The organism is Pontibacter mangrovi, from assembly GCF_006385705.1.
GTDB classification, from domain to species: domain Bacteria; phylum Bacteroidota; class Bacteroidia; order Cytophagales; family Hymenobacteraceae; genus Pontibacter; species Pontibacter mangrovi.
This window is the reverse complement of the sequence record NZ_VFRQ01000001.1, coordinates 519,043-749,728: the sequence shown is the minus strand read 5'-3', so window position 1 is coordinate 749,728 and position 230,686 is coordinate 519,043. Positions and strand designations below refer to the sequence as shown.

183 protein-coding genes and 1 riboswitch (2 of these 184 running past the window's edge) are annotated in these 230,686 nt (G+C 53.9%); of the genes, 82 read left to right on the top strand and 101 right to left on the bottom strand.

The features are described from left to right. Together FJM65_RS03205 and FJM65_RS03200 are read left to right on the top strand one after the other, a co-directional pair. Nucleotides 1-1,213 carry the 3' portion of a RagB/SusD family nutrient uptake outer membrane protein gene (locus FJM65_RS03205; protein WP_140619334.1) on the top strand. Its footprint begins 386 nt before the window's first position, so 1,213 of the gene's 1,599 nt are visible here — the last part of the coding sequence; its start codon lies beyond the left edge, outside the window; its stop codon occupies nucleotides 1,211-1,213. A 56-nt stretch (nucleotides 1,214-1,269) separates the two neighbouring features. After that, nucleotides 1,270-2,316, top strand: coding sequence for a SusE domain-containing protein (locus FJM65_RS03200; protein WP_140619332.1), 1,047 nt, complete (start codon nucleotides 1,270-1,272; stop codon nucleotides 2,314-2,316). 83 nt (nucleotides 2,317-2,399) lie between these two features. Here FJM65_RS03200 and FJM65_RS03195 read toward each other — a convergent pair whose 3' ends face one another. The 9 genes from FJM65_RS03195 to FJM65_RS03155 all read right to left on the bottom strand — a co-directional run bounded on the left by FJM65_RS03195 (nucleotide 2,400) and on the right by FJM65_RS03155 (nucleotide 13,769). Beyond that, on the bottom strand, nucleotides 2,400-4,052 hold the full coding sequence (locus FJM65_RS03195) for a M28 family peptidase (RefSeq protein WP_140619330.1): 1,653 nt from the start codon (nucleotides 4,050-4,052) through the stop codon (nucleotides 2,400-2,402). A gap of 125 nt (nucleotides 4,053-4,177) precedes the next feature. After that, on the bottom strand, nucleotides 4,178-4,690 hold the full coding sequence (locus FJM65_RS03190; RefSeq protein ID WP_140619328.1) for a hypothetical protein: 513 nt from the start codon (nucleotides 4,688-4,690) through the stop codon (nucleotides 4,178-4,180). A gap of 370 nt (nucleotides 4,691-5,060) precedes the next feature. Continuing rightward, nucleotides 5,061-6,005: a radical SAM protein gene (locus FJM65_RS03185; RefSeq protein WP_140619326.1), complete on the bottom strand. Its 945-nt coding sequence runs from the start codon at nucleotides 6,003-6,005 to the stop codon at nucleotides 5,061-5,063. Beyond that, nucleotides 6,002-6,739 carry an ABC transporter ATP-binding protein gene (locus tag FJM65_RS03180; protein ID WP_140619324.1) on the bottom strand — a complete coding sequence of 246 codons (738 nt, stop codon included), beginning with the start codon at nucleotides 6,737-6,739 and terminating at the stop codon, nucleotides 6,002-6,004. Before FJM65_RS03180 ends, FJM65_RS03185 begins: the two co-directional genes overlap by 4 nt. Next, the gene (locus FJM65_RS03175; RefSeq protein ID WP_140619322.1) at nucleotides 6,739-7,500 is read right to left on the bottom strand and encodes an ABC transporter permease; all 762 of its coding nucleotides are present in this window, start codon (nucleotides 7,498-7,500) and stop codon (nucleotides 6,739-6,741) included. Before FJM65_RS03175 ends, FJM65_RS03180 begins: the two co-directional genes overlap by 1 nt. Further along, the gene (locus tag FJM65_RS03170; RefSeq protein ID WP_140619320.1) at nucleotides 7,493-8,371 is read right to left on the bottom strand and encodes an ABC transporter permease subunit; all 879 of its coding nucleotides are present in this window, start codon (nucleotides 8,369-8,371) and stop codon (nucleotides 7,493-7,495) included. The genes FJM65_RS03175 and FJM65_RS03170 overlap by 8 nt, the downstream gene beginning before the upstream one ends. After that, a complete protein-coding gene (locus FJM65_RS03165; RefSeq protein WP_140619318.1) occupies nucleotides 8,334-9,551 on the bottom strand; it encodes an ABC transporter substrate-binding protein in 1,218 nt (405 codons plus the stop codon). Before FJM65_RS03165 ends, FJM65_RS03170 begins: the two co-directional genes overlap by 38 nt. Nucleotides 9,552-9,920: 369 nt before the next feature. Then, complete coding sequence (locus tag FJM65_RS03160; RefSeq protein ID WP_140619316.1) at nucleotides 9,921-12,977, bottom strand: TonB-dependent receptor; 3,057 nt, start codon at nucleotides 12,975-12,977, stop codon at nucleotides 9,921-9,923. Nucleotides 12,978-13,079: 102 nt separating this feature from the next. Continuing rightward, the gene (locus FJM65_RS03155) at nucleotides 13,080-13,769 is read right to left on the bottom strand and encodes a TIGR04282 family arsenosugar biosynthesis glycosyltransferase (protein WP_140619314.1); all 690 of its coding nucleotides are present in this window, start codon (nucleotides 13,767-13,769) and stop codon (nucleotides 13,080-13,082) included. 212 nt (nucleotides 13,770-13,981) lie between these two features. On the opposite strand from FJM65_RS03155, the gene FJM65_RS03150 reads away from it, so the two are divergent. From FJM65_RS03150 to FJM65_RS03130, 5 genes are all read left to right on the top strand, one after another. Further along, on the top strand, nucleotides 13,982-15,367 hold the full coding sequence (locus FJM65_RS03150) for an NAD(P)/FAD-dependent oxidoreductase (RefSeq protein ID WP_140619312.1): 1,386 nt from the start codon (nucleotides 13,982-13,984) through the stop codon (nucleotides 15,365-15,367). A gap of 179 nt (nucleotides 15,368-15,546) precedes the next feature. Next, nucleotides 15,547-17,091 carry a 4Fe-4S binding protein gene (locus FJM65_RS03145; RefSeq protein WP_140619310.1) on the top strand — a complete coding sequence of 515 codons (1,545 nt, stop codon included), beginning with the start codon at nucleotides 15,547-15,549 and terminating at the stop codon, nucleotides 17,089-17,091. After that, complete coding sequence (locus FJM65_RS03140) at nucleotides 17,091-18,560, top strand: cellulose synthase family protein (protein ID WP_140619308.1); 1,470 nt, start codon at nucleotides 17,091-17,093, stop codon at nucleotides 18,558-18,560. The genes FJM65_RS03145 and FJM65_RS03140 overlap by 1 nt, the downstream gene beginning before the upstream one ends. Nucleotides 18,561-18,625: 65 nt before the next feature. Next, on the top strand, nucleotides 18,626-18,850 hold the full coding sequence (locus FJM65_RS03135; protein ID WP_140619306.1) for a hypothetical protein: 225 nt from the start codon (nucleotides 18,626-18,628) through the stop codon (nucleotides 18,848-18,850). Between the two features lie 301 nt (nucleotides 18,851-19,151). Then, nucleotides 19,152-20,033: an alpha/beta fold hydrolase gene (locus FJM65_RS03130; protein WP_140619304.1), complete on the top strand. Its 882-nt coding sequence runs from the start codon at nucleotides 19,152-19,154 to the stop codon at nucleotides 20,031-20,033. Nucleotides 20,034-20,402: 369 nt separating this feature from the next. Here FJM65_RS03130 and dinB read toward each other — a convergent pair whose 3' ends face one another. After that, nucleotides 20,403-21,485, bottom strand: coding sequence for a DNA polymerase IV (dinB, locus tag FJM65_RS03125; protein WP_262710925.1), 1,083 nt, complete (start codon nucleotides 21,483-21,485; stop codon nucleotides 20,403-20,405). A 146-nt stretch (nucleotides 21,486-21,631) separates the two neighbouring features. Between dinB and FJM65_RS03120 the strand changes: the two genes are divergently transcribed. The 5 genes from FJM65_RS03120 to FJM65_RS03100 all read left to right on the top strand — a co-directional run bounded on the left by FJM65_RS03120 (nucleotide 21,632) and on the right by FJM65_RS03100 (nucleotide 26,726). Beyond that, nucleotides 21,632-22,468 carry an oxidoreductase gene (locus tag FJM65_RS03120; RefSeq protein ID WP_140619302.1) on the top strand — a complete coding sequence of 279 codons (837 nt, stop codon included), beginning with the start codon at nucleotides 21,632-21,634 and terminating at the stop codon, nucleotides 22,466-22,468. 115 nt (nucleotides 22,469-22,583) lie between these two features. After that, complete coding sequence (locus FJM65_RS03115; protein WP_140619300.1) at nucleotides 22,584-23,876, top strand: PQQ-dependent sugar dehydrogenase; 1,293 nt, start codon at nucleotides 22,584-22,586, stop codon at nucleotides 23,874-23,876. A 107-nt stretch (nucleotides 23,877-23,983) separates the two neighbouring features. After that, nucleotides 23,984-24,667 carry a type 1 glutamine amidotransferase domain-containing protein gene (locus FJM65_RS03110; RefSeq protein WP_140619298.1) on the top strand — a complete coding sequence of 228 codons (684 nt, stop codon included), beginning with the start codon at nucleotides 23,984-23,986 and terminating at the stop codon, nucleotides 24,665-24,667. A 147-nt stretch (nucleotides 24,668-24,814) separates the two neighbouring features. Continuing rightward, a complete protein-coding gene (gene cysM / locus FJM65_RS03105) occupies nucleotides 24,815-25,702 on the top strand; it encodes a cysteine synthase CysM (protein WP_140619295.1) in 888 nt (295 codons plus the stop codon). A gap of 172 nt (nucleotides 25,703-25,874) precedes the next feature. Beyond that, nucleotides 25,875-26,726, top strand: a complete 852-nt coding sequence (locus FJM65_RS03100; protein WP_140619293.1) for a pirin family protein — start codon at nucleotides 25,875-25,877, stop codon at nucleotides 26,724-26,726. A gap of 192 nt (nucleotides 26,727-26,918) precedes the next feature. Here FJM65_RS03100 and FJM65_RS03095 read toward each other — a convergent pair whose 3' ends face one another. The 4 genes from FJM65_RS03095 to FJM65_RS03080 form a co-directional block, all read right to left on the bottom strand. Then, nucleotides 26,919-27,914, bottom strand: a complete 996-nt coding sequence (locus FJM65_RS03095; RefSeq protein WP_140619291.1) for a S4 domain-containing protein — start codon at nucleotides 27,912-27,914, stop codon at nucleotides 26,919-26,921. Nucleotides 27,915-28,130: 216 nt separating this feature from the next. After that, a complete protein-coding gene (rluF, locus tag FJM65_RS03090) occupies nucleotides 28,131-29,123 on the bottom strand; it encodes a 23S rRNA pseudouridine(2604) synthase RluF (RefSeq protein WP_140619289.1) in 993 nt (330 codons plus the stop codon). A 102-nt stretch (nucleotides 29,124-29,225) separates the two neighbouring features. Then, nucleotides 29,226-29,645 carry an STAS/SEC14 domain-containing protein gene (locus FJM65_RS03085; RefSeq protein WP_140619287.1) on the bottom strand — a complete coding sequence of 140 codons (420 nt, stop codon included), beginning with the start codon at nucleotides 29,643-29,645 and terminating at the stop codon, nucleotides 29,226-29,228. Between the two features lie 165 nt (nucleotides 29,646-29,810). Beyond that, nucleotides 29,811-30,716, bottom strand: coding sequence for a universal stress protein (locus tag FJM65_RS03080; protein WP_181163621.1), 906 nt, complete (start codon nucleotides 30,714-30,716; stop codon nucleotides 29,811-29,813). Between the two features lie 231 nt (nucleotides 30,717-30,947). On the opposite strand from FJM65_RS03080, the gene FJM65_RS03075 reads away from it, so the two are divergent. Further along, entirely contained in the window at nucleotides 30,948-31,205 is a 258-nt protein-coding gene (locus tag FJM65_RS03075) for a hypothetical protein (protein ID WP_140619283.1), read from the top strand. Nucleotide 31,206: 1 nt separating this feature from the next. Here FJM65_RS03075 and FJM65_RS03070 read toward each other — a convergent pair whose 3' ends face one another. Continuing rightward, nucleotides 31,207-31,614, bottom strand: coding sequence for a hypothetical protein (locus FJM65_RS03070; protein WP_140619281.1), 408 nt, complete (start codon nucleotides 31,612-31,614; stop codon nucleotides 31,207-31,209). A gap of 284 nt (nucleotides 31,615-31,898) precedes the next feature. Further along, nucleotides 31,899-34,346 (bottom strand): zinc-dependent metalloprotease, encoded by a 2,448-nt coding sequence (locus tag FJM65_RS03065; protein ID WP_140619279.1) that lies wholly within the window; start codon nucleotides 34,344-34,346, stop codon nucleotides 31,899-31,901. 193 nt (nucleotides 34,347-34,539) lie between these two features. Here FJM65_RS03065 and FJM65_RS03060 point away from each other — a divergent pair, with 193 nt between their 5' ends. Continuing rightward, complete coding sequence (locus FJM65_RS03060) at nucleotides 34,540-35,001, top strand: c-type cytochrome (RefSeq protein WP_239022805.1); 462 nt, start codon at nucleotides 34,540-34,542, stop codon at nucleotides 34,999-35,001. Between the two features lie 69 nt (nucleotides 35,002-35,070). Further along, a complete protein-coding gene (locus FJM65_RS03055; protein ID WP_239022804.1) occupies nucleotides 35,071-35,949 on the top strand; it encodes an SMP-30/gluconolactonase/LRE family protein in 879 nt (292 codons plus the stop codon). Between the two features lie 87 nt (nucleotides 35,950-36,036). On the opposite strand, the gene FJM65_RS03050 is transcribed toward FJM65_RS03055, so the two are convergent. Next, nucleotides 36,037-36,672: a class I SAM-dependent methyltransferase gene (locus FJM65_RS03050; protein ID WP_140619275.1), complete on the bottom strand. Its 636-nt coding sequence runs from the start codon at nucleotides 36,670-36,672 to the stop codon at nucleotides 36,037-36,039. Nucleotides 36,673-36,788: 116 nt separating this feature from the next. On the opposite strand from FJM65_RS03050, the gene hutU reads away from it, so the two are divergent. The 3 genes from hutU (at nucleotide 36,789) to hutG (ending at nucleotide 41,340) form a co-directional block, all read left to right on the top strand. Continuing rightward, a complete protein-coding gene (gene hutU / locus FJM65_RS03045; protein ID WP_140619273.1) occupies nucleotides 36,789-38,501 on the top strand; it encodes a urocanate hydratase in 1,713 nt (570 codons plus the stop codon). A 560-nt stretch (nucleotides 38,502-39,061) separates the two neighbouring features. Further along, a complete protein-coding gene (hutI, locus tag FJM65_RS03040) occupies nucleotides 39,062-40,309 on the top strand; it encodes an imidazolonepropionase (protein WP_140619271.1) in 1,248 nt (415 codons plus the stop codon). A 56-nt stretch (nucleotides 40,310-40,365) separates the two neighbouring features. Next, nucleotides 40,366-41,340 (top strand): formimidoylglutamase, encoded by a 975-nt coding sequence (gene hutG, locus FJM65_RS03035; protein WP_140619269.1) that lies wholly within the window; start codon nucleotides 40,366-40,368, stop codon nucleotides 41,338-41,340. A 50-nt stretch (nucleotides 41,341-41,390) separates the two neighbouring features. Here the strand turns inward: hutG and FJM65_RS03030 are convergent, their stop codons facing one another. The 9 genes from FJM65_RS03030 to FJM65_RS02990 form a co-directional block, all read right to left on the bottom strand. Beyond that, nucleotides 41,391-41,765, bottom strand: a complete 375-nt coding sequence (locus FJM65_RS03030; protein ID WP_140619267.1) for a T9SS type A sorting domain-containing protein — start codon at nucleotides 41,763-41,765, stop codon at nucleotides 41,391-41,393. 60 nt (nucleotides 41,766-41,825) lie between these two features. Beyond that, nucleotides 41,826-42,743 carry a DUF1835 domain-containing protein gene (locus tag FJM65_RS03025; RefSeq protein WP_140619265.1) on the bottom strand — a complete coding sequence of 306 codons (918 nt, stop codon included), beginning with the start codon at nucleotides 42,741-42,743 and terminating at the stop codon, nucleotides 41,826-41,828. A gap of 98 nt (nucleotides 42,744-42,841) precedes the next feature. Continuing rightward, complete coding sequence (locus FJM65_RS03020; protein WP_140619263.1) at nucleotides 42,842-43,717, bottom strand: SMP-30/gluconolactonase/LRE family protein; 876 nt, start codon at nucleotides 43,715-43,717, stop codon at nucleotides 42,842-42,844. Between the two features lie 62 nt (nucleotides 43,718-43,779). Next, nucleotides 43,780-44,892: an AMP-binding protein gene (locus FJM65_RS03015; RefSeq protein ID WP_140619260.1), complete on the bottom strand. Its 1,113-nt coding sequence runs from the start codon at nucleotides 44,890-44,892 to the stop codon at nucleotides 43,780-43,782. Between the two features lie 146 nt (nucleotides 44,893-45,038). Continuing rightward, nucleotides 45,039-45,494 (bottom strand): DoxX family protein, encoded by a 456-nt coding sequence (locus FJM65_RS03010; protein WP_140619258.1) that lies wholly within the window; start codon nucleotides 45,492-45,494, stop codon nucleotides 45,039-45,041. A 158-nt stretch (nucleotides 45,495-45,652) separates the two neighbouring features. Then, entirely contained in the window at nucleotides 45,653-46,117 is a 465-nt protein-coding gene (locus FJM65_RS03005; protein ID WP_140619256.1) for a DoxX family protein, read from the bottom strand. A 133-nt stretch (nucleotides 46,118-46,250) separates the two neighbouring features. Continuing rightward, the gene (menD, locus tag FJM65_RS03000) at nucleotides 46,251-47,960 is read right to left on the bottom strand and encodes a 2-succinyl-5-enolpyruvyl-6-hydroxy-3-cyclohexene-1-carboxylic-acid synthase (protein WP_140619253.1); all 1,710 of its coding nucleotides are present in this window, start codon (nucleotides 47,958-47,960) and stop codon (nucleotides 46,251-46,253) included. 168 nt (nucleotides 47,961-48,128) lie between these two features. Next, nucleotides 48,129-49,319, bottom strand: a complete 1,191-nt coding sequence (locus FJM65_RS02995) for a chorismate-binding protein (protein WP_239022803.1) — start codon at nucleotides 49,317-49,319, stop codon at nucleotides 48,129-48,131. 12 nt (nucleotides 49,320-49,331) lie between these two features. Further along, a complete protein-coding gene (locus tag FJM65_RS02990; protein ID WP_140619251.1) occupies nucleotides 49,332-49,751 on the bottom strand; it encodes a PaaI family thioesterase in 420 nt (139 codons plus the stop codon). Between the two features lie 57 nt (nucleotides 49,752-49,808). On the opposite strand from FJM65_RS02990, the gene FJM65_RS02985 reads away from it, so the two are divergent. Both FJM65_RS02985 and FJM65_RS02980 read left to right on the top strand, forming a co-directional pair. Continuing rightward, nucleotides 49,809-50,429: a histidine phosphatase family protein gene (locus tag FJM65_RS02985; RefSeq protein WP_140619249.1), complete on the top strand. Its 621-nt coding sequence runs from the start codon at nucleotides 49,809-49,811 to the stop codon at nucleotides 50,427-50,429. A gap of 211 nt (nucleotides 50,430-50,640) precedes the next feature. After that, a complete protein-coding gene (locus tag FJM65_RS02980; RefSeq protein WP_140619247.1) occupies nucleotides 50,641-52,314 on the top strand; it encodes a pyruvate dehydrogenase complex dihydrolipoamide acetyltransferase in 1,674 nt (557 codons plus the stop codon). Between the two features lie 81 nt (nucleotides 52,315-52,395). Here FJM65_RS02980 and FJM65_RS02975 read toward each other — a convergent pair whose 3' ends face one another. Beyond that, nucleotides 52,396-52,920 carry a GreA/GreB family elongation factor gene (locus tag FJM65_RS02975; RefSeq protein WP_140619245.1) on the bottom strand — a complete coding sequence of 175 codons (525 nt, stop codon included), beginning with the start codon at nucleotides 52,918-52,920 and terminating at the stop codon, nucleotides 52,396-52,398. A 98-nt stretch (nucleotides 52,921-53,018) separates the two neighbouring features. Next, on the bottom strand, nucleotides 53,019-55,610 hold the full coding sequence (locus FJM65_RS02970) for a M1 family metallopeptidase (RefSeq protein WP_140619243.1): 2,592 nt from the start codon (nucleotides 55,608-55,610) through the stop codon (nucleotides 53,019-53,021). A 367-nt stretch (nucleotides 55,611-55,977) separates the two neighbouring features. Here FJM65_RS02970 and yjjX point away from each other — a divergent pair, with 367 nt between their 5' ends. The 10 genes from yjjX (at nucleotide 55,978) to FJM65_RS02920 (ending at nucleotide 68,273) form a co-directional block, all read left to right on the top strand. Further along, a complete protein-coding gene (gene yjjX / locus FJM65_RS02965; protein WP_140619242.1) occupies nucleotides 55,978-56,538 on the top strand; it encodes an inosine/xanthosine triphosphatase in 561 nt (186 codons plus the stop codon). Nucleotides 56,539-56,551: 13 nt separating this feature from the next. Then, complete coding sequence (pxpB, locus tag FJM65_RS02960; protein ID WP_140619240.1) at nucleotides 56,552-57,280, top strand: 5-oxoprolinase subunit PxpB; 729 nt, start codon at nucleotides 56,552-56,554, stop codon at nucleotides 57,278-57,280. Beyond that, the gene (locus tag FJM65_RS02955; protein ID WP_140619238.1) at nucleotides 57,277-58,290 is read left to right on the top strand and encodes a 5-oxoprolinase subunit C family protein; all 1,014 of its coding nucleotides are present in this window, start codon (nucleotides 57,277-57,279) and stop codon (nucleotides 58,288-58,290) included. Before pxpB ends, FJM65_RS02955 begins: the two co-directional genes overlap by 4 nt. After that, nucleotides 58,287-59,048, top strand: coding sequence for a LamB/YcsF family protein (locus tag FJM65_RS02950; RefSeq protein ID WP_140619236.1), 762 nt, complete (start codon nucleotides 58,287-58,289; stop codon nucleotides 59,046-59,048). The genes FJM65_RS02955 and FJM65_RS02950 overlap by 4 nt, the downstream gene beginning before the upstream one ends. A gap of 6 nt (nucleotides 59,049-59,054) precedes the next feature. After that, nucleotides 59,055-60,242, top strand: a complete 1,188-nt coding sequence (locus FJM65_RS02945) for an NRAMP family divalent metal transporter (RefSeq protein WP_140619234.1) — start codon at nucleotides 59,055-59,057, stop codon at nucleotides 60,240-60,242. A 201-nt stretch (nucleotides 60,243-60,443) separates the two neighbouring features. Beyond that, a complete protein-coding gene (locus FJM65_RS02940) occupies nucleotides 60,444-61,202 on the top strand; it encodes a Mut7-C RNAse domain-containing protein (protein WP_140619232.1) in 759 nt (252 codons plus the stop codon). A 56-nt stretch (nucleotides 61,203-61,258) separates the two neighbouring features. Then, a complete protein-coding gene (locus FJM65_RS02935; protein ID WP_140619230.1) occupies nucleotides 61,259-62,083 on the top strand; it encodes a ZIP family metal transporter in 825 nt (274 codons plus the stop codon). Between the two features lie 634 nt (nucleotides 62,084-62,717). Beyond that, complete coding sequence (locus FJM65_RS02930) at nucleotides 62,718-65,831, top strand: SusC/RagA family TonB-linked outer membrane protein (RefSeq protein WP_140619228.1); 3,114 nt, start codon at nucleotides 62,718-62,720, stop codon at nucleotides 65,829-65,831. A 12-nt stretch (nucleotides 65,832-65,843) separates the two neighbouring features. Then, a complete protein-coding gene (locus tag FJM65_RS02925; protein WP_140619226.1) occupies nucleotides 65,844-67,460 on the top strand; it encodes a SusD/RagB family nutrient-binding outer membrane lipoprotein in 1,617 nt (538 codons plus the stop codon). Between the two features lie 9 nt (nucleotides 67,461-67,469). Continuing rightward, a complete protein-coding gene (locus FJM65_RS02920; protein ID WP_140619224.1) occupies nucleotides 67,470-68,273 on the top strand; it encodes a DUF4397 domain-containing protein in 804 nt (267 codons plus the stop codon). A gap of 126 nt (nucleotides 68,274-68,399) precedes the next feature. On the opposite strand, the gene FJM65_RS02915 is transcribed toward FJM65_RS02920, so the two are convergent. Further along, nucleotides 68,400-69,941, bottom strand: a complete 1,542-nt coding sequence (locus tag FJM65_RS02915; RefSeq protein ID WP_140619222.1) for a glycoside hydrolase family 10 protein — start codon at nucleotides 69,939-69,941, stop codon at nucleotides 68,400-68,402. 205 nt (nucleotides 69,942-70,146) lie between these two features. Here FJM65_RS02915 and FJM65_RS02910 point away from each other — a divergent pair, with 205 nt between their 5' ends. From FJM65_RS02910 to FJM65_RS02900, 4 genes are all read left to right on the top strand, one after another. After that, nucleotides 70,147-70,758 carry a peptidoglycan recognition protein family protein gene (locus tag FJM65_RS02910; protein WP_140619220.1) on the top strand — a complete coding sequence of 204 codons (612 nt, stop codon included), beginning with the start codon at nucleotides 70,147-70,149 and terminating at the stop codon, nucleotides 70,756-70,758. Between the two features lie 64 nt (nucleotides 70,759-70,822). Continuing rightward, nucleotides 70,823-72,691, top strand: a complete 1,869-nt coding sequence (locus tag FJM65_RS02905) for a glycoside hydrolase family 9 protein (protein WP_239022802.1) — start codon at nucleotides 70,823-70,825, stop codon at nucleotides 72,689-72,691. A 101-nt stretch (nucleotides 72,692-72,792) separates the two neighbouring features. Further along, nucleotides 72,793-73,398 (top strand): polysaccharide deacetylase family protein, encoded by a 606-nt coding sequence (locus FJM65_RS21485; RefSeq protein ID WP_239022801.1) that lies wholly within the window; start codon nucleotides 72,793-72,795, stop codon nucleotides 73,396-73,398. 37 nt (nucleotides 73,399-73,435) lie between these two features. Beyond that, nucleotides 73,436-75,295, top strand: coding sequence for an outer membrane protein assembly factor BamB family protein (locus tag FJM65_RS02900; RefSeq protein ID WP_140619218.1), 1,860 nt, complete (start codon nucleotides 73,436-73,438; stop codon nucleotides 75,293-75,295). A 75-nt stretch (nucleotides 75,296-75,370) separates the two neighbouring features. On the opposite strand, the gene FJM65_RS02895 is transcribed toward FJM65_RS02900, so the two are convergent. Further along, complete coding sequence (locus FJM65_RS02895) at nucleotides 75,371-76,927, bottom strand: glycoside hydrolase family 10 protein (RefSeq protein ID WP_140619216.1); 1,557 nt, start codon at nucleotides 76,925-76,927, stop codon at nucleotides 75,371-75,373. A 284-nt stretch (nucleotides 76,928-77,211) separates the two neighbouring features. Between FJM65_RS02895 and FJM65_RS02890 the strand changes: the two genes are divergently transcribed. After that, complete coding sequence (locus tag FJM65_RS02890) at nucleotides 77,212-80,202, top strand: glycoside hydrolase family 3 N-terminal domain-containing protein (RefSeq protein WP_140619501.1); 2,991 nt, start codon at nucleotides 77,212-77,214, stop codon at nucleotides 80,200-80,202. A gap of 150 nt (nucleotides 80,203-80,352) precedes the next feature. Here FJM65_RS02890 and FJM65_RS02885 read toward each other — a convergent pair whose 3' ends face one another. After that, the gene (locus FJM65_RS02885; protein WP_140619213.1) at nucleotides 80,353-81,654 is read right to left on the bottom strand and encodes a serine hydrolase domain-containing protein; all 1,302 of its coding nucleotides are present in this window, start codon (nucleotides 81,652-81,654) and stop codon (nucleotides 80,353-80,355) included. A 244-nt stretch (nucleotides 81,655-81,898) separates the two neighbouring features. Here FJM65_RS02885 and FJM65_RS02880 point away from each other — a divergent pair, with 244 nt between their 5' ends. Further along, nucleotides 81,899-82,789 (top strand): DUF3078 domain-containing protein, encoded by an 891-nt coding sequence (locus FJM65_RS02880; protein WP_140619211.1) that lies wholly within the window; start codon nucleotides 81,899-81,901, stop codon nucleotides 82,787-82,789. 247 nt (nucleotides 82,790-83,036) lie between these two features. Here FJM65_RS02880 and nagB read toward each other — a convergent pair whose 3' ends face one another. From nagB to FJM65_RS02860, 4 genes are all read right to left on the bottom strand, one after another. Continuing rightward, nucleotides 83,037-85,004, bottom strand: a complete 1,968-nt coding sequence (nagB, locus tag FJM65_RS02875) for a glucosamine-6-phosphate deaminase (RefSeq protein WP_140619209.1) — start codon at nucleotides 85,002-85,004, stop codon at nucleotides 83,037-83,039. Between the two features lie 30 nt (nucleotides 85,005-85,034). Next, nucleotides 85,035-86,285 (bottom strand): ROK family transcriptional regulator, encoded by a 1,251-nt coding sequence (locus FJM65_RS02870; RefSeq protein WP_140619206.1) that lies wholly within the window; start codon nucleotides 86,283-86,285, stop codon nucleotides 85,035-85,037. A gap of 245 nt (nucleotides 86,286-86,530) precedes the next feature. Then, nucleotides 86,531-87,925 (bottom strand): SusD/RagB family nutrient-binding outer membrane lipoprotein, encoded by a 1,395-nt coding sequence (locus FJM65_RS02865; RefSeq protein WP_140619204.1) that lies wholly within the window; start codon nucleotides 87,923-87,925, stop codon nucleotides 86,531-86,533. A 12-nt stretch (nucleotides 87,926-87,937) separates the two neighbouring features. Further along, complete coding sequence (locus FJM65_RS02860) at nucleotides 87,938-91,159, bottom strand: SusC/RagA family TonB-linked outer membrane protein (protein WP_140619202.1); 3,222 nt, start codon at nucleotides 91,157-91,159, stop codon at nucleotides 87,938-87,940. 190 nt (nucleotides 91,160-91,349) lie between these two features. On the opposite strand from FJM65_RS02860, the gene FJM65_RS02855 reads away from it, so the two are divergent. The 4 genes from FJM65_RS02855 (at nucleotide 91,350) to FJM65_RS02840 (ending at nucleotide 96,237) form a co-directional block, all read left to right on the top strand. After that, nucleotides 91,350-92,711: a D-alanyl-D-alanine carboxypeptidase/D-alanyl-D-alanine-endopeptidase gene (locus FJM65_RS02855; RefSeq protein ID WP_239022800.1), complete on the top strand. Its 1,362-nt coding sequence runs from the start codon at nucleotides 91,350-91,352 to the stop codon at nucleotides 92,709-92,711. 168 nt (nucleotides 92,712-92,879) lie between these two features. Continuing rightward, nucleotides 92,880-93,893 carry a dipeptide epimerase gene (locus tag FJM65_RS02850; RefSeq protein WP_140619200.1) on the top strand — a complete coding sequence of 338 codons (1,014 nt, stop codon included), beginning with the start codon at nucleotides 92,880-92,882 and terminating at the stop codon, nucleotides 93,891-93,893. Beyond that, a complete protein-coding gene (locus FJM65_RS02845; RefSeq protein WP_140619198.1) occupies nucleotides 93,893-94,975 on the top strand; it encodes an aminotransferase class I/II-fold pyridoxal phosphate-dependent enzyme in 1,083 nt (360 codons plus the stop codon). Before FJM65_RS02850 ends, FJM65_RS02845 begins: the two co-directional genes overlap by 1 nt. Nucleotides 94,976-95,064: 89 nt before the next feature. Then, a complete protein-coding gene (locus FJM65_RS02840) occupies nucleotides 95,065-96,237 on the top strand; it encodes a C40 family peptidase (protein ID WP_140619196.1) in 1,173 nt (390 codons plus the stop codon). Nucleotides 96,238-96,300: 63 nt separating this feature from the next. Here FJM65_RS02840 and FJM65_RS02835 read toward each other — a convergent pair whose 3' ends face one another. Next, complete coding sequence (locus FJM65_RS02835; protein WP_140619194.1) at nucleotides 96,301-97,350, bottom strand: serine hydrolase domain-containing protein; 1,050 nt, start codon at nucleotides 97,348-97,350, stop codon at nucleotides 96,301-96,303. Between the two features lie 220 nt (nucleotides 97,351-97,570). Between FJM65_RS02835 and FJM65_RS02830 the strand changes: the two genes are divergently transcribed. Continuing rightward, nucleotides 97,571-98,830 carry a DUF819 family protein gene (locus tag FJM65_RS02830; RefSeq protein ID WP_140619193.1) on the top strand — a complete coding sequence of 420 codons (1,260 nt, stop codon included), beginning with the start codon at nucleotides 97,571-97,573 and terminating at the stop codon, nucleotides 98,828-98,830. A 370-nt stretch (nucleotides 98,831-99,200) separates the two neighbouring features. Here FJM65_RS02830 and FJM65_RS02825 read toward each other — a convergent pair whose 3' ends face one another. After that, entirely contained in the window at nucleotides 99,201-100,121 is a 921-nt protein-coding gene (locus FJM65_RS02825) for an N-acetylmuramoyl-L-alanine amidase (RefSeq protein WP_140619191.1), read from the bottom strand. Between the two features lie 173 nt (nucleotides 100,122-100,294). Then, nucleotides 100,295-100,397: riboswitch (SAM riboswitch) on the top strand. Nucleotides 100,398-100,608: 211 nt separating this feature from the next. On the opposite strand from FJM65_RS02825, the gene FJM65_RS02820 reads away from it, so the two are divergent. Next, nucleotides 100,609-101,946: a Na+/H+ antiporter NhaC family protein gene (locus FJM65_RS02820; RefSeq protein WP_140619189.1), complete on the top strand. Its 1,338-nt coding sequence runs from the start codon at nucleotides 100,609-100,611 to the stop codon at nucleotides 101,944-101,946. A gap of 154 nt (nucleotides 101,947-102,100) precedes the next feature. On the opposite strand, the gene FJM65_RS02815 is transcribed toward FJM65_RS02820, so the two are convergent. The 3 genes from FJM65_RS02815 to FJM65_RS02805 form a co-directional block, all read right to left on the bottom strand. Beyond that, complete coding sequence (locus tag FJM65_RS02815; protein WP_140619187.1) at nucleotides 102,101-102,769, bottom strand: hypothetical protein; 669 nt, start codon at nucleotides 102,767-102,769, stop codon at nucleotides 102,101-102,103. Nucleotides 102,770-103,006: 237 nt separating this feature from the next. Next, a complete protein-coding gene (locus FJM65_RS02810) occupies nucleotides 103,007-104,308 on the bottom strand; it encodes an NCS2 family permease (protein WP_140619185.1) in 1,302 nt (433 codons plus the stop codon). Between the two features lie 189 nt (nucleotides 104,309-104,497). After that, the gene (locus tag FJM65_RS02805; protein WP_140619183.1) at nucleotides 104,498-105,265 is read right to left on the bottom strand and encodes a S1/P1 nuclease; all 768 of its coding nucleotides are present in this window, start codon (nucleotides 105,263-105,265) and stop codon (nucleotides 104,498-104,500) included. A 183-nt stretch (nucleotides 105,266-105,448) separates the two neighbouring features. On the opposite strand from FJM65_RS02805, the gene FJM65_RS02800 reads away from it, so the two are divergent. Further along, nucleotides 105,449-105,880, top strand: coding sequence for an acyl-CoA thioesterase (locus FJM65_RS02800; protein WP_239022799.1), 432 nt, complete (start codon nucleotides 105,449-105,451; stop codon nucleotides 105,878-105,880). A gap of 9 nt (nucleotides 105,881-105,889) precedes the next feature. On the opposite strand, the gene FJM65_RS02795 is transcribed toward FJM65_RS02800, so the two are convergent. Further along, the gene (locus FJM65_RS02795) at nucleotides 105,890-108,361 is read right to left on the bottom strand and encodes a penicillin-binding protein 1A (RefSeq protein ID WP_140619181.1); all 2,472 of its coding nucleotides are present in this window, start codon (nucleotides 108,359-108,361) and stop codon (nucleotides 105,890-105,892) included. 169 nt (nucleotides 108,362-108,530) lie between these two features. On the opposite strand from FJM65_RS02795, the gene FJM65_RS02790 reads away from it, so the two are divergent. The 5 genes from FJM65_RS02790 to glgX all read left to right on the top strand — a co-directional run bounded on the left by FJM65_RS02790 (nucleotide 108,531) and on the right by glgX (nucleotide 113,935). After that, nucleotides 108,531-108,932: a hypothetical protein gene (locus tag FJM65_RS02790; RefSeq protein ID WP_140619179.1), complete on the top strand. Its 402-nt coding sequence runs from the start codon at nucleotides 108,531-108,533 to the stop codon at nucleotides 108,930-108,932. Nucleotides 108,933-109,059: 127 nt separating this feature from the next. After that, nucleotides 109,060-109,242: a hypothetical protein gene (locus FJM65_RS02785; protein ID WP_140619177.1), complete on the top strand. Its 183-nt coding sequence runs from the start codon at nucleotides 109,060-109,062 to the stop codon at nucleotides 109,240-109,242. Nucleotides 109,243-109,284: 42 nt separating this feature from the next. Further along, nucleotides 109,285-110,742 carry a potassium/proton antiporter gene (locus FJM65_RS02780; RefSeq protein ID WP_140619174.1) on the top strand — a complete coding sequence of 486 codons (1,458 nt, stop codon included), beginning with the start codon at nucleotides 109,285-109,287 and terminating at the stop codon, nucleotides 110,740-110,742. A 57-nt stretch (nucleotides 110,743-110,799) separates the two neighbouring features. Beyond that, on the top strand, nucleotides 110,800-111,564 hold the full coding sequence (locus FJM65_RS02775; RefSeq protein WP_140619172.1) for an oxygenase MpaB family protein: 765 nt from the start codon (nucleotides 110,800-110,802) through the stop codon (nucleotides 111,562-111,564). 247 nt (nucleotides 111,565-111,811) lie between these two features. Further along, nucleotides 111,812-113,935 carry a glycogen debranching protein GlgX gene (glgX, locus tag FJM65_RS02770; RefSeq protein ID WP_140619170.1) on the top strand — a complete coding sequence of 708 codons (2,124 nt, stop codon included), beginning with the start codon at nucleotides 111,812-111,814 and terminating at the stop codon, nucleotides 113,933-113,935. A 58-nt stretch (nucleotides 113,936-113,993) separates the two neighbouring features. Here glgX and FJM65_RS02765 read toward each other — a convergent pair whose 3' ends face one another. After that, complete coding sequence (locus tag FJM65_RS02765) at nucleotides 113,994-115,808, bottom strand: nitronate monooxygenase family protein (RefSeq protein ID WP_140619168.1); 1,815 nt, start codon at nucleotides 115,806-115,808, stop codon at nucleotides 113,994-113,996. Between the two features lie 255 nt (nucleotides 115,809-116,063). Here FJM65_RS02765 and FJM65_RS02760 point away from each other — a divergent pair, with 255 nt between their 5' ends. From FJM65_RS02760 to hemA, 5 genes are all read left to right on the top strand, one after another. Next, entirely contained in the window at nucleotides 116,064-117,605 is a 1,542-nt protein-coding gene (locus FJM65_RS02760) for a PAS domain-containing sensor histidine kinase (RefSeq protein ID WP_239022798.1), read from the top strand. 13 nt (nucleotides 117,606-117,618) lie between these two features. After that, the gene (locus tag FJM65_RS02755) at nucleotides 117,619-118,071 is read left to right on the top strand and encodes a response regulator (protein WP_140619166.1); all 453 of its coding nucleotides are present in this window, start codon (nucleotides 117,619-117,621) and stop codon (nucleotides 118,069-118,071) included. Between the two features lie 106 nt (nucleotides 118,072-118,177). Further along, nucleotides 118,178-119,413, top strand: a complete 1,236-nt coding sequence (locus FJM65_RS02750) for an ATP-binding protein (RefSeq protein WP_140619164.1) — start codon at nucleotides 118,178-118,180, stop codon at nucleotides 119,411-119,413. Continuing rightward, nucleotides 119,410-120,471: a response regulator gene (locus tag FJM65_RS02745; RefSeq protein ID WP_140619162.1), complete on the top strand. Its 1,062-nt coding sequence runs from the start codon at nucleotides 119,410-119,412 to the stop codon at nucleotides 120,469-120,471. Before FJM65_RS02750 ends, FJM65_RS02745 begins: the two co-directional genes overlap by 4 nt. 327 nt (nucleotides 120,472-120,798) lie before the next feature. Beyond that, the gene (hemA, locus tag FJM65_RS02740) at nucleotides 120,799-122,064 is read left to right on the top strand and encodes a glutamyl-tRNA reductase (protein WP_140619159.1); all 1,266 of its coding nucleotides are present in this window, start codon (nucleotides 120,799-120,801) and stop codon (nucleotides 122,062-122,064) included. 82 nt (nucleotides 122,065-122,146) lie between these two features. Here the strand turns inward: hemA and FJM65_RS02735 are convergent, their stop codons facing one another. After that, the gene (locus FJM65_RS02735) at nucleotides 122,147-123,013 is read right to left on the bottom strand and encodes an alpha/beta fold hydrolase (RefSeq protein ID WP_140619157.1); all 867 of its coding nucleotides are present in this window, start codon (nucleotides 123,011-123,013) and stop codon (nucleotides 122,147-122,149) included. 134 nt (nucleotides 123,014-123,147) lie between these two features. Between FJM65_RS02735 and mug the strand changes: the two genes are divergently transcribed. The 3 genes from mug to FJM65_RS02720 all read left to right on the top strand — a co-directional run bounded on the left by mug (nucleotide 123,148) and on the right by FJM65_RS02720 (nucleotide 125,263). After that, on the top strand, nucleotides 123,148-123,705 hold the full coding sequence (gene mug, locus FJM65_RS02730; protein WP_140619155.1) for a G/U mismatch-specific DNA glycosylase: 558 nt from the start codon (nucleotides 123,148-123,150) through the stop codon (nucleotides 123,703-123,705). Nucleotides 123,706-123,868: 163 nt separating this feature from the next. Further along, nucleotides 123,869-124,819, top strand: coding sequence for an NADP-dependent oxidoreductase (locus tag FJM65_RS02725; protein WP_140619153.1), 951 nt, complete (start codon nucleotides 123,869-123,871; stop codon nucleotides 124,817-124,819). 108 nt (nucleotides 124,820-124,927) lie between these two features. Beyond that, complete coding sequence (locus FJM65_RS02720) at nucleotides 124,928-125,263, top strand: hypothetical protein (protein ID WP_140619151.1); 336 nt, start codon at nucleotides 124,928-124,930, stop codon at nucleotides 125,261-125,263. Nucleotides 125,264-125,326: 63 nt separating this feature from the next. On the opposite strand, the gene FJM65_RS02715 is transcribed toward FJM65_RS02720, so the two are convergent. Together FJM65_RS02715 and FJM65_RS02710 are read right to left on the bottom strand one after the other, a co-directional pair. After that, a complete protein-coding gene (locus FJM65_RS02715) occupies nucleotides 125,327-125,545 on the bottom strand; it encodes a hypothetical protein (protein ID WP_140619149.1) in 219 nt (72 codons plus the stop codon). Nucleotides 125,546-125,788: 243 nt separating this feature from the next. Beyond that, the gene (locus FJM65_RS02710; RefSeq protein WP_140619147.1) at nucleotides 125,789-126,835 is read right to left on the bottom strand and encodes an SDR family oxidoreductase; all 1,047 of its coding nucleotides are present in this window, start codon (nucleotides 126,833-126,835) and stop codon (nucleotides 125,789-125,791) included. Nucleotides 126,836-127,059: 224 nt separating this feature from the next. Here FJM65_RS02710 and FJM65_RS02705 point away from each other — a divergent pair, with 224 nt between their 5' ends. After that, entirely contained in the window at nucleotides 127,060-127,551 is a 492-nt protein-coding gene (locus FJM65_RS02705; RefSeq protein WP_140619145.1) for a GAF domain-containing protein, read from the top strand. 138 nt (nucleotides 127,552-127,689) lie between these two features. Here FJM65_RS02705 and FJM65_RS02700 read toward each other — a convergent pair whose 3' ends face one another. From FJM65_RS02700 to cysC, 3 genes are all read right to left on the bottom strand, one after another. After that, nucleotides 127,690-129,243: an N-acyl-D-amino-acid deacylase family protein gene (locus FJM65_RS02700; RefSeq protein ID WP_140619142.1), complete on the bottom strand. Its 1,554-nt coding sequence runs from the start codon at nucleotides 129,241-129,243 to the stop codon at nucleotides 127,690-127,692. Nucleotides 129,244-129,356: 113 nt separating this feature from the next. Next, nucleotides 129,357-130,151, bottom strand: a complete 795-nt coding sequence (gene cysQ / locus FJM65_RS02695) for a 3'(2'),5'-bisphosphate nucleotidase CysQ (protein WP_140619140.1) — start codon at nucleotides 130,149-130,151, stop codon at nucleotides 129,357-129,359. Nucleotides 130,152-130,211: 60 nt separating this feature from the next. Continuing rightward, complete coding sequence (cysC, locus tag FJM65_RS02690) at nucleotides 130,212-130,832, bottom strand: adenylyl-sulfate kinase (protein ID WP_140619138.1); 621 nt, start codon at nucleotides 130,830-130,832, stop codon at nucleotides 130,212-130,214. A 124-nt stretch (nucleotides 130,833-130,956) separates the two neighbouring features. Here cysC and FJM65_RS02685 point away from each other — a divergent pair, with 124 nt between their 5' ends. After that, the gene (locus FJM65_RS02685; protein WP_140619135.1) at nucleotides 130,957-131,853 is read left to right on the top strand and encodes a sulfotransferase domain-containing protein; all 897 of its coding nucleotides are present in this window, start codon (nucleotides 130,957-130,959) and stop codon (nucleotides 131,851-131,853) included. 3 nt (nucleotides 131,854-131,856) lie between these two features. On the opposite strand, the gene FJM65_RS02680 is transcribed toward FJM65_RS02685, so the two are convergent. The 6 genes from FJM65_RS02680 to FJM65_RS02655 form a co-directional block, all read right to left on the bottom strand. Next, the gene (locus FJM65_RS02680) at nucleotides 131,857-132,348 is read right to left on the bottom strand and encodes a hypothetical protein (protein WP_140619133.1); all 492 of its coding nucleotides are present in this window, start codon (nucleotides 132,346-132,348) and stop codon (nucleotides 131,857-131,859) included. A 362-nt stretch (nucleotides 132,349-132,710) separates the two neighbouring features. Beyond that, on the bottom strand, nucleotides 132,711-134,327 hold the full coding sequence (locus FJM65_RS02675) for a M1 family metallopeptidase (protein ID WP_140619132.1): 1,617 nt from the start codon (nucleotides 134,325-134,327) through the stop codon (nucleotides 132,711-132,713). Between the two features lie 43 nt (nucleotides 134,328-134,370). Next, nucleotides 134,371-135,624, bottom strand: coding sequence for an exo-beta-N-acetylmuramidase NamZ family protein (locus FJM65_RS02670; protein ID WP_140619130.1), 1,254 nt, complete (start codon nucleotides 135,622-135,624; stop codon nucleotides 134,371-134,373). Between the two features lie 73 nt (nucleotides 135,625-135,697). Beyond that, complete coding sequence (locus FJM65_RS02665; RefSeq protein ID WP_140619127.1) at nucleotides 135,698-136,150, bottom strand: YbhB/YbcL family Raf kinase inhibitor-like protein; 453 nt, start codon at nucleotides 136,148-136,150, stop codon at nucleotides 135,698-135,700. 129 nt (nucleotides 136,151-136,279) lie between these two features. After that, on the bottom strand, nucleotides 136,280-137,296 hold the full coding sequence (locus tag FJM65_RS02660; RefSeq protein WP_140619125.1) for an LLM class flavin-dependent oxidoreductase: 1,017 nt from the start codon (nucleotides 137,294-137,296) through the stop codon (nucleotides 136,280-136,282). A gap of 215 nt (nucleotides 137,297-137,511) precedes the next feature. Next, complete coding sequence (locus FJM65_RS02655) at nucleotides 137,512-138,924, bottom strand: nicotinate phosphoribosyltransferase (protein WP_140619123.1); 1,413 nt, start codon at nucleotides 138,922-138,924, stop codon at nucleotides 137,512-137,514. A 103-nt stretch (nucleotides 138,925-139,027) separates the two neighbouring features. Here FJM65_RS02655 and FJM65_RS02650 point away from each other — a divergent pair, with 103 nt between their 5' ends. From FJM65_RS02650 to FJM65_RS02640, 3 genes are all read left to right on the top strand, one after another. After that, nucleotides 139,028-139,723 carry a phosphoribosyltransferase gene (locus FJM65_RS02650; RefSeq protein ID WP_394348131.1) on the top strand — a complete coding sequence of 232 codons (696 nt, stop codon included), beginning with the start codon at nucleotides 139,028-139,030 and terminating at the stop codon, nucleotides 139,721-139,723. Further along, on the top strand, nucleotides 139,702-140,952 hold the full coding sequence (locus tag FJM65_RS02645; protein ID WP_219855936.1) for a CapA family protein: 1,251 nt from the start codon (nucleotides 139,702-139,704) through the stop codon (nucleotides 140,950-140,952). Before FJM65_RS02650 ends, FJM65_RS02645 begins: the two co-directional genes overlap by 22 nt. Before the next feature lie 203 nt (nucleotides 140,953-141,155). Further along, nucleotides 141,156-141,611, top strand: a complete 456-nt coding sequence (locus FJM65_RS02640) for an Hsp20/alpha crystallin family protein (protein ID WP_140619119.1) — start codon at nucleotides 141,156-141,158, stop codon at nucleotides 141,609-141,611. Between the two features lie 63 nt (nucleotides 141,612-141,674). On the opposite strand, the gene FJM65_RS02635 is transcribed toward FJM65_RS02640, so the two are convergent. From FJM65_RS02635 to FJM65_RS02620, 4 genes are all read right to left on the bottom strand, one after another. Next, a complete protein-coding gene (locus FJM65_RS02635) occupies nucleotides 141,675-142,091 on the bottom strand; it encodes a hypothetical protein (protein ID WP_140619117.1) in 417 nt (138 codons plus the stop codon). 409 nt (nucleotides 142,092-142,500) lie between these two features. Next, nucleotides 142,501-145,440: a type I restriction endonuclease subunit R gene (locus FJM65_RS02630; protein ID WP_239022797.1), complete on the bottom strand. Its 2,940-nt coding sequence runs from the start codon at nucleotides 145,438-145,440 to the stop codon at nucleotides 142,501-142,503. 66 nt (nucleotides 145,441-145,506) lie between these two features. Continuing rightward, nucleotides 145,507-148,512 carry an NACHT domain-containing protein gene (locus FJM65_RS02625; RefSeq protein WP_140619113.1) on the bottom strand — a complete coding sequence of 1,002 codons (3,006 nt, stop codon included), beginning with the start codon at nucleotides 148,510-148,512 and terminating at the stop codon, nucleotides 145,507-145,509. A gap of 70 nt (nucleotides 148,513-148,582) precedes the next feature. Further along, a complete protein-coding gene (locus tag FJM65_RS02620) occupies nucleotides 148,583-150,154 on the bottom strand; it encodes a type I restriction-modification system subunit M (RefSeq protein WP_140619111.1) in 1,572 nt (523 codons plus the stop codon). Nucleotides 150,155-150,759: 605 nt separating this feature from the next. Here FJM65_RS02620 and FJM65_RS02615 point away from each other — a divergent pair. Then, nucleotides 150,760-151,572: an endonuclease/exonuclease/phosphatase family protein gene (locus tag FJM65_RS02615; RefSeq protein WP_239022796.1), complete on the top strand. Its 813-nt coding sequence runs from the start codon at nucleotides 150,760-150,762 to the stop codon at nucleotides 151,570-151,572. A 21-nt stretch (nucleotides 151,573-151,593) separates the two neighbouring features. Here FJM65_RS02615 and FJM65_RS02610 read toward each other — a convergent pair whose 3' ends face one another. From FJM65_RS02610 to FJM65_RS02590, 5 genes are all read right to left on the bottom strand, one after another. Beyond that, nucleotides 151,594-151,839 carry a hypothetical protein gene (locus FJM65_RS02610; protein ID WP_140619109.1) on the bottom strand — a complete coding sequence of 82 codons (246 nt, stop codon included), beginning with the start codon at nucleotides 151,837-151,839 and terminating at the stop codon, nucleotides 151,594-151,596. 366 nt (nucleotides 151,840-152,205) lie between these two features. Next, nucleotides 152,206-152,610: a hypothetical protein gene (locus FJM65_RS02605; protein WP_239022795.1), complete on the bottom strand. Its 405-nt coding sequence runs from the start codon at nucleotides 152,608-152,610 to the stop codon at nucleotides 152,206-152,208. Between the two features lie 182 nt (nucleotides 152,611-152,792). Beyond that, nucleotides 152,793-153,911: a c-type cytochrome gene (locus tag FJM65_RS02600; RefSeq protein ID WP_140619104.1), complete on the bottom strand. Its 1,119-nt coding sequence runs from the start codon at nucleotides 153,909-153,911 to the stop codon at nucleotides 152,793-152,795. Nucleotides 153,912-154,214: 303 nt separating this feature from the next. Beyond that, nucleotides 154,215-155,813, bottom strand: a complete 1,599-nt coding sequence (locus tag FJM65_RS02595) for a bifunctional metallophosphatase/5'-nucleotidase (RefSeq protein WP_239022794.1) — start codon at nucleotides 155,811-155,813, stop codon at nucleotides 154,215-154,217. Nucleotides 155,814-156,075: 262 nt separating this feature from the next. Then, on the bottom strand, nucleotides 156,076-156,450 hold the full coding sequence (locus FJM65_RS02590) for a hypothetical protein (protein ID WP_140619101.1): 375 nt from the start codon (nucleotides 156,448-156,450) through the stop codon (nucleotides 156,076-156,078). A gap of 384 nt (nucleotides 156,451-156,834) precedes the next feature. Here FJM65_RS02590 and FJM65_RS02585 point away from each other — a divergent pair, with 384 nt between their 5' ends. From FJM65_RS02585 to FJM65_RS02555, 7 genes are all read left to right on the top strand, one after another. Beyond that, complete coding sequence (locus tag FJM65_RS02585; protein WP_140619099.1) at nucleotides 156,835-158,319, top strand: OprD family outer membrane porin; 1,485 nt, start codon at nucleotides 156,835-156,837, stop codon at nucleotides 158,317-158,319. A gap of 796 nt (nucleotides 158,320-159,115) precedes the next feature. Further along, nucleotides 159,116-160,498, top strand: a complete 1,383-nt coding sequence (locus FJM65_RS02580; RefSeq protein WP_140619097.1) for a TolC family protein — start codon at nucleotides 159,116-159,118, stop codon at nucleotides 160,496-160,498. Nucleotides 160,499-160,515: 17 nt separating this feature from the next. Continuing rightward, nucleotides 160,516-163,692, top strand: coding sequence for an efflux RND transporter permease subunit (locus FJM65_RS02575; RefSeq protein ID WP_140619095.1), 3,177 nt, complete (start codon nucleotides 160,516-160,518; stop codon nucleotides 163,690-163,692). Between the two features lie 32 nt (nucleotides 163,693-163,724). Further along, nucleotides 163,725-164,849 carry an efflux RND transporter periplasmic adaptor subunit gene (locus FJM65_RS02570; RefSeq protein WP_181163620.1) on the top strand — a complete coding sequence of 375 codons (1,125 nt, stop codon included), beginning with the start codon at nucleotides 163,725-163,727 and terminating at the stop codon, nucleotides 164,847-164,849. 149 nt (nucleotides 164,850-164,998) lie between these two features. Further along, nucleotides 164,999-166,438, top strand: a complete 1,440-nt coding sequence (locus tag FJM65_RS02565) for a bifunctional metallophosphatase/5'-nucleotidase (protein WP_140619091.1) — start codon at nucleotides 164,999-165,001, stop codon at nucleotides 166,436-166,438. Nucleotides 166,439-166,507: 69 nt separating this feature from the next. Next, complete coding sequence (locus FJM65_RS02560; RefSeq protein ID WP_140619089.1) at nucleotides 166,508-168,139, top strand: bifunctional metallophosphatase/5'-nucleotidase; 1,632 nt, start codon at nucleotides 166,508-166,510, stop codon at nucleotides 168,137-168,139. Nucleotides 168,140-168,283: 144 nt separating this feature from the next. Beyond that, nucleotides 168,284-168,727 carry a hypothetical protein gene (locus tag FJM65_RS02555; RefSeq protein WP_140619087.1) on the top strand — a complete coding sequence of 148 codons (444 nt, stop codon included), beginning with the start codon at nucleotides 168,284-168,286 and terminating at the stop codon, nucleotides 168,725-168,727. Between the two features lie 97 nt (nucleotides 168,728-168,824). Here FJM65_RS02555 and FJM65_RS02550 read toward each other — a convergent pair whose 3' ends face one another. The 24 genes from FJM65_RS02550 to FJM65_RS02435 all read right to left on the bottom strand — a co-directional run bounded on the left by FJM65_RS02550 (nucleotide 168,825) and on the right by FJM65_RS02435 (nucleotide 190,956). Next, nucleotides 168,825-169,751 carry a sterol desaturase family protein gene (locus FJM65_RS02550; protein ID WP_140619084.1) on the bottom strand — a complete coding sequence of 309 codons (927 nt, stop codon included), beginning with the start codon at nucleotides 169,749-169,751 and terminating at the stop codon, nucleotides 168,825-168,827. A 24-nt stretch (nucleotides 169,752-169,775) separates the two neighbouring features. Further along, complete coding sequence (locus FJM65_RS02545) at nucleotides 169,776-170,228, bottom strand: DsrE family protein (protein WP_140619082.1); 453 nt, start codon at nucleotides 170,226-170,228, stop codon at nucleotides 169,776-169,778. Nucleotides 170,229-170,256: 28 nt separating this feature from the next. Next, entirely contained in the window at nucleotides 170,257-170,703 is a 447-nt protein-coding gene (locus tag FJM65_RS02540) for a rhodanese-like domain-containing protein (RefSeq protein ID WP_140619080.1), read from the bottom strand. Between the two features lie 70 nt (nucleotides 170,704-170,773). After that, nucleotides 170,774-171,412 (bottom strand): TlpA family protein disulfide reductase, encoded by a 639-nt coding sequence (locus FJM65_RS02535; protein ID WP_140619078.1) that lies wholly within the window; start codon nucleotides 171,410-171,412, stop codon nucleotides 170,774-170,776. A 349-nt stretch (nucleotides 171,413-171,761) separates the two neighbouring features. Next, a complete protein-coding gene (locus tag FJM65_RS02530; RefSeq protein WP_140619076.1) occupies nucleotides 171,762-172,130 on the bottom strand; it encodes a hypothetical protein in 369 nt (122 codons plus the stop codon). Between the two features lie 103 nt (nucleotides 172,131-172,233). Further along, a complete protein-coding gene (locus FJM65_RS02525) occupies nucleotides 172,234-173,496 on the bottom strand; it encodes an MFS transporter (RefSeq protein WP_140619074.1) in 1,263 nt (420 codons plus the stop codon). Between the two features lie 90 nt (nucleotides 173,497-173,586). Continuing rightward, on the bottom strand, nucleotides 173,587-174,000 hold the full coding sequence (locus FJM65_RS02520) for a YeeE/YedE family protein (protein WP_140619072.1): 414 nt from the start codon (nucleotides 173,998-174,000) through the stop codon (nucleotides 173,587-173,589). 89 nt (nucleotides 174,001-174,089) lie between these two features. Further along, the gene (locus FJM65_RS02515; protein WP_140619070.1) at nucleotides 174,090-174,647 is read right to left on the bottom strand and encodes a YeeE/YedE family protein; all 558 of its coding nucleotides are present in this window, start codon (nucleotides 174,645-174,647) and stop codon (nucleotides 174,090-174,092) included. 105 nt (nucleotides 174,648-174,752) lie between these two features. Continuing rightward, a complete protein-coding gene (locus FJM65_RS02510) occupies nucleotides 174,753-175,079 on the bottom strand; it encodes a rhodanese-like domain-containing protein (RefSeq protein WP_140619069.1) in 327 nt (108 codons plus the stop codon). A gap of 164 nt (nucleotides 175,080-175,243) precedes the next feature. Beyond that, entirely contained in the window at nucleotides 175,244-176,656 is a 1,413-nt protein-coding gene (locus FJM65_RS02505; RefSeq protein WP_140619067.1) for an MBL fold metallo-hydrolase, read from the bottom strand. A gap of 113 nt (nucleotides 176,657-176,769) precedes the next feature. After that, a complete protein-coding gene (locus tag FJM65_RS02500) occupies nucleotides 176,770-177,627 on the bottom strand; it encodes a sulfite exporter TauE/SafE family protein (protein ID WP_140619065.1) in 858 nt (285 codons plus the stop codon). Between the two features lie 143 nt (nucleotides 177,628-177,770). Next, nucleotides 177,771-178,574: a sulfite exporter TauE/SafE family protein gene (locus FJM65_RS02495; protein ID WP_140619063.1), complete on the bottom strand. Its 804-nt coding sequence runs from the start codon at nucleotides 178,572-178,574 to the stop codon at nucleotides 177,771-177,773. Nucleotides 178,575-178,653: 79 nt separating this feature from the next. Beyond that, a complete protein-coding gene (locus FJM65_RS02490; RefSeq protein WP_140619061.1) occupies nucleotides 178,654-179,301 on the bottom strand; it encodes a Crp/Fnr family transcriptional regulator in 648 nt (215 codons plus the stop codon). A gap of 116 nt (nucleotides 179,302-179,417) precedes the next feature. Further along, nucleotides 179,418-180,764 (bottom strand): MBL fold metallo-hydrolase, encoded by a 1,347-nt coding sequence (locus FJM65_RS02485; protein ID WP_140619059.1) that lies wholly within the window; start codon nucleotides 180,762-180,764, stop codon nucleotides 179,418-179,420. 132 nt (nucleotides 180,765-180,896) lie between these two features. Further along, a complete protein-coding gene (locus FJM65_RS02480) occupies nucleotides 180,897-182,153 on the bottom strand; it encodes an NAD(P)/FAD-dependent oxidoreductase (protein ID WP_140619058.1) in 1,257 nt (418 codons plus the stop codon). 146 nt (nucleotides 182,154-182,299) lie between these two features. Beyond that, nucleotides 182,300-182,950 carry a peroxiredoxin gene (locus FJM65_RS02475; RefSeq protein ID WP_140619056.1) on the bottom strand — a complete coding sequence of 217 codons (651 nt, stop codon included), beginning with the start codon at nucleotides 182,948-182,950 and terminating at the stop codon, nucleotides 182,300-182,302. A gap of 238 nt (nucleotides 182,951-183,188) precedes the next feature. After that, complete coding sequence (locus FJM65_RS02470) at nucleotides 183,189-184,031, bottom strand: universal stress protein (RefSeq protein WP_140619054.1); 843 nt, start codon at nucleotides 184,029-184,031, stop codon at nucleotides 183,189-183,191. Between the two features lie 60 nt (nucleotides 184,032-184,091). After that, the gene (locus FJM65_RS02465) at nucleotides 184,092-184,694 is read right to left on the bottom strand and encodes a class I SAM-dependent methyltransferase (RefSeq protein ID WP_140619052.1); all 603 of its coding nucleotides are present in this window, start codon (nucleotides 184,692-184,694) and stop codon (nucleotides 184,092-184,094) included. A gap of 176 nt (nucleotides 184,695-184,870) precedes the next feature. Continuing rightward, nucleotides 184,871-185,119 carry an acyl carrier protein gene (locus FJM65_RS02460; protein ID WP_140619050.1) on the bottom strand — a complete coding sequence of 83 codons (249 nt, stop codon included), beginning with the start codon at nucleotides 185,117-185,119 and terminating at the stop codon, nucleotides 184,871-184,873. Continuing rightward, nucleotides 185,116-186,342: a dihydrolipoamide acetyltransferase family protein gene (locus tag FJM65_RS02455; RefSeq protein WP_140619048.1), complete on the bottom strand. Its 1,227-nt coding sequence runs from the start codon at nucleotides 186,340-186,342 to the stop codon at nucleotides 185,116-185,118. Before FJM65_RS02455 ends, FJM65_RS02460 begins: the two co-directional genes overlap by 4 nt. Further along, nucleotides 186,335-187,321 (bottom strand): alpha-ketoacid dehydrogenase subunit beta, encoded by a 987-nt coding sequence (locus FJM65_RS02450; RefSeq protein WP_140619046.1) that lies wholly within the window; start codon nucleotides 187,319-187,321, stop codon nucleotides 186,335-186,337. The genes FJM65_RS02455 and FJM65_RS02450 overlap by 8 nt, the downstream gene beginning before the upstream one ends. 5 nt (nucleotides 187,322-187,326) lie before the next feature. Next, entirely contained in the window at nucleotides 187,327-188,316 is a 990-nt protein-coding gene (pdhA, locus tag FJM65_RS02445; RefSeq protein WP_140619045.1) for a pyruvate dehydrogenase (acetyl-transferring) E1 component subunit alpha, read from the bottom strand. A 121-nt stretch (nucleotides 188,317-188,437) separates the two neighbouring features. After that, entirely contained in the window at nucleotides 188,438-190,153 is a 1,716-nt protein-coding gene (gene acsA, locus FJM65_RS02440) for an acetate--CoA ligase (protein ID WP_140619043.1), read from the bottom strand. A 47-nt stretch (nucleotides 190,154-190,200) separates the two neighbouring features. Continuing rightward, a complete protein-coding gene (locus FJM65_RS02435; protein WP_140619041.1) occupies nucleotides 190,201-190,956 on the bottom strand; it encodes an SDR family oxidoreductase in 756 nt (251 codons plus the stop codon). A gap of 262 nt (nucleotides 190,957-191,218) precedes the next feature. On the opposite strand from FJM65_RS02435, the gene ppsA reads away from it, so the two are divergent. Further along, entirely contained in the window at nucleotides 191,219-193,630 is a 2,412-nt protein-coding gene (gene ppsA, locus FJM65_RS02430) for a phosphoenolpyruvate synthase (RefSeq protein WP_140619039.1), read from the top strand. 85 nt (nucleotides 193,631-193,715) lie between these two features. On the opposite strand, the gene FJM65_RS02425 is transcribed toward ppsA, so the two are convergent. From FJM65_RS02425 to FJM65_RS21145, 4 genes are all read right to left on the bottom strand, one after another. Further along, entirely contained in the window at nucleotides 193,716-196,475 is a 2,760-nt protein-coding gene (locus tag FJM65_RS02425; protein ID WP_140619037.1) for a cation-transporting P-type ATPase, read from the bottom strand. Nucleotides 196,476-196,792: 317 nt separating this feature from the next. Beyond that, a complete protein-coding gene (locus tag FJM65_RS02420) occupies nucleotides 196,793-197,536 on the bottom strand; it encodes a PRC-barrel domain-containing protein (protein WP_140619035.1) in 744 nt (247 codons plus the stop codon). A gap of 27 nt (nucleotides 197,537-197,563) precedes the next feature. After that, a complete protein-coding gene (locus tag FJM65_RS02415; RefSeq protein WP_140619033.1) occupies nucleotides 197,564-197,764 on the bottom strand; it encodes a hypothetical protein in 201 nt (66 codons plus the stop codon). A 117-nt stretch (nucleotides 197,765-197,881) separates the two neighbouring features. Next, the gene (locus tag FJM65_RS21145) at nucleotides 197,882-198,676 is read right to left on the bottom strand and encodes a membrane or secreted protein (RefSeq protein ID WP_181163619.1); all 795 of its coding nucleotides are present in this window, start codon (nucleotides 198,674-198,676) and stop codon (nucleotides 197,882-197,884) included. A gap of 175 nt (nucleotides 198,677-198,851) precedes the next feature. Between FJM65_RS21145 and FJM65_RS02405 the strand changes: the two genes are divergently transcribed. Further along, nucleotides 198,852-199,316, top strand: a complete 465-nt coding sequence (locus FJM65_RS02405; protein WP_181163618.1) for a hypothetical protein — start codon at nucleotides 198,852-198,854, stop codon at nucleotides 199,314-199,316. A 75-nt stretch (nucleotides 199,317-199,391) separates the two neighbouring features. Here the strand turns inward: FJM65_RS02405 and FJM65_RS02400 are convergent, their stop codons facing one another. From FJM65_RS02400 to FJM65_RS02385, 4 genes are all read right to left on the bottom strand, one after another. Next, the gene (locus FJM65_RS02400; RefSeq protein WP_181163617.1) at nucleotides 199,392-200,186 is read right to left on the bottom strand and encodes a DUF4249 domain-containing protein; all 795 of its coding nucleotides are present in this window, start codon (nucleotides 200,184-200,186) and stop codon (nucleotides 199,392-199,394) included. Between the two features lie 25 nt (nucleotides 200,187-200,211). Beyond that, on the bottom strand, nucleotides 200,212-202,548 hold the full coding sequence (locus FJM65_RS02395; protein WP_219855935.1) for a TonB-dependent receptor: 2,337 nt from the start codon (nucleotides 202,546-202,548) through the stop codon (nucleotides 200,212-200,214). A gap of 570 nt (nucleotides 202,549-203,118) precedes the next feature. Beyond that, on the bottom strand, nucleotides 203,119-204,351 hold the full coding sequence (locus FJM65_RS02390; RefSeq protein WP_140619027.1) for a nucleoside recognition domain-containing protein: 1,233 nt from the start codon (nucleotides 204,349-204,351) through the stop codon (nucleotides 203,119-203,121). Nucleotides 204,352-204,458: 107 nt separating this feature from the next. Further along, nucleotides 204,459-205,928, bottom strand: a complete 1,470-nt coding sequence (locus FJM65_RS02385) for a M14 family metallopeptidase (RefSeq protein WP_140619024.1) — start codon at nucleotides 205,926-205,928, stop codon at nucleotides 204,459-204,461. Between the two features lie 201 nt (nucleotides 205,929-206,129). Here FJM65_RS02385 and FJM65_RS02380 point away from each other — a divergent pair, with 201 nt between their 5' ends. The 4 genes from FJM65_RS02380 to FJM65_RS02365 all read left to right on the top strand — a co-directional run bounded on the left by FJM65_RS02380 (nucleotide 206,130) and on the right by FJM65_RS02365 (nucleotide 209,835). Then, nucleotides 206,130-207,413 (top strand): serine hydrolase, encoded by a 1,284-nt coding sequence (locus tag FJM65_RS02380; protein ID WP_239022793.1) that lies wholly within the window; start codon nucleotides 206,130-206,132, stop codon nucleotides 207,411-207,413. Nucleotides 207,414-207,467: 54 nt separating this feature from the next. Then, nucleotides 207,468-208,397: a 2-hydroxyacid dehydrogenase gene (locus tag FJM65_RS02375; protein WP_140619022.1), complete on the top strand. Its 930-nt coding sequence runs from the start codon at nucleotides 207,468-207,470 to the stop codon at nucleotides 208,395-208,397. Nucleotide 208,398: 1 nt separating this feature from the next. Next, nucleotides 208,399-208,812 carry a VOC family protein gene (locus FJM65_RS02370; RefSeq protein WP_140619020.1) on the top strand — a complete coding sequence of 138 codons (414 nt, stop codon included), beginning with the start codon at nucleotides 208,399-208,401 and terminating at the stop codon, nucleotides 208,810-208,812. Nucleotides 208,813-209,019: 207 nt separating this feature from the next. After that, a complete protein-coding gene (locus FJM65_RS02365; protein ID WP_140619018.1) occupies nucleotides 209,020-209,835 on the top strand; it encodes a hypothetical protein in 816 nt (271 codons plus the stop codon). On the opposite strand, the gene FJM65_RS02360 is transcribed toward FJM65_RS02365, so the two are convergent. The 4 genes from FJM65_RS02360 to FJM65_RS21480 form a co-directional block, all read right to left on the bottom strand. Then, the gene (locus FJM65_RS02360) at nucleotides 209,832-210,422 is read right to left on the bottom strand and encodes a DUF1989 domain-containing protein (RefSeq protein WP_140619016.1); all 591 of its coding nucleotides are present in this window, start codon (nucleotides 210,420-210,422) and stop codon (nucleotides 209,832-209,834) included. The genes FJM65_RS02365 and FJM65_RS02360 overlap by 4 nt on opposite strands. A 23-nt stretch (nucleotides 210,423-210,445) precedes the next feature. Continuing rightward, the gene (gntA, locus tag FJM65_RS02355; RefSeq protein WP_140619014.1) at nucleotides 210,446-211,162 is read right to left on the bottom strand and encodes a guanitoxin biosynthesis heme-dependent pre-guanitoxin N-hydroxylase GntA; all 717 of its coding nucleotides are present in this window, start codon (nucleotides 211,160-211,162) and stop codon (nucleotides 210,446-210,448) included. A 682-nt stretch (nucleotides 211,163-211,844) separates the two neighbouring features. Beyond that, nucleotides 211,845-213,071, bottom strand: coding sequence for a serine hydrolase domain-containing protein (locus FJM65_RS02350; RefSeq protein ID WP_239022792.1), 1,227 nt, complete (start codon nucleotides 213,069-213,071; stop codon nucleotides 211,845-211,847). A gap of 369 nt (nucleotides 213,072-213,440) precedes the next feature. Then, entirely contained in the window at nucleotides 213,441-213,704 is a 264-nt protein-coding gene (locus tag FJM65_RS21480) for an endonuclease domain-containing protein (RefSeq protein WP_239022791.1), read from the bottom strand. 468 nt (nucleotides 213,705-214,172) lie between these two features. Here FJM65_RS21480 and FJM65_RS02340 point away from each other — a divergent pair, with 468 nt between their 5' ends. Both FJM65_RS02340 and FJM65_RS02335 read left to right on the top strand, forming a co-directional pair. Further along, a complete protein-coding gene (locus FJM65_RS02340; RefSeq protein WP_140619012.1) occupies nucleotides 214,173-218,156 on the top strand; it encodes a DUF7149 domain-containing protein in 3,984 nt (1,327 codons plus the stop codon). 676 nt (nucleotides 218,157-218,832) lie between these two features. Further along, nucleotides 218,833-219,786, top strand: a complete 954-nt coding sequence (locus FJM65_RS02335) for a sugar phosphate isomerase/epimerase family protein (protein ID WP_140619010.1) — start codon at nucleotides 218,833-218,835, stop codon at nucleotides 219,784-219,786. Nucleotides 219,787-220,345: 559 nt separating this feature from the next. Here FJM65_RS02335 and FJM65_RS02330 read toward each other — a convergent pair. After that, the gene (locus FJM65_RS02330; protein ID WP_140619008.1) at nucleotides 220,346-221,218 is read right to left on the bottom strand and encodes a creatininase family protein; all 873 of its coding nucleotides are present in this window, start codon (nucleotides 221,216-221,218) and stop codon (nucleotides 220,346-220,348) included. A 578-nt stretch (nucleotides 221,219-221,796) separates the two neighbouring features. Between FJM65_RS02330 and FJM65_RS02325 the strand changes: the two genes are divergently transcribed. After that, on the top strand, nucleotides 221,797-222,687 hold the full coding sequence (locus tag FJM65_RS02325) for a DUF2231 domain-containing protein (RefSeq protein WP_140619006.1): 891 nt from the start codon (nucleotides 221,797-221,799) through the stop codon (nucleotides 222,685-222,687). Between the two features lie 343 nt (nucleotides 222,688-223,030). Here the strand turns inward: FJM65_RS02325 and FJM65_RS02320 are convergent, their stop codons facing one another. After that, nucleotides 223,031-223,948: a DUF808 domain-containing protein gene (locus FJM65_RS02320; protein ID WP_140619004.1), complete on the bottom strand. Its 918-nt coding sequence runs from the start codon at nucleotides 223,946-223,948 to the stop codon at nucleotides 223,031-223,033. 238 nt (nucleotides 223,949-224,186) lie between these two features. Here FJM65_RS02320 and FJM65_RS02315 point away from each other — a divergent pair, with 238 nt between their 5' ends. The 4 genes from FJM65_RS02315 to FJM65_RS02300 form a co-directional block, all read left to right on the top strand. Beyond that, complete coding sequence (locus FJM65_RS02315) at nucleotides 224,187-224,504, top strand: DUF6660 family protein (RefSeq protein WP_140619001.1); 318 nt, start codon at nucleotides 224,187-224,189, stop codon at nucleotides 224,502-224,504. 94 nt (nucleotides 224,505-224,598) lie between these two features. Continuing rightward, complete coding sequence (locus tag FJM65_RS02310) at nucleotides 224,599-228,969, top strand: CusA/CzcA family heavy metal efflux RND transporter (protein ID WP_140618999.1); 4,371 nt, start codon at nucleotides 224,599-224,601, stop codon at nucleotides 228,967-228,969. Nucleotides 228,970-229,145: 176 nt separating this feature from the next. Further along, nucleotides 229,146-230,414, top strand: a complete 1,269-nt coding sequence (locus FJM65_RS02305) for an efflux RND transporter periplasmic adaptor subunit (protein ID WP_140618997.1) — start codon at nucleotides 229,146-229,148, stop codon at nucleotides 230,412-230,414. Nucleotides 230,415-230,568: 154 nt separating this feature from the next. Then, on the top strand, nucleotides 230,569-230,686 hold the start of the coding sequence (locus FJM65_RS02300; RefSeq protein WP_140618995.1) for a cation diffusion facilitator family transporter. It continues 779 nt past the right edge of the window; 118 of the gene's 897 nt are visible here — the first part of the coding sequence; its start codon is at nucleotides 230,569-230,571; its stop codon lies off the right edge, out of view.

The window sequence follows — 230,686 nt, the reverse complement described above, 5'->3', positions numbered from 1 at the left end:
TCAGGTATCACTAACTAACGAGTTTATCCGTGAGACATCGGATGACAAGTTAGATAGCCGTGGCATTACAGGGGCAAACCTGGAGACGGCCAGGCAGTTCCATGCAGAGGCCCGCTTCCTGAGAGCGCTTAGCTATTGGCATGCCCTGGACCTGTATGGCAATGTACCGTTTGTTACAGATGAGGATGAAGTAGGTTTCTTCCTGCCAGAGCAGACCACGCGTACCGATCTTTTCAACTATATCGTAGATGAACTCCAGAAGATAGAAGGTCAGCTAGTGGATGCGCGCCAGAATGAGTACGGCCGTGCTGACAAAGCCGCCGCGTGGACCTTGCTGACAAAGCTGTACCTGAATGCCGAGGTATACACCGGGGAAGCAAAGTATGACGAGGCTGCGGCCTATGCTAAAAAGGTAATTGATGCCGGTTATACCTTAGAGGAGGATTACGACAACCTGTTCCTGGCAGACAATAACAACTCAAGCGAGATTATTTTCGCGATCACTTTTGATGGCACAAGAACCACTACCTGGGGCGGGATGACCTATCTGGTACATGCCCCTGTAGGCGGCAGCATGAATGCCTCTGAATTCGGCATCAACGGTGGTTGGGCTGGTTTGCGCACTACAAAAACCTTCGTGAACAAGTTTGAGGATATTAGCGGCACAACCGATGACCGTGCTAACTTCTACACAAACGGCCAGGAGCTGGAGATAAACGACCTGTTCACCTTTACAGATGGCTACGCCATTGAAAAATGGCGAAACGTTACCTCTACCGGTGAAGTAGGCTCAGATGCTGCCGGCGACCATCCTGACACTGACTTTCCGATGTTCCGGTTGGCAGACGTATACCTGATGTATGCTGAGGCTGTGAAGCGTGGCGGAAGTGGTGATCAGGCGCTGGCCCTGCAACTGGTAAATGATCTGCGCGGAAGAGCTTTCCTTGATCCGGCAGATGGACAGATTTCTCAAGGCCAGCTTACCCTAGACTTTATACTGGATGAGCGTGCCAGAGAACTCTATTGGGAGGCGCACCGCCGTACAGACCTGATCCGCTTTAACAAGTTTACCTCAGATAGCTATGTGTGGCCATGGAAAGGCGCAGTAAAAGAGGGTAGAGGAGTAGAGGAGTACCATATTCTGTTCCCGCTACCTGCAACAGACCTCACTGCTAATCCAAACCTGGACCAGAACCCTGGATATACAAGATAAGAGAGGTATGGAGCCGCACCAGCGGCTCCATACTTATACTTCAACAATCAATTTTTATGACCATGAAAATTTGGCTGAATAAAATATCATTACTATGCCTCCTGGCGGTGGCACTGTTCTCCTGCGATAAAGATGAGGAGAGGCTTGTGCTGCGTCCAGGTGATGCCCCTGTGCTCACGGCATCAACAGACAATATTGTCTTAACCGAAGAGCAAGCTGGAGAAGAAGCTGTAACCTTATCTTGGGGTGAGGCGGACTATGGCTACAAAGCTGCCGTAGAATATTGGCTGCAGATTGATACTGCCGGAGATAACTTTGTAGACCCATACAATGTGTCGCTCGGGAATGAATCAGAGAAAGTATACACAGTAGAAGAGTTGAACACGCTTCTTACAAAGCTAAAGTATACGCCAGAGGAGGCGCATGACATTAGCATAAGGATTAAAGCTACGGTATCTGATCTGGTTAGCCCGATGTACTCTAACACTACCACCGTGAACGTTACGCCTTACTCTACCTACGTGGAGCCGGGTTATGTATATGTTCCTGGCGACTACCAGGGTTGGAACCCAGGCACTGCCCCTGCGCTTATTTCAGTGGAAGATAACGGTATCTACCAAGGTGTGATTAGCTTTGTAGACGCCGGATCCTTGGAGTTTAAAATAACCGCAGGCAGAAACTGGGACCTAAACTATGGTGCCGGAGACGCTGCTGGTACTTTGGCCGTAAACGGATCAAACCTTACTGTTCCGGCAAAGGACAGTTACATGATTACTGTTGATCTGAATGCGATGACTTGGTCAGCTGCGAAACATTCGTGGGGCCTGATTGGCAACGCAACTGCAGGAGGTTGGGATGCCGATACGAACATGAAGTATGACAATGAGGAGGGCGTTTGGAAATTAACCACAGACCTTACCGCTGGCGAGATCAAGTTCCGATTTAACGATGACTGGGCCGTAAATTACGGTGAAGATAACGGCGATAACGTGCTGGAGCAGGGTGGTACCAATATCGTGATTTCCGACGCTGGTACTTATGAAATAGTGCTTGACCTGGAGAATGAGGACGAAACAGTGACTTATACCATCACAAAGCAGTAAATCCTCTTAGTCAAGAATAAAAACAGCCCGGCTGCATTTGCAGCCGGGCTGTTTTTATTTTATTCGGTCATCACTTCTACCTGTTACTCCCTGCTCCCAAACCTTGTCCCGAAGAAGTCGCCTTCGTTCCAGGTTGGCCGTTGCTCGTCCTGGGCCACCAGGTAGCCGATCAGGAAATTGAGCTGCACATACTTTTTAGCAGCCTCAAAGTCGAAGGTGCCGCCTTTGTAGTTATCCTGCGGCTTGTGGTAGAATTTCTCGCGCCATACTTTTACGGTCTCGTCCAGGTTGTCTTTGCCGTCTAGGGTTTTGTTGCCATACTTGATGTGCAGTGCGGGAATGCCTTGGGTAACGAAGCTGTACTGGTCGCTGCGCACGAAGCGGTTCTGCTCCGGCTCCGGGTCTTCCTCCACATCCAGGCCTAAATAACTGCTGGCCTGCTGCACTTTTTCTGCCAAAGAGGAGTGTGCCGCCCCCAAAGGCACTACCGCCAGCAGAGGAGCTATGAGCGTTGGCATGTCGGTGTTTACGTCTGCTACCAGTTGCGTGGCAGGCACGGTAGGATGTTGGGCAAAGTAAGCCGAGCCCAGCAGCCCCATTTCCTCAGCAGTTACCATCACGATCAGTACAGAGCGCTTCGGCTTTGTTTTAAGGTTGTGGTATACATGCGCAATCTCCAGTAGGCTGGCCACCCCCGAGGCATTATCATGGGCACCGTTGTAAATCGAGTCGCCATCTACGGGTTTGCCTATTCCCACGTGGTCCAGGTGGGCACTGTGCACCACGTACTCGTTTTTCAGCACCGGGTCGGAGCCTTCTATCTTGCCAACTACATTGTAACTCTCGATGTCCTGGTAGCTGTTGCTGTAGCTGCCACTGATGGAGAATGGAAATATGGCTGAAGCGGTCTTTCCTTCTTTAATGCTGCTGCTTGCCTCTTGCACGTCCCTGCCTGCAGACGCCAAAAGCTTTTGCAGCGTGTTGTAATCTACCATGCCCAGTAGTTTTATGGCAGGATGATAGGTTCGGGAGGTCGCCACGCTTCCGTCGGCGGCCATTACACTGCTCATGCCACTGGAAAAGGTAGGGAGTTTGCCATTAGGGTTTGGCGAGCCAACCAGTACCCCCACGGCACCATGGGCAGCGGCGTTTTTCAAGATTGTCTGCACATCCATGCTGTAAGAGGCCACGGTGGAAGAGAAGTCCTGTGGCACGCCGCGCAGAATCACCACCACTTTGCCTTTTGCGTCGATGTTGGCGTAATCATCGTAGCCCAGGTCGGGGGCGCTGATGCCGTAGCCGGCAAACACCAGCGGGGCCTGTTCAATGGCAACCTGCTGCTGGCCAGGGTTCGGGAAGATGACGAAGTCTTTGCCGTAAGCCAAGGTTTCAGAAGCGCCACTGTCAGCCTGAAGTTGCAGTTTGGCATCGGGGCTGGTGAGGGCGGTGCGTATGCGGACTGTTTGCAGGAATGTACCGTTTTCTCCGGCAGGAGCAACAGCTAACTTTTTAAACTGATCGGTCACGTAATCTACGGCCATTTGATAACCGGGTGTACCGGGCTTTCTGCCTAGCAGTTTGTCGTCGGCCAGGTAAGCAATGTGCTGCTCAATGTCGGAGGGCGTTACTTTTTTCAGGGCTTTGGCTACCGGCTTTGGTACGTCGGCGGATTGGGCAAAGCTGCTGGAGGAGACCAGCAGCAGGCAGAGCCCCCATGCAATTTTTTTCAGGTCCATACTTGTTCAGTTGATTATACTGTAAATAAAAGCATAAACAGCCGCCAATACTATCTCAAAAGTAAGATGATACTAAAAAAGAGGGCTTCAGGTACAAACCGCTTTATCAGTAATCACAGCGATGCCTACTCCGCTATGTCCGTTTCTTCAGACCAATGCACCAGGGCGTCGGCCACCATGCCTGTGGCAACAGCATAGACAGTATGAAACACAATATCTTCGCTGATGGCCTTCGGCTTCCAGTCAGTTACTGGCTTCATGATCCCCAACTGCGGCAACACAGCTAGCTCAGTACCCCACACGGCGCCAAAGTGCGCAAAGGTGCCAGTTGCCCCGCTTACTCCGAACTCTGCCAGCAGCGCCCGCGGTATGCCCCAGGCGGTGCCGTAGGCAAAGTGGATCAGGTTGTTGATGTTTTCTTTCGCGTCTTCGTCTTCGGCCTTAACGCCATACACTTTCTTGGCAGCCTTGTACGGCGTGTCGCTGGATTCGCGGCCGCTCATCTGCATCTCTATCATCTGGGCAATGGTCATGACGGCAGTACCGATTAAGCCGGCCACTATGCCCTTGCCGATAGCTCCGGCCACACGTGAGGCGGTGGTGGCAGCTTCTTCTGAAGTATGGTCTTTGTCTTGCATAAACTTCTGTTTAGTAGTTTATACTTACTCAAAGGCAGGGTATTGTGTTTTGGAGAATACATGAGGCCCCTGCCCCAACCCAAAGACTTGGATGAGAAAAGATAACTTCAGCTTATGGAGTTCCAGCTCAATTCCCCTCCTCAGGACAAGCCAAAACGCGAGTTTTGAGCTAGCGAGCGTAGCCCTCTAGGGGTGGGTTTACACCTGCTGATTACTACTTCCTTGGACAAGGAGGGGCAGGGGTGGTTTTGTCTGGTACTGCAGAAACGGGGATTAGGAAATCCCCAGCAGCAGTAGTTCCGGACTAGGAAGTCCGGAACAGCAGGAGTCTCCAGCAGCGGCAGTGTGAACCGGTAAAGCCCCTCTGTTATCACCTCCTACACCCACCACAACTGCGCTCCACCGCCTCGCCCTGGTAATGCTTTTCAAAAAACTCATCGCACCACAGGCAGATGTTCTTGAGTTGCGCCGTGCGTTCTTTGGCGAGTTCTGCTGTCACGCCGATGCTTTCGCCCATTTCTAAAGGTTTGCCCTCGTTTATCTTCTGCCAGATCTCTGATTTAGACACCCGCTGTAGCACGTCGGCTACTTTTTCGGTGCGGGCGTCGCCGAGGGGTACCTTGGTGCCGGGGCAGCAGGGGTTGATCTTCCAGAGCTGGATGGAGATTTCCTGCGGGATGTCTTCGGCACCGGTTAAAAAACCCTTGCCGCCGGAAAGGATAGCGCAGAAGTTGTGCTCCGGGTCTTCTTTCCAGAGGCCTTTTTCATAGGCGCGGCCGCGAGCCCAATTGCCGCCCAGCCACATATCAATGGTAGCGCCCCAGTAACCCCAGCTGGCTTTGTGTTTGGTGAGGTAGGTGCTTTTCTCCACCAGCGGGTCTTTGTCGTCGCCGTTCACGCCGCGGCTCGCAAAGAGCTCCGCCAGCTCCATCAGGCGGGCGCCGGCGTGTTTGTGGTAGCGATCTATGCTGGCGATGTCGAAGCGGGTGATCCCTTTTTCCAACAGCGTGTCCAGTATCTGCCCGTTCAGCAAATCGCCGTTGGTTTGCAGCATGAGTTGCACACGGCCCTGATAGCGCCCCTGCAGGCGGTCCAGAATCTTGTAGAGCAGCTTTTTATCGGCCAGTGGCTCGCCACCGGAAAGTATGAGTCGGTCCATACTTTCCGGTAAATTGCCGATGATGGCCATGCACTCCTCTTCGGAAATGCGCTCACCGCGCGGGCCGGAGTTGTTGTAGCAGTGGTCGCACTCGTCGTTGCAGAGCTGTGTGAACACCCAGTACACGGATTCGATATGGTTGAATTCTTGGGTCATGGTAAGGGGGTAATCTTTTGATCGATGGAATTCCAGAAGGCCAGTTCGTCACGCACGCCCGTTGCCGGGTCTTCTATAAAAGCCTCCCTGGAAGTATAGATTTTAATTTTGCCAGCTGCCATGTAGGCAAAGCGGTCACCGGTGAGCAGCGCCTCCTTCACGTCGTGCGTCACGAAGAGGGCAGTGATGTTATACTTTCTGGCCAGCCGCAGAAATAACTTTTGCATAGTGGCGCGGGTCTGGGCGTCGAGGCTGGCGAAAGGCTCGTCTAAGAGCAGCACGCGGGGCAGAAAGATGATGGCGCGGCCAAAAGCCACCCGCTGCCGCTGCCCACCCGACAGCTGCGACGGCTTTTTCTGCGCATGCTCCTGTAGCTCCAGTTCTTGCAACAGATGTTCTACCTTTTGTTGTACTTCTGCCTCCTTCACTTTTCTAACACGCAAGCCATAGGCTATGTTCTCAAATACAGAGAGGTGCGGAAACAGCAGCGGCTCCTGGAACAGGTATACCATCTCCCGCTCTCTCGGCGGCACCAAATCCATACTTTCGCCGGCCCATTTTATACTTCCGGCATCTGGCTGAAGCAAGCCAGCCGCAGTTTTGAGCAAGGTAGTTTTGCCACAGCCTGAGCGCCCAAGCACCGCCAGTACCTGCCCCTGTGGCAGCTCCAGCGACACCTGGTCGAGCACGTTTTGCGAGTGGTAAGCTTTGTGTAAATTTTGTATCGTCAGCATCAGATTCCTCTAAAAATAAATTTCTTATTCAGCCACAGCAAAAGGGCAGGGGGCAGCATGATGAGCAGCGAAGCCAGCGCCGCATGGAATATGTTCGCCTCGTTCACATACTTAAACACCAGGATAGTGAGCGTCTTCACTTTTCCCAAGCCGATGAACTGCGTCAGTCCATACTCAAACCAGGAGATGAGGAAGGTCTGGAAAAAGCAGATGAGCAGCAGGGGCTTTGCCAGCGGCAGCAGCACGTTCTGTAACGTATAAGCCGCCGGGGCGCCTAATGTTTGCGACTGTTCCTCCAGCTGCAGCACCTCGTGGCTCCAAAAGCTCTGGAAAAAGATTACGGCAAACGGAAAGGCAAGTATGAGTTGGCCCAGCAGTACACCAATCACTTCACCGCTCATCCCGGTTAAAAGAAAGAAGCGCTGCACCAGTATGGCCAGCACCACCGGCGAGAGCACGAAAGGCCAGTAAGCCAGCAGCAGCCAGCGGTTTTTATATTTTGCCCGGGAAATTTCCTTGCTGATGACAAAGCCTGATAAGGTGGAAAGTATGGCTACGCCCACACCAAGTACAAGCGAGAGTAAAAGCCCCTCCTGCAGCTCGCTCTGCCCCACCAGCAGCTCCTGCCAGCTTTGCAGCGAAAAGCGCTGCGGCAAAATGCCCGGGTAAAACCACGCCTGTCCCACCGACAGCATCCCGAAGAACAGGAACGTCAAAAGTATGGCCGAGGCAAGTATGGTGGTGAGGATTTTTCTACCCATGGCGCTGCAGTTTTTTAAAGCTGATGGAAAGCAAAAGCAACACAAACAAGGTAAAGGCTACGCTGATGGCATAGCCCTGCGGAATGTCGAGCAGGTTGAAGCGCTGGAACTTCTGCACCGCCAGCACCGACACCATCCGGTGTTGCTGACTGCCGATGAGCAGCGGGATTTCGTAGGAGCCGAGAATAAAAATGAAGTACAGCAAGAGGTTTGGCGCAGCGGTTTTAAGTATGGTCGGGATGGCGATGTGCCGGATAAAGTATGATTTACTGCCTCCCAGATTGGTCGACACCTCCTGCAGTTGCTCCAGGTTTTGCTCGCGGTAAATGGCAAGGAAAAGCAGCGTCAGAAAAGGCACCGCCATCAGCACATGCGCTAGTATAATGCCGAAGCCCAAGGAGTCGTGCACCAGGCTGGGAAAGTCTTGCAATTCAGAGATCCAGCCCAGCCCATACACCACCCTAGATACCAGCCCTGATTTAGTGAGCAGCTGGAATACCAGGAAACCCATCACCATGGCTGGGATGGTGAGCGGCAAGTATAAAAAGTAGCTGAGGGAGCCGCTGCGGAGGCTTTTCTGAAAGTATAAAGTCAGGACCAGGGCTGCGGCTGTTGCAGTGGTGATGGCCGTTATCGCAATGTATAAACTGTAAGCCAGCGCGTGCAGCAAAGCGCCTGAGCTTAGCACCTCTTGCCAGTGTTGCAGCGTAAAGCCCGTAGCCAGCGCACCCGTCACCCCAAAACTATACGCCAGGCCATAAAGCAGTCCCCCCGCCACCGGTAGTACCGCCAGCAGCAGGAAAACAGCGCGCAGGTAAACACCAGCGCCTGCCTTAGTTCTGTTCGATAACCTCTGTTCTGAAATCGTCATACAATCGGATCATATATTCTGGGGCCAGCTCCTCAAAAGCTCTTTTCTGGATCGTAGCGCGGTCAGGGGCGTGCTGGCGGGCGGGTATGTTATTGAATTTCTCCTGCCATGCTACCGGTAGTTTGTTAATAGCCAGCACGGTGCCGTCACCCCATACCTGGGGGCTGGCTTTCTGGTACTGCGCCTCCGGCGATTGCAGGAAGTTGATCACCACCAGTGCCCCCGGCAGGTTTCCCGCGTTTTTCATGATGCCCAGGTAGTGCGTGTTCTGGATAGTGCCTGGTGCTGGTACATAGGCGCGGGAGCTTTCCGGGAAAACGCCCTGCAGGATCTTGTTATCTACCTCGCCATCGTTGTTGCTGAAAGTAAAGCGCACCTCGCCGTTGGCGTAGAGCTGGTGCAGCTGCGAGAGCGTAGCCGGGTAATTCTGTCCTTCCTTCCAGAAGTATGGCTTTAGCTTATTAAGCTTCTGCCACAGCTGCCGGCTATACTTTTTATACTTTGTCTCATCAAACTCGCCGGCCAATTCCTCCTTCCCAGCCTGGGCGATTAGCCAGGATTTTAACAAAGTCATGCCGGTAAATTCGTTGGGGATGGTAAAGGTGCCGGGGTTGTTTTGGATGTAGGTCTCCAGTTCTGCAAAAGAAGCTGGCGGAGTAGGAATTATTTCAGAATTGTAGATAAAAGCCAGCTGCACATTGCCCCAGGGCGCTTCCATACCCTCCACCGGCTGCTGAAAATCGCGGGCGATGAAAGGGTTCTGCCAGTTGACGTACTGGTTGCTGGGGAGTAGTTCAGTAAACGGGCCATACAGCGCATCGAGCTGGCGCAGCTGGTAAAAGGTTTCCCCGTTGATCCAAGCCACATCTATCTCGCTCTCGGTTTTACCTGTTTCTTTCTCTCCCAGAGCAAGCCCCACAATGTCCTTTCCCTGGCCGGAGTTGATTTCTAACGTGATGCCGTACTGCTCTTGCAGCTGCGGTTTAACATAACTCTGCATGTATTTGTTGATGAGCGGGTCGCCCTGCCACATCATCAGCTGTACCGTAGTGCCTTTGGCTGCCTGCTCTATGCTTTGCCAATCGGCTTCCTGCACGTTCAGCTGTTCATGCTCTTCGCTGTTGCCGCAGCTGCTGAACAGGAGCGTGAGGAGTAGGAATAGTATGCTTTGGTTTTTCATGGTTTAATTTATTCTGCCGCAAGTTGAGCGAAGCATAACTAGTGGCTTAGTATGAGGCAAGCCTGTGACTTGCGCATGTCGTGTCAACAGCTGTTCTGGATTTCTTAATCCGGAACGACTTCTGCAGCGGATTTCTTAATCCGCGTTTGTTCAGGCACGGGGACTAAGAAGTCCCCTGCAGTTGGCTTTCGGACTAGGAAGTCCGAAAGAGCGAGTGAGTCTGAAAGCCGCTTGCTTCCGTGAAGTCATAGACTTCACATCATAGTAGGATACAAGTCTGAAGACTTGCACCATGTATAAAGACTTTCAATTTTCTAACTTTTTAACTTTCTAACTATAGAGACGCAAAGTATTGCGTCTCTACAACTCCTAAAACACATACCTCACCCCAAATTGGAACTGCCGTGGCGGGGCTGCGTTTCGGCGCACCACCACGCCACTGCTGGCCGGCCCTACCTGGATCTGGTTGCTCTGGGTGGCGTTGTTGCTGTAGCCGCTCAGGTTCTCGGCGTTGAAGAGGTTGAATACATCCGCTCGTATTTCCAAGCCGTTTTCGCTATCAGATCCGAAGGGGATAAAGTATTGCACACTCGCTTCAAAGGTGTTGGACCAGGGCAGGCGGTCGGAGTTGCGGGCCTCGCCCGGCTGGCGGTCGGAGTTACCCACGTAGGCATCGCCAAAGGCTGCGCCGTCGCCGTTCAGGTCGTTTGTAAAGATTGGATCGCCGTTGTTGTTCTGAATTGGATTTCCATCACGATCGACTACTGAATAATTTGAAGCATCCGGGATACGGTTGATGGGCTGGCCGCTTTGGAGAAGGGCCGCCACCGTGAGCGTCAGGTTTTGCAGCGGATGATAGTTGTAGATAGCGTTGATGACATGGCGGCGGTCGTTGATGCTGGGACCCCACTCGGCCTCAAAGTTGTTTGCGTCCATCGCCCGGAAGTTGATGTCCTCGGTGTTGTTTTCCAGGTACGACAAGGTATAGATTAGGCGGTAGGAAAACTTATCCTCGGCTTTGTCCTTTTGCAGGTTAAAGCTGGCGGCGTAGTAGTTGCTTTCTCCTTCTGATTCCGTCATCACCAGGCTGCGGGACACGCCTTCCACGCGCTTACCGTCTATCACAGCGTAGTTGCCATAAATCGGCAGCGGGCGCGTTTCGTCGGCCCAGGCGCTGCTGCGGGCAATGCCCTCTTCCTCGCTGCGGCTGTAGTCCCAGGCGGCAGGGGCGTTCAGGTTGACGGTGCGGAAGAGGTTGCGGCCGCGGTTGTACACCAGGTCCACGTAAAACAGCTTTTGCGGCGCCATCTGCAGCTGGTAGCCCAGCGAGAACTGCTGCGTGTAGGGGTTGTCGTAGCCGTTGGGGTTGAGGATGCGGCGCTCATTGCTGAACAGGTTGCGCTGATCGGCAAAGCTCTCCGCCGGTGGTCCCTGCAGGTAGCCGTAGGGCAGTCCGGCGTTGTTGCTCTGGCCCACGGTCAGGTTACCATTAAAAGATACGCGGTCGAGGTCAGTGTCCGATGGTAAAATGCCCTGCTCCACAAAGTATGAAAGCTGCTTTTTAAAGGCTTCGGAGTTATTGTTCTGCTGCAGCGCATCGCTGTACACGGTGTAGAGAATCTTATCATAAAACAACCCAAATCCGCCGCGGATAGTGCTGTTGGGCGAGAGCTGGTAATTGAAGCTGAAGCGAGGGGCCAGGTTGTTGTAATCGCCTCTGTCGTTGCCGCCCCTGGAGAGGTTGTCGTAATCGTAGCGCAGGCCCAGGTTCAGGTTGAGGCGCTCAGTGGCCTGCAGTTGGTCCTCAAAGTATAACGTATAGATATTCTGCCGTTTGCCGAAGGAGGTCGGGCGCAACTCCACGGCGTAGTTCGTCACCAGCACATCCGAAGGAATGTCGTTTATACTTAGATTCGAGCCCAGGTTCGCCGCCTGCAAACTTTCCAGCTGCGCCTGCGTGAGCTGCACGGTATAGCTGCCGTTGGGGTTGCCGCCGCCAAAAAGGGCATGATCGGTGCTTAGCATTTCGGCACCTGCTTTAAAGGTATGGCTGCCCCTGCTCCAGGTGGCTTTCTGCTGCGCCTGCCAGGTATGCTGCACACTTTCGAAGGCGTAGCCCGGGTGTCCTAGCACCGCCACGGTTTCGCCGGTTGGCCCGGCTACGGTTACATCCGGACTGGCAGGATTTTCCGGGGAGGCGTAGTCCCAGCGGAAGCGGGCGTACTGCAGGTTCGTCTCCAGCGTCAGGTTGCCGGAAGTATAGACGTTGGTGCTGGCCAGGTTCAACGAGTTGCGCACCTGGTCGCTGGCTGCCGAAGGGAAGTTCAATCCCCCAGTTAAACCGCCTGCCTGCCGGCCGATGCCCACGATGCCCACATTCGCCCGAAGTGCTGAGTGAAAGCGGTTGCTCCAGTAGTGGTCAACTTTACCAGAGAGGTAGTTGAAGTAGTTCTTGCCCCGCACCGTCTCGTTCACGCCCAAAGCTGGACTGCGTAGGATGTTGTCTTTCAGGTCGGTGGTGTGTTCATAATTCAGGTAATAAAAAGTTTTGTCCTGGAGGATGGGGCCGCCCACGCCGAAGCCAGTCTGGTAGCGCTGGAAACCATCCTTCACCTGGTTGCCCGACAAATCGCGCTGGGCGTAAGGGGAGGAGGCGTCCAGGAAGCCGGGGCGGGTGAGAAAGAAAACCTCGCCCTGCAGTTCGTTACTGCCGGATCGGGAAGTGATGTTGATGATGCCGTTGCCCGTATTACCAAACTCGGCAGAATAGTTGTTCGTCAGCACCGATACGTTCTGCACAAAACCAACTGGGATGTTAAAGCGGGAGCCGCCCAGGAACTGTTCGTTGTTGTCAAGCCCGTCGATGAGGTAGTTGTTGAACAGCGGATTGGCCCCGTTAATACTTACGTTGGGAGTCTCCGGGAAAAAGCCCGTGGCCTGCGTGACGTTGGGCAGCCGGTACAGCATTCGCGACACATCCCGCCCCTCCACCGGCAACTCCTGAATTTCCGCTATCCGCATCTCTGAAGAAACCTCGGCATTGTATAGATTGATGCGGGTGGTGCTGGGCGCATAGACCGTTACGCCCTGCAACTCTACCTCCCGCTTAAAGGGCAGCACCAGCGTAACCGTGCGGGTAAAGTTGGAGCGCAGGGTGATCGGCTCAGAAGAGACAAAAGTATAAAGCGCGTTCTCTGCAGAAAGTATGGTGTAAGTACCGGCCGTGTTAAGTCCGCTGAAGGTGGTGATGCCCTTGCTGTTGGTGGTGCGGGTGGCGCTGTAACCAATGGCCTCATTCGTGACCGTGAGCTGCACCTGTGGCACCGGCTCCAGCTTCGGGTTCAGCACCGTCACCTCCACAGCGCCCTGTGCAAAGGCAGCGGAAATGGGCAGGAAGCACCCCCATATGAGTACAAGAAATCGCATGCGCGTGGAATAGCGTTGTTAGCTGATGAAGTATAAAAAGGAAGTATAACTCAAGGTATAAAGTATACCTGAGCTCCTTAGTTGTAAAGTAACCTAGATGGATTAACAGCTAACAGGTGGGCCGCGCAGCGCGGTGGCGGCAGGTATGGCTTGCAGTTGGCAGAAAGTATAATCGGTAATGTGTAACCTGCAGCTAAACAGCAACTCGCGCAGCCAGGCGGCAAACTTACCCAAAGAACGCTGTGCGCTAAGTATAAGTATGTCCTCAGCGCTGTCAGCATCGGCAAGTATGGGGGCAAGTATGGCGGTGGCGGCAGCGGCTGTTTGCAGGCAAAGCTCCTCAAAAACAAGTGCGGTGTTCCAGGAGATGGCGCTGAAATCGAGTTGTGGCAAGGTATGGCGGTGCATCCCCATCAGGTACACGCCGCCGTCGGTGGCCTGGCCAAACACAAAATCCTGCCCGTGCAACGCCTCAGCGGCGGCACGCAGTGTGGCGGGCGTCAGGCCGGGAGTATCGTTGCCGAGGCAGATAACCTTCTCGTAGCCCTGCGCAAATGCCAGCCCGAAAGCGTGCTGCAGCCGCTCGCCAAAAGTGCTTCCTTGTTGTTTGGAGGAGTCGATGAGGAGGAGCGGAAGCCCTGCCTGTTGCACCAGTTCCGTGCTCCGGCGGATGAGCTGGTCGGCAATAGCCTCGCTCTTGCTGCGGCTGCGGCAGAAGTGCTTCGCCTGCGCCTCCTCGGCGGAGGTGCGGGTAAAGAGCAAAACGGCGGTATGTGCGTAAGCGGACTTCAACTTCTATACTCTACATTTATATCGGGTAAATGTTCAGAAAATAGTTCTCCTGCAAACTTACAGCTTTGCACGGGTTGTTGCCACGTCATCTGGCGCAAGTTACCTGCCTTTTGTCGGGCAAGTATAGGCACATCCGTTTATTGGAGGTAAATTTGGAAAACCAGTGGCTGCGAAGCTTGTTTTACAGGCTGAACCGTGCACTTTCCATCCTTATGAAGGAAACCAGACATACAGGAGATTTTTATATCCGCTCGAAGGGCCGCCGCATCGTCATCATCGGTAACGGCATTTCGGGAATTACCTGTGCGCGCCACATCCGCAAACGCGACAGCGAGGCCCACATCACCATCATCTCCGGCGAAACCGAGCATTTCTTCTCCCGCACCGCACTCATGTACGTTTACATGGGCCACATGAAGCACGAGCACACCAAGCCTTACGAGGACTGGTTCTGGGAGAAAAACCGCCTGCAGCTGGTGCACGACTGGGTAACAAGTATAGATTTTGAGCAAAAGCAACTGCAGCTACAGCAACAGGAGCCGCTCCAGTATGAAATCCTGATCCTGGCGCTGGGCTCGAAGCCGAATATGTTCGGCTGGCCGGGGCAGGAGCTGCAGGGCGTGCAGGGGCTCTACTCGTACCAGGATGTTCAAAGGATGAATGAAAATACCGCTAGCTGCCAGCGTGCCGTGGTGGTGGGCGGTGGTTTGATTGGCGTAGAAATGGCCGAGATGCTCCTGAGCCGGAAGATACCGGTTACGTTTCTGGTGCGGGAAGAGCGGTTTTGGCAAGGAGTACTTCCGAAAGAGGAATCGGAGCTGGGGATGCGGCACATGCGGGAGCACCACGTGGACCTGCGCCTGCAAACGGAGCTGCAAGAGATTCTAGCGGATGACTCAGGCCGCGTGCGGGCGGTGGTGACAAGGGCGGGGGAGGAGATTCCTTGCCAGTTTGTAGGGCTGGCCGTGGGCGTGAAACCCAATATCGACCTGGTGCGGAACACAGAGCTGGAGGTCAATATGGGCATACTGGTGGATCAGCATTTTGCCACCAACCTACCCAACGTGTTTGCCATCGGTGATTGTGCCGAGTACCGGGTGCCGCTGCCTAACCGCAAAAGCGTGGAGCAGGTGTGGTACACCGGCCGCATGCACGGCGAAACGCTGGCGCACAACCTTACCCGCGAGCCAGTGCATTACAACCCCGGCCCCTGGTTCAACTCCGCCAAGTTCTTCGACATCGAGTACCAGACCTATGGCATGGTGCCGAATGAGTGGGAGGAGCCGGTGCAATCTTTCTATTGGGAGCATGCAAGCGGCAAAATCGCTTTTCGCGCTGTTTTTAACGGAAAAGATAAGCGGCTGCACGGGGTAAATTCCTTCGGTATGCGCCTGCGCCACGAGTTTTTTGACCAGGCGCTGAAGGAGAATCGGACGGTGGAGGAGGTACTGGTAAAACTGCAGGAGGCCTTGTTTGATCCGGAGTTCTACGAACAGCACAATCATGAAATGCTGCAGGCCTATAACCGGCAGTTTAACACAAGCTTACAGCCGGAGAAGAAAAAGAAAAAAGGACTGTTGGCGGTTTTAGGGTTATAGAGGGAACAGCTGTAATACCAATCGCTCATTCGGAGTTCTAAGTCCGGAAGCCAGCTGCAGGGGATTTTCTAATCCCCATAGGTGAACAAAAGCGGATTTGGAAATCCGGAACAGTAACACGTAAAGAATTTAGATGCCCCCTTTCCTGCTTTTAGGGAAGATTCTGGGGAAGGATAAAGATGAAAGCGATACAAAAAACAGGTTTGGGTATTTTCCTGCTGGCGCTGCTGCTCTTTAATGCGCTGCTTTTTATGGGTCAGTTTGAGCTATCGGAGGCACAGCTGCAGGAGGCGGTGAAGCCAGAGCATGTGGAGGTGCTGCGGCAGGAACTGCAACCGATGCTGGGCAAAACCTATACTTCCAGCTTCGGCTTCGCCTCGGACTTTAACAGCTACCTGGATAACTACAACGAAGAGCGGCAGCGCAGCCAGCAATGGGACCGCGTGATATGGGACAATTATGCCTTTGCCCTTACCCGGGCCGCTAGCCAGGGTTTTGTAGAGAACAATAAGCTGCTGCTACTGTTACTGACCGTTATACTTGGTGCGGCCGGAGCGCTACTCAACATCCTGCCAAAGCACCGTGCTGAGCCGGCTGGCATAAAGAACAATGGTGTTATGTTCTCCTCCAATAAATCGCGGGGAGTGGTGGGAATAACGATCGGATTATACTTAACGGCCATTTACGTGCTGCTGTACTGGTACCCCGAGTACATCGTGAACTGGGCTTTGCTGGTAGACCCGCTGAGTTATGCTTTGTCGGGTGGGCCGGCCAGCCAGTGGTTTTTGTATGGCACCATCTATACGTTGGCCATCCTGGTGATGGGCGTGCGGATGTTGCGCAAGTACCGGGGCAATAATTACCAAATGATTCGCACTGCCTCTGTCATGTTTTTCCAGCTGAGTTTTGCCTTTCTGATCCCGGAGATCCTGGTGCTGTTGAACCTGCCCTGGTACGACCTCAAAAACATCTGGCCGCTCGATTATGATTTCTTCTTTGATTACAGCGTGGCGAGCATGCTGGGCAGCGGCAGCATCGGGTTGTTCCTGTTTATCTGGGGGATTATCCTGATCATACTTGGTGTGCCGCTTTTTACTTATTTTTATGGCAAGCGCTGGTACTGCAGCTGGGTGTGCGGCTGCGGTGGACTGGCCGAAACCGCCGGAGATCCGTACCGCCATCTCTCCGACAAGTCCTTGAAAGCCTGGAAGGTGGAGCGTTGGATGGTGTACCCGATACTGGTTATCATCACGGTAATCACCCTGCTAACCATTGCCAACTATTTTACCGAATTTGCGCTGCTGAAGCAATCCACCGGTGTGCTGCACCAGTGGTACGGATTTTTGATCGGGTCTGCTTTTGCGGGCGTGGTGGGCGTGGGATTTTACCCGCTGATGGGCAACCGCGTGTGGTGCCGCTATGGCTGTCCGCTGGCAGCGTACCTGGGCATTGTGCAGCGCTTTAAGTCCAGGTTCAGGATCACGACCAACGGCGGACAGTGTATTTCCTGCGGCAACTGCTCTACGTATTGCGAGATGGGCATTGATGTGCGCTGGTACGCGCAGCGCGGGCAAAATATTGTTAGAGCCTCCTGCGTGGGCTGCGGCATCTGCGCCAGCGTGTGTCCGCGTGGTGTGCTGAAACTGGAGAACGGGCCGGAGCAAGGGCGCATCACCGATATCCCGGTGCTGACCGGAAACGAGTCGATCAAGGTACTGAATTAATGAGGTTACTGCTTATACTTTGCATGCTTATCTATGGGCTCGCGATGCTGTTTATACTTTTGTACAGCGTGGCGCAGGCGCACCTGCTGTACCGTTTCCGGCTGTCCCAAAAACAAAGCACAAGGCCAGCTCCGCCTGCCCCGGAAGTATGGCCCACGGTGACGGTGCAGCTGCCGGTATATAACGAGAAGTATGTGGTAGAGCGACTTATTGATTCGGTTGCCGCCCTGGATTACCCTGCCGATAAACTAGAAATTCAGCTGCTCGACGACAGCGACGACGAAACCACGGAGATCATCAAGAAAACACTCCTGCAGTACCCATACCTGAAGTTTCAGCACATCCGCCGCGCCAACCGCTCGGGCTATAAGGCTGGCGCTTTAAAGTATGGCCTGGAGCTGGCGCAGGGGGAGTATATTGCCATTTTCGATGCCGACTTCACGCCGCAGCCCGACTTCCTCAAAAATACGATCCCATACTTTGCCAACCCGAATCTGGGCATGGTGCAAACCCGCTGGACGCACCTGAACAAGGACTACTCCCTACTTACCCGCCTGCAGGCGCTGGCCCTGGATGCGCATTTTTTTATAGAACAGGTAGGTCGTAACAACCAACATGCTTTCATCAACTTTAACGGTACCGGCGGTGTGTGGCGCAAAACCACCATTTTGGATGCCGGTAATTGGCACGATGATACGCTGACCGAAGACCTAGATTTGAGCTACCGCGCCCAGCTCAAAGGCTGGCAGTTTCTATACTTGCCTGAGGTGGAGTCGCCGGCGGAGCTGCCGCCCGTGATGAGCGCCCTGAAGTCGCAGCAGTTCCGCTGGACCAAGGGTGGGGCAGAGGTAGCTGTAAAGCATTTGGGCAAAGTGCTGCGCTCCGGCAAATCGCTGCAGACCAAATACCACGCGCTGGCGCACCTGCTTAACAGTTCCGTATTTGTGGCGGTGCTGCTGGCCTCGCTGGCCAGTATACCGCTGCTCTGGGCTAAAGTAAACAACCAACTTCCGCCTGCGGCTTTTGAGGTAGCGGAGGTAATGCTGCTGAGCTTTGTGGTAATCAGCCTGGTATACTTTCAGGCAAACTTCTTAGGAAAGTCCACAGGTATAAACCGTGTGGCAGGGTTCGTGCTTTACTACCCGCTGTTCCTTTCGGTATCCATGGGGATGGCGCTGCACAATGCCGTGGCGGTGTGGGAAGGCTGGACCGGCCGCAAATCTGCCTTTATCCGCACCCCGAAGTTTAACCTGGAGGGGCGCAAGCATACGTGGCAACAGAACTTTTACCTCAGTCTGAAAATGCCGTTTACCACCTACCTGGAGGGGCTGCTGGGCCTGCTGTTCCTGGGCGTGGCAACCTGGAGCGGGGCGCAGGGCGAGTATGTGCTGCTCGTCTTCCATAGTATGCTGGCGGTGGGCTACCTGCTGGTTTTTTACCAATCCGTTCTTTCTTACAGAAGATCCTAACAAATGCCGCCAAAACTGCTGTTTATAACGCCCAAACGGGTTTCTTCAACAATCTTACCGATTTGGTGCATAAGATCATCTCTCCCGAAACATACCCCTGCAGCCTCTGCGCACTCACCTATAGTAATTTTACCATCTTTCCGGAGTGGGCGGCTTATGTGCAGCAACTGCCGCTGGAGGTGGCGTTTGTGTACAAAAATGAGTGGCAGCATGGAGAGGTTTATGATAGTTTCCCGATAGTGGCGCTGCAGCAAGGCGATAGCGTAAAAGTGCTGCTGATGGCGGAGTAACTTGATCAAATGGTCTCCCTGGAGGACCTGATAAGTAGGCTGGACGAGGCGCTGCAGCGAACGCAAGTATAAATATCCCTTTCCGGTTTTTCTGGCGCAAGCGTCCGCTTGTGCTGCTGCAACCCCACCCATTTGTGTAGTAGTCCCTCTTCTATTTAATAGCCACGCCACCGCAAACGGCCTTTGCCCCGTATGATGCTAACCAGTGTAGCAGTGTTGTGAGACGCAGGGCAAAGTGGCTTCGCCGATGGCTTAATTAAACGCTGTGAAGGTAAGTATCCCAAACAAATGATTATAGGCGATGAGTACAGATAAAGAAGTGGCGGAGGTAATAGCAAAACACGAAGCCAACGGAAGATACCTGACAGTTGAAGACATTAGGACTTTTGTGCTGGACGAAGGGGAAGGGGAGGTGGTGTTCTGCATCCATGGTGTGCCGACTTCATCGTTTCTGTACCGCAAGGTAATAAAGGACTTAGCTGCCAAAGGCATGCGCGGCGTTTGCGTGGACCTGCCCGGTCTCGGCCTCTCCGACAGGCCCGAAGATTTCGACTATACTTTTCCCGGTTTTGCCCGTTTCCTGGCTAGGGCCACGGAGGAGTTGGGTATAGCGAAGTACCATCTTGTGGTGCATGACATTGGCGGACCAATTGGCTTTGCCCTGGCTGCAGAGCATAAAGAGAAAATACTCTCGCTGACCATCCTGAACACGTGGATTGACGTGGTGCACTTTAAAAAGCCGCTGCCCATGCGCCTCTTCGAAGTACCGCTGCTAGGGGAGGCCGAGCTGAAAAGTATCACCCACACCACCTGGCACCTTGGCTTCTCAAAAGCGGCCGTAGAGCACACCGAGGCCATCCCGAAAGAGGAAATCTATGCCTATGTAGACCTGCTTAAGCGTCAGGATAATGGCGCTGCTTTCCTAAAGATCATGCGGCACTTTGACAAGTCGGAGGAGTTCGGGAGGCTTTGCATGAGGGCAGTAGAAAATGTGCCTTACCCTGTGCAGGCTATCTGGGGCACAAAAGACCCGGGACTGACCTATGAGCGCTATGGCGAAGAGATAAAATTAGCCGCTAACCTTGCTGAAGTTCATAAACTGGGCGCCAGCCATTTTCTGCAGGAAGAAAAGCCGGAGGATATTGCGGAGCTGGTAGTGGAGCAGGCGAGGAAAGGTAAGTGATTTTTTATTCGCTGGCTCTTTAGTCTTCCATGGCACAAGCGGACGCTTGTGCCTCTATCTGCCTCCGCTTTCTGCATTTTGACACAAGCTATACTTGCTAGTCGCTGTTCATCCTCCAGGTTTACATACCAAAAGTTGCACCTCATACTTTGGTACCCTTAAGGCCTGGAGGTCTCGTCCTGGGGGTAGGGGCCCTAGATAAAAGGGGAGGGCTGGGGTGGGGTAAATTCCCCTCCTCGGAGGGGTAGGGGTGGGTTCATACTTGTGTTGATAATTCCCCCTTAGACAAGCCGCAGATCCAGAACTTGTTTCTGGAGAAGGGCGAGAGACACTCCCATCAAACAAGCAGGAATGATATCAACCGTTCAACTACAACTCCAGCGTCAGCTGGTACCCCTCACGTAGCTTATCGTGTTGATAGGTGAGGCTGGAGACGGAGATGCCGAGCAGGCGCACCGGGTAGGTAGGCAGCTGGGGCGTGCGCAGCAGTTCGCGGGCTATGGTATAAATGGCATCGGCAGAGGTAAACTCTCCTAAATAAGTCTTGCTGCGGGTGTTCAGGGTGAAGTCGAAGTACTTGATCTTCACCGTCACGGTTTTGGCGCTGGCCTGCAGCCGGGCCATGTCCTGTGCCACCTCTTCGGACAGGTGCTGCAGGCGCTCCAGCATGTCCGGCTCCTCGGTCAGGTCCACATCGAAGGTGCGTTCCGATCCGATGGATTTACGGATGCGGTGCGGTTGCACCTCGCGCTCGTCTTGGGCGCGGGCAATGCGGTAATAATAGCGGCCCACCTTTCCAAAATTACGTACCAGCTCCTCTTCCGACCTTTCCCTTAAATCCGCCCCCGTCAGGATGCCCATACTTTGCATCTTGGCTGCCGTCACCTTGCCGATGCCATGGAACTTCTCTATCACCAGCCCCGCCACCAGCTCCTCCGCTTTATCGGGTGTGATGAGCGTAAAGCCGTTGGGCTTGTTCATGTCGGAGGCGATCTTTGCCAGGAACTTATTGTAAGAGACGCCTGCCGAAGCGGTCAGGCCGGTTTCCTCAAAAATCTTTTTCCTGATTTCCTGGGCAATGATGGTGGCCGAGGGCATGCCGATCTTGTTCTCCGTCACGTCCAGGTACGCCTCATCCAGCGAGAGCGGCTCCACCAGGTCGGTGTAGGAATGGAAGATCTCCCGGATTTGCCTCGACACCGCGCTGTAAACCTCAAAACGGGCTTTCACAAAAATGAGATGCGGGCAGCGCTGGGCGGCTATTTTGGAGGCCAGCGCCGAGTGCACGCCATACTTGCGAGCCTCGTAGCTGGCGGCGGCCACCACGCCCCTTGCCCTGGAGCCACCTACGGCCACAGGCTTTCCGCGCAGCTCGGGGTTGTCGCGCTGCTCCACCGACGCAAAAAAGGCGTCCATGTCTACGTGGATGATCTTGCGGATAGGCGGGTTCAAAGTATGAGTTTAAGAATCACAAAGGTACGAAAACCCTTGCAGGAAGTATAATTTATAGCGGGCTGCTACTGCAGGCCAACAGAGCAGCATTTATCCCCTCCGCCACAAATGCGTATACCCCAACTCACATATAAGCAAGATATAAAATGGCAAATAAAGTTTGGTTCATCACAGGAGTATCAAGTGGGTTCGGCCGCGTGCTGGCCGAGGAAGTTGTGCGCAATGGGGATAAAGTGATCGGTACGGTGCGGCAGCACAGGCAACTGGACGAGTTTAATGCGATTGCGGAAGGTAAGGCCTTTGCTTACATGATGGATGTAACGAACCCGGATGGGGTGAAGGCCACCGTGGAGGCCGCCATAAAGCACCTGGGCCGGATTGAAGTGCTGGTGAACAACGCAGGGTTCGGGTTTCTGGGTGCCGTGGAAGAAGCCTCTGTGAAGGAGTTTAGGGAAGTGATGGAGACAAACTTTTTCGGGGCGCTGCAGGTAACGCAGGCGGTGCTGCCGCACATGCGCCGGCAGGGCAGCGGCCATATTGTGCAGATGTCGTCGGTGGCCGGTTTCAGGAGCACGCAGGGCTTTGGCGTCTACAATGCGAGCAAGTTTGCGCTGGAGGGCATGAGCGAGGCGCTGGCTCAGGAGGTGGCTCCGCTGGGAATTAAAGTGAGCATCATTGAGCCAGGGCCTTTCCGTACCAACTTTGCCGGCTCCAGTATAAAAGCGGCGCAACAGGAAATGCCCGAATACGAGAGTACAGCACGTGTGTTCAAAAACACCATCCTGGGCTATGCAGGCCAGCAGGAGGGTGACCCGGTAAAGGCGGCCCAGGTGCTGTTGCAGGTGGTGGACAACGAAAACCCGCCGCTTCGCCTGCCGCTGGGCCAGACTGCCTATAATGCCGTCCGAAACAAGCTGCAGCAGGTAGAGCAGGACCTAAAGAACTGGGAAAGCATCGCTACCCAAACCTCCTTTGATGACTAAGCTAATCCAGCAGAAGCTGATTTTAACTTCGGATAAAGTAAGGTATTTGTTTCTGTGCTTTCTCCGCACCAGGCATTATGCCCGTATAGTATAAACTTAAACACGAACTTAAACTATGAAAACACTTCGATGGCACTTGCCGCTCCTGTCCCTATCCGTATGTATGATGCTTGGCTGTTCGGAGCCGGCGCGCACAACCGAGGCTACGGAGGCCGGTACAACATATAATCCTGATGCGGACACCGTAGCCACCGCAACAAACCAAAGCCTGCAGCTTCCTGCCCCGGACACCACGAGCAGCGCTGAGAAGCGGAGCCAGACCATCGGCTGGCCTGATGGCAAAACCCCCACCGCCCCAAATGGCTTTACCGTAACAGCGTTTGCCGCCGACCTAAAGCACCCGCGCCGTATATACATTGCCCCAAATAAAGATATTTTTGTGGTGGAGTCGGATGACGAGGAAAAAAGTGCCAACCGCATCACCCTGTTCCGCGACACCAACCAGGACGGCAAACCGGATGTGCGCGAGGTTTTTCTGGAAGACCTGAAACAGCCCTATGGCATGCTGGTGCTAAACGGCTACTTCTATGTGGCCAATACGGATGCCTTGCTGCGCTTCCCCTACAAAGAGGGACAAACGAAGATCACGGGAAAGGGAGAAAAGTTACTGGACTTGCCGGCAGGCGGCTACAACCATCACTGGACCCGCAATCTCATCGCCAGCCCCGACGGTTCTAAAATCTATGTATCAGTGGGATCGGCGAGTAACGTAGGCGAGTATGGCATGGAGGAGGAAGAGCGACGCGCCAACATCCTGGAGATAAACCCGGACGGCAGTGGCGAGCGCGTATATGCCAGCGGTTTGCGCAACCCGGTAGGGATGGATTGGGAACCTAGCTCCGGCACCCTCTGGACCGTGGTGAATGAGCGGGATGAATTGGGCGATGAGCTGGTGCCGGACTACCTGACAAGCGTGAAAGAAGGCGCGTTTTACGGATGGCCTTTTTCATACTTCGGGCAAAACATCGACCCGCGCCGCAAAGGAGAGCGGCCCGACCTGGTTCAGAAAGCCATTGTGCCGGACGTGCCCCTGGGTTCGCACACCGCTTCGCTGGGCCTGGAGTTTTACGAGGGCAACAGCTTTCCGGGCAAGTATAAAAACGGCGCTTTTGTGGGCCAGCACGGCTCCTGGAACCGCAGTGAGTTTGCGGGCTATAAAGTGGTGTTTGTGCCCTTCCAAGGCGGAAAACCCAGCGGCGACTACGAAGATTTTTTAACGGGATTTATCGCTGATGCAAGTAAAAACCAGGTATACGGCAGGCCGGTGGGAGTGGCAGAACTACCGGACGGATCGCTGTTGGTGGCAGACGATGAAGGCAACACCATTTGGCGCGTGGCGGCGCAGTAGCAAACAAAACCTGCTGTTAAAGGTTCTATAGGCATCCTTTCTGTGCAACCCAGCTAGCGTATGTTGGCTGCGGATGCAAACAGATCTTAACGTATAAATCAGTAACTATGAAAGTATTATTTGTCTTAACATCGCACGCGGAGCTGGGTGACACCGGGAAGAAAACAGGTTTTTGGGTAGAGGAGTTTGCCGCACCCTATTATGTGATGGCTGACGCTGGGGTGGAGGTAACCCTTGCATCGCCGGAGGGCGGAGAGCCGCCCATTGACCCCAGCAGCGAAGCGCCAGATGCCCAAACAAGCGCTACGGAGCGATACTATAAAGATGCGGCACTGCAGGAAAAAATGCGTCACACCAAGAAGCTTAGCGAGGTGAAAGCCGATGATTTTGATGCCGTGTTCTACCCCGGCGGCCATGGCCCGCTGTGGGACCTGTCAGAGAGCGAGGAATCTGCTAAACTGATTGAGGCTTTTGCCAGGCAGCAAAAGCCGGTGACTGCCGTTTGCCATGCGCCGGCCGTTTTTGCTAAGGTGAAGAATGAGAACGGTGAAGCCTTCGTGAAAGGCAAAAAGGTGACGGGCTTTACCAACTCGGAGGAAGAGGCTGTGCAACTGACAGAGGTGGTGCCGTTTCTGGTAGAGGACAAACTGAAGGAACTGGGCGCCAACTATTCTAAAAAAGGCGACTGGCAGCCGCACGTTGTTCGCGACGGGTTGCTGATTACCGGTCAAAACCCGGCATCCTCAGAAGGGGCGGCTAAAGAATTGCTCCAACTACTGCAGAAAAAATAAACCACCATCCCGCCAGGTATAAAGCGTACTTGGCGGGATTTTTTTATGCAGAAAAGTATGAACAGCTAACCGCTTATTCCGCATGTACAGCCAAACGTAAAGTGTTTATACGGCTGCAGATTATCCAACCCAAACATTTGAACAATCATGGCAACGCTACTCAACTTTATTGGCAACACCCCGCTGGTGGAGCTCACGCACATTAACACAAAACCTGGCGTAAAGCTGTATGGCAAGCTGGAGGGCAACAACCCCGGCGGCAGCGTGAAAGACCGTGCTGCCTATAGTATGATTAAAGGTGCCCTAGACCGCGGTGAGCTGAAGCCTGGTATGAAGCTGATCGAGGCGACCAGCGGCAACACTGGCATCGCGCTGGCCATGATCGCAAGCCTTTTTGGGGTGGAGATTGAGCTGGTGATGCCCGCCAACGCCACCAAGGAGCGGGTGCAAACGATGGAGGCTTACGGAGCAAAAGTTATACTTACACCGGCCGAAAAATCGATGGAAGGGGCGATAGACTATGTGGCCGAGCAGGTGGAAAAAGGCGGCTATCTGGTGCTGAACCAGTTCGGTAACCCCGACAACTACAAAGCCCACGTGCGGACCACCGGCCCCGAGATCTGGCGCGACACAGAAGGCAAAGTAACGCATTTTGTTTCTTCCATGGGCACTACCGGCACCATCATGGGCGTGTCACGCTACCTGAAGGAACAGAACCCGCAGGTGCAGATCGTGGGGGCGCAGCCGGTGGAGGGGTCGCAGATACCGGGCATCCGCCGTTGGCAGAAGGAGTACCTCCCCAAGATTTTCGAGCCCGAGCGCGTAGACCGCACCATTGATGTGAGCCAGGCAGAAGCCACCGCCATGACCCGCAGGTTGGCCCGCGAAGAAGGCGTGTTTGCCGGCATGAGCAGCGGCGGCGCAGTGCATGTGGCCACCAAACTTATCGAGGAACTGGACGAGGGCGTGGTGGTCTGCATCATCTGCGACCGCGGTGACCGCTACTTGTCTTCAGATTTGTTTGCAGGGAAGTAAGTGTGGCAGACGGCTTAGGGAAGTCTTTATGATTCCCCTCTTGGGAGGGCAGGGGTAGGTTTATACTTGCTGAAAACTTTAGCCCTAGGCGCTGGCAAAGTATACATCAGCCAAAACTTGTGCGGCACCTTTATAGTTAGTAAATTAGTGTACGTACATTAATTGTGGATAAATGAGAAAGATCAAGAAAATTCATAAAGCCATCAGCGCACCTATAGATGACCTGGTCACCTACCGCGCCTTGCCCACTAACTCAGTGGAATACATCGACCCGTTCCTGTTCCTCAACCACCACGGGCCGCAGGTATATAAGCCAAACAACCGCGGACTACCGTTCGGGCCGCACCCGCACCGCGGCTTTGAAACGCTGACTTTTATACTGGAGGGCGACATCACGCACCAGGACACCGGCGGCGGCAAAGACGTGATTCAGGCTGGGGGTGTGCAGTGGATGACGGCCGGTCGGGGTCTGATCCATGCCGAAGTTTCCTCCGAAGAGTTTAAGAAAGAGGGAGGCCCGCTGGAGATCCTGCAGCTGTGGTTTAACCTGCCCGCCAAGTATAAAATGACGGAGCCAAAGTACATCGGCCTGCAAAAAGATAAGATACCGACCGTAACCGAGGACGGTGGCAAGGTGAAAGTGAACGTTGTTTCCGGCAGCTGGCGCGACACAGAAGGGCCGATCCCCTCGCTCAGCGACATTCACATGGCAAGTATAGAGCTGCAGGAGGGAGGTAGCTTCAGCACCTCCGTGCCGGCGGAGCGTAATATTTTCTTCTACGTGGTGCGCGGTGCTGTAAAGGTAAACGGCGAAAAAGCGGAGAAACTAAACCTGGTGGAGTTTACGAATGAGGGAGAGGAAGTGCAGGTAGAGGCGCTGGAGGAAAGCTACATTCTCTTTGGCCACGCCCAGCCGTTCAACGAGCCAGTGGTGGCGCATGGTCCTTTCGTGATGAATACCGAAGAAGAGATACACGAAGCCTTCCGGGATTACCAGCTTGGCAAAATGGGCAGTTGGAACTAGAGAGGTAGAAAGGTAAAGTGGTAAAAAAGTAGAGAAGTGAAAAAGCTCGCCCTGAATGATTTTAAGTTTGTTGCGCGGGTAGTGCTGGAAAGCGCGTGGCGCTGCAGGACTGAAAGAGTCAAATTGTAAAACAGAACAGCTCGTGCTGCCTCAGGTGCAGCACGAGCTGTTCTGTTTTATACGTAGATCAAGCTATCGGGACCGGTTGGAGGAGCCTCCTCTGGAAGGGCCTCCTTTTTTGGCTCCGCCCTTAAAACCCCCTCTGTCTGAAACTCCCTTGGCGGCACCTCGCGAGCCTTTAGAGCTTCCTAATCCGGTTGCGGCTGGTCTGGACTTCCCAACGCGCTTGCCAGGGCCATTGGACTCAATTGCACCTGATTTCACAGGTTTTTGGTAAGCACGGCGCTCCGGTGAGGCCTGGTCTTTTCCGGCAGCCCCTTTTGGCTTGAAGACTGTTTTACCTTTAGCGGCTTTGTCAGGCTTGGCGGATGCAATATGCTTCAGGTTTTCTATCTCCTGAGCAGTTAGCGTTCGCCAATGGCCTTTCTGCAGTTTAGTAAGGGTGATATTCTCTACCCTGATGCGTTGCAGAAAGGTAACGGTATAGCCCAGCGCCTCACAAATTTTCTTGATGCCGTGGTTCATACCCGGCTCCAGCACTATTCGAAACCTTGAGGTAGATTCTTTTTTAACAACAGCCTTCTTCGGATTACCATCAATAAAAGAAGCACAGGCCTCGCTGAGTTTAGAGATGAATTCCGAAGAGAACGGCTTGTTCACCGTCACGATCAGTTCTTTCTCCAGCCTGCTATCGGATTTAGAGAGTTTTCTTACAAAGTCACTGTCGTTGCTCAGCAAAAGTACACCCTCGTCTTCCCGGTCCAGCTTGCCAATTGGCTGCAGGGAAGCCGGATGGTTTATTGCCCGCACCACATTGTCCCGCACGCCCATATCATCTGTTGCCGACATACCAGAAGGCTTGTGCAGTGCTATAAAAACGGGTGCTTCGTCGCGCACATGCAGTAGCTGGTCATCAACCCTAACCTTGTCTTTAGGTGTGACTTTTGTGCCTGCATCGGGCTCTTTGCCATTTACAGTTACTCTTCCTTCCTCAATCAGGCGGTCAGCCTCGCGGCGGGAGCAAAAGCCAGAGTCGCTTATATATTTATTTAATCTTTTTGGTTCCATGGTGTAGTTGGCGTTGGGTGGCAGTACTAAATAATATACCCTGCCGTGTTTTGTTACGCCGGATTTAATTGTGAGGTCAAAATTAAAGTAAAAGGATTGCTTTACCTATTGCTGTTGCTGCATAAGATAGCGGTAGTGATGCCGGATTCATCTTACCGGCTCCTCCTCATGAGAAATGAACACGTGGGGCAGAGTTGCGAATGCCAGATGTGGAACCTATCTTCTTTTGCCTCCCTTCGCAGCACCTCCTTTGCCAGCGGCGCCTCTGCCTCGTCCGGTGCTGGGGCTGCCTTTTGCCGCGCCTCTGGAGCCTTTGGCGGTGCCGGAGTTTTTGGGCTTGTCGCGTTTACCGAAGCCTGCACTCTTCCCGCTCTTAGCGCCGCCGCCAGCTCGGCCGGATTTTCCGGCAGGGGAGCTGCCTTGGGGCTTAGGTCTAGGGCTTTTGGCCGGTGCTGCTTTGGCGGCGTTACTTTTCTTGCCTCCAGAGGCTTCCTCCGTTTTCGTGGAGTGCTCTACCAGTCGCATCATCTCAGTCACCTCGGCATCCGTCATGTTGCGCCACTGGCCCAGCGAAATTTTACTAAGCGAGAGGTGCATGATGCGGGTACGCTGCAGCGTCTGTACCTCATAGCCCAAGGCCTCGCACATGCGGCGTATCTGGCGGTTCATCCCTTGTGTAAGTATGATCCGGAATTTATTCGGGCCCAACTGCTCTACAAAGCATTTCTTCGTATTCACCCCAAGTATGGAAACACCACTGCTCATGCGCTCCACAAAATCCTGGCTAATAGGCTTATCTACGGTAACAATATACTCCTTCTCGTGCTTGTTGCCCGCCCGCAGGATTTTGTTTACGATGTCGCCATTGTTGGTGAGGATGATCAGTCCCTCGGAGTCTTTGTCGAGGCGGCCGACCGGGAAGATGCGCTCCGGGTAGTTGGTGAAGCTGATGATGTTATCCTTTTGCGAAGTATCCGTCGTCGTCTCGATGCCGGGAGGCTTGTTCAATAGCAGGTATACGGGCTCAACAGCATCCACCTCCAGCAAATTGCCGTCTACACGCACCTTGTCTTTGGCCGTTACTTTGGCGCCCACCTCGGGCCTTTTCCCGTTCACGGTTACGCGGCCCTGCTCTATCATTTTGTCGGCCTCGCGGCGGGAGCAGTAGCCGGAGTCGCTGATGAATTTATTTAGTCTGATCGGTTCCATAGTTTGCACAGCCAATTTACTGCCTGCAAAGGTACAGGAATAGGTTTGCTTTACCTATGGCTTCCTTTTGGTTACCGGCTTGCGGAGCGGCAAAGGTGTAAATCAGCTTTTTACTCCTACAGTGTACTGCCGCAGCCACTCCTGCGCATCGCTGGTGTTGTCAAATACTTTGGTCTCGAAAGACTTGAGGGTATTGTAAAAAGTAGCTGCCGTGGATCCGGCAAATGTCTCCGGCGTGGTAATCATGGCAAAATGTTTCAGGCCGGCGCGAGCAGCGCGAGGGGCCCATTCGTTCACAACCCTGTCCAGCGAGTGGTCCCAGCCGCCAATAATCAGGCGGGTATCGTTTAAAACACAGGTGTACCCTGCTTCCGAGAGGGCTTTGGTATAGGCTGCTGCTCCTGCTTTAATATTCTCTTCTGTTAAATAGCCCATCCAATTCACATGCACCCACCTGTTTTTGCTATTTATATCAATGGTAAGATATACTCGGCCAAAAGGGTTTCTAAGCTCTTGTACCATAAACTGTAAGCGTGTTAAGAATACAAATTTAAAAAGCCGCCCCCTAAAAACACAAATAATCGCTCTGGCTTTTTAAAGCAGGTATTACCAGGTATAGCTGAACGTAATGCAGCTATTGAGGCCTTTTATAAGAATATACTCTCTTACAGAACTCGCCGTTGCCGGTTAACTAACAAATAATTCCTCGCTCAGGTTGCTCTGGCTGGGACTTAAGGTATGGGTTGGCAGCGCCAGCAGCGGCACCTGCAGGTAAGGCGTGATTCTGCCCGTCACGCTGCGGTTCAGCAGCCGCTCTAAAAAGCTGTGGTGCTGTGGTATCAGCACAAGCAGGTCTCCGTTTTTATCCTTCACAAACTGCTGTATGCCTGTAGCCACATCCTCCTGTACCTCAAAGCTAACGTGGTACTTTACTCCTTGTAGGCTGCGCTCCAGGTTATTGAGCGCCTCAGTAGCGTTAAATTTCTCCTTTTGCTCCTGATTGCGGTAGAGGTGCAGCACCTCCAACTGTGCATGGCAGGTATTTATAAAATCAGTTAGTGGGTGGAGGTTGGCGTTAGGTGGCAGCTTACTTAAATTAGCGGCAAACACCACCGATGTAAACGGGCCCGGCTTGGCATTTCTTGGCACCGCCAATATCGGAACAGGGCTTTCCTGCATCACAGAGATGGTGGTACTGCCCAGCAGGGCCTGGCTAACTGCTTCACCGCCTTGCATGCCCATTACTACCAGGTCAGGTTTATACTTGTCAATAGCTTCCAGTATCTTCTCGTAAGAGCCTCCCATGCTAGCTGAGGCCTGTAACCGGATGTTGCGGAAAGCCGCTGCTTCACCGCTGGCGGCGGCAACCTCTTTCCGTATTTCTTCGCCAAACTCCATCAGCGATCTGGCCTTGCCCTCCTCCAGCGCCTGTATCACGTCCGTCACGTTAAAGGTGGCCGGCGGCGACATGATCGGGTAGAAAGCGTGAAAGAGGATTACATCAGCGCCTGATGTTTTGGCCAGGTCTAGCGCGCAGGAGAGGGCGCTGCGGGAGTTGCCGGAATAGTCTACAGGCACTAATATCGTTTTCATGGGCATTAAATTTTATTTGTAGTATAGGAAAAGGCCTTAAAGTATACTTACAAAAGTACCGGGTTCTTAAAATGCAAGCCATGCCTAAGGTCAGGATCTAAAATGATATTAGTCATCTATTTAGGAAGAACCCCATCATGATACCTTACCCGCCGCGAAGTTTATGGCTGTGGTAAAAGAAACTAATTGCAGGCGGCCAACCTTATCTATAACCGACTGTTTTTGTAGCGTATGCTGGAGTATTCGATGTTTGAGCGGCTTCCTTTCCGAAGCCAGGCAGAGTTGATTGCCAAAGATGGCGTGGTGCTGGCCCAGCGCAAGTATAACGGCTGGACGGTTACGCTTTATACCCTGAATGGTAGCTTTGTGGAGCTGTGGGCAGGGGAGCAGGTGCAAATGTTCGGCACATTTAAGCGTACCGCCAACACCCTGGCCATTCTGGAGCCTTACGCCGACGGGGTGGATTTACAGGAAGTACTCGATTTATAGCTTAACTCTGCAGCCACTGCAGTGCGTGCGGCTTACTCATGAAGTTCTTGAAGGCAAAGGGAGGCTGCAGTTCCTTGATCAGTCTATTCGCATGCTTTTCAGCCTTTGGTTCACGGGTTTGGTCCAAAGACCCGAGCCGGGCGGTCTTCATCAGGCGACTGCTCTTCAGGCCCTCACACAGCTCTTTCATCAGCGCATCGTATTCCACCTCTTTTACCTGTACCTTGTTGTAGCGGGAGTCGATCAGCAGCTTTTTGATGTCATAGCGCCTGATCGTGTCGTTTAGGCGAAGAAAGGAATAATGTAGTTCAGCATTAGCAGCACTATCTATGTCAGGCCATCTCACCGTCAGCACGTCCGTGGCGGCATCATAGTCCAGATCAATTAACCCGTCGTTGTGTAGAAGCATAGTGCTACTTTTAGATAGATTCTACAAAGGTATGCACAAAATTCAAAGATTGGTTTACAGTTGTCGTTTTTGAATTTTACATTGTATTATACGGTGTGATATAGAGCTGGTTATGAAGATTTAAGTAGAAGCAGTGGCAGTTTTTTTTGATGTCAACAGGCCTAAACTTAATTCAGGGGTTAGGCTTCGATTGAAATAAAAGAGCGGGCCATGTACCTATCGTAACGGCTCGCTCTTTCTATAAAGTATAACACAATTAAACTAGCATCTCTGCACTTGCTGCGCTACTCACACCACAATACCTCTCCGCTGCCAATTGGCGAGCCTGGCGGCAGGTCCAGCGATTTGCTTGGCTGCACCTCCTCTGACACCGGGCGGTTCAGGCGCTCCAGCGCAAAGGTCAGGTGCGCGTGGTAGCTGCCTTGCTTGTTGGTGCGCAGCTTCTTTTCAATGTCTTTCTTAAGATCGTTAAAGGCAGCAGTGGCTACGGCGCGTGCCTGGTAAGAGGCGTTCTCGTTGTGGGCCAGTGCCATCAAATGCGTTAGCACCACCTGCTCGGTCTGCAGCTGCACTTGCTCCTGCAGGCCTTTCTCGCGGCGGCTTTTCCAGGTGTTTTGTATCAGTTGCTCGGTCACGTCCTGCAGGCTGAGGCTGTTGCTGCGGGCACCCAGTTCCACCAAACGCGAGGCGCGCTCCGGGTGCAGCAGGAAGGATACAGTGAAATCAGCGGAGGCCTCGGCGGCAGCCAGCGGATCAAACGTAAGGCCGGTGCGCTTGGCAAAAAGCTCACGGCTGTTGGGCAGCCCCGGCGCGCGAGGCGGGATGAGCTGGATGATGTGCTCCGGCAGGGTCAGTACTTCCGGCGAGATAGTCTTCAGCAGGGCATCCAGTGCTTGCTGCTGCTCGCGCTTGTCCAGTACCTCGGTAACCAGCTGGCCATCGCTGCGCACGGCATAGGTATAGTTCAGGCCGCCGATCAGTTTGGCTACCGCCTCGGTCTGGTAGCGGTGGTAGTTGTAAACGGGCACCAGCACATCCTCCAGCGTACTCATGGCTTCGCCCGGCTTGATGTTGTTTTCAGAGAAGTTCTGCAGCGCTTTCTCCCGCACGCGCAGCACGTTCAGCAGCTCGTCGGTTGCGTTGGTGCCGTTGTCCCAGAGGTGGGCTTCCGGGTGCGCCCCGCCCGGAGAGCGGGCGTCGCGGTCGGAAATAAACTGCAAGCCTTCCGCTCTGCCTTTAGCCAGAATATCGGTTAGTGCCTTCTGTTCGTCTACTCCTTCGGGAAAGTCCTGGTAACCATACGTTACTGCCACTTTATCCCAAGCGCCGATGCCGGTGTCGTAAGCTTTGCTGAGGTCGATGTCGCCGGTGCGGTCCAGCTTTACCTGCGGGTGCGGGTAATCCATCACAGAGGCGTTGTTGTTGGCGGCATAGTTGTGCATAATGCCCAGCGTGTGGCCCAGTTCGTGCGCCGATAGCTGCCGGATGCGTGCCAGCGCCATGTCCATCATCGCTTTGTCCACTGGCTTGCCTTCCTCGTAAGGGGCCAGCAAACCTTCGGCAATCAGGTAATCCTGGCGCACGCGCAACGAGCCCAGCGACACATGGCCTTTGATGATCTCGCCGGTGCGGGGATCGGTAACCGAGGCGCCGTAAGACCAGCCGCGTGTGCTGCGGTGCACCCACTGAATGATGTTGTAGCGCACATCCATCGGGTCGGCCCCTTCTGGCAAGACCTCCACCCGAAAAGCATCCTTGTAGCCGGCAGCCTCGAAAGCCTGGTTCCACCAGCGGGCGCCTTCCAGTAGGGCCGTACGAATCGGCTCCGGCGCACCATTATCCACGTAGTAGACGATCGGCTCCACCGCCTCGGATACTTTGGCCGAGGGGTCTTTTTTCTGCAGGCGGTGACGAGCAATAAAACGCTTCTCGATGTTCTCATCCACTGGGGTGGCATAGTCGAAGTAAGAGATGCCGAAGAAGCCGGCGCGCGGGTCGGCTAGGCGTGGTTTATACTTGTTGTCGGGCAGCTGGATAAAGGAGTGGTGCTGGCGCAGCGTGAGGGCCTGCACATCGGGGGCCACCTCGCGCACATATCGGCCGGCATCCTCGCCCCCGGTAAAGGTAAGCGTCGCCTCAAACTCAGTGTTCTGCGGGAAGTTTTTGGTGCGGGGCAGGTACAGGGCCGAGCGGCTGGCGTCAAGTTTATAGTTGCCCTGCTTCATGCGTTTTATACTTCCGGTTACGTCGTGCGCGTCGCGGAGCAGGAAATCGGTGGCATCCACCAATACTTTGTCGCCATCCGCAGCCTCTGCCTTAAAGCCCCAAAGTATGGACCTGGCAAAAGACTCCTCCACGGCACGCACCTCATATTTATTGTCGGTGATGGCGCGGTAGTCAAGGTTGGGTTGCACGAGCATTACCTTTGGGCCGATCTTCTCAAAGTATACCACCCGCTGCCCGCCCAACTGCCCACGGTCAAGGCCGATGTCGTTAGAGCCGAGGCCGGAGGGGAGGGAGTTAACGTAGAGGAACTCCTGGTTGAGCTTGTCAATTTCCAGCCAGATCTTGCCGGCGGCATCATCATAGTAAAATGTGAAGTAGCCGGGGAATTGCTGCATGCCTGCCGTTTTGGAGGCGATGCCGGGCAGTTTCTGCGCCATGGCCGCGCCTGCCGTTAGCAGCGGCAGCATGAGCAGCAGCCAGAGGGTTCTGGTAAAGGGTGATGTCATGGTGATCTAGGTTAGAATAAGCTTGATGTTGTAAGATAGGCATTTTGTGTATCTTGTGACACCGGTTGCGGGGTGCTGCGTCAGAATTTATACGTTAAAGTATGGTAGACGTGCCTCCATTTTAGGGGCTTAGATTTGCCCCGCAACAAAGCGGTGCCGAACAAGGTATAGTTTTCAGAAACATGCTAACCAAATGATGAACACAAAACACGTTTTTGCCGCCCTGGGGCTCAGTTTTATACTTTTCTCCTGTGGAAGTGAGAAGTCAGAGTATGACCGTTATTATGAGCAGAGCTACCGCGATTCTGTAGCCACGGCCATGGCCAACGCCCCCAAGGAAACCCCTGCCCGAAAAGCACCCGCAGCCGCAAGTAAGCCGGCAGCAGAGCAGCCAAAGCAGCAGCCAGGTGCCATGCTGATCGCGGGGTCTGACTGCACGGCCTGCCACAACAACCAGCAGAAACTGGTTGGGCCGGCTTATGTGGATGTAGCCAAAAAGTATGAGGAGAACGATAAGAACAGGGAATACCTGATCAACAAGGTAAAACAAGGTGGCGCAGGCGTATGGGGGCAAGTGCCGATGCCTGCGCATCCGAACCTCAGCACCGATGATGCCGGCAAAATGGTAGACTACATCTTATCCCTGAACGATTAACAAGCAGCGTAAAAAAGCTGCCTTGCTGCCTCTATCATTTAAATGCCATCCATCCCGCAAGAAAAACACTTGATAGCGACAGCTATACCTGACACCCGGAGCCGGCTGGGGGAGAGCCCCAGCTGGCATTCGCAGGAACAGGTGCTCTATTGGGTGGATATTGAAGGTTGCGCCCTGCGGAAGTATAACCCGGCCTCCGGCGAGGTACAGGTATACCCCATGCCTGAGCGCCTCTGTGCGGTGGTGCCTGGTGCCGGCGGTGACCTGGTGCTGGCGCTGCAAAACAGCATCTGCAAGTATAAACCGGCTACCGGAGAGCTGCAGGAGCTGGCAAGGCCGCTGCAGGATAGAAACATTCGCCTCAATGAAGGCAAATGCGACCCCAATGGCCGCTTCTGGGCAGGTTCTATGGCACTGGATGTACGACCGGGAGCGGCCTCTCTTTTTTGCATGGACCCTGATCTGCAGGTGAGGGAAGTGCTACAAAATCTAACTATTCCCAACGGCCTCGCCTGGTCAGGTGATGGCAAGACATTATACTTTACTGATTCCCCCACACGCACCATTCGGTCGTTTAAATATGATCTTGCCTCTGGGAAAATCAGTAACCCTACAGCGGTTGTGCAGGTGCCGGAGCAGGAGGGGATGCCCGATGGCATGGCAACCGATGCGGACGGTAACCTGTGGGTGGCGCTGCATGGCGGCGGGGCTGTGGTTTGCTATAATCCCCAAACGGGTGAGAAACTGCAGCGGGTAGAGGTACCGGCATTAAACGTTACCTCCTGCACCTTCGGCGGCCCTGAACTGGAGACGCTTTACATTACCACCGCCAGGGAATGGCTTTCGGAGGAGCAGCTGGAGAGGTATCCGCTGAGCGGGCATGTATTTGAGGCGCAAGTGGGCATGAAAGGGCTGGAGGCGAACTTCTTTGGCAAAGAAAAGTCATAGGGGGCGCAAATTTAAGAACTAGACATAGATAGTGGAGGCACAAGCGGACGCTTGCGCCATAATTTAGGAGAAGGCAAATTCGCTGCGCTAAAGCACCTCGTCCTTTTTCCGCAGCACCAGCGTCGTCATACTTCTTTCCTGCTCCACCAGCACCGTCTTCAGTGGCTCCAGCATTTCTGCCTGTAAAGTATAAACCAGCTCCCGCACCAATGGCTCATGTGCCAGAAACCACACCGGCCCGTGCGGCATCTGGTATTTTCCTGGCGCCACCTCCTGCAGCTTGCCCTCCAGCCCAATCGTGGTGCTGAAGCGGCAGAGCAGCATGCCTCCCGGCTGCAGCACCCGCCACAGCTCCAATATCATACTTCTAAAATGCGCCTCATCGTAGGCAAAATGCAGCACTGCGCTGCACAGCACCACGTCAAAAGCAGCATCAGCAAAAGGTAGATTAGCTAAGTCTGCCACCACAAAGTTTTTAGGCGAAAGGGTAGGAGCCAGTTCTGCCGCCATGCCGCGTACCTTGGCAATGGCTTCTTCCGAGGCATCTGCGCCGTATACTTTCACACCGGCCTGCATCAGGTACTGCACGTTTCTGCCGCCGCCGCACCCTGCGTCCAGCAACTTCATGCCTTTTCGGATGCGGCCTTTCAACAGCTGGTCAAAGAGGTAGATATCGATGTTGCCGAACTGTGCTGGCAGCGAAGAGATGGGTAGGTGAAACATGATGCCTTGAATGCTATTTGCCTGAATGTATTGCAGCGGCCAAAATAATGTTCTTTTGCTGTCTTTTTTAGTTATTTTTTCAGATTATTGAACGAACCCAAACTGGAATAAGAACTATGAATACTTCTGCTGCCACAGCATCGTCACCAAAAGCCGGCCTCACCGCCGAGCAGTTTATCCAAAAATACGCGAACCATCCCACTTATATTCCGCCGCGCGGACCGGAGCTGCACGCCAAAAACTGGCAGGCAGAGGCAGCCCTGCGCATGTTCCTCAATAACCTGACGGACGAGGTGGCCGAGAACCCCAGCGAGCTGGTGGTATACGGCGGCACCGGTCAGGCGGCCCGCACGCTTGAGGATGCCCGCAAGATCATCGAGGTGCTGCTGGAACTGGAGGAGGACGAGAGCCTGCTGGTGCAATCGGGGAAGCCTGTGGGCAAGGTGCGTACGCATTCGGAGGCGCCGCGCGTGCTCATCGCCAACTCCAACCTGGTGCCGCATTGGGCCACCTGGGAGTACTTCAACGACCTGCGCAAGCGTGGCCTGATCATGTACGGGCAGATGACGGCGGGCAGCTGGATCTACATTGGCTCGCAGGGTATACTGCAGGGCACGTACGAAACCTTTGCTGCCTGCGGCGATAAATATTTCAACAGTGACCTGCGCCACAAGCTGCTCGTAACGGGAGGTTTGGGCGGTATGGGTGGTGCTCAGCCACTGGCAGCGACCATTGCCGGGGCTACTTTCCTAGGCGTTGATGTTGATCCTGACCGCATCAAGAAGCGCTTAGATACCCGCTATATCGCTAAGATGACCTATGATTATGAGGAGGCCAAACGTTGGGTGCTGGAGGCGAAAGAGCGTGGCGAAGCCATCTCGGTAGGTCTCGTGGGTGATATTGGGGATGTGCTGGAGAAACTGATCGCCGATAATATCACCCCGGACATCCTCACCGACCAGACCTCGGCTCACGACCCGATCAACGGTTACGTGCCGAACGGCCTGAGCCTGCAGGAGGCCAAGGAACTGCGCCAGCAGGACCCGGCCAAGTATAAACAACTGTCGCTGAAAAGTATGGCGCGCCACGTGGGCTTTATGCTGGAGCTGCAGCAGCGCGGCAGCAAAACCTTCGACTATGGCAATAACCTGCGCGAGTTTGCCCAGCAGGGCGGCGAGACAAACGCTTTCAATATACCTGGCTTTGTGCCGGAGTACATCCGTCCGCTGTTCTGCGAGGGCAAAGGGCCGTTCCGCTGGGCTGCTTTGTCAGGCGATCCGGAGGATATACGGGTAACCGATGAGGCGCTGAAAGAACTGTTCCCTGAGAACACGCACATGATCAAATGGCTGGACGAGGCGCAGGAGAAAGTGGCCTTCCAGGGGCTCCCGTGCCGCATATGCTGGCTGGGTATGGGCGAGCGCGAGAAAGCAGGCCTGCTCTTTAACCAGCTCGTGCGCGAGGGCAAAGTGAAAGCCCCGATCGTGATCGGCCGCGACCACCTGGACTGCGGCTCTGTGGCCTCTCCGTACCGCGAAACCGAAGGCATGAAAGACGGCTCCGACGCCATCTCCGATTGGCCGCTGCTTAACCTGATGTCGAACACTGCCGGCGGTGCCACCTGGGTGTCGTTCCATCATGGTGGTGGCGTGGGTATCGGTTACTCGCAGCACGCGGGTATGGTTATACTTGCTGACGGCACTGACCGAGCCGAGCGCTGCCTGCGCCGCGTGCTCTACAACGATCCGGCTATGGGTATCTTCCGCCACGCCGACGCCGGCTACGAAACAGCGCAGGAGAATGCGAAAGAGTTTGGGCTGGAGCTGTAATTTTTCTGATTCAGGATTTTCAGGATGTAAGGATGAATGGGATTGCAGTACCGGGACCAACCACCCCTGCCTCTCTCCCGAAACAAGTCCGGGATCTGCGGCTTGGGTAAAGGAAACTAGTTTTCTGCGGACAATTAACCCACCCCTAGCCCCTCCGAGGAGGGGAATTATACTTGCTCCACAGCCGAGACCGCAGCTATTGAAAACTGATCCCAGTTTTTCTGTGAGGTGCCGGGGGTAGGGGCCCTCCTATGCGAGTTTTTCCGGTGCCGCAGGCAGCCCGAGGCACGAAAAGAGGGCCCCTACCCCCGGCAGTAAAAGCTCCCGGCGCCGAGCGGGAAAACGAGGCCTCCCGGCCTTGGAGGGCACCAAAGTCAGCTATGGAACAACATCCCTTGTAAGCCTGAGGATGAACAGAAGCCAGAAAGTAAAACTTATTTCAAGTAACAGGCAACAGTGGCTACTGAAGTATAATCTGAAAATAATAAGGCATAGAGTGGGCTGTAGCCAAAAAGTGCATCTGAAAGTATAAAACTATTAGAGATCAAGAAGTTAAAACTATGAATACCACCAACTCAACTCCTACTTTAATCGGCCCATTCAGCCAAATGCTGCCCATGACAAATCTGCCGGAGGCGGGCGCCATACAGGACGGGCAGCTGCAGGTGGTGGAGCGGGCAGGGGTGCTGGTGCAGGAGGGCAAGGTGCTAAAGGTGGGCAATTTTGAGAAGCTGCACCGCGAGGCGCTGGAGAACAAGTATAAACTGGAGCTGATAGAGGAGCCGATGGTGCTGCTGCCCGGCCTGGTCGATGCCCACACCCACATTTGCTTTGCCGGTAGCCGAGCCAACGACTATGCCCTGCGCGTGGCCGGAAAATCATACTTAGAAATTGCTAAAAGCGGCGGCGGCATACTCGACAGCGTGCGCAAAACCCGCGAGGCAACGCTCGTAGAACTGGTGGACCTGCTGAAAAAGCGCTGCGACCGCCACCTGCGCGAAGGCATCACCACCTGCGAGGTGAAAAGCGGCTACGGCCTGACGGTGGAGCAGGAGCTGAAGATGCTGGAGGCGATCAAGTTGGTAAACAAGCATCATGTCCTGGATCTGATTCCAACTTGCCTGGCTGCCCATATGCTGCCGCCAGAACATACCAATGCCAAATTATACTTGGAGGAGATACTGACGCAGCTGCTGCCACAGCTACAGGAACAGGAACTGGCCCAGCGGGTCGATATTTTTGTGGAGGAGACGGCCTTTAAAGAGGCGGAGGCGCTGGAGTATCTTTTGGCTGCCAAGGAAATGGGATTTGATGTAACGGTGCACGCCGATCAGTTCAGCACGAGCGGCAGCAGGGTGGCCGCAGAGGCCGGTGCCGTAAGCGCCGATCACCTGGAGGCCAGCGGCGAGGAGGAGATCGAGCTATTAAAGCAGGCCGGCGTGGTGGCTACCGTATTGCCGGGTGCCTCGCTGGGGCTGGGCATGCACTACGCTCCTGCCCGCAACATGCTGGACGGCGGCTTGTGTCTGGCCATCGCCACCGACTGGAACCCAGGCTCTGCCCCCATGGGCGACTTGCTGATGCAGGCTGCCATACTTGGCGCAGCTGAAAAACTGACCACCGCCGAGACACTGGCCGCCATCACCACCCGCGCCGCCCGCGCCCTGAACCTTTCGGACCGTGGCGAACTGACCAAAGGCAAACTGGCCGACATGATCGCCTTCCCGACGGAGAATTTCAAGGAGATTCTATACTTGCAGGGTAAACTGAAACCCACGAAAGTATGGAAGCGTGGCAAACAAGTATAAAGCTGCACTATTGCATCTGTAATTAACAATTAATCCATTTAACCATCCAGCAATTAATGTATAAACCTGCCACAAAAGAGGCCTGGAAAGGCCGCGTGGATAAGCACGATGGAGAACTTGGGCTGCGCTGGCACCAGGCGGTAAAACTGCTGGATCTGAGCGGCGAAGTACCCGAAGTGGAGCCGGAGAATGTAGCCTTTGCTTTTATCGGCTTCTGCTGTGACGAAGGCGTGCGGCGCAACCAGGGCAGGGTAGGGGCAGTGGCTGGCCCGGCTGCCCTGCGCAGCGCCATGGCCTCTTTTGCGCACCACCTGCCGGAGCAGACCAGCTTGTATGATGCCGGTGATGTGCTTTGCACCAACGGAAATTTGGAGGAGGCGCAGGAGCAGCTGGGTAAAAAAATAGCTTTGTTGCTGGAAAAAGGATACCGGCCGCTGGTGCTGGGAGGCGGCCACGAAACAGCCTATGGGCATTTTCTGGGGTTGGAAAAGTATACTTCAAAGGAGCAACTCGGCATTCTGAACCTCGATGCCCATTTCGACCTCCGCAGCTACGCCCAGCAGTCCAGCTCAGGTACGCCTTTCCTGCAGATAGCGGATAGGTTGCAGGACCAGGGCCGCTTGTTTAAGTATAAAGTGCTGGGGCTGCAGGAGTATGGCAACACACAGCTGCTGTTTAAAACGGCAGACGAAATGGAGGTGGCCTATACTTTTGCCAACCACGTGCAGCTACACCTTTTGCCCCAGTTGCTGCAGGACGTACAGGCTTTTCTGGAGGAAGTAGACAGCGTTTACATTACTGTAGACCTGGATGTGTTTGCAGCGGCTTATGCTCCGGGCGTGAGCGCTGTAAACGCCACAGGGCTGCAGCCGGAGGTGGTGCTGGAGCTGCTAAAGTATGTTGCCAGTAGCGGCAAGTTGGTAAGTATAGATATCGTCGAACTCAACCCTGCGCTGGATATCGATAGCAGAACAGCCAAGCTAGGCGCCGCCATACTTTACCAGGTGGTGCGGGAGTGGCAGAAAGTATAAACTCCTTGCCTCCAGAAGCATTTCCCGGAGGCAAGGAGTTAGGGATGATCTTAGTGCTGCACTTTAAACTTTGTCCAGTAAGTGGTATCGCTGGTTTTAACCTCGATGAGGTAAGTGTCAGGTTTTAACCTGCCCAGGTTGTAGCGCCAGGCGCTGCGGTTATGCGCGATGCTAACCGGCTTTTGGTACACCAGCTTGCCCGTAGAGTCTTTCACCTCTAACAGCGCATTCTCATCCAGTTGCTGCGAAAAATCTAGCTGGAAAGTACCCTTGGCGGCAGGTTTCATGTTGATGCCGGATAGCGTTTCGGTGGTGTGGCCTGCCTGCGCTGCGGCATCAGGCAATGAAGTATGTTGTGCGAATGTTTTGGTTAAGCTGAAGAGTGGCAGGCTCAGGGCCAGCACAAGGGCATACGTTTGTTTCATGATTTCTCCTTTTAAAGTATAGGTATACCACTTGCTGTTGCAGTTTTGGTGCCAAACTCTTCAGCAGTCCTTACGGAGGCGGTTTTGCGTTTTGTCGTAGCAGAAGGGGCAGCTGCCGTTTATTTCAACGCCGCCCACCCAACGCTTCTTAGGCGTAAACGAGGCGATCCCGTCCAACACCCGCTCCCCAAAGAAACTAAGCACGAGCGGCTCTTTAGCCTGTACCAGGTCTGGCTGCAACCGTGCCAGAATATGCTGTAGCTGCGCATCCCCGAAGCCATAGCCCGGGTCCTGCTGGTTAAATTCCTTTATGAGCCCGCTTACTGATGTGCAGCCCTCCTGGATCAGCTGCAGCAGTGCCCGTTCGGGCTGGCTCAGTCCATCTGCACAATCCGGGAAACGGCGCAGGTGCAAGCGCAGCGCCCGCAGGAGGTGCGGCAGCGCTACGTCAAAATCCTGCATCAGAAGCTCAAGTGCCATGGGGTCGGGGCTGGCGTATGCTTGCCATAAGCTGGCGGCTTGTCGCAACTCTTCTTCGGGTACTTGCTGCCGCTGCTCCATCAGGGCAAACAGCCCATCAGGACTCATAAGCGCTATGTTTTTTCCTGGAGGCGGCGTGCAGATCGACACCATTTTAGGCTTCTTTTTTTGCAGGCGCTGCAGCACATAAAGCTGGTTGACCTGGCACATCAGGTCAGCGTCGAACCAGAGCACCACCTCAAAGAAGGCATCCAGGCCTTCCAGTTTCTGCAGCTCATCCAGCACTTTTTCTCTGTATCCCTCGGCCGACTCTCCGTAGGCAGCGGTGATGAACGCCTGTCGCCTCTGCCAGAATTCATACTGGGGCAAAAGGCTTGAAACAGGCCCCTCAGAAAGCACCTCGCGCCACACCAGCACCTGGCCGGGCAGTTTGGCGGCAGTAAAAGCAGGCAGAGAGGCATCTCCGTTCAGGATGTGGAGGGTAGGCAGTATTTTCATCGGAAAAGGGTATTTGCGCTAAAATGAGAAGGCAACTAACACGTAACGGTGCAGCTGCCTTGCCTCAAACATTATAACGGTATAGTTCTTTAACGCATTTATCTGGAACTTAGTCTATAAGCCACTACTCTATTATCCTTAAAAGTAGGCACCAGCAGCAGGCCGAGCTGCTCGTTATAGCTGATGTCGGCGGCGTTCACGTTCTTCGACTTGGTGTCGAGCAGGCGCCATTTCTTGCCTTCGTCGTTCACAAAGTATACTTCACCGTCCCAACTGGAGATGAGGTAATCTCCGTCGCCGGTTCTGGCAATGCCGTCAGCCGACTTAATGCCGTCGGTCCAGTCGGTGAACTCTTTGGTGCCGGGGTCCAGCAGGCGCACTTTGCCACTGCCCATAAAGGCCACTACCATGCGGTCGCCTTCCAGGAAGATGCCGTTAGGCTTTTCGCGTTTGGTTTTGTCTATCCAGGAGCTGACGCGGCCGTTCCGCAGCAGGTAAATGCGGTTCTGCTCGCTGTCGGTAACGTATACATTGCCGCTGTCGTCTACGGCCACATCGTTCAGGAACTTAGCTTTTTCAGCTTTATACTTGCCTAGCACCGCTCCGGATTGGGTGGATACCGCCACAATTTCATCGCTGTCTGCCACGTAGAGCACGTTGTTGTGCAGCGCCATGCCGGCAGGGTTGTTCAGCCCTGTAATCCAGTATAGTTCTTCTGTCTCCCCCTCCGTGTTCAGTACCGATATAAAACCGTCGCCGTCGTTCTTCTCGGAAGTCTGGTTCATGTTGGTGACGTAGATAACGTTGCGCTGCGGGTCGAACAGGGCGGATTCCGGTGTTTTGAGCGTGTTGTCCGATGCCCATGCTTCTTCGAGCTGCATAGGTGCTTTGGCAGAGAACAGGCCGCCCGTGCAACCGGCCAGCACAGCGGCAAGCAAAACTGCGCTAAAGCCTGTCAGTATCTGTTTCTTCATCTTGTGCGGAGTTAGTTTCTACCTAGTACGGGCAAGGGAGCGGGCTGTTTTCCGAAAGTCGATTAGTCGGCGTGAAGGCCGATTTTCTGCAATGTCCGCTGCCTGGAAACTTTACCTGTGGCAGTCTCCGAAAAGGAAGGGCTATAGTATACTTCTTTCGGCATCTCAAACTTTTTCAGGTGCTGCCGCAAGCGCTGCAAAACATCCTGCTCCGCCTCCGGTGCCAGCGGATGGCCCTCCAGTACCAGCACGATCTTATCGCCCAGCACCTCGTCGGGCTGCGGAGCGATGAAAAAGCGTGGGGAGTCTGTCAGGTCGGCAAAGGCCTCTGCTATGGCCAGTTCCACTTTCTCGGTCTGCACTTTTACCCCGCCTGTGTTGATGGTGTTGTCGGCGCGGCCAATCCAGCGGAAGCGGGTGGGGGTAAGCAGCTCCACGATGTCGTTGGTTACGAGCAGTTCGTTGTTCGTTACGTCGCCTTTGATGGTGAGGCAGCCGCGTTTATCAAGTCCCACCTCGATGTCCCGGAGCACGTTGTAATAGTCTGCGGCATCAGCGCCGTTAAGCTTCCTCAGGGCCACGTGCGAGGCAGTTTCGGTCATGCCGTAGGTATGGTAGATAGGTGCTTTGATGGCCTGCAGCTCGCGCTGCTGCGTGGGCGTCACAGGGGCACCGCCTACCAGTATGCCTTTCATGCGGTTCAGCTGCAATATCCGCTCCGGTGTTTCCTGCAGAATGGTGTGCAGCTGCATCGGCACAAAGGAACCAAAGGCAAAGTTCTCCTCCGGGCTCACGAGCGCCAGCGGATTACTCACCGGCTCTACAATGGTTATCTGCAGGTCGGCCAAAAAGCCGCGCACCAGCATCATCATACCAGCAATATATTCGGTGTTCAGGCACACCAGCATGCTATCGCCGGGCTGGAGGTGCAAAAGCTGCACCGTGCGGCGGGCGCTGGCCTCCAGCTGGTTGCGCGTAAGCTGGATGGTTTTGGGCAAGCCCGTGGAGCCGGAAGTATGGATCGGGAACTCCTGCACGCCGTTTAGCCAGCTGCGGCAGAATTCCAAAGTTTTGCTCTCATAACCGTTCAGCGGAGTGCTGTTCCGGAAGGAGTAGGCGGCTATCTCGTCGTAATAATACTTTTTTCCGTTCAGGCTTAGGTATTTCTCTGTCATGTAGTATGCGCGTCGTTAACCAAAAAAGGCAAGGGTGCCGTTGCAAAAATGCGGTAAAGTGGCCGTAAAAAAAACAAAGCAGGCAAAGGTTTTTATACTTGTGCCTGCCCTGAGAGGTTAATGGCAGTAAATTAGGTGCTGCTTCCTTAATACAGCCAGTCTTTGTCGGGGTTGCGGATGAGCCGGTCTATGGAGTAGCGGCCGGAGCCGAAAACAAGGAAAAAGATGAGCAGAAGCAGCACAATGATAGAGGACCAAAGCTCGGTGTTCTCCGAATAAAAGCCCCGGTCCGGGTTAATGAAGAAAACAGCGCCTAACAGAATGGGCAGCTGAAACAGGATGGCAATGCGGGTAATCAGCCCGAGGGCAATCAACAACCCGCCAACCAGGTGCGCAAAGGCAACATAATGCGCCAGCCCTATGGATACCCATGGAAACTGGCTTTTATTCATGATGCTCAGAAGTGCTTGTGTGTCTTGGATGAACATAAAGCCCTTCACCATCAGGAATACCCCTAAGGCAACCCTTAGTACATCCAACCAGGCCGGATGGTGGGTGTTGGCCCAGTGCTCTACGCGGTGCATGTCGTGTGTCAGGTTCATGGCTTTACAATTAAGTGGAACAAATAAGTTATTACTTAATTAAACGAGTGCAGCCACGAATCGGACATATATTAGTGCAATTTTTTGGTCGTATTTTACCGGTCGAGCAGATGCGAACATCAGCAGGTTCTTCCGCTTGAAAAGGGCACCATTTCCTGTTATGGATTAGCTGGGGGCGAAGGCCGTTTTGGGCGCAGCACCAGGTTGTCTACGGAGTAGCGCCCAGGGCCCATCACCATAAAAAAGAGCAGCAGGCTAAACACCGCCAGCGACACCCACAGTTCGGTATTCTCCAGGAACAGGCCCCGCTGCCCGTTAACCAGCAGCACCGCGCCCAGCACCACCGGTATCTGGCAAAGGAGCGCCAAGCGGGTAAGAAAACCGAAGATGATCATAAGCCCGCCGATGATATGCACTAAGCTGGTCATCAGGGGTGCCTTTTGGAGGCTGATCAGGTCCTGGTTTTGGCTGAAGGTATAAAATACTTCGCTATTGTACTCGAGGAACAGGATGCCCTTCACGAACAGAAAAATCCCTAAAAGTATGCGGAGGGCGTCCATCCAGACAGGGTTTCCGGCGCTGTTGCGGTAGCCGGATTGGCGTAAGGCGTGTGTGAGATTCATGGCACTATGCATTAAGTGATACATGCTTCTATATCTATATACGCCTTACAAACTTAATCGGGCAAAAATAGGCAGCTTAATTGCGGTGTAGCCGCACGGAAGCAGTTCGTATTGGTCAGTTTCGGGAAGAGCTTTACGCCTCCGGAAGCCTTAGGCTGCGCACCGCTTGCCGGTATATTTCAAACGCCTCGCCGTTGGCGGCGCTGTCGGTAAAAATCTCCAGGATGCCGGCGCCTGCCGCTGCGGAAAAGAAGTTTGGCAAAGCCTGCTCCAGCTCCTCCATGCTTTGCACAGAAGTATACTTCATCCCGAAATCGCGGGCGGTATTCTCTGCGTTCAGGGCCTGTTGCGTTTCAAAGTATGGCGCCAGTTCCGGCTGCTGCCTTGGCCCGTCAATCAGGCGGAAAATGCCGCCGGCGTGGTTGTTGAGCAGCACGATGCGCAGGTTCTGCGGCAGGTAATTGTGCCACAGGCCGTTGCGGTCGTAGAAAAAGGCCAGATCACCGGTGAGGAGGGTAGTGATGCCGGGGCTGGTGAGGGCGCAGCCAACGGCGGTGCCGGTGCTGCCGTCGATGCCGCTGGTGCCGCGGTTGGCGTATACTTCCACCTGCTGCTTTGGCTGTAGCCCTACAATATTAGCGTAGCGCACCGACATGGAGTTGGCCAGGTGCAGGTTGCTTTTCTGCGGTAGCTGCTGCAGCACGCGCGCCACAATCGGTAATTCGCTGTAAGGAGCTTCCAAAGTATATTGCTGCAGGAATGCTGCGGCTGCTTTGTCGGCAGCGGCCCACGCTGAGGCAAAGTTACTGTCGGCACGCGTGCTGCCGGCCATGGTTGTGAAAAAGCTCTGCGGGGCGCAGCGCACGATTTTGGTAAGCGCCTGAAACGTGTCGGCCACCTGGCCGGCTGGCTGCAGGTGCCAGTGGGCCTTCGGTTTATACTTGCGCAGGTACAGTTTCAGGGCTTTGGAGATGATGGACTTGCCAAAGGTGATGAGCAGGTCGGGCTGCAGCTTTGCCAGCTGCTCCGGGTCGGTGTTGGCAAAGATGACATCCTGGTGCCGCACTGCTTTCGGAATGCTGTGGGTGTTGCTGATAGTATCGCCAACTACCACGGTGCCTGTGGTATCGGCAAACGTGCGGACGCTTGCTAATAGCGCCTCATTCTGCTGGTTTTGCCCGGCTAGCACCAGTACCTTTCTATACTTCAGGATCTCCTCCTGTAGCTTCAGGGCCTGCATCTGGCTTAGGGCATACTGCTGCGGCTCCTCCCGGATCACCTTCACCTGCTTGTTATACTTCAGTTCCTCGTCCGGGGCAGGGTAGAATGGCTCACGCAGCGGCACGTTGATATGCACTGGTCCGGCAGGAAAACTTGTGGACTCGTTCAAGGCCTCTGATACCATGCGCTCGCTATGCCACACGGCATCGGGGTGGGAGAGATCAGCAGGGAAAGTATAGCTGTGCTTGCTATGCTGCCCGAATAGGTTTTGTTGCCGTATCGTCTGCCCGTCGAGTTGGTCGACCCACTCGGGTGGGCGGTCGGCGCTGAGGATAAGCAAGGGTACCTGCTGAAAGTATGCTTCCGCCACGGCAGGGGCATAGTTGAGCGCGGCCGTGCCGGAGGTACAAATCAGCACCGTCGGTTTGCCTGTTGTCTGCGCCATGCCCAGGGCTATGAAAGCGGCCGCACGCTCGTCGCTCACGGTGCGCACCATAAACTTCGGGTGGCGGGCAAAGGCAATCGTCAGCGGCGCGCAGCGCGAGCCCGGCGACAGCACCACCTGCTCCACGCTTTTCTGGGCACAAATCTCAGCAATATTTACAACGGCCTGTAGAGTCATAATGAGTGAATTAGTGGTTGTGTGAATGAGTGAATGCTAAAAAGTAATTTATACTTCCGATGATGAATGACAAAACATACATGCTTTCAAGTTTATGTGAAGACGGAAACAAAATTTCGCTCTATGTTTTCCAAACATTCACTCAGTCACTCATCCACTCATTCAAAATTAATATTCCGACAGGATTTTCCCCATCGTCTGCATCTTGTGCTGCGTTTCCTGCCACTCCCTTTGGGGGTTTGAGCCCTCGGTGATGCCGGCGCCGGCGTATAGGTTGGCTTCGTGCTGCTGCAGTTGCATGCAGCGCAGGTTCACGTACAGGTGCGAGCCGCTGGTGCTGTTTACGGGACCCAGGTAGCCGCTGTAGTAGCTGCGGTTGTAGCCTTCGTGGGCAAGTATAAATTGCAGCGCTGGCTCCTTGGGCAGTCCGCAAACTGCCGAGGTAGGGTGCAACAGCTCCAGCATATCGGTGCCCAACGTCGGGAAGTGCACGACTTTCAGGTTCACCTTGAAATCAGTGCGCAGGTGCATCAGGTTGCCGGCTTTTATGGTTTTAGGGCCTACCTCGGTGTACTCGCGGAGGCGCAGCTTTTTAAAGCAACTCAGGATGTAACGCTCTACCATGGCCTGTTCCTCAATCTCCTTTTGTCGCCAGATGGCATCGGCCACATTCTCAACGGCGGTTTGCGTGCCGGCCAGCGCCACCGTATGAAACTCCTGCTGCTCATTTATACTGACCAGAATCTCCGGCGAGGCGCCCATCCAGGTACCCACGCCCGGCACCGACACCAGCGACACAAAAGCCCTCGGGTAGGCATCAGCCATGGCCTGGAAAGCGGCAACAGGAGAGAAGTTCTCCGGCAGCGCCTGCAGGCTGTTCCTCGACAGCACCACCTTCTCCATTTGCTCGGCCTGTATGGCCTCTACCGCTTTTTCCACCGCCCTCATAAAGCCCTGCTCCGTCTGGAAAGTATGATTTTCCAGGTTAGCAGAAGTATGCCAGCCATTTATACTTGGTGGGGCCTGCAGCAAGGTATAAAACTCCTGCAGCTGCTTCTCCGGGGCATCGGCGGCAGGCGCTAGCTTTTCGCCGTCAAAGTATAGATCGCCTTTAATAAAGATGTTCTGTTCCTGAGCCGAAACCTGAAAAGGGCAGAAGAAAAAGCCAAAGGGGCTGGCCTCCAGTTGCGGCTGCCCGGTAGTATACTGCTGGCCCAACTGCATGCAAGCCTGCACTTTTTGAGAAAGGGGCAGTCGCCAGACAGCCACCGCCTTTTGACCGGCGATGGCTGCCCCAAAGATCTGTTCTAATGTATGGTTTTGGGTAGTGTCACCCATCATTTTCTCTCCTTCTGGCAAGTATAGCCAGCGTTATTTTTTATCGATAATAGCCACCGTCATGCGGCTGATGCACACCAGGGCGCCCTCCTCATCCGTTATCCTGGTTTCCCAGACCTGCGTGCTGCGGCCCACATGAATCGGGGTGGCCTTGCCGTAGACCCAGCCTTCGCGGGCGCTGCGCAAATGGTTGGCGTTTATTTCTAAACCCACGCAGGCTTTTTTTGTTAGGTCCACCTGCAGGGCCGCGCCCATACTTGCCAGCGACTCGGCCAGCACCACCGAGGCACCGCCGTGCAACAGGCCCATGGGCTGGTGCGTGCGCTGGTCCACGGGCATTTTGCCGCAGAGGTAATCAGCCCCCACTTCGGTTATTTCGATGCCCAGGTAATCGATCATGGTGTTTTTGCACCACTGTTTTACCCGCTCTACCGTATCATTGTTTTTATCCATCGCCGCAATGCCTAAGTTCGCGCTGAGTTTATGTAAGAAGGCAAAAGTAGAAGAATTTTGAGTATTAAGAAAGTATACCTTATCCGCCACGGGCAAACAGATTATAACCTGCAAAGCATTGTGCAGGGCAGCGGCGTAGACTCGGTGCTGAATGCGGAGGGGCAGCGGCAGGCGGCTCTGTTTTTTGAGAAGTATAAGGATGTGAAATTCGACAAAGTGTATACTTCCACGCTGCAGCGCAGTATACAGTCGGTGCAGGGGTTTCTGGACTTGGGCATCCCGCACGAGCGCCATGCCGGGCTAAACGAGATAAACTGGGGCACCCGAGAGGGCACCCGCATCACGCCGGAAGAAGACGCCTACTACCACGGCATCCTGCAGACCTGGTGCGATGGCAACACAGAGGTATGCATAGAAGGAGGCGAGAGCCCGCAGTTGGTGTATGACCGGCAAAAACCGTTTATCGACCTGATGCTGAGTCGCCCGGAGGAGGAAACCATACTGGTGTGCATGCACGGGCGGGCCATGCGTATTTTGCTGTGCCAGCTGCTGCGCTACCCGCTGCGCTGCATGGACGAGTTCAGGCACCAGAACCTGTGCCTCTACCAGCTGGACTATACCGGAAGTATGTTTGCCGTTAAAAAATACTGCGATGTGGCGCACCTGCAGGTTGTATAATGCAGAAGTAAACGGCGGAAGTTTTAGAAATTAAGCGCTATTGCGTAACTTGCTTCACAGAACCGTTTTCAGGCTAAAGTATGGCTGCAGGCAAAACAGTCTGTGGCGCAACAATTATTTGTATGCATACTTAGTTTGAATAAAATATTTTTAAATCTAATTTTGGGCGGATAATACAAGACCTATTGGGCGAATAAACAACACGAAATTTATGGCTGAAGTTATAAAAATGCCCAAGATGAGCGACACGATGACAGAGGGGGTGATTGCATCTTGGTTGAAAAAAGAAGGCGATAAGGTGAGCTCCGGCGACATCCTGGCCGAAGTGGAGACAGACAAAGCTACCATGGAGCTGGAGTCGTACGAAGATGGAACACTCCTGTACATCGGCCCGAAAAAGGGCGATTCTGTACCGGTGGATGCCGTTATCGCGATTATCGGTAAGGAAGGCGAAGACATCTCCGGCCTGCTGAATGAGGTGAAAGGCGGTGGCGCACCTGCTGCCAAGAAGGAAGAGAAGCCTGAGCCGAAGAAAGAAGAAACCAAGCCTGCCGCTGCCAAAGAGGAGGCTCCTGCCAAAGTTGCCGACACAAGCAACATCAAGGCTTCTGTTATCCGCATGCCGAAAATGAGCGACACCATGACCGAGGGTGTACTGGTGAGCTGGCTTAAAAAAACAGGCGATAAAGTGAAGTCCGGCGATGTACTGGCGGAAGTGGAGACCGATAAGGCCACCATGGAGCTGGAGTCTTACGAGGACGGAACGCTGCTATACACGGGCGTGAACGAAGGCGACTCAGTACCGGTTGACGCGATCATTGCCATTATTGGCGAGGAAGGTGCCGATTATAAGACACTTTTGAGTGCTGCTTCTTCTAACAAAGAAGAGCGCCAGGAGAACGCGCAGACAGACGAGGCCGTTGAGGCCGGTGTGGATGCCACTACTTCTGAGAAAGTACAGGAGACAAAAGTAACAGAGACTGCCGAAACGGAAGCTGCAGGCTCTGAAAACGGTCGTATCAAGGCTTCTCCGCTGGCTAAGCGTGTTGCCAAAGAGAAAGGCTTTAACCTGAGCCAGATCAAAGGATCCGGAGAAGGTGGCCGCATCGTGCTGCGCGACGTGGAGAGCTTCACGCCGTCTGCCGCGCCGCAGAAAGCCGCTGCACCGCAGGCTGCCCCATCGGCTATCCCGGGTGCTCCAGGTGAGGCTTACGAAGAGGTTGCTGTGTCGCAGATGCGCAAGGTGATTGCCCGCCGTCTGGCCGAGAGCAAGTTCTCCGCTCCGCACTTCTACCTGACCATGGAAATTGACATGGACAAGGCCATTGAGGCACGTACCAGCATTAACGAGGTTGCTCCGGTGAAGGTATCATTCAACGACCTGGTGATCAAGGCGGCGGCTGCGGCACTGCGTCAGCACCCTGCCGTTAACTCCTCCTGGCTGGGCGACAAGATCCGTTACAACAAGCACATCAACATTGGTGTGGCCGTAGCGGTAGAGGAAGGCCTGCTGGTTCCGGTTGTTCGCAACGCTGATTACAAGTCGCTTTCTGCCATCTCTGCGGAGGTGAAAGACCTAGGCGGTAAGGCCAAGAGCAAGAAACTGCAGCCATCGGATTGGGAAGGCAACACCTTCACGATCTCCAACCTGGGCATGTTCGGCATCGAAGAGTTCACCGCTATCATCAACCCGCCGGATGCCTGCATCATGGCAGTGGGTGGCATTAAGCAGATACCTGTGGTGAAGAACGGTAACATCCAGATCGGCAACGTGATGAAAGTGACCCTGTCTTGCGACCACCGCGTGGTAGACGGCGCAGTAGGCTCTGCCTTCTTGCAAACGTTTAAGAACCTGCTGGAGAACCCGGTGAGAATCCTGGTGTAAGCTCCACGAAAGTATAAAAACAGCAAAGCCTCTTCGGAAACGGAGAGGCTTTGCTGTTTTTATACTTTTTATACTCTATCCTCAGGAAGCTTTGTAACTGATTTCCGTGATCTCCACGGTCTCCTGCACCCGGCCCATCTGCAGCTGCGCCTGCTCGCCCACTTTTTTGCCTGTAACGGCGCGGGCAATGGGGGCTACAAAGCCAATTTTACCATCCTGTACGGAGGCCTCATCCACCCCTACGATCGTGAAAGTGCGCACCATTCCCTTTTTGCCGCCGCTGATGGTTTTTAAGGTAACGGTTGCTCCGAATCGTACCTCGTCAGAAGGCTGCTCGCGTGGGTCTACCACCTTGGCGCTGGTTATCCGGTGCGTTAGGAGGGCAATCTTTCCCTTTATCAGCGTGATCTGGCGCGTGCGCTCTGCGGCATCGTCGTGGTTGGCCTCCGCCTTCGACCGCTCCGCTTCCAGCTCGCCCAGCTCAGCCCGCAGTTGCTCCAAGCCATGTGGGGTTACGTAATTGGGCAATCCCGCAGGCAACGCCGCCCTGGGCGGGATGATGGGTGCTTCTAAGGCATCGTCCTCTTTTGTAAACGCTCTGCTCATAATCAGGTCAAACGAAGTATGTAGGATGAAGTTATACTTGCCATGATGGGAAAGGGCCGCCCAACAGATGGAGCGGCCCTTCGGGATATAGGCTGGATTTACTGCTGCACCAGCTTCTCTGCCCGGAACAGGTCGTCCGAGGCCTGTAGTATTTTAGCTTTCAGTTTCGGGTTATAGTCCGGATTGTCCTGCAGGAAGTGCTTTACCACTTCTGCTGCCTCTGGCGATTGGTAGGAGCCAAAGGTGGCGCGCAGCCAGTTGAAGGGAAAGAAGATGTCGCCGGTGCGCTGAATTTCGGCTAGCAGTTCCAGGCTTTGCGGCAGGTACTTCTCAGATGTTTCAGCACGCAGCGGGTGGTGCAGGTAGGCCAAGGCCGATGCTACCCAAGCTTCCTTCTCCCGGTTCTCGGCCTTTTGCAGCGAGGCAAAAAACGCATCCCGCACCTGCACATCCTCTGACAAGGCCGGCATCATGAACTCCAATCTTTTTTTGCGGTCCGGGTTTTGGATGCGGCTGAGCTGCTGCTGCAGGATGTTTTGCTCCGGATAATCGCGCACGGCCAGGGCAAGGGCCAGAGAAGTATAGTCATCCTCGTTCAGTTTCACGCCGGCCGGAGGGGTTTGCTTTTGCCAAACCTGGTACAGTTTTTCCTGGGCTTCTTTGGTGAGCGCTATACTTTGGTAGGTTTTAAACAACAGCTTTTTCACGTTGGGTGCCTGGTGCTGCTGCAGGGCCTGCCATACTTGTTGCTCCAGCTGTGGCGCCAACTGTTGCCGCTGTGCCGGCAAAAGAAACACCCAGTAAATATCGATCACCTGGCCGGTGAGTAGCTTTATGTTAAGCTCTTCCTGCTCCTGCAACAGCCCTTTCTGGTAGAAGCCGAGCAGCTGCGCCGGTGTCAGGCCGCGGCTGTTCAGCATGCTTTCGTAGAGGTTGATGTAGGCTGAGGCACGTTGTACCGGGTCCTGCAGGGTATACAGCTGCTCCAGCATCGCCTCCTCCACCGGAAACACGCCGTAGCCCTGCCCCGTGGAGTTGAAAAGTATAAACTGCGGCACTTGCTTGCCTGCGGCCTCTTCTATTACCACCTCTTTACCTGTCATATCCACGGTTAGCTCCTCCAGCCGGTCCGGGTATACCAGCGCGATCTCGAAGAACTGCGGCCATACCCTGTCAGAGCCATCTTCACCTTTCTGCGACACGCGCAGTTGTTCTATTTTACCGTTGCTGGTCTTCAGCTCATGCGTAAACACCGGCCGACCGGGCTCGTTCACCCACACCTGGTTCCACTGCTCCAGGTCGGCAGGGGTGCGGGCATCCAGAATCTTGATGAGGTCCGGCCAGGTGGCATTCTGGTAGGCGTAGGTTTTCAGGTATTCCTGCAGGCCTTTTCGCAGTTCTTCCTCGCCCATCAGGCGCTCCAGTTGGCGCATCATAATAGGAGCTTTGTGGTAGATGATGCCGCCGTAAAGCGAGCCGGCGTCCTGCAGGTTGTCCAGCGGCTGTCGGATAGGGTTGGCCCCGGTGGTGCGGTCGATACTGTAGGCGGCGGGGAAGTGGTCCACCAGGAACTTCATATCGTAGTTGGTGTTCTCCAGCGCCACCTGCGTTACCTTGTCGGCCATAAAGTTGGCAAACACCTCCTTCATCCACACATCGTTAAACCACTGCATCGTCACCAGGTCGCCGAACCACATGTGCGCTGTTTCGTGGGAGATGAGGTTGGAGCGGGCGATCTTTTCATCCTTTGTGGCAGTCTCATCCAGAAACAAGGTAGAGGCTTTGTACTGTATCGCGCCCACGTGCTCCATACCGCCGTACTGGAAATCCGGTATCGCCACAAAATCAAACTTCTGGAAAGGGTAAGGGATTTGGGTATAGTCTTCTAAGAACGTCAACGCGTCGCTGTGCAGCTGGAAGATCGGATCTATACTTTCACGGATCTTGGCCGGATCGGTTTCGCGGTGATAGAAGTTCATACTTGTGCCCTTCATGTCGCGCTGCACGTGCTTGAACTTGCCTGCTGCAAAGGAGAAAAGGTAAGTCGGGATGGTGTCGGAGGGGGCGAACGTATAGCTTTTGCTGTTTTCTGCCACCGTAGAATCTACCAAAGCGCCGTTGGCCAGGGCGTTCCAGTCTTTTGGCAAGGTTAGGTTGAGTTTGAAGGTGGCCTTCAGGTTGGGCTGGTCGAAGACGGGCAGCACGGTGCGGGCGCGGTCGGGCACCAGCAAGGTATACAGGTACTCCTCGTTTCTGTTCAGCGACAGATCACCGGCTATAAACTCAATCTTTACTTCATTCTCCCCAACCTTCAGCTCCTTTGCCGGAAGTACAATGTGCTCGTTCTCCAGCTTCGCCTCCAGCTGTTTCCCGTTCAGCCATACTTGGTTCAGGTGCTCCGGCTTCTCCTTAAAATCAAGCTGCAGCGGCTGGCTGTTATCGGAGAGGCGGAAGGTGATGGTTTCAGAGCCAAGCACAGGCTGTTGTTTCTGCTCCGGAATATGCAGGCTGATGTCGTAGGAGATGCGGCTCAGCACCTGCTTGCGGTAGTCGGCCAGCTCCTCGGAAACGCCCGTTTCTACAGGTATGGCCTCGGAGGCAGCCGGTATGGAACTGCTGCAGGAGGTCAGCGAACCGGCGCCCAGCAAGGCTATACCTGCTATCAGTAGGTTTCTGTTTCTCTTTTTCATAATTTCAAATATACTTATTTAAGTTAAAGAGTTGAGGCGTTTGGGAGTTAGAGAGTTTGGCTGTTAGAAAGTTAGAAAGTTAAAAGGTTAGAAAGTTCTGGAGTTAGAAATTAAATAAGTAGAACTATAAATTCCCCTCCTCTGGACTGCCGAGAACGGGAGTTCGAAGGTAGCGAGCGTAGCTCTAAGGGGTGGGTTAAATATATTTCGAACTTATGTTCTTGCCCTTGTTGGTTGTACTCTCCAGCCCTTGCTGGTCAGAAGACGCAGCAAGGGCGGCATCTGTAAGTGACACAAGCCTTAATTTGATAGCATTGGAGTTTAAGATAGGGTTAATCATTTCCCAAATACATACTTTAATTTGAGCATGGAAAACAGCACATACAAAGTCGTCATCGCCTCTAAAAACCCGGTGAAAGTAAATGCCGCGCTGGACGGGTTGCAGCGGATGTTTCCGGAGGCGGCGTTTGTACCGGAGCCGGCCAGCGTGCCCTCCGGCGTAGCCGACCAGCCCATGACGGAGCATGAGACGCTGCAGGGAGCGCTGAACCGCGTAGCCAATGCAAAGCAGGCACACCCGGAGGCTGATTTCTGGATCGGGATAGAAGGCGGTGTGGAGGTAATAGGAGGCGAGCTGGCGACCTTTGCCTGGGTGGTGGTGCAGGACCGGGAACAGCAAGGCAAGGCCCGCTCAGGTACCTTTTTCCTGCCGCAGCAGGTGCGGGAGCTGGTGGAGCAGGGGGTGGAGTTGGGCACGGCCAACGACCGGATCTTCAGCCACTCCAACTCCAAACAGAAAGGAGGCGCCATTGGCATCCTGACGCACAATGTGGTGGACCGCCGCGAACTGTACGAGCAGGCGGTGGTGCTGGCGCTGGTGCCTTTGCGCAATAAAAGCCTCTACCAGAACCCGCAGCCGCAGCGCTAAGTATAAAGTTTCTATGCCTGAGCTCACTCACCGTACGCCCCTTCACCTGTGCCCCCTCGGCGACAGCGCCGTGGTGCTGCAGTTCGGGGACGAGATTAACCTGGAAACGCATTACCGCCTTCGTGCCGTGACGCAGGCGCTGGAGCAGCGGCCTTTTCCGGGGCTGGTGGAATTTGTGCCGGCCTACACAACCCTCACGGTCTACTATGATCCCTGGGAACTGAGCCAGCACGGCAAAACCGATGCTTATGCGGAGGTAGTGCGGCAGTTAGAAGTGCTGGTGGAGCTGGCAGCGCATTTTGAGCCGAGTCCCGCCAGATTGGTGGAGCTTCCGGTGGTGTATGGCGGCGCGTATGGACCGGATCTGGAGGAAGTGGCAACGCATGCAGGCTTGCCAACAGACGAAGTTGTCCGGCTACACAGCAGCGGGAGCTACCAAGTATACATGATTGGCTTCACCCCCGGCTTTCCTTACTTGGGCGGCATGGATGATCGCATTGCCACACCCCGTAAAACTAATCCCAGAACAAGTATACCGGCTGGCAGCGTGGGCATTGCCGGCGCCCAGACCGGCGTTTACTCCCTTAGCACCCCCGGCGGCTGGCAACTGATCGGCCGCACGCCGCTGACCCTTTTTGACCCTGACCGTGAGACGCCGAGTTTGCTGCAGGCGGGTGATGAAGTACGCTTTATCCCAATTTCAGAAGAAGAGTATTTAGAAAGGAAGGAGGGGCAGGCATGAGCATCAAAGTAAACAAGCCGGGCTTGCTGACGACGGTGCAGGATATAGGGCGCTACGGGTACCAAAAACAGGGTGTGCCGGTTAGCGGGGCCATGGATAAAGTGGCTTTGCGCATCGCCAATGTGTTGGTTGGCAACCCGGAGGAGGCCGCTGCGCTGGAAATCTGTATGCAGGGGCCGGAGCTGCAGTTTAATCAGGATACAGTTATTGCCTTAGCCGGTGCCGATTTGTCGGCAAATATAAACGAAAAGCCGGTGCGCCTGTGGCGGCCGGTGCTGGTGCAGGCAGGAAGCCTGCTACGGTTCGGAAAACCGGTGTACGGCACCTATGCTTACCTGGCCGTGGCCGGAGGAATTGATGTGCCCGAGGTGATGGACAGCCGCTCTACCTATACCCGCGCCGGCTTTGGCGGATTGGAAGGCCGCGCCCTGCAAAGCGGCGACAATTTACCCCTTGGAAAATCATCCGAAACAGGCAAGCTGCTGCTAAGCGACCTGCTGCTACAGCATAACAAAGAAGATCAATTTACCGAAGCCAGCTGGTCGCCGGACCCGGAGCTGCTGCCAACCTATGAGCCCAACCCGGTGCTGCGCGCCACGGGCAACCTGGAGTATAACTGGTTCTCGGAAAACAGCCGGGGCTACATCTGGCATGAAAACTATAAACTCCTGCCCCAGTCCGACAGGATGGGCTACCGGCTGCAGGGCACTAAACTGGCGCTGGAGGAGCGGCGGGAGCTGCTCTCTACGGCTGTAAGCTTCGGTACAGTGCAGGTGCCGCCGCAGGGGCAGCCAATCATACTTATGGCCGATGCCCAGACCACAGGCGGTTATCCGCGCATCATCCAGGTAATCGCAGCGGACCTTCCGAAGTTGGCGCAAGTGCAGCCGGGCGGCATCATCCGCTTTAAAGATACGGGTCTGGAGGAGGCGCAGCAACTTTACTATCAACAGGAACGAAGCCTGCTGGCGCTGCAACAGGCCATCAAATTCAAGCTCTACCAAGTATGAAACAACTCTCCGTAGACCTGAACTGCGACATGGGCGAAGGCTTCGGCGCCTGGCGCATGGGCAACGACATCGAACTGCTAAGCTACGTCAGCTCAGCCAACATTGCCTGTGGCTTCCATGCCGGCGATCCGGGCACTATGAAAAAAACGGTGCAACTGGCCCTGAAGAAAGGCGTGGCCATTGGCGCGCATCCAGGCCTGCCGGATTTAGTTGGCTTTGGAAGAAGGGAAATGGCGGTTTCGGCGGAGGAAGTATACGACATGGTGGTGTACCAGGTGGGGGCGCTGATGGGCTTTGCCAGGGCAGAGGGAGCGGCGCTGCACCACATAAAGCCGCACGGGGCGCTGTACAACATGGCCGCCACCAACGCTGTGCTGGCCGAAGCCATCGCCACGGCCGTTTCTAAAGTAGATGATCAGCTCATACTATACGGGTTGGCCGGAAGCGATTTGATTAAAGCCGGGGAGAAGTATGGCCTCAGAACCGCCAGCGAGGTTTTTGCTGACCGCACCTATCAGGAGAATGGTACCCTTACGCCCCGTCGTCAGCCAAACGCCCTCATCACCGAACAGGAACAGGCAGTGCAGCAGGTACTGCGGATGGTACAGGAAGGCAAGGTTGTCTCGCTGCAGGGAACGGAGATAAGTATAAAAGCCGATACCATCTGCATCCACGGCGACGGAGCGCAGGCATTGCCTTTTGCCAAACGTATCCAGGAGCGCCTCACCGCAGAAGGCATCCTCATCTCAGCCATCTAAAAAAATATGAAACAGAAGAACTGGAGCGTATTGCTCGGGGCGGCTTTCCTGATGGCGACCTCTGCCGTTGGCCCGGGCTTCCTGACGCAGACCACCGTTTTCACGCAACAACTGGCGGCCAACTTTGGCTTCGTCATCCTTGTCTCGATCATACTGGATATTGGCGTGCAGCTGAACGTGTGGCGGGTGATTGCCGTGTCGGAGCGGCGGGCGCAGGACATTGCTAACCTCGTGCTGCCGGGGCTGGGGGCTTTTATCTCCTTCCTGATCGTGCTGGGCGGGCTGGCTTTCAACATCGGCAACGTGGGCGGCGCCGGTCTTGGCTTTAATGTGCTGCTGGGCATTTCCCCGGAAACAGGGGCTATACTTGCCGCTGCCATGGCTATTGCTGTTTTCCTGGTGCGCGAGGCGGGCAAGGTGATGGACCTCTTTGCGCAGGTGATGGGTTTTCTGATGATCCTGCTGATCGTGTACGTGGCGGTCACTTCCGCGCCGCCGGTAGGCGAGGCCGTTGCTAAAACCTTTCTGCCCGAGGAGGTGGATGTGTTGGCGATCGTGACCTTGGTGGGCGGCACCGTAGGCGGCTACATTACCTTCGCCGGCGGCCATCGCCTGCTCGATGCCGGCGTGAAGGGCAAAGAGTCGCTGCCCCAGGTAACGACCAGTGCCGTGTCGGGTATCACCGTGGCCTCCGTTATCCGCGTGTTCCTGTTTCTGGCGGCGCTGGGCGTGGTGAGCAAGGGGCTGGTGCTGGATGCGGCCAATCCGCCGGCCTCTGTTTTTAGGCTGGCAGCGGGCGAAGTGGGCTATAAGCTTTTTGGCGTGGTGATGCTTTCGGCGGCGGTTACGTCGGTCATTGGCTCCGCTTATACTTCCGTTTCCTTCCTCAAGTCCTTCAGCGGCACCATCCTAAAGTATGAGAACTGGGTCATCATCGGTTTTATACTTGTCTCCACTGCCGTGTTCGTCACCATCGGGCAGCCGGTGCGCCTGCTGATAGTGGCCGGAGCCCTCAACGGTCTTATCCTGCCGCTCACGCTGGCGGTCATACTTATCGCTGCCTATAAACCTGCTATTATGGGCAATTACCGCCACCCGCCGCTGCTTACCGTCTTCGGCGTGTTGGTGGTGCTAGTGATGGCCTATCTCGGAGGATATACTTTGCTGCAGCAATTGCCGAAGCTGTTTAATTAAATGTCTTTATTGCTAATAAGCTGCACTGTGCAATTAATCAGTTAGGGTGGGACTCGCAGTCTGTTATACTTGCTGAATTTATACTTCATTAGCATGAGAAGTATACATGCTATACTTCTCTAGCACCAGCTTGCTTGAAATCTACTATTCTACAACCAGCAACAAACAGCCGACCGTTCTCCCGCTTTCGTAAACCAACGTATGAGCAAACAGCCAGAGCAAGCTGCCCGGTTTCGGTTTTACGGGGCGCTAAATGATTTCCTGAGCAAGCACCGGAAGGATAAAACGATAGATTATACTTTCCGCGGGACTCCTGCCATTAAAGACGCTATGGAAGCCCTGAACGTGCCGCACCCGGAGGTGGATGTGGTGCTGGTAAAGGGCAAACCGGTAACTTTTTCATACTTGCTGCAGCCCGGCGATGAAGTGGAAGTATACCCGGTGGAGGCGGAGCGAAGCTGGCCTGCTGGTTATACTCTTGAGGAACGACACCCGCCGCCGCACCGCTTCATTCTGGATGCGCACCTGGGTACCCTGGCCAAACGTATGCGCATGCTCGGCCTGGACACCCACTATCAAACCTATTTAACCGACCAGGCCATTGCCCGCATAGCGGCTGAGCAGCAGCGGGTGGTGCTAACGCGCGATATTGGCCTTTTGAAGCAGAAAAGCGTTACCTGGGGCTACTGGCTGCGCTCGCAGCACACCGAGGAGCAGCTGGAGGAGGTGTTGCGCCGGTTCGATCTGCAGCGCAGTTTCAGTCCGTTTGCGCGCTGCCTGGCCTGTAATGTGCCGGTGCAGGAAGTAAGCAAGCAGGAGGTGCTGGAGCAGCTGCCCCCTAAAACCAAGGCCTACTTCCATGTGTTCTACCGCTGCCCCTCCTGCAGTCGGGTGTACTGGAAAGGCTCCCATTACGAGCGCATGCAGCAGTACATTGCCAAGATCAGGCGCAAAGTATAAATCACACGGTAACTAAAAGTGGCAGGCAAAGGTAATAGCAGCAGAATCCTTTGTTCATGGAAAGTATCGTTTCCTTTCTTGCAAACCTGCACTCCGTACTGGCGGCGCTACTGGCCACCATTTTTACCTGGCTGGTAACTGCGCTGGGTGCAAGCCTCGTTTTCTTTTTCCGGGACCTGAGCAGGGTATGGCAGGATGTGATGCTCGGTTTTACCGGAGGCGTGATGCTGGCCGCCAGTTTCTGGTCGCTGCTGAATCCGGCCATTGAGTATGCAGAGGAGCTTTACCCTGGCATGAGTTGGATGCCCGCCGCCATCGGTTTCCTGCTTGGCTCTCTCTTTATTTTTGCCCTCGATAAGCTCGCGCCACACCTGCACATCAGTTTTAAGCAAAGCGAGGCAGAAGGCGTGAAGACGCGCTGGCACCGCACCACGCTGCTCATACTTGCCATCACCATCCACAACATCCCGGAAGGGCTGGCCGTAGGCGTGCTGTTTGGTGCCGCGGCCAACGGCGTTGACGGTGTAACGGTTGCCTCTGCCGTCGTGCTGGCCTTTGGCATTGGGCTGCAGAATTTTCCGGAGGGTTTTGCGGTAGCCATGCCGCTGCGGCGGATGGGGATTAGCAGGCGCAAAAGCTTTTGGTACGGGCAACTGTCGGCGGTAGTGGAGCCGGTGGCCGGTGTGGCAGGAGCCGCTGCCGTGCTATACATACGCCCGGTGCTGCCATACGCCTTGGCCTTCGCCGCCGGCGCCATGATCTATGTGGTGGTAGAGGAGGTGATCCCCGAAACGCAGCGCGACAAGTTCACAGATCAGGCGGTGCTGGGGCTGATCATCGGCTTTACGGTGATGATGGTGCTGGACGTGGCGCTGGGGTAGGTGTTTTTATTTCGGCTAGTATTGTCGGTGAGTTTAACTCCCAATCGTCCCTGATGCTGCGCGGCACCCCAACCTTAAAACAATCTTGTACTTCGTCTTTACACCAAAGTAAGGTGTAACTGCCGTCGCGTTTGCACCATAAATGTTACTTTGACTGCCTCTTTCCCTATATGGTTGATAGGGTGTAATTGGCTGCTTTTACCGTGCTTTCATTGTATTCATAGGCTGCTAAACCTATTCATTTCTGTTTAAACATACTCATTAGTTACAGGTAATTGCACTATACTCTTCTTTTATTATATAACGAAACAAAACAAACGTTTGCGAAACGCACGGTATGGTGCCTGTGTTTATTGTACTATATGAAGTTAGGAGGTGTTGAGTGAGTGCTTCTGCAGCATGTGTTAATATACATGGTAATTTGACACTTACCGATAAGAGTCTTATTAATTAAGCTTCAGGTGCAGCAAAAAACCAACCCGATTGCTGTGTTACGGAAGAAAAATCAGAGAGGTGATGGCATACTCATCTGGCTGAAAGGGTTTGATGTAATTGCAATAAATTTTGCGCTGGATTAGTAGGAAATATAAAATATTATATATCTTGGTGCCTTAATTATCAACCTAACCTAAACATGAAGAACTATTTACGATGTATCATGTGGGGGCTATGCATGCTCCTGCTACATGCAGAAAGTTTTGCCCAGGGCAAAACAGTAAGTGGAACGGTAACGTCCGCGGAAGACAAGATTGAGCTTCCGGGGGTGTCAGTTACTGTGAAAGGCAAGTCGCGCGGTGCTGTTACCGACGCCTCAGGCCGCTACACTATTAACAATGTGGAAGCCACCGACGTGCTGGTGTTCTCTTTTATTGGCATGAAGCCGACAGAGCGCACCATCGGTAACGCCTCTACCATTGATGTTGCCCTGAATCCGGACAACGAGACGCTGGATGAAGTGGTGGTAACAGCCCTTGGTATCAAACAGGAGAAAAAAGCCCTGGGTTATGCCGTTACAGAGGTAAAAGGTGCCGCTATTGCCCAAACACAGCGCGAGAACTTCGTAAACGGCCTGGCAGGTCGTGTGGCTGGTGTGGATGTGGCAGCTTCTTCTGGTCTTCCAGGCGCTTCGTCCTCTATCGTTATCCGTGGTATCAGCTCGCTGAGCGGCAACAACCAGCCACTGTTCGTGGTAGACGGTCTGCCTATCAGCAACAACACTACCTCCACAGCTGTTTTTGCCTCTTCTATCGGAGCTGGTTCTAAGTCTTTCGAAAACAGAGGCGTTGACTTTACCAACAGAGCGGCTGACATTAACCCAGAGGACATTGAAAGCATTACCGTGCTAAAAGGCCCTGAGGCTGCTGCCCTTTATGGTATAGAGGCGGCGTCTGGCGCCATCGTAATTACTACCAAGCGTGGTAAGGCCGGTGAGCCTCGCATTAACTACAGCAACAGCTTTAGACTGGACCGCATTGTGAAGTACCCTGAAATTCAGCAGGTATACGACCGTGGGGTGAGCGGTTACCCTGGCGACGGCGAGGAGCTTTACTACTTTGGACCTAAATACCCGGAAGGAACGCAGTTTTACGATAACGTGAAAAACTTCTTCCAGAGCGCTAAAACACAGAAGCACAACCTGTCGTTTACCGGTGGCAGTGAGAACACGCAGTACCGTATCTCCGGTGCTTACACCAATGCTCAGGGCTTTATACCTAACACTGAGCTTGACAAACTGAACCTGTCTTCTGCTATCACAGCGAAACTGAACAAGCACATCTCTACAGATGTAACGTTCGATTATACGCGCTCTGATAACGACCAGGCCTTTAGAGGTGCTGGCGGCCCGCTGCTGCACTTATTGCTGTGGCCAAGCACCGACGATGCCAGCAACTACCTGACTCCGAGTGGCAAGCGCAGAGACTATGCAGACTTTGCCGATGCGAACGCTGTTGAGAACGCCTTCTTTAACGTGAATAAGAATCAGTTTAACTCGCTGACAGACAGATACAGATTAAACACGCAGTTAAACGTTGACGCTGCGGAATGGCTGAGATTCGTAGGCCAGGTAGGTGTAGATTACTATACTGAAAAGAACACCATCGTTCGTCACCCGGAGTCTAACTCTGGCAAGAGCTTTGGCGGTATTTTCGACCAGGCAGTTATCACTAACAGAAACCTGACTTTCCAGTACTACGCGCAGTTTACGCCTAAAGCGTTCTTCAACGACAAAGTGCGTGCAGACGTGAAACTGGGTAGCGCTGTGTATGATTACAATACCTTCAGCGCAGCCGTAACAGGCGAAAACTTCCAGGCTCCTGACCTGTGGTCCATCAACAACACAGAGCTTACGACGCAGCGTGCGTTCAATAACCTGACGCAGCGTCGCCTGATAGGTGCTTTCGGTAGCGCCAACATCAACTACAACGAAACCCTGTTCCTGACCCTGACAGGCCGTAACGACTGGAGCTCGACGCTGCCAGTGCAGAACAGGTCTTTCTTCTACCCATCAGCCGGCCTTAGCTTTATCTTTACAGAGCTTGCACCGTTTGCAGGCATTAAGAATGTACTGTCTTACGGTAAACTGAGAGCGTCCATCGCTCAGGTTGGTAAAGATGCCCGTCCTTACAGCATCCGTCCGTTCTACGAGACTGCCACTACAACAGGAGGAGGTTTCCGCTACGGTTTCTCAGGCCCAAGCCTGAACCTGCGCCCGGAGATGACAACTTCTTACGAGTTTGGTGCTGAATTGAAGTTCTTCAACGACCGCTTGGGAATTGATGCGACATACTTCAGAAAAACCTCTGTTGACCAGATCGTGCAGAACCTGCGCCTGAGCTATGCAACAGGCTTCGTGTTGATGACTTTCAACGCTGGTGAGATGTATAACGAAGGTATAGAGTTGCAGTTGAACGCTACGCCGGTTGCTTCCAACGACTTTACCTGGGACGTTCTGGCCAACTTTACGAGCAACAAAAGCAAGCTGACGAAGCTGCCAGGTGATGTACAGGAGTTCTACAACTCTGATACCTGGTTGTATGGTAACGTAAGAGGTGGTGCGAGACTAGACGGTCCGCTTACAACCTTTACCGGTTACGACTACGACAGAAATGAGAATGGAGACATCCTGATCAACCCATCTACCGGTTTGCCACTGTTGAACACAAGCGAGTGGGTAGTAGTGGGCGACAGACAGCCGGACTTCACAGTTGGTTTGACCAACAGCTTCACTTACAAAAACCTGTCGCTTAACTTCCTGCTCGACTTCAGAAAAGGCGGTGACGTGTATAACGCAACAGAGCACTACCTGGTAACGCGTGGCCTGAGCCCGAAGACGCTTGATCGCGATACGCCAAGAATTGTGAAAGGTGTGCTGAAAGACGGTTTGGAAAACTCTGCTAACCCAACAGAGAATAATATTCCGATCGACCTTGCCCGTAACTCCAGCTACTGGTCTTCAATCTACTATTACAACAGCTTCATTGAGAAGGATATTAACTGGGTGCGCCTGAGAGACGTGACACTGAGCTACAGACTACCTTCTGACGTGCTGGCGAAAACCAAGTTCATCAGAAACGCTAGTGTGTTTGTAACTGGCACTGACCTGTTCCTGCTTACAAACTACTCCGGACTTGACCCAGTGGCAAACGGAAACTCTGCTGCCGTTGGCGGCGCCGGTGGTGTAGGCTTTGACTATGGTAACTTCCCGTTACCGAGAGGATTGAACTTTGGTGTAAGAGCAGAATTTTAATTAGTAACGAATATGAAAAAGATAATTTATGCCTCACTAATGGTTGCCAGCATTTTTGCTACAACAAGCTGTGAGAGCTACTTAGACGTAAACACGAACCCGAACGGGCCGGATGCGCTGCTGCAACCTGAGCTGTTCCTGCCGGCTATACAGTCTGAGTTGGCTGTGGCCACGCAGTGGGACGGGCGCTTTGCCGGTTTCTATACACAGAACTGGGGCTACTACAGCGCCGGCTACTCTCTGGACCTGCACAATAACCCGCTGTCTGATAGCTATGCCCAGTTGTGGCGAGCTGTTTACTGGAGCATGGGTTACAACCTGTCCGACATGATCGAAAGCGCTGAGCTGAATAAGAAGTATGATTTTGCTGGCGTAGGTTACATTATGCGTGCCCTGGGCTGGCAGAACCTGACAGACTATCATGGGCCGGTAATCGTAACAGAGGCTTTCGATCCTGACAAGAGAACCTTTAATTACGATGAGCAGCAGGTGGTGTACGCTGAGATTCAGCGCCTGCTGATGCTGGGCATCGAGAACCTGGAAAGAACCGACGGTCTGGACGAAGCGAACTCCGGGCTTAGCGGCGCCGACCTGATCTATGGTGGCAACCGTGAGCAGTGGAAGAAGTTTGCCTACGGCCTATTGGCGATCAACGCGCACCGTTTAACCAACAAGTCTTCTTACGACCCGAACAAGGTGATTGAGTATGTAGACAAATCGTTTACAAGCAATGCCGATGACGCCCTGATTCGTTTCCAGGGGGAGGTAAGCACCAACTCAAACTTCTTCGGACCAAGAAGAGGCAACATCGGTGGCTACCGCCAGACAAAATTCATCGTTGGCCTGCTGGACGGCTCCAACCCGGCGCTTTCTGACCCAACACTGGTTGGCGAAGACCCAGCCGAGGAATTTGCAGGGCAGCACCTGAAAGACCCACGCCTGACCGCTATGCTGGCCCCTGCTCCCGACGGACAGTACAGAGGCGTAACGCCGGGTGTTGGCCTAACACAGTGGACTGATGCTGAAGAGGCTCTTGAGCCGAAAAGCCTTTGGAACTCTGTTGGAACCAGCTCTACTTCGCCGGGTTCTCAGATCTACATTTTCGGAGACAACGCACTGTTCCCGCTCATGACGTATGCCCAGCTGCAGTTTATCAAAGCCGAAGCCGCCTGGATCGCCAACAAGAAAGACGTGGCCCTGGACGCTTATACAGAAGGCGTAAACGCGCACATGGACTTTGCCCGCAGCTATGCACCGGATAAAGCCCTGTTTGACCAGCGTAGGGCCGAATACATGGCCAGCGAAGAGTTAATGCCTACTTCCGTAGCTGATTTAACCCTTTCTAAAATCATGCTGCAAAAGTATATCGCTACGTGGGCTTGGGGCTTCCTGGATACTTGGTCTGATATGAGAAGATATCACTACGACCAGGGCAATGAGGCTAACCCGGTATATGTTGGCTTTGAGTTGCCAGAAGAACTGTACTCAACAAACCAGGAGAAGCCTGCTTACAGAGCACGCCCTCGCTTTAACTCTGAGTACATGTGGAACAAAGAGGCCCTGGAGAAACTTGGTGGCTTCGAGGAGAACTATCATACTTTTGAAACATGGTTTAGCAAGCCTGAATAATATCTGAAAATGAGAAAATTATTAAATAGAACATTAGCAATTCTGGCGGCAGGCCTGATGTTAACTGCCTGCGAGAAGAACTCCATTCCGGAGCTGGCTGATCCGCTTCAGGATGGCGCACTGGTTAAATTCTTCTTTCACGTAGATGGGGCCCCGCGCTCTAACTTCTACCTGAACAGCGAAAAAGTGACCGGTGTGTCTGCTACCACGGACGGGCAGGTGTTAGGTAACGCCTACGGCTCGGTTTACCCAAGCAATGCCTACGCCATTTTACCAGCGGGCAGCTTTACCCTAAGCGCCATCGATACAATGGCAGTGGGCGGCTCTGCGGATGTGCTGGCGACAACAGAAGTAACGCTTGAAAATGACAAGAACTACTCTGTTTACCTGGCCGGCACAACTGAGGATTATGAGACTTTCATGATCGAGGACAAGCTGCCGCCGGCAGATAATTCTACTATCTGGTGGAGATTTGTGAACACAATGGCTGAAATGCCTTTCAACGTAGATGTTTATGCTGTTCGCGGCGCCATACCGGCCACCGACACGACACCTGCACAGCCGGCAAAAGCTGTTTTGCTTGGTGCTGACATCGACTTTAAAGGTCATGGCGAGTACGTGCAACTGGAGCCAGGTAGCTATACTTTTAAAGTATACCCTGCCGGTTCAGGCTACGACCCACTGGAGACAGAGCCATACTTGTCTAGCACGGTTGTGTTGGCAAGCCTTGGACGTGTGTATACCACGCAGATCAGAGGTACGTATTCTTTGGAGCCGAATAAATCTAACATTGACTACTGGAGAGACAGATAATAGATTCTGTACATTTCAGATAAAGTAAAAAGCGGTGCGGGTTTAACCCGCACCGCTTTTTTTATAGCCCCGAAGTATAGCGAGGGCTTGTATAGTAAGGATAATCCTTCAAGTACTACCAGCCAACTACAGAAGCGCTTTGCTTTTCACCTTCACCCTGGCTGAAGGGGCACTCTCGTTCTGTATCTGGTCTAAGGCGGTAACAACATACACATAACGTTCGCCTGCTTTTGCGGTCGTGTCTTCAAAAGTCAGCGTGTCTTTGTATACTTTAGCCAGGATGTTGGCCGGGTCGTTAAAATCCTGCTTCTGACCTTTCAGGAAGCGGTAGATAACATAGTAACGCGCTGACTCGCCGTCAGTGGCAGGCTCGGAGGCTTGCCAGGCAAGATAAACACCTTTGTGCGTGCTCTTAGCGGCCAGTTTCTCAGGAGCCAACGGGGCCACCGCGTCTATCCACTTCATGGTAGGCACAAGCGCCGGAAAGCGGTAAAAGTCCTGGCGCAGGCTGTCCTGCACGCCATTGGGGTTGCTCATCACTGATTTGGAGCTGAAGAACACGCTGCCCTGCACATTTGGGGTTGCACGGTTCAGGCGCAGTTGACGGCCATTCTCGAGCGGGTCCGCCCACTCTTTTATACTTGATTTGCTGTTGACCCGGTAAGTGCCTTGGCCGATGTATAAATGCTTTCCGAAGTTGTTCTTGCTCCACCAGTCCAGCAGCTTGGCGTAATCAGCCACGTTATAGCCGATGTAGAAGTATAGCTGCGGCACATTGTAGTCAATCCAGCCCTTTTCGAGCCAACCGCGCACGTCGGCGTACAGGTCATCGTAGTTGGTCAGGCCGCCTTTGGTGTCAGATCCGTTCGGCTCCTCCGGGCTTTTGTTTCGCCAGATAGAAAAAGGGCTGACACCGAACTTTACCCGCGGGTTTACCGCCTTTATACTATCGGACAAAGTTCTGATCACCTCGTCCACGTTATGCCGGCGCCAGTCGTCCTTTGAGGCAAAGCCTGCGCCATACTTCTGGAAGTCCTCCTCATCAGGGAAAGGCTCTGCCGTAGGGTAAGGGTAAAAGTAATCATCAAAATGAATGGCATCCACATCATACTTGCGCACCACGTCCATGATAATGCCAACGATGTACTCCCGTACTTCGGGTAGGCCCGGCTTAAAGTATAACTTGCCGCCATACTGTATAAACCACTCCGGCTTTGTCTGCGTAATGTGCCGGGCACTTAGGTTGGCCACAATGGTGTCGTGGGAGGCGCGGTAGGGGTTAAACCAGGCATGAAACTCCATGCCCCGCTTGTGCGCTTCCTCAATCTGGAATGCCAGCGGGTCGTAGGGCGGGTTAGGGGCTTTGCCCTGCGTACCAGTAAGCCAATGCGACCACAGCTCTTTGTCGCTCTGGTACAAGGCGTCTGTGGTAGGGCGTACCTGCACCACCACGGCGTTCATGCCATTTTTTTGATGCTCATCCAGAATATACTTAAACTCTTCCTGCTGCAAGACAGAGGAAAGCCCGGGTTGGCTGGGCCAGTCGATGTTGGCCACGGTAGCGATCCAAACAGCCCGGAACTCCCGCTTTGGCGCCCTGGACTGCGGCAGGGCCTGCTGCACCGTCAGGCCGAACAAGAGGAGGAAAAGGGTAATGATCTTCTTCATAAGTATGCAAAATGTAGGGTGAAAAGTGAAAGGAGAGAGGCTGCTTTGCTTCTGTTCCAAATGAAAAGTAAGTAAATGTAAATCAGTTGGGCGTATAATCGATGTTTAATTGCTAAAATATAGCTAGCATAGTATATTAGCAATCAAACATCGATTAGAACCTTGGCTTGTAAGGCCGGGCTTTGACAGAAAAATACGTTACTCTATGAAACAGCTGCTCACGACATTGCTGGTATTAATCTTCTTTAGCGGCTGCCAGCGGCCGGCCACAAAACAGGCAGTACCTGAAAGTATAAGCTACTTGTCGCGGGAAGACTGGAAAGCGCAGCCGGCGGTGTTACCGATGCGTGCCCATACTATCGAATGGCTCACCATACACCACACGGCCACCCGACAGCTTCCGGGCAAATCGCTGGCAGATAAGATGCAGTCTTTGCAAAAGTTCTCGCAGGAGGAGGGGTTGTTGGCCAGTGGCAAAACCAAGCCCGCCTGGGCAGACGTGCCCTACCATTATTATGTGGATTGCAACGGGGCGGTGGCCGAAGGCAGAGAGGCAGGTTTTGCCGGCGACTCCAACACAGCTTATGACCCGGCGGGGCACCTGCTGATCGTAGTGGAGGGTAATTTTGAAGAGGAGGCGCTAACGCAGGCCCAGCTGAAAACGCTGCATAAGCTCATACCTGCCATGGCTAAAAAGTATGGCATCCCGGCGGATAAGCTAGGGGCACATGAAGACTATGCCGAAACTTTATGCCCCGGCAAAAACCTGTATGCGCTTCTGCCCTCCTTCCAGAAACTGATTTCCAACCCAAAGTAAAACCCTGATCGTGCCCCGGCTGAGCAGTATGCTGTGGCAGGGGCCATTGATTAAACTTATTTGTATGGCGGTTAAAAATACATGGCGCTCGGTAGCGCTGGCAGTTACGATCATTTCGGCAGGCAGCCTTAGCCTGGCCTCTTGCGCGCAGCGCAAGCATGGCAACCAGCAAACGGCGCAGGCAACTTACCAGGTGCCGCAGTCCTGGGTGCGCATCAACCAGCTGGGCTATACCCCGGCAGGCATTAAAGTGGCCGTTTGGGTGAGCAAATCCCCGGAAAAGCTGCAAGGCTTTGAGCTGGTAAATGCCGAAACAGGAGAAGTGGCTTACAAAGGAAACGCCGGCGAGGCTTTTGGTGCCTATGGTCCATTTACCGAGTCTTACCGCCTGAACTTCTCGGAGTATAGCACCCCGGGCAGCTACTTTGTCAGGACTGGAAACACAGCCTCGCCTGTATTTAAAATTGGGGAGGATGTGTACAAAGGCACCGCTGATTTTGCCTTGCGCTACATGCGCCAGCAGCGCAGCGGAATTAATCCATACCTGCAGGACTCCTGCCACACCCAGGACGGCTATACCATGTATGGCCCCATGCCCGACAGCACTTTGATCGACGTTTCCGGCGGATGGCACGATGCTTCTGATTACCTGCAGTATGCCACTACCTCCGCTAACGCCACTTATCATCTGCTGGCCGCCTACCGCGATTTTCCCGAAGTCTTTACGGATGCGCATGAGGCCAATGGGCTGGAAGGGGCAAACGGCGTGGCAGATGTACTGGATGAGGCGCAGTGGGGCCTAAGCTGGCTCTCTAAAATGCACCCGCGCGAAGACTGGCTCTTTAACCAGCTGGCCGATGACCGCGACCACCAGGGCATGCGCCTGCCAACCCAGGACCCGGTGGATTATGGTATGGGGCCAGGCAAAGCCCGCCCGGTATACTTTGCCACCGGCGAGCCGCAGGGCCTGGGCAAGTATAAAAACAGGGCCACGGGGGTGGCCTCAACCGCCGGCAAGTTCGCCAGTGCCTTTGCCCTGGCATCCCGGCTTTATACTTCCAAGGATGCCGCCCTGGCTGACAAGTATAAAAGCAAGGCTGAATCAGCTTACAAACTAGGCTTAGCCAAACCCGGCGTGGCCCAAACGGCACCAAACCTGGCGCCATACTTTTATGAGGAGGATAACTGGGTAGATGACATGGAACTGGGGGCTGCGGCCCTCTACCAACTTACCGGCGATGCCGCCTACGCAGCACAGGCACAGAAGTATAGCCTGGAAGAAAAAGTGACGCCCTGGATGGGAGCGGACACGGCCCGGCATTACCAATGGTACCCCTTCCATAACTTTGGGCATTACGAACTGGCCGCTGCCGCCGACGCTGACACGAAAGCAGAGCTGATGGGCTACTACCAGGAGGGTTTGGAGCGGGTAAACCAAAAAGCCCGAAAGAACGCCTTTTACCGCGGTATTCCGTTTATCTGGTGCTCTAACAACCTGACGACCTCCTTTGCCATTCAGGGCTACCTGTACCGCAGCATGACCGGCGACCAAAGCTATGCAGAGCTGGAGCAGGCTAATTTCGACTGGCTTTTCGGGGTGAACCCCTGGGGCACGAGTATGGTGTATGGCTTGCCCGCGCACGGCGATACCCCAACCGATCCGCACTCTGCTTTCACGCACCTCCATAACTACCCCATAGACGGCGGCCTGGTTGATGGACCTGTGTATGGCAGCATTTTCAATAACCTGAAAGGCATACAGCTCTACAACCCGGACGACTACAAACCGTTTCAGTCGGACCTGGTCGTGTACCACGACGATTTTGGTGACTACTCTACAAACGAACCTACCATGGATGGAACCGCGTCGCTGATCTATCTGCTGGCGTCCAGGGAATACAGTTCGCGGGAGGGGGCTCAGCCAAAAAAGTAATCAGGGATGCCCACGGGGCGATAATCCGGGGCGACACTGCGTTTCAGAGCCTCTCACTGGTATTCACAGGCGATGAGTTTGCCGATGGGGGAGACGTGATTATGCAGACGCTGGCAATGCACCAGGCAAAAGGCGCCTTCTTCCTGACCGGCAGGTTTTACCGGAACCCCGCCTTCAAGCTGCTGCTAGAGAAGCTGGCGCAGGCTGGCCATTATCTCGGCGCCCACTCCGACGAGCACCTGCTTTATTGCGACTGGACCAAGCGCGATAGCCTGTTGGTGACCAAAGCGCAGTTTGAGGAGGACCTGCGGCGCAATTACAGGCGCATGGCTGAGTTTGGTGTAAGCAAAGCGGAGGCCCCATACTTTCTGCCGCCCTATGAGTGGTACAATAAGCGTATAGCCGACTGGACGGCTGATCAGGGACTACAGCTTATCAACTTTACTCCCGGCACTCGCTCCACCGCCGATTATACCTGGCCTGAAATGGGCACGAAGTATGTTTCCTCGGAGGCGGTGTATCAGTCAGTGCTGGCGCGGGAGCAGGCTGACCCAAACGGGCTATACGGATTTATACTTTTGGTGCACCTTGGTACAGACCCACGGCGCACCGATAAGTTTTATCATCGGCTGGATGAGCTGATGACGGAGCTGGAAGCAAGAGGCTACAGGTTTGTGCCGCTCCGGCAGCTGCTGTCGCCTCAGTAAGCTTTATGTCATAAATCAACGCATACCATACTTTATAATGATCATTAGAAGAAGACTTTTATGGCTGCTGGCCCTTGTGCTGCAGGTAAGCGTCAGCAAGGCGCAGTCGTTCAAATTTGCGTTCGTGACGGACACGCACATCGGTGGCAACACGGCCGAGGAGGACCTGCGCCGGACGGTGCGCGACATCAACGCCAACGACTCGATCGCCTTTGCCCTGGTCACCGGCGACGTGACCGAGTTCGGCTCGGACGAGGAGCTGCGGCTGGCCCGGCAGGTGCTTGATGGCTTGAACAAGCCCTGGTACGTGATCGCGGGCAACCACGACTCCAATTGGTCGGAGAGCGGGAGCAACAGCTTCCGGACGGTGTTTGGCAGCGAGACCTTCGCCTTCACGCACAACGGCTACCTGTTTGCCGGCACCAGCTCGGGGCCCAACATGCGCATGGGGCCGGGGCAGGTGCCGCGCGAAAACATGGTGTGGCTGGACTCGGTGCTCACCCACATGCCCGACCCGCAGCTGCCGGTCATCTACATCAACCATTACCCGCAGGACTCCTCGCTCAACAACTGGTACGAGGCCATCGACATGCTCAAGGAGCGCAACGTGCAGCTGATGCTGCACGGCCACGGGCACGGCAACAGGCGCTTCACCTACGACGGCATCCCGACGGTGATGGGCCGCTCGAACCTGCGGGCCAAGGCCGACTATGGGGGCTACAACATCGTCACCATCGCCGAGGGCATGGCCCGGTTCGAGACGCGCACGCCGGTAAGGGAGGTGCAGGAGAAGTGGCTGGAGGTGCCCCTGCAGAACCACCACTTCGACAAAGACACCATCCGCTACCACCGCCCCTCCTACGCCGTAAACAAACTCTACCCGAACGTGCGGCTGGTGTGGGAGTACCAGGACCACAGCGACGTGGGCGCGGGCACGGCCTTTTACAAGGGGCTGGTGCTGGCCACCAACACGACAGGCTGGGTGTACGCGCTGGACGCCGGGAGCGGGGAGAAGAAGTGGGCCTACAGAACAGGGGGCAAGATCTACTCCACGCCGGCCGCGGCCAAAGGCTTCGTGGTGGTCGGCTCCTCGGACAACAGCGTTTACTGCCTGGAGGCCGCCACGGGGAAGCTGGTGTGGAAGAGGGAGACCGGCCGGCCGGTGCTGGGCGCGCCGCTCATCCAGGGCGGCACGGTGTACATCGGCGGCTCGGACGGCCACTTCCGGGCGCTGGACCTGAAGAGCGGCGAGCTGCGCTGGGACTTCGGGCAGGTGAACAACTTCGTGGTGACGCGGCCGCTTTACTACAAGGGCAGGGTGTACTTCGGCAGCTGGGGCAACGAGTTTTACGCTCTGGACGCGGCCACCGGCCGGCTGGCCTGGAAGTGGAGCAACGGCTCGGCCAACCGCATGTTCTCCCCGGCCGCCTGCTACCCGGTGGCCACGGGCGGCACGGTGTACATCGTGGCGCCCGACCGCTACATGACGGCCCTGGACGCGGCCACGGGCCAGGAGGTGTGGCGCGAGCGGAAGGACACGGTGCGGGTGCGCGAGTCGATGGGCCTCTCGGGAGACGGAAAGCTGGTGTACGTGAAGACGATGGACGGCGAGCTGCTGGGCGTGTCCACTAAGGCCGGCTCAATGCAGGTTTCTTGGCGCTCGGAGCTGGATTTGCCCTACGAGCTGGCGCCCTCGGCGCTGGTGGAGCACAGGGGCGTGGTGCTGGTGCCCAGCCACTCGGGCCTGGCCAGCGCCGTGGACAGGGCGTCGGGCAAGGTGCTGTGGAAGTACAAGGTGTCGAACGGGCTGATGAACCCGCTCATGCCGCTGGGCAAGAACAGGGTCATCGTCAGTACGATGGACGGCAAGATCGCCTGCCTGGAATACAAAAAATAGCATCTCTGGCAAGTATAAAACAGCAACAGCCGCTCTGTGAAGCGGCTGTTGCTGTTTTATACTAATATTAAATCCTTATTTATACTTCACGCTGACGGCCTGGGAAGGTGCACTTTCGTTTTGCTGACGGTCCAGGGCGGTCACTACATAAATATACTTTCCCTTCCGGAGCGGAGCCTCGTCTATAAATGCGGTTTTGGTGCCGAACACTTTTGCCACGATATGGGTAGGGTCCTCAAGCTCAGGCAAAAAGGGTTGCCACTTTCTCTCTTTCCAGTAGTCGAGCTTCCAGATGGGGGTGCTATCCTTTTTAAAACGGTATACCACATAATAGCGCACCTTCTGGTCGTGTAGCCAGTGCAGTTGTACACCGTTACCGGTTTGCTTGACCTTAAGCGAGAAAGGAGGCTCCAGTTCCTGGCTTTTCTTCCAGTCCATGACCGGCAGCAAGGCCGGGTACTTATAGTAGTGGGCGCGCAGTGAGTCCTGCAGGTGGTTAGGGTTGCTCATAACAGAGCGGGAGCTGAAGAACACGCTGCCGCCAACATTGGGCGTGGCGCGGCCAAGTTGCAGCTGGCGCGGGATCTCGTTTGGGTCGTTCCATTGGGCATAGGTGCGGTCGTTGCCTACTTTGTAGGCGCCCAGCCCAACGTATAAGTGGCGCTGAAACGTATTCTCTGACCACCACTCCACCACCGTTTTATAATCGGCGGCAGGGTTGCCGATGTGCCAGTACACCTGTGGCACCAGGTAGTCTATCCAGCCCAGCTGCATCCATTTGCGCGTGTCGGCATACAGGGCGGTATAGCTAGGGGCACCCGCGCGGGTAGCTGAGCCTTCCGGTCCGTCGGCCAGGTTTTTCCAGACCCCAAACGGGCTGATGCCGAACTTCACCCAAGGCTTCACGGCGTTTATACTGTCCGAGATCCCCTCTATCAGTTCATCCACGTTGTAGCGGCGCCAGTCGTTCTTGTTCGTGAACAAGCCCTGAAAAGCCGCATAGGTATCGTCGTCAGGGAAGGGGTGGCCGGCAATTGGGTAGGGGTAAAAGTAATCATCGAAATGCACCCCGTCTATGTCGTAGCGGTTGACCACATCCAGCACCACATTGGTTATGTACTGCCGCACTTCCGGAATGCCCGGGTTAAACACAAGTTTGCCCTCATACTTTATAAACCAGTCCGGCTTCTTTTTAGTGATATGGCCCGGTGCCACGCTGGCTTTGGCGTCGAAGGTGGCGCGGTAGGGGTTAAACCAGGCGTGCAGCTCCATGCCGCGCTTGTGCGCCTCCTCCAGCATGAACTGCAGCGGGTCGTAAGGCGGGTTCATGGCCTGGCCCTGCCGGCCCGTTAAAAACTCCGACCAAGGCTCCAGTTCACTGCGGTACAAGGCGTCAGCGGCCGGGCGCACCTGCACGATCACGGCATTCATACCGTTCTTCTGGTGCTCATCCAAAATATACTTAAACTCCTGCTGCTGCACGGCCGGCGACAGCCCCTTTTGGCCAGGCCAGTCGATGTTGGCCACGGTGGCGATCCACACGGCCCGGAACTCGCGCTTGGGAGCCTGGGCTTGCGCCGAATGTACGCTTAGCAAAATTGTCAGGAGCGACAGCAGTAAAAGTTTTCTCATAAACAGAGGAATTGTACTTAGTGAATACGGTGTTTGCTAAAACATATTTTAAATGCGATATAGCAATCTATCCATAAATATAGTAATAGGATGTTATCGTGGAAAGCGAAAAGGTGAAATATAGTTGTAAATTGTACTGATCGCTTTAGGGTGCGCTCTCTGGCAAGAATCTGTTATAACATAGGCTTCCTTTGATATAAAAAGCTTAAATTTAAGGCTACTAACACGCTAAACATTAACCCTTATTTGCTTTGAAAAAAAGTCATTACCTCTTGCTCACGTTCATGGCCCTCTTTCTGTTAGGGGCCGTGCAGACAAAAGCGCAGCGGCATAAGTCCAAAACGCGCCGCAGCTCCGTAGAGAAAGCCGTCGAAAAGTTTGACCCGGCCACAGACCCGCCTTTCCTGAATGCCAGCCAGGCTTGGGTAGATTCGGTGTTCAGCACCCTAACGCCGGAAGAGCGCATCGCGCAGCTCATCATGATCCCGGTATACTCTAACAAAGACCAGGTCCACATCGACTCGATCAGCAACCTGGTGACAAAGTATAAAGTTGGCGGCCTGATCTTTTTCCAGGGCGGCCCGGTGCGCCAGGCCCAAATGACCAACCGCTACCAGCGCGAAACCAAAGTGCCGCTGATGGTAAGTATAGACGGGGAGTGGGGCCTGGCCATGCGCCTCGACAGCACGGTGCGGTTCCCGTACCAGATGGCGCTGGGAGGCATAGAGGATGAGCAGCTGATCTATGAGATGGGTGCCGAGATTGCGCGGCAGTGCCGCCGGCTGGGGGTGCATGTGAACTTTGCCCCGGTGGTAGACGTAAACAACAACGCTAACAACCCGGTGATCGGCTTCCGCTCTTTCGGCGAAGACAAGTATAACGTTACCCGCAAAGCCATGGCTTATATGCGCGGCATGCAGGACAATAAGGTGCTGGCCAACGCCAAGCACTTCCCGGGCCACGGTGATACCGACGTAGACTCGCACGTGGGGCTGCCTGTGATCAACTTCTCCAAAATCCGCCTCGACTCTGTGGAGCTGTACCCGTTCCGCGAGCTGATGAAAAACGGCTTGGGCAGTCTGATGGTGGCGCACATGAACATCCCGGTGCTGGACAATACCGAGAACCTGGCCTCAACGCTTTCCAAGCCAATCGTATCCGGTTTGCTCAAGGAGGAGATGGGCTACAAAGGCCTGGTGTTTACCGATGCGCTGAACATGCAGGGCGTGGCCAAGTTTTATGAGCCAGGTATTGTGGATGTGAAGGCCCTGCTAGCCGGCAACGACATGCTCCTGAACACAATGGACGTGAAAACTACCATTGAGGAGGTGAAAAAGGCGATTGCCAACGGCGAGATAACGCAGGAAGAAGTGGATGCCCGTTGCCGCAAAGTGCTGGCCGCCAAGCAGTGGCTGGGGCTGGACAACTGGAAGCCGATTGAAACCGAGCACCTTGTGGAGGACCTGAACAACCCGCATGCCCAGTACCTGAACCAGCAACTGGTAGAGGCCTCGCTGACGCTGCTGCGCAACAAGCAGAACATCCTGCCGATCCAGAACATTGACACGCTGAAGGTGGCGGCCCTGGCCATCGGAACAAAAAAGGAAACCGACTTCCAGCGTGGCTTGGCCCGTTACACCAAGGTGGATACTTTCTTTTTGCAGCCAACAGCCTCTATTGCCGAACTGATGGCGCTGAAGGAGAAGCTGCAGGAGTATAACCTGGTGATTGCCGGCGTGCACAGGCTGAATCTGAAGGCGGGCGGCAGCCATTTCGGTATCTCGGCGGAGATGAATATGTTCCTCAAGGACCTGATTCGCTCTAAGCCAACCATCGTAGGTGTTTTTGCCAACGTGTACAGCCTGGCTGAACTGGAGAGCCTGGATAAAGCTGATGCCGTGATCGCTGCTTACCAGGAAACGCCGCAGACGCAGGACCTGGCCTCCCAGATGATCTTCGGGGGCATCGGCGCTAAAGGCAAATTGCCGGTAACCATCAACAACAACTTCAGGATTGGCGACGGACTGAGAACCAACGGCGGGTTGCGCTTTGCCTATACCATGCCGGAGGCCGTTGGCCTGAAAACAGAAGACCTGGCCGGGATAGACTCGCTGGTGGCGCAGGCCATGGCGCAGAAAGCCACGCCGGGTGCGCAGGTGCTGATAGCCAAAGACGGAAAAGTGATCTTCCGCAAGGCTTACGGATTCCATACCTATGAGAACGAGCGCCCGGTACAGGTGACTGACCTGTATGATATGGCCTCTGTCACGAAGATCAGCACTTCGCTGGCAGCCTTTATGAAGCTGAGCGGCGAAGGCCGCTTTGATGTGGATCGCACTTTGGGCGAATACCTGCCGATGATGGAAGGCACCAACAAAGAGAACCTGAAGTACCGCGACATCCTGACGCACCAGGCGCGCCTGAAGTCCTGGATACCTTTTTGGAAAGAGACGGTGAAGAAAAACGGCAAGTTTAAGTGGGCAACCTTTAAGCCGGACTCATCCCGACGCTTCCCGATAAAAGTAGCGGATAACCTGTACATCCACCGCAAGTATGCGAAGAAGATTTACAAGGCTATTGCCGAGTCGCCGCTGAACGAGAAGCCGGGGTATGTGTACAGCGACCTTTCGTTTATACTTGCGCCGCTGGTGGTGCAGAATATTACCGGTGAGGATTTTGAGACATACCTGAAGGAGAACATTTATCACCCGATCGGGGCCACCTCGCTTACCTTTAACCCTTACAAATACTATAAGCCAGAGCAGATCGTGCCAACGGAGGTAGACTCGCTCTTCCGGAAGCAGCTGCTGCACACTACTGTGCACGATGAAGGCGCTGCCATGCTGGGCGGCGTGAGCGGCCATGCCGGCCTGTTCGGTAATTCCAACGACCTGGCCAAACTGATGCAACTCTACCTGAACGACGGGAAGTTCGCTGGCGAAACCTACATAGCAGGCAACACCGTGAGCCGCTTTAGCAAGTGCCAGTTCTGCGACCAGGGCAATTACCGCGCCCTGGGCTTCGATCGTCCGGCCAAGCCGGGCGCGCAGAACAGCAACGCAGCGCCAAGCGCCCCTGTAGAGAGTTTCGGCCACTCCGGCTTTACGGGCACGTATACCTGGATAGACCCGGTAAATAACCTGGTGTATGTGTTCCTGTCGAACCGCGTGCACCCAACCCGTGAGAATAACCTGCTGGGCAAGCTCAATACCCGCACCAACGTGCTGCAGGTAGTGTATGATGCTATAGAGAAAAGCAAAGAGGTGCAGCAGTAGTTGCAGCACTGATATATAAAAAAGGAGGTACCGGACACGGTGCCTCCTTTTTTTATGATATTTATACTTGTATGAGCTTCCGTCTGAGTTTTACCTGCTCGGAAAATAATGATGATTCCGATACATAGAATTGCTGTACTAGCCTCAGCTTTATTCTTGAGCAGCGATCTTCGCAGTGTTCTCTGAGGTTAGGAGCGAGAGCAGCTCGCATATATAACCATTTTCCTTCTTGAAGTCTTTCTGCAGATTCCACTCCTGCAAAATAACCGCTACCGCATTTTGCTCGGGCAGTATCAGGATGTATTCTCCGCCTTTGCCTCTTGCCGTGTAAACAGGCTTGCCCTGGTGCTCCAGCAGCCACCAGGAGTAGCCGTAGCCTACTTCCTGGTAGCAGTCTAAGGTGCGGAAAGCTTTGCTTTTAGCCGTGTAGTTCGTGAAGCTTTTCGCTACCCACGAGGAGTCCAGCAGCTGCACCCCGTCCACCTGTCCTTTGTTCAGGTACAGTTCCCCGAACCGGGCCAGGTCCCTGGCGGTAAAATAGGTCTCGTCGCCGCCGGCGTAATAACCGTCCACTTTACGCCAGAAGCCGCACGAAATGCCTAGCGGTTTGAATAGCTTCTCCTCGGCAAATGCTTTGGTAGTGGTGTTCGAGGCCTTCGTAAGCATGGCGGAAAGCACCATTTGGGAGCCGGTAAAATACTTGAATTCCTGCCCCGTATTAGTGTCGGAAACCTCTTCCTGCAACAGGACCTGCTGCGCACTCTGTGGTCCATCCCATCCGGCAAAACCTCCACGCATGGCTAAGAGGTGCGCTACGGTAATATTAGCTTTGGCAGGGGCAGATGCTCCGTTTCGGTACTCCGGGAAGTAGCGTAGCACCTTGTCGTGCTCAGATGGTATGTATCCTTCCTGAATGGCTAAGCCCGTTAAAGCAGACAGGATGCTTTTCGTGACTGAATGGACGTTGAACGCGCTATACTTTGTAGCGTCTTTCTGATACTTCTCTAGGAATAACCTGCCGTCTTTGATGACGACCAAGGCCCTGAGCCTGTCCCAATTCTCAATTTCTTGTAGGAAATGCGTTATGTCTGCTTTGTGGTAGCCCGCACTTGCCGGCGTTGTGGTTGGCCACGGATACGGCTCATGACTTACTTCGAACGACTGCGACTTTGTAAAGGGGAATGACAGGTTGAGCGGGTGCCATTCAAAGAGGAAATTCATGCCAAAAACCACCACCCATAGGATAATGGCCGACGTGACCCCCAGCGCTACTTTCCGGAGGCGGTGCGCTGGCCAAAGGGCAAGTATAGCGGTAAGCAGCAGGATGAGAAAAGCCAGCAGATACTCGATAGCGTTCGGGTAAGGCAAATAATAGTAATCATCTTTTACGATGTAGGCAATGGCTATAGACAGAGTGGTTAGTATTGCAAATATTATGTAAAGTGCTTTCATGTTTGAAGTGGTGTAAATAGTAGGAGTTGGTGGCTTAACTAACAACGTATACTTGATTTAACGGGCAAGCTAACCTGCAAATCAGGTAAGTGAAACTTCGGACAAAGGCAGCGAACTTGAGCAAGAACGGCTAAAAGCTTAAACGCTGGAGCTATCCATCAGCAGCAAAAACGCAAAACCTTCCCGCAAAATAAGAGTAAGTATAGCAATACATAAATATACGCATTGCTTTATACTTTCTCTTATGAAAAAGACTCTACTCGTGCTGCTGGTGGTACTGCTGAACGCCGCTGCAGTTTTGGCTCAATCTGTAACAGAGCCTGACACGTTGTGGCGGCGCTCGTTTGCCGCTGGCTTAAACCTGAACCAATCCTCGTTCAGCGATAACTGGAAAGCAGGTGGCGTAAGCTCTGTGGCCATAAATGCGCATGTGGATGGCCGCGCCGACTATGAAAAAGGGGACATTTCCTGGGATAATGCAGTGCAGCTGCAGTACGGCCTTCTGAAGAACAAAGGGGAGGAGCAGCGCAAGAGCATAGACCGCATTTACCTGGACACCAAGTATGGCCATGCCATTTCCTCGGATTGGAACGTATTCGCGTCGGCTAACTTTCTGTCGCAGTTTGCCAAAGGGTATGAATATGATGTGGATGAGGACGGCACGGACAGGCTTATCTCTAACTTTCTGGCTCCCGGTTTCCTCACTTTTGGCCTGGGTGCGGAGTATAAACCCAATCCATACTTCTCGCTGCGCCTGAGCCCGTTTGCCCCGCGTTTTACGTTTCTGGTAGATGAGGCCGTGGGGGAGAAAGAGCGCTATGGCGTGCCGGAGGGGGACAAGGTGCGGAAGGAGTGGCTGGCGGCCATGGTGCAGGCTACCTACGACCGCAACATCATGGAGAACCTCAACTTTAAGGCGAATTATTTGGCCTATGCCAACTATAAAGAGCTGTCGGGCAAACGCATAGACCACCTCCTGAACGCCACGCTCTCGGCTAAAGTAAACCGCTACATAAACGTTAGCCTGATGGGCAATTTTGTGTACGATTACGACCAGGACAGCCAGGTGCAGTTCAACCAGTCGTTGGCGCTGGGTATACTCTATACCGTGCAGGGCTTCAGCGTGAGCCGGTAAGTGTACTTGCTTAAAGTGTAAGTACCACTGTGCACAGCACGGTTACAATTCTACAGGTATATTCCCCTCCTGGGAGGGGTTAGGGGTGGGTTTGAGGCTGAAAGTAAGCTGTGGGACTGGTCATACGCATTATCTAATCGATATTAATATAAAATATAAAAACCCGCCCAATACTGAGCGGGTTTTTTTCGTAGCCCTAAACTCTATGTGTTCCTATGTGTTACCCTCCGAGAAAAGAAGGTATGGTTTAGTAATTGTAGCGTACGAATGCCTCCATGGCCTCATAGTCGGCGAGGCCAAGTTTATGGTAGTTCTCAGCAGTTTCGCGGTTGCGCTCTTCGGCACGAACCCAAAACTCGCGTGCGTCGTCGCCCGGGAATACCGGCGTGTCTTTCTGTGACTGGTGCTTGAAAATGGCCATGCGTTTGCGGATAACCTCCTGCGGCGAAAGCGGAACGGCCATCTCGATCTCGTGCGTCTCAAACTCGTGCCATGCGCCGCGGTACATCCACAGCCAGCAGTCGTTTACCCACTCCTCGCCGGCATCGCGCAGGCGCTGCAGGGCATCCACCACTATCCTAAAGCACACAATATGGGTGCCGTGCGGATCGGCAAAGTCGCCGGCGCTGAACACCTGCTGCGGCTTCACGCGCTGCAGTAGCTCCATGGTCAGCTCAATGTCCTTATCTGAAACAGAGTTCTTTTTGTGTTTGCCCGTTTCGTAGAAAGGCAGCGCCATGAAGTGGATCTGCTCGTCTTCCAGGCCAGCGTAACGCGCGCCTGCGTAGGCCTCGCTCTTACGGATAAAGCCTTTCACGTTCAGTATTTCCTGCGTATCCACCTGGTTCGGCTGCTTCTCCTCGATAAAGCCGCGCATGTCATCATATATCTTCTGCAGGTTGCCAGTTTCCAGGCCGAGGCTCTTGTTAAAGTCGATGGCAAACTCCACGTAGCGCAGCACGTCGTCGTCCCATACGGCAGTGTTGCCGGAGGTCTGGTAGGCCACGTGCACCTCATGGCCCTGGTCTACCAAGCGGATAAAGGTACCTCCCATTGAAATCACGTCGTCGTCCGGGTGCGGCGAGAAGATCACCACGCGCTTCTGCGCCGGCTCGGCACGTTCGGGGCGCTGGGTGTCGTCGGCGTTTGGCTTACCACCCGGCCAGCCGGTAATGGTATGCTGCATTTTGTTAAAGACGTCGATGTTGATGTTGTAGGCCGGGCCGAACTCGGTGGCCAGCTGCGCCATGCCGTGGTTGTTGTAGTCTTCTTCGGTCAGCTTCAGGATTGGCTTTTGCATCTTCTGCGACAGCCAGATCACAGCTTTTTTCGTCATCTGCGTATCCCAAACACAGTCTTTTACCAGCCAAGGTGTGTTAAAGCGCGTCAGTTCGGAAGCGGCATCCTCGTCCAGCACAAACTCCACGCTGTCAGACAGCTGCAGGTACGTGGCCGGCACTTCGCTCGACATTTCGCCCTCTACGGCTTTTTTAATAATAGGCGCCTTTTTCTGGCTCCAGGCCATCAGGATGATCTCGCGGGCTTTAAAGATGGTGCCGATGCCCATGGTGATGGCTTTGGTCGGCACGTTCTCCTTGCCGCCGAAGTCGCGGGCAGCGTCGCGACGGGTCAAATCGTCCAGCGTTACCAGGCGCGTACCGGAGTTTGGCGCAGAGCCCGGTTCGTTAAAGCCGATGTGGCCCGTACGGCCAATACCCAGGATCTGCATATCCAGACCGCCGGCCTCTTCAATCTGGCGCTCATAGCTCAGGCAGTAAGCATGTATCTCCTCCTTGGGCAGTGTGCCATCCGGAATATGCACATTGGCTTTGTCGATGTCGATGTGGTTGAAGAGGTTCTCGTTCATGAACGTCACGTAGCTCTGGGCGGCATCCGGTTTCATCGGGTAGTACTCGTCCAGGTTAAAGGTCGTCACGTTATGGAAGCTCAGTCCCTCTTCGCGGTGCATCCTTACCAGCTCGGCATACACGCCGATAGGAGTGGCGCCTGTGGCCAGTCCAAGCACGGCCTGCTCTCCTTTGTCCTGCTTGCTGCGGATCAGGTCGGCAATGCGCTTGGCCACCGACAGAGAGGCTATGTTCTGGTCCGGGTAAACCGATACCGGAAGTTTCTCAAAACGCGTCTCTTCCAGAAGGTTGAGGCGTGGCGTGCTTCGCTTTGCGTTAAACGCGATGTTGTTGTTTAGTGGATGCATAAGTTTATACTTTGTTCAACCTCAGTTTCATTATCTGGCCTGTTCCAGCTGCCGTTCCAGTATGTTTTCCATCACGGTGGCCGTAGCCCCCATCATGCTTGCCTGCTGGCCCAGCGTAGACAGTGCAATGCTGGTAGATTCGCGCAGCTGCGCCATGCAGTAGGTATTAATTGCTTGTTGTATTGGGGTCGTGATAAGTTGGCCCGCCTCGGCTATTTTGCCCCCAAGTATAACCAGCTCGGGATTAAAGAGCTGGATCAGGATAGCGATGCCTTTTCCCAGGTTTGATCCGGTTTCGGTAAGCAGGTTAATGGCGAACTGGTCGCCCTGGCTGGCCGCCTCTATGATCTGCTGCGGCTCCAGTTGCTCCAGCTCGGCCTCGGTCAGGTTGCTTAGCAGCGACTTCTGCCCTGCTTTTATGCCTTCGCGGGCCATTCGGGTAAGCGACACACCCGATGCCAGTGTTTCGAGGCAGCCGCGCTTGCCGCAATGGCAAAGGGCGCCGTCTTCTACCAGCGGAATGTGCCCGAACTCTCCGGCAAAGCCAGCAGCCCCGCCCCGGAGTCGGCCATCCATGATCACGCCGGTGCCCACACCCCAGTCCAACGAGATTACGAGTACATCCTGCTTGCCTTTAGCCTGGCCGAACCGAAGCTCTGCCAGGGCAGCGCTTTTCACGTCGTTCTGTATAAAAACGGGCTTGCCCAGCCGGCGGCTCAGCAGGTCCTGCAGCGACTCTTCCAACAAATCGGTGCGCAGGTAGGTGCGGGAGTCGCCTTCTTTGCTGGCTACCAGTCCCGGCATACTTACGCCCACACCCACCAGTTTCTTACGGTCGATGCCCGAAGTAGCGATCAGATCCTCCACCCAGCCACAGAGGGTGTCCAGGCCGCTTAGGTCTTTCGGTAAAGTATAGGCAAAGGTATGGATGGGAGTAACCTGGTTGTTGTTGTTGTCCATGATCGCCATGCGGGTGCTAAAGCGGTCCATGTCGATGCTGAGGACGAAGAGGGAGTTGCCGCGAAGGCCGTATAGGTCTGGTTTACGGCCGCCCACCGATTTGCCTAAGCCCTGCTTCTCCACCAGCCCCTCTGAGATTAGCTCACCTAATAAACCCATTGATGTTGGGGAGCTGATGTTGAAGCGAGAGCAAATGTCGGCATTGGTGCGAGCCCCTTTCACATATAGATGTCTGATAATCCGAACTTTCTGCAAAAACTTCTTCTTCTCAACGTTGTTGAGATTCTCCAGAAAATCTGTATGTGGGACTAAGGTGCTCATCACTTGCGCGTAAACCTATCGCTACAAAATTAACAAACCTTTTAATAAAGCAAAATACTTTAGTAAAATTTTTTATAGAAGTATACGTCAAAGTATAAAAATGTGTTATAACTGCGTTTGCTTATATTCATGGACAATAAAGTCCATGAAGCAGGCTAAGTTTTGCAAATTAGTCTACATGAGCTAAAATGCAAAAAGCCGCTCCTAAACGCAGGAGCGGCTTTTATATACTTTAGAGGATGTGGTTATTTATCCCACCACAGCTGACCATACAGGCCGTCGGTTCCGCCAAACTGGCGTTGCAAGGCCTCGTTGTAGTTGGCTGCGTTGTTCTGCGCTTCCACGTCCGGGTACATCAGGCGGTTGGGTACTGCTGCTCCGCCCGGTGCCACCAGGTTATCAGGATAGCCGGTTCTTCTGTATTCGGCCCAAGCCTCATACCCGTGCATGAACAGGTGCACCCAACGCTGCGTAGCGATCTGCTCGATGGCATTGGCTGGGTCATAGGCTACTTCCGGTTGCGCCAGCAGGCCTTCTACGCCTTCTGTGCTGCCCGTCCACTGCAGTACCGACTGCTCAATGGCCTGTTCGTAGTAATTCTGGGCTGCTTCATCGCCACCCGGTATCCAGCCGCGTTTGGCGGCCTCTGCCTGGGCAAACAGAACCTGTGCGTAGGTTACCAGTTGGATGGTCGCGTCCTGTGCATAGATAGCCTCCCCAAGCAAGGAATAGTCATCCGTGTTCATCAACTTCGTTTCCCCGAAAGGCAGGCCGATGAATTCTTTGGTCTTACGGGTGGGCTGGCCGTATACTTGCAGGCGCGGGTCGTTCACGGGCTTCATTTCGCTTACCAATGTTTCGGTTAGCGCCCACCACTCGCGGTTTCTGTTCTCCCACTGGTCATACCAATAGCTTTGATTTTGTGCGTTGGCCAGGTGCTTGAACGCGAGGTTGTCGGCATTAGAGGTCATGACGCCAGCCTCCAGCGCCGCGTTAAACTCCTGGCTTGCTTTGTCGGCGTCAACCTCCGACATGCGCAGGGCCATCAGCATCCTGATACTGTTAGCCAGTTTCTGCCATTTGTCCATATTGCCGCCGTACACCAAGTCATTGGTGATGCCGCCGCTCACAATTTGGGCTTGCGCCTCATCCAACAAGTTAAACAGGCTGTTGTAGATCGACTCCTGTGAATCATACTTCGGCGTGAAGTCGGCGCCGCCCTGCAGGGCTTCGGTATAGGGCACATCGCCCCAGCGGTCGGTTACGTTCCAGAAGTAATACGCCTTCAGGATCTTTGCCACCGCCAGCTGATTGGCAATCGGGCCTTCGTTTGCATTGAGGTTCTCAGCATTATCCAGTACGGCCTGCACGTCCATCAGTGGGCCCTGGTATAGCCAGTAATAGCTGGTGCCCCCTGCAGGGTAAAGCGAAGCGTTCACATACTGCGTTTCAGCCAGGTACTGCGCCATAAACTCGCCGGTAGGGGAGGCGCTCAGGTCTGGCAAGGCAAGCTGGGCACTGGCAATTAACTGCGTCCCGGATGCCTGGCTTGGGCGGTTGGGGTTGATGTTCAGCTCCTCAAAGTCCTCACAACTTGTAAGGGCCAGGCAAGCCATCAGTGCGATATATAGTTTTTTCATAAATGATCGGAATTAAAAGGTAATGTTTAGGTTCACGCCGTAAGAGCGCACGGTTGGCAACTGGCCAGACTCGTACCAGCTAACAGACTGACTGCCAGTAGACAGTTCTGACGGGTCAAGGCCTTTCGGCGCTTTTTGCCAAATCATGGCTGGGTTGCGGGCGATCAGAGCAATGCCAACATTTTCGAATGGCAGGCCACCCAGCATAGATTTATCCAGGGTATAACCGACACGCAGTTCGCGCAGCTTCACGTAAGAAGCATCGTAGAGCCAATCTTCGTAGATTCTGCGGGCAGTAGTGCCGTAGTAGGTGCGAGGAGCAACGTATACGGTGGCTTCCTGGCCGCTGACATCCTGCCCGTCTATCACAGTGCCTGGGCCGTAAACGCCGTCCACACGCACACCGCCGCCGTCTTCTACTGCATCACGCACATCGTGGCCCTTATTGTTTTTAGCTACTGTAATTGGGTCCAGGCCGGTACGTACGGCCAGCATTTTTGAGCGGCTAAAGAACTTGCCACCTACCTGGAAGTCCACCATCGCGCCTACGTCAAACTTCCATACTTTAAAGTAGTTCTGAAAACCACCTGTAATATCTGGCAGCACGCTACCGAAGTCGTGTGTGGCTGTGGTGTACAAAGGTATGCCGCTAGCATTGATCAGGATTTTGCCCGTGTCTTCATCACGCTGGTAGGCCTGGCCTACTAAAGAGCCGAATGATTTGCCCTCATAAGAGAAGAGGTAGCTGGAGGTGCTGGAATAAGTAGTGACACCCAATTGCAAGGCATCAACGCCAGGATACAATTCAACGATCTTATTTTTGTTTCGGTTAAAGTTGAAGATGGAGGTCCAGGTAAAGGCGTTGCTCCGTACCGGTGTGCCTGTCAGAGTCAGCTCAATACCTTTGTTCTCAATCATGCCGGCGTTGATGATGGAAGTACCGTATCCGCTCGCACCGGATACAGGCAGGTCTATCACAGCGTTTTTATTGCGCTGCTGGTAATACGTGAAGTCGATGCCGAGCCTGTCCTGGAAGAACTTCAGGTCGATGCCAGCCTCGTAAGAGCGGGCAAAGGCCGGTTGGATATTCGGGTTGTTCAGCGTGTTCGGTACAGTAAGAGTGTTGACAGTGATACCTCTGGATGGATCGCTGTAAACAGTGCCCGGCAGGAAGTTGTATGACGTTGTATACTCTTTCACATCAGAGCCCGCCTCCGCGTAACTTACCCTCAGTTTACCGAACGACAGTGGCTGCCAGTCCATCAGTTCGCTGAACACAAAGCTGCCTGAGAAAGAAGAGTACCAATATGGATCCGGCAGGGTAGAGGAATAGTCTCTTCTGATAGAGGCATCCACAAAGTAGGTGTCCTTATAACCCAGCGATACCAAGCCGAACTGGCTCTCGATCTGCTTGCGGACAAGGGAAGAAGCAGTAGAAGGACGGTCTATGGAAGCATCAATGTTGTAGAAGCCAGGGGAAGAGAGACCGCCCGCTGTTGCCATGGAAAGGTTGGTACGTCTAAAGTCGAAGAGGTTAGTGCCCAGGTGTGCATCCACCGAAAACTCTCCGAACTCTTTGGTGTACTGCGCCATCAACTCATAGTTTGTTTCGCGGTTCTGATACTTTCCGAAAGAGTAGCTGGACAGGCCTGTGCCACCCACTGCCGTTCTGGACTCGATGTTCTGGATGTACATATCATTGCGGATAAAACCGCTCAGTTTCAGATCTGGCAGCACTTTATAGCTCAGCCCAACATCCCCGAAAAGCCTGTCGCGGCTATCGCCGGTAGGGTTTTCGTAGGCGTCAAAGTATGGGTTGTCCCAATACAGCGGCTCGAAATCCGAGATCTCACCGGTTGTAGCGCTTGGCCGGCTCAGGTTCCAGTGCAGGATGGTGCCGTCGTCATACTTATAGTCCTTCAGGCGGTTTATGTCAATGTTGCGCTGGAACCATTGGCCCATATAACGGGCGCCGTCCTCAGAGCCCTGGGAAGGGCGCTGGGCATTGTTGCCGGCATAGTTGATGTTGGTAGAAGCGTGCAGTTTATCCGTAATGTTCACGCCGATGCTCGCGCTGACGTTACGGCGCTTCAGCCAGGTGTTTGGCTCCACACCTTGTATGCGGGTATCGTTCGCGCTGATGCGATAGCTTGCTTTGTTGCTGCCACCGGTCACGCTCACGCCGTTATTCAGGGTATAGCCTGTTTCGTAATAGTCCTTGATGTTATCCGGGTGCGGAACAAATGGTGTTAGCTGCCCATAGGTTGGGTCCTGCGGATAGAAGCTGAACACCTGTCGTACAGGCGTGCCATCCATTCTAGGCCCCCAGCTTTCGTCATACGACACGTCCACATACTTATCGCCGTTGGGCAGAGTGCGCCAGGTCTGGCTGCCACCACCGCCATACACGTTCTGGTACGGCATGATGTTGCCCACTTTCTCTACTGAGAAGGCAGAGTTCAGTTGCACGGTTACTTTATCGGATCCTGCTGTGCCTTTTTTGGTCGTGATCATGATCACGCCATACTGGCCGCGTATACCGTAAAGAGCAGAGGCTGCCGGGCCTTTCAGCACGTTCACCGATTCCACGTCCTCCTGGTTGATATCCTGGCCCAGGTTACCGAAGTCCACCCCGTCGCTGTCAGAGTAGTTGGCGTTGGAGATAGGGGTTCCGTCTACAACAATCAGCGGCTGGCCACCTCCTAAGAGGGAGTTAACACCACGGATCTTTATCTTCTGGGTACCGCCCATACTTGCGCCGGAAGAGCCAACCACCTGTACACCCGCCACTTTGCCAGCCAGAGATCCCAGCACGTTCTGCTCTTTGGCCATGGTCAGGTTCTCGCCACTCACTTCCTGTGTGGCATAGCCCAGCGAGCGTTCGCTACGCTCAATGCCAAGGGCCGTTACCACCACTTCTTTCAGCTGTTTGTTGTCCGGGCTAAGCTGCACGTTTATCGTGCGCTGGTTGCCCACCTGCACTTCCTGCACCTCATAGCCCAGGAAGCGGAACATCAGCACGGCGTTGGAGCCGGGTGCGCTAATCTGGTAAGTGCCGTCGGCGCTGGTGGTTACGCCCGTGGTCGTGCCTTTTACAATAACGCTCACGCCCGGGAGCGGAATGCCGTCTTCTGCCCCTGTTACTGTGCCGTTTACAGGAATCTGCTGGGCATAGGCGCCGCCGCACCAGCAGACTAACAGCAACAGGAGAATACATACGTAACTTTTTCTCATAAATGTGTTAGGTTAGAAATGTGTAGAATTAAGTGTGTCTAATATAGGGATTTAGTCATACAGTTAAAACATCATTTAAACTTTCTGCCGCCAGCAGGGCGGTTTGTGGGGAGTGGATGAGGATTGCGGAATGGAGGTTGCAACAAAGTTTTTGAATATATAGCGCTTTTTACTTATTTAAGACTTTCAAATGAGCTATAGAATGATGTTGCTGAAGAAACAGCTTTGTAAATGGGGGATGCTGGGCACGCTGCTGCTCAGCATGGCCTGCGGCAGCAAGGTGCCTGCCACCACCGCTGCAGAAGGGCGTTTCGGGCCCGAAGAGATACGCCGTGAGGTTGCGGGATCGGAAGTGCTGAAGCAGAGCTTCGTAGGCTTTGCCCTGTATGACCCCGAACTAGACCAGATGGTGGTAGCGCATAACGCTGATAAATACTTTGTGCCGGCCTCTAATACGAAGCTCTTTACCTTTTATGCCACACTCAAAATGCTGGGCGACTCCATTCCGGCGCTAAAGTATGTGAGCCGCGGCGATTCGCTCATTTTCTGGGGCACCGGCGATCCTACCTTCACGCACATGGACCTGAAGAACACGCTGGCGTATGATTTCCTGAAAAACAGGCCGGTGAAGAAGCTATACTACATAGATGCGCCATTTGCCAGCACGCCTTTCGCCACCAACTGGGGCTGGGACGATTATAATTACTACTATCAGCCCGAGCGCAACGTGTTCCCGATTCATGGCAATGTGATGAAGTTTTATAAAGAAGAGGGAAGCCCTTTTACGACCACGCCCTCCTACTTTAAGAAAAACATCGTGGTAGATACGGCTGAAAGCCGCTCCAAAGACGCCTTCGTGCGTGCCTGGCGCAGCAACCACGTCTCTTACCATCCACGCTACGCCTCCGGAAAATACTCCACGGAAGTGCCTTTTATTACTTCTCCGGAAATGGTAGTAACTTTACTGGCCGACACCCTGCAGCGCGAAGTGGAGCTTTTGAAGGCCGCGGTGCCGGATGGCGGTAAAGTCTTCTATGGCTTGCCTACCGACACGGTGCTGAAACGCATGCTGCACGTAAGCGACAACCTGATGGCAGAGCAGCTGATGGCACTCAACTCCGGCACTCTGTCTGACACGCTTTCGGTGGAGCGGGCGATAAAGTATGTAAAGGAGAACTACCTGGCCGACCTGCCGGACGAACCGGTGTGGGTGGACGGTTCCGGGCTGTCCTCCATGAACATGTTCACGCCGCGCAGCATCATTGCCTTGTTGCAGAAGCTGATGCAGGAGCGACCAAAGGAGCGCCTGCTGCCCATGCTGGCCGTGGGCGGGCGCCCGGGAACGTTCCGAAACATTTACCAGGCCGAGGTGCCCTTCGTGTTTGGCAAGTCCGGTACCCTGGCCCATGTGCACAACCAGAGCGGCTTTATTATGACGAAAAGCGGCAAGCTGCTGCTCTATAGCTTTATGAACAACAACTACAAAGTATCTACCTCAGCCATCCGAAACGAAATGGTGCGCATCATGACGGAAGTGCACAACAGGTATTGAGAGAGTTAGAGAGTTTAGGAGTTAAAGAAGGAGCACTAATCCTGCCTATTCTTATTAACTATAAATTCCGATCTTACAACCAACAATCAGCAACCAACTATCAGCAACCAACTATCAGCAACCAACTATCAGCAACCAACTATCAGCAACTATACTTAAACCATAACCATGAAACTGACCATACGGTCTTACGACCTACCGCTAAAACATACCTTTACCATCTCTTACGACTCGCGCGATACCCAGCCTACCATGATTGTGGAGCTGGAGCAGGACGGGCACAAGGGCTACGGTGAAGCCACCAGTAACCCATACTATGGCTTCACGATAGAAAGTATGACCGCGGCCCTGGAAAATATCCGCCAGCAGATAGAAGCCACCACGCTGGATAAACCGGAGGATTTCTGGGAGCAGATGCAGCCGCACCTGAAGGATAACCCTTTTGCCCTTTGCGCCCTGGACATAGCCGCCAACGACCTGTACGGTAAGCTGCAGGGGCAGCCGCTTTACAAGCTGTGGGGCCTGAATCCGGACAAGAATCCGCTGACCAACTATACCATTGGCATCGACACCATCGAAAACATGGTGAAGAAGCTGAAGGAGATGCCGTGGCCGCTGTACAAGATCAAACTGGGCACCAAAGAGGATGTGGAGATCATCAAGGAACTGCGCAAGCACACCGATGCCGTGTTCAGGGTAGACGCCAACTGCGCCTGGGGCGTGGAGGAAACCATTGAGAACGCCAGACAGCTGAAGCCGCTGGGCGTGGAGTTTATTGAGCAGCCTATGCGCGCCGACGACCTGGAAGGCATGAAGCAGGTGTACCAGCACTCGGTGCTGCCGCTGATTGCCGATGAAAGCTGCATTACCGAAAGCGACGTCGCCAAGTGCGTAGGCCACTTCCACGGCGTAAACGTGAAGCTGGTGAAGTGCGGAGGCCTTACCCCGGCTCGGCGCATGCTGAAAGAGGCCCGCGAGCTGGGCTTGAAAACGATGGTGGGCTGTATGACTGAATCAACAGTGGGTATTTCGGCCATTGCGCAGCTGCTGCCCATGCTGGATTACGTGGACATGGACGGGCCGCTGCTCATCAGCAAAGACATTGCCCGCGGCATTACCATCGACAATGGCAAGGTATACTATAGCAGCGTAAACGGCACCGGCGCCGAGTTGATCGCTTAATGCACACGCCCGCCTATACCGACCATTTGCCGGGCCGCACCGTGATGCTGGAGGAGGAGGAGTTTCTTTACTGTAGCGGCACATCGTACCTGGGCATGGCCTGCAATACGGCTTTTCAGGAGCTGGTGGTGGAGGGGATACGGCGCTACGGCACCAACTACTCCAGCTCGCGGCGCTCTAACCTGCGGCTGGAAGTATACCGGCAGGTGGAGGAGCAGTTGGCAAGTATAACAGGGGCGGAGGCAGCGGTTACCATGTCTTCGGGCTTTCTGATGGGGCAGACGCTGGTGCAGGTGCTTCGCGGCCGAGGCCGCTTTTTGTATGCCCCGGGTGCCCACCCGGCGCTGTGGGAAAACGATGGCGCCGCGGCCCAGGCCAATGCCGCCATCCCTTTTGAAGAATGGGCCACGCTGGCAGTGGACGAGGTAAAGGCATCGCAGAAGGAGGAAAAATTCATACTTATCTGCAACGCCCTGGACCCGCTGCAGGCCAACAGCTATAATTTTGATTGGGTGGCGCAGCTGCCAGAGCAAAAAGTTATACTCGTGGTGGACGATTCCCACGGCTTTGGGGTAACGGGTCCGGGTGGGGTAGGCATTTACCCGCAGCTCTGCAAGTATAAAAATGTGGAGCTGATCATCGGGAGCTCGTTTGGCAAGGCCCTGGGCGTGCCGGCGGGATTTATGCTGGGCCCGAGACAACTGGTGGAGCAGGTAAAGGCCAGCCCCTACTTTGGCGGGGCCTCGCCGGCCATTCCGGCTTACCTGCACGCGTACCTGCAGGCGGGGGAGGTGATAAGAGAGGCGCAGGAGCGGCTGCAGCAGAACATTAAGCAGTTTAGGCAGCAGCTGCAGCGGCCCGAGCTGTTCCGGTACATACCTGGCTACCCGGTGTTCAGCACCAGCCACGAAGAAATGGCCCGGCACCTGCATCGGCACCGCGTTCTCATCTCCAACTTTCGCTACCCCACCGCCGACAGCCCGCCCATCATCCGGGTGATCCTCAGCAGCCTGCACACGCCCGCCGACATACAGCGGCTGGCAGCGGCAGTAAACGAATTTTCGCCGGATTTTGTCCTATAGTAGAGAAAGCGACGAAGCAAGTATTAAAACATCAACCTATAAACTATACTTTTGGCGGCAACTGTATGCGGCCATACCCTTAAAACATCATGAAAAAGAATTATCTCATAGTTGCCCTGGGCCTGCTGATGGCCTGTACATCAGGAAAAGAAACTGCTGACACGGATGGCGCCATGGCGGCCCAAATAGACTCGGTGCGGCAGGAATACGCACCTGATAAGCGTGTGGCCTTGTTTAACGTAGAGCAGCGCGGGCAGGTGCTGGCCGGCGAGACTAACATGCCAGAAGCCAAGCAGGAGCTGCTGGAGAAGCTGAAAGCCGCCAACATTACCTTTGTAGACAGCATTCAGGTATTGCCGGAGGCGGAACTGGAGGGAAAAGCCTATGGCGTGATCGCGCTGTCGGTAGCCAACCTTCGCTCGGAGCCCAAGCACCCGGCTGAACTTGCCACACAGGCTACGATGGGCACGCCGGTACAGGTGTTCAAGAAAGAGCGTGGCTGGTACCTGGTGCAAACGCCGGACAAATACCTGGCCTGGGTAGACGACAGAGGCGTTAGCCTGATGGACAAAGCCGCTTTTGACAATTGGCAGAATAGCCCAAAAGTGCTGTATACCAAACCATATGGTTTTGCCCTGGAGGCAGCAAGTGCGAATGCCGGAAGCGTGTCGGACCTGGTGTATGGGGATGTGCTGGCGCTGGAGAAGCAGCAGGGAGATTTCTATGCCGTAAGTTTTCCGGACGGGCGCAAAGGCTTTGTGCCTGTGGACGAGTCGGTGAAGTATGAGGAATGGGTAGGCAGTCGCCAGCCAAACGGCGATAACCTGGTGAGCACTAGCAAGCAGCTTTTGGGGCTGCCATACCTGTGGGGCGGCACCTCGATGAAAGGCGTGGACTGCAGCGGCTTTACCAAAACGGTATACTTTATGAACGGCCTGGTGCTGCCGCGCGATGCCTCGCAGCAGGTGCACATCGGTGAGCTGGTAGATACTTCAAATGGCTGGGACAACATGCAGCCCGGCGACTTGCTGTTTTTTGGCGTGCCTGCCAAGGACGGGAAGCCCGAGCGTGTGGTGCACGTGGGCATGTGGATTGGCGGCAACCAGGAGTTTATCCACTCAGCCGGACGCGTGCGTATCAGCAGCATGAATCCTGAAGCCGAGAACTTTGACGAGCCGGAGCTGAAGCGTTTCCTGAGAGCGAAGCGTGTGACACCGGAAGATGCGGTAGTGGACCTTCGGGAGACAGCCCTGTATAAATAACAACCTGGCCAGTTCTGGCAGGAGCAGAAAGAGAGACGCAATAATTGTGTCTCTCTTTTTGTTTTACCTCGTCAGCTCTTGCAGGTGCTGCACCAGCTCAGACTCGGGGCAGAATGCCGGGAACTGCTGTAACTCCTGCAGCAGATCGCTGAGGAAAAGCTGGTTATTTGCGATGTTGGAGAAGCAGATGATCTGGGACTTGTGCCGCGGCAACCGGATCACCAGGTTGGTAAAGCCGGAGGTGTCGCCGCTGTGGCAGTATTCAAGCTGGCCGTTTCCTACTTCCGACATAAACCAGCCCATGCTGTAGCGCCACCCTTTTGCAGGGTCTATACTTGATGAATATTTCTCAAGTTGATCATTTATGTTAAATAAAGAACTTACCTCTAATGCAGTAAGCCATTTCAGGTAGTCGGGGGCAGAGGTATAAATGCAGCCGTCGCCGCGGGTGGCCGTGCCGATTGTTTGGTCTGAAAGTATAAAGTGGCCAGTTTCGTCTCGCCGGTAGCCGAGCGCCCTGTGCGGAATGGTGGCGGTGGCGCTATAGAGTATGGAATTTTGCATCTGTAGCGGCTCAAACATGCGCTTTTGCAGAAACTCACCATACTCTATACCGGAAACCCGCTCCACCAAAAGCCCCAGCAGCACATAGGCTGTATTGCTGTAGCGGTACATACTTCCTGCCGCAAAAAAGGCAGTTTTCTGTGCCGCCGTCAGCCGGAGCACGTCCTCGTCTCTCAGCTGCCGCGCCTGATGCTCCGGGATGAACTCCTCAAAATCAGGGAGGCCGGAAGTATGGTTGAGCAGGTGCTGCAGTTGAACCCCCTTAAAATGCGCCAGCTCCGGGATGAATAAACTAAGTTGATCTTGCAGGTTCACCATGCCTTGTTGCGCGAGCAGCAGCACACCCATAGCCGTAAATTGCTTCGAAACAGAGGCCAAACGAAAGGTGCTGTGCGGCGTGAGGGTAGTTTTTTGACCCAGGTCAGCCAGCCCTGCGGCTTCCAGAAAAACAGTCTCCCCTTCCCGGGCCAGGAGCAGCACCGCCCCCGGCGAGGTATCTTGTATGTGGCGGCGCATCAGGTTTTCCATCGTTGATTGCAGGCTAGGCATGGTGGCAGGTGTCGTTTTTGTGAAGCATCTTCCAAAAATAGCAAATAGCCAGCACAAAAGGCAGCGGCGCCGGGTTCGTTAATATATAGAAAAATCTGCATCAAATCGGCCTCGGGTGTTGGCTTTGGGCAGAAGTCGTTCTAACTTTAACGTTTCAGCGGCGGCTGTGCCCTGGGCAAAGCTGCCTTAGCTAAACTTACAACCAACCTTATTCCAACCCATGACCGAAACAAGCGCACCGCTTATCACAAACGAAGCTGTGGTGCTGGGCATCCTGCTCGTTATCCTGGCTTTTGTTTTTCATACTTCCTCCAAAACCCAGGGCTTCTGGGCGCGGTTCTACAAAGTTATTCCGTCGCTGCTGCTGTGCTATTTTCTGCCGGCGCTGCTCAATACCTTTAACATCATCTCCGGCGAAAGCTCGCAGCTATACTTTGTCGCTTCGCGCTTTTTCCTGCCCGCCTCACTCATCCTGCTCACCATCAGCATCGATTTTAAGTCGCTCCGCATGCTGGGCAGTAAGGCCGTGATCATGTTCTTTGCCGGCACGGTGGGGGTGATGCTGGGCGGACCGCTGGCGCTTTTGCTGGGCGGTTCCATCTTTCCAGATGTGCTATATGCCGGCAACGATGAAGTATGGAAGGGCCTCGCCACGATCTCCGGCAGTTGGATAGGCGGAGGTGCCAACCAGGCGGCCATGCTGGAGGTGTTTGGCGCCAGCAAGGAGGTGTTCGGGCAAATGATCGCCGTGGACGTGCTGGTAGCCAACGTATGGATGGGTTTCCTGCTGTACTGGTCGCAGAAGCCGGAGAAGATAGACAAGCTGCTGGGCGCAGACAGCAAGCCTATACGGGAGCTGGAGGAGCGCCTGGAGGGGCTGCAGGCCGGCAAGCGCGTGATGCCGACGGTGGCTACCACTATTGTGCTGCTGGGCGTGGCCTTTGGCTTTACTGGCTTGTCTCACTTTCTGGCCGATGTGATTGCGCCATACTTTGCCGAGAACTTTCCGGAGCTGGAGAAATACTCGATTACCAGCGGTTTCTTCTGGCTTGTGATCATTGCCACCACGGCTGGTCTGGTGCTATCGTTTACCAAGGCGCGTGACCTGGAGAGCTACGGAGCCTCCCGTTTTGGCTCTGTTTTCCTGTACTTCCTGGTGGCAACCATCGGTATGAGCATGGACCTGGGCGCGGTGCTGGATAACCCGAAGCTGTTTCTGGTAGGTGCTTTCTGGATCACGTTCCATATCCTGATCATGTTGGTGGTGGCCCGCATCATTCGCGCCCCGTTTTTCTATGTGGCCGTGGGCAGCCAGGCCAATATCGGAGGGGCGGCTTCTGCGCCTATTGTGGCAGTGGCTTTTAACCGATACCTGGCCCCGGTGGGCGTGCTGCTGGCCGTGTTGGGGTATGCCGTGGGCACATACGGCGCCTACATCTGCGGCCTGATGCTGCAGTATGTCTGGAACCTGCTGGCGTAGAGAGTGGGGAAGTTAAAGAATTAGAAGGTTAGAGAGTTTAGGAGTAGAGGGCTGATTAAATTTTAAGCTTCTTTCTTCTTCTACCTAATCCCATTTATTTGACTCACTGTTATTTTAATAAATCTACAGGTTATTCCCCTCCTCGGAGGGGGTAGGGGTGGGTTTAGACAGTAGGAAGTGCCAAATTAGATCAATGTTGTGATTTAACCGATGCCAACGCATCAAAGTATAAAGTATAAAAACCGGCCCCGGCAGGAGAAAAGCCTCTCCTGCCGGGGCCGGTTTTTTTAAGCCGAATGTTCTTCACGAATAAAAGCGAGTCTGGAGACTCAGCAAACACGATGCGTCACCGGCTGGATACAGGCTTTTCTTATAAGTACTTTTGGTACAGGTTATAAAGTATGATCTTGTCTTTCTCTGTCAGCTCCATGTTTACCTCATCCTGGATAAAGTGCAGCTTAAAAGCGCGGATGGCGGCAGGCAGGTCGCGGGTATCGTAGCCGATGATGCGGAGCGCCTCTTTGGGGTTGAAGTGCGGCGGAATGGTGGAAATAGAGTCCAGGGGCTGCAGGATGAGCACAGGTTCGGTGCCGGTGCTGTCCAGCACGGTGATAGGCGCGGCTGGCTGCAGGTACTCTTCTATCACCCCCTCGTCATACCACAGGCCAAAGCCGTTTTCTGCCAGCTTCTTCCACGGAAAAGAAGCATTGGGGTCTACTTTGCGCACAGGGGCAATGTCCGCGTGGCCCAGGAAGTTCTCTGTCGGGATGTGGTACTTTTCTTTCAGCATGGCCAGCACTTCCAGCAGGCTGTTGATCTGGGCCTCGTCAAAAGGCTCTTCGCCGTTGTTATCCAGTTCAATGCCAATCGAAGAGGAGTTGAGGTCGGTGTCGTGGCCCCAGCGGCTATTGCCCCCGTGCCAGGCGCGCAGGTTGTCGCTCAGCATATGGAACACCTTTCCGTCGCGGCCGATCACGTAGTGGGCGCTTACCTGCGTTTTGGGCATGGTAAAGGTCCTGAGGGTATGGTCGGTAGAGTGCTGGGCGGTGTGGTGGATGATCACAAAGTTAGGGCGGCGCATGCTAAAGTTAGTCGTGCCCACCCAGTAGTCGCCCAGTTGTAGCTCGCTTTCTTCTGGCTTAACATCGGGCACGGTACGCAGCTCTTTGGCATAGGCCTTTAGTTGCTTTTTGTGTGCGCGGTTGGTTTTGGCATAAGGGTTAGGGGAGCAGCTGTAGAGGCAGGCACTGGCCAGCAGCGCCGAGAAAAACGCAGTAGAAGTATACTTCATGGATGTAGTTAGAGTAGTTGGTTTTGTGAAGTATAAACTTGTGCCAAAATCCCCACAGATGCAAGTTCAGACACTGAATTATAGCCTGAATAAAGTATAAATCTTCCGGAAAAGGTGTTTTGAGGTTGATTTTCTGCCACTGCGGCCCTTACCTTTGCCGCATCTTTATGCAAGATTTATAAAGAAGAGGGGAGAGAGCAGGCTCTGTGAACCTCTAGCAACCACGGCTAAGGCCGTAAAGGTGCTACCACCTGCCCGGTTCGGGACCTATAAATTGTACCTCATGCACACATCACTTCCGCATTGCCATCGCCGTAGCTTCCGCAGCGCCACGCTTCCTGTTGGTTGCTGTTGTTGTTGCGGCTTCTTCTCCTAAGCCTGCGGGTTTAGCGTGTTTCGGCCGGTCAGGCCATACTTTCAATTTTTTTTAACGATCACTGCGCCATGCTGGTCCTGCTAGGACGCCCGCTGTTAGCGCACTATTACCATGCAACATTTACAAAAAACAGGCGGATGGGCTCTTCTGCCGTTCCTGGTGTTTGTGCTTACCTTTTTAGGCACCGGCATCGTTCAAAATGATTTTTATGCGTTGCCGGCACCGGTAGCAGTTCTGATGGGCATTGTCTCGGCCTTTTTCATACTTCGCGGGGCTACAGAGGCCAAGGTAACTGCCCTCATCCGGGGCTGCGGCGACTCCAAGATCATCACCATGTGCCTTATCTACCTGTTGGCTGGTGCCTTTGCCTCGGTTACCAAGGCGGTTGGCGGCGTGGATGCCACGGTAAACCTGGGGCTGAGCGTGCTGCCGGTGCAGTACCTGTCCCTGGGCGTGTTTTTGCTGGCGGCCTTCCTGTCGACGGCTACGGGAACCTCTGTGGGCGCTATTGTGGCCCTGGGGCCCATTGCAGTAGGCCTGGCTGAGCAGAGCCATACGTCGTTGCCGCTGCTGTTGGGCTCGCTGTTGGGCGGTGCCATGTTTGGCGATAACCTGTCCTTTATTTCGGATACCACCATTGCGGCCACGCAAACGCAGGAGTGCAGCATGCGCGACAAGTTCAGGGTAAATACATTGATTGCCGGGCCTGCTGCCCTGTTTACGGTGTTGCTGCTGCTCTTTGCGGGCTTTGGCAGCGCTACGGCCGATGGGCAGCTGCCGGTGGCGCAGGCCTTTAGTTTTTGGCAAGTGTTACCTTACCTGCTGGTGATCGGGTTGGCTGTGTCCGGGGTAAACGTGTTTGTGGTGCTAACGCTCGGGACGCTGGTTTCGGGGGGGATGGGGCTGTGGCAGGGGCAGTTGGAGCTTCTCTCGCTGGGGCGCAGCATCTACGAAGGCTTTACCGGCATGACGGAGATCTTCCTGCTTTCTATGCTGACGGGTGGTTTGGCCCAAATGGTGAGCGAGGCAGGAGGCATTGCGTTTTTGCTGCAGCGGGTGCGCGGCGCCACCCGTGGCTTTAAATCGGCGCAATTAAGTATCATGGCCTTGGTAGGCGGCACAAACACGGCCATCGCCAATAACACGGTGTCCATTGTCGTAACAGGGCAGGTGGTGAAGGAGATCAGCCGATCCTATGGGGTGGACAAGCGCAAAACCGCTGCCCTGCTGGATATCGCCTCGTGCCTGGTGCAGGGGATGCTGCCCTACGGCGCGCAAGTGCTTATTCTTCTCAGCTTTACCAACGGTCAGCTAAGCTTCCTGGACTTATGGGCAAACGTCTGGTATCTATACTTCCTGCTGCTGTTCAGCCTACTGGCTGTGTTCACGCCCTTTGTAGACAGGTTCCTGGCAAAGCAGCCAGCAGCGGAGCCAGCTGTGGCGGGGTAATGAAAGGGGACCCTTTAAGTCAGCTAATTTCTATACTCAGCGTAACCGGCAGAAGTATAAATAAGCGGGCTTTGGCAGAAGACCATACAATAAGCAAAAACCCCGGCTACGAAGCTCGTGGCCGGGGTTTTGCTATACTTCCTTTGGCTATAACTTACAGCTGCGGCTGTTTCTTCAAAGAGGCGATCTGCTGTTTCAGGTCCTCTACCAGGTTCATTTCTGTCTGCAGCTCACGCTTTATCTTCAGCTCACGCTCGCGGGCGCTTTTCTTATACTCACTTAGTTCCAGCTCCATCTCATCATAGGCGCGGCGCTTTTCGTTGGCTACCCGTTTGCTGCTCTTATGCTGCACGGCCATTATACCCAGGGCAATCAGCAGGGCTAAGATGATGCCGGAGTTCAGGAGCACGTAAAACTGCTTTGGCAAGTCGATTCCCAGCACCGAGATGTGGGTAATATCGTGCATGCTCTGCTGTATCTCCAGCTCTTTCTGCTTCATGTTCTGCTGCATCGTCTGTAGCTGCTGCTCCTGGGCAGCCACATCTTTGCGTGCTTCCTGCAGCTTAGCGTCCGCCTCTGCTTCAAAATTCTCAAGCTTTTTGTCTTTTGCGTCTACAGTTGCCTGCACCGTTCTCCAAAAGTTATCCAGCGTCGAGATCTTCACTACTTTATAGCCCTGCCAGGTGTTAGAGCTGCTTTTCAGGTAGTCGTACTGCTTTTCAAGTTTGGCGTTGGCTGCAGGTGCTTTTTCTGCGGCGTTGCTCTGTGCCTGTACCATGGTTGCAGAGCACATTAGGGCCAGGGAGAAAAAGAGTGCCTTCATAATTTAAGCTTTTTATTAGGTATTAAATTTTGTATTTCTGATACAGTGTTGCGTGCGCCTAAGGGAGTAGAATTATACCTTTCCAAGTGGCGGTACATACAGGGTTAACCTGACTGTGTTTTAAATATTGCATAAGATTACTAAAAAAAATCTTTTGGCAACAACTCACCTAACAGAAATATGTCAAAATCAAGTTCACTGTGTGGAAAGTTTCCACACTTTCTGCCGCTTTTGCACTTAGAGCAGCAGTGCGGCTATGGCAAACACGTCAATAATCCACAGGGCCAGGCTCACCTCGCGGCGCTTGCCGATGACCACCTTCAGGGCCGTCCAGCTCAGAAAGCCCCAGATGATACCCTGTGTAATGGAATAGGTGAAGGGGATGAGCACCATGGCCAGAAAGGCAGGGATGGCGTCATCCATTTTAAACCAATCAATTTTGGTGACAGGACGCACCATAAAGGCTCCTACCAGCACCAGGGCCGGGGCGGTGGCAATGGCCGGGATAACAGAAAGCAGCGGCGCCAGAAACAGGAACGGCAGGAACAGCAGGCCGCCTACCAGGGCTGTCAGCCCAGTGCGACCGCCGGCCTCTATGCCCACCGCCGACTCTACATAGGCGGTGCCCGGACTGGAGCCTAAAAGACCGGAAATAGTGGTAGCCACGGCATCCGTAGTGAGCGAGCGCTGCACGTTGCGCGGCTCACCGTGTTCATCCATCAGGTCGGCCGCTTCTGCCAGGCCCACAAAAGTGGAGATGCTATCAAACATATCCGTGAACACGAAGGCAAAAATAACCGGCACCACCGACAGCTTAAAAGAGTTTACCAGGTCCAGCTGCCACAGCAGGCTAAAGTCCGGTGCAGATAAAAAGCCCTGCCAGGTGATGAGCGGCTCCATGTCGGTGGCCCACCAGCGGCCAAGCGGGTACGAGGCCAGGGTAGTGAAAAGGATGCCCAGCAGAATACCGCCTTTGACGTTGCGCACAATAAGAATGGCCGTGAGCAGGAGGCCCGCCAGAAACGTAAGTATGGTCGGCGTTACCGGGCTCACGCCAATGATAGTGGCAGGGTTGGCGACAATAAATTTCGCGTTGGCCAGGCCGATCAGGGTGATGAACAAGCCGATTCCTGCGGCAATGGCAAAGCGCAGCGGGCGGGGAATGGCCCGAACGATCATGGTGCGGATATTAGCCACCGACAGGATCAGGAACACGATGCCAGACCAGAACACAGCGCCCAGGGCCACCTGCCAGGTTACCCCCATGCCCAGCACAGCAGAATAAGTAAAGAAAGCGTTCAGGCCCATACCTGGCGCTACGATAATGGGGTTGCGGGCATACAGGCCCATCATCACGCTGCTGAAAAAGGAAACCAGCACAGTAGCCGTCAGCACCCCGGAGAAAGGCATGCCCGCCTGCGAAAGTATGGTAGGGTTAACAACAATGATGTAGGCAGTGGCGAGAAAAGAAGAGATGCCGGCGAGCACCTCCGTCTTTACGCTGGTCCGGTTTTCTTTCAGTTGGAAGTATGACTCCATGAGATGTTCTAGTTGAGATGATGGTTTGGCCTAAGGGACAGTATTCCCAAAAGTAACAAAAAACAGTTTTCAGGGAAGGTTAATTTTCTTGTGCTTTACAACAGTACAGGCCGGACTGAAAAGCAAAACAGCCACAGCATCCTTTATTCAAGTGCTGTGGCTGTTTCTTATAAACTCAAATGGCCGCGCTTAACCGTAGATCTCGTTCAGCAGACCCGCCAGACGGATGCCGGCCTGCAGCAGGCGCTGCTCCACCAGGTCAAAGTTCTTATACGAGTAGCGGTAGCTCAGCTTCTTGTCTTCCGGCAGGTTGTATACCTGCGGGCGGTAGCTCATTGATTCGGTTGCCCAGTCGCGTACGTTAGTGGCCTGCCACTGCTGTACCTGGTCTTTCTTCGGCTCGCCCAGAAAACGAACGATCTCCGTAAAGCTAAGGTCTTTGCCATCTATCATGTCGCTGTCCCACACGCGGTGCAGGTTAGAGGGCTGGTAAAACCACTGCACCTTTACCTGGTTGCCTCCCTGGTCGTCGCCGGTGCCCACGTGCAGCGGCTGATGCACGTCACCCACCAGGTGGATCAGGTATTTGATGTACTCCTGCTCCTGCGCCTTGTTCAGGTTGCCGGCTTTCAGGGCCTTGGTAATCTCCTCAATCTTGCCGATGATGTCGCCTTTCGGGTTTTTCTCTGCCTGGTCGTAGGTCTCACCGTCGTGTATCGTTACCCAGTGCCAGTCGTGGGTGTGGTCGTAGGCGTGGTCGCTCTTGATGTCGTCCATCCACGTGGCTGCCTCTGCCAGGGTGTTTTCTTCCAGCAGGTTCAGGATTTTCTTTTTTGCTTTTTTGCTCAGGTGCTGCTCGGCCACCAGGCCCACGGCGCGGTGCCCGTTTTGCCCCCACGCGAAAGCCTGCCCTGTCAGCGCAAAGCAAATAAAGAAGATGCTCAGTAATTTTTTCATGGATATGGTAAGTAGTGATTTATTGCGACTGCAAATCAACAAAATTTATGCTGAATGCGGGAACACTGGCTGTAATTTAACGCGTAATTTTAAATTAGCCCGGCTCGGAGGCGGAAACCTAAAGTATGAAACGGGTTTCTTTTAGGAAGCCAATTGCCTATCTTTGCCAAAAAAAACAGCACCATGAACAACGTTTACGAAGGCAAAGTGATGTGGTCGCACCTGGATGCGAACATGCACATGCGCCACTCTGCCTATGCCGACTTTGCCGCTCAGGCCCGCATTGTTGTGCTCGACAGGCTAGGCATGGACCTGAAGGCCTTTAAGCACCTGAAAATAGGGCCGATCCTTTTTCGGGAGGAACTGGTATACCTGCGCGAAGTAGGTATAAACGAGCATCTGAAAGTGACGGTGGAGCTCACCAAAAGCCGCCCGGACGGCTCCCGCTGGTCTATCCGGCACGAGGTTTTTCGGGAGGATGGCGTGAAGGCCGCCGTCATTAACGTAGACGGTGCCTGGCTCGACCTGGTGAAGCGCAAGCTAACGGCCCTGCCCGACGAGTTGGTGGAGCAGTTCTTCCGCCTCAACAAAAGCCCGGATTACCAGGAAGCGTAAGGGCAGGGGTTAGTTTCTGTCCCTTCTTCGCTGCGCGCGCTTTTCCTTGCGGCGCTTCTTTATATTTTCTTTCCACTGTTCATAGGTTTGGGCGGCTTTCTCGCCCACTTTGTCCAGCAGGCGCTCCAGCAGGTTGTCGCGGGGAGGCTCGGCGCGGTAAGAGGCACAGTTCAGGCTGGCCTGCAGGTGCGGCGGCAGCGGGGTGAAGCGGCTGTTGTAATAGCCTTTGTAAGCCGGGTCGATGGCGATGCGGCGGATGTACTCGCCCCAGATCGGCAGCGCGGTACGCGAGCCCTGGCCCAGCGCCAGGGTCCTGAAACGCACCTGCGGGCTCTCGCCCCCCACCCAAACCCCGGTGACGAGCTGCGGCGTTATACCGATGAACCAGCCGTCAGCGTTGTCCTGCGTCGTGCCGGTTTTACCCGCTATATCCATCTTCAGGCTATACTGCGAGCGCAGCTTGGCGGCACTGCCTTCTTCCACCACGCCCTGCATCAGGTAGAGCATCGTGGCGGCCGTTTCCTCTGATACTACCTTTCTGGCATTTTCACCGTCCTTATGCGCTTGCAGCACGCGGCCCTCGCGGTCCACAATTTTGGTGATGTACACCGGCTCCACCTTGTAACCGCGGTTAGCAAAGGTGGCATAGGCGGTTACCATCTCCTGCAGCGACAGGTCGGCAGTGCCCAGGGCCAGCGAGGGTACTTCGGGCAAATCTGACTTTATACCCAGCCGGTGGGCCATGGCGATCGTGTGGTTTACCCCTGCCTGCATGATCAACTGCGCTGAAATAGTGTTAACCGAGTGGGCCAGTGCCCCGCGCATGCTGTACTCGCCGCCATACTCGTCGGTGGCGTTGCGCGGCGACCAGTTGTCATACTCTGGGTAGGTTTTACGTTCGTTCGGGAAGTAGTCGCAGGGCTTTGCGCCCTCTTCCAGGGCAGTGGCGTACACAATGGGCTTAAAGGTAGAGCCTACCTGCCGCTTTGCCTTCACATGGTCATACTTAAAGGCGTGGTGGTTGATGCCGCCCACCCAGGCCCGCACGAAGCCGGAGTGCGGCTCTATGGAGAGGAGGCCCGTGTTCAGGAAGCGCGCGTAATACGCCACAGAGTCCATGGGGCTCATTTCTTTTTTCTGGTTACCGCCCCAGGCAAATACCTGCATCGGCACCGGCTGCCGGAAAATCTCCACAATCTCTGCCTCCGACTTCCCGGCTTCCTTCAGCTTTTTATAGCGGCGGGAGCGCTTGATGGCATCCAGCAGCACGTCGGTGTTGCGGCCCCAGGGCGAGCGGCCGCGCCAGTGCGCGTCGAACTGCCGCTGCAGCTGCGCCATGTGCTTGCGCACCGCCGCCTCTGCGTGGCGCTGCATGCCGGCATCAATGGTGGTATAGATTTTCAGGCCATCGGTGTAGAGGTTGTAAGGCTCCCCGTTCTTTTTGCGCTGGCCCGCTGCCCACGCCACCAGTTCCTGCCGCAGCTGCTCCCGGAAATAGGGGGCAATGCCATCGTTGTGGGTGGTATAGTTATACTTTAGCTTGAGGGGCAACTGCTGCAGCGAGTCGGCTTTACCGGGGCTGATGAAGTTATACTTGGCCATCTGCGCCAGCACCACGTTTCGGCGGTTTCTGGAGCGCTCCGGGTTCAGGCGCGGGTTATACGTGGTGGTAGCCTTTAGCATGCCGATCAGCACGGCCGCCTCTTCCGGCTTCAGCTCAGCTGCCGAGGAGCTGAAAAAGCGCTGGGAGGCACGCTCAATGCCATACAGGTTGCCTCCCATGGGCACAGTGTTCAGGTAAAGCTCCAGTATTTCCTCTTTCGAGTAGATGGTTTCGAGCTTGCGGGCAATGATCATCTCGCGCAGCTTGTTGACGGGCATATCCCAAAACATATAGTTCTTGCGCGGGTAGAGGTTCTTGGCCAGCTGCTGGCTTAGCGTGCTGCCGCCGCCCGAGCTCTCGTGCTGCAGCAGGAGCGTTTTGATAAACACCCGGGCCAGACTGCGGGCGTCTACGCCGCTGTGCTCGTAAAAGCGGGCATCTTCGGTGGCGACAAGCGCCTTGATGGCGGTAGGTGAGATATTTTCATACTTTACGTTGGTGCGGTCCTGAATATAATAGCGGCCCAGCAGCTCCCCATCGGCAGCGTATACTTCCGAAGCGGTGTTGTTGTGCACCGACCGCAGTTCCTTCGTGGAGGGCATGCCCCCCAGGAAGCCGGCATACACGGCAAAGTAGAACAGCACCAGAAACAAGAGGCCCAGCAGCGAGAGTTTCAAGAAAATGCGGTACAGGAATCGGAAGTCGGAGCGGCGGCTGCTTTCGCGCCACTCGGCCCACTTCTGTCGCCAGTAGCCAAGGGTAAACTTAGGTTTCAGGCTTCTCCAGAAGGGCGACAGCTCCCCGTGTACCAGGCGCACGAACGGCGCCATTATCTTTGTGACTAAAAATTTTATGATCTTTTTGAGCGTCGCTCTCATCGTATGCTAAAGGGCTTTTTTTCTGCGGCAATGCGTGCGGCCATGCTGCAAGCAAACGTAAAACTACAGTTTTTGGTACAACAGCCAGCAATAATCACAAAGACTGCGCCAGAAAGGCAGGTTCTGGAAAGGCAATGAGGGCAAGTATAAATTTCATACCTTTGCACGTATGCTGCACACCAGAAATATACGGCGCCACTGGCTCAGGTTCCCGCTGATGTGGGTAATGCTGCTGTGGTCGCTTACCCTGCCAGGGCATGAGGTGATGGTGTATAACTACCTGGTGCAGGGCTCTGTGAACGAGGCCGTGATGCGTTTGCAGCACGTCGCTTCCAAGCAGGAGCAGCAGGCCGGGCATCGGCTAAAGCCCCAGAACGTGCAGGCATTCACCGAGGCCCAAACAGCCCCGGCACTGGAGCTGAAACAGGTGCTGCAAGCCGCGCCGCTGCTGTTGCTGCCGCTCTTCTCCTACGTTACTTCCCTGGCAGCTCCCACTTATACTTCTCCGGTCTCGGGATGGCAGCTCCTGCAGCAATGCCTGCCCGTCTCGGTGCTCCCCAACGCTCCCTAGGTTTAATCTCAGGCTTCTCTACCGGCATGCCTCATTCCGGCGAAGCATTTCCTTCCCTATTAACTAAACCTGTTTTTAATGGAACGGCGCTGGCTTTCTGCTGGTGCTGTCATGAGATTTTATACCTATGGCAGATGTTGCTGTGCTTTTCTCTGTGCTTTCTATTTTCGGAATCCTCATCGGGCTCGTGTCTCCCAGGCACGGCCTGTGCTGGTACTATGGCCGGCGTAACCGCTTCAATGTTTTACGTATTTACTTAGCGGTACTGGTTATCTCGTTTATTGTGTTTGCTGTTACCGAAAACCTGTAGGGCCTGTGGCGCCTCCGGGCCCAAAATTGCGAAAATGACTATATGAGTTTTACTGTAGAAGACATCCTGTTTGGTGTTTCCATTTTGCTGTTCCTGAGCATTCTGGTTAGCAAAAGCCTCGGCCGGCTCGGAATTCCGGCACTGGTCCTGTTTTTGGGCGTGGGCATACTGGCTGGCTCAGAGGGCATTGGCGGCATCTATTTTGATGATGCCCAAACCGCCCAATCCCTGGGAACGCTGGCCCTGACGCTTATACTTTTTTCCGGTGGCCTGGACACGCGCTGGCAAAGTACTAAACCGGTGCTGTGGCGCGGCATCACCCTCTCCACCCTGGGCGTTTTAATCACGGCCATGCTAGTGGGCCTCTTCGCCTCCTACATCCTGGATTTTACCCTGCTGGAGGGGCTGCTGCTGGGGGCCATTGTGTCCTCTACAGACGCCGCGGCCGTGTTTTCCATCCTTCGCTCCCGCAACATCGGGCTAAAGCACAACCTGCGGCCCACGCTGGAGCTGGAGTCGGGCAGTAACGACCCGATGGCGTATTTCCTCACGGTGAGCTTCACCTTTCTGGTTACCAACCCCGATGCCAGTCTGTGGGAGCTGGTGCCGATGTTTTTCCTGCAGATGAGCGTGGGCGGGGCGCTGGGAGTCATCATGGGGTATGCAATGGCCTGGGTCATCAACCGCATTAAGCTGCAGCAGGAGGGGCTGTACCCGGCCCTGACGCTGGCGATGGTGCTGTTCACCTTCTCGTTCACCAACCTCTTGCATGGCAACGGCTTTCTGGCCGTGTACACGGCCAGCGTGATACTTGGCAACCGCAACTTCATCCATAAGCGCAGCCTTACCCGCTTTTACGACGGCATAGCCTGGCTCATGCAAATCCTGATGTTCCTGACGCTGGGCCTGCTGGTGTTTCCGTCGCATGTGCTGCCGGTGCTGGGCGTGGGGCTGCTGGTGTCGCTGTTTCTCATCTTTGTGGCGCGCCCGGTCAGTGTGTTCATCAGCATGGCTTTTTTTCGCTCCTCCTGGCGCGATAAGGTGTATGTGTCGTGGGTGGGCTTGAGGGGCGCCGTGCCTATTGTGTTTGCCACCTACCCCATGCTGGCCGGCCTGGACCGGTCTGATATGATTTTCAACATCGTGTTTTTTATTGTGCTTACCTCGGTGATGCTGCAGGGCACCACGCTGAAACTGGTGGCCGACTGGCTGCGGCTGAGCAGGGTGGAGGACGCCACCAAGCGGCTGCAACTGGGGGAGGAGCTGGGCTACAACACCAAAAACGAGCTGGTGGAGCTGCAACTGGGGCCCAACAGCCTTAGCGTGGGGAAATCGCTGGTGCAGCTGCAGTTGCCTAAAACCTCGCTTATTGTGCTCATAGACCGGGGAGGCAGGTTTGTAACGCCAAGCGGCCAAACGGTGCTGGAGCCCTACGACAAGCTCATGGTGATGGTGGATAACGAGCAGGAGCTGAACCGGGTGAAGGAAATACTGCTATAGCCATACTTTTTGCCCCGGCAGGCTGCACGATTTATACTTTGGGCTTGTTAGAAGACTATGAAATACTTTGTGCAGCAACACTCAGTAGTGCGCCAGATCTGGGGCAAAAGCGATACGATTCTGTTCATCTTTGCCGGCGCCTCCGCAGAATTTGCCCTCAATAAAGCTGTTGATTGGCTATACTTTACCGGCCGCCTGCCGGCCGACCCGCTGGGCAGGCTTTTCTCTACGGTGGGCTATGCCCGCAGGATCGTGTTTTCAGAAGAGGCGGCTGCTTACCGGGCCATCGATAGTATGGCTGCCATTCATGCGGCTGTAGAGGCCAAGCGCGGCTTCTCCATTCCCGACTGGGCCTACCGCGACGTGCTTTTCATGCTGATCGATTACTCTATCCGTGCCTTTGAGCTGCTGGAGCGGAAACTGACGCAGGAGGAGAAAACCGAGGTGTTTGAGGTGTTTACCCGCGTGGGAACGCGCATGGGCATCCAGGGGCTGCCGCAGACGCTGCCGGAGTGGCAGCAGGCACGTGCCGCGCATTTGCAGCAGAACCTACAGGTAAGCAAGTATACCGCTGATCTGTACCAGCAATACAAAAAGCATTTAGGCGGAATCCGGTATTGGCTGTTGCTGCAGGCGCAGGTGCTGGTAGTGCCTGCCAGGGTACGGAAGCTGTTGCAGTTTGGCAGCGTTCCGGTGCTGCTGCCGGTACTGATGGCCTATAAGATCAGCCGTTTCCTGAGAGCAGACTGGCTCCTGAAAGAAATCATACTTCCGCCTGCCTACAAAGCTGAGATCCGCGAGTTGGATGTGGCAAGGGTGTAGTTGCGTTGTTATGTTAAGTATGGTGGATTCCTGCCAAACAGACTGTGAGTATGATAATGTTTAATAGATATCCTCGCCGCACTTTGCTAAAGCACAGTTGCCCGTCTTGACATTCTGCAAAAACTAATTCCTGTAGTTGAAGTATAACCGTTGAACTAAACGCAGGGGCAGCCAGATAAACTTATAAACACACCGGATGATCCTGTGCAGCGCCTGCCACATCACCATACTTTAACGGTCAGAAACAATGAACATAGTAAGCTATCCCGGGAGCCCGTATCCGCTTGGGGCTACCTGGGACGGAAAAGGCGTAAATTTTGCGCTCTTTTCAAATAATGCCACAAGTGTGGAGCTTTGCCTCTTTAACGCATCAGACGATGAAAAAGAGTATGCCACCATCAAGATGACGGAGCGGACACACCAGATCTGGCATGCTTACCTGCCGGATGTAAAGCCGGGGCAGCTGTACGGCTACCGCGTGCACGGGCCTTACGAGCCCTGCAACGGACATCGGTTTAACCCGCACAAACTGTTGCTGGACCCTTATGCAAAGGCTATTACCCGCACAATAGAGTGGCATGACTCACTTTTTGGCTATAAAATGGGCGACGAGGAGGAAGACCTGAGCTTTGGTAAGTCAGACAGTGCCCGCTACATCCCTAAGTGCGTGGTGGTTGACTCTTCCTTTAACTGGGAAGGAGATAAGGCTCCCAAGATTCCGTACCACCGCACCATCATCTACGAAACGCATGTCAAGGGCTTTACCAAGCTGCACCCCGACATTCCTGAGGACATACGTGGCACCTATGCTGCGCTGGCACACCCCGTTACAATCAAGTACCTGAAAGAGCTGGGCGTAACGGCTGTGGAACTGATGCCGGTGCACCACTTCATCAGCGACCGCCATTTGGTAGAAAAGGGCCTGACAAACTACTGGGGCTACAATACCATCGGTTACTTTGCGCCGGATGTGCGCTACTCCAGCAGCGGCACCCACGGCGAGCAGGTGGTGGAGTTTAAGGAAATGGTAAAGGCGCTGCACAAGGCCGGTATCGAGGTGATACTGGATGTGGTATACAATCATACCGCCGAAGGCAACCAGATGGGGCCAACGCTGTCGTTCCGCGGCATCGACAACGCAGCGTACTACCGCCTGACAGACGAAAAGCGCTACTACATGGACTATACCGGCACGGGCAACACGCTGAACGCGAACCTGCCCAACGTGCTGCGCCTGATCATGGACAGCCTGCGCTACTGGATCCTGGAGATGCACGTGGACGGCTTCCGCTTTGACCTGGCCTCTACACTGGCCCGCGAGTTGCACGAGGTGGACCGCCTGAGCGCCTTCTTCGACATCATACACCAGGACCCGGTGATCTCGCAGGTAAAGCTGATTGCAGAACCGTGGGACATTGGCGAGGGAGGCTACCAGGTAGGGGAGTTCCCGCCGGGCTGGGCCGAGTGGAACGGCAAGTACCGCGACTGCATCCGGGACTACTGGCGCGGTGCCGACAGTATGCTGGCAGAGTTCGCCGAGCGCTTCACGGGCAGCTCCGACTTATACCGCGACGATAACCGCAAGCCCACCGCCAGTATAAATTTCATCACCGCACACGACGGCTTTACGCTGCATGACCTGGTGGCTTACAACGAAAAGCACAATGCCGCCAACGGCGAGGACAACAACGACGGCGAGAGCCACAACCGCTCCTGGAACTGCGGCGAGGAGGGCCCCACAGACGACCCGGAAGTGCAGGCGCTGCGGGCAAAGCAGAAACGAAACTTTCTGACCACGCTATTCCTGTCGCAGGGCGTGCCCATGCTGGTGGCCGGCGACGAGCTGAGCCGCACCCAGTCGGGCAACAACAACGCTTACTGCCAGGATAACGAAATCTCGTGGCTAAACTGGCAGGAGGCTGATAAAGAGCTTTTGACGTTTACCAGGCGGCTTATCCATTTCTGTAAAAAGCACCCTGTCTTTAACCGCCGCGGCTGGTTTAAGGGGCAGCCCATAAAAGGAGACAAGCTCAAGGATATTGCCTGGTTTCTGCCGGAAGGGCGGGAAATGGACGAGGAAAACTGGAGCCACGACTTTGCCAAATCTTTGGGGGTATACATGAACGGAAAAGGGCTGCACGCCAAAGGGCCAAAGGGAGAGCAGATAGTGGACGACAGTTTCTATGTGATCTTTAACGCGCACTACGAGCCTTTAACCTATAAACTGCCGCCCAAGAAGTATGGCAGCACGTGGCGCAAGGTCATAGACACGGCCTCCGGCACGATGGATGAGAAAGGAGAGGAACTGGCATCCGGCAAAACGCTGGAGGTGGCGGCGCGCTCAGTGGTGGTGCTGCAGCAGCCCAATTAAAGTATAAGCATAACTAAAGTATAAACCCCGGCCCCACAGCCGGGGTTTATACTTTAGTTTACACTGCCAGCGCCTGCTTTAGTTTAAAGAACGTGAGTTGGTCCTCTGCGTCCAGCAGCTCGTCCAGCATGATGGCCTGTTGCTCCAGGTGGTCGTTGAAGAGCGACGGGAGAAGCTTTTTATAGTAGCGGATGCCCTCCAAAAGGTTATTTCGGAATGTCTGGAGGTATTTAAGCTGCTTTTCGGTCAACTCTTCCAGCTGCTCGTTGTGCTTGTTTTTCCAGTAGTCCACGTACATCTTCAGCTCGTTGATGAACATGTGCGGGCGATAGGTGCTGTTGCGGACATTAAAGCGCCCATAGATATGGTCCACCATCTCCTGTAGCTTAAAAATGCCTGAGAAATAGGCCAGGTTAGGACCCGGACAGATAGTAACCGCTTTGTTGGCCGCCTTTTTCGTCATGTTAAAGAGCAGCAGGGCAGAGGTAGCCAGTCCGTCGCAGAGGCACTCTTTGGCCAGCACTTTGGCTTCTTCGGCCTCGTAAACGTCAGGAGCCAGCTGTTGTGCCTGCAGCTGCGCCAGCTTACGGCGCTGGTATTTTCGGGAGGCCGTGCAGATAGGCTCATCGGTAAACTCGGTGTTGGAAACCAGGTGCTTCTTTTCGCAGGGGCTGCCGGGTTTGCCGCGCTCCATGCGGTCCAGCTTTTGCTTTTCGCTGGAGGTGCCGCGCAGGGCATTGAACGGCACGCCCAACGGCGAAATCGGGCTCAGGTACAGGTCGTCTTGCGTTGCTTTTACTAACTGCTGCAGCGTCGGGTCGTCTACGGTAGTGGCTTCGGGCACTAAAAGGAAAGGCGTTCCCCAGCCGGTGGCGTCCACGCCGTAATACTCGTGCAGAAACAAATCTTCCTGGGCCGTGCCAATGCCGCCCTGCACGGTTAGCCGCTGCGACGGTTTTTGCGGTGGAAGTGGAATGCCCTTATTGGCAAGGGCAGTGCTAAACAGCCCGTACAGTTCCTCCTGCAGCGCCTGGCGGTTCTGCCGGAACTCCTCCAGAATCGGGCCGATGAGGTAGCCGTCTGTGGCAAAGGCGTGCCCGCCGCAGTTCAGCCCCGACTCTATCCGGAACTCAGATACCCAAATTCCTTTTTTGGCCATGATCTTGCCCTGCACCAGTGCAGAGCGGTAGTCGCTTACTTTTATAGTTACCTTCTTCTCAAGCTCTCCTGCCTGGTTGGGGCAGAAACACGGAAACTGCTCCAAATAGCCGTACAGGCGCATGTTCATGCCGGCAGAGAAAACCACCGACGACCGCACCGTGCTCCTGGCAAAGCCGCGCAAGGCAGCAAGGGCATCCGTGTATTCCTGCGGCAGCGGCTGGCCGTCTTTCGCGTAGTTTACCCGGTCCAGTTTGGTCATGATATTCACGTCGATGCTGCCGGCCACCAGCGCACCTCGCAGTTGCTGCTGTAGCGCCAATTTTTGCTGTGTGTCTGTGGTCTGTAGCATCACATCATACTTTGCCCTTAACGGCGAAGCGTCAGGCAGAAGCGTAAAATATTTGCTAAGGTCGGAGCCGGGCGTGAATTCCTGCTGGCGCAACTCCTGTAACTGTTCCTTTACGATCGCGTCAACCAGGTTCAGGAAGGCGGTCACGCGTTTGGCCCTGTAATCCTCTTCCTTCTGCGAGATCGGTATGAACGGTTTTTGGTACAGCTGGCTGTAGTGCTGCCGCGTGTGCTCCAGCAGGGCGTCATCACTCAGCGAGGCCACCGAGGAAATGCCGAAGCGGGCAACCTTCAGCGGCGTGTCTATTGAAAAGGCGAGGCCCATAACCGGGATGTGGAACGAGTGCGGTGTATCTTTTTGCATGAAGCTTGTGTTGTACTGAAAATTGTTTTATTTTTTGAAGACAGTTAAAAGTCGCGCTTCCTGTGGCCGCCCTGGAAGCAGCTGCGCTAAAATGGCTTCGGAACCGTGACACAAGGTAGCGGAAGGTGGCTGCAGCGTAAATGAGCAGCGTCAGCCACAGGAGTGACAAAAGTCATTTTCTGAGAACTAAAATTATAGTAAGGCACTTTTGCCGGTTGCGCCAGAGTCCTTACCTTTATCAAAAACAAACTGCCTGTGGAAGAAAAAAGACGCCTGCAGCGAAGCAACGTGGAAAGCCAGACCAGGCTAAAAGCTATCATTGAGACGGCTGTGGATGGCATTATTACGATTGATAGCCATGGCATCATGGAGAGCGCGAACCCGGCTGCCGCCAAGATATTTGGGTATTCGCCCGAAGAGATGATTGGCCGCAACGTGAGCATGCTGATGCCCGAGCCTGACCACAGCTTGCACGATAGCTACATCGACCGCTACATGAGTACCGGCGTGGGGCAGATCATCGGCAAGGGGCGCGAGGTGCTTGGCAAAAAGAAAACGGGTAAGCTGTTTCCGTTTTTTCTGAGCATTGCGGAAGTAAAGCTGGAGGAGAAGACCATTTTCACAGGCATCGTGCACGACATCACCGACCTGAAGAAAACAGAGGAAGCCCTGCGTGAAAGCGAAAGCCGGATCAACTCCATCATCCAGACGGCAGTGGACGGCATCATTACCATCGATACGCGGGGCGTGATAGAAATGGTGAACCCTGCCGCAGCCAAGCTTTTTCAGTATGAGGAACATGAGCTGATCGGGCAGAAGATAAACATGCTGATGCCCGAGCCGGACCGCAGCCTGCATGACAACTACATGCACCATTACCACGAGACAGGGGAAAAGCGCATTATCGGCATCGGCCGCGAAGTGTCGGGGCTGAAGAAGAACGGTATGGTTTTTCCTTTATACTTAAGCATCAGCGAAGTATACCTGACCGACCGCAAAGTATACACCGGGTTTATACATGACATTACCCAGCAGAAGCTGAGCGAGGAGCGCCTGCGCCGCTACGCCGCCGAACTGGAGCGTAGCAACCGTGAACTGCAGGATTTCGCCTATGTTTCCTCGCATGACCTGCAGGAGCCGCTGCGCAAGATACAGGCCTTTGGCGACAGGCTGAAGATGAAGGAGTATGACAAACTCAGCGACCAGGGCAAAGACTACGTGGACCGCATGCTCAACGCCGCCTCGCGCATGCAGAACCTGATCAACGACCTCCTCGATTTCTCGCGGGTAACATCGAAGGCAAAGCCCTATGCCGCCGTGAACCTGGAAAAAGTGCTGCAGGAAGTGCTGTCGGACCTGGAGATCATGATTGAGCGGACTGGCGCAGAAATCAAGCATTCGCCGCTGCCCACTATCGACGCCGACCCGACGCAAATGCGGCAGCTTTTCCAGAACCTGATCAGCAACGCCATTAAGTTCCGAAAAGAGGGGGAGAAGCCGGTCATCTCCGTTACGGCCACTGAACTGCAGCTCCACGAGCGGCTTACCTCCACGCCCGGCGACGAGCTGGTGGAGATCCGTATACAGGATAACGGCATTGGTTTCGATGAGAAGTACCTGGACAGGATCTTTAACATCTTTCAACGGCTGGAAGGGCAGAAGTATGAGGGCTCGGGCATCGGCCTTGCCATTGTGCGCAAGATTGCCATCCGCCATGGCGGCGACATTACGGCCCGAAGCCAGCCCGGCGTGGGTACTACCTTTATCGTAACCCTGGCAAAAAAGCACTTTTCGTAACTATTTAGTATAAATGAGCGCCAACAACAGAAGAACAATTGTGATACTGATTGCAGATGACGATGCGGAAGACCGCATGCTGGTAAAAGAGGCCCTGGAAGAAAGCCGGCTGAAAAACCAGGTGCAGTTTGTGGAGAACGGAGAGGAACTGATGGACTACCTGCACAACCGCGGCAAGTTTGCCGACAAAGAGCAATACCCAACGCCCGGCCTGATCCTGCTGGACCTGAACATGCCTAAAAAGGACGGACGCGAGGCACTGAAGGAGATTAAGTCGGATGAGCACCTGCGGGTACTGCCGGTGGTGGTGCTTACCACTTCCAAAGCCGAGGAAGACATTCTCCGAACCTACGACCTGGGCGTGAGCTCCTTCATCACCAAGCCCGTTACGTTCGCCTCGCTCGTGGATGTGATGAAAACCCTCAGCAAATACTGGTTTGAAATTGTAGAACTGCCAAAACCCTAGGAGGTTAGAAAGTTAAAAAGTTAGAGCGTTAGAAAGTATAAAATGTGTTCAACTTTCTTTACTTCAATTTATAACTTTTTAATTTTCTAACATTCTAACTCGACACATGTCCGAAAACAAGATAAAAGTACTCCTGGTAGACGACGACGAGGATGACTACATCATCACCCGGGATACGATGGATGATATCCCCGGCCGAAACTATGTGCTCGACTGGTCGGCCTCGTTTGAGGAGGCGCTGGAGCTGATTCGGCAGGACAAGTATGATGTATACCTGGTAGACTTTTACCTGGGCGCGCATAACGGCCTGGAGCTGATCCGGCAGGCCGTGGAGGAGGGGGCCAAGGCTCCTTTCATACTTCTGACCGGGCAAGGCGACCGCGAAACGGACGAAAAAGCCATGCGGGTAGGCGCGCAGGACTACCTGATAAAGGGTAGCTTTGACACCTATGACCTGGAACGCTCCATTCGGTATAGTATAGAGCATGCCAAGAGTTTGGCAGAAATTCAGAAGCTGAACGCCGAGCTGGAGCAGCGGGTAGAGGAGCGCACGCAGGAACTGGCCGAAGCCATTAAAAAGCTGGAGCATACGAACGAAAGCCTGCAGGAGGCACAGCGGGAGATCAACAAGGCCCTGCAGAAGGAAAGGGAACTGAACGAGCTGAAATCAAGGTTCGTTACCATTGCCTCGCACGAGTTCAGGACGCCGCTCAGCACGGTGCTCTCTTCGGCCTCGCTGGTGAGCAAGTATAAAACCGAGCAGGATGACGAGAAAAGGCAGAAGCATGTGGACCGTATAAAGTCGGCGGTGAGCAACCTCACGTCTATCTTAAATGATTTTCTATCCATCAGCCGCATCGAGGAAGGCCGCATTTACAACGTGCCCACCACCTTTAGCCTGGAGCCGTTCTGTCGCGAGGTGGTGGACGAGATGCAGGGCTACCTGAAGAAAGGGCAAAAGATAGCATACACGCACCACGGCGAGCAGGATTCGTTTACCATAGACAAGCAACTATTCAAGAACATACTGCTTAATTTGCTCTCTAACGGCAGCAAATACTCCGGCGAGGGCAAGTCTATCCTCTTCAGCACCGCCATACAGGCCGAAACCCTTACCATTTCCGTGCAGGACCAGGGCATCGGTATCCCGAAGGCGGACCAGGCGCACCTTTTCACACCTTTCTTCCGGGCCCAGAACGTAACCAATATCCAGGGAACAGGCTTAGGGTTGAACATCGTCAAGCGCTATGTAGAGATCATGGGCGGCACAATGGATTACGACAGCGAACTAGATAAAGGCACCACTTTCACCGTTACTTTCCCTAACACCACAGAAGCATGAAAAAGATACTCTTAATAGAAGACAACGCAGAGATCAGAGAAAACACCGCCGAGATACTGACGCTGGCCAACTACCAGGTGGTGGAGGCCGAAAATGGCAGAATAGGCGTGGACCTGGCCCGCAAAGAGCAGCCCGATCTGATCATCTGCGACATCATGATGCCGCAACTGGATGGGTATGGGGTGCTGCACCTGCTCAGCAAGGACGCGGCAACGGCCGGTATTCCCTTTATTTTCCTGACGGCCAAATCAGAAAAAGAGGATTTCAGGAAAGGCATGAACCTGGGTGCCGACGACTACCTGACAAAGCCTTTTGACGATGTGGAGCTGCTGGATGCCATAGAGATACGCCTGAAAAAGAACGAGATCCTGAAAGCGGAGTTCAACAAGAACGCTGCGGGCCTGGAGGAGTTTATAGAGGAGGCCAAAGGATACGAGGAACTGGAAAAGCTGATCTCTTCGGACCGCCGGCTGACGGTGCTGAAAAAGAAGCAGTACCTGTTTATGGAGGGCAACCGGCCAAACTCGCTGTATTTCCTGAACAAGGGGCGGGTAAAAGCCTTTAAATCCAATGAAGAAGGGCGTGAGTACATTACTCACCTTTACAAAGAAGGCGATTTTATCGGTTATCTCGATCTGCTGGAAGAGTCGCATTACCGTGAGTCTGCTATGGCGCAGGAAGAGGCGGAAGTATACGTGATTCCGAAAGAGGACTTTTTCTCGCTGCTGCACCGCAACCGCGACGTGGCTGCGAAGTTTATCAAGATCTTATCAGACAACCTGGCCGACCGCGAGGAGCGCCTCCTGAAGCTGGCCTACAACTCGGTGCGCAAGCGCGTGGCGGAGGCCCTGCTGCTCGTGGAGAAGCAGTACCAGCGGGAAGAAGGCGGCACAAAGCAGATAGCCATTTCGCGTGAGGACCTGGCCAGCATTGTGGGCGCTTCGAAAGAAACCGTGATCCGCACCCTTGCCGACTTTAAAGACGAGAAACTGATCGACAGCCAGGGCAGCCGCATCACCATCCTAAACCAGGACAAGCTGCAGCGCATGCGCAATTAAGCCGTGCCTGACTCCTGAACTTGTAGAGACGCAATGACTTGCGTCTCTTTTTTTGTGGATATTAAAGTATAAAAACACATATCAATTCAGTGATGCGCAGGGACCAGTTGCATAGTTTCCTAACAGCTTAAAATTCATTTCTGGCCCCTTCGAGGAGGGGAAGCTGGCGGTAAGTTTGTCAAAAGTACTGCATACGAATTAACGGATAGTGGTATAAATCCAGCCTTTTATTCCTGAAACTGACATAAAACGGCAAACAGGTGACAAATGTCATATTATGGCAGCCTTAGGGTAGCGAAATTTGCAGGGTAATTGAAGATGAAAACCATGCAGCACACATTCAAGGCCCTTACGCTATCTTATAAAACAGCTCCGATTCCCGTACGTGAAACCGTAGCCCTGAACGAGATTAACTGTAAGAACCTGCTCGACAAAATAAATGAGTTCACGGAGGCCCGTGATGTGCTGGTGCTTTCTACCTGCAACCGCACCGAAGTATACTATGCTGCCGAAAAAGACCTCTCGCGCGAGCTGATCAAGCTGATAGCCATAGAGAAGGGCTTTTTTGCCACCAAAGAGGTTACGCCATACTTTACCAGCATTACCGACCATGCTCAAGCCATCGAGCAGCTGTATAATGTGTCGCTGGGGCTGGAGTCGCAAGTGGTAGGCGATATGCAGATCCTGAACCAGGTGAAAAAGGCCTATCAGTGGGCAGCCGACGCCAACATGGCAGGCCCTTTCCTGCACCGCCTGATGCACACGATCTTTGCGGCGAACAAACGCGCTGTAAACGAAACCGCCTTCCGCGACGGGGCCGCCTCTGTGTCCTATGCCACGGTAGAGCTGGTGGAGGAACTGACAAAGGGAATGGAGAACCCGCGTGTGCTTATGGTGGGCGTTGGCGAGATTGGGGCTGATGTTTGCGATAATTTCCAGAAATCCACTGTACGCAACGTAATCATCGCGAACAGAACGCACCACAAGGCCGTGGCGCTGGCCCAAAAGACGGGAGCCACAGCCGTGTATTGGGAGCAGGTATGGGATGAGATCAAAAAGGCAGATGTCGTGGTGTCCTCGGTGCCCGGCGACTGTTTCTTTATAGACAAATGCCTGCTGGAAAACCAGGTGCTGCAGACGCCAAAGTTCTTTATTGACCTGTCGATGCCGCGCAGCATTGATGCCGAGCTGGAAACGCTGGAGGGCGTGCACGTACGCAACATCGACAACATCCGCAACCGCGCCACCGCAGCACTGGAGAAACGGTTAGCAGCTGTGGCTTCTGTAAGGCAAATCGTGCAGGAGTCGATGGCTGAGTTTCTGGCCTGGGCCAGGGAAATGGCTATGTCGCCTGCCCTGCAGCAGTTCAAGAACCGCTTGGAGGAAATCAGGCAGCGGGAAATGGCGCGCTACCTGAAAAACCTGGGCGAGGCTGAAAGGGCTGCGGTGGAAGCCATTACCAAAAGCATGCTGAACAAAATCGTCAAGCTGCCGGCCATCGAGTTGAAAGCTGCCTGTATGCGCGGCGAGTCCGAAGCATTGCTGAACGGCCTGAGCGCGCTCTTTCAGTTAGAGGAGAAGCAGGAGGCCTAAGGGAGAGCCTCTGAAGCGATGGCAGCGCTTTTCCGTCGTTTAATACTTTATACTTTGTCGCGTGCCTGAGCGGCTTTTATACTTATTGGCTGGTAACTTTATCTGGTGAGGCATGCGCAATGCTGAAGTGGCTTTTTAGCGTTTCGTTAAAGACTTCGGGGTTGTGCAGCCAGGGGAAGTGCCCGCTTGTGGGTATCGTCTCAAATTGAGCGTAAGGATAACGCTCTTTGACGTAGCGCATACTGTCGCCGAAGATATCATCCTCCCCATAGGTTATTGTTACCTTAAAGCCCTGATCCACCATAGGCTCCAGGATCGGCTCCTTCAGAAGCGCAACATTCGTTTTATTGATGGCTCTGGCCACAATATGGTCTACCATAACGGGCACCGGGTTGCTGACCTCGTAGCCTTTGTTGATGTTGAGGCAGAATTGCGTAAACAGCTTTTCGTAAGCGCTGTCGCTGCCCAGTACCCCAAGTATGCCATTCTTTATCATACTATACCACTCTTTGCCAGTGCTTTTCCTTTTGTTAAAAGCGATGACCTCGGCGACGGTTTCGCGCCACTGGCCGCCGGTGCCCGAGGCCGGGCTGCAAAGGAACAGGCTACGAATCCGCTGCGGATTCTGGTACGCGTACAGCTGCGCATACAGGCCGCCCCAGGAGTGGCCGAACAAGTGAAATTTTTCCAGTTTAAAGCGCTCTGCTATGCTGTCGATGTCGGAGAGATACCGCTCTACAGTATACTTGTTGGCATAACAGGGGGAGCTAAGCGTGCCGCGCTGGTGAAAGGTGATGACCTGATAATTCTGGTGAAGCAGCTCTGCCACCGGCTCCAGGCCGTCGGGCACACCCGGTCCTCCGTGCAGCAGGATGACGGTTTCCTTGCCGGCGTTAGGGTAGGTAACGGTGTACAGCCTTGTCGACTGGTTTGCAACGAGTAGTTCCATACATGTGGCTACGTAAATAAGTATAAATAAGATGATTAGCGTGCAAGTATGAGCAAGCAAGCCACAGGGGCAGCTTTCAGGAATTAAGGCATAAAAGTATAACCGTATGCCGCTACTATGAGTAAAACAGAGGTATGCTAATTACTAAAAGCCCAACCAAAGAAGAGCTTGCCGCTGCCGCCGGCAAAACTGTAGCCGATATACTGGAGCCAGACCTGAAAGTACTTTTCTGCGGCATCAACCCCGGCCTGTACACAGCTGTTAAGGGGCACCACTTTGCCCGCCCCGGCAACCGTTTCTGGCCAACGCTGCATGCGGCAGGTTTCACACCCGTAAAATTTGAACCGCACCAGGAGCAGGAATTGCTGCAGCTTGGCTATGGCATTACCAATGTGGTGAGCAGGGCAACGGCCAACGCGGCAGAGTTAAACAAAGCAGAGCTGATAGAAGGCGGAATAGAGCTGGTAGAGAAGGTAATTCTGTACCAGCCCCAGGTGCTGGCCCTGTTGGGGTTGAGCGCCTATCGGGTGGCATTCGGCAGACCAACCGCAGACATCGGGCTGCAGGAGCAGACCATCGGGCATACCAAGCTGTGGGTGTTGCCCAACCCAAGCGGCCTGAACGGGCATTATCCTCCTAAAAAGCTGGCAAAGGTGTATACGGAGCTGCGCGCTTTTGTCGATTCCCTGTAGGGCGCTCCTCGGTTTAAGATCTACTGTGGAGCTTCATTTACACCTTTCCCTATAGATGGCGCATTTGTTATCCTCTTCTGCATAACCTCCGGCGCCTGTTACATGTACCATCCCTATAAAGTATGGCGGCTTTTGCTGCCGATGTACCCAAAACTTATAAACTATGGCAAAACAAATGAGAGCGGCCGTGTATAACACGTTTGGCGGCCCGGAGAATGTGCATGTGCAAACTATAGATGTGCCCGAGCCAGGGGAGGGGGAGGTGATGGTGCGGATAAAGGCCGCCGGCGTGAACCCAGTAGACTATGCCGTGCGCGAAGGATACCTGAAAGATTTTTTACCAACTCAGTTTCCGGTTATACCAGGCTGGGACGTAGCCGGTGAGATAGTGGAGCGTGGCTACAGCGCCAGAAGGTTTAACGTGGGAGAGCAAGTATACGCCTATGCCAGAAGGCCGGTGGTGCAGTATGGCACTTTTGCCGAATACATTGTGCTGCCTGAAAGTTACCTTACCGGCAGGCCGCTAAACGTGTCGTGGGAGGAAGCAGCGGGCATACCGCTGGTAGGGCTGACGGCCTTTCAGTCGCTGTTTGATGCAGGACAGCTGCAGGACCGGCAGTCGGTGCTGATACTCGGGGCATCGGGAGGTGTGGGGAGCATGGCCATACAACTGGCCAAAGTAAAAGGGGCCACCGTGGTTGGCGTGGCCAGCGCGCAAAACCATGCGTATATGCGCAACTTGGGCGCCGATTATACAATAACTTATAAAGACACGCATGTGGGGGAGGCGGTGAAGCAGCTACTGCCAGGAGGAGTAGACTTGATATTTGACTGTGCCAGCGGCGAAACCCTGATGCAAAGCCTGCAAGCCCTGAAGCCCAACGGAAAGCTGGTTTCCATCCTCAACCACGGCACAGACCTCGATCCGTCCATAGACTTCAGCTATGTGTTTGTAGAGCCTAACACGCGGCAGCTGGACATACTGCGGGAGCTAACGGAGGCTGGGCAACTGCATGTGCCGGTCAGCAAAAAGTATACGTTGGATGAAACCGTGGAAGCGATGAAGCAGATTCAGACGCAGCATACCACTGGCAAGATCGTTATTACGCCCTGATCCTGTCGCTCATCAGAAAAAGGAATTTTATACTCGGTAGCCGATCCCCGGCACAACTATTTCAACAGGTTAGGTGTAAGGAAGACATCAAGCGATATAACTTAGAAAATGGAAGATAAGACAGAATTAACGCCTTTGGTAAAAGTACTGGCAGATTTGCGCAGCGAGGGCTACACAACCGACTTCAAAGTAAATGAGGCCGGCATGCTGTGTACCATGGACGGCAACCAGCAGTTCGGGCCGGAGGACGTCCGGATAGTGAATTTTTACCGCTTTGAGGGCGAAAGCAACCCCGACGACATGAGCATCCTGTATGTGCTGGAAACAAAATCAGGACTGAAAGGAAGCCTCTCAGATGCCTATGGCACCTATTCCGACAGCACCATTGAGGATTTTATGAAGCAGGTGAGGGACCTCGGCAAAGACCTGGACAAACGCATCTAAAAAAGGCAGGGCAGCCACAGCTAAATTAGCCGGGCTGCCCTGCCTTATACTTTAAACCTGATTTTACTGATCGTTGTTTTCAGGCTCTATGGTTTCTGTCTCTGTTTCTACTGTCGTGTCAATATCCTGAACTGTTCTCTCTACCTCCAACTCTGAGACGGTTGTGTCAGTATCGATTACAGTTCCATCTGCTTCCCCATTAGTCATTCCTTCGTTGCCTCCGCAGGAGTACATACTAAGTGAGCCGAAGGTGATAGCAAATGCAAAAAGTAGCTTTTTCATATTAGTTTTATTTAGTCAAACATAAGAGGCCGCGCTGCTATATACAGCAGACAACCTGGTTTTTATTGCTTACCTTGTTTTTTACGGGTGTTAGGCAGGCAAAGGTTTTAAATTGGCTTTTAATTTGCGCTTTGCAGCCGAATACAGTTTAAAAGCAAAAGAAATTATACTTAAATTATAAATTAAACACTGCCCCCGCGTAGCTGCAGAGGCAGTGTTTATGAGAAGTTCTCTAATATCTGGCTAAAGCGTAGCCCCTCCCTTCTGATGATTCTGCTGCTTTTTCTGACGCTGTTTGCCAAGCAAGGCCATAGTGGCCGCGCCCGCAGCGGCCGCAACCACGGCACCAGTTACGGCAGGGTGCACCGAGGCGCGGGTATAAAGGCTCGTCTTCATTACATGCCCTTCGTAATTGCCGTGCACATGGCCGTCAGCGCCCGGGGCGTGCAGAGAGCCATCCTTGTGTTTGGCAGGTTTATCGCGGAGCTGCATGTTAGTCATAAATTTCTTGTTTACCCAATCTACCAGGCTTGGCGCATACTTGTTCAGGCTGCTCATCAACTTGGAGCCGCTGCCTATAAAGATGTCGCGCTCTGGGTGTTCGGCGGCGTACAGGATGCCATAGGCCACTTCTTCGGGCGCGTATACCGGTGGTGGCAAGGTGAGCTCTTTATTCGTATAGTTTCGGGCATGCTCGGTGTAAGGTGTGTTAATGCCGGCAGGCTTGATCAGTGTTACGGAAACCGGTGCCTCGTCTTCTTCCAACTCAGCCCGTAAAGCATCGGTGAATCCTTTTACGGCATGCTTGCTAGCCGAGTACATGCCCTGCAGCGGAATGGCCACGTCCGATAGCTCGCTGCCCAGGTTGATGATGGCCCCACCGCGGTTGCGCAGATGATCGGCCGCCATCAAAGAGCCCGACACCACACCCCAGAAGTTCGTGTCGAACAGGCGGCGGCTGTCTTCCTCGCTCACCTCGGAGAGCTTACCGTAAATGGAAACACCCGCGTTGTTTATCCAGGTGTCGAAGCCGCCGAAATGGCGAATGGCAGTTTCAGCAATGCGCTGCACGTCCTCGCGGCGGCCTACGTCTGCTACCAAATGTATGGCCTCGCCGCCTTCCGTCTTAATCTGCTCCTCTACATTTGCCAGCGCCTCCTCGTTGCGGGAGGCCAACACCAGTTTAGCGCCTTTTTTAGCCGCTGCGCGAGCCGTTGCCAATCCTATACCGCTGGAGGCGCCCGTAATAACGATGACCTGCTCGCGGAGTGGTTTTAGTGAAATCTTCATAATCCTAAGTTTGTTTTCGTTTAATTTCAGTTTTAATATTATACTTACATACGTAGCGTACGACTGCCTTAGTTATTGGAGGCTTTATTTATTAGCCGGGCGATTATTCGCCAAAGGAGTTGCAGACTGCCCCTTGTGCGCATGTTGCTGCTTCCTTTAGGGGTGTAAAACCCTCCTCAGGACACGCTACTTCAGTATAACAAGTATAACCAACACTAAAATTCATGACCATTACTTCAACGGATATCATTTCAAAGCTTCAGCAGGAAGAAGGGCTTCAAGGCTGGCAACAGCTTCTGGAGGATGTGATTAGCGCCTTCGGATGCTCCACCGGCACCATCCATACCTTAGATAAAAATACGGGCATGCTGGCGCTGCAGGCCTACCAGGGCATCCCTGATTTTCTGCTGCCGAAAATGCAGGCTATCCCGATCGGAAAGGGGATGGCCGGTATAGCTGCCGAGCGGAAGCAGCCTGTGGAGATGTGCAACCTGCAGACGGACAACTCGGGGGTGGCAAGGCCTGCCGCCAAAGAAACAAAAGTGGAAGGCTCCATTGCCGCGCCGATGATGTTGGAGGGACAACTGTACGGCACCTTGGGCATTGCCAAGCCTGTGCCGTATGATTTCACAGAAGAGGAGAAGGCGCACCTGATGCAAATTGGCGAGTTGATAAGCGGAAAGCTGAAAAAGCAGCAAGCGGCGGAGCAGCGCTAACCAACTGCTCCGGGTTTACAGGGTGCTGCGGGTCTTCTAGCTTGCTACAAAGGCGGAGGATTCTGTCGTTTCACCAAAAAAATAACGGAGGCAGGTTTTTTCCTGCCTCCGTTAACGTATGGGTAAGTGCCGCTATATTTACTGCTGCACAACTTTGCGCAGTACGCTGCCTTGCCTGTCGCTTGTGAACGTATCACCCTCTTTTACCACCTTGCCACCAAGCAGCACATAGCGGAAATCCGTGGCCAGTTGGTCAGGCTTTTCGTAAGTGGCTGTCTCTTTCACCGCTGCCGGATCAAAGATGAGCACATCAGCCTTATAGCCTTGCTTTAGCGTTCCCCGTTTCGCAAGGCCGATGGTTTGGGCGGGCAGGGCCGTCATTTTATGGATAGCCTCCTGCAGGGGCAGCAGTTTCTTTTGCTGCACGTACGTTTCCAGAACCTTGGCAAAGGCGCCGTAGCCGCGCGGGTGGTGCATGCTCGGGCTGCCGTCGGTGCAGATCATCACGTGCGGGTCCAGCATCAGTTCTTCCTGCAGTTCCTCATTCATGATAAAGTAGGCGCCGCTGGCTCCGTAAGGGCCAATGTCATCTACCAGCACGTCTTCATAAGGTTTTTTCAGTTCCTGAGCAATCTGCGCCAGGTTTTTGCCGGTATACTTGCCCGATCCAATGAGTGTCGCTTCAGGGCCGTTGCGCTGCTGAATCTTTTTGCGCATGTACTCCTTCAGTTCTTCGCGGCGGGTCTGCAGCACCTCTTTGTAATTATATGGCGATTTTGCCCAGTCGGGAAATAAGATGGCAATACCGGTGTAGCTGGCCGTGTAAGGGTAGAGGTCGGCGGTTACTTTAGTGCCGCTCTGGCGGGCGCTGTCTAAAAGCTGCAGCACTTGGCGTGCCCGCTCCTTGCCTTTGCCATACACTACTTTTATGTGCGACACGTGTACCGGGCAGTACTTCCCTTGTTCCAGCAGTTCCCGAATCGAGGCTTCTACCAGATTATCATCTTCGCTGCGCATGTGGCTCATCACAAGGCCGCCTTTAGCGCCCACTACTTTGGCCAGCCTGTTGAGCTCGCCGCTGGAGGCGTAGTAGCCGGGGTTATACTCCAGGCCAGTGGTCAGGCCGTAGCAGCCGGCATCCATGGCATCGGCCACCAGTTGCTCCATGGCTTTCATGTGCTCTTCTGCGGGCTGCTTCTGGTACATGGCCCCCGACAGCACGCGCAACGAGTTATGACCGGCAAACATGGCAATATTCACGCCCGGTTTGGCTGCATCCACAGAGTCCATCCAGGCGCCCATGTCTTTGTTGTTATGGCTGAAGCCATCCTGCCCCAGGCAAATAGTGGTAACGCCCATCGCCAGGAAGTTCTTGAAATCAGGCTCTTTGATTGGGTCTCCGTGCGCATGGGTATCGATAAAACCGGGTGCCACCACCATTCCAGCCGCGTCTATGGTTTTGCGGGCCTTGTAGGTATGGGCAGTATCCTGGTCTATCACCGCAATGGTATCGGCGCCTATCAGCAGGTTTGCCATATAGGGCGCAGTGCCTGTCCCGTCCACCACTTTTGCGTTCCGTACCTGCAGGTCATAGGTCACGTCATCCTGCACCTTCTCCGTATTGCCCTGGCAGGCGACAGCGGTAAGAAGTATGGCCGGCAATAAACGGCGTAGTTTTCTGTAGTTGGTCATGGTTAGATGTTGTGGTTGTTGCTTTTTGAGTGCCTAGCGGAGGCCTGCCGCGCTAGAGTCCGCTGCCGGAAGTATAAGTTACGGAGAAATCTTCAGGTAAAAAACTGGCGCGGTTAGAGGGCGATGAAGCTGGGGTTGAGGAGGTCCGGTTTGTTGTAGGTTAGTTCCTTCTTTAAGTCCTCCTGAAAAATGCCCCTGTTCAGGGCATTCAGAATTGCGTGCGCGGCGGCGGTATCCCACTCCATGGTCGGGGCGAAGCGGGGGTAGAGGTCTGCTTTGCCTTCGGCTAAAAGCATAAACTTAAGCGAGCTGCCCATACTTAGCGTGTCTGCTCCCGGAAACCGCTTTATGAAATCTGCTGTCTCGGGGCTAAGGTGCGTGCGCGAGGCCACCACACTGAAGTGAGGTTTTTGTTCCAGCGAAGAGAGGGTATGAGGCGTGGGCAAGGGGCTCAGGTGCGCTACTGCGCCGTTAGTTTCCTTCGTAACGCCGGTTTGGGTAGAGCCAACATACAGGCTCCTGAGCACAGGCGCGTAAATAACGCCGCCAACAGGTTTTTGCCCCTGCATCAGGGCAATGTTCACGGTAAACTCCCCGTTGCGCTTCAGAAATTCCTTCGTGCCATCCAGCGGGTCCACCAGCCAGTACCAATCCCACTTATTCCGCTGCTCGTATGGCTGCTGTTTTCCTTCTTCCGAAAGTATGGGCAAGCCCGTTTCAGATAGGTGCCTGGTGATAATCGCATGCGCGGCGCGGTCTGCTTTTGTCAGGGGAGAGTCATCTGCTTTCAAGGTGGCCTCCACCTGCCCCGATTCATAAATCTGAAGTATGGCAGCGCCGGCTTCCAGGGCTGCTGCTTTGGCGGATTGCAGGAGGGCGGCTACGTCAGGCGTGTGCGGGCTTTTCATGGCGATGTATGCGTTGCGTACAGTGGTATAAACAGAGGCGGCTTTAAAGTATAGCAGGTATCATTCTCCTGCCGCCACCCTCATTGGGGGCTGCAGCTGCAGCTGTGGTGCTGCAAAGCTAATCAGTTTTTGCAAGGATGCTTCGATGGATTCATTGTCTGTTGCAAGTATAAGGTCCGGCGCGGAGGGCGCTTCGTAAGGGGCGCTGATGCCGGTGAAGTTCTGCACTTTGCCGGCCCGTGCTTTGGCATACAGCCCTTTGGTATCGCGCAGCTCGCACACCTGCAGCGGGCAGCTGACGTACACTTCGGAAAATCGCTCTTGCCCCACGATCTGCCGAACCAGCTCCCGCTCTGCGGCATAAGGCGAGATAAAGGCACAAATCACCACCAAGCCAGCATCCAGCATCAGGTTTGCCACTTCGGCCACCCGGCGCATGTTCTCCTTTCTGTCTGTTTCCGTAAAGCTCAGGTCGCGGCACAGGCCGTTGCGTACGTTATCGCCATCCAGCAGGTATACTTTATATCCTTGCTGAAAAAGGTAGTGCTCCAGCCGCAGCGCCAGCGAGCTTTTGCCCGAACCGGAGAGGCCGGTGAGCCAGAACAGGCGGGACTCCTGCTGCATCAGTTGGCGGCGTTGCGCGTGGCATACTTTCGATTTAAAAGGATAGATGTTTTTCATAGTTGCTCTCCATGGTGTGGGGTCAAATCAAAGTATAAATCCCATACTTCCGATGAACTTGTACGGCAACAATAGCCAAAAAGCCGTATAGCAGCCCAACGAAGTATACTCAAGGCAGAATAGGATGAAAATTTTACAGGGCGGCGCCCCCAAATGCGGCAACTTTTGGCTTTATCAGATCTTGCAGCAGGTCATGCAGCGAAGCGGACATACGGTCACGAGCTTTATACAGCGGCAGCCGATTTATGAGCTGGCAAAAACCTGGGAGCTGAACTACCCCAGCCAAGCCAGCATCGATGTGCTGGACGTAACCGACCTGCAGTACAGTTACCGCATCAGCAGCATTTTCCGGATGCCACTGGAAAGTATCGCAGACTATGTGGAACAGACCGATCATGTATGGACGCACTCGCCCATCTGCAAGCGCAGCGGGGAACTGTTCAGCCTCTTCGATAAGAAAGTATACATTGTGCGCGACCCCCGCGACCGTGCCATTTCTGCGGCTAAATACTATACGTCGGAGTATATGCTGAAGTATTACCCGCAGGAGCTAACAGACCCGCAACAGTACCTGGAGGCCCATTTTGAGGAGCTGATGCTGGAGTGGGTATGGCACGTGTTTGACCACCTGCGCTACAGCCGCGAGCACAACATCCACATAGCTTTTTACGAAGGTTTCCTGCTCGATTTTCAGGGGGAGCTGGCGCGCCTGCTTGATTACCTGGAAGTGGACCTGAGCGAGAAAGAGCGGGAGGAGCTGCAGGAGGCCATGAGTTTTGCCACGCTCAAAAGCAAAAACCCGAAGCACCTGAAAAAAGGCCAGTCGGGTTATTGGATGGACCAGCTGACGGATGCGCAGGCAGAGCAGGCTGACGTTATCGCCGGTCCGCTGATCCGTTGCCTGAATTATCCGCAATATAAAGGGGAGTCCATGAGCTATAGCCCTGAGCCGCCGCACCAGGATTTTGAGGAGTTGATACAGGAAATCATCACCTCGCAACAGCCGCTGTATCAGGAGTAAAGGTTACCAAACCCCCAGCTGCCGGCCAATGGTCTTTAGCTGCCCGATGTGGTAGCCGGTGTGGTGCAGCGCCGTCATGGCGGCCCAGGAAACGGTTTTGCCGTTTGGCCGCACTTCAAAAAGAGCCGTTGCAGGGTCTTTGATGAGCGCTATCATTTCCTGCAGTTCCTGCGCGTAGGCATCAATGGCCTTGTTCCATTCCTCTTCGCTCTGCGGTTTATGGTTTTCGGGCCAGTGCGCATCAGGCCAAACATCAATATCCTCGTGCGGGTGCTGCATAAAGCGCAGCAGCGTCTGGTGCCGCGCCCGGATGTGTCCCAGCAGGATCCAGGCCGAGAAGTGGAGCCCGTCGAGCAGGATGTCGGCTTTTTTATAGTCAAACTCCCGCAACAGGATCACGTTTGGGGCAAAGCCTCCCTTCAATAGCTCTGCCAGTTGCTCCCTGACCAGCTGGTCTGTTTGCTTTGCAGGTTGTTTTGTTTCTATACTTTCCAATGTTCTTTGCTGATGGTTTATACTTCTAATCCAACAGGAACGGGAGCAGGAGGTATAGGGTTTGTTGTTTGATTTTTGAAAGTAGTTGTCTGGGTGGGTATGTTGACCTGTTTTATACTACATTGAACACCGTTTTCTAGCTATACTTTCTGGCAGTTTTTATCCTCAGTCTTTCAAAACTACAGTTGTATCTTATACTTTTAGGACCTCGATAGATGGGAGGGCCAGAGTAAATTCCCCTCTCGGGAGGGGTTAGCGGTGAGGTAATCATCGGCAGAATTCCCCTCCTTGGACTACCGAGAACGCGAGTTCGAAGGTAGCGAGCGTATCTCGGAGGGGCAGGGGTGGTTGGACGAGTAAAACTACAGCGTACCTTCCCCCATCACCACACTTTTCAGATACCATCCATCTGCATCAATTTCCGGGGCAGTGGTAGAGCTTACCTCCACTGGCTTGCTCGAGAGCTCCAGGCGTTGGGTGCCGGCGTCGGTTGTCACATCCATTGGCAGGGTAAAGCTGATGTTCGGGATACGGATCGTGTAGCGGTTTCCGGACTTTTGCTCCACTACCACCTCCGGCACCTCGGTAGTGCGCAGGTACAGGTCGAAGAAAGGCTTGATGTCTTTGCCAGTTTCTTTGGAGATGAAGTTTTGCAGGTCGGCAGTTTTAACCTGGTTTTCATAGGTATAAACGGGGCTCATGATAAAGCTTTTCAGGGTGCGGAAGAAGACTTCGTCACCGAGCATGTAGCGGAGCGAGTGCATCACGTAAGCACCTTTGGAGTAGATTTCACCGTGGTAAGCCTCATCCGAATCCACGTTATTGTCGCGGATGATGATCGGGTTGCGGTTTGGGATGTTCTTGGCTATCAGCTTTACGTGCCGCATGTATGCCTCGTGGCCGGCATGCTCCTCCACAAACAGCCAATCGCCGTAGGTGCAGAGGCCCTCTTGTACCCAGAAATCTGCCCAGTCTTTCACACTCACTTTGTTGCCCCACCACTCGTGGCCCAGCTCGTGGTGCAGCAGGTGGTCGTAGGGCGCGTCGCCAACTTTGGTAAACCGGAACTTGTTGCCATAGGCGTTTATCGTCTGGTGCTCCATCCCCAGGTATGGCGTCTCCACAATCCCCACTTTCTCTTTCCGGAACGGGTACTCGCCAAAGTATTTCTCCTGTGTTTTCAGGCTGATCTCCAGTATGTTCATCAACTCTGGCGCCTTCTCTGCATTCTGGCGCAGCAGGTATAGCACCATCGGCACCGTATTTCCCTCCACGGTCGTATAATTGCGACGGGTAACGGCAAAGTCGCCCACCGTAAAGTTAATGCCGTAGTTGTTGATGGTGTAGTCGGTTTTCCAGTGGTAGGTGATCTGGTCGCCTTTCTTCTTCTCCGAAACGAGCACACCGTTGGCCGCTACCTGGTAAGGGGCAGGCACCGAGATAAACTGCTCCACGCCCTCGTCCGGCTCATCAGATGGATGGTCTTTGCAGGGCATAAAGATCTTGGCTCCCTCGTTCTGCGACGACAGGCCGATCCAGTGCTTGCCGTTCGAGTCTGTGCTAAAGGTAAAGCCTCCCTGCCAGGGCGGGTTAATCGCCTCGGGCGGGGTACCTGCATAGGCAACCGTCACGGTCACCCGTTGGCCCGGCTGGTAAATCCGCTTCAACTCCACATCCAGCAGGTCTGTGCCTCGGGTATACTTGGCTTTTTTCCCGTTTACCTTCACGCCGCTCACAGTATAGGCATCAATCAGATTCAGCCTGATCTTATCGGTAGGAGCTATAAGTTCTACCGTGGCATCGGCAGAGCCGCCTATTTTATGTTCATCCGGAGCTATTTGCAGCCGCAATGTGTAATGCTTCACATCAAACGTAGCTTGCGCCGGGTCTAAGGGGCCGCCCCAGGTCCAGTTATTGTCCTGCGCCTGCGCGCCAAGGCACAGCGCCGTGAACAGCGAAAGAAGGAGGTGCTTTTTCATAAGAAGGCTTGCTTTTATACTTTATAAGTTGATCGTATCCGACCTAATACAGCAGGTACTTTTTACGCACTTTTTTGAAACGCTCCAGGTCTTTATCCCACTGTTTTACGATCTCCTCCGGCGCAACGCCTGCCTGCAACTGCTCGCGCACCTTCGGGGTGCCCCACAGCCGGTCCATGCGACCCTCGCGCCACTCCAGCTGCTCGGGGTATAAAGTTTTTAGGGCATGCAGGATGTATACGCCGGCTTTGGCTGAAGCAAAGGCGTTGCGGTCTGTCACCACCATTTCGGCGCCGGTGCACTGCTCTCCCATAAATTTCGGAGGGTAGATTTTAATGCCGTCCACTATACTATCCGGCACAAAAGAAACAGGACGGAAGGTGACGCCCTTCAGCCCATAGCCGTTCAATTGGTCTGCTAGCTTCTTGCTGTCTACCCACGGGGTCGCGATGCGCTCAAAAGGGTGCAGGGTGCCACGGGCCTCGGAGATGTTGGTGCCCTCCAGCAGGCAAGTGGCGGGGTATACGGTAGCGGTGGTAAGCGTCAGCATGTTGGGGGAGGGTTTTACCCACGGCAGCTGCGTGTCATCATACCACTGCTGGCGTGTGTAGTGCTGCATCGGGATTACGGTGAGCTTTGCCTGCGGCATTTTGCGTTTGGCGCGTTCACCGTTAAACATGGTGGCCAGTTCGCCAACTGTCATGCCGTGCACCACCGGCAGTTGGGCTACGCCTGTCACAGGCTCTCCAACCTTGCCGCCTACCGGGCCATCAACATAGATACCGCCTATGGCGTTCGGACGGTCGAGCACGATAAAGGGTTTGCCTTGCTCAGCTGCGGCCTCCAGTACATGGTTCATCGTGGCGATATAGGTGTAAAAGCGCGCGCCGATATCCTGTATGTCAAAGATAAGCACGTCTACGTTTTGCAGCATTTCCGGAGTGGGTTTGCGCACCTTGCCATACAGCGAAACCACCGGCAGCCCGGTTTTGGCATCGGTGCCGCTGGCCACATGGGAATCCTGGTCGCCACGGATGCCATGCTCCGGGCCGAATAACGTCGTGAGCTTTACATCCGGGCGTTCATGCAGCACATCCACCAGGTGCCGGCCATCCGGCAACAAACCGGTATGGTTGGTCACAAGCCCGATGCGCTTGCCTTTGATGAGGGGCAGAAACTCGGGAGTGAACAGGCGCTCAGCGCCTATAATGACGCGAGGGGCAGCATTACCGGCAAGTGCAACCGTGGAAACAAAGAGCAGGCACAGCTGCAGCAGGAGGTAGAGAGGTCTTTTCATGAAGGTAATATAGCGCAAATACACTATACCAGGCAACTATCTCACCGCAAGCCCTTGCTGCGCCACGTAGGTTTTAGTGGCTGTACACGCCCATAAGCTGACCGGCGCCCACAATATGGTTTTCCATCTGCTGGTATACATCCTCCACGCGGCTACCTTCTTTTAAGGTAAGAGTGGTATCCAGGGCGTAGACTCTGAAGAAATAGCGGTGCGTGCCGATAGGGGGGCAGGGACCGCCATACTGGGTGTTTCCAAAATCATTCGTGCCGACGGTGCCGGGGGCGCTGTCCTCCTCTATCGTGTGAAGCGGAGGGATGTTCCACATCAGCCAATGCGTCCAGTTGCCGCTTGGGGCATCGGGGTCGCTTACGATCAGCACCAGGCTTAATGTGTTGTCAGGCAGGTCGCCTATTTCCAGGGCAGGGTTAATGTCTTCACCGTCGCAGGTGAACTTTTGCGGAATCTCCTCGCCAGCCTGAAAAGAGGGGCTGGAGACTTCCACGGTTTGGCATACATTGGTTTCCATACCTTATATTAAAATCAGTAAGTTGTGTTATTAGCTATCATACTTACGGATTTTAGTAGGAAGGAGCCACAAAAAAGCGGGGCACTCTATTTATCCTAAAAAGAGTGCCCCGCGTTCATGGAATATTCCTTACGCTTGCTGGCCAAGCTGGGCCAGCAGCTCGTAAGAGCGTAGCCGGGCCTGGTGGTCGTAAATGTGCGAGGCAAACATCAGCTCATCTACCTGCGTGTCATCCAGGAAAGCCTGCAGGTCTTCTTTTACGGTGGCTTGGTCGCCGATGAACGTATAGCGGAGCATTTGCTGCACGGCATACTTTTCGGAGGCATCCCAAAGCCCCTCCATACTTTCTACGGGCGGCTTCTGTGGCTTTGCCGTGCCTCGGATCACGTTCAGAAACGATTGGTAAAGCGTAGTGGCCAGCTTGTTTGCCTCCGCATCGGTGTCGGCCACTACCGCGTTAATGCAAGCAACGGCGTACGGCTCCTGCAAGTGCTTAGAGGGCTGAAACGTGTCGCGGTATACTTTAAGGGCAGCCATAAGGGCGGCCGGGGCAAAGTGGCTGGCAAAGGCGAAGGGCAGGCCCAGCATGGCTGCCAGCTGTGCGCTGTAGGTGCTGGAGCCAAGCAGCCAGATCGGCACGTTCAGCCCCTGGCCAGGCACGGCGCGCACCCTTGCCTCCGGGTCTTCCGGCCCCAGGTAATACAGCAGCTCCTGCACATGTTTCGGGAAATCCTCGGTATTGCCTTGCAGGTCGCGGCGCAGGGCCATGGCAGTGAGTTGGTCGGTGCCGGGGGCGCGGCCCAGCCCCAGGTCTATACGCCCCGGGTGCAGCGACTCCAGCGTGCCGATCTGCTCGGCCACTACCAGCGGCGCGTGGTTTGGCAGCATGATGCCCCCGGAGCCGACCCGGATAGTTTTGGTGCCGCCGGCAATGTGGCCGATCAGGACCACGGTGGCGGAACTGGCGATGCCTGCCATGTTGTGGTGCTCGGCCAGCCAATAGCGTTTATAACCCCAATCCTCGACGTGCTGCGCCAGGTCCAGGCTGGTTTTAAAAGAATCTGAAGCTGTTTTTCCCTCTAAAATCGGTACAAGGTCCAGCACAGAAAACGGTGTGTCTTTCAGCTTTTTGGTATTGCTGCTCATTGCGTTCAATATATGGTTAGGAAGTGATCATGCTAAAGCATACCCGCAGCACTTGCCGGGGGATACCCTTGCTAGGTATGACAGCTGAAATGCAAAATTGTTTAACCATGCGCTACATGGCAGGGCTAACGAGAAGTATAAGATGAACTATAGGTTAAACAAAATGGGCCATTAAAAGTATGGGGCTCATACTTTAAGAATGCGCGGAAGCAGTTTTATTTATGGAAATGCGCTTTTAGCTGCTCCCGCAGCTCCCAAAGCTGCGGGCTGATGCCCACTTTGTACAGGTGCGGGTTTTCAAGCCGTTTATACTCCTCGGGCAGCTGACGGAGCCGCTTTTGAGCATAGGCAGCCGTTTCAGCCAGGGCGGGCGGGGCAGCAGTGCGTTGGCCGTTCTCCATCACCTTCTGCAGTAGCGGCTCCTGCCGGCAGTCGCGCAGGTACAGCTGCCTTTCTTCTTCCACAGGATGCCGTATCAGGTCTGCGTGGTTGCCTTCAGAAGCAAGTATAACGGCATCGGCCCCGTAAAATTTCCCCTCCTCATCCAGCGTCCGCAGCACCTGCTTTATGCCGGGCAACGTTGTCTTCTCCTTCGACTCAGATAACTTCAGGCGAGCTTTGCCGGCGGCCATGGCTAGTTTGTACACGCCATCCAGCGCAGCGTCAGGGGCACCGGTCACCAGCTTGGTACCCACGCCAAACACGTCAATTGGAGCCTGTTGCTCCAGCAGGCTCCTGATCACGAACTCGTCCAGTTGGTTGGAGGTGATGATCTTGACATAGGGAAAACCGGCCTCGTTGAGCATGTTGCGGGCTGCCTTTGCCAAATAGGCCAGGTCGCCGCTATCGAGCCGGATGCCAACGGCTTTGTGCCCCTGCGCCTCCAGCTCTTTTGCCACCGTTATAGCGTTCGGGACGCCGCTTTGCAGGGTATGATAGGTATCCACCAGAAAGATGCAATCGTCAGGGCGGGAGCGGGCAAAGGCGCGGAATGCCTCCAGTTCAGCATCATAGCTTTCGATAAAAGAGTGTGCCATGGTGCCGGCAGCCGGAATGCCATACTTTAGCGCGGCATAGGTGTTACTGGTGGAGTTAAAGCCGCCGACCACAGCCGCTCTTGCCGCCAGCACTGCGCCCGGGCCGTGTGCCCTTCTCAAACCGAAATCGCTTAGGGTGCGGTTGCCGGCCACCTGACGGATGCGCGATGCCTTAGTAGCCACCAACGATGCAAAGTTCAGGATGTTGAGCAGCAGGCTTTCGATGAGTTGCGTCTCCAACAGGGTGCCCTCCACGCGAACGATCGGGCTATGCGGAAAAATCACTTCGCCTTCGGGGGGCGCATGCAGCGTGCCTTTAAACCGGAAGCTTTTAAGGAAATCAAGATAATCCGGGTGTAGCCGCAGTTCCTGCAGGTAGGCTATGTCTTCGTCAGTAAACTGCAGGCCTTCCAGCGCCTCCAGCAGGTCGTGCAGGCCGGCAAAAAGCACGTAGCCGCCGTTGTTCGGAATCTTCCTGAAAAAGTAGTCGAAGCAGGCTGTTTCCGCATGACGGCCCTCCAGAAAATAGGTCTGACCCATGGTTATCTCATACAGGTCTGCATAGGTGCCGCTGACGGAAAAGGAAAGCATACGTGTTAGAAATGGATCTTAAGTTGAATCAAATGGATGAGTTGGTTTAAAATATTTCACCTAAAAATTATGTAAACGTAAATACCTAAAGTATAGCCACCTCATTCAGCGGCAAAGTGCAGCCGGTGGCGCTTCATCAGAAACCATACTTAACAGAAAGGGCATGTTTAAAGACAGAAAAGACGCTGCCCAGCAGCTGGCAAAAGCGCTGGAGAAGTATAAAGACACGGGCGCCATCGTGCTCGGCATACCCAGGGGAGGCGCCGAGACGGCTTACTATGTTGCCAAGCACCTGCACGCTGACCTCTCGCTGCTAGTAGCCCGAAAGCTGGGCCACCCCACCAACCCTGAGTATGCCGTCGGCGCGATTGCAGAGGACGGTAGCGTTTACCTGAACCCGGAGGCGCAGTCCGGATTGTCGAACGAGATGATAGCCAAACTGAAGGAGCAGCAGCAAAAGGAGATCGTGCGGCGGGTGCAGGCCCTGCGGCAGGGCGAGCCGCTGCCAGCGCTGAAAGGAAAAACGGTGCTGTTGGTGGATGATGGCATCGCTACGGGTTCCACGGTATTTGCCGCCATCCGGATGTGCCGGCACATGGGCGCGGCCAGAATAGTGGTGGCCGCGCCGGTTTCGGGGCGCGACAAAAAGCGGGAGCTGCTGGACGAGGCGGATGAGGTGGTGATACTGGAAACGCCGGATTTCTACACAGGGGTGTCGCAGGTATACTACAACTTTTACAACCTGACCGACGAGGAGGCACTGGAGTTCATGAACCAATGGAAAAAAGAGATCCCCTAGCTGCCCATACTTCTATCCTTCTGATGTGGGGGCTTTGCCTGCTGTGCTGGGGCCGTAGCCCAACAGCAGGTAACTCAAAGCCCTTGAACCGCCGCCAAACCTCTTTTGCTATGCAGCAAACTCCTGCCGATACGCTGAAACTGTTCCTTTGCGGGGATGTGATGACCGGCCGCGGCATAGACCAGATCTTGCCGAACCCGGTTAACCCACGGCTCTACGAAAGCTATGTAAAAGATGCCCGTGATTATGTGCGGCTGGCTGAGCGCAAGAACGGCAACATCAAAAAACCGGTGGACTACACCTATGTTTGGGGAGATGCGCTGCAAGTATGGGAGGACGAGGCGCCCGATGTGCGGCTGATCAACCTGGAAACAAGTATAACCACCTACCCCACGCCCTGGCCCCAAAAGGAAGTGCAGTACCGCATGCACCCGGCTAACGTGGCGGTGCTGCAGGCTGCGAAGGTAGACGCGGCGGCGCTGGCCAATAACCATACGTTGGACTGGGGTTATGAAGGGCTGCAGCAGACGCTGCAAGCATTGCGGCTGGCAGGCATCAAAGCGGCTGGGGCCGGGCAAAGCTTGCAGGAGGCGCAGCAGCCGGCGGTGCTGCAGACCAAAAAGGGGCGGGTTATCTTGTTTGCTTACGGCTCCACGAGCAGCGGCATCTATTCGCAGTGGGCAGCGGCTCCTGCGCAGGCAGGTGTGCTCCTATTGCCCGAACTCAGTAATCCAGAGACGCTGCAGCGAATCACGGCGCAGGTAAAGGCAATTAAGAAGCCCGGCGATGTGGTGGTTTTCTCGGTGCACTGGGGAGGTAACTGGGGCTATGAGGTACCGCAGGCGCACCAGAAATTCGCCCACCAGCTCATTGATTCTGCCGGGGTAGACCTGGTATACGGCCACTCCTCGCATCACCCTTTGGGGCTGGAAGTATACCGCAACAAGCTCGTGATCTATGGCGCAGGCGATTTTATAAACGACTACGAGGGCATCACTGGGCATGAGCAGTACCGTTCAGACCTCTGCCTAATGTACTTCCCGCAGCTGGACCCTGCCACCGGCCGCCTGCTTTCGCTGAAAATGGTGCCCATGCAGATGAAGAAACTCCAACTGCGCCATCCCTCCGCACAGGATATTGAATGGCTGGCACAGGTGCTGCACCGCGAAAGTATAAATTTTGGAACAGAAGTGAAACGGCAGGGCAAGTGCCTGGTGCTGGAGCTTTAAGGAGGCGATTCAAAATGACTGCGCTTAAAAGTATGCCTTAATATTTAGCGGGCTGCCGCTTTTCATGTGCAGACACTCCCCCGCAAGTCCAACGTGGCGCAAACACAATCGTAAGAAATAGGTATAAACACGATAAATTTTATATTAAATATAATTTAATAATTATTGTTAAACGCAAATCAGAAACAGCTATGCCAAACTTAATGAGACAAAACAGGGGCACCACTGCACCGGCACGTCCTATCTTTTCAGACCTGTTCAGCGACGTGGACCGCATGTTAGATAATGACTTCCTGCTGATGCCCATGCACATGAGAAGGCAGTTTGAGGGCACTATGCCATCGGTCAACATCCGCGACAAAGAAAAAGAGTTCCTGATAGAAGTGGCCGCCCCGGGCATGAAGAAAGAAGACTTCAACATAGACCTGGAAGAAGGCATGCTGACAGTTAGTTGCCAGAAGGAGGAGGACAAGACGGAGGAGGAGCAGAACTACCGCAGGCGGGAGTATAACTACAATGCCTTCAGCCGCTCGTTTAACCTGCCCGAAAACGTGAAGCCGGAGGATGTGAAGGCGCGGTATGATAACGGCATCCTGACTTTATCGGTGCCTAAGAAAGAGGAAAAGGCCAAGCCAAAAGCCAAGATCAAAATAGACTAACCTGAATGAGGAGCGCTCTACCGTCAGCCGGAGGTATTGGCTGGCGATAGAGCGTATTTCTTTTTAAAGGAGCCTGCCGGCAAAGCGATAAAGGTCTTTTTTATATTCCTTAAAATCCTGCTCAAAGGCTTTTACCTGGCGTTCATACTTTTTGTGTACCTGCCGGTAAACCTGCTCATTAAACGGTGCCCGCATATCCAGCTGGTAGGCCAGGTACTGCTCGTGTTCCCGCACATCGTGCTCCAACTGGTCCAGCAGCTCGCCCCGGAAGTAATACAGCAGGTTCTCGAAATGGCTTATCCGCTGTTTGGCCTGCCCGCCGGGATGTTGGCCAACTATACTATCCAGCAGGCGCTGAAAAAAGTTCAGTTCAACACGCCATAGCGCTATCTCCGAAAGCCAGTTGTTGCTCTCGGTGTGCAGCTGCTCCAGGCTTACCTCCAGCAGGTGGTCCGGATTAGGATAACTTATACTTTTCATATCTGCTTTATTTTCGTTTAAATTGTGTTTTAGAAGTATAAGTATATAAACGAGGAGCCGGCAAGCCCGCATTTATGGCTGGCAGAATTTTAGTGAAAGGCTGATTTGAGAGGGTGGGGCGTTGGTAAGTATAATGGCGCAAGCTGTTTTACCTTTTTCCTGTTCTATATCTTTTGCAGCTGCGCCCTTTTCATAAAAGAGCAGAGGCGGGATTACACCTTTGCAGAAAAGTGAAAACGGGAGCTCGACACTTGCGGCCACAGGTCAGTAGGGGTGTTTTACCTGCAGATTCACCGTTTTAGGAGAATGCGATTTAGCCCACACCCTAGCAAACCTTTTTGATTTGCTGCGAAGAGTTTGAGCGGGCGGAAGCTGTACGGAAATGGTATAAAAACCCAGTGGACGTAAACTATGCAACGTGCATGGTATACTCTTTGTACCTGGCTTCGGCCTGTTCCATCACTTCTTCCAGGATCTCCTGCAGTTCAGCTTTTACCTTAAACCGCAGCACCTTTTTCACGGCCAGTTGCAGCTGGGCTTTGGTGTCGTCTTTTTTGTACCAGTCGGGTTGGGAGGCGCTTTTCTTTACCTCCTTCAATATCTTCTGCACCAGCTCCTTGATCAGCTCAAAGTCCTGTACGGCATTGGGGTGCTTGGCCAGTATCTCGTAAAAAGCTTCCTCCTCGTCGGTGAGGCCGAGCTGGTTGCGGCGCTCGTCTTCTTGCTGCATGTGCCGGGCCACCTCGCGTAGCTTCTCCATGGCCACCAGGCTGTCGAAGAAGTGGTTGTGGTAGTCGGCAATGATCTTTTCTACTTCCTCTTTCAGCTTCCGGTACTTCACCAGGTTTTTGGCGGAGCGTACTTTTATTTCGTCGTTCATGATCTGGCGCAGCAGCTCCAGCTTCAGCTCGTTGCCGGTCTTCTGCTCTTTGGCCGTGGCCAGGAAATCATCGTTGATGATGGAAATGTCGAAGCGTTCGATGCCGGCCATCTGGAAGACGTCTACTACCTCTTCGCTTTCGATGGAGCGGTGGATGAGGTCTTTTACTTTATCGGCTTTTTCCCGGATTTTCCGGTCCGGGTTTTTGGCTTTGCGGAGCGCGGCGCCAACGTGCTGCAGGTAAATGATGTCTGCCGCCAATTCATTTATTCGCTCGTGGCTCTTGATGATCGGGGCGAGGCTGCTCATTTTCTTCTCGTTCAGCAGGAAGCTTTTGCATACTTCGTCGTCTTTTACGAGATGGTTGACAGCGTACTGTACCAGTTGCAGTTTTTCACCTTTGGATAAAGCGCTGAAGTATGGAATAGCCTGATGTAGAGACGCAAAACGTTGTGTCTCAATCGTTCCCGAGAGTCCCCCTTCAAAGGGGGACTTTCCCGTAGCAACCGTCACCTCTCCTCCCGGCAGCATCTCCTTCAGCAGATCCACCGTTTCATTCGCCAACTCAAACGCCTCTTCCACATCAAAGGCCACTTGGCCTTCGCCGCCTGCCGAGGTATACTTCTTCGTCGCATCGCGCAACTTATCGCCGATGCCGATGTAGTCTACGATCAGGCCGCTGGGTTTGTCTCGGAAAACGGTGGCGACGCGGTTGACAGCCTGTATCAGGTTGTGGCCGCTCATCACCTTATCGACATACAAGGTGTGCATGGCTGGGTTGTCGAAGCCGGTGAGCCACATGTCGCGCACGATCACGAGCTTTAAGTCATCGTCCGGATCTTTGAAGCGGGCTTTGATGCCTTCCATCTGCTCTTTCGAGCGCACGTGCGGTGCCCACGCCACAGGGTCTTTGGCGATGTTGGTGGTCATGATCACGGCTACTTCGGGGCAACCTTCCGGCGCGGTGAGGGCGTCGTAGAGCTTCACGCAGTTGCGGCGGCTCATGCACACGATCATGGCTTTGCCACTCAGACTTTTCTCACGCGAAGTATAGTGCTGCAGGATGTCGCGGACGATGGCTTCTACGCGCTCTTTGGCGCCGGCGGCATCTTCCATGGCAGCCCAGAGTATCTTGTTCTTGTCGCTTTCTTCCAGACCGCCGGTTATCTCTTCGGCTTCTTCTTCGAGTTGGGGGTTGCCCAGGTGCAGCTTGGCCAGGCGCGGCTCGTAGTAGATCGGCACCACGGCTTTGTCTTCGGTGGCCTGGCGGATGTCGTAGGTATGGATGATGTCGCCGAACACGGCCACGGTGTCGGCGTCTTTGCTGTCGACGGGCGTGCCGGTGAAGCCGATGAAGGAGGCCTGGGGCAGGGCGCGGCGCAGGTTGTTGGCAAAGCCCTGCACCAGGCCATATTGCGTGCGGTGGCACTCGTCGGCGATCACGATGATGTTGTCGCGGTTGCTCAGCACGGGGTGCTCCAGCTCGCGGCCGGTGGCGGTGTCTTTCAGGTTGAACTTCTGCACGGTGCTGAACACCACGCCGCCGCCATCGCCGCTCAGGAGGGCGCGCAGCTCGTCGGTGGTGTTGGCGATGCTCACGTCGCCTATCAGGTCTTTGGCGGCCACGAAATCGTCGAAGAGCTGGCGGTTGAGGTCGAAGCGGTCTACCTGCACCACAATGGTCGGGTTCTTCAGCTCCGGCAGCTGGCGCAGGATACCGGTGTAAATGGCCATGGTAATGCTTTTGCCGGAGCGGGTGGTGTGCCATACCACGCCAATGCGGCCGTCGCCGTAGGGCTTCACCGACTGCAGGGTTTGCTGCAGGGCGTACTGTATACCGAAGAACTGGTGGTACTTGGCGCCTTTCTTGATCAGCTGGCCCTTGTCCAGTTCGTGGAAGATGAAGTAGCGCACGTATTGCAAGAGGCGCTCGGGCACGAGCAGGCCTTTGATGAGCGTTTCCAGCGCGAAGCCGTTGTTTACCACTTCGCGGCCGTCGATGCTTTTCCAGGCGGCGAACCACTCCAGGCCGCTGTTGTACATGCCGTGCAGGGTGGTCTGGCCGTCGCTGACGATGGTGAGGGCGTTGTACTCGAAGAGCTGCGGAATCTGGTAGGTATAGTGCTGCACCTGGTTGTAGGCGGCCTCTACGGTGGCGTCCTGGCTGAAGAGGTTCTTGAACTCGAAGAGCACCAGCGGCAGGCCGTTCACGAAAATGATCAGGTCGGGGATGCGCTTGCTTTTGCCGACGATGGTGAACTGGTTGACCACCCGGAACTCGTTCTGGTGCACATCGTCGTAGGAGATGGGGTAGAAGTGCCCGAAGTGCTGTTTGCCGTTCTCGTCTTTCCAGCTTTTGCTGATGCCTTTGCTGAGCTTGAGGTGGAAGGCGTGGTTGCGCTGGTGCAGGTCGGTTCCGGAATTGTAAAGGAACTCCTGCTTCAGCTCGGCCAGTACCTTAGGCGGCACCTGCGGATAGCGGCGCTGCAGATAATCTTCTCCTCCACTTAAGATTAAGCGGAGGAGAAGATTTATTTATCTCTTGTCAAACAGTTTATCTATTTGTTTCAATTTAGGATGATTGTACTTGGACTTGAAGCTGTCGAAAGCAATTTTCATTTCAGAACCTTTTCTTATAAGGTTAATTAAAATTTCATCAAGTAAACTATCATCGGACTTAATGTACATCTTTAGTACCTTTTCAAAACCTTCTGATCGGAAAAAGAAGTATAATCGACTATCCTTAATATGATTCATGATATATTCATGTCTAAGCCCATATTGTACAAGCTCATAATAGTCAGACTTGAATTTTTCATAATCCTCATTTTCAACTATTCTGAATAGGTACTGATTGTATGTATCGATTCTCGTCGCATTTTCTCTATACTTCAGCTTCATATCTTTGAAAAGACTCTTAACACCGAAGTTTTCAATTTGATCTTTTAGGACATGAACGGATAAAGCTCTATCTGCAAGTGAGCTTGAAGGAGTAACATAATAATGTGAAAATAATAGAAGATCTTTATAAGCTAGTACTTTAACCCTGTCTTCATTTTTTATTTTTAAACTGTTAGCTATTCGTCTTCTATGGAATAGACTTATTAATTCGTAGTAAAAGTTGTAGAATTCGATAAGGGTTTTCTCATCGGCTATTGAATCTTCAAATTCATATATTACATCCTGTAGTATAGTTGAAAGTTCAGGATAAACTTGTAATTGGTAAATTTTGAATAGAATACTACTTTCATCAAAAGGTAATCTCTTTCCTCTTTCGGTTATTTTCTCACCTTTAATGCACAAAGAGATTGTCTTTGTTATTATATTTTTTCTTGTTTGATTACTTGTGTTGTTAATTCTGGAAAGGTTGCTTACTAAAAAGTAGAAAACATTTAGAGAAGTACTCTCAAGCTGTTTAGCAAAGATCTCATCTAATACTTCATCATCTGCCTGTATCTTATCAATTCTAGAAAGTAGGAGTTCAAATACTATGTACCAAAAAGAGTTTGATAAATTTTTGGTTATAATAGTTAAGAGTTTCTTTCTCTCAGAATCTCTAGCTTTAGCGAAGTAGTTGATAAATAGATAATCTGCTGTATAATATTCTAAAAATGTTTTATGAGTAAAATTGTTTTCAAAGTATATAGATCTATGTTCAGCATATTCTAAAAATTTCTTTGCTTTGTCTTCTGCGTCACTATAATCTGTACATTCACCCTTCGCAATTAAAAAATCAGAAATATTATCAATTGCTTTTTCATATGTAATCTCAATATTTTTGCTCATTAGCTCATACTGCCAGTATGCGAGATGAGCAAAAATTGATCTCTTGTTTTTGATTGGTATTTCAAATTTTAACTCTTTCTCTTTTGTATCAATTGTCTCAACCAAGGTGTTTGTACAAGCTTCATAAATTTCAAGCTTAGAATCAGGAATAACTATATTATTACTAGCTAGAATTAATATTAAAGTTAGAATTAGAGGATTACTCTTCAACTCGTCATCTACATCATTTTTAAGTTGAAGTAGACAATTATTTATAACTGCACCCCTTTTTTCTGAATTATGGATTTGAGTGTTATAGAATTTTGTTACTAGTTCTTTTACCTGCTTTTCATCAAAACTTATAATGCCGAATTCATCAAATCTATCTGGATTGAATTTTATATCGTGATATCCAATGAATCTAGATGTTATAATACATTTTGACTTAGAATAAATAGAGCTAAAAGATTCTATTGCCTCTTTCATTTTATTCTTATGAGATATGTTAAATATCTCATCTAGGCCGTCAAAGAAAATTATAGTATTATATTCTTCTATGATAACTTTTAGTAAGTCTGGCGTAATACTTACTTGATATTCTTTAGATAATACATGGGATATGTATTCAATAATGCTTTTACTCTCTCTTAACTCATTGTATTTTCTTAATTCAACTCTGAAGGGAATATGTTTGCTAAATTGCCGAACACCAGATTTATGGGTTTGCTGTTCTAGAATTTGAACAATTAAGAACTTAACAAGTAGAGATTTACCTGCACCCGGGTCCCCTAAAATGATTATACTTTTATCTGATTTGAAAACATTGGCTATCTTAAGTTCTTTTTCAACTACACTTAACACTTTTTTATTTTTCTCTCCTTTCCTGTACTTAAATGAAGGCTGAACAAATAAATCAGTTAAGGTAATATCAACAGGCTTTTGCCTATGTCTATGTAAATCAAAACCTATAAAGTTTACAACATTTAACTTTGCAGTTGCAGCTTTCTTGTATACTTCGATAAAGGAAGCTATGTCTTCGTGTGTTTTGGGATTTAATAAAAGTCTAACGCTTTCAATGATTTCATTCCCCTTTTTTTCGATTAGTTCATTGTCAGTTACAGTTTTGACTGCGAAAAATGTTTCTACGATCTCAGGAAATTCATTAATCCACAAATTGAAATCGCTAGGCTTTATTAGTACAAAATTTAAATTTTGTATAAACTTGATCAACTCAGTCTTTATGTCCGAATACTTAATATTTTCAAATTCTTTGTATTGAGATATTACTTTTGTAGTTATTTCTTCAATATCATACTTATCTAATAAATCAATTTCTTTAATTCTAGTAAAGAGATTTATTGCTTTTCCTGTGTATCCAGTTGAAGTAGCTATATAATACTTGAAGTCATCCCTACTAATCGGAATAGATTCTTGTAAAGCGTTAATTGAAAATTTTATTACTTCCTTCAATAGCAAAGTGTCAGAAAGATTTTTTGAATACTTCTTGCATTGAATTGTGCCTTTTACAACACTATCTTTCAATAAAATGCAATCCATTCCCTTTTCACCAACACCCTGCATCAATTCAACAAGATCAAATTCACTATCAATCTCCTTATAATTTGAGCTTATAAGAGATTTGAATACAGAATAGGTGAGTATTTCAAATATTCTATCATCTAGTGAATTTAAAGGGTAGCTATAGTTAGAATATGCTACTGGTTTAGTTGCATTTGCAATTCTTACTTCAATCTCTTCTTGTTCTATTGTCTTCATTGATATTTTTGAGTTGGAATGTTGAGTGTAATGGATATTGCTTTATTTATTGAAGCTTTCAATATAAATATCATGCTGCTGTTCTAACTATTTGCTCATTCATCTTCTCTTCAAACGGAACGCCGTCGTCTTCCTCGGCTTCGGAGCCCACGTAGCGGCCCGGCGAGAGCACGTAATTGTTGGCGGCCACTTCGGCTAAGGTAGCGGCCTTGCAGAAGCCTTCGGTGTCGGAGTAGCTGCCACCGATGTTGCGCCAGGTATGGTAGGTGTCGGCTATGCGGGCCACGTCGGCATCTTCGAACACGCGCAGGCGGCGGCTAGCCATGGTGCCCAGTTTGCGGGCATCAATAAAGAGGATCTCGTTTTTGCGCTCGCGGTGCTCGCCGTCGCGTCCGTCGCGGTTCTTGCTCAGAATAAAGATACAGGCCGGTATGCCGGTGGTCAGGAACAGCTTGTCGGGCATCTGCACAATGCAGTCAACCATGCCTTGCTGTATCATGTGCTCGCGCACGTTCTTTTCGCCGGCGCTTCCGGTGGTCATGGCGCCGTTGGCCATCACCACGCCCGCCGTGCCGCGCTCCGAGAGGTGGTGCCACAGCGTCTGGAACCACATGTAATTGGCGTTGCCGGGGGTGGTAAAGGTATCTTTGGCCCCGAAGAGGCGCGGGTCGTTGTCGGGCAGCAGCTCGGGGTGCCAGTTACTGATGTTGAACGGCGGGTTCATGAGGGCGTAGTCGGCCTTCAGGTCGGGGAAGCGGTCCTGCAGCAGCGAGTCGCCCAGCTTCACGTCGAAGGAGAGGTTGCGCAGCAGCAGGTTCATTTTGCAGAGGCGCAGCGTGCCTTCGTAGCGCTCCTGCCCGTAAATGGAGATGTCGTTCTTGTCGCCGCCGTGCGCCTGCAGAAACTTGAGGCTCTGCACAAACATACCACCCGAACCGCAGGCCAGGTCCATGATACGGCCCTTGAGCGGCTCGAGCATCTCCACGAGCAAACGCACCACCGAGCCAGGTGTAAAGAACTGCCCCGCGCCGGAGCCTTCGGCCATGGCAAACTTGCCGATGTAGTACTCATACACGCGGCCGTAGATGTCGGACTCGGGGTTGCTCACCTCAGAGAACTTCTCTTTGGAGAACAGGTTGATGAGCCCGGCCACCTGCGTAGGGGAGAGCTGGCTTTTCACGAAGATCGGCTCCAGCACACCTTTGTAGTCGGGGTTGCGCTTGCTCAGGATCTCGTCGATCAGCACAAAGGCCTGGTCCACCTTCACCTTGATGTCGTCCTGCTCGGCGTTCTCGCGCAGGTAAGCCCAGGTAGCCTCGCGGGGCAGGCGGTACACGTTCTTTACCTGGTACTCCAGCTCGTCTTCCAGCACCAGGGCCAGTTGCTCCTGCTGTTCTTCCGGCGAGAGAGACGCAAAGTATTGCTTCTCTACGGGGTCTTCGAAAAGGGAAAGCTGCAGCTCCTGGCGGCGCAGCTCGTAGCGCTCTGAGAGGTGCTTTAAGAACAGCAGCGAGAGCACGTAGTCTTTGTACTGGTTCTCGGCTACGGCGCCGCGCAGTTCGTTGGCGGCATTCCAGAGTTCGTTTTCAAAATCGATGTCCGCTTTGGGTGCAGCGGCAGTAGGGGTATTCTTCTTGGCCATTATACTTGTACTCGGTGTTTAAACAGATTACAAGTTACAGAAAATGGCAGAGAAATATATAGATAATGCAAAATATTTATACTTCGTAGGGACAGGTCACGACCTGTCCGAATCGTGCACAAGGTAGATTGTTTGTACCACGATTTGCAGGATTACTGGATGAACAGGAGTGACTATGCCGCGGAAAAACACAGACGCTCACAGCGTCTTCCAGACCTGTGAGCGTCTTATCAGCTCAGGTTCCCCGAAATACATTGGGGCAAGTTAAAAAAACTGAGAGGTCTTTTGAGTAGCGCTTTCCTAAGCATCAGCTGCTCTTGCATAGAACAGCCGCTGGCGGACAGGTCGCGACCTGTCCCTACGAGAATACGTACTTTTTCCTATGGCTTTACCGGATCGGAAAGGAACAGGATGTTGGGGTATGATTACACTAACGAAGGGTTATACTTTGTTGCCTCCTGCGTGCCGATTAAGGCTTGTGTTTTAAAGGCGTGTTGTGGCGGTGGCTATGCGGCAGAGTATTTTTTTTACACAACCTATAAAAGTATAGCAAAATCATACTTTATTTCATAGTTTAAGCTCCTCAATATCAGCTATACTTTGCCATGAAGCACTTCGCGCTACTTTATACTTTTATACTTGCCGGCTGCCTGATGCTGGCAGGTTGCGCCGCTAAAACCGCTACCTCACAGGCACCGGCAGGCGAACTGCGGGTGATGAGTTACAATATACATCATGCCAACCCGCCAAGCCGCCCAGGTGAGATAGACCTGGAGGCCATTGCCCGTGTTATCCGGGACCAGAAAGCCGACCTGGTGGCGCTGCAGGAGGTGGACGTGAACACTGGCCGCTCCGGCACAGTGAACCAGGCCTCAGCGCTTGCCGAGCTGTTAGGCATGAATTTCTACTTTGCCCGCGCCATTGATTTCGACGGGGGAAAGTATGGCGTGGCGATCCTCTCCAGGTATCCTTTGTCGGGAATGGAAACCATGTCCTTGCCTGAAACCGCGGCACCCCAGTCCGAAGACCGCGTGCTGGCTACGGCCACCGTTGCCTTGCCCGATGGCAGGATGATCCGTTTTGGCAGCATGCACCTGGATGTGTCCAACGCCGCCAACAGGCTGCAGCAGGTGCAGGCCATTAACCAGGTGGCGGCGCAGGAAAAGCGGCCGTTTATACTTGCCGGCGACTTTAACGACATGCCCGAAAGCGCTGCCATCCAGGAACTGGACAAACTGTTTACCCGCACCTGCGGGTCCAATTGCGCGCCTACCATCCCCGTAGACGCGCCTACCCGCACCATCGACTTTATCGCCTTTACACATGCTTCGGGGCTGGAGGTGGTATCGCAGCAGGTGGTTCCGGAGCGCTACGCCTCCGATCATTTGCCGGTGGTGGCCACGCTGCAGTTTAAGTAATGCGGTTTTGTATAGATTGAGTCAGGCGCGGCGGCTGTACCCAAACACTGCCCTTCTTTTGCGGCGGCAGTAGCCCTTCGCCTTTTTAAGGCCTATTTTAACTTTTCTGTAAGGTTGGTGGCGCTGGTGTGGCAGGTGGCATACGGGGCAGTCCGGCGTGTCCATTTGCCTGAGGAGCTCAGGCATCTTGTCTTCCACCTGGCGCAGGTAGGCTACGATTGTCAGCGTCCCTACTATCCCGATCAGGGCAAGTAAAATTGAAAGCATGGTACTGTATTTTTGGCTAAAAGTAATTTTCCCGGGCTGCAGCTAACGGTAGCTTTTCAGCCTGTGGGGGTATTTCTTAAAACCTATAGGCCGGATTTAATATTGTGTGGCTAAATCCTTTTTTGGTGAACAAATGGCAGTGCAGGTGTGGAATAGGATTTTTTAGCGTAAGCTGCGGTTCAGTTGGGCAGGTGTTCATAGTGGAGAGGCGCACAGTACCACTTCTGGCTTCGAAGAAATAATTCTGCATATGTTATCTCTCCCTGTGCTATGGAGGCGGGAGGTGCAGCTGCAGACAAGATGCGTGAAAAAAAACAGCCGCCCCACCATTAGGCAGAGCGGCTGAGAATATGTTAAGCTCCGGTATTAGTTGCCTGGCCAGGCGTTCCAAGGAATACGGATGAGAATGAGCAGCAGGGCGATGCCATAGAAAATGGCAATGCTCTTAAAGCCTTTGCTCTCCGTGCCGATCTGGCGCTTGGCGCGGGAGTAACCCACCGTGATCAGGATAACGGCGATGATCATGGTGAGCGGGTGCTCCAGGATGTACAGGCGGGAGGTGGGGTCGCCCATGGCTTCCCCGGAGAAATTCTTCAGGCCGTTTGGCGAAACAAAGTATAAAATGATGCCGAACACCCACTGCAGGTGCACTGGAATAAGGCCCAGCAGGCCCAGCTTCCTGTCTTTATCGGTAAATGGTCTGTTGCCGAACAGGCCAGCCAGCGCCGCGGCAAAGCTGATGAGCACACCCAGCAGCACCAGGTATGTCATGTAAGAGTGAAGGTGTAAAATTCCAGTATACATGCTGTTGTTTGTTTGATGTCTGCGTAAATATAGGTATAAAAAGATAATTCCGGATGCCGCATTTGCATCTGCCTTCCATACCCAGGCTATACAGAAAGCGGCAGGCCCCCATTCCGTTGCCTGCCGCTTTCTGTGTCCACAACACTTGCCTAACTGTTCTTTTTCTCTTTTTCCTTCTCCTTATACTCTATAATGGGCTGGAAAGGGCCGTACTTGTGCTGTTCCTCGGTGTAAGGGTCTGTGAAAGGGCCAAATGGATGGTCGAAGGGTTTTGTAGACATGTCCGGCCAGTCTTTGGATTTGTCTTTTTCCGGCCGCGGCTGCGAGTTGACATAGGCCGCCACGTCCCAGGCCTCCTCATCGGTTAGTTGCGGGCTGTCGTAGGTGGCGCCCAGGGGCATGTTGGCTTTTACGTACTTGGCAAAGTTAGACATACGGAACAGGCCGGCGCCGTCGTTGTAGCTGTTTTTACCCCAAAGCGGCGGGTATACATACTCTGGGTTTCCCTCCGGTTTCATACCCTGACCGTCGGCACCGTGGCACACCTGGCACTTCTGCGCATAAATGGCTTTGCCAAGCTCGGGGCTGGCAGGCCGGTCCAAAAACTCGATCGGGTAGAGGCCGGAGCCTTTCGGTGTTTCCCCTTTTTTTACATCCTTGCCCACCCAATTAATGTAGGCCACCATGGCTTTCATCTCTTTGGTGTTTACATCCAAAGGCTTGCCGTTGAGGCTGCGCTGGAAGCAGCCGTTTATGCGCCCTGCCACATCTACCTCAGAACCTGACCGGGGCCTGAATTTAGGATAAGTAGTAGACATGCGCGAGTAGTTGTTGCCATAGGGCTTTGTGCCTGCGTCCAGGTGGCAGTTCTGGCAGTTCATGCCGTTGGAGATGTGCAGCACGCTGCCTTGCGGCCCCAGGTACTTGGCCGTATGGGCCACCAATTCCCGGCCATACTTAATTTGCTCTCCTTCCGGGCCAGCCGGAACGGAAGCCATGTCCGGCGCGCGCCACATATCATCGGCGGGCGCGGCAGACGCGGCTGGAGCTGGGGCAGGTGTGGCGGCAGGCGCAGCGGAAGGGGCGGGGGCTGGCTTCTCCTGGGCTACTTTTTTCTGAAAGAAGGAGGGAGGGCTGAAGAGCAATATCCCCACCACTACCAGCAGGAGTAGTACCGCCAGCACATTCAGGCCCACGACGCGCACTATTTTTACCAGTACCTCGCCAAAATCTTGTTCCTGGTTTATCTGTTCTTGATTGGGTTTCATGAGATTTGTGAAGTATACATTGAAAGTGTCAAGCTAAATTAACAACTCGCTGATCGCGTTTCTGTGACATTTATCACAAGGCCCGCACTTCGCTGCATTTTAAAGCGACTATCCCAGGGTTTACATGCGCGGCTTTAGGCAAACAGTACCATCAGAGGGCAAGTTAAACCCAGTAGCCACACCGTAACAGTTAATATTTCCTGTTGCTTTATTTAAACGAAATAGGAAGTAATAGGTGATGTTTTTGCTGGTGCGGGCGGGATTGGGAGGAGCGGGAAAGCCACTCCTCCTGCCTCTAATCCATTATCTAAATACATAGTCCACGTTCGGCACCTGCGACAGCACCGGTGCCGGCAAGTCCAGGGCTACGGCTCTGCCGTCCGTTTTTGGCGATACCGTGCCGTGCACCTTCAGGTATTCTTCCATCACGTCATGAATGGTATAGTCGAGCACCTGCGGGTCCTGGGCGTTGGGCATGCGGCAGAGCATGTGGTCGGGCTCGCCCCGGCGCAGGCATGCCGCCATGGTATACACCCGCTCCGGGTCAAGGGGCTGGCCACCGATACGGATTGACTGTACGCGCTGCCCTTTCGGCGCGTTAGCGTTAAAGGTCATTTCCATGCCTGAAAAACGGATGACCCAGCCCCCAAAGCGCTCCAGCGGCTGCTCGGCAAAGACGTTGTGCAGTTCCTTTTCCATCCACTCCTGTATCTGCCTGCCCTTGGCCTTGCCGGTCTTTACGTTCTCGTTTACGGGCAGCATGTTCCAGATGTCGCTGTAGGTGATAGGAGCCTTGCCTGTGGCGTCCGGTACCACTGGCGTGCTGAAGCGGAAGCCGTTGGAGATGGCCACGTCTACGCCGGTTTTCCAGCGGACGGCATCAGTGATCATATTGTCCATCGGGTTCTCCACCACCAGGTAGCGGTACAGCGGCGTTGCGGTATAGCCCAGCACTTTTTCCATTTGCGTTTTGTAAGGAGCCATCTGCTCTTCCACTATCTGCTGCACCACCGGGTCAGCCGGGTATTGGGTTGGGTCCACGTCGATGAGTTCATAGCGCTGGCCTACTATCTTGCCGTCTTTTACCTCCAGGTCCAGCCGGCCGACAAAAGAGGCGAAGGCGCCCGGCTCTACTACCTGTGCATAGGTGCGCTTCAGGGGCTGGCGGATGCGCTCGTGGGTGTCGTTGCCAAGTATAAAGTCCACGCCCGCTACCTCCGGCTGGTCTGCCAGGTAGATCTGCTTGGAGATGCCCAGGTGCGTTACCAGGAAGAGAATATCCACGCCTTTCTCCTCCTTCAGCTCCTTTATCAGCGGCTGCAGGTTATCTTCCAAGCCTTTAAAGATGAGGCCTTTGCTGAACGCCGGGTTCTGGCGGATGGGCACTTCCGGGTCGTTGTAGGAGATGAAGCCCAGTTTTACGCCTTTTACCTCCTTTATGAGGTAGGGCTGGTAGAGCATATGGGTGGTGGCCTCGTCATAGATATTGGCGCAGATTACCGGTTTATTATACGATTTCAGGACGCTTTGCATTTTCTCGCTGCCGAAGATCACCTCCCAGTTGCCCGGTATCAGGAAATCATAATCCATAGCCTTGATCACGGGCCCGAATACGGCTCCTTCCGAGAGGGCTGCCACGGCACTGCCCTGTATCAGGTCGCCGCCATCCACGATCACGGTGCCGCCGGGATTCTCGGCCTTTACTTGCTTAAAGATCGTTTGGATATGAGCCAGCCCGCCCCGCTCTTTAAACCGGAACTGGCCGTCTTCGATGAAGAACTCCTTGTGTGGCAGCAACTGCCCGTGGATATCGGCTGTCTGCAGGATGGTAATGGTTTCCACGCCTGCAGTATTGACCTGGTCCTGTGCGCTGGAGGATTGGCAGGAGAACAGGGCTGACATTCCCACGACGGGGAGTATTGTTGCTATTGCTTTTATTATGTTAAGTATCATGGTTGGTTAGATAAAATTTGGTAATGGTGATGAAAGTGTAGGATAGCCCGCGCCACTGCCGGATAAGGTGTATTAGGCGCAGCTGTTCAGGTAATAAGCCCAAACGTTCGCTAAAGTATGGCTGCCCTAACTTCAGGAAGACCATGTGAGAAAGATCAACCTTGAGCCAGTCGTGGCATTTGTTTTCCTACAGGAATAAGTAAAGAGTAGATCAGCAGTGCTTCGGGGGATCCGGGTCGCAGGATGCGGAAAGGGAGTGATAGGCTTTGTAAGAAGAGCTTATACTTTTCAGGACCAGGGGAGGGGCCAGGGAAACGTGTGCTTCTGTGGCTGCCGTGCAAAACAACTTCACAGAGCATACTTTTATTTCTTTTTTATGCTCCTGACCCGTATCACCAAAAAGGGTTAGCACAGACACCTCTTTGTGGGCAGCGGCTGCAACCTTAGCTGCCAGCGCTTTCTCGCGCAGGCACTCCTTTCTGAAAGTTACGCCCGCTCCTTCGCCTGGCACAAAGCTGATGAAGGCCAGAAAGAAAAGATGCGTAACCAGCATCAGCAAGGACCATATTTTCAGGTAATGCTTCAAAGAAGTAAATCGAAATATTTTTTACTATAAGCTTTTGATTTGTAAACTATAAAATAATAAGTATGTACTCACTTTTAGGATGGTGATTTGTAAAATTGCACAGATATTTGGTGAATGGGAAAAAATATAATTATTCAAGTTCAGGGTAAGGAAGTATAAGGGATGCGAATGGGAGAAGAGGAGTCACGCACCTTGCACAGCAGGCGCGAAACTATATGATCAGCGCATACTGTGACCTTTGTCACCGTTGTGCCGGCAGGTTGTGCTTAGTTTTGCAAGGTGGGGATGATACAGAAACCTAAATAAAGTATGAGCTTATACTTCGTGTCATCCATACAAGGCGCTTCATCTGTTCTTTAAAAGAGCCTGACCATACGACAACTCATGCCATACCTAAACCTTTTTGCTAAAACCTTTGCGTTTCTGGCGACGGCCGTGCTCCTGCATGTAGAGGCGGTGGTGGGGCAGCCAGCCAAACCCGCTGAAAACACTCGTACACCCGCTGTGATAGGGCAAGATAGCCTGCACCAGGAAGCCACGGGTGCTGCGGAAAGCACGGCTACACAACCCCAGAGTATAAAATACTTTTTAAAACAGGGCAAGTTCAGCGGGCACGCACGCAGTTTCTTCATGTATACCGATAATACCGGCGACTACCCCGACTACCACGCGCTGGCGCTGGGGGCTGGTTTATACTACGACTCGCCGCAGTTCCATGGCTTCCAGGTGGGCTTGGGCGGCTTTTTCATTTTCAATGTGTGGTCCAGCAGGTTGGGGACTGATCCTCAAACTGGGCTTAGCAGCCGCTATGAAATAGGCCTTTTCGACCTATTAGACCCAACCGACAAGCACGACCTTGGCCGAATGGAGAGCCTGTACCTGCGCTATAACTATAAAAAGTCTACAGCTACCCTTGGGCGGCAGCAGGTAAAGTCCTCTTTTCTGAACGAGCAGGACGGCCGCATGCGTCCAACGCTGGTAAATGCGCTATGGCTGGAGGTAAACGAGTTGGAGAAACTGACTTTCCAGGGTGGCTGGATTTACGGGTTCGGACCCCGCTCCACCCAGGACTGGTTTAGTGTGGAGGAAAGTATAGGCTCCATTCCGGTAGGCCGCAGTGCGTATGGCGGCCCCTCGCAGTTTAAAGGTAACATTAGCAGCAAAGGGGTCGCATTGGGAAATATTACCTATCAGCCTTCAAAAGTACTGCAGACAAGCCTGTGGCACTACTACGCAGAGAACCTGTTCAACTTCACTTTCTCCCAGACCGATGTGGGGCTACCAGTAAGCCGGGACAAGAAGAACGCGATCGTGCTGGGCCTGCAGGCGGGTTACCAGGCAGCCACCGGCGATGGCGGGAATGAGGATCCCCTGAAGGCTTACATCGAACCGGACGCCGAAATCTGGCTATACAGCGGCAGGGTGGGGTATAAAACCCCGCGCTTCTTTACCAGCCTGAACTATACCCGCATCGGGGATGGTAACCGCTTCCTTTTTCCGCGGGAGTGGGGGATCGAGACCTTCTACACCTTTATGCCGCGCGAGCGCCTGGAGGGAACAGCCGACACCCGGATGGTATCCCTGATCACCGACATTAACCTGAACAAGCAGTGGAAGGCCCGTATCGGCTACGGTCGTGCCGACTTGCCGGATGTAAAAAACCTGGCCCAGAACAAGTATGCCATGCCCTCTTACTCGCAGCTGCAGCTGATGACCAACTATACTTTTACAGGAGCGCTGGAAGGGCTTGACCTGCAGGTGCTCTACATCTACAAAGGGGAAAGGGACAATACCTACGACACTCCAAATTTTATCGTGAATAAGGTGGATATGTCGCATCTCTCCTTTGTCATGAACTATCATTTTTGAATGAATGCCTCAGGCTTCTGTAGCTCTCAGGATTTTGCGGCTCATACTTAAAGTATAACGTTGTCCTAAGTGGAGCTTTTAAAGAGAGCAAGCTATAACCAAACCTGTTTGCTTGCGCGGAAAGATACTCATCTGTGTGTAGGTTGGTATGGTGTTTCTGTAGGGAACAATCCGCTTTTCAGCGTTTCGTTTTGTGTTTAAGCAGTAATTTCTCTTTGTTTGCAGAAATCAATTAAGTGGCAGCTATCAAAACATATCGCGCGAATCAGAACGCACATCGTTCTGGCTTATCATGGGTACTCCTGTTCCTGATAAGCTGCCTTATCTTGTCCTGCCCGATAAAACTGGAGCTGAGAGCTGCCCTGCATATCGCTCGCGCGGTTAATCCCTTGCCAGCGCAGCCCGCAGTAGCACAGGAGGTACCCTCCCTGCACCAGCTGCAGGAGTCCTGTAAAGCGGCCGAACTCGCTTTGCTGGATAAGCTTGACCTGGAGAGTGGGCAGGCCCAGGTGCTACTGAAAGCGCCACTAGTTGCTGCGCTTCTGGTGCTGCCAATGCTTCTTCTGTTTATGTACTTTGGAAGAGGCGCACCTTTTAGGCAGGCACAAGAAAACCTTTCCTGTTCACCCGTCCCCTTATTTTTGCTGCACCGCAGCATCCTGCTATAGGCTTTATACTTCTTTAAACTGGTGCTGCACAGCTTCGGCTTGGTGCAGGCGACCGCCTTCTATTCCCCTGGCTGTTTTGCATCAGCTACCGGGGAGTACATCTTTTACCAACCATTCTTTAAAGAAGTATGATAAAGCGAAAACTTTATCTGGCTGGCATCCTGATGCTGGTCAGTATCTATACGCACGCCCAAACTACAACACCGCTTTCTTTATCCGAGGCCTGGCAGCTGGCGTTCGAGCATTACGCTGAGTTTGCCGAGCAAAAGGCGCTGATCAAGGCGTCAGCGTACAACAAAAAAGCCGTTAAAAGCAGCTACCTGCCTAATTTTCAGCTGCAGCTTCAGAACACTTATGGCACTTATGAGGGCAGCGCCGGTGGCTTTTTCCCGTTGCCCGGCATTTTCAACGTTACGCCAAAACCGGCTCTGGAGAACCAGCCGGATGCCACCTCCAGCTTCTATTCCTCCGCCGTGGTTGACTGGAAACTGTATGAGTTTGGCCGTAAGAACAAGGCCTTGGAGGTTGCCACGTTTCAGCAGCAGGCAGCCCAGAGCAGCTTATTGGCCTCACAGGTAGCCGTGCAGGCACAGGTCAGCCGCTTGTTTATGGCAGTAGAATATAACCAGGCCAGTCTTGTGTGGGCCAGGGCAAACGCAGAGCGACTCGAAAAGATCCTGAGCTTAACAAAAAGCCTTTCTGCAGCAGGCCTGAAAGCCGGTGCCGATTCGCTGTTAGCGGCTTCTGTATACCAGCAGGCGCTGGCTGGGGTCAAAAGCTGGCAGGGCAAACTCAACGCCAGTAAAGTGCAGCTTTCAGAGCTGATTTCTCTTTCGCCGGATAGCCTGGGCGTAAACCCGGCAAACTACCTGCCCTCTGATGTCGGCCCCCTAAAGCTGCACCAAGATTCTGTGGCAGCGGCGCACCCTTACCTGGATGTGCTGGATCAGCAGGTGAATGTAGCCAATGCCCGCAAGGAGCTGGCAGAACGCCAGAAGTACCCCTCCCTTTCTTTCCTGGGTGGCCTGTCCACCCGTGGAAGCGGGATGGACGCAGGTGGTCATGTAAGCTCTGACTGGGGGGGAGGATTCGATAACAGGGCTGATAACTACTTGGTGGGCTTAGGGCTTACCTGGAACCTGACGGCAGGCTACACCAGCACGCTGCAAAGCAAGGAAGCCGGCGCGCAGCTGGCCGCCACCCAGGCCCGATACGACAAGCAGGCCCTGCAACTGACTGCTGCGCTACAGGCCGTGGAGGCGAACATGCAGGAGCAGTTGCAGCAATTAGAAGCCACAAAGCAAGCCCTTGCCAATGCTTCCAAAGCCTACGAGCTATACCTGAGCCGTTACGAAAATGGCCTGATAAACCTCACAGAACTGTTGCAGCTGCAGCGTGTGCTGCAGCAGACGGAAAAAGACAATGTAGAGGCGCATCAGCAGTACTGGAGCCAGGCTATTGTGCAGGCAGAAATGGCAGGCGACTTCTCCTATCTCTCGAGTAAATTCTAATTTAAAGCAGACATCTTATGAATATGATCAGGTTTGCCTTACGAAAACCGCTAACGGTGATGGTGGCTATTCTGGCCATCGCCTACTTTTCGTTCTCGGCCCTACGGAACATAAACATCGATATTTTTCCCAAGATTGAGTCTCCGGCCATTTACGTAGCCATGCCTTACGGCGGACTCACGCCCTCTTACATGGACGGCTTTATGGCCAATGAGTTCCAGAAGGTGCTGGTGTATGTAAGCGGCGTAAAAGAGCTGGATTTTAAGAGTGTGCAGGGTTTTACCCTCATGAAGCTTACTTTTTACCCGGGTACGGATATGGCGCAGGCTTCGGCCGAGTTGTCGGCGCAGGTATCACGGGCCATGGCTTTTTTGCCCCCGGGCTCCGTGCCGCCGCAGGTGGTGCGCTTCGACGGCAGTTCGCTCCCGATCGGGCAGCTGGTGTTTGAGAGCCCCAAGCGTTCCATCACGGAGCTGCAGAACCTGGCTGTCACGCGCATACGCCCCCAGTTTGTAAACATTCCGGGCGTTACGGCACCGGCCCCGTTCGGAGGTAACATTCGCACCATGGTGGTGAACGTTAATCCGGAGCTGATGCAGTCGTATGGCCTTTCGGCGGAGGAAGTGACACTGGCCATCGCCAAAAACAACCTGCCTTCCCCAGCAGGCAACATACGCATCGGTGACCAGAACCTGATGGCACCGGTCAACTCTATCGCCCGTAATCCCGAGGAGTTTCTGAACATCCCTGTCCGGACGGGCAGCGGGCCTACCGTTTTCGTGCGCGACATTGCCCGGGTAGAAGACGCAGCAGACGTGACCACAGGGTATGCCATCATCAACGGCAAGCGCTCTGTTTACCTGCCTGTGATTAAAACGGCAGATGCCTCTACCTTAAAAGTGGTGGAGAACCTGAAAAACGCCCTGCCTACCTTAGGTGCCGCTTTGCCCGAGGATGTCACCATAAAGTATGTTTTTGACCAGTCGGTATACATTGAGCATGCCCTGAACAACCTGGTGCACGAGGGCCTGCTCGGCGTTATACTTACAGGCCTGGTTATATTGCTGTTCCTCGGCGACAGGCGTGGCGCATTGATCGTGGTGCTGACCATACCTATTGCCATACTTTCGACGGTGATTATGCTATACTTGTTTGGCCAGACGATCAACATCATGACGCTGAGCGGGCTGGCCTTGGCTGTGGGCATACTGGTGGATGAGGCCACGGTAACGATCGAGAACATCCACCAGCACTTTGAAATGGAAAAGCCAAAGGAGCGCGCCATACTCGACGCCCTGCTCGAAATTTCGGTTCCTAAGCTGCTGATCCTGCTGTGTATACTGGCCGTGTTGGTGCCTTCCGTGATGATGAAAGGTATACCAAAGGATATGTTTATGCCGCTCTCTATGGCCGTGGCTTTTGCGATGATCGCCTCTTTCGTTGCCTCCCAAACCTTTGTGCCCATCATGGCTAACTGGATCATGAAAGCCGATCATTCCCAGCACCATAAGGCGAAAGGCCAAAAAGACAAGTTGAGCCGTTTTGATAGGTTTAAGCGCCGCTACCTGGTGGTGATGAAAGCCGCACAGCAAAGGATAACAGGTGTTACTGTAGCCTACATTGCCGTTGTGGTTGCCGTGATTAGCGTCGGTGCCCTGCGTATAGGTACCGACATACTTCCTGCCAGTAACAGCGGCGATATACAGGTGCGTATTGTTGCCCCACAGGGAGCACGCCTGGAGAAAACCGAGTCCTACCTGCACCAGGTAACCGAGATCATCGAGTCGAAGCTGCCGGACGACGCGATCAGGATCAGTTCTGCCTATGTTGGGATGCAGCCCTCCGGTATGGCCATCAACCCGATCTTTACGTTTACCAGCGGCACCCATGAGGCCGTGCTGCAGGTATCTGTGGACCAGGAAAAGTATACAGGCTCGATAGCGGACCTGAAGGAGGAGGTACGGCTGGCCGTGCAGGAACAGCTACCGGAAGTGGAACTCAGCTTTGAGCCGATGGAGATGGTAGAGAAGATCATGAGCCAGGGAGCCGCTACGCCTATCGAGGTCAGCGTAGCCGCCCGGCAGTTGAAAGTGGCTGCCGCACACGCTAAAAAGATAGAGGCGGAGCTAAAGAAGAACAAATCGTTGCGGGATGTGCGCATTGCCGAGCCGCTGCAGTACCCCAGCCTGAACATAGAGGTAGACCGGGAGCGTGCGGGGCAGTTTGGGCTAACCATGCAGGATGTGACCAGGGCCCTTACCATCGCTACCTCCTCTACGCGCTTTACGAATAAAAACCTGTGGCTCGACCCGAAATCAGGGCTTGTGTTTCAGACGCAGGTGCAGATACCCGAGGCGGCCATGCAGTCTCTGGACAAGTTGCGGCAGCTGCCTCTGAAAGAAGGGCAGCCGCGCCCGGTGCTGGAAGACGTGGCCACGCTGCAACTGGCGAAGCAGCCGGGGCAGGTGAACAGGAAAGGGGCCAACCGCTACGTAACAGTACAGGCCAACACCTACCAGCAGGACCTGGGCTCCGCGTCCAAGGCTGTTCAGGAGGCAATTAAAAGTGCAGGCGAGCCGCCAAGAGGCGTATTGGTAAGCACCGGTGGGCAGCTGCAACTGTTGGAGGAAACGCTGAGTGGTCTGCAGGTTGGCCTGGCGGTAGCCATCGTGGTGATCTTCCTGATGCTGGCGGCCTACTACCAATCGTTTGCCATCTCTACGCTTATACTTTCGGTGGTGCCTGCTGTGATTGGCGGCAGTTTGCTTACCCTGTTGCTGTTCGGCAGCTCGCTTAACCTGCAGTCTTATATGGGCATCATCATGTCGGTGGGGGTGTCGGTGTCAAATGCGGTGCTGATGATCAACCAGGCGGAGTACAACCGGCTGGACCGCGGCATGAACGTAAAGCTGGCAGCCATGCTGGCCTCCTCCTCCAGGCTACGCCCTATCCTGATGACAACGCTGGCCATGATCATGGGTATGGTGCCGATGGCCTCTGGCATGGGCGATGGCGGCGAGCAGGTCGCACCCTTGGGGCAGGCTGTGATCGGGGGGCTCCTGTTCTCTACGCTAACCGCCTTGCTGGTGCTGCCGCACCTGTTTGTAGCCGTGCGCAGAAAAGCCAGCCGCATCAGCAACTCCCTCGACCCGGATGACCCTAAGAGCAGGTTTGCAGTAGCACAGGCAGTATAATTTTTTCTAAATCAACTATGATATCCTATAAAATGAAAAGGAAACAATATAGCCCTTCTGTAGTACGTGGCGTTTTTTATGCTGTAATTCTGGTGACCTTAGGCGCCTGCACCGGCCGAGCCGAGAATACCGAGGTAAGCCAGGAGGAGCAGCAGGTGACAGTACCAAAAGTGCCGGTAGCAAGCGTGCAGGTAGACCAGCCAGAGTATACTTTGTCTTTACCCGGAGAGCTGCAACCTTACGAGCAGGTGGATATTTATCCGAAGGTAAAAGGCTTTCTAAAGGCCCTGCATGTAGACAGAGGCAGTCAGGTAAAAAAGGGGCAGGTGCTTGCCACACTGGAGGCCCCTGAGGTGAACCAGCAACTAAGTGCCGCTAAGGCACAGGCGCAAAAGCTTTACGAGGATTTCGTGTATAGCAAGCAAGCGCTGAAACGACTGCAGCAGGCAGCCGCAAAGGACGGTGCCGTGGCAGCCATAGAGCTGGACAGGGCCTCCACAAAAGTCCGTAGCGACAGTGCCGCCTATGTTGCCGCCAAAGCCAGCGCCAGTTCCATCTCGGCCATGAGAGAATACCTAACTATAAAGGCGCCTTTTGATGGGGTAATTACAGCACGTAACTTTTCGGTAGGGGCCTTGGTGGGAGAAGCAGGCTCACAGGCAACGCCGTTGTTCTCGGTGGCACAACAGTCGCGCCTGCGCCTGGTGGTTGCCGTTCCGGAAAAACATGCGCAGTCCCTTGATGAGGAAACTCCACTTTCGTTTAAAGTAAGTAACAGGCCGGGCAAAGTGTTTCATGCCAAACTATCGCGCAACAGCAAAGTGCTGAACCAGAAGCTACGCTCTGTAAACGTAGAGTTTGATGTAGACAACCGGGAGCAGGCGCTGAGCGGCGGGGAATACGCGCAGGTACAGCTAAAGCTCCAAAGGCCTGACTCCACGGTTTGGGTGCCGGCAAGCAGTGTGGTGAATGCGCAGTCCGGTGTGTTTGTGCTAAAAGTAGAAAACGACGCTGTAAAGCGGGTTCCGGTTGTGGAAGGTATGCGCCGGGAAAACCTGCAGGAAGTGTTTGGTAACATCAAAGCGGGCGACCTGGTGGTGCTGAAAGGCTCGGAGGAGCTGAAAGAGGAATCTAAAGTGCAACCCGTGAAAAATTGATGTAGAGATCAACCGAGCCCTGCCTCTGCCGCCTGTTCCTGCGTTTAACCGGAGTAGGAGGTAGAGGCAAGGCTTAACTGTATTATTGTTAAGTTTTACCTGGTACGGGAAGGAACTTCCCATTCCGTTTCAGAAAAAGTGTTGATACCATGACAAAGAAAATAACCATACTTCAACTGAACGATAGCCATGCATACTTAGAATCGCACCAGGAAATGTTCTGGGAGGGCGGCGATAAAGTATATCGCACCGCTGGAGGCTTTGCCCGCATAGCCGGCTACCTGAAGCAGCTGCGCGAGGAGCAGCAGGCCGTACTGGCCCTCGACTGCGGCGACACCTTCCACGGCACTTACCCGGCGGTGCATACCAAGGGTGAGGTGATGGTGCCCATACTTAACAAACTGAGCCTTGCCGCCATGACGGCCCATTGGGAGTTTGCCTATGGGCCGGAGCAGTTTAAAAAGCTGACGACAGAACTGAACTATCCCATGCTGGCCATCAATATTTATGATAAGCAGACCGATGAGCTGGTTTACAAGCCCTGCCTGGTGCAGGAAGTGAACGGGGTGAAGGTGGGGGTGATCGGCATTGCCTGCAACATCGTGGATAAAACCATGCCTCCGAAATTCAGCGAGGGGTTATACTTTACGCTGGGCAACAAGGAGCTGCCGGGCTATATAAAAAAACTGAAAGAGGAGGAAAAGGCAGACCTGATCGTGCTGATCTCGCACCTGGGTTTTCCGCAGAACATGAAGCTACTGGCAGAGGTGCCGGGCGTGGATATTTGCCTGAGCAGCCACACCCACTACCGCACCACCAAACCAGCCATGCAGGGCGACACGATTGTGATTGAATCCGGCTGCCACGGCTCCTTCCTGGGCAGGCTCGACCTGACCCTGGAGAACGGTAAGATTACTAATTTCAATCACGAGATGGTGGAGGTGTCGGAACGATTGCCGGAGGATGAGGAGATAAAAAGTATGGTGGAGGAGGCTGTAGCCCCTTACCGGGAGATGCCGGGTGAAAAGGTAGGCGAAACCAAAACAGCCCTCGACCGCAACACCATCCTGGAATCCACGATGGATAACCTGTTGCTGCAAAGTATGCTGGAGGCCACCGGGGCTGAGTTGGCTTTCTCGAATGGCTGGCGCTACGGTGCCCCCATCGTGCCGGGGCCAATTACGCTGAACGATCTCTATAATATTATCCCTATGAACCCGCCGGTGCAGACCGTGGACATCAGCGGAGAGGAACTGTTGGAGATGCTGGAGGATAACCTGGAGAAAACCTTTGCGCCAGACCCTTATAACCAGCTGGGTGGCTATGTGAAGCGCTGCATGGGACTTAAAGCCTACATCAAGATAGAAGCGCCTAAGGGAAACCGCATACAGAAACTCTTTGTGAACGGTGCAGGACTGGAGCCGCAGCGCAGGTATAAAGCGGCCTTTGTAACAGAGCAGGGCGTGCCGAAAAAGTATGGCCAAAACCGCTCCGATGGCGGGATAAAAGCTATTGATGCCATGAAACAATATCTTCAGCAGCATTCGCCGGTGGAGATACAGCTTTTAGGAACTTTTACAGCCGTATAAACAAGTATCATGCTGGCGCGGGCATGAAATCCGTGCCCTAAACCTTATCATACACTAAACACAAAAACTATGCATAGTAACAGACGCAGACTGAGGCCGTTCCTGATGGTGCCCTTGCTGATGTTCGGTGCCTGTACGAGTACTTCTACAGAGTCGGACACATCCGAAACTGCGGAGACAGCAGGAGAGAATCAGCAAGTCATCACCATACTGCATACCAACGACATGCACGGCACATACATGCCGTTCCATGCCGTGACAGACAACGCAACGGCGCAAACTGGTGACGAAGGCCGAGAGCTCTTGCTTAATTTTGAGAAGGAGGCTGACATTGGCGGCTTTGCCTACCTGGCCAGCGCCATAAAAAAGGTGCGTGCCGAGAAAGGAGCGGAAAATGTACTGTTGCTGGATGGCGGCGATACCTTTGGCGACGATCAGCTCGGTAACCTAACAAAAGGGGAGGCCATGATCCGGCTGATGAACACGATGAACTATGACCTGATGGCGCTAGGCAACCATGATTTTGACTATGGCCTACAGCGTACCCGTGAGTTGGAGGAGCTTTCTAACTTTCCGATGCGTGCAGCCAATATCATCGACAACACCACGGGCAAAACCATTTTCGGGGAACCCTATATCATCAGGGAAATCGGTGATGTGAAGGTGGCCGTTATTGCCCTGAGCTACCGCAACACGCCTAAAACCGGTAACCCGGACAATGTAAAGGAGCTGACGTTTAACGAAGGCCAGCAGGCGCTGCAAAAGTATGTGCCGGAGTTGCGCAAGAAGGCTGATATTGTAGTGGTCCTGTCGCATGAAGGCACGGCCATAGACTATAAAATGGCGCAGGAAGTGGAAGGCATTGACGTGATCATCGGAGCGCACAGCCACGACATTATTGAGCCGCGCAGGAAGATTGGTAACACCTATGTGGTGCAGGCTATGTCGGATGAGGCGGTGCTGGGTGACACAGAGCTGCTACTGGAGGGCAAAAAGCTGGTGGATGTGAAAGACAACTACCATTTCCTGTGGCACGACGAGTGGCAGCCAGACCAGCAAGTACAGGCGCTGGTAGAGGAGCTGCGTGCCCCGCACAAAGCCAAGCTGGAAGAGGTGGTGGTGCAGAGCGAAGATGTGATTGGCAGAAACTATAAATCAGAAAGCCCTTTCGACAGGCTGGTAGGCAACCTGCTGAATGAAGGTTACAAGGGCGAGGTAGCCATAATGCCGGGCGTTGGCTATGGCATCTCGTTTACGCCGGGACCCATCACCAGCGAGCGTGTTTACAAGCTTCTGCCGCACCCATCCAAGATCGTAACACTGAGCATGACCGGCGCACAGCTGAAGAAAACGCTGGAACAGAGCGCTACCAACCTGAAGCCAGGTGACCCGATGGACGTGGTAGGTGGCCTGATCCAAACCTCCGGCATCCAATATACAGTAGACTTCACAAAGCCGGTGGGCCAGCGGGTGAGCAACGTGCGCGTAGGCAACGAACCCATCAGCGATACTAAGTCTTACAAGGTGGTAACGCATAGCGGCTTACTGACCGGCCTGCACAACTACGAGGAGATCGGCAAAGGACAGAACATCAACCGCACAGGAAAGTCGCTGACAGAGTTCATCATTGAAAAGCTGAAAGAGAAGAAAGTGGTAAGCAAGCCTGAAAACATGGGAGAGGTGGAGATAAAGCCCAAATAAGCCTCATTTTTTGATGGATGATAAAAATCACGGGGTCTGTAGCGGGTTGTGTGACTTTTGTTATTTTATTTAGTTTCAATTGTTTATACTTTCGAATGCTTCGTAATATAACGGAGCAGTAGAAGTTAAAAAAAGGAGGTACTGATGAAAAAGCTTATTTTGAAGGGAGCTATGGTGATAGCCCTTGGATTGCTGCTTACAGGAACAGCAGTAGCCCAGCAACAAACCACCGCGCAGCGCCAGCGGCAGACAACCGAGCAGCGGGCGGAGCGCATGACGCAGGACTTGAAGAAGGAACTGAACCTGAATGAGCAACAGACAAACCAGGTGGCGGAAATTAACAGGCAAACCACACAGGAAATGGAGCAGGTGCGGGCAAACCAAACCCTGACGCGGCAGGAGAGAAGGGAACAGATGCAGCAGATACAGGAGCGAAGGACAGCCGAGATCAGAAAAGTCCTGACAGTGCAGCAACGCACACGATTTGAGCAGCATCAACAAAAAATGCAGCAGAAACCTGGCAAACAGCGGCAGAACCCGCAGCAGCCTGTGCAGCGCCGGTCAGGTGGCCGCAGAGGGGGAAATTAGGTTTCCGGCCCCTCATCAGAACAACAACTTCATAAAAAGGCCGCTGCAGGTTTCTTATCTGCAGCGGCTTCCTGTTTATACTTTATACTTGTCTGTCTCAGGCATTCTCTAACTTCTTGGGCTCCTCCACAGGCGCGGCAGGGGTTGTGTCAGCATCCTGCCCCTCTAAAAACGGGTGCCACTGCTGCTCCATAAAGCTCTTCGGATACTTCTCCACCTCGTCAAAACCAAGCTCAATATCGCGGCCGTCAGAAGGCATATAGGCCGTGCCGAAAAGATAGTCCCACAGGCTGAGGCTGATGCCATAGTTAGCGCCATAACGGCGGGGCATGTGCTTGGCGTGGTGCCAGATGTGCATCTGGGGGTTGTTAAAGATATAGCCCAGCGGACCCAGCTTGATGTTTAGATTGGAGTGGTTGAAATGGCCGATGGCGGTGGCAAAAATATGCACCAGGAAAAAGTCCTGGATGCCAAAGCCGATCATAGCCAGCGGGATATACTCCAGGGTACGGTAAACGATGGTCTCGCCCCAGTGGAAGCGCAGGTGTGCGGCAAAGCCCATTTGCTGCACGGAGTGGTGTAGCTTATGGAAGCGCCACAGAAACTCGGAGCGGTGCAGCAGGCGGTGCACGTTCCACTGTATAAAATCGCGCACCACAAACAGCGTAAGCAACTGCGCCCACACCGGCCAGCTCTGTATCTCAAAAGCCACCAGGTTCCGTACCCCAAACAGGGCCAGGAAATCGTTGAATGCCTCTACCCCGATATTGGAGATGGCGTTGAAGCCGACAAGCGAGAACAGAAAGAAGTTAAAGAACATGTAGAAGCCATCGAGCCAGAAATCCTGCCGGATGCGGGCCTGGTGCTGCCGCCACGGAAGTATGATTTCCAGAAGCCAAAAGAACAGCGAAAGCCCCAGCAGCCAGTAAAAGTAATTGCCCCAGCTGGGGTTCAGGATTTCGTTCCAGAGGTAGTTCGCGTAGCCAGCAAACGAGGATATAAAAATGTTCCAGTACTTTTCCATCTCTCTATTGTTTAGGGAGAGTGCTTAGAACTTAATATAGCCCCAGCCTTCTTCCTGTTTCATGATAATCTCGCCAACGCCCATAGGCACGGTATTAACTCCTGATAGAAGCTGTTCCTTTTTAACATCCAGGGCACGCATACTGTTCTCGCAGGCTGCAAAAACCACGCCTTTTGCCTGCAGCGCTTTTATCTCCTCGGCATTGTGGGTCTTGTCGGAAACAAGCATGAACAGCGCCTTTCCGTGCACTACCACCTCAACCTCAGCCTCGGGCCACCCGCGCTTTATGTTGTTCAGCTGCCGCATCAGCATAGCCTGTCTGGCTGTGTCTGCCACCGTCATATCATACACAATGCGGTGGGGCCTGGCTTGTGCCACCGCAGCTCCGGAGGCTTTTGTGGTGGCTTTGGATTGTGCCCAGGAGGGCGCAGAGGCCAGCAAAAGGGCCATAAGTATAAAAATCAGTCGCTGCTTCATGGTTTATTAGCTTTTATAAGGTTGAACACTATTCTACCGGTACGCCGGCGGCTTGCAGAGCGCCATAGCCTTCGGTGGCGTCGAACACGAGCTTAAACCCAAGCTGCTGCATTTGCTGCACTGCCTGCCTGCTTCTTCCGCCTACCGCGCAGTATACCAGATACGTTTTGGAGGGGTCCAGCGTCTTGAGCTGCTGCGTAAAATCAGCATCGTAAAAATTCATCAGGCGGGCGTTGGCCAGGTGACCGGCAGTATACTCCTCCGGAGTACGGACGTCGAGCACAACCAGGTCTTTCTCTTGCTCCAACAGCGTTTTGGCTTCCTCGCTATTGATCGTCTTTACCTCAGCAGTAATCCCAGTTTCGGCTTGGGTGACAGCATTGGATTCCTTTACCTCTTCGTTGGTAGCAGTGCTCTGGTTACAGGAAACCATAGCCAGCGCCATGCCTACTCCGAGCAACGTTCTTTTCATCATCGGTTGGTATAAGTATAAGTTTGATTTAAAATTTAGCAGGCCACCCCACTAAAGGGCAGCCTGCCTTGATTTATTTTTTCGTCATGCTTAGCAGAAAATCACGCACCTCCGGGGTATCGTAATCTGCCATGCCTTCCTGTTTGGCCACAATCTTACCTTCCGGCGAGATGATGAACGTGGTTGGGATTGCGTTGGAGTAGAACTCCTGGGGAAACTGGCTGGCCGGCATGTACACCGGGAAGGTGAAGCCTTTCTTCGAGATAAACTTCTGTACCTTTTCCATGCCTCCCTCGTCCACAGACAGCATGACGAAAGCGACCTTGTCAGTAGAGCCGATCTTTTCGTATAGCTTCTGGATATTCGGCATTTCAGCCACGCAAGGAGGGCACCAGGTCGCCCAGATATTCATGAACACCACTTTTCCTTTCAGGCTCTCAAAGCTTACCTGCTTGCCCTCCAGGTCTACCATCTTAAATCCGGCGCCAGCCATTTCAGCCCCGGATGCGGCAGCTGCCGTAGTCACGGCGTTAGCGTCAGGGTTTTGCAGTGTCTCCGGCACATCAGCGTTTTTGATGCCGGTAGCCAACAGGAGCCGTTGCACCTGCCCGATAGCCTCGGTGTGCAGGCCTGTTAAGTATAAAATGGCAAAGATGCCGAGCATCACTGCCCAGCCTGGTATATTTCTAAAAGAGAATTTCTTCTTATTCATCAGGATGTTATTCTTAATTTATATGTCTTATTTATGTTATTGCAGCAACTTTCTAAGCCTTTGATACTCATTGGTATCTTCCTCATGCTGCGTAGCGTAATGATGGTCTTTTGCGGCGGCAGGCTTTCAGTTGTCGCGCCTGCGGCCTTGTGTCACCAGTTTTGCCACAGCAGTTGCAGCTGTGCTGGTTTACAGGCAGGCTTTGTTTCTTGCCATACTTATTCCTAAAGTTTTAAATGACTTCAGCGTACCTCCGGCACAAAGCACAGGTTCTCTTCCACGGTGGAAAGAAAAATATAGCAACACATGCGGCAGCTTAAGCAATGGCTGCACTTAAAAGTATAGTTATTTAGGAAAATTGCGGTGGGTCGGGTTCTGCCTCCAGATGAGGCGAGAGGTAAGAGGGAGAAAGGGCAAGGGTGTACAGCGCTTTATCCTGTAACGTATAAAATAGGGTATGGGGCTGCTCGAAAACAGCAGCGGAATAGCTCTGGCTACAGTCTACAAAAGCTGTGGCGGCTCCGCGCTTCTCGGAGTGCGTCAGGTGGCGGAGGCATTGCTTTTTAGAGCAGGCAGCCTTGGCCTTTTGTTTTGTACTGCATGTAGTGCCTTTAAGCGTTGCCTGCTCCTGGGTTTGGAGTGTACGCACCACACTGCTCTTCGGCAGCGCGAAGAGCAGGAACAGGGTACTTACAAACAGCAGCAGGTAACTTTTCATTCTGTAGCTTTTACAGCTTTTGGGTTCTTTTGTCAGTATAGCAACAGTGCCTATATTCAATTGATTCCGCTTGAACCATACGATGTGGCTCCAAATTACGCATTCAAATTGTTTTTATCAATACGGTACGGCACTCGCGGCTATGCCATAGCTTCTTTTTGGTGCAGCACATCCGTCGTTCGGCGCTCAGGCCGGCTCCAAGGGTAAGCACTGCGGTACCTGCCAGCACGGCATTCAAGCCCCACAGATCGCTAAACACACCAGCCGCCACGGCACCGGCCACGTAGCCAAAGTCACGCCAAAACCTGAAGATACCCAGACTCTGCGGGCGCTGCTGCGGATGTGTGTTCTCCGCTACCACCGATAGAAAGTTAGGGTATACCAGCGCAGTACCAGCCCCTAAAAGTATGAGCGAGAGCACCAGCATGAGGTAGGAGCCGGCAAACAGAAGCAGGGCTATAGCGACGCCCTGCACCATCATACCAACGCTCAGCAGTTGTTTTTTGCATAGAATGTCACCCAGGCGGCCCGTAACCAATTGCCCAAGTCCCCACACAGCCGGATAGATGCCCGCCAGGAGGCCCACCTCTGCCATCGCATAGCCTTTGCTGATAAGGAGCACCGGCAGCAGGCCCCACAAAATGCCGTCGTTCAGGTTGTTCATAAACCCGCTAAGAGTAACCGAGCCCAGGTTTGGGTGCCGCCAGGTAGTATCTTTCCAGATGTTGCGCAGTAGCGGCAGCGCCGTGGTAGCGGCTTCTGCCTGCACATGGGCATGGGTATCTTTAACAAAAAACAGCGTAAGGAGTAAACCTGCTAAAGAAAAGCCTATGCCTGGCACAAAAGCCATGGTTACCTCTCCGGTGGTGGAGGCCAGGTAGCCGGCCAGGAAAGCGGCCAAACCCACTGCCAGATAACCGGCAAACTCATTAATGCCCATGGCCAGTCCCCGGTTTTTCTCACCCACCAGGTCTATCTTCATCACCACCGTAGCAGACCACGCTAAGCCTTGGTTTAAGCCCAGTAGCAGGTTGACAGCTATCACCCACCACCAGCTGGCAGCGTACAGCAAAAGCCAGGGCACGGGCAGGGCAACTATCCAGCCGGCTTGCAGCAGCTGCTTTCGGGTGAAGCGCCCCGTAAGCCGTCCCATCAGCATGTTGGCAGCGGACTTAGCCAGGCCAAAGGCCAGGATAAAAGACAGAAGCGCGGTATGGCCGCTGATGCCGAAAGCCTGTTCAGCAAACTCCGGGACCACCGAGCGCTCCAGCCCGACCATGGCCCCTACGAAACCGTTAACCAGCACCAACAGCCAGAACTGTGAGGCGTTTTCGCGTAAGCCCAGATTTGCTGTTGTAGTTGCCATAAGTATAAACTGGTTAGGAGTTAAAAAAGAAAAGCCATGGCACAGAAGGGCGCACGGCTTTTCATATACTTTCAGGTATTACCTGCGCCCTTAATGCGGCAGCTTATCGCGGAGCACGCCATACAGGTAGGTGCCGCCCAGCGCACCCGCCACCGCTACCAGTATGGCCCAATAGGCATGGCCGATGTTTACGAACATAGGACCGGGGCAGGCGCCGGTCAGTGCCCAACCCAGGCCAAAGATGGTGCCGCCAATCAGGTAGCGCGGAATAGACATCTCCTTGGGGTGAAACACGATGGGGTTGCCCTGGTAGTCGCGCAGGTTATACTTTTTGATGATGAAGACGGCCAGCGTGCCCAGCACCACGGCTGTGCCGATAATGCCATACATGTGGAACGACTGGAAGCGGAACATCTCCTGGATACGGTACCACGAAATGGCCTCCGACTTGCTCATGACGATGCCGAACAGGATGCCGGCGATTATATATTTAAGTCCTTTCACGGGATAGATGATTTAGAATTACTAAGAATGAATAATAAACCAGGGATGGGAAGTATACTTGGATCGTGCACTAACCATCACTTTATTCATTAAAAAATCAGCGGCATCAACAAATAAGTAGTAACCAGACCACCGATAAAGAAGCCGACTACTGCAATAAGCGAGGGCAGCTGCAGGTTAGACAAGCCGCTGATGGCATGGCCGGAAGTACATCCGCCTGCATAGCGTGCGCCAAACCCGATCATGAAGCCGCCCAACAGCAGTACCAGGAATCCTTTTAAGGTAAATATGGCCTCCAGGCTGAAGATCTCCTCTGGCTGCAGTTCGTCGGGGGCGGAGAAGCCCAGCGCCGATAAATCCTGCACGGTGGCCGCCGAAAGCTCTACCGGAGCGTTGCCGTTCAGGAACTGAGCCGAAATGACGCCTCCCAGTATGGCACCTACCAGGAACAGCAGGTTCCAGATCTGGCTGCGCCAGTTAAAATCGAAAAACTTAACATGCTTACCTGCGCCGCAAGCGGTACAGATCGTGCGGAGGTTGGCCGAGAAGCCAAACGATTTTCCGAAGAAAAGCAGCAGCACCATGGTGAAGGCAATCAGGGTACCTGAAACATACCATGGCCACGGCTGGCTGATAAATTCTAACATAATGCTTTTAAGTTAATGGTGTTGTAAACGGCGGTAGTGTTTGCAATTAGTTGCTGAGGTGCAGGCTGGGCTACTTGCTGCCACAGCCTGCACCTCAGGTAAGGTTTAGCGCGGCCAGGCGCCAATGCCGCCTGCCAGGTTGTATACATTGTATCCCTGGTCTGCCATCATTTTGCAGGCGGAGCCGCTGCGGTTGCCGCTACGGCAGAACACGAAGTACTCTTTGTCCTTATCCAGTTTGCTAAGCGCCGACTGAAACTGGGAGGAGGTTACGTCGATGTTCTGGGCCCCTTTGATGGAGCCTGCCGAAAACTCGCCCGGCGTTCTGACGTCCAGCAGCTTGGCTTTAGGGGTAGACGTATACTTGGCCTTAAAGCTTTCACCGTTCAGGTCTTCGTAGTTCTTTGGGGTTGATTTAAATATGTTGAACATGGCTTTGGGATTTTCTTAGGTGTTTCAATAATTTCTATACAAAGATCGGGATACCGTCAGCCATTTTCAGTGACTTTAATCACGCAGTGCCTGCAGGCTGCCTATTTCTTACAAAAAAAACGGGGCTACCGGCACCATGCCTGCAGCCCCGTTTTTTAGCTAGCTTATTTCAGCGTGCTTGGGCAGACGTAGGCTGTTTTCGGTACGTTGGTATCGGCTATGGCCTTAAAGCCGCCTTCCACGTTCACCACGTTGTCAAAGCCCCTTGATTTCAGGATGGAGGCCGCAATCATGGAGCGGTAGCCGCCGGCACAGTGCAGGTACATCTCCTCCTCAGCCGGCAACTCCGACAGGTGCTCGTTCAGGTAATCCAGCGGGGCGCTCAGGGCTGTTTCTACGTGCTCTGCCTGGTACTCGCCCGGCTTGCGCACATCCACTACCTTGATCTTGTTGTTCTGCTCAAAGCGCTTGGCAAACTCTTCTGCTGAGATCGACTTGATCGTGTCTACCTCTTTGCCGGCCGCTTTCCAGGTCTCAAAGCCGCCTTTCAGGTAACCCAGGGAATTATCGTAGCCGACGCGGGCCAGGCGTGTTACCACCTCTTCTTCACGGCCTTTCTCAGCCACGATCAGGATCGGCTGCTGTATGTCTGGAATCAAGGCGCCTACCCATGGGGCAAAGTTACCGTCGATGCCGATGTTCACCGAGTTCGGGATGAAGCCTTTGGCAAACTCCTCTGGCTTGCGCGTATCCAGCACCAGGGCACCGGTTTCGTTGGCTGCCGCCTCAAACGCTTCCGCAGAAAGCTCCTGCAGGCCTTGTGCCATCACATCGTTAATGTTGGCATAGCCTTCCTTGTTCATCTTCACGTTCAGCGGGAAGTAGCCCGGAGGAGGAAGCAGCCCTTCGGTCACCTCTTTCACAAACTCTTCCTTCGTCATGTCGGCGCGCAGGGCGTAGTTGGTTTTCTTCTGGTTGCCCAACAGGTCCGTGGTCTCTTTGCTCATGTTCTTGCCGCAGGCTGACCCTGCTCCGTGTGCAGGATAAACGATCACATCGTCTGGCAGCGTCATGATCTTGGTGCGCAGCGAGTCGTACAGGTGCTCGGCCAGCTGCTCCTCTGTCAGGTTAGACTTCACGGCCAGGTCAGGACGGCCCACGTCTCCGATAAAGAGGGTGTCGCCCGAGAAGATGCTGTGCGCTTTGCCGTTCTCATCCAACAGCAGGTAGGTGGTAGATTCCATGGTATGGCCTGGCGTGTGCAGCACCTTAATGGTCACATCGCCCACTTTTAGCTCCTCGCCGTCTTGGGCAATGTATGCCTCAAACTTAGGCTGCGCGTTTGGCCCGAAAACGATGGTGGCGCCGGTTGCCTTGGCCAGGTCCACGTGGCCCGACACAAAGTCTGCGTGGAAGTGCGTCTCCAGCACATACTTTATCTTGGCGTTGTCTTTCTCAGCTTTCTCAATATATGGCTTAACCTCGCGCAGCGGATCGATGATAGCGGCCTCGCCTTTGCTCTCTATGTAGTAAGCGCCTTGGGCTAGGCATCCGGTATAAATCTGTTCTACTTTCATGGTTCTGGTATTTAAAAGTTTCTTTTAAGATGATGCTCAATTGTTCAGCTTATGATACAAATATCGTAAGTTTTTCAAGGCTTATCAGTGACTTTGATCACTCAGGAGTATTTTTAGAAGAAAAGTTCTTTTGCAAAGATGTAAATACCCATTAGGAGCACAAACCATCCGAAGGCGCTCTTCAGTTTATCGGCGTGAATTTTTGTGGACAGGAATGTGCCGATAAAGATACCCGCAATAGAGATAGCTGAGAAGATGCCCAGGAAGGCCCAGTCGATTTCATAGTTGAAGATATCGCCGATAAATCCGAATAACGACTTTACCGCTATGATCAGGAGGGAGGTGCCCACGGCCATTTTCATATCCAGCTTACTGAAAAGCACCAGCGCCGGGATGATGAGGAAGCCGCCGCCTGCCCCAACCAGGCCCGTGAGCGTGCCCACAACCAAACCTTCTGCCAGAATGCCGCCGTAGTTGAACGTTGGTTTTGGGTGCTCGGCGGCAGGGTTTTCGTGTTCCACGTCCAGTTCCGTGTCAATGTTCTCGTCCACTCCCTCTATAGGCTCCTCTGGCGTTTTCTTTTTCTTGATCATGCTGATAGAGGCGAACACCATGAGCCCGGCAAACAGCAGCATCAGCAGAATGCCCTTGGTCACTACAAAATCCCCTACAGAGAAGATATTGTCCGGAATGGCCGGCACAATGTAGCGGCGGGTGATAAACACCGCCACGATAGACGGAACTCCGAAAACAGCCGCCGTTTTGAGGCTCACCAGTCCTTTTTTATAAAACTTGTAGGAACCCACCAGGCTGGTGAGGCCCACAATGAAAAGCGAGTACGCCGTAGAGATAACAGGGCTCAGGCCGATCAGGTACACAAGTACCGGCACCGTCAGGATAGAGCCTCCGCCCCCGATCAAGCCCAGCGACAATCCAATCAGCAGGGCAGCAACATATCCGAGTAATTCCATAAGTATAGTTTTGTTTTACTGATACAAAAATAAGTTGCCGAAGAGGCTGACGCAGTGACTATTATCACAGTGCGTGCTTTGCTGCCCTACTTTAATTTTAGTCTTCAACAAAGTATACTTCACAAGGACATTGCTGCCGTGGATTAGGACAGGAAGATCTCTCTTGCCAGGATATACAAGCCCATGGCCAGCACAAACCAACCGAATCCTTTTTTCAGCTTCTCGCCCTGCACTTTGCTGGAGAGCGCGGTGCCTATAAAGATGCCGGCAACAGAAAGTGCTGTAAAGGTGAGCAGGAACGTCCAGTCGATGTTGTATTGCAGTATGTCGCCAACAAAGCCCAGCAGCGAGTTGGCAGTAACAATAACAAGGGAGGTGCCGACTGCCAGCTTGATGTCGAGGCCAGTGAAAAGCACCAGCGCCGGGATGATGAGGAAGCCGCCGCCGGCCCCAACCAAACCCGAGATAAGGCCTACCAGCGTTCCCTGCAGCACCAAAGCCACATAGTTCGCATCAGCTTTTTGCGGCGCATCTTCCTGTTGGCTGGCAGGGCTTTTCTTAAAGATCATGCTAAAGGAGGCTGCCAGCATCAGCAGGGCGAACATCACCATCAGCATAATGCCTTTTGTCACCTCAAACCCTCCGATATCTATAATGTGGCGCGGAATGGCCGGCACAAGCAGGCTGCGGGTTAGGAAGACGGTCAGCAGCGACGGTACCCCGAAGATAAGGGCGGTCTTAAAGCTCACCAGCTTTTTAAGGTAGAACTTGTAGCTGCCCACTAAACTTGTAGAGCCTACTATAAAAAGAGAGTATGAAGTTGAGATTACGGGGTTCAGCCGCATCAGGTAAACAAGTATGGGCACCGTAAGTATGGAGCCCCCGCTGCCCGTCAGGCCCAAAGATAAACCAATAAACAGGGCGGCAATGTATCCGAATATTTCCATTTTAAGTTTTGAATAATGTTGGCCCGGCACCTGTGGAGGCGCCGCGGCAGCTAAGTTGATTACAAAGAACCCGGTGTGCTTAAACCAGATCCAGGTTGTGTACCTCGATGTAATTGCGGTGAAGGGTCAGGGCACCGGTCTGCTCCAGCTTTTTCAGCAGCCTAGAAATCACCTCGCGTGAGCTGTTGAGCTCATCGGCAATCTGCTGGTGCGAGAGGCGCACCTGGTAGCCAGATACTTTTACATGCCGCTTCAGGTAAAAGAGCAGGCGTTCGTCCAGTCCTTTAAAGGCCACGCTGTCCAGGGTTTGCAGCAGCTCCTCGAAGCGCTGGCGGTAGGAAGCAATCACGAAGTTGTGCCAGGTCTTATACTTTCCTAACCAGATCTCCGACAGGTGGGAGGGCACCAGGATAACCTCTGACGGCGTAACCGCCTTTGCTTTTATCTGGCTTTGCTCGTTGCGGGCCGTGCACATCATTGAAAGCGCGCAGGCGCTGCCGGGCTCCAGGTAATACATCAGGAACTCGTTGCCTTCATCGTCCTCGCGGTATACTTTCAAAAGGCCGCTCAGCAGCAGGATGGTTGATTTTATGTACTGGCCGGTGCGCATCACCTCGTCGCCCTCTTCCACCTGCTTTAGGGTGCTTTGCTGCAGGAGCTCTTCCAGCAGGGGCTGCTCTAGTTGTGGGAACTGCTTCAGAACGACATCTTTATCAAGAACTTCCATGGGGTGCGGTAGCGTGGTTTAGGTTAAGTATAGTTATACTACAGTATACGAAGGTACAGATTAAAAAAAGAACCAGTGCGGGCTCCGTATTCCGCACTGGTCATTAAAAGGCTGGCTTATTGGCCGTCTTTAAACTGACTGACCGCTTCGCTCAGGTCCAGCACCTTTACATCGGGCAAGGCTGCCTCCACAATGCTGCTGCCGGCTGCAGAGCGGTATCCGCCTGCGCAGTGCACCACCACGGGCTTATCGGCAGGAATTTCCTTGGCGCGCTCGCGCAGCTCCGGAAGCGGGATGTTGATGGCCTTGTCGAAAAACTTGCCCCCTTTCACTTCCGATGTGTTGCGGATGTCCACAATGGTATACTCGCTTGGGTGCTGTTTAAACGCGGCCACATCAATCACCGGCGATTTCACGTCAGCGGCCTCGTCCATCACAAAAGCACCCTTTATCAATAGCTCATAGCCAATCTTGGCTGCTTTCGAGATCAGCTCGTTCAGTTCCTCTTCGCTTTCGGCGATGAGGTAATAGCTTTCGTTCGGCCCCACGATGCTTCCCAGCCAGGTTTCGAACTTGCCGCCGTTCTGGATGTTGATGGCTCCTTTATAGTGGCCTTTCTTGAAGGTTTTCTCATTGCGGGCGTCTACTACAATGGCTCCAAGCTCCGGTTTGAAGTTCTTCTCCAGTCGGTTTACCCCTTGCATGCTTGGCTGGTAGGCCGGTGCGCCCTGCTTGTTCAGGCCCACGTCGTAGCCAAAGTATTTGGGTATAAACGGCTGGTCTTCTGTCAGGATCTTCACAAACTGGTCTTCGCTCATGTCCTGTAGGGCGTAGTTGCTGCGCTTCTCGGCGCCGATGGTGCTGCTGTTGGCTTCGCTCAGGCCTTTGCCACAAAGCGTGCCCGCTCCGTGTGCCGGGTAAACAATTACACTGTCGTCCAGTTTCATCAGTTTTTCGCGGGTGCTGTGGTACATTTGGCGGGCCAGTTCCTCGCGTTTGGCATGTATGTTACCCGCGCTCTCCCGAAGGTCCGGGCGGCCCACATCCCCGATAAACAGCGTATCACCTGTGAACACGGCTATGTCTTTGCCCTCATGCTCCACTACAATGCTGATGCCGTCTGGCGAGTGGCCCGGGGTGTGAATGGATTTATACGTTACCTCTCCGAGGTGCAGCTCAGCTCCTCCGTCGAAGGCTCTGTGCGGGTAATCGGCACCTACCAGGCTGTGCACGTAAATGGTAGCGCCGGTTTTCTCGTGTATCTCCAGGTGCGAGCTTACAAAGTCAGCATGGGGGTGCGTCTCGATGACGCCTACAATGTTGGCGTTGTTGTCGCTGGCGTAGTCATAGTAGGGCTGCGGGTTGCGGGCCGGGTCAACCAGTACTACTTCTGCCGTGTCTTCGCTCAGAATGGCATAGGAGTAATGCGCTAAGCCCTTGTCTTCAAACTGCTTTATCTGCATGGTGTCGTTTTTTTGTGTTTTGAAATTATACCCATCAGGAGGGCTTCTAGTTATGCTTCCTGATGTTTTCAATACAAAAGTACGGCTGTTAAATTTCCTGCACAGTGACCTAGGTCACACAGGCCAGGAGGGCTACATGATGCCTTTGAGCATCAGGTGCCAGTACATCCAGGGCAGGCCATACTTCTTCAGCAGCCACATGCTCCACTGCTCTTTGGTGGTATCCACAAATTTGGAGATGAACGGGTCACTGTCGCGCACGTTGTCATACTTGAACTCAGCCAGCACCATTTTGCCGTAGCCCGTTACCAGCGGGCAGGAGGAGTATCCCTGGTAGAGCAGCGCCGGCTTCGGTTGCTTGTTTATACTTGCCAGTAGCTGTGCGGCTACCACCGGAGCCTGCTTGCGAATGGCGGCACCTGTTTTGCCGGTAGGCAGCGCGGCCACATCTCCCAGGCCATAGATGTTGGGGTAGCGCCTGTGCTGCAACGTATGGATGTCTACGTCCAGCCAGCCTTTATTCGGCCCTTCGGCCACAGCCAGTTCAGAATTGCGCACTACGTCGGGGGCCACATGGGGCGGAGCCAGGTGCAGCATACTGTAAGGCATAACGACGGTGTCAGCTCCTTCGGCACGCTCCTGTAGCCTTGCATCAGGCAAAAACTGCTCTTCGGGTTTGCTTCTTTTAAAATGGATCTCGTTGCGTGAGGCATCTATTTTAACAGGCGCGTAGAATGTTTTAACGGTAATGTCTTTTCGCTTCACCACTTCTTCCAGGGCCGGCAAAAATTCCTTTACACCGAAAATGGTAGAGCCGGGGGTAGCGAAAACAACCTGGCTCTTGTCGCGCACACCGGCTTTGCGGAAATAGTCGTCGGCCAGGTACATGATTTTTTGGGGCGCGCCGCCGCACTTAATAGGCGTGGTGGGCTGGGTAAACACGGCGTTGCCGCCCTCGAAGTTGCGCAGCACGTGCCAGGTTTTGCGCGGGTCTATATAGTTGCTGCACACGTTGGGGTGCTGCAGGGCCTCGCGCAAGCCTTCAATCATATCCAGATCATACTTTACTCCGGGCGCTACCACCAGGTAGTCGTAGGTATAGTCGCCGCTGCTTTCGGTGCGCACCTTGTTCTCCCCCGGAAGTATCTCGGTGGCCTTGTCCTGTATCCAGTCCACGCCTGCAGGAATCACGGCATCCTCGGGACGGCGGGTGTCGGTGTAGTCGTAGGTGCCGCCTCCCACCAGCGTCCAGGCGGGTTGGTACCAATGGCTTTGCGACGGCTCGATGATCGCCATCCGAAGGCGCTTTTCTTCGTTATGGAGCTTGGCGGCGAGCATAATGCCCGCAGTTCCTCCGCCTACTATAAGTATCTGGAAGTGTGTGTACATGGTGGTATGGTGGATAAGAGCATATTACGGTGCGTATAGCTGAAGCAAGGGCCTTGGCAGGCTCGAGATGGTTGCCATACCGGCCAGGTCGGCTGCATCAGCATTATATCAGTTGTTCGCAGTTGCTGCACTTCCGAATTGCAGCGTTAGAGGTTCTTCTTTGCCAGGTAGAAATCCACCATCTCCAGGTCGCTGTTCACGCGCTCATCCAGCGCTTCCAGGTTCTTGGGCGGCGGCACGATTACTTTGTCCCCGGGTTGCCAGTTCAGCGGCAGGGATACCTGGTTCTCTGAAGCGGTCTGCAGGGCCACCAGCACGCGCTTTATCTCCTCCATGTTGCGGCCTACATTCAGGGGATAGTACATGATCAGGCGGATAATGCCTTCGGGATCAATGATGAAAACGGCACGGACGGCGGCAGTCTCGCTCTCGCCTGGCTGCAGCATGCCGTAGAGTTTAGCTACCTTCATGTCAATGTCGGCGATGATCGGGAACTTGAAGTATACCCCGGTCTTTTCGCGCACGTTCTGCACCCAGGCGATGTGGGAGTGGATGCTGTCGATGCTCAGGCCGATGAGCTTGGTGTTGTGCTTGGCAAAGAATTCCTCCTGCTCCTGCGCAAAGCCACTCAGTTCGGTGGTGCAAACGGGGGTAAAGTCAGCCGGGTGCGAGAACAGGATTACCCAGCTCCCTTTGTTGTACTCCGAAAACCTCAGGTGGCCTGTGGTGGTGTTCGCTTCAAAGTCCGGTGCCTTGTCGCCGATGCGCGGCATAGAGGTGATGCTCGTTTGTTCCATAAGTAGGCAGATTAAATCTTTTTGTTACTTAAGTAATTTTTATTTATACTTTTAAATTAAGTTATACGCTTTTACTAGGATTAAAGACATCAGAAAACCGATGATGTTTGTCAGCATTTGGTATGAGGCAGATAGAAAAAGAGGCGCATCATTAAGGTGTTTGCTGGGGTAAAGATCAAAAAAAGCCCCAGGCTGGAAGCAAGCCTGGGGCGGTGGTATATTGTTAATAGAAAAAGCCTTATTTCAGGTGGTAGGTCAGGAGCGGGCGGATGCAGTGGTTCACGAGCGTTTCAGCCACACTGCCGTAGAAAATATGGCCGAAGCCTTTACGGGCGTGTGTGCCGATGAGCACCAGGTCCATGTCCGTTGCCTGGTTAAAGTTACGTACACCGGCCGGCACTTTGTAGTCGCGGTGCAGGTGCAGTTCATAGTTCTGCAGCTGCAACTCCTCAGCGAAGCGCCGCATTCCCGCCTGAATTCTGCTGATGTGCGCCTCGTCCTCTTTCCCTACGATCTGGAGCAGGTGCAGCTTGGCTCCGAAGAGCTGCTGTAGCGCCTTGATAGTGTCTACGCTGTTCTGCGGCTGTTTTTCCGCTTCAAAATCTGCTACCCAGAGGATGTTTTGGATAGGCGTGAGCGAGGCGTGCTGGTGAACGGTGATAACCGGTACATGGGTATACCTGACCACGTGCTGCGCCTCCGAGCCCGAAATGCGCTCATACCAGCCATCTGCTCCTTCAGTGCCCATCAGCACCAGGTCAATTTTATGGTGGTCTGCATACTTGGCCAGCGTCGTGGTCAGGCCGCCGTGCAGGATATCTGTGGTAAAGTTAAAGCTTACCTGCTGGCGCAGCGCCTCGAACTGCCTGGCGGCTTTCTCATCCAGCTCCCGGATCTCGTTTCGGTCCAGTGTCTCAGACTCCTCGGTTCCGCCCGCCCACTCCGCAGTATTTACCTGCACCACGTGCACCAGGTGTACATTAACAGGTGTTTTTTGCATCAGAAGCCCCAAAAACTCCAGTGCTTTATAGGATACCGGCGTAAAGTCTACCGGCACCATTATGTTCAAAGTCCTTTCCATACGCAGTAGTATAAGTGGCCTGTAGCGGCCTGTTTTTTATGTATAATTGATGAGATAGAATCAGGGTTTGGTTGCCACCAGGCGCGTTACAAAGCCTCTGCCACGATGGAAAGGGCCTTCCTGTAGCTCCACCTCCAGTTCCTGCAACAGCTTTATGTCCAGAGCATCAAAATCCTGGCGCAGCGTGTCGGCTGTGTAGAGAAGGGCGGCGTCTTTAGGTCCACCGGAAGCATAGTCCTCCTGCAGCTGCTTTGGGTGAAAAGCCTCCAGGATAACCGTGCCGCCCGGCTTCAGCCACTCCACCATCTGGCGGTGGAAGCTTTGGCGCAGGGAAGGGGGGAAGTGCGCATAGATCAGCGCCACCGCATCCAGGCTCTCGGGCGCAGCGGTGTAGTTTTGGGCTTCGGATAACGTATATGTTATATTTAAGCCGCGCTCACTTGCCAGGCGCAGCGCCTTCTGCCGGCCAGCATCGCTGTAATCAAACGCTTGCACCTGCCAACCCTGCGCTGCGGCATAGAGAGCATTTCGCCCCTCGCCCTCAGCCGGAAAAAGAATCCTGCCGGAAGCCAGTTTTGCCAGCTGCTCTTTCAAAAAAACATTGGGCTCGGTGCCGTAAACAGTTTCTTCCTGGCTGTATCGTTTGTTCCAGAATTCCTGCATGGTTTCTCTAGCTTTTTACAATGCAAAAATGGCCTATCTGTTCCTCCTCTTCAGTGACAATGGTTACACAAGCTGATATTTTGAAAAAAAGATAAAATAAGTTTTAAGTTGAAGGGAGGAGGAAGATACAAGGCAGAAGGTGTTGTAGAAGTATAAATGAAACACGGCACAGCGCTCTAGGGCTTCACCCGCGCGCCCACATACACCATCAGCTCGCGCAGGGTCTGTATTTTGCCATAGTCTTCTTCGGGCGTTTCGATGCCAAACTGCTCGTCCAGCGCCACGATGAACTGCAGGTAATCAAAAGAATCGATGCCCAAGGTCTGGCGGATGTTGTCGTCGGGCTGCAGCTGCCCGGGCTCGGTGTCGGGCGCTATACTTTTTAGGCGTTGCAGCAGCGTCTGCTTTATCTCTTCGTGTGTCATAGCTTGTCGGGATGTTGCAAGTATGTTTTGATGGCGTTCAGGAATTTGCTGCCGGTGCTGCCGTCGGAGGCGCGGTGGTCGGCAGCCAGGGTGGCGGTAAGTATGGGCCTTACGGTCAGCATGCCGTTCTCTGCCCAGGGCTGTTCTGTGATTCCCCCGAATCCCACCAAAGCCACCTGCGGGGGGTAAATTACGCCGAATACGGTTTCAACGCCGCCCTCACCCAGGCTGGTAACAGTGATAGTGGAGTCAGCGAGTTCAGAGCTGCGCAGCCGCAGGGCGCGGGCGCGGGGTATCAGGTCGTTCAGCGCGAGCATGATCTCGTCCAGCGACTTGGTATCGGCCTCATGGATAGTCGGCACCATAATGCCGCCGGTGCGCAGGGCTACCACATACCCCACGTTTATACTTTCCTTTCGCTGGAGCCCGTCTTCCCACCAGGCGTTTAGCTCCGGCACGTCGTTCAGCGCTTTGGCTACGGCCTTTACCAGCAGCACCGCCGGCAGCAGCCGCTCTTTTACGGGGCGCTGCTTATTGGCCTCTGCCAGCCAGGTTAGTGCGGGGCGCATGTCAATCCTGGTTTCAAGGTAGTAATGCGGTACTTCGCGGTTCGATTTGCTCATGGCGGCGGCCACGGCCATTCGTATACTTTCGGCTGAAGTAACCGTTGCTTTGGCAGGTTCTTTCGGGGCAGTAGGCGGAGCTTCAACTGCTGGCGTTACAGGCTTCTCTTCCGGCCTGGCGGGTTCAACTTCTTTATGTTTGGCAAGCGCTGCTGCAGGAGGGGCAGCCTGTGCGGCAAGGGCATGCTCCACATCATCCCTGGTGACAGCGCCCTCGGGGCCAGTGCCCTGTATGGCGGCGATGTCTATTCCTTTTTCGGCGGCGATTTTCCGGGCCAGTGGCGAGGACCGGATGTGGTGCGGCGGAGCCATGGTTTTCTCCGTAACAGCTTTAGCCGGCTCAGGTGTTTTGCCAGCAGCTTCCGCTTCGGTGAGTATGGTGGCCATACTTCTTCCCACGGGCACCTGCTCATCTGCCCCCACCAGCAATTCCCCGATGACTCCTTCATCAAACACTTCAATTTCTACAATGCCCTTCTGCGTTTCCACCTCGGCAATAATATCGCCTTTCCGGATTTTATCGCCGGGCTTTACGCGCCACTCGCGCAGAAAGCCGCTTTCCATGTCGGCGCCAAGGCTGGGCATTTTATACTCAAGCATGTTGCAGCAGGGTTTTAATGGCAGAAACAATCTGGGCCGGCTGGGGCACCGCGGCATCCTCTAAATGTTTGGGGTAGGGAATGGGCACTTCAGCACCGCAAAGCCGCTGCACCGGCGCATCCAGGTCGTAAAAGCTCTTCTCCATGATCCGGGCACTTACCTCTGAGGAAACACTGACTGACCGGCTGGCATCCTCGACAATAAACGCCCGGTTGGTTTTAGCCACGGAAGCAAGTATGGTTTCATCATCCAGCGGACGCAGCACGCGCAGGTCCAGCACTTCGGCAGCTATACCGGCGGCAGCCAGTTCATCGGCAGCTGCCAGGCATTTGTACACGCCGGTGCCGTAGGTGATAAGGGAAATATCCTTGCCCTCACGCCGTACTTTGGCTTTGTGGATGTCCACCTGATTTATACTTGTCGGAAGCTCTTTTTCGAGGTTGAGGAGCGAGGTATACTCAAAGATGATGACCGGGTCCGGGTCAGCCAGGGCAGGGGCAAGCATGTGGCGGGCGTCTTCGTGGGTGCCGGCCGAAAGGATGCGCAAGCCGGGCAGGTGCGCGAACAGCGGCTCCCAGCTGTGTGAGTGCTGGGCGGCCAGTTGGCGGCCAATGCCTGCGCTCATGCGTATGACGAGCGGCACGTTAAACTGCCCTCCCGACATGTGCAGCAGCGTGGCCGCGTTGTTGGCAATCTGGTCGAGGGCCAGCAGGCTGAAGTTCACCGTCATGATCTCCACGATCGGCCGCATACCACCGAGCGCTGCACCAATGCCGGCACCCACAAAACCAGCCTCTGACAGCGGCGTATCCATGATGCGCTCCGGGCCAAATTCCTGCAGCAGGTTCTTGCTCACGGCAAAGGCACCGCCATAGCGCCCCACATCCTCGCCCATCACAAACACACGCTCATCGGCCTGCAGCGCCTCACGCAGGGCTTGCTTTATACATTCGCGGTAGGTGATCAGGTTGCCGGCCATAGGTCTTATCGTTCGCTGTAGGTATACTTTGTCAGTTCTTCCACCGGCTCCAGGCTGCAGGCATCGGCAAACTCCACGGCTTTTTCAATCTCCTTCTCAACTTTTGCCTCGGCTTCCTTAAAGTCATTGTCAATCAGGATATGCTGTTGCGTAAGGTAGTTGAAGAAGCCAGGGACAGGGTCGCGTTTCTTCCATTCCTCCACTTCGCTTTTCTCGCGGTATAGCTCGGCATCAAACATGGAGTGCGCCCGGAAGCGGTAGGTGTTGCAAACCAGAAAGTATGGCTGGCCGGTCCGGCGTATACTTTCTGCGGCGGTGTTAGCAGCCTGCATCACGGCCATCAGGTCCATGCCATCTACCGAGGCAGAAGCTATACCATAAGCGGCGCCTTTTTTCTCCAGGTCTGTTTGGGCGTGGGTGTATCGGAGGGCGGTGCCCATGGCGTACAAGTTGTTTTCGCAGACGAACAGCACCGGCACCTGCCACAGCGCCGCCAGGTTCATGGCCTCGTGGAAGGCGCCTTCGGCCATCGCGCCTTCCCCGAAAAAGCAGCAGGTAAGCTGCTTGCGTTTCATCTTTTTATCTGCCAGACCCAAGCCCACGGCCATGGCCAAATGGCCCGCCACAATGGCGTTTCCGCCATAGAATTTAGTTTTAGCATCGAACAGGTGCATAGAGCCGCCGCGGCCGCGGCAGCAGCCTTCCTGCCTGCCATACATCTCGGCCATGATCACGCCTGCGTCCATGCCCCGCACCAGCGCATGCCCGTGCTCCCGGTAGGTGCACAGCACGTTGTCCTCCGGGCCAAGCGCCTGCATCACGCCCACGGCTACCGCCTCCTCGCCAATGTATAAATGCAGAAAGCCCCGGATCTTCTCCTTGGTATACATCTCCGCCGCTTTCTCCTCAAACCTGCGGATGAGCAGCATCTGGTAGAGCAGTTTTCTGGCCTGCTCTGCGGTGAGTTTTATACTTTGTAGGGGTTGCTGTTCCATGGTTTGTATGCATAATGGCGCGCATGTTTACGCGATTGCGGGCTATTTTGAACCTCCGGCCCAAGGAGTGACACACTCAGCATCATTGTCTGCGATAAAACTCACACTTGCGGGACGAGATCTATGGCTGCTCCAGTGTTGAGAGATCCCCCTCCGGCAAACCTAATTCCCGTGCCTTTAGCAGGCGGCGCAATATCTTGCCGCTTCTGGTTTTAGGCAGGTTGTCGATAAAGGCGATCTCTTTGGGCGCCACGGCAGGTCCCAGTTTTCGGCGGGCATGCGCGGTAATGTCCATCTTCAAGTCTTCATTGGCCTGTTGCCCAGGTTTTAAGACAACGAAGGCTTTTACCAGTTCCCCAATCAAAGGGTCCGGTTTTCCGATCACAGCGGCTTCGGCTACGGCAGGGTGTTCCATCAGCGCGCTCTCCACCTCAAATGGCCCTACCATGTGCCCGGAGGTTTTGATGATGTCGTCGGCGCGCCCTACAAACCAGTAATAGCCATCAGCGTCCCGCCTGGCCAGGTCGCCGGTTATGTACCACTCGCCATGGAAGCTGTTGTGGTAGAGTGCCGGGTCGTGCAGATAGGTGCGAAACATGGAGGGCCAGCCGCGTTTCAGGACCAGGTGCCCGTCTTTGTCGGGTTCATCAATCAGCCTGAAACTGTTATCGGTTACCTCTGCAATGGCTGCCTCCACGCCTGGCAATGGCTTGCCCATAGAACCCGGCCGAACAGGCATGCTTCTGTAGTTGGCGATCATGATGCCGCCGGTTTCGGTTTGCCACCAGTTATCCAGAAAGGGCATTCCAAAGTTTTGCTCGCCCCAGATCACGGCCTCCGCGTGCAGCGGCTCCCCCACGCTCAGCATCAGGCGCAGGTTCTCTAGGTTGTACTGGTCCTTTGGCACGATGTTCATGCGCATCAGGCGGCGGATTCCGGTTGGGGCTGTATACCAGACGTTCACTTTCTGCTCTTCCAGGATAGCATACCAGCGGGTAGCGTCAAACTCCTCTTCATCCACCACATTCGTGACGCCATTTACCAGCGGTGCTATAATGCCATAGGAAGTACCTGTTACCCATCCGGGGTCGGCCGTGCACCAGTAGATATCGCCGGGGTGGAAATCGAGGACGTACTTGCCGGTGACGTAGTGCACCAGAACGGCTTTGTGCACATGCAGCGCGCCTTTGGGCATGCCGGTGGTGCCGCTGGTAAAGTGCAGCAGGGCCGGGTCTTCCGGGTCGGTGGGCGGGATGGTGAAGGCATCTGAAGCCTGCTCCATCAGGCGGGGCAGCGAACGGATCTGCTGGCTCTCGTCATGATCCACATCCGTTAGCAAAACATACGTTAACTCCGGCAGGCGCCCTAGCAGCTGTCGCACTTTTTTCTCAAACAGATCTTTGGTTGTGACAAGCACTTTGGCATCGCCGCGGCTCAGGCGCTGGAACACCGGTTCCGGCCCGAACACGTTGAACAGCGGGCAGAAAACAGCTACTTTCTTCAGGGTGCCCAGCGCAGCAAAGTATAACTCCGGCATGCGACCCAGAAATGAAAAAACACGGTCGCCTTTTGCTACGCCTAGCTCCCCCAGCACATTAGCAAAGCGGTTTGAAAGCTCCCTGAAGTCCTGGTAGGTGCAATCCATGACCAACATGTCTTTGTGGATGAACCGGAAGGCGGTTTTATACTTTAAATCACCTGCCGCATGCCGGTCTACTGCCTCGTGTGCCATGTTCAGTCCCTGGCCGTTGGGCAGGCCACTCAGGCCAGCCTGCTCCTTCTCCCAGCTGAAACCAGCGGCGACAGAAGTATAGTCGGTCAGGTTTGGAGAGAGCATTTTAATGCGTAATGACTACTTCGTAACTCTTAATTCTTAACTCGCAATTACCTCGCCACCCAGCCGCCGTCTACTACCAGGGCATGGCCTGTGGTGAAGGAGGAAGCGTCGGAGCAAAGCCAAATGGCTGCTTCGGCAATTTCTCCCGGCTCCCCAAAACGGCCCATAGGTTCCCCTGCTACCATGGCATCGCGTGTGGTTTTATTTTTCTCAATGAAGCGGTCGATCATAGCGGTTTGTATGGCACCCGGGCAAATGGCATTTACCCGAAGGCCTGACTGCGCATACTCCAGGGCCGCCGTTTTAGTAAGGCCGATAACAGCGTGCTTGGAGGCAGTATAGGCCGGGATACCCGGAAATCCGATTAAGCCTGCGATAGAAGAGCAGTTGACGATGGCGCCTTTGCCGTGCCGGAGCATCTCCGCAATTTCATACTTCATGCAGAGCCACACCCCCTTCACGTTCACCCCGAGCACCTTGTCAAAATTCTCCTCGGTAACTTCGTGGGTTGGGGCAGAGGCACCCTCTATGCCAGCGTTGTTAAAGGCATAGTCCAGGCGACCAAATGTGCTCACCGTTTTCTCCACCATGGCCTGCACATCGCTGTCTTTCGATACATCGCATTTAATAAAGATAGCCTCACCGCCAGCCGCTGTAATGCTGTTGACTGTTTCAGCGTCTTCCACCCAGTCTACCACAGCTACTTTGGCGCCACGCTGGGCAAAAAGCATGGCGGTGGCCCTGCCGATCCCGAAACTACCCCCGGTGACGATAGCTACCTTGTCTTCGAAGAATCTATCCATAAGTAATGCGTTAAAAATAGAACAAAGCTTTTTGTAAGGCAGCGGGTGTACTGCTGAGTCACGTAGTATAGTATAAGCTTTTGTTAAATTAATAATACGTTTGATTGCTGTAAAAAGCCATGTCTCTCACGGATAAATCAGATGATCTTTGTCAGCTTTTATACTTTGTGAGGCGTTGTAAAACTAGATTTTAGCCTATCCGTTTTTAGAATAAGTATAAAATTGTCTGCCGTTCTTGTTCTCATGCCTTTAAACATTTTGTATGGAGCCGTTTATAAAGTATTTCAGAGAGATCAGCTACAAAGACCTCGGCCTGGTGGGCGGTAAGAACGCTTCGTTGGGGGAGATGTTTAACCAACTGGTGCCGCAGGGAGTTAACGTGCCGGACGGTTTTGCCACTACCGCAGCGGCTTACGGGCATTTTCTGGACCACGACAGGCTCCGGGAGCGGCTGCAGCAGGCGCTGGCGGATTTAGATACGGAGCGGTTTTCGAATTTATCCGGTGTAGGCAAGAAGTGCCGCGAGCTTATACTTGGGTCTGATTTTCCGGAAGAGATAAGGCAGGAGATCAAAAAAGGCTACGATTACCTCTTGGGAAAGTATGGCGATGCCATTTCGCTGGCCGTGCGCAGCAGCGCCACCGCCGAAGACCTGCCCACCGCCAGCTTTGCCGGGCAGCTGGAAACTTACCTCAACGTGAGTGGCCTTCAAAACCTTTACAAAGCATGCCATCATAGCTATGCCTCGCTGTTCACCGACCGCGCCATCAAGTATAGAGTAGACAACGGATTTGAGCACATGCAGGTGGCGCTGTCGGTAGGCATTCAAACCATGGTGCGATCCGACCTGGCCTGCTCTGGCGTAATGTTCACGCTGGATCCGGACACGGGCTTTCGAAACGCTGTTGTCATCTCTGGCTCCTGGGGCCTGGGCGAGAACGTGGTGCAGGGCGCTGTAAACACCGATGAGTTTGTGGTTTTTAAGCCGATGCTGGAGAAGGCAAAGCAGCCCATCATTTCGCGCCAGCTGGGCAGCAAAGCCAAAACCATGGTATATGCCGAAAAGCAGGAAGGGGAGCTGCAGAATCCCACAGATGCCATTATCAACCAGGGCACGCCAGCAGAAAAGCAGGAGGAGTACGTGCTGCAGGATGAGGAGGTGGTGCAGCTGGCTAAATGGGGGAAGCGCATTGAAGAGCACTACAAGCAGCCGATGGACATTGAGTGGGCAAAGGATGGGGTAAACGGCGAGCTGTTTATCGTGCAGGCCAGGCCCGAAACGGTGCAGAGCCAGCGCAAACAAGAGGCTTTTTTCACAGAGTATACGTTAAAAGAACAGGGCAAGGTGCTGTGCTCGGGCATTGGGCTGAGCAACCGCATCGTTTCGGGTACTGCGCGCATTTTATCCTCCCCGGATGAGATAGACAAGCTGCAGGAAGGGGAGGTGCTGGTAACCCGCAAAACAGACCCTGACTGGGACCCGATCCTGAAGAAAGCCATCGCCATTATTACCGAACAGGGCGGCCGCACTAGCCATGCCGCCATTGTGGCCCGGGAGGTAGGCGCCGTGGCCGTGCTTGGCACCAACAATGCCACCCAGGCCATACAGGATGGGCAGGAGGTGACGGTATCAACGGCGGGCGGCGAGACTGGCTATGTGTATGAGGGCAAGCTGGCTTGGGAAGAGAAGCAGACCGACATGAGCAAGCTGGAAAAACCACGCACCAAGGCCATGCTCATACTCGGCGACCCGGAGCAGGCTTTTAAGTATTCGTTCCTGCCAAACGATGGCGTAGGCCTCATGCGCATGGAATTCATCATCAACAACGCCATTCAGATACACCCCATGGCGCTGAAGCATTTCGACAAGGTAGAGGACCGGCAGGTGCGCGATAAAATTGAGCAGCTCACGCATCATTATCAAAGCAAAGAAGACTTTTTTGTAGACAGGCTGGCCGAGGCCACCGCCGTTATCGCGGCTGCTTTTCACCCGAAGGACGTGATTGTGCGCATGAGCGACTTTAAGTCGAACGAGTACGCCAATTTGTTGGGAGGCAGGCAGTTTGAGCCGCAGGAGGCAAACCCGATGATCGGCCTCAGGGGAGCCTCGCGCTATTACCACCCCATGTACCAGGAAGGGTTTGAACTGGAATGCCGCGCCATGAAGAAGGTGCGGGAGGTGATGGGGCTGACGAACGTGAAGCTCATGATCCCGTTCTGCCGAACCGTTGACGAAGGCAGGAAAGTGATAGAACTCATGCAAAAGTATGGCCTGAAGCGGGGTGAGCACGGTTTGGAAGTATACGTGATGGTGGAGATACCCAGCAATGCCATTCTGGCTGAGGAATTTGCCCAGGTCTTCGACGGCTTTTCCATCGGCTCCAACGACCTTACGCAGCTTACCCTCGGTGCTGACCGCGACTCCGGTCTGCTGAGCGACATCTTCTCTCCGTTTGACGCGGCCGTGCAGCAGCTGATTGTGATGACGCTGGAGAAGGCGCAGAAAACAGGCACCAAGGTAGGCCTTTGCGGCCAGGCCCCCAGCGACTATCCTGAGTATGCCGCTTTTCTGGTAGCCCATGGCATCAACAGCATCTCTTATAACCCGGATGCCTTTTTTAAGGGAATGGAAAACATGCTGCAGGCAGAGCAGGCAAAGGCAACAGTTAAGTGAGCGGTGCTTTCAAAAGCGTCAGTTGATACCTGTATTGCCTAACCAACTACCGCTATCGTGCGGCAGGAATGAAACGTGCATCCTTCTAGTTCGCTGGAGAATTTTTGCGGCGGGCCAGCCGGAACCGGACGGACTTTTCTACCGACACGATGAGGAGCAGCACAACTCCGGCGCCGAAGATCCGCAGCACCTGCCACAAATGCAGTGGGCTGGAACTGAATAAGGTGTTCATGAAAGGCGTATAGATGAAAAGCGCCTGAAACATTAACATGGCGGCTATGCCATAGTATACCCAGAGGTTGGAGAAAAAGCCGACTTCACGCACAGGCCGTATCAGGGAGCGGCAGCTCAGCAGGTAATAGGACTCCAAAACCACAAAAACTGTGGTGGCCACCGTTTGCGCCTGGGCTATAGTAGCGCCTTGCTCCACCTCATACAAGAACAATCCAAACGAGGCGATCAGCAGCAGCGTGCCGACCAGCAGCGTGCGCATGATCAAGTCGAAGGTGAGGATAGGCTCGTTGACAGGGCGGGGCGGACGGTCCATAATACCCGGTTCCTTGGGCTCGAAGGCCAGCGTAAGCCCCAGCAGCACGGCTGTGGTCATGTTTATCCAAAGCAGTTGCACCGGCTGTACCGGCAGCGTTGAGCCAACTATGACAGCGGCAAGTATAACCAGGCCCTCGCCCAAGTTTGTGGGCAACGTCCAGACGATAAATTTAGTCAGGTTATCAAACACACTTCTACCTTCCTCCACGGCTCCTTCTATAGAAGAGAAATTGTCATCGGTCAGCACCATGTCGGCGGCGTCCTTGGCTACATCCGTGCCGGTGATGCCCATGGCTATGCCAATATTGGCCTGTTTCAGGGCCGGCCCGTCGTTCACGCCGTCACCTGTCATGGCTACTATATGCTGGCGGGCCTGCAGGGCTTTTACTAGGCGCAGCTTCTGGTCGGGCGCAACGCGGGCAAACACCGCTACTTCCTCGGCAATCTTTTCCAGCTCCCTGTCCTCAACCTGCTGCAGCTCTTTACCTGTAACAGCTACCAGTTTCCCGTTCTCACGGCGGCCTTTCAACCCGATTTGGCTGGCGATGGCGGATGCGGTCACGGCATGGTCCCCGGTGATCATCTTCACGTCTATCCCTGCCTGCTGGCACAGCTGTACGGCCTCCATCGCCTCTTTGCGGGGTGGGTCTATCATGCCCTGCAGACCCAGAAACACCATGTCGGACTGGGTGTTGGTATGGTCAATTCCGTCCATAGTTCCGGGCACGTGGGCCAGGGCAAAGGCCAATACGCGAAAGCCCTCTGCGGCCATACGCTCCACTTGTCTGTTAATCCCTGCGCGGTCCAGACCCGTGCGCTCGCCGTTTGCCAGCAACATGCTTTCGCTGCGCTCCAGAATAGCTTCTACGGAGCCTTTCAGGTAGATCACCGGTTGGCTGCCTCCATGCAGGGTGGCCATGTACTGGTACTCCGACTCAAACGGGATGGCATCTTTTCGGGGCAGGTCCTGCTCCAGTTTCCAGCTCTCCAGCTTTGCTTTTTGGGCAGCTACGAGCAAGGCGCCTTCCGTCGGGTCGCCCTCTATGGTCCATTGCCCCTCCTTTTCCTTCAGGGCGCTGTCGTTGCAGAGCATACCGGCTATCAGGCATTGCTCCAGCGCGGTGTTGGCCATAAGGTCCGCCGGCAGTCCGTTTTCCAGAATTTCGCCCTCGGGGCGATAGCCCAAGCCTGAAACCGAGTAGGTTTGGCCGCCTGCCACGATCTGCTGCACCGTCATCTGGTTTTCGGTAAGCGTGCCGGTTTTATCGGAGCAGATAACGTTGGTGCTGCCCAAGGTTTCAACGGCCACCAGTTTGCGGATAATGGCCCGGCGCCTGGCCATTTTAGACACGCCCAGCGCCAGCATGATGGTAACGGCCACGGGCAAGCCTTCGGGAATGGCACCAACGGCCAGAGCCACAGCTACCATAAAGGTCTCGCCGACAGGTGCTCCCCGCAGATACTCCACCAAAAACACGGTGGCGGATAATCCCAATATAACCCAGAGCAGCAGGCGGCTGAACTCCTTTATTTTTTTGGTGAGGGGCGTTTCCAGGTCCTGGGCGCCGGCAATGGATTTTTGGATCTTGCCTACTTCGGTCAAATCGCCGGTGGTTGTTACCACGCCCTGTCCCTGGCCATAGGTAACGACGGTAGAGGAAAAGCCCATGCCAAGGCGGTCGCCGAGCACATCATCAGGAGCCACCGTTTGGTCCGATTTCTCCACCGCCACCGACTCGCCGGTCAGCGCCGACTCATCCACCTTCAGGTCCCGCACCCGCACCAGGCGCACATCCGCCGGAAACTTATCACCCGACTGCACCAGCACGATGTCGCCGGGCACGAGTTCTTGCGCATCTATGTTCTGTTTCTTGCCGTCCCGGATAACCTGTGCCCGGGCAGTCATACTTTTAGTCAGGGCGTCAATCGCCTCCAGTGCCTTCGACTCCTGCACATACCCAATGATGGCGTTGATGAACACAACCGCAAAAATGACGATGGCATCCACATACTCTTCCAGCAGAACAGTAACAACGCTGGCGGCAAGCAGGATGTAGATGAGCGGCTGGTGGAACTGCAGCAAGAATCTGACAAAGGCGCTTTGCTGTTTCTTGGGCGTCATCACGTTGCGGCCAAACTGGGCTTGCCGCTGCGCTGCTTCCGCAGCTGTCAGTCCTTGGTTTGCCGATACGCGCAGCAGCGCCAGCACCTGTGAGGTTTCCAGGCTATGCCAGGCGTGTTGTTTGCCTAACCTCAGGGGCTCTTGCTTCAGTGGTTTTTCTTCGGAAACAGGCATAGTATACAGACTTCTGTTACAGCTCTATACTTTTACGATTTGCTGCTATAACAAGCTATGTTTCAGGATGTTTAAGGGGTGAAAGGAGTTGTGCGAAGTGTAAATTAAAAAACCCTTTTATACTTGTTCACTGGCGTGGCAGCAGCTGATATGCCGTTTGTGGGGGAGGGACTGATGACAGGGCGCCGCTGAACTAGGCCAGAACGTTTATACAAAAAAAACCGGCCCTTTTGCTGCTAAGCGCTGAGGCATAACAACAAAAGGGCCGGTCCGTGCATTTGTGCCGTAAAATTTAACTGCACACGTAGTTTAGAGGATTACAGGTCGAGTGCCCGCTTTTTCAGAAGTATAAATTCCTCTTCGGTGATGGAGCCGCGCTCCCGCAGGTGCTCCAACCGCTCAATGGTGGAAATGGAGTCTTCTACCGATTTAGGCCTTCTTTCTTCCTGATGCATATCTGCTGCGCTCAACTGATCTTCATCTTTGCTATAGTCGCGGCTGGAGTATACTTTTTCGCGGTACACATCCTGGTCAGAAGTATAAAAGCGGTTCTCGTCGAAGCTGGCGTCGTTGTAGAAGTCTTCCGACAGGTGGCGGTGCTCCGGCTGCCGGTGCAGGGCCTCTTCAAACTCGGCCTTGTGTTCTTCTGATGTGCCTGGCATGGCGTTGCGCTGAAAGCGGTTTACCGAGTCGCGCACAGCATACTCGTAATCTTCCGTCACGGGGCCTCCGTTATAGATCGGGTACTGGCCAATGGTGTTGGAGTCCACGGTAGGCACAAACACCTTTTTCCCTTTCTTATCCAGAGCAGCCAGTCCGATCGGAATCAGCATGTAGGGATCGTTCTCTGTGTTGAAGAACCTGCGGTCACCCACCACTGAAAGGTAGCGCGCCTTCATCAGTTTGGGGTCTACGATCAGGTCTTTCACCATGCCCAGGCTTTCGCCGTCTGCGCCCACTACCCGCCAACCCAGCACATCAGGGTTGTCTTTGGCGATCTGGTAATCGTGCATAGCGCTCAGGGGCACCAGGCGTTCGTTTCTAAAATCTTCGTTTTTCATAGCTTATTCTTACGTTTTGTCTTTACATCAGGCCACTGTGCCGCATGCAAGCGGCGCCTGGCTTTCGGAAGGTAACACCATGCCTGTGGACGGTACTTCTTCCACGTCTATTTCCTTGTCTTGCGTGAGCGAGTAGATAGCCCAGGCCACCAGGGCCAGTATTATCAGAAGGAGGAGTATCCAGGGCCAGGCGGGTTTCTTTTTTCGCTCGATGTTTATCTCTGCCATATCTTTTTTATTGATGCCGTTGATCGGTTTGTATGCGTTATAACTGCTATATAGCAGTAACAACTACAGTACGCTGAACCTGCGTTTAACGTTGAACCTGAATAAAAACCGCAGCGTTTATTCGCCGTTTTGCGACGGATTTTCCCGCTCCCATACTTCATTTATCAGTTTGCCGGTGCTGCTTTGGCCACTGTGCAGCCACTTGCCGTCTGCCACTTCGTACGTAAAGCTGAGGCTGGCCCCCACGCGGCTGGAGTCGCGGGAGAAGAACTCGATTCGTTCGGTATAGGTCCCGTCTTTGGCGGTATAGGTGCCGCCGCCTGTGCCCGAGAATTCTTTCGTGGCTGTGTTGAATGCGATCCACTGAAAGCGCCCGCCGGTCAGGATCTTGAGTGTTTTGCGCGGGCCACGGCGCATGGGGTTTAGGGTGCCATCCTCTCCGGCCCGGCCCGTTATGCGCCAGGTACCCTCCAGCGGAGCGGCTGCATCATCGGTAGCAGCTTTTTGCCATACCTGCGTAGCAGCTGCGTCCTGCAACTGCAGTTGCCTGTTCTTAAACGTATACTTGTAGGTATAGCTGCGGCCCACCGAGGCGGTATCCAGGGTGTTGAACTCCAGCGTTTGGGTGAGTTGGCTGTCCTGTATTGAAAGCGTGCCGCCGTAGGTGCCCCAGAATTTTTTCTTATCGCGGTCAAAATAGGTGACAGAGAAGTAACCATCCTGCACCAGGGCCACAGCAGTAGCGCCCTCAGGCAATGTGGCAAAGCGCGGGTTGCCGGAGCTAAGTGTCCAGGCCCCCTCCAGCATTTTTGCCGGACTTGTTTCCTGTTGTTGCACCGGCTTGTAAGGCGCTTGCATTACGCTGAATAAGCATACCGTGAGGGAGATGATGTTGAGGAGTAGAATGTTCATGGCTGATTTTTGACTAGAAAGATTAGTGGTCTGTTTTGTTGCTTTATAGGCTAATTCTAGGGGCTATGGACACAGAGCAAGTATAAATTGTGAGAAATGTGTAATGGTTTTTATATTAATTTATATTAAAAATATTGCATTTTATAAGGTAGTACGTATAATTGATGAGAAAGTAGTGAAATGGTTTAACCTAACACGACATACCTTGCCAGGCCAGCACCTACGTTTTAAGACTATACGACAGGACGAGTTCTTCATCATGAAGTTCAACCAGGAAGAGAAGTTCCTATGGAATACCTGGAAAGGTAAAATGCCGAGTGCACAGTTGCGCGAGGCCATGCTTTTTGCGAGTAATTTTATACTTGCCTACAATGTGACGTGTATTTTAGCAGACTATAGGTTGATGCACGCGCCCACGCTGAGCGACCAGGCATGGATAGCCAAGCATACCGGTAAGCTGCTGCAACACAGTAAGCTGGAGCGGGTAGCAAATCTGCTTGCTCCGGATGTCTTCCAGCAAAAAGCGATTGAGACCATCTACGAAAAGGCCTCTGAAATGCCGCAGCCCTGCGAAACAAGAGATTTTATCGAAGAGCAGGATGCGATCAAGTGGCTGATGGATGGCGATCACACCCTCTAAAAAACTGGTATAAATAAAGAGCGGCTGCCCTATACCCAATAGCGCAGCCGCCCTTTTATTAAGGCTATCGGATGCTTACCGCACCTCTTCCTCCAGCACCGACACGGCCGAGGCTACGAAGTACCCGATGGCGCCGTTGCTGATGTTGCTTGGGGCGTTGGCCGGGGTGCTCTCGAATGGTCCACCCGCGGCGTTCTGTTGGTTCAGCAGGGCAATCCAGAACTCGTAGGCGGGCTTGTCGATGCCGTACAGCTCTACTTTTAGCCTGTCTCCTTTCTCCAGGGCAAACTGCATGTTGGCGTGGCCATAGTTGCCGTCGTAGATGTCATCGTTCAGCACAGCCAGCTCGTCTGGCTCCAGCACATCGTTTATGTACACATTCCAGCGGTAGTAATTGCCCTTACCCGCCGGGTCCCGGAAGTGGATGATCGGGTAATAGCCTTCATCCTCCATGTGGCCGCCCTGTTTATACTCAAACGTAAGCGAGTCGATAGGCGATACGGTGGGCATAAAGCTTTGGGCAGTATAGGTCGCTCCGTTTACAACAGCCTTAAAATAATAAGTATAGCCAGGCGTACCCTGCAGCTTTGCCGTCTGGTACAGACCATCGCCCACTGTCCGCAGTGTATCGGCAGTGCCGTGGTTATCAGAAACAACGACCAGGGCACCGTTCACACCGGGCGTGGTGCCGTCTTCAAGATAGCCTTTGGTGGTGGAGAGGCGCACGGTGTAGGGCCCCGGCTGGTTCGTGATCAGCCCCTCGACAACCAGTTTAGTGTCATCGGTTCTCAGTTCGTAATCGATCACCTCTTCGCAGCCGCTCAGGCCGAGGGGCAACAGGGCGAGCAGGTATAACAGTATCTTATTCATCGTATGGTTCATGGCGGTTCATAGGTTAGAAATTGAAGTTATAGGTAAGCGAGGGCACCAGGCCGAACAAGTATGATTTCACCGCCTCGGTTTTGGTATGGTCGTCTTCGCTCTCGCGGAAGAAAATGGTGAAGGCGTTTTTTCGGGCGTAGGCGTTGTAGATGCTGAGCGTCCAGGAGCCGCTGTACTTCCGGAATTCGTTGCGCGGCTTCTCGTAGGTGGCCGACAGGTCGAGTCGGTGGTAGTCAGGCAGGCGGTAGCCGTTGCGTTCGGAGTAAACCGGGTAGGTTTTGCCGTTGTATTCGAAGCGCCCCACCGGCATGGTCACCGCGCCGCCGGTAGCGTAGGTCCAGTTGGCGCCAAAAGTAATGCTGGGGCTGAACAGGTAGCTGAGCGCTAGGTTACCTGAGTGGCGGCGGTCGTAGCGCGGCGCAAAGGCCTTGCCCTGGTTAATGCCCGGCACCGTGCGCTCGGTCTTAGACAAGGTATAACTCAGCGAGCCGGTTAGCAGCCCCTTTTGCTTGCGCACGTAAAACTCCGCCCCGTAAGCCTTGCCGGTTCCTCGCAGTAGCTCTGTCTCCAGGCGGTCGTTTAGCAGGATCTCCGCGTAGTCTTTGTAGTCAATCTGGTTATCCATCCACTTATGGTATACTTCCAAGGAGGCCTCAAACATATTGTCGTTGAAGTTGCGGAAGTAGCCGGCCGCTACCTGGTCGGCGAGCTGCGGCTTGATATAGGTGCTGCTCGGCACCCACACGTCGAAGGGCAGGGCAGAGGTGGAGTTGGATACCAGGTGTAGGTACTGCAGCGTGCGGTTGTAAGAAGCTTTCACCGAGCTCACCTCGTTCAGTTCATACTTGGCCGAAAGGCGTGGCTCCAGCCCGCCATAGCTTTTTATCTTCTCAAAGCGGCCGTATTCCACTGTGTCGGTAGGCGTCTTAAAGCTCTCATCGTACAGGTATACTTTGCCCGGGCCCATGTTGGTAAAGCGGGAGAGGCGCAGGCCGTAATCCACTGTCAGGCGGTCGGTAAGCTGGTGCTCGTTGCTCAGGTAAACCGCAGCCTCCAGGGCGCTGGTAGAATTCAGCTTCAGCTCGTTTACATAAGATGCCGGGCCCGGCTTCACTTCGGCAGGCATAAAGTTGTGGTACGTCAGGTGCAGGCCAAAGCGCAGCTGGTTTTTCGGGTTCAGGAAATACGTGTAGTCGTTTTTGAGGCCGTAGTCTTTGATGTGCGACTTCCAGGTAAACTCCGACTCCGCCTCCTTGGAGCCCAAGGCGTAGTCAAAATCAGAAAATAGAAAAGTGGTGTTAGAGAAGAGGCGGTCCGAGAAGAGGTGGTTCCAGCGCACGGTGGCCGTGGCATTGCCCCAGTTCATCATAAAGTCGTCGGTAGCGGCCACGTCGCGCCCAAAGTAACCCGATACAAACAGGCGGTTCTTGTCATTTAAAGTATAATTGAGCTTGCTGTTGAGGTCGTAGAAGTATAGCTGATTGCCTTTGATGTTCTCGTCGCTGCTCAGGCCAAAGAAAACGTCGGCGTAGGTGCGCCGCCCGGAAAGTATAAAAGAGCTCTTGTCTTTGATGAGGGGCGCTTCCACCGTCAGGCGGCTGGAAACGGTGCCGATACCACCCGAAACGCCGAGCTTCTTGCTGTTGCCCTCTTTCATGCGGATGTCGAGGAGGGAGGAAAGGCGGCCGCCGTGCTGGGCCGGGATGCCGCCTTTATAAAGCTGCACGTCTTTAATGGCATCCGCGTTGAACACCGAGAAAAAGCCCATCAGGTGCGAGGCATTGTAAACCGGCGCTTCGTCCAGCAGGATCAGGTTTTGGTCTGCGCCGCCGCCGCGCACGTAAAAGCCTGAGGTGCCCTCACCGGCCGTCTGCACGCCCGGCATCATCTGCACCGCCTTCACAATGTCCACTTCGCCCAGCAGGGCAGGCATACTTTTGAGCTCCGCCACCTGCATTTTTAGGGTGCTCATTTCCATCGAGCGCACGTTGTTGTCTTCCTTGTGCGTGGTGATCTCCACTTCCTGCAGGGCGGTGCTGTTCTCCTGTAGCTCCACGTCGAGCTTCTGGCTGCTGCCAAGCGGCAAGGTTTTGCCGGAGGCCACAAAGCCTACATAGCTGTAAAGGAGGGTATAGGTGCCTTTGGGCAGCGTGAGCGAGTAAAAGCCATACGCATTGGTGGCTACGCCTACACCAGGCAGTTCCTGCACACTCACGGAGGCCCCGATCAGGCCTTCGCCGGAGGCACGGTCTCTTATGTAACCGCTCAGGGTTACCTTGTCCTGCGCCTGGGCCATCGTAGCCACCAGGCAAAGCATCAGGAGAAGCAATGTGGTTAATCTTTTCATCATAGTTTTATTTTGTAGAAATGGAGTTGCTGCTGCAGCGCAATTTCAGATTGCGCTGCAAAACTACCCTGCTGTAGCAAGGCGTTAATTATACTATTTCAGAGATGTGTTATATAATTTCTAAAAGTTGCGCTTGTTCAGTTTGTCAGGCACGATTAAGCATACAACCGGAAGTATAAATTACACCGGTAGGCAACCTAGCAACGCGTCAGGAAACAGGAAAGGCCTTGAAGAAAGTATGGAACAGCGGCTGCTACGCATCAGCGGCCTCCGCGCGGATAGGGGATGTGTATTTTTTTCATCGTTTTATGTCGTGGTAAGCAGGTGCATGTTGATCTGTTGCAACGCCACCTGAGAGGAAGCCTGCTCAAATCGGGCGCAAAATTAGACTTTCTTTTGGTCATGCAAAAGCCAACTCCATCATTACAGCTGTCTATTATACCAACGGCTGTATGCTCAAGACAAGGAGGGAAGAATAACAGACAAATCCGGAGGAGCTAACCGGCTGGTGCTAAACAAAAAAGCCCCGGATGCATCACCAGCGTCCGGGGCTTTTTTGTTTCATTCTGCTTTTTAATGGAAGAAGAGATAGGCCATAAAGATTGCCGCGATAATGCCTGCAAAGTCGGCCAGCAAGCCGCACACCAGCGCATACCGGGACTTGCGCACGCCCACAGAGCCAAAGTACACGGCCAGGATGTAGAAAGTGGTCTCGGTTGAGCCCTGGAAAACGGAGGCCATGCGGCCCACAAAGGAGTCAGCGCCATACGTGTTGATGGACTCTACCATCAGGCCGCGCGCGCCGCTGCCGCTCAGGGGTTTCATAAAGGCCACGGGCAGGGCCGGCACAAAGTCGGTGTTTACACCTGTCAGGCCTACCAGATAGCCAATACCGCCCACCAGCATGTCCAGTGCGCCGGAGGTTCTGAACACCCCAATCGCCACCAGAATCGCCACCAGGTAAGGTATAATGGTCACGGCCACCGAAAAGCCTTCTTTGGCCCCTTCTATAAACGCCTCATACACATTCACGCCCCGGTACAGGGCCAGCCCGATAAAGGAGATGATAATGGAGAAGAGTATAACGTTACTAACCACCGTAGAAATAACGCTTACCTGCTCCTGCGGAATGGTGGTGAAATAATAGATCAGCGCCCCGATCAGCACGATCAGCGTGCCCAGGTAAGCCAGGATCACTTTATCGAACAGGTTGATGCGCTGGTAAAGCGCCACGGCAATCAGCCCGACAACAGTGCTGAAGAACGTAGCCAGCAGAATCGGGATAAAGATGTCGGAAGGGTCGGCGGCACCCAGCTGCGCCCGGAACACCATGATGCTGATGGGGATAAGTGTGAGGCCGGAGGTGTTAAGCACCAGAAACATGATCTGCGCGTTGGAAGCAGTGTCCTTGTCCGGGTTCAGCTCCTGCATCTCTTTCATCGCCTTCAGGCCCAGCGGCGTGGCGGCATTGTCCAGTCCCAGCATGTTGGCCGAAAAGTTCATCAGAATAGAGCCAAACACGGGGTGGTTGTTAGGGATCTCCGGGAACAGGCGGTGAAAAAACGGGCCGACCAAACGGGCAAGTATGGCGACCACGCCGCCTTTCTCGCCCACTTTCATCAGGCCCAGCCACAAGGTCATCACGCCGGTGAGGCCCAGGGAGATCTCAAAACCCAGCTTGGCGTTGTCGAAGGTGCTGGCCACGATCTTCTGAAAAATCTCTGTATCCTGGAAAACGATAAGCTGAAACAGGGCAATAGCAAAGGCAACCAGGAAAAAGATTGCCCACAGGTAGTTTAAGACCATGTATAAAAAGGTTCGAAAGGGTTAAATTTAGCCTGTAATATACAAACTCGCGCGTAGAATTGCCATCGGCAAGGGGCGCAGTCTGCTGTTTTGTTGTTTTCGTTTGATCAGATGCGGAGCCCGAGCGGCAGTGCATGGTAAGTGTCCGGCAGGGGAGAGGCGGGCGCCAGGGCAAACCCGTTGACTATGGTCCACACCACGGTGCCATCCGGTGCCTGCAGGCTAAAGTTAGCCCCCTCACCCAGCCTGAAGGTATGATCCACGGCTTCTGCCGTTCCCACCACATTCAGCGGCAGCTCCAGCGGGTTGATCAAAGTAAGGTCGGGCGGCAGTTGCTCCACCCGGACCGTCGTATAGCCTTGGGCCAGAAGCGCCTCTGCTGTTTGGCTGTCCAGGTCCTGCAGGGTTCGGAACGGAGGCTCGTATACGTTGCCGGGCACCAGCCGGAGGCCGGTGGCGTCTATTTCCTGGTAGCCGTGGTAGAGGTGCATGTCTCCGATCTCCTCCACGGTGCCTTTATAAATATAGCCTTTGCCAAAGGGCGCGTTCACCTCCTGGCGCAGGATGCCCACGTCCAGCGCCACATCGTGCCCGTTGACCGTATGCCGCACATGGCGCAGCACCACGTCGTACAGGTTGCGCTGGTTTTCAGGGATGCCGTAATAATTTTCCAGTCCATGCGCTTTATACCCTTCGCCGGCGATCAGGTGCAGCGCCGACACCATGGCTGTAAAGTTGAGCTGGCGCATGTACTGCTTCTCCTGGTCGTTATGGTAGCCACCCGATTCGATCAAAATTACGCTGGTGCCCCACTTCTGGATGTTATCGCCAAAAGCGCGCGGCTCATGCTCATCCGAGAACTTGGCCACCTGCCCCGGTATAAACTGCTGTAGTGCCTCCTGCAGCCCGGCAATGGTGCGCATGGCCCGCTCCCGCACCTGGTTTACCGTCTGGGCATGGTCGAAGGCGGGTGCCAGGAAGGCAATGGTGGCCGGGTTAGGGGTGTTGCCGGCGGTGTAGTAGCGGCTCTGGTCGTGCAGGTTAAAGCCAAACTCGGGCGCTATGCGGTCTCGCAGCTGCTTGAGGAGGCGCGCCTCAGGGCTCTGCAGGCGCAGGGCGTCCCGGTTCAGGTCCACTTCCAGGGCATTGCGGCGGCTAAAGCGTTCCGCCCCGTCGGGGTTCAGCATGGGCACTACGTGCAGCGTCAGGTGCTGCAACAGGTGCCGGCGCAGTGGGTCCAGTTCGTCCGACCGATGCAGAAAGTTAAACAGGTCGAACAGGGCCATGGTGGCCGTCGACTCGTCGCCATGCATTTGCGACCAAAGCATCACGTTGATGTCGCCCGTGCCGGCCTTCACCAGGTAAATGTCCCGCTGCTCCACCGACTGGCCTGCCACTTCCACCTCAAACGCCTCGTGCTGTTGCAGGCGCTCCAGCAAAGGCACCATCTCGTGGTGCTTAAACCGCCGCCGCTGCAGGGCAGGGGCCTCCTCTGCATACTGATGATACTGCCTGTAAACCTGCTGCGCCACTTCTGCCGCTGTTGGCTGCGTTTGCCTGTCTGTGTCGTGAGCCATACTTGTAAACCTTTTATGTATACCCGCAAATGTTGTAACGGTGAACAGGGAAAAGTAGGAAGGATAAGGATGGAATAAAAGAGGGCGGCGCAAAAAATTATACTTAGCTGCATCCCCAAGCCCATATTTTTTCAAATAAGGCATGAAAGCAAGAGCAAGTAAAAAAAGCTTCGTACCTTAATGCTGACGAATCAACCTACCATGAAAAAGACTTTCCCGTACTTAAGCAAGCGCTTGTTCCTTGCCACCGGTATACTGGTGGCGGCGGCGCTGCTCACACAAACCCCCGCCATGGCCCAACAGGTTAAGCACAAAAAGCTGGTTCAGAAGATCATGAAGCGGCACCCCGACCAGTTTCGGGAAATACTGAAGAACCCGGAGAAGTACCGCGTGCAGATTCTCTACACCCAAATAGACCGGGATGCGCAAAATGATCCGCACTTTACTTCCTATACTTACAGGGTAGACCCCAAGGAGTATTTTTACCCGGCCAGCACCGTAAAGCTGCCTGCCGCTGCGCTAGCGCTGGAAAAACTGAACGAGCTGGATGTGCCGGGTCTGGACAAGGAAGCCCCCATGAGGATCGACAGCGCCTATGCGGGGCAGTCGGCGGTGCAGACCGACAGCAGCGCCCGGAACAACCTGCCTTCCATTGCGCACTATATTAAGAAAGTACTGCTGGTAAGCGACAACGATGCCTATAACCGGCTGTATGAGTTTCTGGGGCAGGAGCAGCTGAACGAAGGGCTGCACGAGAAAGGCTTTGAGGACGTGCGCCTCTCGCATCGCCTCTCCATTTTCCTGAGCCCCGATGAGAACAGCCATACCAACCCGATGACCTTTTACCGCGGCGACAGCACCCTGTACAGCCAACCCATGCTGTTCAATGCGCACCCTAAGCCAAGCCCGCTGAAAGAGGTGTTCCTGGGCAAAGGGTACTACAAAGACGGCAAGCTGGTGAACGAGCCGATGGATTTTTCTGCCAAGAACTACATTTCGGTGGAGGTGCTGCAGGGCATCCTCAAATCGATACTTTTCCCGGAGGCGGTGCCCGCCGAGCAGCGCTTTAACCTGACGCCCGAAGACTATGCGTTTCTGTACAAGTACATGTCGATGCTGCCCCGCGAGAGCGATTACCCGGCCTATGACCCGCAGGAGTACCCAGACAGCTATGTGAAGTTCCTGATGTTTGGCAATGGTAAAGAGCGCCTGCCGGAAAATATCCGCATCTTTAATAAGATAGGCGATGCCTATGGCTTTATGATCGACAACGCCTACATTGTGGACTTTGAAAACAAGGTGGAGTTCATGCTGACAGCTGTGATTTACGTAGACGAAGACCAGATCTTTAACGACGACAAGGCGCTGTATGAAGAGGTGGGCTTCCCGTTCATGAAAAACCTGGGACAGGCCTTTTACAAGTATGAGCTAGACCGCAAAAAAGAGCACCTGCCCGATCTGAGTAGATTTAAGTTCACCTACTAAGGTTAACGAGCGTTACATCAGAAAGCAAACGACTAATCAATACACCTACAACCAATGTCTATCGTAATTTTAAACCAGGGCAAAGACATCAGCCCCTGGATAAAGGCCCTTCAGGAGGCAAGACCAAGCCTGAACGTAGAAGTATACCCGGAAGTGAGCAAGCCGGAGGAAGTAACCTTTGCCCTGGCCTGGAACCACCCGTTAGGCGCATTTAACGAGTTCCCGAACCTGCGGGGCATTTCCTCCATGGGAGCGGGAGTAGACCATGTGCTGAAAGACCCTGAACTGCCTGCGGGGGTGCCCATCTCCCGCATTACAGACGAGGATTTGACCAACGACATGGCCAATTTTGTGCTGGCGCTGGTGCTGAACCATACCCGTGGACTGGCTTTTTATAAGCTGCAGGAGGAGAAGGAGGCATGGCAGCCGCGGCCATACCGGCGCAATGAACAGGTGACGGTAGGGGTCATGGGCCTGGGTGTGCTGGGAGCCGCCGCTGCAGAAAAGCTACGCCGGAACGGCTTTAAAGTAGCCGGTTGGGCCCGAACGGCGAAAGAGCTGGAGGGCGTGCAGGCATTTGCCGGAGACGAACAGCTGGATGCCTTTCTGGCTACTTCCGATATACTGGTGTGCCTGCTGCCGCTGACACCCGAAACCGCAGATATCCTGAACAAGGAGACCTTTCGCAAATTGCCCCAGGGAGCCTTTGTCATAAACGTAGCCCGCGGGCAGCACCTGGTGGAGGAGGACCTGGTGGAGATGATCGACAAAGGCCATTTGGCAGGTGCCAGCCTGGACGTTTTCCGGCAGGAGCCTTTGCCGAAAAGCCATGTTTTCTGGCAGCACCCCGCCATACAGGTGACGCCGCACATTGCCAGTGTTACCAACCCTGCCTCTGCGGTGGCGCAAGTGCTGGAAAACTACGACCGGGTAAACCGCGACGAAGCTCCGCTTAATGTTGTCTCACTTGAAAAAGGCTATTAGCATGAACGCCTTCCACTATGCCTTTAAAGTAAAGGACATTGCCTCGACCAGAAAGTTTTATGTTGACTACCTGGGCTGCCGCGAGGGCCGCAGCACCGACCGCTGGATCGATTTTGACTTTTACGGGCACCAGCTTTCGGCGCACCTTAGCGAGAACCTGCCGGAGCTGGATTACTGTGGCAAGGTAGACGACGTGAGCGTACCCATCCCGCACTTTGGCTGCATCCTGACGGTGAAGCAGTTCGGGGAAGTGCAGCAGCGGCTGGAGCAGCAGGATGTGACTTTTATCATAAAGCCGCACCTGCGCTACCCGGGCAAGCCTGGTGAGCAGTATACTATGTTTGTGCTGGATTTAAGTAATAACCCGCTGGAGTTCAAAGCGTTTACTAACTCAGAAGAAGTGTTTGCCTCCTGAGAGTGCCCCTTCCCGAATATCTGTAGAAGAAACGAACTATCTTCCGCCATAATTTGTACTTTGGGAGTGTTTTGACCTAGGGTGCTGCCGTGGGGAGCTGGAAGAGAGGGCGCTGTGTTTCCGGGCCAAAGCATATTGTTTAAGCCAAAGGAAAGTACAGTGAATCATTTCAGGAAGTTGTGGCAGCTCTGCCTTTGTGCAGGCGTTTTGGGCTGCACTGAAAAAGAACAGGCCGCTCCGCTGCAGGCCATCGCCTCTACGAGCGCACCGGAGTACCGGCTGGTAGCCCCCGACATTACCGAAGCCTCCGGCATAGCCGACAGCAAAGCCAACCCCGGACACCTGTGGGTGCAGGAGGACAGCGGCAACCCCACGCAGTTATACTTGCTCAGCCATTCCGGCGACAGGGCCAAGGCTGTTTTTCTGAAAGGAGCCGCTAACCGTGACTGGGAAGACATTGCACTTTCCGGGAACGACTTATACCTGGCTGACATTGGCGACAACACCAAAGCGCACGAGCTGAACACCATCTACAAGTTTGCAGAACCGGATGCCACTACGGATACGGTTCAGGTGCAGGCAGTGCTGCGCTTCCGCTACCCCGATGGCGCCCACGACGCAGAGGCTTTTCTGGTTGACCGCAGCAGTGGCCACCTCTTGCTCATCACCAAAGGCGACCGCCCTTCCCGCATGTATCGGGTAGCCCCGGCTTTTGGGCAGAAACCGGTTACTGCCGAGTTTTTAGGCGAATTGCCCTACAACGGCGTCGTGAGCGCGGCCCAATCGGAGGACGGGAAGAGCCTGGTGCTGAAAACCTATACCCATTTATACTTTTACCGCAGAGGCGCTGACGAAACTATAGCCGAGGTGCTGCAGCAGAAAGCTTTGGAACTGCCTTACGTAGTAGAGCCGCAAGGCGAAGCGGTATGCTTTACCAACAGCGGCAACGGCTACTTTACGCTTAGCGAGAAATCCTTTGCAGAGGAGGTGCTGCTGCACTTTTATAAGCTGCAGGCCGATTAACTATTCGCCGGAATGATCTCGTACTGAATCGGCTTGAAGCTGTAGTTGTTCGACTGCTCGGCCGAGCAGGCGGTAAGGCACACGATCAGATTCATTTTGGCCTCCAGCAGCACGTAATCGCCGGCCTTGCTGAGCGGCGGCTCTACCGACAGTTTCCCGTCCGGGGCAAACTGCACGTTCATAAACAGGTTAAACGCGGTAGGGATGTCGTCGGGGGCAATGCCAAATTGGGCCAGGTTGGTGTGCAGGTTTTCGAAGCAGCTGGGGTGATACTCCGGGTTCTTGTACATGATCTGGAAGGTTTCGGGGCTGCACGGGGCCAGCAGAAAGTCGTTTCTCCCGTTCGTGTCTTCCAGTATGGCCATCATTTTATGGCTGCGGTTGCTCCACAGGTGGTGGCCTTGCGTAATCAGGATCGTTTCTTCAAAGTCCAGTGTTTTGCCTGACGAGAGCTTTTCACGTTTATCATCGGCATTAAACAGCACCATGTCGCTTACCTGCTCGCCCTGCGGGTCGATAACGCGCAGTCTGTCGCCTTTCTTCAGCTGAAAAGCCGCGCCCGTCTGCCGGGCAATCGTTTCAATCATAGGTTTTTTTGGTGATTTTATACTTATACTTTTCGTGCGCTAAATGGGCACTTCCAGCCGTTGTCTACGTGGCGGCCGCTGTACTGCGGGGCTTCCAGGCCATCGCCAAAGTCGCTGAGCATAGGGTTTACCGTGCCATCATACGCTTCGTCCCGCTCCCGGATTACCTTTTTCATGTTCTCGTAAACGCCCTTTTCGCGGAGCTGCTCAAACTGCCGGTGCAGGTTAAAGGCCATGGCCGTGTAGCCAAAGCTGCGGGCCTTGCGGCTGGCGTTAGGGTGCAGGCCTACCACAAAAAAAGCTGTTCCGTTGTAGCTGAAGCTGAAGTCGCTGTCTTCTGGGTTGCTGCTCACCTCCAAATCCCACGGCTGCTCGCTGGCGTCGGTGTCGTGGAGTAGCTGGAGTTGGGCCCACAGTTTCTGTTCAAAATCTTCCTCGGTGGCCGGTGCTTCTTCGTTAAATACGGCTATCATGGTCATGTACTCGCTCTCTGAGGCCAGCGTTTCCGCAATATAGGCCTTCAGATCCTCGCCCAGTTGCTTGGTGCTTGCTGCGTCAGCCATGCGCGTATATGTGCCCACCCGGATCTGGCGGGAGTTTAGAGCGGCCTTAGCGCCCACACAAGGGTACTCAGGAGCGCTTATTTTTTCGCTGATGTGCTGTAGTAGTTCCTGAACAGGTGCCGGAGCGGCTGCCTTTATTTCATCAGGGGTAAAGTATGTTTTAGCTGCTAACTTCATGAACGTTGCATTAAGGGTGAAGCCGCGCACGCTGGTTTGATGCTGGTATCGCTCGGCTGAAGACAGCGGCTTTTTAGGACCAGAGAATGGTGCGGCGGTGGTTTTGGGCTCTGCCCGGGTGCCGGAAGCAAAGGCTCAAAAGCCTGTCCCCCGACAGAGGCTTATACTTTAGTTAGCAGAAAAGGGTGCAATTATAACCGTGGAAATAGAGAATTTTCGGAGAAAAAACCAGCCTTGGGGGGCCAGGATCGGGTGACATTTTGATGGCAATAGTAACTGTGTATGGCCAATAGGTGCGGTTGCTGCCGCCCGTTTATACCACCTTTACCGCTGCGCTCAAACTGGCGTTATAGAAGCTTTTATACTTTCTAAAACTGTTAGGGTGCTTGTTAGGCTGCCTTTACTCACCCCTAACCCCCAATGCCGTCAACTTAAGCGTTTAAGTTTGCCGTTGTTGCGTGTTCTCACCAACAACTAGCTGGTCAGAAGACACAGCAAGGGCGACTGTCATACTGGAGGCAACCCGAGATATTTCTTAAGTTGACGGCATTGCCCCTAACCCCTCCTTGCTTAAGGAGGGGGATTTTTAGAATTACTTGAATTTGCGCGATTTATACTTTCGCAAGCTTGAAACAAGTCTCCAGCAACCCACATGTAAAAACTTGCGGGAGGGAAGCGCAGGCTATTTCGTTGCGGATGAGGCTACTACTGGCTGCGGCTCAGCTGGCTTTTCAGGGTATAAAAATGCTTCCAGCTCGTCGAGGTAGCGGTAGCTGCCGTTGGGCACGTTGCTGAGCAAGATAAGGGCGCTGTGGTCGTTGGGGTTGCGGAGGATGTAGGTGGCGTAACCGTGCCAAAGCCCTGCATGAAACACCACCGTATCGCCATTGGCGACCTGCTTAATGCGCCAGCCAAAGCCATAGTCCACGTCGCGCATCCGTTTTTGGCGGGTGCCGGTAAATGCCTCCTGCAGCGTTTCGTGCTTCACCAGCTTCTCGGTATATAGCGCCTGGTCCCACTTGTAAAGATCTTCCACCGAAGAGTACATGCCTTTGTCGCCCAGCACGGTGTCGAGGTAATCGGGGTGGCGCTGCCTTCTGCCGCCAGTATGGCCGGTAGCCACTTTATCCTTGCGTGCGGCCAGGCTGTCGCTGAACGTAAAGGTGTCGCCCATGTGCAGCGGCTTAAAAATGCGCTGCTGCAGCAGTTGGCTGAACGGCATGCCCGAGGCCCGCTCCGCAATAGAGGCCAGCAGGAAATAGCCTGTATTGCTGTAGTCGAACCGGTTGTTTGGCGGATAGTATACTTGCGGCTTGTGCACAGCCATCAGCTGCAGCACATCATCGTTGTAGATCGGTTTGTTGCGGTCGGGCCAAAGTTCGTCGCTAAAGTAAGTATAGTTCGACAGGCCGGAGCGGTGGGTGAGCAATTGCCGGATCGTGATACCGTGGTAGGGGAAGTCGGGGATGTACTGCTGCACGCTGTCGTCGTACTGCAGCTTGCCCTCCTCCTGCAGCATCATAATGGCCATGGCGGTAAACTGCTTCGAAACCGAGGCCAACTGAAAAGCCGTGTGTGTATTGAGCGTGTCTTTTGTCCGGAAGTCGGCGTAGCCAAAGGAGCCTTTGTATTGCACTTTGTCGAACTTGCTGACCAGCACCGTACCGTTGAAGCCCCTGTGCTTGTGCATGTAGGTAAAAACGGAGTCGAGGCTTTGCCGGAAGCTGCGGGCACTGTCGGCGGTAAACCAGGCGGGCACCGGAAAGGAGGGGGCCTCTGGCGCTAAGGCTTTTGCCAGCACAGGGGCCGCGTTGCCTTCGGGCCTGGCCTTTTGGCAGGAGCCCAGGAGCGCCAGACTTAATAAGGAAACAATGCTATACTTTAGGGATGAAAAAGGTACTCGGAACACGGGGTTTTATACTTTATGCTAAAAGGTGTAGGCTCTAATTTACGTTTTCAGGCGCTTTTTCCCAAAAACGCCGGCAGAAAGGTTTTTATTCCATTTGTTGAAAAAAAGGGATGGGCTTGGTGTCAAACCACCCCCCCTCCTTGGCCAAGGAGGGGAATTTTTTTGCGGTGATTACTTTCCACGGCTCCCCTATAATGGAGAATACACCAACCCTTTACTTTTACTGCAGGCCTATATTCTCAGATAAGTGGAGAGTCTCGGTTCAAGTATAATTCCCCTCCTCGGAGGGGCTAGGGGTGGGTAAATACATCTGCTGATGCTGCAAGACCCATGCCTCTAGCTCCCGCAGCACGTTTGGCAAATCCTGTTTTACTTCGGCATCATCGAACCGAAGAATCTTATCCCAAAATTTTCCAGTTCCCGCTGTCGGGCTGTGTCCTCTGCCAAGCTGCGGTCGTGGCTGTCGCCGTCAATTTCTATGGCTAGCATCAACTCCTTACAATAAAAATCAACCACATAATTGTCTAAAGGCTTTTGCCTGTCGAAGTCGAGACCCAGGAGCTGCTTATTCTTTAGCTCATTCCAAAGTATAACTTCAGAGAGCGTGCTGTTTTGTCGCAGTTGCTTTGCCAATTCCTTGAGGTATGGTTTGTATGGAATAATTTTTCACTTCATTTCAGGGAATGATTGACCCACCCCTAACCCCTCCGAGGAGGGGAATTGTTCCGAATATGAGCAAATTAATCCGGTAGGCGCGGCACCTTAGTGTTAAATCCTGTAGTACCTTAAAATCAGTAGCGAATTTTTACACCAGAGTATAATTCCCCTCCTTAGACAAGGAGGGGCTAGGGGTGGTTGGAAGGCCAGGGGTGGTTTGATCCATCCACACAGCCACAGCCAACCACAGCCGCAAAAAAGACGCAACGTATTACCTCTACCTCTCTACCTCTCTACCTCTCTACCTCTCTACCTCTCTACCTCTCTACCTCTCTACCTCTCTACCTCTCTACCTCTCAACCTCTCTACCTCTCTAACTTCCTCCACCTTTCCCGCTTTCTACTTTTTCTTTATCTTGCCATAGAATACAAACGCTACCACTATATGCTGCAGCACAACACCCTGCGCCCCAAGCAGGCCCTGAACAAAGCCTACCTGAAGCTGAAAACAAGCCGCAACGAGATGAACCGCTTTAAACAGGCGCTCACCTCGCTGCTCGACAACATCGACCTGAACGAAACCGAGGAACACGCCAAAAACCACTTGCGCGACTTTCTGCGGTTGACGTTTTATGATAAGTACGGCGTGAACACCAAAGGCAAAACCGACCTGGTGATCCATACCGGCGCTACCACCAAAACCAGCGCAGGCGTGCTGCTGGAGGTGAAGCGGCCTACCAACAAGGCCGACATGCCCACTACAGACAACCTCAACTACAAGGCCACCCACGAGCTGCTGCTCTACTACCTGCGCGAGCGCCTGGAGCACCAGAACCACGACCTGCGCCACCTCATTGTTACCAGCGTGCACGAGTGGTTTGTGTTTGATGCCCTGGAGTTCGATCGCCTGTTCTTTAGGAATACGCAGCTGAAAAAGGACTTTGCCGACTGGAGCGCCGGGCGCAAGGCCAGCGGCAGCACCGACTTCTTTTACAAGGAGATTGCCGCGCCCTACCTGACCAAACTGCAGGAAAGTATAAGTTATACTTACTTTAACCTGAAGGACTACGAAAAGCCGCTGCGCAACAAAAGCACACAGGACGACGTGAAGCTGGTGGCGCTGTACAAGCTGCTCTCGCCGGCGCACCTGCTCAAAGAGCCTTTTGCCAACGATGCCAACTCCCTGGATCGCGACTTTTACCTGGAGCTGCTGCACATCATCGGGCTGGAGGAAGTGAAGGAGGGAGGCCGCAAACTTATCCAACGGAAAGCCAAGCCCAACCCCGGCTCGCTGCTGGAGGCTGCTTACCAGAAACTGCGCTCCGAAGACCTGATAGCGGGACTGGAAAATGCCTACAGCTTTGGCAGCAACCGCGAGGAGCAGCTGTTTAACGTGGCCCTGGAGCTGTGCATCACCTGGATGAACCGGGTGCTGTTTCTGAAGCTGCTGGAGGCGCAGCTGATAAGCTACCACCACGGCGACAAGAAGTATGGCTTTATGAGCAGCGCCAACCTGCGCGAGTTCGACGACCTGAACGAGCTGTTTTTTGACGTGCTGGCCGAGCGGCCCGAAAACCGCGGCGCCAGCGTCAAAAGCAAGTATAGCCACATCCCGTACCTCAACTCCTCGCTCTTCGAGACAACGGCGCTGGAGAAACGCACGCTGCGCATCTCTAACCTGAAAGACCGCAGCCTGCTGCCCCTGTACCCGCAAACGGTGTTTAAGCGTACGCTGGGCAAGGAGTTCGTGCAAAAGCACCCGGAGCTGCACACGCTGGAGTACCTGCTGCGCTTTTTAGGCAGCTACGACTTCGGGGCGGAGGGCAAGGAGGAGATACAGGAGGAGAACAAAACGCTGATCACGGCCTCGGTGCTGGGGCTGATCTTTGAGAAGATAAACGGCTACCGCGACGGCTCTTTCTACACGCCCGGCTTTATAACCATGTACATGAGCCGCGAAGCCATCCGGCGGGCGGTGGTGCAGCGCTTCTCCGAAAAGTATAACTGGGACTTCAGCCAGGTGGCGCGGGGGCAGGAGTTCGAAGCGCTGCAGCTGCGCATACACCAAAACTATACTTTCCAGAGGCTGCAAGAGTATAACGAGCTCATCAACAGCCTGCGCATCTGCGATCCGGCCGTGGGCTCGGGGCACTACCTGGTGAGCGCCCTGAACGAGCTGATCGTGCTGAAGCATGATCTGCGCATCCTGCTGAACCGGCAGGGCAAGCCGCTGCACTACGGAAGTATAGAAGTGCAGAACGACGAGCTGATTGTGACGGACCACTACGGCGAGCCGTTCAGCTATACCGTACACGAGCAGCCCGACGGCCACCGAAGTATAAACCCGCAGGCGCAGGAGCTGCAGGAGGCCCTCTTCCACGAGAAACAGACCATCATAGAGAACTGCCTTTTTGGGGTGGACATCAACCCGAACTCGGTAAAGATCTGCCGCCTGCGCCTCTGGATAGAGCTGCTCAAAAACGCTTATTACCTGGATCAGGATTTACAGGATTTTAAGATGGACAGGATTTCCTCGCAGAGCGATTCCTCAAAATCTAATAATCCTTCACGTACTGCATCCTGGAAATCCTCTACTCCTGAAAATCCTGGGGGTAGGGGCCCTCGAGAAGGTTCAGACAATCTTTCCAGCCCCGTGTGCTACGCCAACGCCAGCGGCCAGCGCGAAGGGTTTAACAACGATGATTCCCGGAAAGCAACGCATACTTCCGGGAGTGCCGGTTCTGGCAAATACGCGCAGCTGCAGACGCTGCCCAACATCGACATCAACATAAAGCAGGGCAACTCGCTGCTGAGCCGCTACCCGCTCTCGGCCGACCTGAAAGAGGCCTTTGGCAAGAAGGGCCATAGTTTGCAGGCCTACCGCGAGGCCGTGGCCAAGTATAAGCACACTAACTCCAAGGAGCACAAAAAGCAGCTGGTGCAATTTCTGGAGGAGATAAAGCAGGGCTTTAAAACCACGCTGGCCAACAACGACCCGCTGCGCCGCAAAATGGCCGACCTGCGCGGGCAGATACAAGTGATGCAGAACCCCGACCTGTTCGGAGCCAAAAAGGTAGACAAAAAGCAGCTGCAGCAGAAACAGAAGCAACTGCAGAAACTGGAGGCCGAGCGCGAGGCCATCGAGGCAAACAAAGTATACGAGGGTGCCTTTGAGTGGCGCTTCGAGTTTCCGGAGGTGCTGGACGAGCAGGGGAATTTCGTGGGCTTTGATGTGGTGCTGGGCAACCCGCCGTATGGAGCAAACTTATCAGGAATTGAGGCTAAAATTTATAGAACAAAGTATAAAGTATCGAGCTATCAGATTGATACTTATACTTTATTTATTGAATTGTCTACCTTAATCTTAAAACAAGGTGGTTATGAGAGTTTAATAATACCAACAGCATGGCTTTCATCGACATTTGATATAAACCTCAGGGAGTTTTTACTTGATGAGCTCGATGTTTATTCTATTGTTGTTTGTCCGAAGCATACTTTTGAGGAAGCAATAGTTGAAACATTAATAATAAATGCATCAAAAGAATCTCCGAAAGAGATGCTTCAAGTTTCTCAGTTAGCAAAAGATGAAGTTCATACTTTTAGTAAAAATCGATTTAGAACAGAATCTAAAAGAGCTTTCTATATTGCAGGAGATGCTTTAGAATATAAGTTAATCAACAAAATACAGGCCGCGCAAGAAAAACTTGAAAGCTCATTTGAAGTAGTTTGGGGGGTTAAGGTTTACGAAAAGGGCAAAGGTGTACCTCCGCAAAGTAGTGAAGCATCTAAGGCTAAAATATTTCATTCTAATTTGAAAACTAAGGAAACTCACTTACGTCTTTTGGGCGGTAAAGAAATTCATACTTATTGTATTAGGTGGAGTGGTGGATATATTGATTATGGTCCTTGGTTAGCTGCACCAAGAAACATAAGCTGGTTCGAAGAAGGGCCGAAAATTTTAGTTAGAGAAATAACATCAAAAGGTAAAATACAAGCTGCTTATACTACAGAAGAGTTTGTATTCTCTAATTCAATTGATGGGATAAAATCAAAAAATGGTAGCTCTTATTCCATTTTAGTATTACTAGCTCTACTTAACTCAAAACTCGTATCTTTTTACCATCAAAAGTTAAGCGCAAATTCTTCAAAAGACGCATTTCCTAAAGTGCTTCTTCAAGATTTAAGAAACCTGCCCATCGCCACACCTGACGAAGAAACGAGAGCAAGTATAACGCAGCTGGTGGAGCAGATACTAAGTATAAAACAAGCCGATGCCGCTGCCGATACCTCGGAGCTGGAGGCGGAGGTGGATGTGCTGGTGTACCGCCTCTACGGCCTCACCTACGAGGAAGTGCTGCTGGTAGACCCCACCTTTGCCATGCCGCGCGAAGCCTATGAGCTGGCGCAGGCCGCTCCGTCGCAGGCATAGCGGCTGGCGGCGGCCCTTGCCGGTTTTGCCGCCGCCAGCCAGCCATGCAAAGCATACATAGCACCTGCCGCAGGTTTATACTTGGCCACCCACCCGGAAGCAGCTGCAAACCACTATTCCTAGTTCTGCCGCCACCAACCGCCCAAAACTTCCCCTCCTCTCGGGAAGGAAATAATTACACCTTCGAAAATCCGTTCTCGGTAGTCCAGAGGAGGGGATTTTCTAGTAGTATTTTATTCCCCTCCTTGGCTAAGGAGGGGCCAGGGGTGGTTGGACCCGGCACTGCGGAAACGCGGACAAGGACGTCCGCAGCAGCAGAAGTTCCGGACATGGATGTCCGGAACAGCGGAGAAGCCGCTTCTGACGGAGCTTGAAATGAACTCCCTCTCCTGGTTTGGAGGTAGGGTCCCTGATAAAGGAGAAGGCTGGGGTGAGGTGAATTCCCCTCCTCTGGACTAGCCAAAACGAGAGTTTTGAGCTAGCGAGCGCAGCTCTTAGAGGTGGGTAAAAGCAGCACGCCAGCCGCAGCAACCGGACCTAAAAAGTATAAAAGCACCACCAACGCATAAAACCCGCAGAAGAAGGGCAGGGCAGGTTTCGCTTGCTTTTCCGGGTTTATTGGCTTAGTTTACAATACGTTTCCTATAGTATTGCTTCACCCTTAAATCCAAAGTCTATGTCAACAGATCGTCGCAGGTTTTTGCAGCAGCTGGGCAGTGCCGCCGCCGGCCTGGCCGGAGTTTCCCTTTTAGGTGCTGATGCCCTGGCCGCGCAGCCTCCCAAAAAGCTTTTCTTCAAGATTTCGCTCGCGCAGTGGTCGCTGCACAAGTCGCTGTTCCAAAAAGAGATCGACACGCTGGACTTCCCGCGGCTGGCCCGCGAGGTATACCAGATCGACGCGGTGGAGTACGTCAACCAGTTTTTTAAAGACAAAGTATCCGACAAGCAGTACCTGCGCCAGCTGCTAACCCGCAGCCAGGACCACGGCGTGGTCAACAACATGATCATGATTGACGAGGAAACCGACCTCGGCGACCCCGACCAGAACAAGCGCCTTAAAGCCGTGGAAGTGCACAGCCGCTGGGCCGATGCCGCCAAGTTTCTAGGCTGCAACCTGATCCGGGTAAACGCCTTTGGCGCGGGCAGCAAGCAGGAAGCCAAAAACGCCGTTGTAGACGGTCTAGGCCGCCTGGGCGAGTACTGCCACCAGATCGGCCTGCAGCTCGTCACCGAAAACCACGGCGGCCTCTCCTCGGATGCCGTGTGGCTGGCCGATGTGCTACGGCAGATAGACAAACCCTACGTTGGCGCCCTGCCCGATTTCACCAACTGGTGCCTCCGCCGCGAGGGGCCCGGCTTCTGGGACGGCAAATGCCTGGAAGAGTACGACCCTTACGACGGCGTGGCCACCTTGATGCCCTTTGCCGGCGGCGTCAGCGCCAAGGCCTTCACGTTTGATGCCAAGGGCAACTGCCAGGAGATCGACTACCTGAAAATGCTCAAGATCGTGAAAGACGCAGGCTTTACCGGCTACATCGGCATAGAGTACGAAGGCGAGGGCCTCCCCGAAAAAGAAGGCATCCTGAAAACCAAAGCCCTCCTGCAGCGCGTAGGAGCCAAGCTAAGCTAAGGATAGCAGATGCTGCAGCTGTAGCTATAGAACCCTAACCCCTCCTGAGAGAGGAATCACTTTTACAGAAAAGTCCCCCTTTAAAGTCAGGGATCCCCGACTTGTTCTGGGAGGGGTAGGGGGATGACAATTGTTCCCAATTCCCCTCCCTGGAGGGGTTAGGGGTGGGTTTACACCTGTGCAGACAAGTCGCGATGAGACTCCAACGCTGCATAAAGCAATTACAGATTCCCCTCCTTAAACAAGGAGGGGCCAGGGGTGGTTGGACCCGGCCCTGCCTAAACACTGACAAGGGCGGCCGGTATTGAGAGAAGGTGTAAACCCACCCCCGCCCCTCCCAGGAGGGGAATTTCTGGTAGTGTAGTATAATTCCCCTCTCGGGATTAGCGAAAATGAGAGTTTTGAGCTAGCGAGCGCAGCTCTTAAGGGTGGGTTCAGGCATGCAGGTAAACCATCAAATCAACTCATCCGCGCAGTGGGTATAAGTATAAAGCAAAAAAAACAGCGACTACCGGATGCCGGCAGCCGCTGCTTTATGGGCAAGTATAAATTTATACTTTTACTTCTTTCCCAAGTCCTCTACCTTCTCAAAATACTCTTTCTGCAGCTCCAGCGTCTTGCTGTCGGCCTTCACCGCTTTCAGAGACTTTACCAGTGCCTCCACTTTGTTTTCAGTGATCAGCTTGCCCAGTTCTTTCGAGGCCTTGGCGCCCTCGCCGGCATAGTGGTTGGGGTAGCTGGCATACCACCAGATGCCGGTATACAGGTTTGGCAGCTCCGGCAGGCGCTTCAGGTTATCGCCTTTCTCCCGCGTGGCGCGGTCCTGCTTCACCAGCTCGGGGCGCAGGTATAGCATGGTAGAGGTTTCGTTTTCACCGGCATGCAGGTCGCCGGCCGCATCGGTCTTTCGTGTTTTGGCTACTTTATCAGCAAACTCGCGGTCCTGGGTGGGTTCAAAAAAGTATACCACATAGTCCTTCGGCTTCTCCAGCTGTGCCTGCACAAAATAGCGCAGCAGCTGCGGGTTGCCGCCGTGGCCGTTTACGATCACAATTTTGTCAAAGCCGTTCCGGGCAATCTCTTCCACAGTGGCATTCAGCAGGTTCCATACTACGTCGCTGGGCAGGGCAAAGGTGCCGGGCTGGTGCTGCGCCTCGTACACCTGGCCGTAAAAGAAGTCCGGAAACACCACGGCATACTCCTGCTGCGCCGCCCGCGCCGACCACTCCCGCACATGTATCAGGTCCGAGCCGATGGGGGCATGCGGCCCATGCTTCTCTAAAATCCCGATAGGTAAAATGCAGGTGCGGTTAGATTTTTTCAGTGCCTGATCCCAGTCGCTGGCCGTCAGCTCGTCCCAGCGGTAGGGCAGGTTCTGCGCAAAGGCAGTACCAGACAAAAGCATCAGAAGTGCAAGTACAAGTTTTCTCATATGGATGTTTGTTTTTAAGGTGTGAGATAAGATGAAGTCGATTTTATGTATGTTATAGAAGTACGGAATTTAAAGTGAACGAGAGAAAGAGTAGCTCTTCCGGGTCTTCTTGTCAGTGTGCTATGGTGCAAAGTAAACCCACCCCTAACCCCTCCAAGGAGGGGAATTAGGTACTGCGGGAAATCCCCTCCTCTGGACTACCGAGAACGCGAGTTCGAAGGTAGCGAGCGCAGCTCTAAGGGGGTGGGTTTACACCTGTAGCGCTGTTCCGGACTTCCAAGCCCGGAACTTTGGCTGCTGCGGACGTCCTTGTCCGCGTTTCCGCTGTGCCGGGTCCAATCACCCTCCAATCATACTTCAATATAGCGATTTTACATTTTCATTACCAATGCCTTAGTAGCTTTGTTTCTATCGTTGCGCCGTAACTAGCAGATAAAAGAAAAAGCCCCTGTGCCGGCAAATAATCCTGCCCCGTCTGCGCATTTCTAAGCAGGGCCATTTACCTCAGCAAAGCGCCCAAACATCCTGTTCTACAATTGCGTTGGAGTGTAGTAAAATTTATTTAAAAAGAGCAATTTATGAAGCTACACAGTATACTACACGAAGTGGCGGAACAGCCATGGGTTGGCACAGCCGGCGATAAGCTGCAGCCTGCCGTTCTGAAAGCCTTTGAGGCCGGTGGCGAAGCCGGAAGAGAAATCAAAAACGCACTGCATGGCACCTGGCTTGGGCACCCGCTGCACCCGGCCATTACCGACGTGCCCATTGGTGCCTGGACCGCCGCCGCCGTGCTGGACCTGCTGGAGCGCAGCGGGAGCCGGAAGTATGCACCCGGCGCCGATGCTGCCGTTGCCGTAGGCCTGGCAGGTGCCGTAGGCGCAGCAGTCACCGGCCTCACCGACTGGACCGGCACCACGAAGGAGAAGCGGAGGATGGGCCTGGTGCATGGCATGATGAACCTGGGAGCCACAGCGCTTTACACGGCCTCGCTGTTTCTGCGGAAGCGCAAAAGCACCCGCACCCAAGCGGTTTGCCTGTCGATGCTGGGCTATGGCATGGTGAGCGTTAGCGCCTACATTGGCGGCCACCTGGTCTACCGTAACCAAATTGGCGTAGACCATACCGCCACAGCCGATACCTACCCAGAGGATTTTGTAGCAGTGCTACCTGAAAACGACTTAAAGGAAAAAGCCATGCGCTGCGTAAAGGCCGGCGAGGTGGCGGTGCTGCTGGCCAAGCAGGGAGGGGAAATTTTTGCCCTGGCGCATACCTGTTCTCACCTGGGCGGCCCCCTCTCGGAGGGCGACCTGCTAAGCGGCGGCAAAGTACGCTGCCCGTGGCACGGCTCGGTTTTCTCCCTGTCCAGCGGCGATGTGGTAGACGGCCCGGCAACAGAACCCCAGCCCCGCCTGGAAGTACGCACCCGAAACGGACAAATAGAAGTAAGGCTGCCGAAAGGGGAGAGCTAGGAGTTAGATGCTAGATATTAGATGTTAGATTTTAGAAGCTAGATTTTAGATGCTAGATTTTAGGCCAGTATCAGTTGAAGAGTGCAACTCAATCCCTGACACTATAAGCAAATTCCCCTCCTCGGAGGGGTTAGGGGTGGGTTCAGGATGTAGGTATATTCTTAGAAGCTAGATGTTAGATGTTAGACTTTAGATTGAAAGAGGTGTGAATGATGTCGTTATAAATGCTGTAAGAGAATCAGGACTTAACCTATAGAAATAGTTTGCAGTTGCCCCTACCCATAATCCAACCCTCTAATTTCTAGCATCTAAAATCTAGATACTAAAATCTAACATCTAGCACCTACTTCCCCAGCACCCGTAGTACCAGGCGCACAACCTTATCAATCAGCCAACCTATAATCACGCCGCTGATGGCGCTAACGAGCACTTTTGCGATCCAGCCAAGGGCAGGCACACCAGCTAAGGAATGCTCCAGCGCATCCAGTGCATGGCTGGTGGCAGGTATGCCGTGGGCGATGATCTCGGCGCCCACCCATAGCATGGCTGCCGTGCCCACGTAGCTGAGGATCTTTAAGAAGCGGGGCATAAACTTTACGATGCCAAAGCCAAACTTCCGTACCTGCGGGTGGTGCTTCTCCTTGGCCATGTGCAGCCCGATGTCATCAGCCTTCACGATCAGCCCCACAAAGCCATAAACCGCCAGTGTAATGAAAACCGCCACAGCCAGCATCACCGCAATCTGGTTTACAATAGGTTTCTCAGCAACAGTGGCATAGGTGATGGCCATTATCTCTGCGGACAAGATCAGGTCTGTGCGCACGGCGCTGTTCACCCGTTCCTTCTCCAGTTCCGCCGGCGTCATCACCTGCTCCTCCGAAATGTTCTCAGCATCAGCGTGCGATTTGCTGAACATGGAGTGCACTTTTTCATAGCCTTCGTAGCACAGAAAGCCGCCGCCCAGCATCAGGATAGGCGGAATGGCCCAAGGGGCAAAATAGCCCAACAGAAGCGCCGCGGGGCTCAGCAGAATAACCTTGTTTAAGAGAGATTTCTTCGTGATCTGCCAGATAATCGAGAGCTCCCGCGATGGGTCCAGCCCCACCACATACTTTGGCGTCACCGCCGTATCGTCGATCACAACACCTGATACCTTGCTGGTTGTTTTGGCCACTTGCGTGGGCACATCGTCCAGGCTCGCCGCGCTTGCTTTTACAAGGGCAGACACATCATCAAGTAGGGCAAGTAAACCTGTAGCCATCTGTAAATTAAGGGTATAAGTGTTGTGTGAATTTGGAATACGATGCTTGTTGCCGGTGCAAAAGCGTTTGGCAAGCTAAATAACGCAAGTTTTAAGTTAAAAGCCGAAAATTTTAGCAGCTAAAGTATGATCCGGTACTCTTACTGGCCTGTCTGCGTGTCTCGCCTGAACATGCTGCTATGTGTTTGGTTTGGGCAAGAGTTGACACCCTTCAAAATAGTTTTGTACCTTTGTAGCCATGAAACACCTGACAGTCTTGTGGGCAATGCTGATCTTGGCGCTGTCCTGCCTTCCGTGCATGGATGGCAGTGCAGCATTTGCCGAAGGCCATGCCACGACCGTACAGGCCGATGAACATCACCGCGACGATGCGCAGGACGAAGATATGTGCACGCCTTTGTGCGAGTGCCATTGCTGTGGCGGCATCAAGGTGGCTTTTCATGCCCCATTTATGCCAGTGCCGCAAGTGGTGCAGCTGACAGCAAGTCCCGGTGCATACGTGGCGCGTAGTGCAGCCAACCCGTCCTTTCCCTTCTGGCACCCGCCCCGGGTTTAAGTCTCCTTCACAAAAAATCTGAGTGAACATTGTCTGCCGCATACGCGGGAGCTGATGTCTCATTTGTCTGTGATTTTGATTTAACCCATACTTCATGTTTGATAGAATAATCAGTTTTTCCATCAGGAATAAGCTGGTCGTGGGGCTATTTATACTTGCCCTGATCGGCTGGGGAGCTTACTCGCTGAAGCAGATCCCGCTGGATGCGGTCCCCGATATTACGAATAACCAGGTGCAGGTCATCACCCAGGCCCCTGACCTGGCTACCCAGGAGGTAGAGCAGTTCATCACCTATCCGCTGGAAACCTCCATGTCTTTTATCCCGGATGTGGAGGAGGTGCGCTCCATCTCCCGCTTCGGCCTGTCGGTGATTACGATTGTGTTTGAGCGGGACGTGGACCCCTACCTGGCCCGGCAGTTGGTGAGCGAGCAGATAAAAGTGGCCCAGGAAAATATTCCCGAAGGCTTTGGCTCGCCGCAACTGGCCCCGATGGTCACCGGCCTGAGTGAAATTTACCAGTATACGTTGGTGCTTGACAAAGGCCAGGACAGCGCGTACAGCCCCATGGAGCTGCGCTCTATCCAGGACTGGATCGTAAAGCGACAGCTGGCGGGCGTGCCGGGCGTGGCCGAGGTGAGCAGCTTCGGTGGCTACCTGAAGCAATACGAGGTGGCCCTGGACCCTGAGAAGCTCCGTTCCTACAACCTCACCATTGCCGACGTGTACTCTTCCCTGGAAGCCAACAACAAGAACACGGGCGGCTCTTACATCGAAAAGGCCAACACCAATTACTTTATCCGGGGCGAGGGCATGGTCGGCTCACTGGACGAGATCCGCCACATCCTGATTGAGAATGTGGAGGGCACGCCTATACTTGTCGGTGACGTGGCGAAAGTACAGTATGGCCACGCCCCCCGCTTTGGCGCTATCACCCGCAACGGCGAGGGCGAATCGGTAGGTGGCCTGGTGCTGATGCTCAAAGGCGAGAACTCCTACCAGGTCACGCAGGCGGTGAAGGAGCGCATCACGCAGATTCAGAAAAGCCTGCCCGAGGGAGTGCACATCGAGCCCTTCCTGGACCGCTCCAACCTCATTGACCGCGCCATCTCCACCGTCACCCGAAACCTGATCGAGGGCGGCCTGATCGTGGTGTTTATACTTGTGTTGTTGCTCGGTAACTGGCGCGCCGGTCTGGTGGTAGCCTCCGTTATTCCGCTGGCCATGCTGTTTGCGCTGGGCATGATGAATGTGTTCGGCGTGTCGGCCAATCTCATGAGCCTCGGCGCCATCGACTTCGGATTGATCGTGGACGGGGCGGTGATCATCGTGGAGGCCATTGTGCACCGCATTTACGGCAACTTTAACGGACAGCGCCTGAGCCAGACGGAGATGGACAAGCAGGTGGGCGTTGCCTCGGCCCATATCCGCAAATCGGCCGCTTTCGGCGAGATCATCATACTTATTGTATACCTGCCCATACTTGCCCTGGTGGGCATTGAGGGGGAAATGTTCCGCCCGATGGCCCAGACCGTGAGCTTTGCCATACTCGGCGCTTTCATACTTTCGCTGACCTACGTGCCGATGATGAGCGCGCTGGTGCTGAAAAAGCAGGTGGTGGTAAAGCGCAACATCTCCGATAAGATCATGGACTTTCTGCACCGCCTGTACGAACCGGTGATCCGGTTTAGCCTGCGGGCCAAGGAAGCGGTGGTGTTGGTGGCGGTGCTATTATTTGCTCTTAGCCTCTTCCTTTTCTCGCGCATGGGCGGGGAGTTTATTCCGCAGCTCGATGAGGGCGATATCGCCTCCCACCAGATCCTGCCCACCGGCACCTCACTCAAGCAGATGATCACCGTCTCCAAAAAGATACAGGACCGGCTGATTGCGCAGTTCCCGGAGGTGAATGAAGTGGTGACCAAGATTGGTACCTCCGAGATCCCCACAGACCCGATGCCCATGGAAATGGCCGATATCATCATTGTTATGAAAGACAAAAAGGAATGGGAGAGTGCTTCGTCCCGGGAAGAGATGTTCCAGAAGATGGAGGCCGTGATCAACTCGGTACCCGGTGTGGGTACCGAGTTCACGCAGCCCATCCAGATGCGCTTTAACGAGCTGATTACCGGCGTACGCCAAGATATTGCCGTGAAGATCTACGGCGAGGATTTGGACGTGCTGTTTCAAAAAGGCAACGAGGCCAATGAATTGATCAGCCAGATAGAAGGCGTAGGCGGCACCGTGGTAGAACAGCTGACGGGACTGCCGCAGATACAGATCAACTATAACCGAAGAAAAATGGCCCAGTACGGGCTGGACGTGGGTGACGTGAACCGCGCCATCAACACGGCTTTTGCCGGCGGCACGGCGGGCGTGGTGTTCGAGGGAGAGCGGCGCTTTGACCTGGTGTTGCGCTTCCAGGAGGAGTACCGGCAGGATATAGACAATGTGCAGAACATGTACATTCCGCTGCCCGGCGGGGGGCAGGTGCCCGTGCGCGAGGTGGCCACCATCCGGTTTGAGGAGGCCCCGGCCCAGATCTCCCGTGACAATGCCCAGCGCCGGATTGTGGTGGGCGTGAACACCCGCAACCGCGACACCGAGAGCGTGGTGGAGGATATCCGGCAGGTGCTGGACGAGCAACTGGAGTTGCCGCCGGGCTACTACATCACCTACGGCGGCCAGTTCGAGAACCTGATCCAGGCCACTAAGCGCTTGTCTGTGGCGGTTCCTGCCGCTCTGCTGCTGATCCTGGTGCTACTCTTCTTTACCTTCGGCTCCATGAAACAGGCGCTGCTGATCTTTACGGCGGTGCCGATGTCGGCTATTGGCGGCGTGCTGGCGCTGTGGCTGCGGGATATGCCTTTCAGTATCTCGGCCGGGGTGGGCTTTATCGCCTTGTTCGGGGTGGCGGTGCTCAATGGCATCGTGCTCATCGCTGAGTTCAACAGCCTCAAAAAGCAAGGTATAAAAGATATCCGTGAGCGCATCCTGAAAGGCACCCACACGCGTCTGCGCCCGGTGATCATGACAGCCTCGGTCGCCTCGCTGGGTTTCCTGCCGATGGCTATTTCCACCTCCGCAGGGGCCGAAGTACAGCAGCCGCTCGCTACCGTGGTCATCGGCGGTCTGGTAACTGCCACCTTGCTGACGCTGGTGGTGCTGCCGATTTTATACTTCTACCTGGAGAAAAGCTTTAAGCTAAAAGCACAGCCAGCCATGCTGTTTATACCTATGTTGATGGGGGCTATACTTGCCGCGCAACCTGCCAAAGCGCAGCATAAGCCGGGGCAAGTGCTGAGTCTGGAGGAGGCGGTGCAGACAGCACTGCAGCAGTACCCGGCCATGCGCAAAGCCAACCTGCAGGTGGAGCAGCAGAAGGCGCTGAAAAGCACCGTCTTGGATTTGGGTCGGACCAGCGTGTACCATCAGCGGGAGGAGACGAACGGGGAGGAGATACAGGGAATTTCATCCTACGGCGTGCAGCAGCAGTTCGACTTCCCGACGGCCTACATCAGCAAAGCACGGCACCGCCAGGCGCAGCTCGACCAAAGTATAGCGTACCGCAACCTGTCTGCCAATGAGTTTGTGGCCGAGGTGAGCGAGGCTTACAGCGAGTGGCTTCTGGCGCAGAGCAGGCTCCGGTTAGTGCAGGGGCTGGATAGCATTTATAGCAGTTTTGAGGAGGCGGCGCGCCTGCGCTTCGAGACCGGCGAAACAGGCAAATTGGAGTTCTTGTCGGCCTCCAGTCAGGCAAAACGGGTAGCGGTGCAGCTGGAGCAGGCACAGGCCGCTTATCGGGCAGCCACCCAGCGCATGAAAACCTGGCTAAATGCCGATGCCGACATCACCCCCGACAGCGCCAGGCTCTATAAGTTCAACAATTTATTAGTGGCAGACGCAGCAGGTCCGCAAGGCAACCCGCGATTGGCCTACTATGCCGAAGGGGTAGACGTGGCCGCGGCCGCTTATAAGGTGGAGCGTTCCCAATATCTGCCGCAGATCAGCCTGGGCTACAGCGACCAGAACGTGAACGGGCAGGATGGTTTTTACCTCTACCGCGTGGGGATGGATATTTCCCTCTTGTCGTTCTTCGCCCAGAAGGGCCGAACGCAGGCCGCAAGCCTGCAGCGGTCGGTGGCAGAACAGGAACTGGAACAGCAGCAACTGGCCCTGCAGCGGGAATGGGCCTCCGCCCTGGCGGCTCTCGAAAAAGCGAAGGCCTCTGTGGCCTTTTATGAGAAAGAAGGGCTCAGCCTGGCAGAGGAGCAGATCCGTACGGCCAGCTTCGGCTACAAGGAGGGCGCGGTGGACTACATCGCCTACATCCAAAACCTGACACAGGCCACTCAACTGCAGGAAGAGTACCTGCAAAGCCTGCAGCAGTATAACCTGGCCATCATCGAACTGAACCGGCTGGCTGGAAACCTTAACGACCTGTACAATCCAACTGAAAGTAATAAATAAACACTCTGCTGTTTCGGATTTCTTAATCCGAAACAGCACCTGAAGCGGATTTCCTAATCCGCATTACTCGATACGGGGACTAGGAAGTCCCCGGCAGAGTGCTTCCGGACTTGGAAGTCCGGAAGAGCAGCGGGAAAAATGAAAACTTAAAGACATCAGTAATCAATAAGAACAAGATGAAACTCACGATAAAAAATAGTTTGGTGTTATTCCTGTCGATCCTGCTCCTGCTAGGGTGCGGCGAATCGGATACCGAGGAAGCAGAGCAGCCCCAGGAAGCGGAAGCGCACGGCGAGCATGCCGAAGAAGAGGGCGCAGAAGACGTAGTGGAACTGAGCGATGTGCAAATGGCCGCAGCCGAGCTGGAGTATGGCTCCCTGGATAGCGTAAACGTGTCTGCCTTCGTGAAGGCCAACGGTACGCTGGACCTGCCCCCGCAGAAACTGGCCGCCGTGTCGGCCCCGGTAGCAGGTTTTGTGCGGCAGGCCAAGTACCTGGTGGGCAACTACGTGGAGAAGGGTACGGTGCTGGCGGTGCTGGAAAATATGGAGTATGTGCAGCTGCAGGAGGAGTACCAGAACGTGCTGGGCAACCTGGGCTACCTGGAGGCGGACTATGAGCGGCAGCGCCGGCTGGACTCCGCGCAGGTGAGCTCCAAAAAACAGTTTCAGACCGCTTCGGCCGCTTACCAAAATGCGCTGGCCCGCAAAAAGGCCGTTGAAAAGCAGCTGCGTTACCTGGGCATCTCGCCGGGGGCGGTGGCAAAAGGAAATATCTCCACCTCGGTTGCTGTTCGGTCGCCGCTGAGTGGCTATATCACTCGTCTGAGCGTGCACAACGGAGAATTTACCAACCGGGAGCAGGAACTGTATGAGATTTCCGACCCCAAGCACATGCACCTGGAGCTGAACGTGTTTGAGCAGGACATCAGCAAAGTTGAAGTTGGGCAACCGATCCATTTTACTGTACCGAGCGTGGGCGGCAAGGTGTACGACGGCGAAGTATACCTGGTGGGCAAGTCCTTTGACCAGGAGAACAAAACCGTAAAGGTGCATGGTCATATTGAAAGCGAGCATAAAAGTTTCATCCGGGGCATGTACGTGGAGGCCAGAATCTACACCGGAAAGCAGGAAGTGCAGGCGCTGCCGGAAGAGGCGATTGTGGAGGACGAGGGCAAGTCCTATATCTTCATCCGCACGCAGGAGGAGCACGGGCATGAGGCAGAAGTAGCCCATGCAGACGAGCAGCTGGAGGAACACGGGGAGGTTGAAACCGGGCATGGCACCAGCTTCCGCAGGGTGCAGGTGGCCACCGGAGAAAGCGAGCAGGGCTTTGTGCAGCTCACGCAGTTCCCTGAGCTGCCGGAAGGCGTGCAGATCGTAACGAAAGGCGCCTATTACCTCTTTGCTGAGATGAAGAAAGGAGAGGGCGGGCACCATCATTAATGGGACAAGACATATAACTGTGCCGGCTTGAGGATTTCCACTTCTGCCTGTCTGATTGTACTGTATTTGCGGGAGAAGAAGGCCTGCGTATGCCCGGTTTTCAACAATTGAAGAAACGGTGCCGTAGTTAAGCCTACCAACAATTACATGGATTATGGCACATGCACACGCTGTCTCGGCAGGCAGCCAGAACAAGAAACGACTTCAACTGGTACTGGGGCTAACTTTTCTGTACCTCCTGGCGGAGGTGATCGGGGGACTGCTGACCAACA

Coding starts and splice junctions, on each gene's coding strand:
- cysQ (WP_140619140.1), bottom strand. CDS start 130,151: ATGAAAAGCCCGCACACGCCTGACGTAGCCGCCCTCCTGCAATCCGCC.
- FJM65_RS02670 (WP_140619130.1), bottom strand. CDS start 135,624: ATGAAAAGACCTCTCTACCTCCTGCTGCAGCTGTGCCTGCTCTTTGTT.
- FJM65_RS02480 (WP_140619058.1), bottom strand. CDS start 182,153: ATGTACACACACTTCCAGATACTTATAGTAGGCGGAGGAACTGCGGGC.
- FJM65_RS03140 (WP_140619308.1), top strand. CDS start 17,091: ATGAGGTTACTGCTTATACTTTGCATGCTTATCTATGGGCTCGCGATG.
- FJM65_RS02575 (WP_140619095.1), top strand. CDS start 160,516: ATGAATATGATCAGGTTTGCCTTACGAAAACCGCTAACGGTGATGGTG.
- FJM65_RS02420 (WP_140619035.1), bottom strand. CDS start 197,536: ATGAAAAACGAAGATTTTAGAAACGAACGCCTGGTGCCCCTGAGCGCT.
- cysC (WP_140619138.1), bottom strand. CDS start 130,832: ATGAAAAACATCTATCCTTTTAAATCGAAAGTATGCCACGCGCAACGC.
- FJM65_RS02705 (WP_140619145.1), top strand. CDS start 127,060: ATGACCATTACTTCAACGGATATCATTTCAAAGCTTCAGCAGGAAGAA.
- pxpB (WP_140619240.1), top strand. CDS start 56,552: ATGCCTGAGCTCACTCACCGTACGCCCCTTCACCTGTGCCCCCTCGGC.
- FJM65_RS02855 (WP_239022800.1), top strand. CDS start 91,350: ATGAGCTATAGAATGATGTTGCTGAAGAAACAGCTTTGTAAATGGGGG.
- FJM65_RS02370 (WP_140619020.1), top strand. CDS start 208,399: ATGAACGCCTTCCACTATGCCTTTAAAGTAAAGGACATTGCCTCGACC.
- FJM65_RS02835 (WP_140619194.1), bottom strand. CDS start 97,350: ATGCCTAGCCTGCAATCAACGATGGAAAACCTGATGCGCCGCCACATA.
- FJM65_RS02735 (WP_140619157.1), bottom strand. CDS start 123,013: ATGGAACTACTCGTTGCAAACCAGTCGACAAGGCTGTACACCGTTACC.
- FJM65_RS02615 (WP_239022796.1), top strand. CDS start 150,760: ATGAAGCACTTCGCGCTACTTTATACTTTTATACTTGCCGGCTGCCTG.
- FJM65_RS03100 (WP_140619293.1), top strand. CDS start 25,875: ATGAGAAAGATCAAGAAAATTCATAAAGCCATCAGCGCACCTATAGAT.
- mug (WP_140619155.1), top strand. CDS start 123,148: ATGCTAATTACTAAAAGCCCAACCAAAGAAGAGCTTGCCGCTGCCGCC.
- FJM65_RS02450 (WP_140619046.1), bottom strand. CDS start 187,321: ATGGCCGGCAACCTGATCACCTACCGCGAATGTATAAAGCAAGCCCTG.
- FJM65_RS02930 (WP_140619228.1), top strand. CDS start 62,718: ATGAAGAACTATTTACGATGTATCATGTGGGGGCTATGCATGCTCCTG.
- FJM65_RS02885 (WP_140619213.1), bottom strand. CDS start 81,654: ATGAAAGCACTTTACATAATATTTGCAATACTAACCACTCTGTCTATA.
- glgX (WP_140619170.1), top strand. CDS start 111,812: ATGAACATAGTAAGCTATCCCGGGAGCCCGTATCCGCTTGGGGCTACC.
- FJM65_RS03005 (WP_140619256.1), bottom strand. CDS start 46,117: ATGAATCTCACACACGCCTTACGCCAATCCGGCTACCGCAACAGCGCC.
- yjjX (WP_140619242.1), top strand. CDS start 55,978: ATGGAAAACAGCACATACAAAGTCGTCATCGCCTCTAAAAACCCGGTG.
- FJM65_RS02330 (WP_140619008.1), bottom strand. CDS start 221,218: ATGAGAAAACTTGTACTTGCACTTCTGATGCTTTTGTCTGGTACTGCC.
- FJM65_RS03015 (WP_140619260.1), bottom strand. CDS start 44,892: ATGACAGAGAAATACCTAAGCCTGAACGGAAAAAAGTATTATTACGAC.
- FJM65_RS02395 (WP_219855935.1), bottom strand. CDS start 202,548: ATGATGAAAAGATTAACCACATTGCTTCTCCTGATGCTTTGCCTGGTG.
- FJM65_RS02975 (WP_140619245.1), bottom strand. CDS start 52,920: ATGAGCAGAGCGTTTACAAAAGAGGACGATGCCTTAGAAGCACCCATC.
- nagB (WP_140619209.1), bottom strand. CDS start 85,004: ATGCATCCACTAAACAACAACATCGCGTTTAACGCAAAGCGAAGCACG.
- FJM65_RS02595 (WP_239022794.1), bottom strand. CDS start 155,813: ATGTCAGCCCTGTTCTCCTGCCAATCCTCCAGCGCACAGGACCAGGTC.
- FJM65_RS02710 (WP_140619147.1), bottom strand. CDS start 126,835: ATGAAGATTTCACTAAAACCACTCCGCGAGCAGGTCATCGTTATTACG.
- FJM65_RS03165 (WP_140619318.1), bottom strand. CDS start 9,551: ATGAAAAACCAAAGCATACTATTCCTACTCCTCACGCTCCTGTTCAGC.
- FJM65_RS02325 (WP_140619006.1), top strand. CDS start 221,797: ATGAAGCTACACAGTATACTACACGAAGTGGCGGAACAGCCATGGGTT.
- FJM65_RS02890 (WP_140619501.1), top strand. CDS start 77,212: ATGGCCCTCTTTCTGTTAGGGGCCGTGCAGACAAAAGCGCAGCGGCAT.
- FJM65_RS03190 (WP_140619328.1), bottom strand. CDS start 4,690: ATGCAAGACAAAGACCATACTTCAGAAGAAGCTGCCACCACCGCCTCA.
- FJM65_RS02565 (WP_140619091.1), top strand. CDS start 164,999: ATGACAAAGAAAATAACCATACTTCAACTGAACGATAGCCATGCATAC.
- FJM65_RS02920 (WP_140619224.1), top strand. CDS start 67,470: ATGAGAAAATTATTAAATAGAACATTAGCAATTCTGGCGGCAGGCCTG.
- FJM65_RS02950 (WP_140619236.1), top strand. CDS start 58,287: ATGAAACAACTCTCCGTAGACCTGAACTGCGACATGGGCGAAGGCTTC.
- FJM65_RS02915 (WP_140619222.1), bottom strand. CDS start 69,941: ATGAAGAAGATCATTACCCTTTTCCTCCTCTTGTTCGGCCTGACGGTG.
- FJM65_RS02750 (WP_140619164.1), top strand. CDS start 118,178: ATGTCCGAAAACAAGATAAAAGTACTCCTGGTAGACGACGACGAGGAT.
- FJM65_RS21145 (WP_181163619.1), bottom strand. CDS start 198,676: ATGAACATTCTACTCCTCAACATCATCTCCCTCACGGTATGCTTATTC.
- FJM65_RS02390 (WP_140619027.1), bottom strand. CDS start 204,351: ATGGTCTTAAACTACCTGTGGGCAATCTTTTTCCTGGTTGCCTTTGCT.
- FJM65_RS02810 (WP_140619185.1), bottom strand. CDS start 104,308: ATGGAGTCATACTTCCAACTGAAAGAAAACCGGACCAGCGTAAAGACG.
- FJM65_RS02600 (WP_140619104.1), bottom strand. CDS start 153,911: ATGAAACCCAATCAAGAACAGATAAACCAGGAACAAGATTTTGGCGAG.
- FJM65_RS02400 (WP_181163617.1), bottom strand. CDS start 200,186: ATGAATAAGATACTGTTATACCTGCTCGCCCTGTTGCCCCTCGGCCTG.
- FJM65_RS02485 (WP_140619059.1), bottom strand. CDS start 180,764: ATGCAGATAAAGCAGTTTGAAGACAAGGGCTTAGCGCATTACTCCTAT.
- acsA (WP_140619043.1), bottom strand. CDS start 190,153: ATGCTCTCTCCAAACCTGACCGACTATACTTCTGTCGCCGCTGGTTTC.
- FJM65_RS03200 (WP_140619332.1), top strand. CDS start 1,270: ATGACCATGAAAATTTGGCTGAATAAAATATCATTACTATGCCTCCTG.
- FJM65_RS02800 (WP_239022799.1), top strand. CDS start 105,449: ATGAACAACGTTTACGAAGGCAAAGTGATGTGGTCGCACCTGGATGCG.
- FJM65_RS02820 (WP_140619189.1), top strand. CDS start 100,609: ATGCAACATTTACAAAAAACAGGCGGATGGGCTCTTCTGCCGTTCCTG.
- FJM65_RS02375 (WP_140619022.1), top strand. CDS start 207,468: ATGTCTATCGTAATTTTAAACCAGGGCAAAGACATCAGCCCCTGGATA.
- FJM65_RS02935 (WP_140619230.1), top strand. CDS start 61,259: ATGGAAAGTATCGTTTCCTTTCTTGCAAACCTGCACTCCGTACTGGCG.
- hutI (WP_140619271.1), top strand. CDS start 39,062: ATGAATACCACCAACTCAACTCCTACTTTAATCGGCCCATTCAGCCAA.
- FJM65_RS02555 (WP_140619087.1), top strand. CDS start 168,284: ATGAAAAAGCTTATTTTGAAGGGAGCTATGGTGATAGCCCTTGGATTG.
- FJM65_RS02360 (WP_140619016.1), bottom strand. CDS start 210,422: ATGATTGAAACGATTGCCCGGCAGACGGGCGCGGCTTTTCAGCTGAAG.
- FJM65_RS03030 (WP_140619267.1), bottom strand. CDS start 41,765: ATGAAACAAACGTATGCCCTTGTGCTGGCCCTGAGCCTGCCACTCTTC.
- FJM65_RS03180 (WP_140619324.1), bottom strand. CDS start 6,739: ATGCTGACGATACAAAATTTACACAAAGCTTACCACTCGCAAAACGTG.
- FJM65_RS03075 (WP_140619283.1), top strand. CDS start 30,948: ATGCTGGAGTATTCGATGTTTGAGCGGCTTCCTTTCCGAAGCCAGGCA.
- FJM65_RS02460 (WP_140619050.1), bottom strand. CDS start 185,119: ATGACACACGAAGAGATAAAGCAGACGCTGCTGCAACGCCTAAAAAGT.
- FJM65_RS02310 (WP_140618999.1), top strand. CDS start 224,599: ATGTTTGATAGAATAATCAGTTTTTCCATCAGGAATAAGCTGGTCGTG.
- FJM65_RS02665 (WP_140619127.1), bottom strand. CDS start 136,150: ATGGAAACCAATGTATGCCAAACCGTGGAAGTCTCCAGCCCCTCTTTT.
- FJM65_RS02990 (WP_140619251.1), bottom strand. CDS start 49,751: ATGGATAAAAACAATGATACGGTAGAGCGGGTAAAACAGTGGTGCAAA.
- FJM65_RS02625 (WP_140619113.1), bottom strand. CDS start 148,512: ATGAAGACAATAGAACAAGAAGAGATTGAAGTAAGAATTGCAAATGCA.
- FJM65_RS02415 (WP_140619033.1), bottom strand. CDS start 197,764: ATGGCAGAGATAAACATCGAGCGAAAAAAGAAACCCGCCTGGCCCTGG.
- FJM65_RS02620 (WP_140619111.1), bottom strand. CDS start 150,154: ATGGCCAAGAAGAATACCCCTACTGCCGCTGCACCCAAAGCGGACATC.
- FJM65_RS03175 (WP_140619322.1), bottom strand. CDS start 7,500: ATGGGTAGAAAAATCCTCACCACCATACTTGCCTCGGCCATACTTTTG.
- pdhA (WP_140619045.1), bottom strand. CDS start 188,316: ATGGAACAGCAACCCCTACAAAGTATAAAACTCACCGCAGAGCAGGCC.
- FJM65_RS03185 (WP_140619326.1), bottom strand. CDS start 6,005: ATGACCCAAGAATTCAACCATATCGAATCCGTGTACTGGGTGTTCACA.
- FJM65_RS02865 (WP_140619204.1), bottom strand. CDS start 87,925: ATGAAAAAACTATATATCGCACTGATGGCTTGCCTGGCCCTTACAAGT.
- FJM65_RS02515 (WP_140619070.1), bottom strand. CDS start 174,647: ATGTTAGAATTTATCAGCCAGCCGTGGCCATGGTATGTTTCAGGTACC.
- FJM65_RS03095 (WP_140619291.1), bottom strand. CDS start 27,914: ATGGAACCAAAAAGATTAAATAAATATATAAGCGACTCTGGCTTTTGC.
- FJM65_RS03195 (WP_140619330.1), bottom strand. CDS start 4,052: ATGGACCTGAAAAAAATTGCATGGGGGCTCTGCCTGCTGCTGGTCTCC.
- FJM65_RS02845 (WP_140619198.1), top strand. CDS start 93,893: ATGCACACGCCCGCCTATACCGACCATTTGCCGGGCCGCACCGTGATG.
- FJM65_RS02585 (WP_140619099.1), top strand. CDS start 156,835: ATGCCATACCTAAACCTTTTTGCTAAAACCTTTGCGTTTCTGGCGACG.
- FJM65_RS02785 (WP_140619177.1), top strand. CDS start 109,060: ATGGCAGATGTTGCTGTGCTTTTCTCTGTGCTTTCTATTTTCGGAATC.
- FJM65_RS02850 (WP_140619200.1), top strand. CDS start 92,880: ATGAAACTGACCATACGGTCTTACGACCTACCGCTAAAACATACCTTT.
- FJM65_RS02315 (WP_140619001.1), top strand. CDS start 224,187: ATGAAACACCTGACAGTCTTGTGGGCAATGCTGATCTTGGCGCTGTCC.
- FJM65_RS02980 (WP_140619247.1), top strand. CDS start 50,641: ATGGCTGAAGTTATAAAAATGCCCAAGATGAGCGACACGATGACAGAG.
- FJM65_RS02745 (WP_140619162.1), top strand. CDS start 119,410: ATGAAAAAGATACTCTTAATAGAAGACAACGCAGAGATCAGAGAAAAC.
- FJM65_RS02505 (WP_140619067.1), bottom strand. CDS start 176,656: ATGAAAGTAGAACAGATTTATACCGGATGCCTAGCCCAAGGCGCTTAC.
- FJM65_RS03065 (WP_140619279.1), bottom strand. CDS start 34,346: ATGACATCACCCTTTACCAGAACCCTCTGGCTGCTGCTCATGCTGCCG.
- FJM65_RS02825 (WP_140619191.1), bottom strand. CDS start 100,121: ATGAAGTATACTTCTACTGCGTTTTTCTCGGCGCTGCTGGCCAGTGCC.
- FJM65_RS02675 (WP_140619132.1), bottom strand. CDS start 134,327: ATGAAAAAGCACCTCCTTCTTTCGCTGTTCACGGCGCTGTGCCTTGGC.
- FJM65_RS02530 (WP_140619076.1), bottom strand. CDS start 172,130: ATGAAAAGTTACCTGCTGCTGTTTGTAAGTACCCTGTTCCTGCTCTTC.
- FJM65_RS02435 (WP_140619041.1), bottom strand. CDS start 190,956: ATGGATAGATTCTTCGAAGACAAGGTAGCTATCGTCACCGGGGGTAGT.
- FJM65_RS02580 (WP_140619097.1), top strand. CDS start 159,116: ATGATAAAGCGAAAACTTTATCTGGCTGGCATCCTGATGCTGGTCAGT.
- FJM65_RS02905 (WP_239022802.1), top strand. CDS start 70,823: ATGGCGGTTAAAAATACATGGCGCTCGGTAGCGCTGGCAGTTACGATC.
- FJM65_RS03085 (WP_140619287.1), bottom strand. CDS start 29,645: ATGGTACAAGAGCTTAGAAACCCTTTTGGCCGAGTATATCTTACCATT.
- FJM65_RS02550 (WP_140619084.1), bottom strand. CDS start 169,751: ATGGAAAAGTACTGGAACATTTTTATATCCTCGTTTGCTGGCTACGCG.
- FJM65_RS02660 (WP_140619125.1), bottom strand. CDS start 137,296: ATGAGCAGCAATACCAAAAAGCTGAAAGACACACCGTTTTCTGTGCTG.
- FJM65_RS03150 (WP_140619312.1), top strand. CDS start 13,982: ATGAAGGAAACCAGACATACAGGAGATTTTTATATCCGCTCGAAGGGC.
- FJM65_RS02765 (WP_140619168.1), bottom strand. CDS start 115,808: ATGCAAAAAGATACACCGCACTCGTTCCACATCCCGGTTATGGGCCTC.
- FJM65_RS03070 (WP_140619281.1), bottom strand. CDS start 31,614: ATGCTTCTACACAACGACGGGTTAATTGATCTGGACTATGATGCCGCC.
- hutU (WP_140619273.1), top strand. CDS start 36,789: ATGAATACTTCTGCTGCCACAGCATCGTCACCAAAAGCCGGCCTCACC.
- FJM65_RS03170 (WP_140619320.1), bottom strand. CDS start 8,371: ATGACGATTTCAGAACAGAGGTTATCGAACAGAACTAAGGCAGGCGCT.
- FJM65_RS02720 (WP_140619151.1), top strand. CDS start 124,928: ATGGAAGATAAGACAGAATTAACGCCTTTGGTAAAAGTACTGGCAGAT.
- FJM65_RS02840 (WP_140619196.1), top strand. CDS start 95,065: ATGAAAAAGAATTATCTCATAGTTGCCCTGGGCCTGCTGATGGCCTGT.
- FJM65_RS03050 (WP_140619275.1), bottom strand. CDS start 36,672: ATGTTTCACCTACCCATCTCTTCGCTGCCAGCACAGTTCGGCAACATC.
- FJM65_RS02895 (WP_140619216.1), bottom strand. CDS start 76,927: ATGAGAAAACTTTTACTGCTGTCGCTCCTGACAATTTTGCTAAGCGTA.
- FJM65_RS02795 (WP_140619181.1), bottom strand. CDS start 108,361: ATGAGAGCGACGCTCAAAAAGATCATAAAATTTTTAGTCACAAAGATA.
- FJM65_RS02775 (WP_140619172.1), top strand. CDS start 110,800: ATGAAATACTTTGTGCAGCAACACTCAGTAGTGCGCCAGATCTGGGGC.
- FJM65_RS02685 (WP_140619135.1), top strand. CDS start 130,957: ATGAAAATTTTACAGGGCGGCGCCCCCAAATGCGGCAACTTTTGGCTT.
- FJM65_RS02655 (WP_140619123.1), bottom strand. CDS start 138,924: ATGCTTTCCTTTTCCGTCAGCGGCACCTATGCAGACCTGTATGAGATA.
- FJM65_RS02560 (WP_140619089.1), top strand. CDS start 166,508: ATGCATAGTAACAGACGCAGACTGAGGCCGTTCCTGATGGTGCCCTTG.
- FJM65_RS02925 (WP_140619226.1), top strand. CDS start 65,844: ATGAAAAAGATAATTTATGCCTCACTAATGGTTGCCAGCATTTTTGCT.
- FJM65_RS02510 (WP_140619069.1), bottom strand. CDS start 175,079: ATGTTCAACATATTTAAATCAACCCCAAAGAACTACGAAGACCTGAAC.
- FJM65_RS02645 (WP_219855936.1), top strand. CDS start 139,702: ATGGAAAAAAGAGATCCCCTAGCTGCCCATACTTCTATCCTTCTGATG.
- FJM65_RS02495 (WP_140619063.1), bottom strand. CDS start 178,574: ATGGAAATATTCGGATACATTGCCGCCCTGTTTATTGGTTTATCTTTG.
- FJM65_RS03010 (WP_140619258.1), bottom strand. CDS start 45,494: ATGAACCTGACACACGACATGCACCGCGTAGAGCACTGGGCCAACACC.
- FJM65_RS02525 (WP_140619074.1), bottom strand. CDS start 173,496: ATGGCAACTACAACAGCAAATCTGGGCTTACGCGAAAACGCCTCACAG.
- FJM65_RS02860 (WP_140619202.1), bottom strand. CDS start 91,159: ATGAGAAAAAGTTACGTATGTATTCTCCTGTTGCTGTTAGTCTGCTGG.
- FJM65_RS02425 (WP_140619037.1), bottom strand. CDS start 196,475: ATGCCTGTTTCCGAAGAAAAACCACTGAAGCAAGAGCCCCTGAGGTTA.
- FJM65_RS02535 (WP_140619078.1), bottom strand. CDS start 171,412: ATGAATAAGAAGAAATTCTCTTTTAGAAATATACCAGGCTGGGCAGTG.
- ppsA (WP_140619039.1), top strand. CDS start 191,219: ATGGAGCCGTTTATAAAGTATTTCAGAGAGATCAGCTACAAAGACCTC.
- FJM65_RS02385 (WP_140619024.1), bottom strand. CDS start 205,928: ATGGCTCACGACACAGACAGGCAAACGCAGCCAACAGCGGCAGAAGTG.
- FJM65_RS02955 (WP_140619238.1), top strand. CDS start 57,277: ATGAGCATCAAAGTAAACAAGCCGGGCTTGCTGACGACGGTGCAGGAT.
- FJM65_RS02790 (WP_140619179.1), top strand. CDS start 108,531: ATGCTGCACACCAGAAATATACGGCGCCACTGGCTCAGGTTCCCGCTG.
- FJM65_RS02700 (WP_140619142.1), bottom strand. CDS start 129,243: ATGACCAACTACAGAAAACTACGCCGTTTATTGCCGGCCATACTTCTT.
- FJM65_RS02465 (WP_140619052.1), bottom strand. CDS start 184,694: ATGCAGGAATTCTGGAACAAACGATACAGCCAGGAAGAAACTGTTTAC.
- FJM65_RS02640 (WP_140619119.1), top strand. CDS start 141,156: ATGAGACAAAACAGGGGCACCACTGCACCGGCACGTCCTATCTTTTCA.
- FJM65_RS02805 (WP_140619183.1), bottom strand. CDS start 105,265: ATGAAAAAATTACTGAGCATCTTCTTTATTTGCTTTGCGCTGACAGGG.
- FJM65_RS02500 (WP_140619065.1), bottom strand. CDS start 177,627: ATGGAATTACTCGGATATGTTGCTGCCCTGCTGATTGGATTGTCGCTG.
- FJM65_RS02545 (WP_140619082.1), bottom strand. CDS start 170,228: ATGAAGCAGCGACTGATTTTTATACTTATGGCCCTTTTGCTGGCCTCT.
- FJM65_RS03130 (WP_140619304.1), top strand. CDS start 19,152: ATGAGTACAGATAAAGAAGTGGCGGAGGTAATAGCAAAACACGAAGCC.
- FJM65_RS02610 (WP_140619109.1), bottom strand. CDS start 151,839: ATGCTTTCAATTTTACTTGCCCTGATCGGGATAGTAGGGACGCTGACA.
- FJM65_RS02570 (WP_181163620.1), top strand. CDS start 163,725: ATGAAAAGGAAACAATATAGCCCTTCTGTAGTACGTGGCGTTTTTTAT.
- FJM65_RS03060 (WP_239022805.1), top strand. CDS start 34,540: ATGATGAACACAAAACACGTTTTTGCCGCCCTGGGGCTCAGTTTTATA.
- FJM65_RS21485 (WP_239022801.1), top strand. CDS start 72,793: ATGCAGACGCTGGCAATGCACCAGGCAAAAGGCGCCTTCTTCCTGACC.
- FJM65_RS02780 (WP_140619174.1), top strand. CDS start 109,285: ATGAGTTTTACTGTAGAAGACATCCTGTTTGGTGTTTCCATTTTGCTG.
- FJM65_RS02380 (WP_239022793.1), top strand. CDS start 206,130: ATGAAAAAGACTTTCCCGTACTTAAGCAAGCGCTTGTTCCTTGCCACC.
- FJM65_RS02320 (WP_140619004.1), bottom strand. CDS start 223,948: ATGGCTACAGGTTTACTTGCCCTACTTGATGATGTGTCTGCCCTTGTA.
- FJM65_RS02910 (WP_140619220.1), top strand. CDS start 70,147: ATGAAACAGCTGCTCACGACATTGCTGGTATTAATCTTCTTTAGCGGC.
- FJM65_RS02475 (WP_140619056.1), bottom strand. CDS start 182,950: ATGGAACAAACGAGCATCACCTCTATGCCGCGCATCGGCGACAAGGCA.
- FJM65_RS02830 (WP_140619193.1), top strand. CDS start 97,571: ATGACCGAAACAAGCGCACCGCTTATCACAAACGAAGCTGTGGTGCTG.
- hemA (WP_140619159.1), top strand. CDS start 120,799: ATGCAGCACACATTCAAGGCCCTTACGCTATCTTATAAAACAGCTCCG.
- FJM65_RS02635 (WP_140619117.1), bottom strand. CDS start 142,091: ATGAAAAGTATAAGTTATCCTAATCCGGACCACCTGCTGGAGGTAAGC.
- hutG (WP_140619269.1), top strand. CDS start 40,366: ATGTATAAACCTGCCACAAAAGAGGCCTGGAAAGGCCGCGTGGATAAG.
- FJM65_RS03080 (WP_181163621.1), bottom strand. CDS start 30,716: ATGAAAACGATATTAGTGCCTGTAGACTATTCCGGCAACTCCCGCAGC.
- FJM65_RS02455 (WP_140619048.1), bottom strand. CDS start 186,342: ATGCTTGAGTATAAAATGCCCAGCCTTGGCGCCGACATGGAAAGCGGC.
- FJM65_RS02725 (WP_140619153.1), top strand. CDS start 123,869: ATGGCAAAACAAATGAGAGCGGCCGTGTATAACACGTTTGGCGGCCCG.
- FJM65_RS03160 (WP_140619316.1), bottom strand. CDS start 12,977: ATGCGATTTCTTGTACTCATATGGGGGTGCTTCCTGCCCATTTCCGCT.
- FJM65_RS02540 (WP_140619080.1), bottom strand. CDS start 170,703: ATGATGAAAAGAACGTTGCTCGGAGTAGGCATGGCGCTGGCTATGGTT.
- FJM65_RS02945 (WP_140619234.1), top strand. CDS start 59,055: ATGAAACAGAAGAACTGGAGCGTATTGCTCGGGGCGGCTTTCCTGATG.
- cysM (WP_140619295.1), top strand. CDS start 24,815: ATGGCAACGCTACTCAACTTTATTGGCAACACCCCGCTGGTGGAGCTC.
- FJM65_RS03020 (WP_140619263.1), bottom strand. CDS start 43,717: ATGAAGAAACAGATACTGACAGGCTTTAGCGCAGTTTTGCTTGCCGCT.
- FJM65_RS02900 (WP_140619218.1), top strand. CDS start 73,436: ATGATCATTAGAAGAAGACTTTTATGGCTGCTGGCCCTTGTGCTGCAG.
- FJM65_RS02870 (WP_140619206.1), bottom strand. CDS start 86,285: ATGAGCACCTTAGTCCCACATACAGATTTTCTGGAGAATCTCAACAAC.
- FJM65_RS02490 (WP_140619061.1), bottom strand. CDS start 179,301: ATGGAAGTTCTTGATAAAGATGTCGTTCTGAAGCAGTTCCCACAACTA.
- FJM65_RS02715 (WP_140619149.1), bottom strand. CDS start 125,545: ATGAAAAAGCTACTTTTTGCATTTGCTATCACCTTCGGCTCACTTAGT.
- FJM65_RS03025 (WP_140619265.1), bottom strand. CDS start 42,743: ATGAAAATACTGCCTACCCTCCACATCCTGAACGGAGATGCCTCTCTG.
- FJM65_RS02470 (WP_140619054.1), bottom strand. CDS start 184,031: ATGGAAAGGACTTTGAACATAATGGTGCCGGTAGACTTTACGCCGGTA.
- FJM65_RS02335 (WP_140619010.1), top strand. CDS start 218,833: ATGTCAACAGATCGTCGCAGGTTTTTGCAGCAGCTGGGCAGTGCCGCC.
- FJM65_RS02605 (WP_239022795.1), bottom strand. CDS start 152,610: ATGACATACCTGGTGCTGCTGGGTGTGCTCATCAGCTTTGCCGCGGCG.
- FJM65_RS03110 (WP_140619298.1), top strand. CDS start 23,984: ATGAAAGTATTATTTGTCTTAACATCGCACGCGGAGCTGGGTGACACC.
- gntA (WP_140619014.1), bottom strand. CDS start 211,162: ATGAAGTTAGCAGCTAAAACATACTTTACCCCTGATGAAATAAAGGCA.
- FJM65_RS03145 (WP_140619310.1), top strand. CDS start 15,547: ATGAAAGCGATACAAAAAACAGGTTTGGGTATTTTCCTGCTGGCGCTG.
- menD (WP_140619253.1), bottom strand. CDS start 47,960: ATGACTCTACAGGCCGTTGTAAATATTGCTGAGATTTGTGCCCAGAAA.
- FJM65_RS02940 (WP_140619232.1), top strand. CDS start 60,444: ATGAGCAAACAGCCAGAGCAAGCTGCCCGGTTTCGGTTTTACGGGGCG.
- rluF (WP_140619289.1), bottom strand. CDS start 29,123: ATGGAACCGATCAGACTAAATAAATTCATCAGCGACTCCGGCTACTGC.
- FJM65_RS02755 (WP_140619166.1), top strand. CDS start 117,619: ATGAGCGCCAACAACAGAAGAACAATTGTGATACTGATTGCAGATGAC.
- FJM65_RS03115 (WP_140619300.1), top strand. CDS start 22,584: ATGAAAACACTTCGATGGCACTTGCCGCTCCTGTCCCTATCCGTATGT.
- FJM65_RS02340 (WP_140619012.1), top strand. CDS start 214,173: ATGCTGCAGCACAACACCCTGCGCCCCAAGCAGGCCCTGAACAAAGCC.
- FJM65_RS02970 (WP_140619243.1), bottom strand. CDS start 55,610: ATGAAAAAGAGAAACAGAAACCTACTGATAGCAGGTATAGCCTTGCTG.
- FJM65_RS02815 (WP_140619187.1), bottom strand. CDS start 102,769: ATGAAGGCACTCTTTTTCTCCCTGGCCCTAATGTGCTCTGCAACCATG.
- FJM65_RS02305 (WP_140618997.1), top strand. CDS start 229,146: ATGAAACTCACGATAAAAAATAGTTTGGTGTTATTCCTGTCGATCCTG.
- FJM65_RS02880 (WP_140619211.1), top strand. CDS start 81,899: ATGAAAAAGACTCTACTCGTGCTGCTGGTGGTACTGCTGAACGCCGCT.
- FJM65_RS03120 (WP_140619302.1), top strand. CDS start 21,632: ATGGCAAATAAAGTTTGGTTCATCACAGGAGTATCAAGTGGGTTCGGC.